Below are 230,686 nucleotides of genomic sequence, written 5' to 3' on the forward strand. Positions count from 1 at the left end.
GTCGACGGGGTGCCGCTGCTGTCCGTGGCCGGGCGCACCCACCTCTACGAGGGCCGGGGTACCGGACCCGTCGTGCACCCCGCCCACGTCGCGGCCGCCGCCGGAGCGCGGGCGCTCGTGCTCACCAACGCCGCCGGCGGGCTGCGGGACGACCTCGCCGTCGGTGACCTCGTCCTCATCCGCGACCACCTCAACCTCACCGCTCGCTCGCCGCTCACCGGGCCGCTGTTCGTGGACATGGTCGACGCCTACTCCCCACGCCTGCGCGCGGCGGCCGCCGACGCGATGGCCGCGGTGGACGTGGGCCGCCCCTCCGAGGGCGTCTACGCCGCCATGCCCGGCCCCCAGTACGAGACCCCGGCCGAGATCAACATGCTCCGCACCCTCGGCGCCGACCTCGTGGGCATGTCGACGGTGCCCGAGACCATCAGCGCCCGCGGGCTGGGCCTCGACGTGGTCGCGGTGTCGCTCGTGACCAACCTCGCCGCCGGCGTCACCGGGCAGCCGCTGGACCATTCGGAGGTGCTCGCCGCCGGAGCCGCCGGATCCGCCCGCCTCACCGGGGCCCTGCGCGCCCTCGTCCCCGCCGTCGCCCGCTGCTGAGGGGCACACCCGTGACCGCGCCCGTTCCCGATCCCGCACCGCTGACCTTCGGCACCGCGGGCGTCCGCGCTCCCCTGGGGCCGGGGCCCGGCCGGATGAACGACGAGACGGTCACCCTCGTGGCCACCGCCGTCGCCCGGTACCTGCGGGAACATGAACCAGCCGGGTCGACGGTCATCGTGGGCGGGGACGCCCGGCACGGGTCGGCCCGATTCGTCGACGTGGTGGCTGCGGTGCTGGCGGCGCACGACCTCGTCGTCGTCGTCCCCGGCGCGCCCGTCCCCACCCCGGTGGTGGCCGCGGCGGTCCGCGCGCGCGGCGCGGTGGCCGGGCTCGTCGTGACCGCCTCCCACAACCCCGCGAGCGACAACGGCATCAAGGTCTACGGACGCGGCGGCGCGCAGATCGTGCCGCCGACCGACTCCCGGATCGAGCGGCACCTGCACGCCGCGGCGCGGGAGGGGGTCGCCGTCCCCACGGCCGTACCCGGATCGGTGCGGGTGGACCCCGTGCTCGTCGACGACTACGTGGCCTCCGTCGTCACGGCCCTGCCACGGCCCGCCCGGCCGCCCCGCGTGGCACTGACCCCCGTCCACGGGGTCGGAGGCGATCTCTGCCGCCGCGTCCTGGCCGGGATCGGCGTGCTCGACGTGACGCTGGTGGCCGAGCAGGCGGACCCGGACCCGGACTTCCCCACCGTCGCCTCCCCGAACCCCGAACGGCCCGGGACGACCGCGCGGCTGCTGGAGTTGGCGGCGCGGATCGACGCCGACGTCGCGATCGCGCTCGACCCGGACGCCGACCGGTGCGCCGTGGGGTTCGCCGACCCGGACGGGCGGTGGCGGATGCTCGACGGCGACGAGACGGGCGCGGTGCTCGCCGACCATCTGCTGCGCGCGCCGCTTCCGGGGTCGGCCGCGGGCGACGAGCTCGGTGTGCCGGTCGTCGCGTCGACGATCGTCTCCTCGCGGGTGCCGTCGCTGCTGGTCCCGGCGCGCGGCGGTCGGCACGTGGAGACGCTGACCGGGTTCAAGTGGCTCGTGCGGGCCGGCGAGCCGATGCGGTACGCCTACGAGGAGGCCATCGGGCACTGCGTCCTGCCGGACGTCGTGGCCGACAAGGACGGGATCTCGGCGGCCGCGGTGTGGTGCGCGATGGTCGGATCCGGCGGACCGACGGTCGGCGCGCGACTCGACGCACTGGCCACGGAGTTCGGGGCGCACCTCCGGCGCAACGTGTCGCTGCCCCTGGCGGACGACGCGGACCCGGCGGCGGCGCTGACGCGGGCGGCAGGGCTTCTCACCACCGTCGGCGAGGTCCGACCGCTGGAGGGGACCGCCGGCATCCGCGTGGACTCGGATGGTGCGCGCGCCGTGGTGCGGCCCTCGGGCACGGAGCCGCTGCTCAAGACGTACGTCGAGGCGTGGACCCCGCCCGGGCCCTCCGCGTCGGACCGCCGCGACACCGCACGCCGGCTCGCGCGGCTCGGTGATGCGGTCGCAGGCGCGGTGGGCGGCTAGCTAGCGCTCAGCGCGTGCCGGTGGGCGGTTGGCGGCTACCGGGGCCCGAAGAGGCGGTCGCCCGCGTCGCCGAGGCCGGGGACGATGAAGGCGTTCTCGTCGAGGCGCTCGTCGATCGTCGCGGTGACCAGCGTCGCGGCCAGCCCGGAGGCGCGCACCGCCTCGATCCCCTCCGGCGCACACAGGACGCACACCACGGTGACCCCGGTCGCGCCGCGCGCCGCGAGCGTCTCCAGCGTCGACACCAGCGACCCGCCCGTCGCGAGCATCGGGTCCAGGACCACGACGTGACGTCCGGCCAGGTCCTCGGGCAGCGAGCACAGGTACGACACCGGCTGGTGGCTCTCCTCGTCGCGCGCGAGGCCGATGAACCCGACCTGCGCGCCCGGCATCAGACGAGTGGCCGGATCCAACAGGCCCAGGCCCGCCCGCAGCACCGGCACCACGAGCGGCACGCCGTCCACCGCGACCGCGGTCGTGTCCGTGATCGGGGTGCTCACGGTGACCTCGGTGGTCGGTACCGACCGGAAGGCCTCGTAGCAGAGCATGGTGCCGAGGGCGTCCATCGCGGCGCGGAACCCGGCCGTGTCGGTGGCGGAGTCGCGCAGCGTACGGAGCCGGTCCCCGACCAGCGGGTGATCCACGACGGTGATGTCCATGCCCGTCAGGATTCCATACGGAGGAAATCCCGGACCGGCTGGAACCGGATCGTCTTCTCGACGCGTCGAACCCTGTGACGGGACGAGAGAGAACGACGAGGGGACGCAGGACATGACGGACGGGGCGATCGACGTCCATGTCGACGGTTTACGCGAACTGGGAACGGGGCTGACCACCCTGGCCGACACGCTGGGGGGTGCGCTCGAGGCGGTGGACGGGCTGCCGATCGAGGCGGTGACGCCCGTGGTCGGGCCCGTGGGCGCCGACTTCATGTCCGCGCTCATGGCGGCGACCGCGCGGCACCGCGAGGTGTTGGCCGGGCTCACGCGGGTCACCGACGCCGCCGGGGAGCTCGTGTTGGAGACGGCCAGGCTCTTCGACGAGTCCGACGCCGCCGGCGCTGCGGCGATCGGCGCCGCCGGTGCCGCCGGTGCCGCCGGCGCCGATCTCACCGGGAAGTGGGTGTGATCCGGTGATCGCCGACGCGCTGGCCTACGCCGGCCCCATCAAACAGATCCTCGATCTGCTGTCCGCGGAGGAGTTCGTCCCCGCCGAGGCGCAGGACATCATGCGGCCGGTCAGTGACGGACTCGAGGCCGCGCAGCAACTCGGCCCGCCGCTGGAACGTCTGCTGTCGGAGTCGTGGGACTCCCTGGCCTCCCTGGGGGCCGCGCACTCGATCGCCGAGGTCGGCCGGACGATGGGCGCGCTCGGCGAGTCCGCCGCGGAGATCGCGCGGGTCACCGCCGTGGCCGCTGAGATCGTGGTCCGGGGGACTGTCGAGGTGATAGGGATTGTGCAGCAGTTCCTCGCCCGTGCGGCCGCCATGGGGCCGGCCCTCCTCACCCCGCCGGGACAGGCCGGCCTCCTCGGGCTGGCCGCCGAGCACCTCGCGCGTGGGATCCAGGTGGCCGAGCGGGTCCAGACCGAGCTGAGGGTGCCGACCGCGGAGATGCGGGCCATCGCCGCCGGTATCCCCCCGGCCCCCCGCATGCCGGGCACGGTCGGGGCCGGTTCCGGCACCGGCGGCGCGATCGACGCCACCATGGTCGCCTACACCGAGTCCGGTCCGGACGCGGTCTTCGCTGCGGGCGGCGGCGCGGGCGGCGGCGCGGGCGGCGCGGTCTTCGCTGCGGGCGGCGGCGCGGACGGCGCGGGCGGCGGCTCGTTTGACGGCGGTTCGTTCGACAGTGGCTCGTCGGGTGTCGCGGCGGAGTCCGCCGCCGGGTCCGGGTTCGTGCCCGGGACGGCGGGGTTCGGTGACGCCGGGTCCGGGGTGATCGGCGGCGGAACCGAGGTGACCCTGCCCGACGGCTCGGTCGTCACCGCCCCCAACGAGCAGGCCGCCGGCGCTGTCCGCAACGCGCTCAGTCAGCAGGGTGTGCCGTACGTGTGGGGCGGCACCTCTCCCGGCCAGGGGCTGGACTGCAGTGGCCTGACGCAGTGGGCGTACGGGGACGCCGGTGTGGAGATCCCCCGCCTGGCCCAGGAACAGGGCGTGGGTGTCCAGGTGTCCCCGCAGGACGTCCTGCCCGGTGACCTGCTCGTGTGGGACGGCCACGTCGCCATGTACATCGGCAACGGTCAGATCGTGGAGGCCGGGGACCCTGTAGCGGTGTCCGGGCTCCGCACCGACAATATCGGCATGTCGTTCCACGGCTTCTACCGTCCGACCGGCTGATGGCACCCGACAGCTGCCGGCACACCGACCCGATGACCGGGGTGGTCGCCGAGGTCGGCACCGACGGCGTCCCGGTGGGCCTGGCCCTTCCGGAGGCCCTCCTCGACCGCCCGCCCGCGGAGGTGGCGCGCGCGGTCCTGCGCAGCCTCACCGCGGCCGCGGGCGACGCCCGCGATCTGCTGGAACGCCTCGCCGCCGACGACTGGGACGAGAGGGACTGGGACGAGAGGGACCCGGGCGACGAGCCGGGCGGGTCTGTCAGGTGAGCGCCGGAGGACTGGACGTCGAGGCGTTCCTCGATCGTCTGCGCGGGATCGCGACCGAGTGGGAGTCGGCACACGACCAGCTGGAGACCTTGCGCATCTCGACGACCAGCCGGGACCGACTCGCCACCGCGACCGCGGACTCCGGCGGGAGCGTGGTGGACCTCGTGCTGGCGCCCGGGTTGCGCAGGCACGGGTCCGAGGTGGTCGCGGCGTCGATCCTCGAGGCCACGTCGGCTGCCGTGGAGCAGGCCAACACCCGTCGCGCGGAGCTGGTCTCGGGCTCGGTGGCCCTCGCCGTGAGCGGTCGGAGGCGGGCAGCCGAGGACGCCGCCCGTCATCACACCGACCCCGCCCCGGCGGGCCGTGGCACCGCCTGACTAGCCGTGGATATGCTGACCGGCATGGCCAAGGACATCGTCCCGATCGAGCTCGGTCTCCCGGAGGGAGACGTCACGACCCTCTGGGCACCCAGCTGGCGGGAGGACAACGACGACTGGGAGGCGTTCCTCGGGCTGGACGAGGACCTCTACGCCTTTGACTCGACGGCCGAACTCCTCGCCCTGGTCCGCAGCGGCGCGGAGCACGATCTGCAGGACCACCCCTCGTGGGAGGAGTTCGCCGGATCGGACGTGCTCGCCTTCCGCGCCGCCGAGGAGAACTGCTACGACCTCGTCGGCGTCCTCGAGCTCCTCGGGGACGATCCGACCGAGTCGTCGGTCGACGAGATCGATCAGTCCTTCGCGATCGCCCGCTCGATCGGCGAGGTGTGCGAACTGGACACCGTCACCAAGTTCTTCAACGGCAACCCGGTGCTCGCGTCCGTCACGCACGGCATGGACGAGTTCTACGGCCGCGACGGGCTCAAGCTGTGGAAATCCATCCGCAAGACGGTCGCCAAGGGCTGGGACGACGTCCTCGACGCCATCCAGGACGTCATGACCACCCCGGAGATCGACCGCGCCGAGGTCGAGCGTGCGCGCCACGACCTGGAGACCGCCGAGGCCGCGCTCCCCGAGCCGGAGCCGGAGCCCGAGCCCGCCCCGACCGGGTACCCGGACGGCTCGCTCTGGAAGAGCGTCGGGATCGACCCCGTCAGGATCGTGTTCGCTGACCAGGAGTACCTGAGTCTGCGCTGCTACCTGGGCGACCGGCCGGTGTTCCTCGGCGACGGCGACCAGGCGTACGTCTTCACCAGTGCGCGCGGCCTGTCCCGCTACCTGGCCGACAACGACGACGACACCCTGAGCCGGGTGGCCACCTACGAGCGCGTCAAGATCGCCGCGACCGACGGCAGCCTGGACGTGCACGTCACAGACGACAACGTGTACGTCCTGGCCGGGCTCGACCGCGACATCGAGGTCGGGCCGGAGATGGTGGACTCCGAGCAGCTCGGCCTGGCGGTCGAGTTCGTCACCGACCTGGCCAACTACGTCGGCGACGCCGAACTCGAGGCGTCGGTGACCGGGCGCGGGTCGGCGCTACGGCGCTACCTGCACTACGTCCTCAACCCCGACGACGCCAAGCTGCTCGAGCCGACCGCACCGTATGACGACGAGGCGTCCGAGTGGCGCGACCTGGTCGACGACGTCGAGAAGCTCGTCACCACGCCCGACCTCGCCTGATCCGGGGTGCGTCGTCCCCGGCGTCCGTTCCCGGACGGTCACCAGCCGCGCAGTCGCTCGGTCACCACGCCGGCAGGACCGCGATCCGGGCCCGTCCCGAACGCGGCCGCCACCTCGTCGAGTGCGGCCGGCAACCGTGCGGTGTCGCCCGCGTGGACGGTGGCCACCACCTCGCCGACGCGGACGTGTTCGCCCTCGACGCGGTGCAGCATCACGCCCGCGCCCGGGTCGACCGCCTCGCCGGGGCGGGTCCGCCCCGCCCCGGCCAACCACGACGCGCGACCGACCCCGAGCGCGTCCCACCTGATCGGACCCGACGCCGGGGCCCGCACCTCCTCGACGTGCGCCGCCCGCGGTAGGACCGCGTCCGGGTCCCCGCCCTGCGCGGAGATCATCGCCCGGTAGGAGTCCATGGCCCGCCCGTCCGCCAGCCGGGCACGCGGGTCGGCGTCCGGGATCCCCACCGCGGCGAGCGCCTCGAGCGCCAGCGCGCAGGTCAGGTCGACCATGTCGGCAGGCCCCCCGCCGGCGAGGATCTCCCGCGCCTCGGCCACCTCGAGCGCGTTGCCCACGGCGCGACCGAGGGGCGTGTTATTGGCGGTCACCAGGGCACTGGTCCGCACACCGGCGGCGGCGCCGATCCCGACCATCACCCGCGCCAGCTCGGCGGCGTCGGCGGGGTCGGGCAGGAACGCGCCGGAGCCGAACTTCACGTCCAGCACCAGCGCACCGGTGCCCTCGGCGATCTTCTTGCTCATGATGGACGCGGCGATCATCGGGATGGACGGGACGGTGCCGGTGACGTCCCGCAGCGCGTAGAGGGCCCGGTCGGCGGGGGCGAGGTCGGCCCCGGCAGCGCAGATCACGGCCCCGGTCCGCGTCAGGACGGCACGCATCTCGTCGGCGTCGAGGTCCGCGCGCCACCCGGGGATGGACTCGAGTTTGTCGAGCGTGCCGCCGGTGTGGCCGAGCCCCCGGCCCGACAGTTGCGGCACGGCCACGTCCCACGTCGCCAACAGCGGTGTCAGGACGAGGGTGATCGCGTCGCCCACGCCGCCGGTGGAGTGCTTGTCGACGGTGGGCACCACCCTGCCGCCGCGGGTCAGATCGGACAGGTCCATCCGGGTTCCGGAGCCCACCATCGCCGTGGTCCACCGGGAGATCTCCCGGTCGGTCATCCCGCGGAAGTAGATCGCCATCGCGAGCGCGGACATCTGCTCGGGTGCGACGACCCCGCGGGTGAACCCGTCGACGATCCAGTCGATCTCGTCGTCGTCGAGTTCCCGCCCGTCCCGCTTGGCCTCGATGATCCGCACGGCGTCGTGTCGCGCGCTCATCCCGGAGCCACTCACCGCAGGTCCCCCGGTCCGAAGGCGTCCGGGAGGAGCTCGGCGAGGCGCACCGCGCCGCGCGCGGTGTGGACCACCAGCCCGGGGCCGCCGTGTTCGTGCAGGAGTTGTCGGCAGCGTCCGCACGGCGCGAGGGGGTCCCCGGTGTGGGAGACGACGACGAGCTCGAGCAGCCTCCCGCCGCCGGTGCGGTAGAGGTCGGAGACGAGCGAGCACTCGGCGCACAGGGTCAGGCCGTAGGAGGCGTTCTCGACGTTGCACCCGACGACCATCCGTACCCGCCCGTCGGGGTCGCCGGCGGGCGGGTCCACGTCCGGGCCAACGGCCAGCGCGGCGGCCCCCACCCCCAGCCCGGAGTACGGACGGTAGGCACCCCGTGCGGCGGCGAGGGCGGCGTCGGTGAGGCCGGCGACGATCGCGTTGTGTTGTGCTGCGGTTTCGTCCTGGGACACCTGGCTTACCCCTCGGTAACATCTTTTAGGCTTCCCTAACTGGGAGAACCCGCTCGGTCCACGGTACCCACCCTGCTTTCGCCTAGTCAGATCTCAGGTCTAAAGTCCTAGTAGGCGCCCGCTGTGCTCTCGGGCCGGAACGCGCGCCGATGGCATCAGGCCCAGACGATTCGGAGGCACGACAAGCCCATGAGTACTGCGCAGGCGCCGGCGCGTCCGGCCCCCACAAAGAAGCTCAACCTCTACAAGGGTGACCCGGGGATGTGGTCCTGGGTCGCGCACCGCATCTCGGGCGTCGCGATCTTCTTCTTCCTCTTCGTACACGTGCTCGACACCGCGCTCGTCACGGTGAGCCCGGAGAGTTACAACGCGGTCATCGACACGTACAAGACCCCGATCGTCGGCCTCATGGAGATCGGTCTGGTCGCGCTCGTGCTCTTCCACGCGCTCAACGGTCTCCGGATCGTCCTCGTCGACTTCTGGTCGAAGGGCGCCAAGTACCAGCGTCAGATGCTGTGGGCCGTCCTGGCGATCTGGGTCGTGGTGTTCGCCGCGGCCACCGCCCGCCTCCTCTTCCTTCTCTTCCAGCACCTCTAAGGGGAACGATCACCATGGCAGACGCACCTGTTCTCCAGACGTCCTACGACCGGCCGGCCTCCCTGGCGCAGCCGCGCTCGCCCCGCCTGCGCTCGCGCGGCAACTTCGAACGCTCGGCGTGGATCTTCATGCGCTACTCGGGCGTCGCGCTGGTCATCCTCACGATCGGTCACCTCACCGTCGGTCTGATGATCGACGAGGGCGTCCAACGCATCGACTGGGCGTACGTGGCGGACCGCTGGCAGAGCCCGTTCTGGGCCGTGTGGGACCTCCTCATGCTCTGGCTGGCCATGCTCCACGGCGGCAACGGTGTCCGCACCGTCATCGCGGACTACTCCCGCAAGGACTCGACCCGGTTCTGGCTCAACTCGATCCTGTTCGTCGCCACCGGCCTCGTCCTGGTCCTGGGCACCTACGCCATCTTCGGCCTCGCCTACGACCTCTGACCGCGGCCGTCTTCGTCTGCGGACTTCACTTCTCCGAAAGCGAGCACTGAGTAACCCATGACCGATCGTCAGGTCCACCAGCATCAGTACGACGTCGTGATCGTCGGCGCCGGCGGCGCGGGTATGCGCGCGGCCATCGAGTCGGGCCCGCGTACCCGCACCGCCGTCCTCACCAAGCTCTACCCCACCCGCTCCCACACCGGCGCCGCCCAGGGCGGCATGTGCGCCGCCCTCGCGAACGTCGAGGAGGACAACTGGGAGTGGCACACGTTCGACACGGTCAAGGGCGGCGACTACCTCGTCGACCAGGACGCCGCGGAGATCATGGCCAAGGAGGCCATCACCGCCGTCATCGACCTGGAGAACATGGGCCTGCCGTTCAATCGCACGCCCGAGGGCAAGATCGACCAGCGGCGCTTCGGCGGCCACACCCGTGACCACGGCAAGGCGCCCGTGCGTCGCGCCTGCTACGCGGCCGACCGCACCGGTCACATGATCCTGCAGACGCTCTACCAGAACTGCGTCAAGCACAACGTGGAGTTCTTCAACGAGTTCTACGTGCTGGACCTGTGTCTCACCGAGACCCCCGAGGGTCCCGTCGCCACCGGCTGCGTCGCCTACGAGCTCGCCTCCGGCGACCTGCACGTGTTCCACTCCAAGGCCACCGTCTTCGCCACGGGTGGCTCGGGCCGCATGTACAAGACCACCTCGAACGCCCACACCCTCACCGGTGACGGCATGGCCGTGGTGTTCCGCAAGGGCCTGCCGCTGGAGGACATGGAGTTCCACCAGTTCCACCCGACCGGCCTCGCCGGCCTGGGCATCCTCATCTCCGAGGCCGTCCGCGGTGAGGGCGGCATCCTGCGCAACGCGGACGGTGAGCGCTTCATGGAGCGCTACGCCCCCACCATCAAGGACCTCGCGCCCCGTGACATCGTCGCCCGCTCGATGGTCCTGGAGGTCCGCGAGGGCCGCGGCGCCGGCCCCGAGAAGGACTACGTCTACATCGACGTGACCCACCTCGGTGCCGACGTGCTCGAGGAGAAGCTGCCCGACATCACCGAGTTCTCGCGCACCTACCTCGGTGTGGACCCGGTGACCGAGCTCGTGCCGGTCTTCCCCACCTGCCACTACGTCATGGGCGGTATCCCGACCAACGTGCAGGGCGAGGTGCTGCGCAACTCCGAGGACGTCGTTCCCGGCCTCTACGCCGCGGGCGAGTGCGCCTGCGTGTCCGTTCACGGCTCCAACCGTCTGGGCACCAACTCGCTGCTGGACATCAACGTGTTCGGCCGCCGCGCCGGCATCGCCGCCGCCGAGTACGCCGCGGGCCATGACTTCGTCGAGCTGCCCGCCGAGCCCGAGCAGATGGTCCGTGACTGGATGGAGCGCATGCTCGCCCCACACGGCAGCGAGAACGCCGCGGACATCCGCAGCGAGATGCAGGCCATGATGGACGACAAGGCGTCGGTCTTCCGCACCGAGCAGTCGCTCACCGAGGCCCGTGACGAGCTCCGCGCCCTCAAGGCCCGCTACGCCGACGTCACCGTCTCGGACAAGGGCAAGCGCTTCAACACCGAACTCTTGGAGGCCGTCGAACTGGGCTTCCTGCTGGAGCTGGCGGAGGTCACGGTCGTCTGTGCCCTCAACCGCAAGGAGTCCCGCGGCGGTCACTCCCGCGAGGACTTCCCGGACCGCGACGACGCCACGTACATGAAACACACGATGGCGTTCAAGGAGGGCGGTCTCGACCTGCTCTCCGACATCCGGCTGGATTGGAAGCCGGTTGTGCAGACCCGCTACGAGCCGATGGAGCGTAAGTACTGATGAGCACCGCAGTCGACACCACCAAGGCCAACGACGGCAAGGACCCCGGCGCCAACCGTCCCGTGCCGCCCGGCTCGACCATGGTCACGCTGAAGATCGCCCGTTTCAACCCGGAGGATCCGGACTCGGCCGGCTGGAAGGAGTACGAGGTCCCGGCGCTGCCGTCCGACCGTCTGCTCAACCTGCTGACGTACGTCAAGAACTACATCGACGGATCGCTGGCGTTCCGTCGATCGTGCGCGCACGGCGTCTGCGGCTCGGACGCCATGCAGGTCAACGGTGTGAACCGCCTGGCGTGCAAGGTTCTGATGAAGGACATGCTCCCGAAGGACGGCAAGCCCGTCACCATCACCATCGCCCCACTGCGCGGGCTGCCGGTGGAGAAGGACCTGTACGTCGACATGGAGCCGTTCTTCAAGTCGTACCGCGACGTGATGCCCTACCTCATCACCTCCGGCAACCAGCCGACCGCCGAGCGCATCCAGTCGCAGACGGACCGGGCCCGCTTCGACGACACCACCAAGTGCATCCTCTGCGCCTGCTGCACGAGTTCCTGCCCGGTGTTCTGGGCCGACGGGTCGTACTTCGGGCCGGCGGCGATCGTCAACGCGCACCGGTTCATCTTCGACTCGCGTGACGAGGGCGCCGCCGATCGGCTGGAGATCCTCAACGACGCCGAGGGGGTGTGGCGTTGCCGCACCACCTTCAACTGCACCGACGCGTGCCCGCGTGGAATCCAGGTGACCAAGGCGATCACGGAGGTCAAGCGCGCGCTGCTGTTCGCGCGCTGATCACCGGGTAGCCACCACGCCGGCGCGCGTCGTTCCGACGTCGCCTCGCAGCACCGGCCGGGGCCGCATTCTCCACAGACGGAGAGTGCGGCCCCTCCGCCGTTTCCTTCCCTCGTGGCCCCGACCCTCCCCGCCGCCCCCGGCATCCGCACACGCGCCTGCCCGCTGCGACCCCAGCCGCACGCCCGGGGCCACAGCCGCACGCCCGGGCCACAGCCGCACGCCGAGATGGCGTCTCGCCTGCTCCGAAGCGGGTGCGAGACGCCACCCCGGGGAGCGGCTGCGGGGCGAGGGCGGGTCAGACCCGGGCCAGCGGGTCCGACCCGAGGCGACGTCGACCGGACGTAGACTCGACCTCCGTGACCAGCACCCGACGACGGCCCGTCCAGCGAGCCGCCGGCCTCGTGACCGCAGCCCTGGTCGCACTGGTACCGCTCGCGGCAGCGGCACCCGTGACAGCCGTGGAGCCGGCCCCCGCCGTTCCGCTGACGGAGCCGCCGCCGGCCGCCGTGCTGCCGTCGACCACGTCGCCGTCGTACTTCGACACCCCGCGCGACATCACCGGGTGCCCGTACCGCACCACACCGCCCGCTCCCGTCGACGAGTCCGAGGTCCCGCTCCCCGGGCAGACGTCCCCGACCCCTCCCCCGGTGCCCGACACCCCTCCGGGCGGTGACGGGCTCGCCGGCTGCGAGGTCGTGGCGCCCGACGGATTCGAGGTGCCACGCGACGTCACCGCCAGCGCGTGGCTGGTCTCCGACCTGGACACCGGCCAGATCGTGGCGGCCAAGGACCCGCACGGCCGATACCGCCCCGCGAGCGTGATCAAGACACTGCTCGCCTCCGTCGCGCTGGACTCGCTCGACGTCGACCGGGTCGTGGAGGTCACCGACGCGGACCTCGAGGGGGCCGAGGGCAGCCTCGTGGGCATCGGGCCGGGCGGCGAGTACTCCGTGGGACGGCTCCTCAGCGGCCTGCTCCTGGCCTCCGGCAACGACGCCGCGGTGGTCCTGGCGCGGCAGCTGGGGGGCATCGAGGAGACGTGCGCCGCGATGAACGCGCACGCCGTCGCGCTCGGGGCCCGCAGTACGTATGTCGCCACCGTGAACGGCCTCGACGGCCCGGGCATGATGTCCACGGCCTACGACATGTCGCTGATCTTCCGGGACGCGATGGCCCGCCCGGCGTTCGCGGAGATCGTCGCCACCCCGTCCACGGGCTTCCCCGGATACCCCGCTGGTCCGGGCACCGAACCACCGGATCCGGCGGCGGTACCGGAGCACACCGGCCCGACGATGGGCGCGGACGGGGTCCTGATCAACCCCGGCTTCGTGCTGGGCAACGACAACCTGCTGCTCCACAACTACCCGGGCGCGATCGGCGGCAAGACCGGTTTCACCGACGATGCCCGGCACACGTTCATCGGGGCGGCCGAGCGGGACGGTCGGCGGCTCGCGGTGGTGCTGCTCGACGGCACGCGTGTGCCCAGCCCGCCGTGGCAGCAGGCGGCCGCGTTGCTGGACGCGGGGTACGCGGCGGGCGACTCGGACCCTGTGGGCGTGCTCGAGGCCGGGCCGCAGGACTCGACCGATCATGCGACCGAGCACCTGGCCGGCGGCCTCGGCGGGGCGGGCACGCCGGAGACGGCGATCGTCGGCGGCTCGGTGCTCGAGCGCTACAGCACGTGGCTGGCGCTGGGCGCGGCGGGACTCGTCGTGGTGGCCGGGGCGGTCCTCACACTGCGGTCACGGAACTAGCCCGGGGCCCGGCCCCACGTCCGTAGCGGCCGCCGCGTCGGCGCGTACGGTCGGGGAACGGCCGGGGAGCGGCCGGGGAGCGGCCGGTCAGGAGACGGCGCCGGCGCCGGCGAGGATGACCCGCAGTCGCCCGGCGCACTCGTCGACCGTGGTGCGGGCGTCGGAATCGTCGGCCATCTCGACGAGGGCCCGGAGGAGGACGACGACGACGAGGTCGGCCGCGATGTCGATGGAGGTGTCGTCCGCTCCGGAGAGCGTCTCGAGCCGACCCAGGGTGATCCCCAGCCGGCGGCGGGCGGAATCGACGGCGGCCGCGAGGATCCGGTGGTCTGGATGCGCGGTGTCGACCAGGCCGCGGGCGAGCATGGCCCAGGTCTGCGGATCCCGGGTGGCGGCGGCGGAGGCCAGGCGGGGCCAGTCGGTCGCGGGGTCGTCGGTCGCGGTGGAGATCAGCTCGTCGATGAACGTCCCGAGGGCGTCGGCCGCGCCGGACGCGAGTTCCGATGCGAGGTCGTCGACGGACTCGAAGTGCCGGTAGAAGGCGGTGGGGACGATGCCGACCTCGCGCGCGAGTTCGCGGACGACGAGCCCGGTGAAGCCGCGCGTGGCCACCCCGTTCCGGCCCGCCTCGACGATGAGTGCACGGGTGTGCCGTTTCTGTTCCGCACGTGTCCTGGGCGTCGTCACATTCGCCATCCTATCGACAGCCTGGACTGACGCGTCAGAAACCACCCGTCCGCGGGGTGTGGGCCGGGCCACAAATCGAACCTCTTCCCATTTCGGAGAACGGCTGTACACTCAAAAACGTCCGGTGGTCGAACCGGACGGATGCGCACCCCGACCGCGACGGCACCGACCCGGTGCGAGGCGCGACGACCGCCGGGGAGCGACCGCATCCGACGGCGTCCGACCACACCGACCCATATCCTCGACGGAGGTCCACATGACCGCCCCGCCCATCCGCAGACTCTTCTCCCGCAGGGTCACGCGCACCCTACTCACTCCCCATCCGGTCGAACACTACGTCCGCTCCCTGGGCGTGGACTGGTCCGACGACCCCACCGGGGCGACCGTCGTGACAGTCGACCGGCCGGTCCCCGACGTCACGGTCCTCACCCTGCGGTTGCCCGCCGGGGTCGACCGCCCCGCCCCCGGCGCCGCGCTCGAGATCGGGGTCGTGGTGGACGGCGTCGTCCACCGCCGCCACTACTCCCCCGTCGATCCGGCGTCCCGCCGCGACGGGTTGGCGACCATCGCCGTTCGCAGGCACCCCGACGGCGTGGTCTCGAACCATCTCTGGGACGAGGCCGCGCCCGGGATGCGACTTCTCCTGGGTAGCCCGGTCGGCGAGATGGCGTTGCCCGAGGCCCGCCCCGCCGATGTGCTGCTGGTCAGCGGCGGCAGCGGCATCACCCCGATGCTGGCGATCGCCTCGACGCTCGCCTCAGACGGCCACTGCGGCGACGGGGCGCCGGGCCGCGTGGCGTGGCTGCACTACGCCCGCCGCGTGGAGGACGTGCCCTTCCGGGACCAGCTCCGTGAGCTGGCCCGGTCCGGGGTGACGGTCACGGTGGTCCCCACCGCCGAGGGGACGACCCCCAGCGGCCTGTCCGGCCACCTCTCCGCCGACCATCTCGAGGAGACAGCCCCCTGGCACGATGACGCCGCGGTGTTCCTCTGCGGCCCCGAACCGCTGGCCCGGGGCCTCGAGGAGGTCCTCGGTGCCGAGCGGTTCTCCGGCGTCCTGCGTGAGCGTTTCACCTCCGCGACCGGGCCGGTGCCCGACGGGGACGGCGGCACCGTGACCCACCTGCGCAGCGGCATCACCGCCCGGAACGAGGGAACCACCCTGCTCGAGGGCGCCGAGGCTGCCGGCCTGAGCCCCCAGCACGGCTGCCGGATGGGCATCTGCCACACCTGCACGGCCGTGCGCGTCTCCGGCACCACCCGCGATCTGCGCACCGGCGAGGTCGACTCCACGCCCGACTGCCACGTCCAGATCTGCGTCAACGCGCCCGTCGGCGACGTCGAGATCGAGCTCTAGACCTGCATCCCCACCCGCCCGGAACGACCCGGAAGGACCCCATCATGACACTCCTGCAACTGCCCGGCCTCCGCCCGAAGAAGTCCACCACGCCGAAGGCGCCGAAGGCCGCGAAGCCGCCGAAGGCCAGCGGCAAGGCGGCCGGCAAGGCGGCCAGCAAGGCCGCCGACGCGAAGACCGCGAAGACCCCCGGCCCCGAGCCGATCGTGCTGTCGGCCGAGTCGGTCGAGATCATCGGCCGCGAACTCGATGCCATCCGCGACCGCGTGAGGGCCGACCTCGGCACCGCCGACCGCGACTACATCCTGCGGGTGGTGCGCACCCAACGCCGCCTGGAGTTGGCCGGCCGCGGGCTGATGTTCCTCGGCTTCCTGCCCCCGGCCTGGCTGGCCGGCGTCGCCGCGCTGAGCGCGTCCAAGATCCTCGACAACATGGAGATCGGCCACAACGTCATGCACGGCCAGTACGACTGGATGCGCGACGACATGCTCCACTCCTCGAGCTTCGAGTGGGACAACGTGTGCCCGTCGGACCAGTGGCGGCACTCGCACAACTACATGCACCACACGTACACCAACATCCTCGACCTGGACCGCGACATCGGTTACGGCCTGCTGCGGATGGAGTACGAGCAGAAGTGGACCCCGCTGCGTCTGGGCAACCCCGTGTACGCGTTCGCGCTGATGATGCTGTTCGAGTGGGGCGTGATGATGCACGACCTCGAGTACGACAACGTCCTCAAGGGCAAGCGCAAGTGGTCCGACGTCAAGGGCCTGCTCGCCGGCTGGTGGAACAAGGTCCGCGGCCAGGTGGCCAAGGACTACATCGTGCACCCGGCGCTGACCGGCCCGCTGTTCCCGCTCACGTTCGCCGGCAACCTCACCGCGAACGTCGTCCGCAACATCTGGGCGTTCTCGGTGATCTTCTGTGGCCACTTCCCGTCCGGCGCCCAGGTGTTCACGCAGGAGGAGACGGCCGAGGAGACCCGCGGCGAGTGGTACGTCCGGCAGATGCTGGGGTCGGCCAACATCTCGGGCAGCCCGTTCATGCATCTGGCGACCGGCAACCTGTCGCACCAGATCGAGCACCACCTGTTCCCGGATCTTCCCGCGCACCGCTACCCGGAGATCGCGGACGAGGTGCGCGCGATCTGCGAGGAGCACGGCCTGCCGTACACGACCGGCCCGTTGTGGAAGCAGGTCGGAGGAGTCTGGTCCAAGATGTTCCGCCTCGCGCTGCCCCTGCCTCCCACCGCGGCGGACACGCCGGCGGTGATCATCGAGCGCAGGAAGACTCCCGTCGCCGCCTGAGCCGCGGGTACCGTCTAAGGGCATCACCGACGAAGGGAGCGGTCCATGAGCGACTTCGAACGCAACAAGGACCAGGTCCAGGCAGGTGTCCAGGCGGGCGCGTCGCTGGTGGGACGTATCGCCGTCATCATCACGGACGCGATCGGCTCGATCGCCAAGGAGGTCGGCGACTTCGTCACCGAGGGCATCGAAATGCGTGAGGCCGCCCGAATCTCCCGCCGCGAGGAGCGGCAGCGCACCGCGGACGAGCCGCTGATCAACCTCGACGGCATCGAGGACGGCGACCTGCAGGGCTGACCGGCGTCCGGCCGCTTCCCGGGGAGAGGCGGCCGGTCGGCCCCCCGTGGCCGGTGCGAAGTGGCGCCGGCCACGGTGGCAGGATCCCATGTCGTGACGATCATCGCCGCCGCGGACGGCTCCGCTCTCGGAAACCCCGGTCCTGCCGGATGGGCCTGGTATATCGACGACTCGACCTGGCGCTGCGGTGGCTGGAAGCGCGGCACCAACAACCAGGGCGAGCTCACCGCCGTGCTGGACCTGCTGCGCCAGACCGCGCACACCGATGAGCCGCTGCACATCCTGTGCGACTCGCAGTACGTCATCAACTCGGTCACCAAATGGATGAAGGGCTGGAAGCGCAAGGGCTGGAAGAAGGCCGACGGCAAGCCCGTGCTCAACGTCGAGGTGATGAAGGCCCTCGACGAGGCGATGCAGGGCCGCGAGGTGACGTTCGAGTGGGTCAAGGGTCACGCGGGCCACGAGCTCAACGAGAAGGCCGACGCCCTGGCCAACGGCGCCGCCAAGGCGCACTCGTCGCGCAAGGAGCCTGAGCCCGGGCCGGGCTTCCCGGGTGCGACGGCTGTGGGCGCGGGCGAGGACCCGGCTGTTCCCCCGCCCGCCGCGGGGGGCACCGCCCGGCGATCGCCGTCCGCGGGAGGATCGGGGACGAGCGGGACGACGACGAGGTCAGCGGCCGAGTCCGAGCCCGACCTGTTCTCCCTGGACGCGAACACCCCGGCCGGTCCCGCGGACGAGGAAGGGAGTTCTCCCTCCGCCGCCGGCCCGGGGATCGAGGACCTCGTCGTCGACCTGGAACGCTCCCTGTTGACCGACACCGTCCGCCGGGACCGCCGCACTCTCACGCGACTGCTCGACGTGCGATGGCGGCAGGTGGACGCCGCGGGCCGCACCCGGACCCGCCGCCAGCTCGGCGACACGGACGGGTCCGTCGAGGACGTCGAACTCGAGGTGGTCGAGACCCGACGCCTCGGCGACGACGCGGTTCTCGTGCTGTGGCGCGCCACCGCTCCCGGGGGCGAGGTCTCGCTGGGCAGCTCGCTGTGGCAGCGGTTCGGCGGTGACTGGAAGCAGGTCTACCAGCAGGCCACTCGCGAGGCCTGAGGCGGCGTCGGCGTGTCGACCGCGCTACAGGTGTTGTATGGTCAGCGGCCGCGCCGACGCCCGGGTCAGCCCCGACGGGGGACGGTGAATCCGACGGCCTGATAGACCTGCGACAGGACGGGGCCGGCGACCGCGCGGGCCTTCTCCGCGCCGTCCGCCAGAATCCGCTCGAGCTCGGCGCGGTCGGACATGAACTCGTCGAACCGGCCACGCAGCGGCGTCACGAACGCCTCGAGGGCGTCGGCCGTGTCGGTCTTCAGCGCGCCGTAGCCTGCTCCGGCGGTCTGGTAGTCGGCGACGATGTCGGCGATCGCGCGCCCGGTGAAGGCGGACTGGATGGCCAGCAGGTTGGACACGCCGGGCTTCATCTCGCGGTCGTAGCGGATGTTCCCGTCGGAGTCGGTGACCGCGCTCCGGATGCGCTTGGCGGAAACCTTGGGATCGTCGAGCAAGTTGACGACGCCCTTGGGGTTCTCGCCGGACTTGCTCATCTTGGCGGTCGGGTCCTGCAGGTCGTAGATCTTGGCCGAACCCTCGAGGATCTTGCCCTCCGGCACCACGAACGTCTTCTTGTAGCGGGAATTGAAGCGCATCGCCAGGTCGCGGGTCAACTCGAGGTGCTGACGCTGATCCTCCCCCACCGGCACCAGGTGCGGGCGGTAGAGCAGGATGTCGGCGGCCATGAGCACCGGGTAGGTGAACAGACCCACCGTGGTGCCGTCGGTGCCCTGTTTGGCGGCCTTGTCCTTGAACTGCGTCATCCGGGCGGCCTCGCCATACCCGGTGATGCACCCCAGCACCCAGGCCAGCTCGGCGTGTTCGGGGACGTGAGACTGCACGAACAGCACCGACCGGGCGGGGTCCACCCCCAGCGCGAGCAGCTGCGCACAGCCGCGGAAGACCCGCTCACGCAGCTCCTTGGGGTCCTGCTTGACGGTGATCGCGTGCAGATCGGGGATGAAGTAGTACGCGTCGTAGTCGTCCTGCAGCTCGACCCACTGCCGCACCGCGCCCAGGTAGTTGCCGAGGTGGTACGAGTCGGCGGTCGGCTGAATGCCGGACAGGACGCGCTGGCGCTTCGCGGGCGCCTGCGACCCGGTCGGCTCTGCGGGCGTGGGAGCTGCGGAGGAGGACTGCTCAGACATGGCGTTCATCTTCCCACGTCCCCGACAACCCACCGCCCACGCCCTCGCGCGGGCGGTCGCCGCACTGTCAGCGGTCGGCGGGCGGCGCCATCTCCGGCGGGAAGCCGCCCGTGGCTATCGGGCCCCAGTCATCGATGGCCACCCGGATGAGGCACTTGCCCTGCCGCACCATCGCCGCCCGGTACTCGTCCCAGTCGTCGTGCTCCCCGGCGATGCTGCGGAAGTACTCCACCAGCGGCTCCACCGCCTCGGGCAGGTCGACGATCTCCGCGGTGCCGTCGAGGTGGACGTACGGGCCGTTGAAGTCGTCGGACAGTACGCACACGCTCACGGCCGGGTCGCGGCGGATGTTGGTCACCTTCGCCCGCTGCGGATAGGTCGCCACGACGAACCTGCCCTCGGAGTCGACACCGCAGGTCACCGGCGAGGTCTGCAGCCCGCCGGACGACCGACGGGTGATGAGGACGGCGCGGTGTCGGGGGCGGACGAAATCGTCGAGGCCGGCTCGATCGGGGCGTTCGGCGGTCGCATACTTCGGCATGGTGCCGAGGTTACGGACCCGTCCCCCGCGTGACATCCGCGACCGCGGGCCCGATCTCAGAAGTCGCCTTCGTCGTCGTCACCACTCGTCTCGGACCTACTCGTAGACGACGGTGACCGGCGCATGGTCGGACCACCGCATGTCGTACGCGCTCGCCCGGTCCACTCGATCAGACACCGCCCGGTCGACCAGTCCGTCGGACACCACGTGGTAGTCGATCCGCCAGCCCGCGTCGTTGTCGAAGGCCTTACCGCGCTGGCTCCACCACGAGTACGGGCCGATCTGGTCGGGGCGGCGATACCGCACGATGTCGGTCCAGCCGCTGCCGTCGGCGAAGACGTCGGTCATCCACTCCCGCTCGTGCGGCAGGAAACCGGAGCTCTTGTGGTTGCCCTTGTGATTCTTCAGGTCGGCCTCACGGTGGGCGATATTCCAATCGCCACAGATGACCATCTCGTGACCCTCACGGGTCTTCAGATGCCCGGCCCGCTCGGCGAGGTACTCGCGGAAGGTCCCCAGGAAACGGTCCTTCTCGTCCTGCTTGGGGGTGTCGGCAGACCCCGAGGGCAGGTAGAGACTGGCGACGGTGACGGTCTCACCGTCGACAGCCCCGGGGTAGACGGCCTCGATGTACCGGCCGGACTCCTCGAACTCCTCGTCGCCGTACCCGACGCGCACGTCGGTCGGCTCGGCGCGGGACAGGATCGCCACACCGGCTCGACCCTTGAGCGAGGACGGAGCGCCCACCAGATGCCACCCGGCGTCGAGGGCGGGCGCGAGCGCCTTACGGGTCTGGTCCTCATCGGCGCGCACCTCCTGGAGGGCGACGACGTCCGCCCCGCTGCCCTCCAGCCAGGGCAGGAATCCGAGGTTGGTCTCCGACCGCTGCTTGACGGCGGCGCGGATCCCGTTGACGTTGACGGTGCTCACGGTGAGGCTCACGGCCCACAGGCTACCGATCGCCGGGAACGTGACGGTTCGGCTACCCCGTCGCCGTCCGCCGCGCCGCCCAGACCGCGCCCACCAGGATCGCGAGACCCGCCGCCGCCAGGGCCGCCCCGGCGAGCGCCGGGGACGTGTAGCCGAAGCCCAGCGCGATCACGGCCCCGCCGAGCCACGCGCCCAGCGCGTTGGCGGCGTTGAGGGCCGAGTGGTTGAGCGAGGCGGCGAGCGTCTGTCCCCTGCCCGCGTATGTCATCAGTCGGGACTGCAGCCCCGGCACCAACGCGGATCCGGTCGTGCCCACCAGGAACAGACCCACCAGCGCCGTGACGGGATGGTGCGCGGCGACGGCGAACAGCGCCAGCACCACGGTCATCACCGCGGCGATCGCGACCAGCCCGCGGTCGAGGTCCCGGTCCGCAACCACACCGCCGAGCAGGTTGCCGGCCACCATGCCGAGTCCGTAGACGGCGAGCACCGCGGGCATCCAGCCGGGATCGATCCCGGCGACGTCGACCATCGTCCACTGGATGTAGGTGTAGACGGCGAACATGCCGCCGAACCCGACGGACCCCACGGCGAGCGTCGCCAGGATCTGTGGCCTCGCCAACGCGGCGAGCTCCTCGCGCGCCCTGACGACCACCGTCCCCGTGGGTTCGGGGACGACGACGAAGATGGCCGCCACGGTCAGCGCGCCGATCACCCCGACCGCGAGGAAGGCGGACTGCCACCCGATCGTCTCCCCGAGCCAGGTCGCCGCCGGGACACCGATCACGTTCGCGACCGACAGTCCGAGCAGCACCTGGGACACCGCCCGCGCCTGCCGTCCGGGACCCGCGAGGGAGGCCGCCACCAGGGAGGCGACCCCGAAGTACGCCCCGTGCGGGATTCCGGCGACGAACCGGGCCGCCACCAGGATCTCGGCGGTCGGGGCGAAGGCCGCCGCGACGTTGCCCGCGGTGAACATCGCCATGAGGACGAGCAGCAGGGTGCGGCGCCGCCACCGTGAGGTCCACACGGTCGGCAGCGGGGCACCCACGACCACGCCGAGCGCGTAGGCGCTGATGACGTTGCCGGCCTGTGGTTCGGTGAGCCCGAAGCCCTCGGCGATCGACCGCAGCAGTCCCATCGCCGCGAACTCGGTGACGCCGATGCCGAACCCGCCCAGCGCGAGCGCGAGGATCGCCAGCGCCACACGGCGAGGGGTGGGTGCGGCGGGCTCGGTGTCCGGCGCCGGGGCGGCTGCGGGGCTCGTGGTCACCGACGAAGGCTACGCCCACCACCCCGGCCGGGCCTGCCACGTCAGCCCGATCAGGGGGCGGTGCGCATGAGGCGTCGGCCACCGTAGACCAGCGCGAACGCCGTGACGTACATGACGATGCTGTAGACGGCGGCCGCGAGCCCGACCTCCTCGTCACCGATCACGGTGAAGGCGATCAACAGCGTCAGGGTGGTGTTCTTGATGCCGAACTCCACGGCGATCGCGATCTGCTCCGCCCGCCTCAGCCTGCTCACCCATGCCAGGAGGCCGCCGAGAACGATCAGTGCGAGGTTGAGGACGATCACGGCGGGGCCGACGGTCACGACGAGGTCGACGATCCGGTCCCGTTCGCCGAGGACGATCCCCACGATGAGCAGGACCAGCACGACGAGGCCCACGATCCCGACGTAGCGCTCGATGCGGGAGGCGAGCGCGGGCCTCCTGGCACGGAGGATCATCCCGATCGCGACCGGGATGAGGATGACGCCCAGCAGGAGCCCGAAGGTCTGGCCGAGAGGGACGGTCACCTCCTCGTCCGCGGCTCCGGGGATGAGGCGCGCGCCGATGCCGAACCACATCGGCAGGGTGAGGATGACGGCGACGGAGGTGAGGGCGGTGAGGATGACCGAGAGGGCGACGTTGCCGCGGGAGAGATAAGTGATGAGGTTCGACGTCGCCCCGCCCGGCGTCGCGGCCACGAGCACCACCCCGAGCGCCAGCATCGGCGTGAGGCCGAAGAGCAGGGCCACACCGACACCGACCAGCGGAACCAGGACCAGTTGGCCGAACAGTCCGACGATCGTGGCCCTGGGCGATCTGGCCTGGACCGCGAAGTCCTCCCTGGTCAGACTCAACCCGATGCCGACCATGATGATGGCCAGGGCGATCGGCAGGCCGATATCGACCAAGGGGCTCTGATCCACGGACGTCTCCTGGGCTCACGACGGAACGGCTGGCCACGCCTGTGACGTGGACCACTGTCCGACTACGGTAACCGATCGGGCGCCGCCGCGACCCCACACCGGCGGGCGCGGGGTCGTCGCCGAACGGTGGGCGCGCGGGATCAGGCCTCTGCTCGGGTGCGCTTGAGATTCTCATCCAGCGCCGCGAGGAACTCCTCCGTCGTGAGGTGTTCCTGGCCATCGCCGACGAGCAGCGCGAGGTCCTTGGTCATCTGCCCCTCCTCGACGGTCTTGATGACCACGTCCTCGAGTTGGTGGGCGAACTCGATGACCTCCGGGGTGCCGTCGAGCTTGCCGCGGTGCTCGAGACCCCGGGTCCACGCGAAGATCGAGGCTATCGGGTTGGTGGAGGTCGCCTTGCCCTCCTGGTGCTGCCGGAAATGTCGCGTGACGGTGCCGTGGGCGGCCTCCGCCTCGCAGGTCTTCCCGTCCGGGGTGAGCAGCACGGAGGTCATGAGGCCGAGCGAGCCGAAGCCCTGGGCCACGGTGTCGGACTGCACGTCGCCGTCGTAGTTCTTACAGGCCCACACGTACCCGCCCTCCCACTTGAGCGCGGAGGCCACCATGTCGTCGATGAGCCGGTGCTCGTAGGTCAGGCCGGCCTTGTCGAACTCGGCCTTGAACTCGCGCTCGAACACGTCCTGGAAGATGTCCTTGAAGGCGCCGTCGTAGGCCTTGAGGATCGTGTTCTTGGTGGACAGGTACACCGGGTACTCGTGCTGCAGCCCGTAGTTGAAGGAGGCGCGCGCGAAGTCCTCGATGGACGTGGTGAAGTTGTACATGCCCATCACCACGCCGCCGTCTTCCGGGAACGTCACCATCTCGTGTTCGATCGGCTCCGAGCCGTCGTCCGGCGTGAAGGTGATGGTGACCGTGCCGGCTCCGGGAACCGTGAAGTCGGTGGCCCGGTACTGATCGCCGAAGGCGTGGCGGCCGACGATGATCGGCTTGGTCCAGCCCGGAACCAGGCGCGGCACGTTGGAGATAATGATCGGGGCGCGGAAGATCGTCCCGCCGAGGATGTTGCGGATCGTGCCGTTGGGCGAGCGGTACATCCGCTTGAGGCCGAACTCCTCCACCCGCGCCTCGTCCGGGGTGATGGTCGCGCACTTGACGCCGACGCCGTGCTTCTTGATGGCGTTGGCGGCGTCGACGGTGATCTGGTCGTCCGTGGCGTCCCGACTCTCGATGCCCAGGTCGTAGAACTCGAGGTCCACGTCGAGGTAGGGGTGGATCAGCTCGTCCTTGATGAACTTCCAGATGATGCGGGTCATCTCGTCGCCGTCGAGCTCGACGACCGTCCCCTCGACCTTGATCTTGGACATCGGGCCCTCTTTCTCCGGTACCGATCGTGACGTGGGCCTCATCTTACCGGCGTGGCCTGCTCAGAGGCGGCCTGTCCAGCCGTTTCCGCTCGTTGCAGGCGAGCGGCGGCTTAGGCTAGCCTGTCCCCAGGTCATGAGTCCCAGCATCGAGCCCCGGCTTGCTGGGCGGCAACCCTCCACCGCGGTGGGGTGCCCCGGGAGACGACCTGGCCCTCACCCGTTCGGGTGGCAGGCAAGCGCGGGTCCGCTGTCGTCAAGCGGTCGGACCCTTCTGACGAGAGGAGGGGCTCCGCCCCTATGACCTACGACAACACCAACCCCGACTGGGCCTTCGAGACCCGCCAGGTCCACGCCGGTCAGCCCGTGGACTCCGACACCGGGGCACGCAACCTGCCGATCTACCAGACCACCTCGTTCGTCTTCGCCGACGCCAAGCAGGCCGCCGACCGGTTCGCCCTCGCCGAGATGGGTCCCATCTACACCCGGATCACCAACCCGACGGTCGCCGCGGCCGAGGACCGGATCGCCTCCCTCGAGGGTGGCGTCGCCGGGCTGCTGTTCGCCTCCGGCCAGGCGGCCGAGACCGCCGCCATCCAGGCGATCGCCCAGTCGGGCGGGCACGTGGTGGCCTCCCCCCGCCTCTACGGCGGCACCGACACGCTGCTCCGGCACACGCTGCCCAAGTACGGCATCGAGACCACGTTCGTGGAGAACCCGGACGACCCCGCCTCCTGGCAGGCGGCGGTCCGGCCCAACACCAAGCTGTTCTACGGCGAGTCCATCTCCAACCCGCTCAACGACATCCTGGACATCCCGGCCATCGCCGAGGTCGCGCACCGCAACCAGGTGCCGCTCGTTATCGACAACACCGTGGCCACCCCGTACCTCATCCGCCCGCTCGAGCTGGGTGCGGACGTCGTGGTCTCCTCCGCCACCAAGTACCTCGGCGGCCACGGGTCCTCGCTCGGCGGCGTCCTGGTCGACGGCGGCAAGTTCGACTGGCGCGTCCAGCGCGACGGTCAGGACGTCTTCCCGTCCTTCACGACGCCCGACCCGGCCTACCACGGCCTGGTCTACGCCGACCTCGGTGCACCCGCCCTCGCGCTCAAGGCCCGCGTCACGCTCCTGCGCGACACCGGCGCCGCGGCCTCGCCGTTCAACGCGTGGACCCTGGTCCAGGGCATCGACACCCTCAGCCTCCGGGTCGAGCGGCACGTGTCCAACGCGCAGCGGATCGCCGAGTGGCTCGAGGCTCGCCAGGACGTGTCCAAGGTGCAGTACGCGGGCCTGGCCTCGTCACCGTACAAGGAGCTGCAGAAGAAGCTGTCGCCCAAGGGTGCCGGCGCGATCGTCACCTTCGACCTCGCGGTCCCGGAGGGCGCGTCCGACGAGGACGTCAAGGCGCAGTCGTGGAAGTTCATCGACGCGCTCAAGCTGCACTCCTGCCTGGTCAACATCGGCGACGTCCGCTCGCTGGTCTCCCACCCCGCCACCACCACCCACTCCCAGGGCACCGCAGAGGGCAACGCGATCGCCGGGGTCACCCTGGCGACCGTCCGCCTGTCGGTGGGCATCGAGGCCGTCGAGGACATCCTCGCCGACCTCGTGCTCGGTTTCGCCGCGCTCGACTGAGGGACCGTCCGCATGATCCGGTCCTCCGATCCACTCGCGCTGCTGCCCCCGGGCGACGGCACCCTCGGCCACCTCGCCATCGGCGATCTGACCCTGGTCACGGGTGTCGTCATCCCGGGGGTGACGCTCGCCGTGCAGCGGTGGGGCAGGATCGCGGACGACCTGTCCAACATCGTCCTGGTCGAGCACGCGCTCACCGGGGACTCCCACCTCGTGGGTTCGGTCGACTCCCTGCACCCCACCCCAGGGTGGTGGAACGGGCTCGTCGGGCCCGGGTTGCCGCTGGACACCGACCGCTACTGCGTCCTGTCCGTCAACGTGCTGGGCGGCTGCCGCGGCTCGACGGGCCCGAGCTCGCTCCACCCCGACGGTCACTACTGGGGTGCCCGGTTCCCGGCCGTCTCCGTACGCGACATGGTCGAGGCGGAGCGGGTGATGGCCGACCTGCTGGGCGTCGAACGGTGGGCCGCCGTGATCGGCGGGTCCATGGGCGGCGCCCGGACCCTGGAGTGGATGGTCTCCTACCCTGACCGCGTGCGCGCGGCGTGCGTGCTGGCCGTCGGCGCCCGCGCCTCCGCGGACCAGATCGGGGTGCAGACCGCGCAGATCATGGCCGTCACCTCCGACCCGCACTGGCAGCAGGGCGGCTATCACGGCACCGGCCGCACCCCGGTCACCGGGCTGGGCATCGCCCGGCGCATCGCTCACCTGTCCTACCGGGGCGAGCAGGAACTGGACGAGCGGTTCTCCAACCGCCCGCAGCCCGGGGAGGATCCCCGCGGTGAGGACCTGTCGATGTCCGGAAGGTTCGCCGTCCAGTCCTACCTCGACCATCAGGCCGGCAAGCTCGTCTCACGGTTCGACGCCTGCTCGTACGTCCTGCTCACCGACGCCCTGAACCGGCACGACGTGGGCCTGGGCCGCGGTGGCGTCGAGGAAGCGCTGCGGTCGTGCCCGGTCCCGTGCGTGATCGGCGGGGTCACCACCGACCGGCTCTACCCCCTACGGCAGCAGCGAGAGTTGGCGGCGCTGCTCCCGGCTGCCGACCCACTCGTGGTGATCGACAGCCCGGCCGGCCACGACGGGTTCCTCACCGAATCCGACGTGGTGGGACCGATGCTTCAGCGGACCCTGGAACTCGCCGAGCAGGGATCCACGGACCGGACACGAGGACACGTATGACCGAATTCGATCGCACCCCCCGGCCTGCCGCCCTCGGACTTGCGGGTCTCGCCGTGGGATTCGGGGCCATCGGGGTGGCCGTCGGGTTCGCCACCCTCCTGGGTATCACCGCAACCGCCAGCGGCGGCAACGACATCACCCGGTACCGGCCGATGGCTGTGACCGCCGTGTCCTCATCTGCCCTGGGCATACTGCTGATCGTCGGCGGCGTGCTCCTGTGGCGGGCCCACCGTTGGTCCCGGGTGGTCCTCGGGGCGGCGGTGGCGCTCCTGGCTGCGAACTCACTGGCACGAGTCGTGCTGGACAGCCTCACGTTCATCTCCGTGGTGGGAAGCATCTTCTCCCTGCTGGTCCTGGTGACGATGGGCTATCTGCTCGCGTCGGACAGCATTCGGGAGCACGTCCGCGAGGGCGTTCCTCTGGGGCTTCGCTGACCCAGCGGGGCCCCGCGCGACGAGCCCGATCGAGCGCGGATTCGCCCTCAGCCAGTCCCGAGGGCGTCGATCGAGATCGACAGCCACAGCACGACCACGCCGATCGCCGAGTAGAACGCCACGTCGAAGCCCTTCCCACGGACCCCGAGCAAGCGGGCGCGGTGCTCCGGGACCACGCCGCGCAGGACCGCCGCGGCCAGCGCCACAAGCCCCAGCAGGAAGGCCCCGCGGCGCCACCGCTCGAACATCACGAACCCCAGCGCCACCGCGAGCCCGACCACGACCAGGGCGAGTGGCCACTGGGCCCGGAGCTGCGACCACCTCAGGCGCGCCGGGCGGGCCCGGCGCGGACGGGCGTCGGTCGCTTGGGTGTCGGTGGCCTCGTTGCCGGCGGGCTGGCTACCGGAGGGCCGGGACCAGCCGGGGGCGGGATGGGTCACGGGCGTCTCAGGCGTCGGCGGCGAGCCGCTCGCAGCGCTCGACCACGTTGGTCAGAAGAAACGCTCTGGTCAGCGGGCCGACTCCGCCCGGGTTCGGCGACACGGCACCCGCCACGTCCCACACGTCGGGGTGGACGTCGCCGGCGAGTTTGCCGTCGAGCCGGGACACGCCCACGTCAAGGATCGCCGAACCGGGCTTGACCATGTCGGCGGTGAGCATGTGCGCCACGCCGGCGGCGGCCACGATCACGTCGGCGCGCCGGGTCTCGGCGGCCAGGTCGCGGGTGCCGGTGTGGCACAGGGTGACGGTGGCGTTCTCGCTGCGCCGGGTGAGCATGAGCCCGATCGGCCGACCGACGGTGACGCCGCGGCCGATCACCACGACGTGCGCACCGTTCAACTCGACCCCGAACCGGCGGAGCAGGGCGATGCACCCGTTGGGGGTACACGGCAGCGGCGCCGGCTCGCCCAGGACCAGCCGGCCGAGGTTGACCGGGTGGAGTCCGTCCGCGTCCTTGGCCGGGTCGATCCGCTCGAGGACCGCGTTCTCGTCCAGGTGCTCGGGAAGCGGCAGCTGCACGATGTAGCCGGTGCACGCGGGGTCGGCATTGAGTTCGTCGATCACGGCCTCGAGTTCCGCCTGCGTGGTCTCTACGGGCAGATCACGCCGGATGGAGGAGATGCCCACCTGTTCGCAGTCGCGGTGCTTCATCTTGACGTAGGAGCGGCTGCCCGGGTCGTCGCCGACGAGGACGGTACCCAGTCCTGGGGTGACACCCTTGTCCCGCAGCGCAGCAACGCGGGTGGTGAGGTCGGCGACGATCTCGTCGCGGGTGAGCTTGCCGTCCAGCTTGATCGCGGTCACGGGTGCCAGTATCCCACTCGGCGTCGCCGCGGCCGCAGCGCACTGCGAGAATGTCCGTTATGACCGGAGCGGGCGTACGCGTGTTGTTCGACCGGCCCCGCATCCCGCCCAACACCGGAAACGCGATCCGGATGGCGGCGGGCGCGGGCTGTGAACTGCATCTGGCCGGCCCCCTGGGCTTCGACCTGTCCGAGCCGCAACTGCGCCGAGCGGGTCTCGACTACCACGACCTCGCCCACGTGGAGGTCCACGAGGACCTGGAGGCCGCATATGCGCGACTCCTCCCCGCCCGGGTGTGGGCGTTCACCGCTCATGCCGAACTCTCGCTGTCCGAGGTGCGGTTCACGCCCGGTGACGTGGTGCTCTTCGGTCCCGAGCCCACCGGCTTGGCCGACGACGTCCTGGCCGACGCGCGGGTGACGGCGAGGGTGCGCATCCCCATGCTGGCGGGCCGGCGCTCGATGAATCTCTCCAACGCGGCCGCGGTGGTGGTCTACGAGGCGTGGCGGCAACAGGATTACGTCGACAGTGTGGTATTTCCGGCGCCATGATTTAAGATTTCGCCATGCTTAACTTTTGTCCAGCAGTGAACCGTAAAGAGGGCGGCCCGCGCACATGCCGCACCGCCGTCGTTCCCGTCTTCACTCTCGCCCTGCTGGTCGTCCTCGCGACGTCCGCGTGTACGTCCGTGAGGACCGACACCAGTGACGAAGTGGCATTCACGGACGACGGCCGACGGTCCGCAGGTCCGGGGGACCGGGTGGTCGTGGCCACGACCTTCACGATCCTCGCCGACATGGCGCGCCGTATCGGAGGCGATCGGGTCCGCGTGGAGTCCGTGACGACCGCCGGTGCGAACGTGCACTTGTACGAGCCGGGAGTCAACGACCTCAAGCGGGTCGAGGACGCCGACCTCATCGTGAGCAACGGGCTTGGCATGGACGACTGGCTGTTGCGGTTCATCGACGGGACCGACGCCCGGCACGTGATCACCTCGAGCGAAGTCGATCCCCTGCCCGTCCGCTCCGGCAAGTACACCGGACGCCCCAATCCCCACGCGTGGATGTCGCCCGTCGAGGGCGCGAAATACATCCGGGCGATCGCCCGGGCACTCGCTGACCTCGACCCGGACGGTGCCGCCGCCTACACGGCCCGCGCCGAGGACTACGTGGCCGACCTCGTCGACCTGGCCAGCCGCGCCCGGACGGCCGTGGTTTCCGTGCCCGAGCAACGCCGGGTGTTGACGACCTGTGAGGGCGCGTTCTCGTATCTGACCAGAGACATAGGCCTGGACGAGCTATATCTGTGGTCGGTCAACAGCGAGAACCAGGGGCTGCCGCGGCAGGTCACGAGCATGATCGAGGAGGTGCGCGGGCGTGATATCCCCGCCGTCTTCTGCGAGTCGACGGTCTCCGGCGCAGCCATGGAACAGGTTGCGGCAGAGACCGGCAGCCGACTAGCCGGGATGCTCTACGTCGATTCCCTCTCCACCCCCTCCGGTCCGGTGCCCACCTACCTGGACCTGCTCGACCACAACCTCGAGACGATCACCCGGGAGTTGGCGTCGTGACCGTACAGCCGCAGCCCTCGGCCACGTCCGCGGGCCCGCCGGCCATCGAGGTCACGGACCTCACCGTCGATCGCGGCCAGGTCCGCGCACTCGACTCGGTCTCGTTGTCCGTCCCCCGCGGGGAGATCACCGTGTTGCTCGGCCCGAACGGGTCGGGAAAATCAACCCTGATCCAGGCGATCCTGGGCCTGGTCACTCCGAGCAGCGGGACGGTCCGCATCCTGGACGCCCCCGTGGCGCTCGCCCTGCGCACGGGGCGGGTGGCGGCCGTCCCCCAGTCCGACGGCATCGACGAGCGTTTCCCCGTGACCGGGGCAGAAGTGGTCATGCAGGGCCGCCGACGCTTCACCGGTCCGTGGCGCCGCCCGTCCACCGTCGACCGCCTGGCCGTCGACGACGCGCTGGACCGGGTCGGACTGTCCGCGATCGCCGGTCGGCGAATCGGCGAACTCTCGGGCGGCCAGAGACGCAGGGTGCTGCTCGCGCGCTGCCTGGCCCAGGAGGCCGAACTCCTCCTGCTCGACGAGCCGTTCAACGGCATGGACGCCGGCAGCGAGTCGGTGTACATCGACGTGCTGCGCCAACTCGCCGCCTCAGGGCGGGCAGCACTGGTCTCCACGCACCACCTGGGTACCATCGCACAACTCGCCGACTCGGTCGCACTGCTCAACGTCCGGCTCGTGGCGCACGGCCCGGTCGACGAGACCACCACTCCGCAGATACTGACCACCCTGCTCGGCGCCCGCGTGCCGGATCCCACCGAGCGCGTCGCGACCACTGAGGGGGCCCTACCGTGATCGACCTGATCGTCGAACCAATGACGTACGAGTTCATGCGCCGCGCGCTCCTGGTGGTGACGGCGTCAGGGATCGCCGGGGCGTTGCTGAGCTGCTGGCTGGTGCACATGGGCTGGTCTCTCATGGGCGACGCGGTCTCACACGCCGTTCTCCCGGGTGTGGTGATCGCCGGCATGACGGGCATCCCGTTCGCCGCCGGAGCGCTCATCGCGGCGCTGGTGGCGGTCACGCTCATCGGAGCGGTGCGCGGGAGCGGGACGGTCCGGGAGGACGCCGCGATGGGCATCGTCTTCACGGCCCTGTTCTCCCTCGGCCTGGTCCTGATCGCCCGCTTCCCCAGTCAGCGTGATCTCCACTCGATCCTGTTCGGCAGCGTGCTCGGAGTCCGTGACTCCGACCTCTACCAGGTGCTGGCGGTGTCGGTGTTCACCGTGATCGTGCTGCTGGCATTCCGTCGCGACCTCATCATGGTGGCGTTCGACCGCCTCCACGCCCACACCCTGGGACTGCGGACCGGCGCGCTCACCGCACTCCTCCTGGCCACCCTCGCCACGGCTACCGTGGCGGGAGTCCAGTCGGTCGGTGTGATCCTGGTGGTGGCGACCCTCATCATCCCGGGCGCGACCGCACAATTGCTGGCCGACACCATGCGGGGGACCATGATCCTCTCCGTCGTCGTCGCACTTCTCGGTGGCGTGGTCGGCCTGTACGTCGGTTACTACGCCGACCTCCCGCCCGGTCCCGTCGTGGTCCTCACCCAGGCGGTGATCTTCGCGGCAGCACAGTTGTTCGCGCCCGGTCGCGGGGTGATCCCCCGGGCCGCGGCGAGCGCGCGGTCACGACGATCAGGGATGATGCCCGCATGACCGTCGATCCCCCCCGAGACCTCGCAGATCTCACCCCGACAACCCAGTCCTACCTCATGGCCGCGCACGCACTGGGAGCCGGCGGCGACCCCGTGACCTCCGGGGCGTTGGCCGAGCGCCTCGGAGCGTCTCCCTCCTCGGTCACAGAGGGCGTCCGTAGACTCGTCGCGCTGGGCCTGGCCGAGCACCGCCCGTACGCACCTGTAGAGCTCACCGACACCGGGCGGGACTTCGCAGTGGCGATGATCCGGCGGCACCGGATCCTGGAGACGTTCCTCGCCCGGTGCCTGGACTACCCGTGGGACGAGGTGCACGCGGAGGCCGACGCGCTCGAGCACGTGGTGTCCGACCGGTTCGTCGACGCCCTCGACGCCTTCCTCGACCACCCGCGGCGCGACCCGCACGGCGACCCCATCCCCACCCGGGACGGCCACCTCGACAAGCTGGGCGACATCCCCCTGGACCGGGTCCCCGAGGGCGCCGCCGGCGTGGTGACGCGGGTGTCCGACCGGGACAACACCGTGTTGCGCCACCTGGCCGAGATCGGCCTGTGGCCCGACTCACCGGTCGAGGTGGTCTCCCGTCAGGTCGAGCTGGGGATCATCACCGTGTCCCTGGACGGGCGGGTGGTGCCGGTCGGCACGCCGGTCGCCGCGGCGGTGCGGGTCCGGGTCCTGACGGGCGACGACGACGAGGTCGGGCCCGACCAGCGGTGAGCACACCTCACGGCCCGCTCACCACACCGCCTCGCGCCCCTCACAACATCGCGCCCGGGTTGAGGAGCCCCTGCGGGTCCAGGGCGTCCTTGATGCGGCGGGTGAGCGCCATGACGTCCTCACCGAGTTGATCAGGCAGCCAGTCCTTCTTCAGCCTGCCCACCCCGTGCTCGCCGGTGATGGTGCCGTCCAGGTCGATGGCCAGGTCCATCACCTCACCGAACGCGAGCTGGGCGCGGGCGGCCCGGTCCGGGTCGTCGTCTTCCAGCACGATGATCGGGTGGGTGTTGCCGTCCCCGGCGTGGGCGACCAGCGCGATGGGCACGTCCCGCCGGGCGGAGATCTCCTCGATCCCCGCCACCAGGGCAGGCAGCGCGGGCAGCGGGACACCCACGTCCTCCAACAGCAGCGTGCCGGTCCTGCCCAGGCTCGTGAACGCGGCCCGGCGGGCGATGGTGAACTGCTCGCCCTCGTCGGGGTCGTCGGTGGCGAACACCTCGGTGGCGCCGTGGGTGCGGAACGCCTCGGCCATGAACTCTGCCTCGGCCGCCCGGTCGGGACCGGTCAGGTCGGACTGGGCCAGCAGCATCGCCCCGGCCGAGGTGTCCAGCCCCATCCGCAGGTCCGCCTCCACCGCCCGGATCGAGGTGTTGTCCATGAACTCGAGCATCGCGGGGCGGATCCGGCGGGTGATGGCCAGGACCGCCTCGCTGCACGCCACGACGTCGGGGAACACGCCCACGACGGTTGAGCGGGGAGGTTGCTCGGGGAGCAGTCTGACGATGATCTCGGTGACGATTCCCAGCGTGCCCTCGCTGCCCACGAAGAGCTTGGTCAGGCTGAGCCCGGCGGTGTCCTTGAGCCGCGGGCCGCCCAGCCGGACCGCGGTGCCGTCGGCCAGGACCACCGTGAGCCCCAGCACGTAGTCCGTGGTCACGCCGTACTTGACGCAACACAGCCCACCGGCGTTGGTCGCGACGTTGCCGCCGATCGAGCAGATCTCGTACGACGACGGATCCGGCGGGTACCAGAGCCCGTGCTCGGCGGCGGCCCGCTTGACCTCCGCGTTGAGCAGGCCGGGCTGGACCGTCGCGGTGCGGGTGACGGGGTCCACGTGGATCTCCCGCATGAGCTCGCTGGTCAACACGATCCCGCCCTCCACCGCCGTGGCCCCGCCGGACAGGCCCGAGCCGGCCCCGCGGGGGACCACCGGCACGTCGAACTCGGCGGCCCAGCGCATCACCTGTTGTACGTCCTCGGTCGACCGCGCCCGCACCACCGCCAGCGGCATCCCCGGGTCGGGGGCCTGGGCCCAGTCCTGGCGGTAGGACTGCACGACGTCGGGGTCGGTGAGGATCGTGGCGCCGGAGAGGCGGCTGCGGAGGGCGTCGATCGACATGCCCCGAACCTACGGCCGTATTGCCGCGGGCGTATCGCGATCAGCTCTCCCGGATCCGCAGTCGGTCGAAGACCACCCGGAGGGGCCGGGGCGCCCACCAGTTGGCGTCCCCGAGGATGAGCATCGCGCTCGGTACGAGCAACAGTCTGATGACGAACGCGTCCACCAGCACGGCGAGCGCCATCCCGAACCCGAGCATCCGGACCACGCTGATCCCCGATGTTCCGATGGCCAGGAACACCACGGCGACGAGCACCGCCGCGGCACCCACCACAGGGGCGGTCCGCCCGACACCGTCGACCACGGCCCGGGTGGTGTCTCCGTGGCGGTCGTACTCCTCACGGACTCGCGAGAGCAGGAACAACTGGTAGTCCATCGACAGGCCAAAGGCCAGGCACGCCATGAGCAGGGGCGAGGAGGAATCCACCACCCCGGTGGCCGTGACCCCCACCAGGTCGGCGAGGTGCCCCTCCTGAAAGACCAGGACCATCACACCGAACGTCGCGGTGAGGCTCAGCGCCGCCATGAGCAGCGTCTTGAGGGTGACCACCACGCCACCGGTCAGCAGGAAGACCAGGGGCAGGACCACCGCCATGACGAGCAGGGCGACCGGAACCGCACGGTCGGTGACCGCCTGCCGGGTGTCGACATCGTCGGAGTAGGTTCCCGCCACCGGGGCGGGGGCCACCGAGTCGCGGACCCGCTCGGCGAGGTCCTGTTGCTCCGGCTGCGAGAGCCCCGGGTCCGTCACCACCTCCACCGCGGCCACGGCGCGCTGTCTCAGGGCGGGTTCCCCGGGCCCCACCGCCAGCCCGTCGGACACCCTGCCGTCAGGGCCCCGTGCCGCCGTCACTCCGTCGATGCGCGACACCCGCTCCGCCAACGCGCCGGGGTCGACCCGGTCCGCCAGGATGATCAGGGGATCGGACCCGAGGTCCGGACGCTCGTCACGCAGACGCTCGGCCGCCACCCTGGACGGGGCATCCGGCGGCAGGACCCTGTCGTCGAGAGTGCCCAGCCGGAGGCCGAAGGCGGGCGTCAACAGGATCAACAACAGTGCCGACACTCCCAGCGCCACCGCGACCGGGTGCCGACGCGACACCCCGAGCAGTGCGGTGACCGAGCGCCCTGGCCGGGTCGGGTCGACCCGCCGCACGGACCACGCGTCGATCCTCCGACCGAGGACCCGCAGGACCGGGGGCAGCACCACCAGGGTGAGGGTGGCGACGAGCGCGACCACAGCGACACCGGTGATCGCCATGGACCTCAGGAAGGGCATGTCGACCGCCGTGAGCGCGGCCAGACACAATCCGACCGTCACCGCCGAGACGACGATGGTCCTTCGGCAGCGCCTCATCGTGCGGTCGACTGCCTCGGGCGGGTCCGCCCCGGCCGCCAACTCCTCGCGGAACCGGGTCACCACGAGGAGGCTGTAGTCGATCGCCAGCCCCAGTGCGAGACCGATCACCAGGTTGAGGGCGAAGACGGAGACGTCGATCAGGTGGACCAGTCCGGACAGGACGACAAAGGTCGAGAGCATGGCGAGCACGCCGATCGCGACCGGGACCGCGGCGGCCACCACGGATCCGAAGAACAGCACCAGCAGGACGAGGGTGACGGGGACGGCGATGAGTTCGGCGCGGGCCAGATCCTCTCGCCCGAGTAGGTCGTCCTCGCGGAGCACCTCGGCCCGGCCCGTCAGCTGCCTCTCGACACCCTCTCCGGGCGGGGGCAGGGTCTCGCGGACCGTGTCCAGGGTGCGCCTCGACTCGGACTCGTCGCCGGACAGCACCGCGGTCACCACCGTGGGCCCGTCCCCCGGCGCCGGCGAGACGGCCACGCCGCCCACTCCCCCGGCGCCGGTGAGGAAGGACGCGACCGCCTCGCTGTCTCGGGCGACCGCGGCGGGCTCCGAGCCCGAGACCAGGACGATCAGGTCGGGGGTGCCCACCCCCAGCTCCGCGTTGAGCCGACTCTCGGCGACGGCGGACGGTGTGGAATCGGCGCGGAACCCCCCGGGAGTCAGCGCTTCCTCCACTCCCCCGGCGGAGAGCGCCCCGAGCACCGCGAGGACCAGGGCCGCGGCGAGCGGCCACCCTCTCGCCAGGACCGACCGCCATCGGTGCGCCCGCCGCCGCGTCCGGACGTCGCTTCTATGGCTCATAGGTCTCCCTGCGGTCGGTGTGCCCCACTCATTCGTCGCCCGCCCGTGCGCGGATGGCCGACCCGGACATCGGCGCGTTCAGGAAAGGTCGACGTCGGACCCATCCGACCGCACCCACGACACGAATACCCGGGGTAGCCCACCGGAAGGACCACCCGTGAACCATCCCCTCATCGACCGCCTCGCCGCTGACGACCGGGTCCGGCTGTTCTCGTCCCTCCAGGACGCCGGCCAGAGCCCCTACTACCGGACAATGCACTCCAGCTCCGGTGCCACGAGCAACGTCCAGGGCGTCGACCGGATCATGCTCGGCTCCAACAACTACCTCGGCCTGGCCAACCACCCCCAGGTCATCGAGGCCACCACGGAGGCGGTCCGCCGGTTCGGGTCGGCCAGCACCGGGAGCCGGCTGCTGAACGGCACGATGTCGCTGCACGAGGAGCTGGAGGCGGAGATCGCCGACTGGTTCGGCACCGAGGACGCGCTGTGCTTCTCGACCGGGTACCAGACCAATCTCGGCACCCTGGCGGCCCTGGTCGGCGGGCGGGACGCGGTCGTCATCGACGAGTTCGCACAACGCCTCGCTCCGGGACGGGCTCCGCATGGCGCGGACCTCCGTCCACCCGTTCCGCCACAACGACCTGAGTGCGCTCGAGGAAGCCCTGGTAGCGGCCCGCGGTGAGTCGCCGGACCAGATCCTCGTCGTCGTCGACTCTCTCTACTCGATGGAGGGCAGCCTCGCGCCCCTGACCGGGGTCGCCGACCTGGCCCGCGAGTTCGGGGCCGCGCTCATGGTCGACGAGGCCCACGCGATGGGCCTCTACGGACCGACCCGGCGGGGGCGGGTCGACGAGACCGGGACCGTCGACGCCGTGGACGTGACCATGGCGTCGTTCTCCAAGTCCTCGGCCTCCTGCGGCGGGTTCATCACCGGCAGCGCCGAGCTGGTGACCGGACTCAGGGTCACCGCACGGCCAATGATCTTCAGCACCTCCTCGGTGCCCGCCGCGACCGCGTCCTCCCTCGCCTCGATCCGGCTGATGCGCACCGACGAGGGCGCCCGGCGCACCGACGCGGTCCGCCGGAACTCAATCCTCCTGCGCACCGAACTGCGCGGGAAGGGGATCGAGTGCGACTCCGGGCTGCCCGACGACTCCTGGTCGCCCATCGTGCCCGTCCCCGTCGGGGACGACCTCCGCGCCGTCCACACGTGGAACCTGCTGCTCGAGGCCGGCGTGTACACGGGTGTCGCGGTCCACCCGGCCGTCCCGGCGGCCGGCGCGATCCTGCGCCTGTGCGTGACCGCGGACCACACCGAGGAACAGCTGGTCGGGGCGGCGGTGTCCATCGCCCACGCCCTCGCCGCCACCCGCCTGGACGCGGCGTCGTGAGGGTGGTCCTCACCGGGGCGTCCGGCGACGTCGGCACAGCTCTCCTGCGCGGACTGGTCGGCCGCGACCACGTCGAGCGCGTGGTCGCACTGGCCCGGTCGCCGCTACGGGTCCTGGACCCGAAGATCGAACAGCATCAGATCGACCTCGCCACCGACGACCTCGACGAGGTCTTCGCCGGCGCCGACGCGGTGATCCACTGCGCCTTCATGGTCGAGGAGCCGCGCGACAAGGACTCGGCGCGCATCGTCAACGTCGACGGGTCGCGGCGGGTGCTCCTCGCGGCCGACGCCGCCGGCGCCCGGGTGTGCGTGATGACCTCGAGCATCAACGCCTACGGCCCCCGCGGCGGCGCCGAGGTCATCGACGAGATGGCCGCCATCGGCGCCGGCGAGGAGCACTACTACTTCCACCACAAGGCGCTCATGGAGGAGGATGTGCGCCGGTGGCGACGGGAATCCGGCGGCCGGATGGCGGTGGCGGTCCTGCGCCCCACCTACGTGGTGGGGCCGGACATGGCCAACTCCGGGCTGGAGACCATGCGCTCGCGCGTCGTCCTCTACCCGAGCCCCGGGCGGTCCTACTTCCAGTTCCTGCACCAGGACGACCTCGTCGACGCCTACCTGCGGGTGGTCCTGGCCGGGGTCGAAGGTCGGGTCGACGGCGAGTTCAACCTCGGCCCCGAGGGCGCGGTGACCGTCGCCGACCTGTGCCGGATGAACCGCTCGATCTGCGTCCCCGTGCCGCTCGGTCCCGCCCGACTCCTGGCCGACCTCGGCTTCCGACTGCGCCTTCTCCCCTACTCCTCCCACTGGGTGACCCGCGGGGAACCGGTCACCACCTCGCGCCGACTCCGGGACGCCACCGGGTGGCAGCCGCGGTACGACTGCACCGAGGCCGCCCGCCTCATGCTCGCCGGCTGAACCGCCCCCGCCGACTCTGCCCGCCATCCCTGCCCGCTGACCCCCTCCGCCGACCCCTCACCGAAAGGGCCCCATGCTCCTCACCACCGAGAACCAGACCCTCGACCACTACGCCCCCCGGCTGCGTGAGCGCTTGTACCAGAACGGGCTCCTCGCCAACGAGAGCTCCGCGAGCACCGCCGTGTCCGACTGGTCCGCCACCGGCGGGACCGGACTCATCGTCCCCACCTCTCTGGGGGGCGCGGGGGCGAGCGCGGTGGACGCTGTGCGCTTCCAGACCGCGATCGGGGCCGTCGCCCCCTCGCTGGCCGCCGCCACCACGATGCACCACTTGTCGTGCGCGACCCTGTTCGAGGCGGCCGAGGACGCCTCCCAGGACGAGCGCGACCTCATCAAGGCGCTGGTCGAGGACGGCACTGTGATGGCCTCCGGCTTCTCCGAGGGCTCCCCCGGGGGCTCTGTGTTCCGCCCGACCATGACCGCTCGCCGCGACGGCGACGGCTACCTGCTCTCCGGCCGCAAGGCCCCCTGCAGCCTCGCCCGGTCCATGACCCTCCTGGTGGCGAGCGCCCTGGTGGACGACTCGGAGCGGGCCGTCGTCCTGGTCTTCGACGGGGCCGAGGGTCTGCGTCGGGAGCCGTTCTGGAACAGCCCCGTCCTCGCGGCGGCCGAGAGCGACGCCCTGGTCCTCGACGACGTCCGGGTCGGCGCCGACATGGTCTTTCTCACCTCCGAGAACGACCCCGACGACGTCCACGAGATGACCGGCTACCTGTGGTTCGGGCTGCTGATCAGCGGCTGCTACCTCGGGGTGGCGACGCGACTGGTCGAGCGGCTGGCCGACCGGCACCGGCTCGACCCCAAGGTGTTCTCCTCCGCGCTCGCCGAGGTCGAGACCATTCGGACAGCCCTGCACGCCGTGGCCCGCGAGTTCGACGAGGGCGCCCGCGGCGGCGACGTCTCCGCGCGACTCGCGCTGGTCCGGTGGTCGATGCGCGACGCCCTGGTCCGGGTGCAGTCCCTGGTCCGCGAGGCAGTAGGGGGCTTCGCGTACATGCAGGACCCGGAGCTCGCGTACGCCTTCGAGGCCGTCCAGGTGTTCGGCTACCACCCCCCGTCGCGCCGGGACACCGCCGACCGGTTGGTGCAGTGGGCGCGCGGCGAGGACTTCCGCTACGTCTGAGCCCTCTGTGGCGCCCGAGCCCCTTCCGGGCGCCGTGAGGGGCCGGGGATCCGACGACGACGAGGCCCCGGCATAGTGTCCTGGTGACTTCGGCCCCAGCGACAGGACCCGGCCCCGGGGCGCCCGCCGTACCCGGCCCCGGACCTGCCTGGTTCGGGGCCGTCATGGGGACGGGCGGCCTCTCCGCCCTCCTGCAGATCCACGCCGAGCGCGTGCCCGGCTTCGGGCCGCTCGCGCTCGTCATGCTGGCCCTGGGCTGGCTGCTGCTGGTCGGTCTGGGCGCCGGGTTCGCGCGGTCGATCGTCCGGGACCCTGACGTCTGGACCCGGTCGGTGCGGGACGCGGCGATGCTGCCGTTGTGGGGCATGGTCTCGATGGGTCTGTTGGCGGTGGGGTCGGCGAGCTTCGTCGTGGTCGACGCGCGTGCCCCGTCCCTGTCCACGGTCGCGTTCGGCGTGGACGCGGCGCTGTGGGGGGCGGGCACCGTCCTGGGCCTGGCCACCGCGACGGGGTTCGCCGTCTGGCTGTTCACCACCCGTCCCGCCCATCCGCTGCCCACGTGGGCGCTGCCGATGGTGCCGCCGATGGTCTCGGCGACCACCGGCGGTGTCCTGGCCGGGCAGATCGACTCCCCCACCGTGCGCACGGCGGTGGTGGCGGTGTGCACCTTCGGCTTCATCGCGGCCCTCGGGTTGGGCGGCGCCGTCATCACGATGGCCTATCACCACGCGTGGTTCCGCACCCCCGTTCCGGTGGCGTTGTCGCCCTCCACCTGGATCCCGCTGGGCATCGTCGGCCAGTCGGCGGCCGCCGCGCAGGTGCTGGCCGGGCCGGGTCAGGCGGGGATCGCCCGACTGTACGGCGCTGTCGTCCTGATCGCCGGTGCCGGCCTGGGGGCGTTCGCGGTGGTGTCGACCATCCGGGGTTTCCTCGCCCGGATGCCGTTCAATCCGGGTTGGTGGGCGATGGCCTACCCGCTGGGCACCTGCGCGCTGGGCGCCCATCACCTCGGCTGGGCGGCCGCGAGCCTGGTGACCGTGGTCGCCCTGTGTGGCATCTGGCTGCTCTGTGCGGTCGCGAGCGTCCGCGCCGTGCTGTGGGCGCGGACATCGTAGGGCGGTCATCGGAAGTCCCGGCTGCGGCCGATCGCCATGCCCAGGTGCAGGCGTTCGATCTTGTCCGCCACCACGCTGACCGCGCCGGAGCGGTTCTCCACGGTGCCGCGGACGATGAGCGCCGGGGACGCGGAGACGATCGGCCGGTATCGCGCCCACAGGCCGACCGAGCACACGATGTTGGTCATGCCCGTCTCGTCCTCGAGGCTGAGGAAGGTCACGCCCTCCGCTGTGGCGGGGCGCTGCCGGTGGGTGACGGCTCCGGCGACCTCGACGCGGCTGCCGTCGGGGACGTGGGCGAGCCCGGCGGTGGTGCATACGCCGCGGGAGTCGAGCCACGGCCGGGCGTGGACGGTCGGGTATTCCTCGGGGCTGATCCCGGTGGCCGACAGGTCGGCGGAGGTGAGTTCGAGGACGCTCATGCCGGGCAGGGCCGGGGCGTCGACCTGGCTGAGCCCGGGCAGCATGCCGGGCTTCTCGCGGGCCGCGGTGGCCGCCGACCACAGGGCGGACCGACGGCCCCCGGTGCCGAGCGAGTCGAGCGCCCCGGCGGTGGCGAGTGCCTCCATCTGCCGGACGGACAGGCCGGTGCGGCCGGCGACGTCGGCGGCGGAGGTGTACGGGCCGTGGGTGTCGCGTTCATCGGCGATCGCGGTGGCCAGGTCCTCACCGATCGCCCGGACCGACTCCAGTCCGAGGCGCACCTCGGCACCATCGTTCTCGCAGGTGGCCCCACCGAGTGAGCGGTTGACGCACGGGCGGTGCACGGTGACACCGTGCCGGCGGGCGTCGGCGACGAGCGACTGCGGCGAGTAGAAGCCCATGGGCTGGCTGCGCAGCAGCGCCGCGCAGAAGATCGCCGGGTGGTGGCACTTGAACCATGCGGAGTAGTAGACGATGGCGGCGAAGGACTGGGAGTGGCTCTCGGGGAAGCCGTAGTTGGCGAAGGCGCACATCTTCTCCCAGATCCGCTCCCCCACCTCCGGCCCGGTGACCGGGGTCCCGGGCGGGCTGGTGCCGATCCCGTGCAGGTCGCGCATCCCGTCGAAGAACCGTTCCTTCAGTCGGGCCATCCGTTCGGGTGACCGCTTGGACCCCATCGCGCGGCGCAACTGGTCGGCTTCCGCTCCGGTGAAGCCCGCGATGACGGTGGCGATCTGCATGAGCTGCTCCTGGAACAGCGGGATCCCCAGCGTGCGTCCCAGCACCTCCTCCAGCGCGGGGTGGTCGAACACCACCTTCTCCCGGCCGTTGCGGCGACGGATGTAGGGGTGCACGGACCCGCCCTGGATGGGGCCGGGACGGATGAGCGCCACCTCGACCACCAGGTCGTAGAACGTCCGCGGTCGGAGCCGGGGCAGGGTGGCCATCTGTGCGCGGGACTCCACCTGGAACACACCCACCGAGTCGCCCAGGCACAGCATCTCGTAGACCTTCGGGTCCGCGAGGTCCAACCGGGCCAGGTCCACGTCGAGATCCTTGTGTTCCGCCGCGAGGTCGATGGCGTGATGCAGTGCGGTGAGCATGCCCAGGCCCAGCATGTCGAACTTGACCAGCCCGACCGCCGCGCAGTCGTCCTTGTCCCACTGCAGGACCGTCCGTCCCGGCATGCGTGCCCACTCGACGGGTACCACGTCCGCCACCGGGCGGTCGCAGATCACCATGCCTCCCGAGTGGATCCCCAGGTGGCGGGGCAGTCCGACGAGCCGCCGTGCCAGCGCGAGCACATCGGGCGGGACGGTGTGCTCGGTGGCCTCCCTCTCGTGGTTCTTCAACCCCGACCACCGGTCGACGCTCTTCGACCACGCGTCCTGTTGCCCCGGGGAGTAGCCCAGGGCCCGGGCCACGTCCCGCACGGCCGATCGTCCGCGGTAGGTGATGACGTTGGCGACCTGGGCGGCGTGGTTCCGGCCGTACCGGGAGTAGACGTACTGGATGGCCTCCTCCCGACGGCCCGACTCGATGTCCACGTCGATGTCCGGCGGACCGTCTCGCTCCGGCGCCAGGAACCGCTCGAACAACAGCTGGGCGCCCACCGGGTCGACGTTGGTGATCCCCAGCGAGTAGCAGACCGCCGAGTTGGCGGCCGAGCCGCGGCCCTGGCAGAGGATGCCCTCGCGGTGGCAGAACTCGACGATGTCGTGGACGACGAGGAAGTACCCGGGAAAGCCCAGTTCGGCGATCACCTGTAGTTCGCGGTCGATCTGCGCATACGCCTCCGGGGCCTCTTCGCGTGTCCCGTAGCGACGGGCGGCGCCGGCGTAGGCGAGCTCGGCGAGCATCGTGTCCTCGGTGTAACCCTCGGGGACGTCGAACGGAGGTAGCTGCGGGGCGATGAGCCGGAGGTCGAACGCGCACTCCCGGCCCAGCCTGTCCGCCCCGGCCACGGCATCGGGCCAGCGGTCGAACAGTTCCGTCATCTCCTCGCCCGAGCGCAGGTGCGCCCCGCCCGCGGCGGGCAGGTGCGCTGCGTGGGTCTCCAGTGCGTCGCGCGCACCGAGCGCCGCCATGACCGAGGCCAGTCGCGCGTCCTCCGGCCCGGCGCAGTGGGCAGCGGTGGTCGCGACGACGGGCAGGCCCGCCTGCGCGGCGAGACCCGCCAACGCGTCGCATCGTTCCGTGTCCTCGGGAACCCCGTGACAGGTCAGCTCCACGACCACCCTGTCCTGACCGAACAGCTCGACGAGCTGGTCCAGGGCCGCACCGGCAGCGGGGATGTCGAAGTCGGACGCCCCCGTCCCGCCGCGCTCCAGGGACCGACGGACCCGGCCTCGACGACAGCCGGTGAGCACATACCAGTGACCGCCGGCCGCCTCCGCGAGCTCGGTCATCTCGTACCGCGGTTCGCCCTTTGCCCCACCCCGCAGGTGGGCGTGGGCGATCGAGCGCGACAACCGCCGGTAGCCCTCCTCACCCCTGGCCAGGACCAGCAGGTGCTCGCCGCCCGGTAGCGAGAGTTCCGCCCCGAACACCGTGGCCAGTCCCAGCTCGGAGGCGGCCTCGGCGAAGCGCACGACCCCGTACAACCCGTCGTGGTCGGTGATCGCGAGCGCCGTGAGCCCCAGTTCCGCCGCCGCCTCGGCCATGGCCTCGGGAGAGGAGGCCCCGTCGAGGAAGCTGAACGCGGTGTGGGCGTGCAGCTCCGCGTACGGCACTCGCCCCCGGGCGCGGGCCCGCGGAGGGGCCGTGTACCCACCACGCTTGCGTGACCAGGCGGGGGCGTCGCTGCCGTCGCCGGGGTGCGGGTTCTCGGCCCCTCGCGGGCCCGGTCGTCCGGAGAGCACCCGTTCGAGTTCCGACCACGTCCTGGGTCCGTGGTACCAGTTCACCGGTGCTCACCCGCCCGGTGTCGGTGGGTCGATTCAGAGCAGGGTGAGGGACTCCACGACCCACGCCGAGGCCTCGCCGGCGGGCTTGCGGCAACTCTGCTGGCGTGGCGGGAGCGGTCGCTTCCCTGCCTCGACCCGCCAGGCGCGTCCGTCGGTGTGCCGGACGACGACCACGAGCGGGTCATCCGGGTCGACGTCGACGATGAGATCGTCGATCCCCGCCTCCACGCCGGACTCCCGGACGGCGACCTCTGCCACCTGCCCGGCCGGCGCCCACGTGCTGCGACCCCGCAGGTGCTCGGTGACGACCCGACCGTCCAGTTCGGCCTCGACGATGCGGGCCGCGAGATCCGCCTCCGCGGGTCCGTAGGTGTAGCCGGTGCCGGGGAGCAGCAGGACCGGGGCGAAGCGGTGCCCGCCGGTGTGGGAGCACTCCCACACCGCGGCGTCCGGATCGAGCGCGGACAGGCGGGCTCCGACCAGCTCATCCAGTTCGGCCACGACCGGACGCCCCCGGACCGCACAGCACTGGTCACGCTTGGCGTGGGTGCACACCAGCGGCACCGGGGCCGAGATCTCGCGGGTACCCGCCACGTGCCCACCGGGCGAGAGGTCCAGGTCGAGCATGTCCGCGGGACGGTCGACACGGCCGACCCGGATACTCCGCCGGCCGGGCCTGGTGTCGCACAGGTAGAAACGGTGACGGTCGATGCGTTGGCCCTCGCGGCCCGGGCGCCGGATGAAGAGCATCCGGGATCCGCAGGCCGAGACATGTTCCTTGAGTCGCTCGGACAGCTCCTCGCCCAGGGCTTCGCCGTCGAAGATATCGCGTCCCCAGCGCGCGGGAACCTCCAACAGGACCCACGATTCCTCGTGGGCCGCGGTACCGGCGGGCGGCTCATCGGCCGACTGGAGGGAACACCAGGCAGTGAGTGGGGTGGGATCGATGACTGACACGCCCCCATGGTGCCCCACCGCGCGACGTGGTGTAACTGTAGCCACCTCGTGGGACAAAAGTGATGAGAGGGACTTAAGCTGGGGCCATGCGTACCCGACATCGCCGCCTCGCAGCGGCCGCCGCCCTGACCGCCGCCGCGTCCCTGGCCATGGCGGGCTGCGGGGCCGACACCTCGACCGACGCCCCCGCCACCAGCCAGACGACCACTGCGGGATCCTCCCCGGCCGCCCTGGCGCAGGCTCTGGCGCCGGAGGAGACCGAGGCCGCCGACCCCACCGCCGGCCCGACGGACTCCGCCCCCAAGCGCGAGGAGGCGGACGCTGCCGCCGGACGCGCAGAACTGGTGGTATCCGAGATCCGCATGGGCAATTTCCAGGGCAAGGACCGTGTGGTCTTCGAACTCGACGGCCGCGGGACCCCGAGCTATTCCGTGGACTATGTGGACAGCCCGGCCCAGCAGGGCAGCGGCTTTCCGGTGGAAGTGCCGGGCGACTCCTTCCTGCAGGTGACGATCGGCGGCCAGGTCCTGCCCACCCAGACCGGCATGGAGGAGGTCCCCGTGGGCACCGTGGCCGGCGACGACGCGACCGGGGTGGCGGGCGTGGCGTTCACGGGACAGTTCGAGGGGCAGGCGCAGTCCGTGATCGGCCTCGAGGGCTCGGACCGGGCATTCTCCGCCTTCCTGCTGCAGAACCCGACCCGCCTGGTGGTCGACATCGAGCGCTGAGCCGCGCCGGGGGCGCCTCATCCGCGAACGGCTCATTCGTAGACTCCTTCCACGATCCAGTTCCCCTGTTCGTCCCCGAGCACGCCGCAGAGCAGCAATGCCGCCGCACGCTCGGGGACGACCTGCATGCGGGCCCGAGGGCGGCGAGGCTCGCCGTCGGGCGTCGGCTCCCACCAGGCCTCGTCGATCGGCCACGGCCGTGACCAGCCGAGCAGCGCGCAACGGCGACCGCCCACCTCGACCGCGGCAGGCCTGCCGCTGAGCAGACCCCGCGGGGTCACCCCCACGACATCTCCGGCTGCACTGCGCAGCACGACTCCCCTGACGAGGGCCACCCGCGCCGCGACGGCGGCTCCCGGGTCGCCGCTCTCGCGGATCTCCAACCGGTAGCCCGGCCCCGGCCACACCACCGACGGCGAGGGGGCGGGCAGCGCCCCCGGCCACGGCCCCTGAGCGGCGGGCTCGGCCGGGGCGTCACCGTACGGCAGTGACCGCACCCGCTCGGCCGGCCCGCGGCCACCCACTTCCACGGGCACACGGACCGCCTCGGGCCCGAGCAGACCCTGGACCCGCACCAGTGCGCGGTGGACGCGGGCCTCCGCGAGCCCGGCCTCGCCCCAGAGCCCCTCCTGTACGCGGCCGGCGGGGACCACCTCCACCGGTTCCAGGACGAGGGCGGTGACCGCGCCCCCGGCCCCACCGGCGATCGCGGTCCCGGTGAGCCAACCCTCGAGTTGCCAGCGGAGCCGATCGGCGGTGCCCTCCGGGGTGAGGGGCGATGAGCACCGCCACACCCGGTTGACCTCCGTACCGCCCTCCACCCGGGCGGTGATGGACAGACGCAGGCACGAGACGCCGGACGCGGCGAGCACGGCGTGCAACTCCCCCGCCAGCCGCCGGCCGAGGAACGCGGCCTCGTCGACACGCTCCAGTGGCGGGTCGCACCGGTGCTCGACCGCCGACCCCGTGGGCACCGCGGACACCGAGGGCGGACGCCACGGGACGGCGCGGGCGATACGGTGCGCCACCGCACCCCCCTCCCCGAAGCGGGTGGCCACATCACGCGGCGGTAGCGCGGCGAAGTCGCCGAGCGTCCGCACGCCGAGGCAGTGCAGCAACCCGACCAACTCGGACAGCACCTCGGGGTCCCCCAACGCGGGTTCCACCACGAGTGCGTCCACAGGCAATCCGGCCAGGTAGTCAGCGTCCCCACCTGGTTCCAGCAGTGCCGAACCGCGGGCCCCGAGCACGGCCGTGGGCAATTCGTCCGCGAGGCCCACCTGACACTCCGCGCCGGCGGCCGCCACCGCGTCGACGACGCGGGTGACGACCTGTTCGACCCCACCGTGGAAGCGCAGGGCACCCGCTGCGGAGAACACGAACAGTCCGGGGCGCAGCACCTCGATACCCGGGACGACGGCATCGAGCGCCTGCACCACGGGCTCGAACCACGCGGCGTCCCGGGCCGGGTCGGCCGCGACCACCACGAGTTCGGGACAGCGGAACTGCGCCTCACGCCGGCGCAGACCACGACGCACCCCCACCGCGCGGGCGACGGCGTTGCACGCGAGCACCCCCCGGGGCCCGACGACCGCCAACGGAAGATGCAGCCCGTGCCCCTCGGCCCGTGCCGCCGCGACCGTCGGCCAGTCCGGGCACCACACCGCCATGACCCGGGCGCTCATCCCGCCGCCACCCATTCCGCGGTCCGGGCGGGTGCCGCCCGGCCGGAACAGCGCACCACCGTGGAGACCGAGGCCAGCCGACCCGCGCCCACACCCAGTCCGCCGTAGCGGCAGTGCCGCCCCGCCAGTGTCAGCTCCGCCCCGGGCCACCCGGCGCCCACGAGCAACACCGCGCCAGCGGCTCGGACCCGCCCCGCCAGCACCCGCGCACGGGACGGGGCGACCGGGGCCACACCAGGCCCCAGCAAGACCAGGTCCAGCCCGTCGAGCAGGACGGACACCACCGCTGCGGGATCCGGGCCGGGATCCGGGACCAGCGCCAGACAGTCCAGTCGACCTCCCTGCTCGGCCACCGCGGCCACGCCGAGCTCCGGCCATCCGACCACCGCACACCTGGCACCGGCGGCCGTGGCCGCGGCGAGCAACCCCACCCGTAGGGTGGCGCTGCCGGACACCGCCGTGACGCGGCCCGCGGGCAGCACCCCACCCGGCAACAGGGGCGCCACCGACCCCGGAACCGCGACTCCGGGAACCACGATCTCCGCCGCTTCCGCGGGGGCAACGGGGGCAACGGGGGCAGCCGGGGCAGCCGGAGCAGAGGGCGCAGAGACGACCGAAGCCGGCCCTGCCGGGGCCTGGGCGCGAACCGCGGCGGGTGCACCGCCGCCGGGCATCGCGGCCAGGCGGCGACGCAGCTCCGTGACACGCTCCTCCCGGCCGAGGCCGGACAGGTCGACAGGTGACGTCGCCACTACCATCATCCCCACCTCCCACCGGGTCCGACACGCCGGACAGACCATTGATCGAATGGCTTTTCGAGTACGCGATCAGTGAACACCACGGGTACGACATCGCGCAAGAACACCTGTTCGACAGGCCGGAACGCGCTTCACCGTCGGACCCACCGGCTACGCTGTGTCCACCACAGAGAGGACAGCCATGGCCGGACTACGCTTCCGACTCCGACAGATCAGCCGGCGCTTCTGGTTTCTCCCCGCCGTGATGACCCTCGTCGCGTTGGGCCTCGCCCACCTGGGGGCGTGGTTGTCCACCAACCCGGGCACGAGTGACGAGGCGGCCTCCTGGATCTACGGCGGCGGCGTGGAGGGCTCCCGGAGCATCCTCGCCGCCGTGGCGAGCAGCTCGATCGGCGTCGGCGGCACCGTCTTCTCCATCACCATCGCCGCCCTCTCCTACGCCGCCGGCACCATGGGGCCGCGCCTGCTCCAGAACTTCACCGAGGACCGCGGCAACCAGATCACACTGGGCGTCTTCATCTCCACCTTCGCCTTCAGCCTCTACAGCCTCCGCACGGTCACCGGTGGCGACGAGGGGACCCCGTTCGTCCCCCAGTACAACGTCACCCTCGCCCTCATCCTGGCGCTCGGGTGCATCAGCGCACTCGTGTACTTCATCGGCCACGTCACCGGGTCGATCAACACCACCCGCGTCGTGAACCTCCTCACCACGGATCTACGTTCCTCCCTGCTCACCGCCACCGAACTGACGGATCCGGACCGCGATGTGCTGCCCCCACCAGAGGAGGAGTTCTGGGCGGACGCGGAGACTCTCCTCGTGGAGAAGGGCGGCTACCTGCAGCTCGTCGACCACGGGCGGCTCGTCGAACTCGCCGTCGAGACCGGGACGACGATCCGGCTCCTCGTGCGACCCGGGGACTATCTCTATCCGAACTCCCCCGTGGCCGAGGCCGTCCCCACCCTGCCCGAGGGCATCATGCCCGCCCTCACGGTCGGTGAATCCCGTACCCGCGACCAGGATGTCGAGCACGCCGTCCGTCTACTCGCCGAGGTGGGCACGCGTGCCCTGAGCCCCGGGACCAACGACCCGTTCACCGCCGTCGACGTCGTGGACCGCTTCGGGGACGCCCTGTGCACCCTCGAGGACAGGGAATGGCCGACCGGGGTGCACGCCAGGGACGGGGAGGTCCGCCTCGTCGTGGCGACCTCCGACTTCGCCGGCCTCGTCGCCACGATGTTCGACCAGATGCGGCAGTACGGTGCGGGTGCGCCAGCGGTCAGCATCAGGATTCTCGACGTCCTCGCCGTCGCGACGCAGGTCCTCGATGACCCCGACCGTCGTGCGGTCCTCACCCACCACGCCACGAAGCTCCGTGACGACGCCCTCGAAGCCACCCGCAACGCCGACGACCGGATCACCATCGAGCGTCGTCACCGCGCCGTACTGGACGCCGCCGGATAGCGGGGCCGAGCCGGACGGCAGGGCCCACCGACGTTCCTCCGATACCCTCCGGGCGGCGACCCCACGCCTCTACCCTTGCGGGCATGAAGGCCTCCGTCGGGAATCGCATCGTGCTCATCGGCGCCGGGGACGTGGGTATCGCCTACGCCTACGCGCTCGTCAACCAGGGGCTGGCCGACCATCTGACCATCATCGACATCGACCACGACAAACTCCTCGGAGAGGTCATGGACCTCAACCACGGGGTCGTGTGGGCGCCCTCCCCCACCCTCGTCACCGAGGGCACCTATGCCGACTGCACCGACGCCACCATGGTGGTCATCTGCGCCGGCGCAGCCCAGAAACCCGGCGAGACCCGCATCGACCTCGTGGGCAAGAACATGACGCTGTTCGAGAACATCGTCGGTGACGTCATGGCGACCGGGTTCGACGGCATCCTGCTGGTGGCCACCAATCCCGTCGACATCCTCACCCAGGCGTCGTGGCGCTACTCCGGGCTCCCCGCCGCGCAGGTCATCGGCTCCGGCACGATCCTCGACTCGGCGCGCTTCCGGTTCATGCTGGGCCAGTACTACGACGTGGCACCGATGAGCGTGCACGCCTCGATCATCGGGGAACACGGCGACACCGAGCTGCCGGTCTTCTCCTCCGCCAACGTCTCCGGGGTGCCGCTGCGCCGCGACCTGGCGGGCGACCCGGCCAAGCGGGAACGTCTGACGCAGATCTTCGACGAGACCCGGGACGCCGCCTACCGGATCATCGACTCGAAGGGGTCCACCAGCTACGGCATCGGGATGGGGCTGGCCCGCATCACCCGGGCGGTGCTGCGCAACGAGCAGGTCTCGCTACCGGTCTCCACCCTGCTGCGGGGCGAGTACGACCAGGACGGGATCTTCATCGGGGTGCCCGCGGTGATCGGGCGGACCGGCGTCCAGCGGGTGGTGGAGCTGGAGCTCGACACCACCGAACGCGAACAGTTCGCCCGCAGCGCGAGTGCACTGCGGGCGGTGTCCGAACAGTTCGAGATCCTGCGCTGACTCAGAGCGCGCCGGGGGGATCACTGGCCGGGAAGGACTCGTCACCCCACTCGTCGGCGACCGCGTCGTCGTGGTCATACCGGGCCTTGTCCGCGGGCTCCTCGGAATGCTCGCCGACACGGTCAGGGTTCTGCGGACTCGTCATGATTCATCCTCCTGCCGCCGTACGGGGCGTACGACGACAATCAGGTTACCGGAGACCATCACCTCACCGCCGGGACGACCGGACACCCAGAACCGCTACAGGAACAGAGGCGCACAATGCACACCACCCACTACACCGACACCCTGATCCTGCCCGCCCCGGACACCAGGGCCGTGGCGGCGACCGCCCCGCCCTCCGGGAAGGGGTCGGTGGCCGAGCTGCAGTACGAACGACTCTCGGGCGAGGACTACAGGTGGACGAGCGATGACCTGATCTTCGACGTGTACTGCCAGCGCAAGGATATAGCCGAGGTCGACCGCGCAGCCGAACGCGAACGGTTCTTCTCCACGGGCCAACCGTGCCTGCGCACCTCCCCGCTGGCCAAGACCTACGGCTGGGCGCTGCACTTCGACTCCGACGGGCGCATCGCGCTGCTGCCCATGGACTCGACGCGCGTGGCCGAGCTCGAGGCGGACCCGACGGTGACGGTCAGGGCCGCCATGAAGAGTTCCCGCTAGTAGCCCGGCTCGACATCCGGCAGGAGACGCAACCACTCGAGCACAGGACCGGAGATCACCTGGCCGAACTGCTCGTACCCGCCGGGCCCGGGGTGGGCGCCGTCGCCGGCGGCGACCTCGCGCATCCACTGACCACCCGCCAGCAACACGTCGAAGGTCGGCACGAACGGCACCCCGGCCTCGTCGCACACCTGCGCCATGGTCTCGGCCCGGGCCGCGATCCGCTCGTTGACCTCGTCCCACACCACCGGCGGCGGCCCCACCACGAGGAACCGCCCCTCGGGCGCCCGGTCGATCATTCCGCGCAGCGCCGCGACGGTACCCGCCTCGTCGACGCGCAACGCACCCTCGTGCTCCATGACGTCGTTGACGCCGAACTCCGCGATCACCGCGGTCGTGGGGAACGCGGCCCGCCGACGATCGACCTCGTCCCAGCGGGCCAGGATCATCTCGGAGGTGTCCCCGCCGATCCCGGCGACCGCGGCGTGGATGTGCACACCGGCCGCGGGGCCGGCCTCGATCAGGTGCGCGGTCCACCCGCGGCCCGTGTCATCGCCGTATCCGGCCACGAACGAGTCACCGATGATGCACACGGGCAGGTCGCGCGGTTCGCTCATCCCGGTCACGCTATCGGTCCGGGTGGGTGCGCGGAGCCGACCCGGGCGAGAAACCACTCCGGCCGGCCGGCCGCGGGGATCAGTCCAGGTGCCGGGACTGCGCCCAGCGGGTCAGCGCGTGCCGGTTGGACTGCTGGGTCTTGCGGAGGACGTTGGAGGCGTGGGTCTCCACCGTCTTGACCGAGATGAACAACTCCTCGGCGATCTCCTTGTAGGTGTAGCCGCGGGCCAGCAGCCGCAGCACCTCCTTCTCACGCGGGGTGAGCGAGTCGACCTCGGGGTCGTGGACGGGCTCGCCACGATCGGCGGGGCCCGGGGAGGCGCGGGCGAACGCGTCCAGCACGAACCCGGCCAGTCGCGGGGAGAAGACGGCGTCCCCGTCGGCGACGCGGCGCACGGCGTCTGCCAGGTCCTCGCCGGTGATGGTCTTGGTGACGTAGCCGCGCGCGCCGGCCCGGATCACGGCGATCACGTCCTCGGCGGCGTCGGAGACGCTCAGCGCGAGGAAGGTCGGTTCCGGGGCGCGGGCGGGATCGGCCACGCCGCCCGGGTCGGCCCCCAGCACCGACCGCAGCACGGCCACGCCACCGCCGTCGGGCATGTGCACGTCGAGCAGCACCACGTCGGGACGCACCCGGTCGATGCCGGTCACGGCCTCGGCGACGGAACCCGCCTCGCCGACGACCTCGATGGTCGACTGCCCGGCGAGTTCGGCACGGACCCCGCTGCGGAACACCGCGTGGTCGTCCACGAGGAAGACCCGGCACATCGACTCCCCCGACCCGTCCTGCGGCCCGTCCGTCATTCGTCCTCCAGCGGCATCTCGATCCCGATCTCCGTCCCGCGCCCGAGCGTACTGCGCACGCGCACGGTCCCACCGCGGCTCTCCACGCGGTGTCGGATGGACTGCGCGAGCCCGTGGCGGTCGCCGCCCACGGCATCGGGATCGAAGCCGCGTCCGCGGTCGCGGACGAACGCGCTGAGCGTGCGTCCGTCGTTCTCCACGAACACGTCGGCGGTGTCGACGCCGGCGTGCTTGGCGACGTTGACCAGGGCCTCGCGGACGGCGCCCAGGACCGCCTCCCCGGCGTCGCCGACCGGGCCGTCGCCACCCACCACGACCTGGTCCACCCGCAGTCCGTAGACGTCCTCGACGTCGCCGACCATCACCTCGACCGCCCCCGCGAAGGTCGCCGCGCCCGAGGACATCCGGGAGCCGGCGCCGAACAGCCACTGTCGGAGCTCCCGTTCCTGCCGGCGGGCGAGCCGCGCCACCTGGCCCGGGTCATCGGACCTCTTCTGGATGAGTGCCAGGGTCTGCAGGACGGAATCGTGCAGGTGGGAGGCGATGTCGCTGCGTTCGGACTCGCGGATCCGCGCCGCGCGCTCCTCCTCGAGGGACCGCCACAGTCGCAGTCCGACCGGCACGCTGAGCAGTCCCACGCCGACGAGGGTGGCCACGACCGCGAGGAGGGACGACCGCAGCGCGGCGAACTCGACCTGACCGAGGACCACGACGGCGAGCCCGACGACGACGAGGGTGGCCCCTGCGGTGACCCTGGCCCAGTCGAAGACCGACCGCGGCGCGACTCGTCCCCCACCGTCGTACTGCTGCCAGACCAGCCCGGCACCCAGGGCCACGACGAGGACGGGGACGATGACGCTCAGTCCCGTGGCGGTGGTCACCATGAACGAGAGCACCGCGCCCGCCACCGCCACGACGGCCAGTGCCATGCCGCGTCTGCGCTCGCGCTCGTCGCCCCGGCCCGCGCCCGCCGGCGCGGGCCCCGTCGGGGTGAGCGCCCACAGCGCCGAGTACAGGGCGACGCCGGCGCCCGAGAGCGTGGCCAGCAGGACCATGACCAGGCGTACGTGGACGACCCGCACCCCGAGGTGGTCGGCCAGGCCCACGCACACGCCCGCGACCACGGATCCGTCGCTGCCCCGGGTCAACCGCGGATACCAGCGGAAGTCGGTCGTCGCCACGGGGGGCCGCGCCGGTGGTCCGGCGACCGGGGACGCCGACCGGACCGCGGTGGCCGGCGCGGGATCGGTCGCGTTCTCACTCATGGACGCCATCGTCACAGATCATCGCCCCGAGGGGAATCGGGAAGTACCCGGATATCCACGGCCACGCTCGCCGGCGAGACACCCCCCTCCCGCAATCCGGCGACCAGGTCGCGGGAGATGGCGTCCTTGACCGCCCGCGCACCGTGACTGCCCACGACGAAGCGGACGGTGGCGAGGATCCCGTCCTCCTGCAGCGAGATGAACACCTGCGGCCCGAACTCCCGGACATCGACCGCGTACATGCGGCTCATCTGCTGCATGCTCGCCATCGCCTCGTCGCTCAGCTCCCTCGTGTGCCGGTCGGCGCAGGCGTGGAACACGGTGTCGACACGTCGGAGATCCACGTCGAACGGCAGCGTGAGCGACAGTTCCTCCCAGAGGAAGGGGAACCCGCGGGTGTAGTTGTAGACCGCCTCGTCGAAGATGACGCCGTTCGACACCGTGACCACCCGGCCGGTGAACTGACGGCTCGGTACCCAGTTGCCGGTCTCCGCGCCGGCCATCGACGACGGGGATCCCATCTCCATGACGGTCGTGCGCAGGAAACCGAGCGACATCACATCGCCCCGGACCCCACCCACGGCGATCCGGTCGCCGACCGCGAACACCCGCCCCCGGAGGATGACGAAGTATCCCGCCAGACTCGCGATCACCTTCTGCAACGCGAACGCCAGGCCCGCGGTGACGAGTCCGACCCCCACGGTCAGGTCGGTTCCCGGGGTCACCCAGATGGAGAAGAGCGCCAGCACGGCCACGACGGCGGTGAACAGCTGCAGACTCTGCTTCGTCCAGAACCTCGACGCGGACCCGGCGGGCCCGGTGATCGCCTGCATCACCGCCCGCGAGATCGACGTGAACAGCGACAGCAGCACGAACAGCAGGATGCTGAGGAGCACCTTGAGAACGGTCCGCCCGCTGACCCCGACCAGCGTCACCCCGAAGAGCCGCAGCTGTTCGTCGGAGCCCAGGAAACCCATGACGGTGTCGACCATCCCGCCATCCTCCCTCCCCGGCGGCCTCGGGGTCGGAAATCAGGGTCGGACCCCGATGTGCCGCGGACTCCCGCCGAGCACGATGGGGTCATGTCCAGAACGAGCACCCCCGACCTCCCGTCAGAGCTCCGCTCCCTGTGGCGGACCCGTCCCGTCCGGACCCCGGACGATTCCAGGATCGCCGGCGTCTGCGGCGGCTTCGGTCGGCGCTACGGCGTCGACCCGGTCCTCTTCCGCGTCGCGTTCGTCGTCGCCGCACTGTGGGGTGGGGCGGGCGTGTTCCTGTACGCCCTGATGTGGCTGCTCCTGCGCTCCGCCGGCGACGAGGTCTCCTCCGGGGAGGCGCTCCTGGGGAAGGGCCGGGCGTCGGGCTCCAAGGTCACCGCGGTGATCCTCGTCGTCGTCGTCCTCCTCTCCGCCCCCACCTTCGGCGGTTCCGGGGAGACCCTCCTCGTCGGCGCCGGGTTCCTCATGGTCGCGGCGATGCTCGCCGGCTGGTACGGCCTGCACCGGCGCACCCCCGAACCACCCGCCGGGTGGGCGGAGGTCTCCGCGGTGCGGCCCCCCACCACGCACGGCTCCGACGCGTCGAGGGGCGCGGCCACAGACGCCGGGCCGTGGCGCGCGCCCGGGGCCTCCCAGGCGCCCGGCTCCGGCCCCGACGCCCCCTTCGGGCCCCCGGTGCCGCCGTCGTGGGATCCGCTCGGCGCCGCCCCGTTCGCGTGGGACCTGCCCGAACCCGGCCTCGCCCCCGCCCCGGTCGAACCGACCCGGCCCCGGTCGCGGCTGACCAAGGTCACGATCGGCCTGGCACTCATCGCGGCGGCGGTCGCCACGGGCCTGTCCACCCTGGCCGGTCTCACCTGGCTCGACACCACGCGCATCGCCGCGATCGCCCTGGCGGTGGTGGCCGGCGGGCTGCTCGTCGGCGCCGTCACCCGCCGCGGGTACGGGCTGCTCGTGGTGGCCGGACCACTCGTCGGGTTCGTGCTGCTCGCCCTGTCGGTCCAGGTCCCCACGGGTGGCTGGGAGACCTTCGGCGACGAGCGGGTGGAGATCACCTCCCCCGCCCAGCTCGACACGCCGGTCACCCACGAGGTCGGCACCGTCACCGTCGACATGCGCGAGCTCGAACTGGACCGCGACCGCAGCTACAGCATCACCAACGAGGTCGGTGAGGTGCGGGTGCTGCTGCCCGACGGGCTCGCCGTGCAGGCCGACTGCCGGACCGAGATCGGCTCCGTCGACTGCCCCGACCCGCCCGCCGACACCGACGGGCCAATCCTGACCCTGGACATCACCACCGAGATGGGAAGCGTGAAGGTCACCCGATGAGTACGAACACGCCCGCAGACGACCGCCACCACTCCACCGCGGGAGCCCCGCCCGAGCAGTCGCCGCGGTTCGACCCGCAGCTGTACGACCCGCTGCCCTACGGCACCGGATACCCGACACCCGAACCGCTCGGATTCGGGGTCTCCCCCGAGCCCGCGACCACCCCGGCCGGCGCCGTCGAGGTGGTGGAGCACCGGCGGTTCGGGTCGCCGGTGCTCGCCCTGGCCGGCGTGACCTCGCTGGGAGTGGCGGTGTGGGCGATCCTGGGAGCGCCCGCGATCGCCCCGACGGCGTTGCTGGCCGCGGGACTCGTCCTGGCGGTGCTCGTGGGACTGATGATGGTCATCCGCCGCTGACGCCCGACCGCGATACGCGCCGCACGGCCCCTGCGCCATCCATCGGCCCCGAATTCGTCGGCGGCGTGGACAGCCGCCCGCCGCGAAGGCGTCTCGCGTGAGCCGCGGGGCAGGCCAGACGCCATCGCGGGGGGCGGCTGTATCCGGAACGTACAGGCGCGCGAGCGAGAGTTCAGGCGCGGGAGCGGATGCCCGGGCGGTGGGGGCGGTGGGGTGGTGTGGGCGTGCGGGGGCGGCTCACTCCCACTCGATGGTGCCCGGCGGCTTGCTCGTCACGTCCAGCACGACCCGGTTGACGTCCGGGACCTCGTTGGTGATGCGGTTGGAGATCAGCGCCAGCGTCTCGTACGGCACGCGCGTCCAGTCGGCGGTCATGGCGTCCTCGGAACTCACCGGCCGCAGCACGATCGGATGACCGTACGTCCGGCCGTCGCCCTGCACGCCCACCGACCGGACATCGGCCAGCAGGACCACCGGGCACTGCCACACCGTGGAGTCCAGGCCCGCCGCGGTCATCTCCTCGCGCACGATCGCGTCCGCCGCGCGCAGGGTCTCCAGTCGGTCGCGGTCCACGGCGCCGACGATGCGGATCGCCAGGCCCGGACCGGGGAACGGGTGGCGGCCGACGATCGCCTCGGGCAGACCGAGCTCACGGCCCACGGCGCGGACCTCGTCCTTGAACAGCAACCGCAGTGGCTCGACGAGCGTGAACTCCACATCGTCCGGCAGTCCGCCGACATTGTGGTGGCTCTTGATGTTGGCCGTACCCGCTCCGCCACCGGACTCGACGACGTCCGGGTAGAGGGTGCCCTGGACGAGGAAGTCGACGGAAGAGGCGGCGGCCTCACCGGAACCCTGGAGTTCGAGCGCCTGCGTCACCGCCCGCTCGAAGGACCGGATGAACTCGCGGCCGATGATCTTGCGCTTGGTCTCCGGGTCGGTGACATCGGCGAGGTGCCCGAGGAAGACATCGGAGTCGTCCAGCGTGATGAGGCGGGCACCGGTGGCGGCCACGAAGTCGTTCTCGACCTGCTCACGCTCGCCCGCACGCAACAGTCCGTGGTCGACGAACACACACGTGAGGCGGTCCCCGATCGCACGCTGGACCAGGGCGGCCGCGACGGCCGAGTCGACGCCGCCCGACAGGCCGCAGATCGCGTGGCCGTCGCCGATCTGCTCGCGGACGGCCTCCACCAGCTGGTCGGCGATGTTCGACGCGGTCCACGTCGGCTCGAGCCCCGCCACCTCGGTGAGGAAGCGGCTCAGCACCTGCTGGCCGTGCGGCGAATGCAGGACCTCCGGGTGGTACTGCACTCCGGCCATGCGCCGCTCGGTGCACTCGAACGCGGCGACCGGGGCACCGGACGACGACGCGGTGACGGTGAACCCCTCGGGCGCGGCCGTGACCGCGTCCCCGTGGCTCATCCACACCGGGTGGTGCTCCGGCAGGCCGGCGTGCAGGAGGCCGCCTGACACGCTCACGTCGGTGCGGCCGTACTCGCGGCTACCCGTGTGCGCGACCTCGCCGCCGAGGGCACCGGCCATCGCCTGGAAGCCGTAACAGATGCCGAACACCGGCAGACCCAGATCGAACACCGCCGGGTCGAGCGAGGGCGCGTCCTCGGCGTACACGCTCGCTGGTCCGCCGGACAACACCAGGGCGACGGGATCCTTGGCGCGGATCTCCTCGATCGTCGCGGTGTGCGGGATCACCTCGGAGTAGATGCGCGCCTCGCGCACGCGGCGCGCGATGAGCTGCGCGTACTGGGCGCCGAAGTCCACCACGAGTACCGGGCGGGGCGCCACCGCCTCGGCGGCGATCTGGGAGTCGGTCTGTGCGTTCTCGGCCACGGGGTCGAGTCTAGGCCCCGCGGCCCATCCGCCGAACTCGGCCACATCCCCCGTGCCGGGGTTCACAATGAACCCCACCACGACCCCGGCCGGCCCCGGACCGAGAGAGCTGGAGCGCATCGATGGAGCGAATGACCGGTTTCGACGCGAGCCTGCTGTACATGGAAACCGCCCAGCAACCCCTCGTGGTGGGCGGAGTCCTCTTCGTCGACGTCTCCGGCCTCGAGGTCGGGTACTCCTTCGAATGGCTCCGGACCGAGCTCGGCCGCCGGATCAAGGAACTGCCCGAACTCCGCCGCAAGATCTACGACTCCCCGCTCAACCTCGGCCACCCCGCCTGGGTCGAGGAATACGACCTCGACATCACCGCACACGTCCGCCGCGTCGACGTGGACCACCCCGGTGACGACCGCGCGGTGTTCGAGATGTGCGGCACGCTCGGCAGCCGCCCGCTGGACAGGTCACGCCCCCTGTGGGAGATGTGGGTCCTCGAGCGGCTCACCGAACCGGACACCATCGTCGTGTACTTCCGGGCTCAACACGCCATCCTCGACGGGGCCAACGGCGCGAACATCCTGCGCAAGTTCGCCTCCGCCGGAGAGCAGCCCTCCGCCCGCGACCTCGACATGGTCCGCGTCGAGGCGGGCAACGCCAACCCCATCCGGCTCTTCGCCGGCGGGTGGTGGGATTTCTCCGTACGTCGCCCGCTGACCCTGGCCCGGCTGGTACCCGAGGTCGCCGCGTTCGCCTTCACACTGCGCAGGGCCACGGCGGCCAGGAAGAAGTCGGACGATCCGGCCCCGGAGGAGACGGGCACGGCCGACGCCACGGACGACCTCGTCGTCGTCCCCAGGGCGGCACCGTTCACCGCGCCCCGCACCCGCTTCAACGCCACCATCACCCCCCACCGGGCGGTCTGGGGTGCCTCACTCGACCTCGGCGAGATCAGCGAGATCAAGGACGCCTTCGGCGTGACCGTCAACGACGTGTTCCTGGCGGTGATGGGCGGCGCGCTGCGGCGGTACCTGCGCTCCCACGACGACCTGCCCGACACGTCGCTCGTCGCCGTGGTCCCCGTCTCCACCCGCGACGCCGAGGGCTCCCGGGGCAACAACCGCGTGACGGTCCTGTTCGCGTCCCTGGGGACCGACATCGCGGACCCGCTCGAGCGCCTTCGCGCCATCTCCGCCCGCACCAACCGGGGCAAGAAGCAGTCGAAGAACGGCATGCGGCCGGACCTCATCCAGGACGTCGCCACGCTCGCCCCCGCCAGGACCCTGCAGATGTTGATGCGGATCTACGGCGACTTCCACCTGGCGGACCTGCACCCGGTCGTGCACAACCTCGTCGTGTCGAACATCCCCGGGCCCCGTCAGGGACTGGACTTCCTCGGATGCCGGGTGACCCACGTCTACCCGCTCGGGCCCCTCATGCACGGTTCCGGACTCTCGGTCACCGCCATGTCCATGGGCGGTCGACTCGACGTGGGGATCAACGCCTGCGAGCACCTCGCCCCCGACCCCGACCTGCTCGCCACCGGGATCCGGGAGGCGATGGCCCGGCTGCTGGAACTCACCCGGGAGGCGGCGCGGTCGGCGGCCGCCGGGGAGGGCTGACACGTGGAACGGATGAAGGGCTCGACGCGAGCTTCCTCTACCTCGAGACCCCCGAGCAGGTGATGGTGATCAACGGCCTGGTCCACCTCGACGTGACCACCATCGAGGAGGGCTACTCGTTCGAACGCCTCCGATCCGGGCTCGCCCGCCGGGTCAAGGCCGTCCCCCCGTTCCGCCGCAAGGTCCACGACTCACCGTGGAACCCCGGCCACCCGGCGTGGGTCGAGGACTTCGACTTCGACATCACCCACCACCTACGCCGGATCGCACTCGGGCCGGCCGGCACCGAGGACGAGCTGCTGGAGACGTGCGGTCGACTCGCCTCCACCCCGCCGGACCGCGCCCACCCGCTGTGGCAGGTCTGGATCATCGAACGGGGTGACCCGCACGCGCCGACCGTCAGCGCGTTCTGCCGGGTCCACCACTCGGTGATCGACGGGATGCTGGGCGCCGAGTTGCTCTCCGCCCTCGCCGCGACGGACGCCACCACGCCCGACCAGGATCCCGCGCTCGTGCGCACGCACGTCGGACGGGCCAACACCCTGCAACTGATCGCCGGTGGCGCCCGCGACGTGCTGGGCCGGCCCCTGGCCCTCCTCCGTCTGCTCCCCGAGACGCTGTCGGTCCCCGCGGCCATGAGACGCGCCCGCGGCCGGGCCGGCCACGGGGAATCCATGCCGGCCCCGTTCACGGCGCCGCGGACCCTCTTCAACCACTCGCTCACCCCGCACCGCGCCGTGGCCACCGCATCACTCGACCTGGCGTCCGTCAAGCTCGTCACCGCCCGCCTCGGCGGCACCGTCAACGACGTCCTCCTCACCGTGGTCGGCGGCGCTGTCAGGTCCTACCTCGAGGCCCACGGAGACGCCCCCGCCTCCTCCATGGTGGCGATCGTCCCCATGTCCACCCGAGACGATCTGGCCACCGGTGGCGCCAACCAGGTGTCGGCCATGTTCGCCTCCCTGGCCACGGATGTGGCCGACCCGGTCGAACGGTACGAGCGGATCTCCGCCGCAGCGGAGACCACGAAGCGCCAGGCCGCGAGCATCCGACCGGCGCTCCTGGACAACTGGGCCCGCATGGGCCCCCGTCGGCTACTCGACATGGGCATGCGGGCGTACGAGGCGCTGAGACTCGCCGACGTCCACCCGGTGATCTACAACCTCATCGTCTCGAACGTGCCCGGCCCCCGTCACGCCCTCTACTTCCTCGGCGCGCGGATCACCCACATGCACCCCTTCGGCCCGCTGCTCCACGGTGCGGGGCTGTCCGTGACAAGCCTGTCGACCGACGGGCGGCTCGACCTGGGGGTGATCTCGTGCGAACACCTGGTGCCGGACCCGGACGCGGTGGCCCGCGGGATCACGGCGGCGCTCGACGAGTTGCTCGAGCTCACCGCCCCCTGACCGGGCTCACCGCCTCCTGACCACGGGTAGACCGTCAGCTGACCTGGACGATCGGCAGCCGCAGGGCTCCCGGCGCGGCCTCCGGGACCATCGGCGACACGGGCGGGACCGGCGACAGGCGCCGGTAGTCCTCGCCCTGGGCCGGGCGCTGGTCGGCCTCACCCTTGTTGGGCCACAGCGACATGGCCCGCTCGGCCTGGGCGGTGATGCTGAGCGCCGGGTTGACACCGAGGTTCGCGGAGATCGCCGATCCGTCCACGATGTGCATCGTCGGGTAGTTCCACACGCGGTGGTACGGGTCCACGACCCCGGTCTCGGGCGAATCCGAGATCACGCAGCCGCCCAGGAAGTGGGCGGTGAGCGGGATGTTCGCGATCTCGCCCCACGTGCCCCCGGGCAGGCCGCCGATCTCCTCGGCGATCTTGCGGGTGGCCTCGTTTCCGGCGGGGATCCAGGTGGGGTTGGGCTCCCCGTGACCCTGCTTGCTGGTGACGTACCTGAACGGACCGAAGCGCTTGACGTAGGTCTGCAGCGAGTTGTCCAGGTTCTGCATCACGAGCGCGATCACCGAACGCTGGCTCCAGCGGCGCAGGTAGAACAGCTGCATGAACATGGCCGGCTCGCGCCGGACCTCGTTCAGCAGGGTGCGCCACCGCGGGAGCGGCCCGTCGCCGTCCGTCAGCAGGGTCTGCAGGATGGCGATGGCGTTGGAGCCCTTGCCGTACCGGACCGGTTCGATGTGGGTGTCGGGGCGGGGATGGAACGACGACGTGATGGCCACACCCTCGGAGAAGTCCTGCTCCGGCTTGTAGTTCGGTCGCATCGCCCCGAGGATCGCCTCGGAATTGGTGCGGGTGAGCCGACCGATCGCATCCGACAGCTTGGGAAGGGACCCGGAGTCCTTGGCGTAGTGGAGCAGGTGCTGGGTTCCCCAGGTGCCGGCCGCCACGACGACCTGACCGGCGGTCACCGTGGTGGTGCGCTTGCCGCGACGCGTCCAGGCGCCCGTCCGCTCGAGGGTGATCTCCCACGTGCCGTCGCCGCGCTCGCGCAGGTCGCTGACCGTGGTCCGGTCCAGGATGCGGGCGCCCGCGCGCTCGGCGAGGGCGAGGTAGTTCTTCATCAGCGTGTTCTTGGCGTTGTGCCGGCAGCCGGTCATGCACTCGCCGCACTCGATGCACGCGTTGCGGTCCGGCCCCACCCCGCCGAAGTACGGATCGGGGACGAGCTCGCCGGGCTTGCCCTGACCGCCGGTCTTCTCGCCGAAGAACACGCCGACCGGGGTGTAGACGAAGGTGTCCTCGGCGCCCATGTCGCGGGCCACCTTCTTCATGACCTCGTCCGAGTGGGTGTGCGTGGGGTTGGTGACCACGCCCAGCATGCGGCGGCCCTGGTCGTAGAACGGGGAGAGTTCGGACTCCCAGTCCGTGATGTGGCCCCACTGCCGGTCCTTGAAGAACTGGCCGGTCGGCTTGTACAGGGTGTTGGCGTAGTTGAGGGAGCCGCCGCCCACGCCCGCGCCCGCGAGGATCATCACGTCACGCATCATGTGGACGCGCTGGATCCCGAACAGCTTGAGCTTGGGCGCCCACACGTACCGGTGGAGTCGCCAGGACGTCTTGGGCAGGTCCGCGTCCTCGAAGCGGCGACCCGCCTCGATGACCGTGACGCGGTACCCCTTCTCCGACAGCCGCAGGGCCGTCACGCTGCCCCCGAAACCGGATCCGATGACGACGACATCCGTGTCCGTCGGCGTGGTGGGGGCGTCGGTCGGGGTCGATGGTGCGTGCGGCGTCATGGTGCAACTCCCAGGAGTGGTCGATGGTGGGCATCACAGTACCCGAGCACCATCGAACCTACCGGACAGTAGGCCCCGGTTTGTCCAGAGTGTGGATGCGTCCGACCCATGGTCGGGCGGTCAGGGCCGGACGGACAGGTCCACCTTCTGGAAACCCTTGACATCGGAGTAGCCGCACTTCGCCATCGCGCGACGCAGTCCGCCCATGAGGTTGCGGGTGCCGTCGGGGACGCTGGTGGGCCCCTCGAGGACCTCTTCCAGTGGCGCCAGGGCCGTCTCGTCCTCCACCTCGGACACATGCCCGCGCGGCACCTTGGGGTGGGCGGACACCGCGTCCCAGTAGACACCGCGGCCCGGGGACTCCAGCGAGCCGGCGAGCAGCGGACCCAGGACCACCGCGTCGGCGCCGCACGCCACGGCGCGGGCGATGTCACCGGAGGTGTAGATGTCGCCGTCGGCCAGCACGTGCACGTAGCGGCCTCCGGTCTCGTCGAGGTAGTCCCGCCGGGCTGCGGCCGCGTCGGCGATCGCGGTGGCCATGTGGACCTCCATACCCAGCACCTGGCCGGTGGTGGTGATGCCGTCGACCCCGCCGTATCCCACGATCACACCGGCGGCGCCCGTGCGCATGAGGTGCAGGGCGGTCTTGTAGTCGACGACGCCGCCGGCGATCACCGGGACATCGAGGCCACCGATGAACTCCTTGAGGTCGAGCGGGGCGTCCTCACCGCTGACGTGCTCCGCCGAGATGATCGTGCCCTGCACCACCAGCAGGTCGATCCCCGCCGCGACGAGCCCCGGGGTGAGCTCGCGCGCGTGCTGCGGTGAGACCCGCACCGCCACGGTCGCGCCCTCGTCGCGGATGCGGTGAACCGCGGCGGCGAGGAGCTCGCGGTCGATCGGGGCACGGTGCAGCTTCTGCAGTCGCGCCACGGCCCGGTGTCCGGTCACGTCATCCAGCGCGAGCTCCCGCAGCTCGGCGATCACGGCACCGGGATCGGCGTGACGGGCCCACAGTCCCTCTCCGTTGAGCACGGCCAGACCACCGAGCTTGGAGAACTCCACCGCCGAGTCCGGGGAGACCACCGCGTCGGTCGGGTGTGTCATCACCGGGATGTCCATCTGGTAGGCGTCGATCTGCCAGGAGGTGGACACCTCCTTGGAGCTGCGGGTCCGGCGGGAGGGGACGATGTCGACCTCGCCCAGCCCGAACATCCGACGGGCCTCGCGACCCAGGCCGATCTCCACGACATTGCGCACGCGACTTCAGTCCTTGACGTTGTAGTTGGGGGCCTCGACCGTCATCTGGATCGCGTGCGGATGGCTCTCCCTGAGCCCCGCGGCCGTGATCTGGACGAACTGGGCACGGTGCATCTCCGGGATGGTGGCGGCTCCGGTGTAGCCCATGCCTGCGCGCAGCCCGCCGGCGAGCTGGTGGAGTACCTGACCGACGTCTCCCCGATACGGGACCCGCCCCTCGATGCCCTCGGGCACCAGCTTCTCCTCGGACAGCACATCGTCCTGGAAGTACCGGTCCTTGGAGAACGACTTCTCCTGCCCGGGCTTGCCGCGCCCACGCATCGCGCCCAGCGAACCCATGCCGCGGTAGACCTTGTACTGCTTGCCGTCCACGAAGATCAGCTCACCCGGCGATTCGGTGCACCCCGCGAGCAGGGACCCGAACATGCAGGCCGAGGCGCCGGCGGCGATCGACTTGGCCACGTCACCGGAGTACTGCATACCGCCGTCGGCGATGACGGGGATGCCCGCGGCGTGCGCGGCGACCGAGGCCTCGAGGATCGCGGTGATCTGGGGGGCACCCACGCCCGCGACCACCCGGGTGGTGCAGATGGACCCGGGGCCGATGCCCACCTTGATGGCGTCCGCGCCCGCGTCGATCATCGCCTGGGCGGCCCCGCGGGTGGCGAGGTTGCCCCCGATCACCTGCACACGGTCGCCGAGTTCCCGCTTGACCCGGGCGACCATGTCGAGGGCGTTGCGGTTGTGGGCGTGGGCGGTGTCGACCACCAGGGCGTCCACCCCGGCGTCGGTGAGGGCCCCGGCACGCTGCCAGGCGTCCTCCCCGGTGCCGATGGCGGCGGCCACGCGCAGCCGGCCGTCCGAGTCCTTGGTGGCGTCGGGGTGCTTCTCCGTCTTGACGAAGTCCTTCACCGTGATGAGTCCGGTCAGTCGCCCGTCACCGTCGACGATCGGCAGCTTCTCGATCTTGTGTCGGCGCAGCAGGCCGAGCGCCGCCTCCGCGGTGACGCCCTCCCGCGCGACCACCAGGGGCGCCCGGGTCATGACCTCGTCGACCCGTCGGGACTTGTCCATCTCGAACCGCATGTCGCGGTTGGTGATGATGCCGACCAGCTCACCGCGCTCGTCGGTCACCGGCAGTCCGGAGATGCGGTAGCGGGCGCACTTCTCGTCGACCTCCGCCAACGTGTCGCTGGGCGCGCAGGTCACCGGGTCGGTCACCATCCCGGCCTCGGACCGCTTCACCGTCTCGACCTGGGCGGCCTGGTCCCCCACGGAGAGGTTGCGGTGCAGGACGCCGATCCCGCCCTGCCGTGCCATGGCGATGGCCATGCGGGCCTCGGTCACGGTGTCCATCGCCGACGAGATCAGCGGCACCCGCAGGGTGATGTCCCGTGTCAGGCGGGTACTGGTGTCGACCTCACTGGGGACCACCTCCGAGGCTGCCGGGAGGAGGAGCACGTCGTCGAACGTCAGGCCCACCATCGCGACCTTGGTCGGGTCGTCGCCGCCGGTACGCACGGGGCCATTCGACTCGCTCATCTGCCGTCCTCCTGGGGGGTCGTCTAGGTGCTGTCTTTCGAGGATAGTGGTTCCGGGGTCCGCGGCTCGAACCGTCGACCACGTGAGACCGTGGTCACGGGTACGGTGGAGGTCGTGGACGATCCCCTACGGCACGGAATGCCGCCCGACCCGTTCGCCGGCGATCCGGATGATCCGGCCGCGGAGCTGGCCGAGCTCGACCCCGTCGATGACGACATGCCCACGGGCCCGCTCGACGCGGACGAGCGGCGCGCGATCGAGGAGGACCTCGCGGATCTCGCGGAGTTCCGTCGGTTGCTGGCCCCGATCGGGGTGAAGGGGGTCGCGGTCCAGTGTGACGACTGCGCCGAGGAGCACTACCACGAGTGGGACATGCTCCGCGCCAACCTCATGCAGCTCCTCGAGGACGGCTCCCTGCTCCCCCACGAGCCGGCCTTCGACCCGATCCCGGACGACTACGTGACCTGGGAGTACTGCCGCGGTTACGCGGACGCCGCCCGCGCCCTGCGCCCCCGTCGCCTCAACTGGCGCCGCTGAACGGAGGCGGTCGCCGTGCGCGGGTGCCGCCCGTTCGGCCCGGCCCGGCCCGGCCCGGACGACTCGATCCCCGCCCCTCCGAGAGGGGCGGGGATCGAGTCGTTTCGCGGGGTCAGTTCGTCGGACGGACCGACTGCGAGGTCTGTTGTGAGTCGGTCGGCGCCGGCTGCGTGGGAGTCGGGACCTGGGTCACGGTGGTGCGGCTCGGTGTCGGCGCCGGCACCACCCGGTCGTCGTCCGCCTCGTCACCCTGTCGTCCGGTCGTCGGTGACAGGAAATCCTGGATCCGCTGGGTGTCGATCGGGATCTGCAGCGTGGTCGAGATCCGCAGCCCGTCGAGCGGGAGCGGGATGACCGGCATCCCCGGAGGCGGCGGGGGGACCAGGTTGGACGGCAACGGCACGGGGAGGCCGGGAACGAGAGTCGCCACACCCGGAGCGGGCGGGGGCGACGGGGCCGGCGCGGGTGCCGGGGCGGGCGACGGGACGACGCTCGGGGTGACCCGACTGAGATCGCGCTTGATGGCGTCCCGACGCTTCATAAGCTCGACACGTTCGGAGGCGTCGGAGACCTCGTCGAGCCGCGCGCTCACCTCATCGAGCAGCCGCTCGGCCTCGTTCCGGTCCCCCTCTCGGGCGGCGAGGTCCGCGGCGGCGAGGTCCTCGCTGAGATCGCTCACGAGCTCTACGTTCCCGGCACGGTCGGAGAACATCGTCTTGGACACGCCCCAGAGCGGGTCGCCCGGCATCGCGCTGTGCGCGGCCACGGACAGGCCGCCGACGATCACGGCCGCCACTGCGGCAGCGCCGGTCACCGCCTGCCACAGGGCCGGACGCTGGCCGTGGTGGTGCTCGCCCGAGCGCACCCACCCGCGGCGCGGCCACAGCCGGGAGACGTTCGGGGCGAGGGCCACCTCGATCTGCTCGTCGCTGGGCAGCTCCGGCAGTCCGGCCGAGTCCACCTCGGCGCGCCAGTCCGCGAGCAGCGCGACGAGAGGCTCATCCCCCTCGGGACGGTCGCCGCGTCCGAGCGCGTCGAGGAGCTCGTCGTCGCGATCCACCTCGACCCGGTCGTCCTCGACCTGGTCCTCGTCGTGGCCGCCCACGTCATGCACGTGGAGCGAGGCATCATCGTCCCGGGTGCCGGGATCGACTTCGTCGTTCATCGCCATCGCTCCTCTCCGTCCTGCTCGATCCTCGCCCGGAGCTGCTTCATCGCCCGGTGTTGGGCGACGCGCACGGCGCCGGCCGTACTGTCGACGATCTCCGCCGTCTCCTCCGCGGAGAGTCCGACCACCACACGTAGCCGGATGATCTCCCTCTGCTTCTCGGGCAGGGTCTCGAGGAGGCGGCTCACCGCTCTCGACACCTCGCCGTCGAGGACGTGGTCCTCCGGCCCCGTGTCGGTCGAGAGCACCTCGGGGAGGTACTCCACGGGGTCGGACTTGTTCCGCGCGGCGCCACGATGGGCGTCCGCGACCTTGTGGGCCGCGATCCCGTACACGAAGGCCATGAAGGGACGTCCCTGGTCCCGGTACCCCGGCAGAGCCGAGAGAACCGCGATCAGAACCTCCTGGGCGACATCGTCAGCAGACAGGTTGACCCTCTCCGAGCCGCCGACGCGGGAACGGCAATACCGCACCACACCGGGCCGCACGAGCTCCAGCACCCGCGTGGCAGCGATGCGGTCACCCTTGACCGCCTCGGCTACGGCGAGTTCCAACTCGTCTGCTGTACCTGTCATCGGATTACGGGGGCCCCGTGTTACACGGATGTGTTACGGGGCACGGCCTTTCTCTCGGGTCGCGACGCACGTCACGACGGATCCCACGTCCCGGCCCGTCAGCGGCCGATGCGGCTCGGGCTCAGAACAGGCGTGTGACCCCTGGGTCGTGGGACCACTGCTGAGCGCCAAGCGTAACCGCTGGGGGGCGTGCGGGACCACGTGACCGGCCCGGAACGGGGCCGGGCCCCGTCCCCCGCAGCGCGGAGAGCGGGGCCCGGGAGGCCGGACGCGATCAGTGCGAGTGACCGGCGTGCGAGTGGCCGCCGGCGCCCTTCTCCTCGGGCTTCTCGACGATCGCCGTCTCGGTCGTGAGGACCATACGGGCGACCGAGCAGGCGTTGACCACGGCGGAGGAGGTGACCTTCACCGGGTCGATGACCCCGGCGGAGACCAGGTCACCGTACGTCCCCACGGCGGCGTTGAAGCCGTCGCGCGGGCCCATCTCGGAGACCTTGCTCACCACGACGGAGCCGTCCTCGCCGGCATTGGCGGCGATCCAGAACAGCGGGGCGGACAGCGCCTTGCGGACCACGTTCACCCCGACCGCCTCGTCGGCGTCGGCGGTGTCGGCGGCCAGCCGCTCGAGTGCCGCGGCCGCCTGGACCAACACGGAGCCACCGCCGGCGATGACGCCCTCTTCCACGGCCGCCTTGGCCGAGTTGACGGCGTCCTCGACGCGGAGCTTGCGTTCGGTCAACTCGGTCTCGGTGGCCGCACCCACGCGGATCACGGCGACACCGCCGGCGAGCTTCGCGACGCGCTCCTCGAGCTTCTCGCGGTCCCAGTCGGAGTCGGTGGCCTCGGCCTCGCGGCGCAGCTGCGCGACGCGGGCGTCGACGTCCGCCTGGTCGCCGGCACCGTCCACGATGATCGTGTCGTCCTTGGACACGGTCACCCGCCGGGCCTGACCGAGCACGTCCAGGCCGCACTCCGACAGCTTCATGCCCAGGTCGGGGCTGATGACCTGCCCCTTGGTGACGATCGCCAGATCCTCCTGGAAGGCCTTGCGCCGGTCGCCGAAGAACGGCGCCTTGATCGCGACGACCTTGAGGGTCTTGCGGATCGAGTTGACCACGAGGGTCGACAGCGCCTCGCCGTCGACGTCCTCCGCGATGATGAGCAGCGGCTTGCCGGTCTCGGCGACCTTCTCCAGCAGCGGCAGCAGATCCGGCAGGGAGCTGATCTTCTCCCGGTGGATCAGGATCAGCACGTCCTCGTGGATGGCCTTCTGCTCGTCGGGGTCGGTGACGAAGTACGGCGAGAGGAAGCCCTTGTCGAAGGCGATGCCCTCGGTGACCGACACCTCGGTGTGCAGCCCCTGGGACTCCTCGACGGACACGACGCCGTTGACTCCGACGGCGTCCATGGCCTCGGCGACCATGCGACCGATCTCGGGGTCACGCGACGAGACGGTCGCCACCTGCGAGACGGCGTCCGAGCCGGAGACCGGTGTCGCTGCCGCGCGGAGGAACTCCACGACGGCGGCGGAGGCCTTCTCGATGCCCTTGCCCATCGCCATCGGGTTGGAGCCGGCGGCCACGTTGCGCAGCCCCTGGCGGATGAGTGCCTGGGCTAGCACGGTGGCGGTGGTGGTGCCGTCGCCCGCGACGTCGTTGGTCTTGGTGGCGACACTCTTGACCAGCTGTGCGCCGAGGTTCGCGAACGGCTCGGAGAGCTCGATCTCGCGGGCGATGGAGACACCGTCATTGGTGACGGTGGGCCCGCCGAAGGCCTTGGCGAGCACGACGTGACGGCCCTTCGGGCCGAGCGTGACCTTGACGGTGTCGGCGAGCTCGTCGACACCGGCGAGCATGCCCTTGCGGGCCTCCTCGTCGAACGCGATCAATTTGGACATCGATGGAACTCCTGGAGGGAAGTGGGTGGTCGTGACGGGCGGGTACCGCGGGGTGAGACACCTCCGCCCCGGTGGTGCCTGGCTCTGGCCGGCGCCGCCGGGGCGGGGGTCAACAGCTCACGTCAGTCGATGACCGCGAGGACGTCACGCGAGGAGAGGATCAGGTACTCCTTGCCCTCGTACTTGATCTCGGTGCCGCCGTACTTCGAGTAGATGACCTTGTCCCCCTCCTTGATGTCCATGGGGATGCGGTCGCCGTCCTCGTCGAAGCGGCCCTTGCCGACCGCGACGACGGTGCCCTCCTGGGGCTTCTCCTTGGCGGTGTCCGGGATGACGAGACCCGACGCCGTGGTGGTCTCGGCCTCGAGGGCCTGGACGAGAATCTTGTCCTCAAGCGGCTTGATCGCCACGATGATCCTCCCGTATGGGGTGTGGCCGCCCGGATGCCGGGCGACTCGGAGTGTGGTTGGACAGATCGGGACGCCGGAAGGCGGCCCGTGGTTTATGTACGACCCGGGCTGCCGCGTGCACCGTCGCGGGTGGCGCCCTCGGAGCTCCGTGTCTATTGGCACTCTACACAGGCGAGTGCCAGCACTCAAGGAAACCGCGTGCGGGTTCGCCGCCATCGGGGTCCGACGGGGATCGGAGAACGCTCGGCGCGGGCCTGCGCCGCGGGTAGGCTCACCCGCACCGCACGGACATCAACCGGACCACCCCCTCTGCCCGACCCGATCCCGATCGAGTACAGCGAGGCCCAGAAATGACCGCAGTCGCGCCCCCGGACATCGTCACCGCCGCAGTCGAGGGCGGGGAGGCGAAAGCCGACGCCCCGGGGTGGCAACTGGCCCTCCGCGGCTTCCTCGCCGTCTACCTGCTCGGCGCGGCCACCCTTCTGGCCGTCGTGGCCACCGAGGCGACCGGAGTGGCGATCCTCGGGGCCGTGCTCTTCCCACTGGGCCTCACCATGGTCGTCCTGCTCGGCTGGGAACTCGTCACCGGCGCCTACGGGCTGGTCCCGCTGGCCGCGATGGAGGGCCGCATCCGGGCGCGTGACTGCCTACGGATCTTCGGCTGGATGATCCTCGGGCACACTGTCGGCGGGCTCGCGGCGGCGTGGATGCTGACCTCCGTGCTCACCGGGATGGGGACCGAACCCGACGCCACCGGGGCCCGGGGCCTGGTGGACCTCGCAGTGGAGAAGACGGTGGCCTACAAGGAAGCCGGCGTCGTCACCGGACTCGGTTGGGTGACGTTGAGCGCCGTGCTGTGCAACTGGCTGGTCGCGCTCGGCGTGATCATGTCGTTCTCCTCCACGAGCACCTCGGGCAAGATCCTCGCCATCTGGCTGCCGATCCTCACGTTCTTCGCGCTCGGTTACGAGCACGCGGTCGTCAACCACTTCACGATCCCCGCGGGCATGATGCTCGGGGCCGATGTGAGCATCGCCGACTGGCTGCTGTGGAACCAGATCCCGGTGCATGTCGGTAACTTCATCGGCGGGATCACCCTCGCGGGGTTGGGACTGTACTTCGCGCAACGGACGCGGGTCGACCGCTCCCCCGGGGCACCGGCGGGCCATCCCAACCCACCCCGGGAGTGACCTCCTCGTATGCACCCACCCGAGAAGCCAGGGGATCGGCCCGACGGGCCGCGCCGCCGAACCGGGTCCGACGGCACGCCGGGATCGTTCCACCCTCCCGGGACCAACACACTGGCCGTCGTCGCCCTCGTGATCGCCGTCGCGAACGTGGTGTTCGGCTCGTTCCTCGGCCTGTTCGTGCCGCTGGTCCCGGCCGCCGTCGCGGTCGTCGTGGTCGCGATCGGACACACGTCCCTCAGGCAGATCACCCGCAGCGGCGAGGCCGGAAGGGAGATGGCCGTGTCCGCCCTCGTGATCGGCTACCTCTGCCTGGCCGCGGTCGCCGCGTTCCTGCTGATGGCGTTCACGTTCACCACCGTGGGGATGGCACTCCTCGGCTACTAGGCGACCTGGGTGACCTCGACCGGCAGCCCGGGGTCGGCCGCCACGGTCAGGGGGCTGGGGTCCGCGTCCGCGGCGAGGAGCGCGGAGGCGACCCCCACCACCATCGCGCCGTTGTCGGTGCACAACCGCGGCCGCGGGACGCGCAGGGTCAGGCCCGCGTCGGCACACCTGCTCGCGGCGAGGTCACGCAACCTCGAGTTGGCGGCGACCCCGCCACCCACGAGCAGGGTGTCCACGCCCAGGTCGGTGCAGGCCCGGACAGCCTTCATGGTGAGCACGTCGGCCACCGCCTCCTGGAACGAGGCCGCGACGTCCGCCACGTCGAGCTGCTCACAGTCGCGTTCGGCGGCCTCGATGCGTCGGGCGACCGAGGTCTTGAGCCCGGAGAAGGAGAAGTCGTGCCGGGCGTCGCGTGGTCCGGTCATCCCGCGCGGGAACGCGATCGCCGTGGGGTCACCGGTGCCCGCGAGCCGATCGATCACGGGCCCGCCCGGGTACCCCAGGCCGAGCAGCCGGGCCACCTTGTCGTAGGCCTCCCCGGCCGCGTCGTCGACGGTCGACCCGAGTTCGACGACCGGCTCGGTGAGCGAGCGGACGTGCAGCAGCTGGGTGTGCCCACCGGAGACCAGCAGGGCCACGCACTCGGGAAGCGGGTCACCGTCGAAGCCCGCGACGGCGACGTGGCCGACGAGGTGGTTGACGGCGTAGAACGGGGCCCCCCACGCGGCCGCATAGGCCTTGGCGGCGGACGACCCCACGAGCAGCGCCCCGGACAGGCCGGGTCCGATGGTGGCGGCGACGGCGTCCGGCCGCTCCAGCCCCGCCTCGGCGAGGGCGGCGCGAACGGTCGGCACGAGCGCCTCGAGGTGGGCGCGGGAGGCGATCTCCGGGACGACCCCGCCGAACCGGGCGTGCTCGGACATCGACGAGGCGACCACGTCGGACAGCAACTCGGCGCGGCCGTCGTCGTGCACGCGCGCGACGGCGACCCCCGTCTCGTCGCACGAGCTCTCGATCCCCATGACGGTTCTCACCGGTCGCTCACCTTCCCTGCGTCGTTCTGTCCTCGCGCTCCCGCCGGCCGCACCATGAGGTGCGCGTCGGCCCTGCTGGGCCGGTAGTACCGGGGACGCAGCCCCACCACCTCGAACCCGTGGGCCTCGTACAGGGTGCGGGCCGGGACGTTGTCGGTCCGCACGTCCAGCACCACCGGCGCCGCGTCCGCGTCCGCCACGTCGAGCATGCGGCGCAGCAGCGTGCGCCCGATCCCCCGCCCCTGGTGGGCCGGATCGACCCCGATGGTGTGCACCTCGTACTCACGATCCCCCTCGGGTCCGAGCACGGCCAGCACGGCGTAACCGACGAGGACCCCGTCCGCCCGCGCCGCGAAGCAGTGGGTGTGCCGGGAGCCGATCTCCGACAGGAACGCGGCGGCCGACCACGGACCGTCGGCGGGGAACAGCACCCTCTCGAGGTCGGCGCAGCGCATGGCGTCGTCGGCGACCAGATGGTCGTGCACGATCGCGTCCGGCGGCGTCCCGGTCACCGCCGGACCCCCCGCAGCGCGGTCGAGGGTGCGGCGCGCCGGGGCGGGACGGCGTCGGGCCGACGTAGGTAGAGCGGTTCCAGCGGCGCCGGGGCCGTGCCCGCGAGGAGGTCGGAGGCCGCGACGGTGACGAGGCCGGCGGGGTCGGGCGCGGTGACCGCCTCGAGGATCCCCGCGGCGGCGTGGCCGGCGGCGGTGACCTCTCCCAGGCGTACGGGGTCGCCGACCAGGTGGTCGACGCCGTCCGCGTCGATCCCGGCGGCGGGGCCCACCATGGGGCCCGAGGTCCGTGCGCCGTCCGCGGAGTAGCGGGCGTGGTAGGCCTCCCGGCGGCGGGCGTCGGTGACGACGACGAGGTCTCCGGTCGCCCCGGCGGCGCGCGCGGTGGCCGCGAGCCCGTCCAGCGAACACACCCCGTGGACCGGCCTGGAGATGGCGTCGGCGAATGCGGCTGCGGTCGCCATCCCGACGCGCAGGCCGGTGAACGGTCCCGGACCGATGCCCACGACCACGGCGTCGAGCTCGCGCGGCGTGAGGCCCGCGGCGGTGAGGCACTCGAGGATGTGCGGGGTGAGCAGCTCCGCGTGGGCGCGGGCGTCCTCGGTGACCCGCGTGGCCAGTGCATCCACCTGCGGGACCCGGTCGCCGGGCACGAGTCGGCACACCCCTGCGGTGACGAAGGGCGTGGAGGTGTCTACGGCGAGGACGAGCACGGGGTCAGGGTACCGCCGGGCCGGGTGCGGGACCGTCCGAGGCGTCCCGGCGCCAGCTCGCCGTCCGGACGTCGGTGCCGTCGGGCCGACGCAGGGTGACGACCAGTGGCGCCTCGACGAGGGAGTCGACGAATCCGGCGCCCCACTCGACGACCACCACGTCGCTGTCGAGTGCCGTGTCGAGGTCGAGCGATTCCAGTTCGTCGGCCAGGTCGGCCCTGGTCGGTTGCGGACCGTCCGGATCCTGGCCGCCGAGCAGTCGGTAGGCGTCGACGTGGACCAGCCCCGGACGGCCGGGCGTCGCCGGGGCGTGGCGACGGGCGATGACGAAGGTCGGCGAGGTGATGCGCCCGCGTACCCCCAGGCCGGCGGCGATCCCGGTGGTCAGCGCGGTCTTGCCGGCGCCGAGGGGGCCGTCGAGGATCACCACGTCGCCGGCCCGCAGGAGGCCGGCGAGCTCGGCGCCCAGTGCCCGGGTGTCCTCCGCCGTCGGCAGGTCGCGCTCCCCGGGGACGCGGATCGTCACGAGGCCCGGTCGTGGTCGGTGGACGGGGCCGTCTCCCCACCGGCGCCCCGGCCCGGCGGGGGCATGGCGGCGCGGCCCACGCCGTCGGCGCGGCGCTCCCGCTCCCGCCATTCGATGATCGCGTCGGCCACCAGGTCCCCCAGCACCTCGGACACGTGGGCGGGCTCCTCCAGCATCACCATGTGCCCGGCCCCCGGGACCACCACGAACTCGGCGTCCGGCAGTTCCTCGACGATGTCGACCGACCGGTCGAGCGGGGTGAGCAGGTCGCGGTCACCGCACAGGACGGTCGTGCGGACGTCCCGCAGGACGGGCACGGCGGCCGACTCGTCGTGCTGGGTGAGGGTCTCGAAGAAGTTGGCGATGGTCAGCACGTCGGTCGAGCCGATGAGTTTGTCCACGAACCGGGCGACGGTCGGGCTCATCGTGGCGGGGTCACCGAACGAGCCGCCGTAGATGAACGGCGAGATGAGCGCCCCGAGGGCCCGCCGACCGTTGGTGAACACCCCGGGACTCCGGCCTGCGAGACCGGCGAGCCGCGCGACGGATTTGTTGTCGAGCACCGCGCCGAGCCCCGCCTCGGAGAGCTCGGCCATCGCGGTGGAGACCAGCCCGGCCCCCAGGACGCGCTCCCGCACGGTCTCCGGGTGGCGCGCGGCATATCCCATGACCGTCATCCCGCCCATGGAATGCCCGATCACCACCACCGGACCGGTGGGTGCCGTCGCCGAGATGACGGTGTCGAGGTCCCGGGACAGCTGGTCGATGGTGGAGTTCTTCCGCGAACTCATCCCGCTCAGCCCGTGTCCACGCTGGTCGTAGAACACCATCCGGATCTCCGAGCCGAACCGGTCCGCGAGATGCCGCCGCTGGAAGTGCCAGCTGTCCATCGACAGGGTGTAGCCGTGGGCGAACACGACGGTCATCGGCGCATCGGTGGGGCCGGCCTCCCGCACCGCGAGCGGCACACCGTCGGAGGCTGCGACCATGGAGCCACGGTCCACTCCGAGTTCCCACATGTCCTCGCCGGCCCACGGGTCGTTGGCCCGTCGACCGGGCAGCAGCGTGACCACCGAACCGAGCGTGGCCGCACCGAGGGCTCCCAGGCCCGCACGCAGCCCTCCCGGGGTCCGGATATGCTCCCTGATCGCCTCGAGATCCCCGGGCGCGCCCCCCACGACCTCGGGTGGTCGGATCTCCACCGGCTCCTCGGCCGCGGACCGGGCCGGGCGTCTGGGCAGACGGATCCGGGGCCTTCCGCTGCGACCGGTCACCTCGCCGTCGTCGTCCTCGCTCATATCGCGGCCTCCCGCCCCCGGTCGGCACCGTGTGACGCACGAAGGACGTGGTGCCTCTCGGCACGCCCCCGCACGGCGGTGACCACCTCGTAGTGGATGGTGCCGACCGTCCTGGCCCACTCGGCGGCCGTGGGGCCGCCGTCGGCCCCGTTCCCGAACAGCACCGCGGTGTCCCCCACCCGGACCGGCGTCGCGGGCTCCGGTCCGAGGTCGACGACGAACTGGTCCATGCAGACGCGGCCGACGTTCGGATACCGGCGTCCGCCGATCGTGACGTCCATCCGGCCCGACAGCAGCCGCCACACCCCGTCGGCGTAACCGGCAGCGATCAGGGCAACGGTGGTGTCGTGCGGGGCGTGCCACGTGTGCCCGTAGCTCACGCCCTGACCGGCGGCCACGCGCCTCACCAGGAGGACCTCCGCCGAGAACGTCATGGCCGGGACCAGGTCGGCCTCCAGGCCCTCGACCGGGTTGAGACCGTAGAGCGCGATCCCCGGCCGGACCATCTCGAAACCGTCCTCGGGGCGGGTCAGGGTCGCCGCGGAGTTGGCGTGGTGGTTGACCGGGCACTCCAGCCCCCGGGCACGCGCGAGGGACACGCACTCGTGCAGCCGGGCCACCTGCAGGTCGATCACCGGGTTGCCCGGGTCATCGGCGTGGGCGAAGTGCGCCATCAGCCCCGTGACCTCGACAAGACCGCCGGCGGTCGCGGCGACCAGCCGCTCGAGGACCGCCGGCCAATCCTCCAACGCGATGCCCGACCGGGCGAGACCCGTGTCGATCTTGGGGGTGATCCGCGCGCGGCGGCCGGTACGTCGGGCGGCCTCGAGAACGGTGTCGAGGTGACCCGGGCTCGGGACGGCGAGGTCGATGTCGGCCTCCAGGGCCGACCGGACGTCATCGGACGCCGAGTAGAGCCACGCCAGGATCTCGGCCCCGATCCCCGCCGACCGCAGCTGCGTCGCCTCCGCGATGGTCGTCACGCCGAGGGCGTGCGCGCCACCCCGCAGTGCGGCCAGTGAGACCGGGACGGCCCCGTGACCATAGGCGTCCGCCTTGACCACGGCCATGACCCGCGCCCCGCGCGCAGCTCGGACCAGGACGCGACTGTTGTGCTCGATCGCGTCCAGATCGATCTCGGCGCGGCACGGCGCCGGGGGGACAACTGGACCCATTTCGTCAATACTGCCAAAAACCACCACCGGTGGGCGATTCACGCCCCCCGCAGGGCGGAGATCGCTCCCGGCACTGCTGCCAGTAGATCGGAGGCCCCGATCGGCGCACCCGCCCCTCCGTGCACGTGCGCCGCCCTCCGGGCCGCCTCACCGTGCGCGGTCGCGGCCGCGACCGCCGGCCACGCCAACGACTCCCCGGGAACGGAACCGCCCACCCCCCTGCCACCGACACCCATGCCACCGACACCCATGCCGCTCGCCAGCAGCGCGCCCGCCATCCCGGCCAGGACATCGCCCGAACCCGCTGTCGCGGCCCACGAGGAACCGACATCCACGGCGAACGTCGTCTCGCCGTCGTCTATCAGGGTGACCCGCCCCTTGAGCAGCACCGTCGCCCCGATCCCGCGCTCGCGCAGACCCGCGACGAAGCGGCGCAGCGCGCCGGGGCGGTCCCCGCGGTCCCATCCACCGGTGAGGCGGTCGAACTCGCCGGCATGCGGGGTGAGCAGTACGGGCGCGGTGGCGCTGCGCAGCAGCACGGGGTGGGTGGCGATGCAGGTGAGGGCGTCGGCGTCGAGGACGGTGGGCCGTCCCGTCGACAGGACCGCGTCGATGTCGGCCACCGCGTCGGTCCCCGTCCCGCCGCCCGGCCCCACCACCCACGCCTGGGCGGTGCCGGCCTCGGCCACCGTCGGGTGGCACACCACCTCCGGTCGGGCCGCGAGCACCGCCCCCGCGGCGGATCCGACGTACCTCACCATCCCCGACGTCGCCGCCACGGCGGCGGACGCACACAGCACCGCTGCCCCCGGATACCGGTCGGATCCAGCGCGCACGGCCACGACGCCCTGGGTGTACTTGTCGTCGGCCGGGCCGGGCACCGGCCACGTGCGCCCCACCTCGGCGCGGGAGTGGGCGACGACAGCGTTCGGACCGGCGCTCAGATAGTCCGGCACGCGCTCCTGCATCTGCAGACGACGCGCCTGCGCGGGATCCGTGGGATCGATGAGGCCGATATCCACCACCTCGACGCGGCCGCACACCGGCGAAGCCAGCAAGTGGGCCCGCCGCAGCAGCCCGAACGTCACGGTGAGGGTGGCGGGAACGTGGGCGTCGTGGACGGTGCCGGTGTCGGCGTCGACCCCGCTGGGCAGATCCACTGCGACCCACGGAACCCCGGCCGCGGCCAGGCCGTTGACGATCCGGTCGGCCGGCTGGCGCAGCGGTCCGCGTCCGCCCAGGCCCACCACGCCGTCGACGGCGACATCCGGGACCGGAAGACGAGAGCCCACCGACTCCGTGTCGTGGATCCGCCCGCCGACACGGCGCAGGGCGACCAGGCCGCGAGCGTGTGCGCGGTCCGGGTCGAGCATCACGGCGTCGACGCGACAGCCACGGGCCCGGAGCATCGCGCCGGCGTAGAGCGCGTCGCCCCCGTTGTCGCCGGCACCGACCAGCAACTGCACCGTCCGGCCATAGAGGCCCCCGGTGCGCTCCCTCAGTAGGACGGCGGTGTGGTGGGCCACCCCGGCCGCGGCACGGCGCATCACCGCATCCGGGTCCCCGGAGGCTGCGGCGGCGGCGATGAGCGGGCGCTCGGCATCCCTGATCTGCCCGACCGGGTGAGCGCGCCTCATTGCCGTGGCCCCCGCCGTCCTACTCGACCGTGACGGACTTGGCGAGGTTCCGCGGCTTGTCCACGTCGTACCCCCGCGCGGCCGCGACCTCGGCCGCGAACGCCTGGTACGGGATGGTGGCCAGCAGCGGCTGCAGGAGAGTGGTCGACGCCGGGATCGGGATGAAGTAGTCCGACAGCGGCCGGACGACGTCGTCACCCTCCTCGGCGATCACGATGGTCCGCGCGCCGCGGGCCCTGATCTCCTGGATGTTGCTCACCAGCTTCGAGTGCAGCACCCCGCGGCCCTCGACCGGCGGCATCACGATGAAGACCGGCAGGCCCTCCTCGATGAGCGCGATGGGCCCGTGCTTGAGTTCGCCCGCCGGGAAGCCCTCGGCGTGCATGTACGCGAGCTCCTTGAGCTTGAGCGCGCCCTCGAGGGCCGTCGGGTAGCCGACGTGGCGCCCCAGGAACAGCACCGACTTGGCGCCGGCGAGCTCCCGGGCGATCCCGCGGACCCGGTCGAGGGAGTCCACGACCTTCTGGATCTCGTGCGGCATCTGCTCGAGTTGACGGAACTCGGCGGCGACCTCGTCCGGGTACTTGGTGCCGCGGGCCTGCGCGAGCGCGAGGCCCACGAGGTAGTTGGCGGTGATCTGCGCCAGGTACGCCTTCGTCGACGCCACACCGATCTCGGGACCGGCGTGCGTGTACAGGACGGCGTCGGCCTCGCGCGGGATCTGCGAGCCGTTGGTGTTGCAGACGGCCAGGACGCGCGCCTTCTGGGACTTGGCGTGGCGGACCGCCTCGAGGGTGTCCGCGGTCTCGCCGGACTGGGAGATGGCCACCACCAGCGTGGAACGGTCCAGGACCGGGTCGCGATAACGGAACTCCGAGGCGATCTCGACCTCGCATGGCAGGCGCGTCCAGTGCTCGATCGCGTACTTGGCGACCATGCCGGAGTGATAGGCGCTGCCGCAGGCGACGATGAACACCTTGTCGATGTCCCTCAGGTCCTGGTCGGTCATCCGCTGCTCGTCCAACACGATGCGGCCGTTCTGGAAATGGCCCAGCAGCGTGTCGGCGACCGCCTGCGGCTGCTCGGCGATCTCCTTGAGCATGAAGTAGTCGTAACCGCCCTTCTCGGCGGCGGCGAGATCCCAGTCGATGTGGAAGGGGCGCCCCTCGCTGGGCTCACCGGCGAAGTCGGTGATCTCGTAGGAGTCGGCCCGCAACACCACGACGTTGTCCTGGCCGAGCTCGACCGCCTCGCGGGTGTGCTCGATGAACGCCGCGACGTCGGAACCGAGGAACATCTCGCCTTCGCCGACGCCCAGCACCAGCGGGGTCGAGCGGCGCGCGGCCACCAGGACGTCCGGGTGGGCCGCGTGACTGAAGACGAGGGTGAACGCGCCCTCGAGGCGGCGGAGCACGGTGCGGCACGCGGCGACGAAGTCGCCGCCGCTGCGGCCCGACTCCATCTCGCACCGCACCAGGTGGGCGGCCACCTCCGAGTCGGTGTCGGACTCCAGATCGACCCCGGCGGCCTCGAGCTCCGCGCGCAGCGGGGCGAAGTTCTCGATGATGCCGTTGTGCACGATCGCGACGTCGCCCGAGACGTGCGGGTGGGCGTTCCGGTCGCTCGGGCGACCGTGGGTGGCCCAGCGGGTGTGGCCGATGCCGGTGGTACCCGGGAACCCGCCCCCGCCCGCCGCCGTGAGCTCCGCCTCGAGGTTGGCGAGCTTGCCCTCCTTCTTCTCGACCCGGGAGGTGCCCGCGCCGTCGAGGACGGCGACACCAGCCGAGTCGTAGCCGCGGTACTCCATCCGCCGCAGGGCCTCGACGACGACAGGGAGGGCGGGCCTGTGCCCGACATATCCGACGATTCCGCACATGGCCGCTAAGTGTAGCCACGCAGTCCGGGGACCCTCGCCCCTTCGTCGCCCCCGAGGCGATACTGTGGCCATCGTGGCCAAGAAGACGAAGGAACTGCTCGCCCGGGTGTCCCGACGCGGCCCCTACGGTGTCGACAGGGGCGACCTCGGTTTCACCGGGACGCCGGGGGTCGTGTTCGTCCCCCGCGGCGCTCCGTCGCCGGCCCCGCTCGTGGGTTGGGCCCACGACTGGACCAGGGGGCCCGAGCACTACGTCGACACCCTCAAGCATCTCGCGTCGTGGGGGTTCGTGGTGGTGGCGCCCGCCTCGGACCGCGGCCTGAGGCCGAACCACCAGCACTACGCGGATCACCTGTCCGCCGCGCTGGAGGACGTCCTCCAGGCCACCCTGGGCCGTGGGGCCGTCCGGGCCGATCCACACCGGATCGCCGTGGCCGGGCACGGTCTCGGCGGCGGGGTCGCCGCGCTGCTGGCCTCCCAGCGCACCGACATCGACGGGGTGGTCATGGTCTTCCCCACCGAGACCGTGCCCTCGGCCGCCGATCGGGCGATGACCGTCGACGCCCCCGCCCTGCTGCTCTCGGGTGCGGGCGGGGTCCACTCCGAGGACGCCCGCGATCTGCAGCGCCTGTGGCGCGGCGACCTGGTACACCGACGCCTGGAGAAGGCGATCGAGACGGGTCTGGTCGAGCGCAACCCGCTTCTCGAGCGGGTCGGGTTGGCGGACCCCGACCTCCGCACCCATCGGGCCGTGCGCCCGCTGCTGGCGGGGTACCTGCTGGCCACCCTGACCGACGACGACACCTATGCCGCGTTCGCCGATCCGGAGGCGGAGTTCAAGGGCACCGTCACGGTCACCCACGAGATGCTCGACGAGGAGGCCGACGACCTGCTCGCCAGCGCCCCGCCGATGCTCAAGCTGGTCAAGTCCTTCACGAGCGGCTGATCGCCCTCCGGTGCCCGGTCGCCGGGGCCCGGCGCCGGAGAGCGCACGGGCCCGGACGGTCACACGGCGGCGACCACGCCCGCCAGGCGCTCGGCGACCTCGCCGGCCAGGTTCGCGTCCTCCGCCTCGACCATCACGCGGACGAGCTGCTCGGTGCCGGAGGGACGCAGAAGCACGCGGCCTGTGGAGCCGAGCCTGCGCTCCTCCCCCACCACGGCGTCACAGACCGCCCCGGATGCCACGACTGCGGCCTTGTCCTCGACCGGCACGTTGACGAGGACCTGCGGCAGCACGGTCATGACCCCGGCGAGCTCGGCCAGCGACTTGCCGGTCTCCGCCATGCGGGCCATGAGGCGCAACCCGGTGAGCACGCCGTCACCGGTGGTGGCGTGGGCGGGCAGCACGAGGTGCCCGGACTGTTCGCCGCCGAGGCTGTACCCACCCTCGCGCAGACGCTCGAGGACGTAGCGGTCGCCCACCTTGGTCTCGGTGATCTCGATCCCGGCCTCCCGCATGGCGACCTTGAGCCCCAGGTTGCTCATGATGGTGGCCACCAGTGTGTTGCCGACGAGTTCCCCGGAGTCGCGCATCGCCAGGGCCAGGATCGCCATGATCTGGTCGCCGTCGACAACCTCGCCGGAGGCGTCGATGGCCAGACACCGGTCCGCGTCGCCGTCGTGCGCCAGGCCCAGGTCGGCACCGTGCGCGCGCACCGCGGCGCGGACGTCGTCGAGGTGGGTGGAACCGCAGTTGTCGTTGATGTTGTAGCCGTCGGGGCTGGCGTGGATCTCGATCACCGTGGCGCCGGCCTCGCGGTAGGCACGCGGGGCCGCCGCGCTGGCGGCGCCGTTGGCGCAGTCGACGACGACGACGAGCCCGTCCAACCGGCCCGGCGTGGCATCGAGCAGGTGCCGGACATAGCCGTCCAGGGCGTCCTCCTGCGGCGCCCGCGAGATACGGCCGATCGCTGAGCCGGTCGGTCCGGTGATGGCACCGTCGGTGAGGGCGGCCTCGACACGGTCCTCCACCTCGTCGGCCAGCTTGTGGCCCCCGGCGGCGAAGAACTTGATGCCGTTGTCCGGCATCGCGTTGTGCGAGGCGGAGATCACGGCACCCAGCTCGGCCTCGTGCTGGGCCGTGAGGTGGGCGACGGCCGGGGTCGGCAACTCGCCCACGAGCAGGACATCGACGCCCTGACTCGCCAGGCCGGCGGCCAGGGCGGCCTCGAGCATCTCCCCGGAGACACGGGGGTCACGGCCGACGACGGCGACGGGCCGGGATTCGGCCCGGCGGGGCGACGGCTCGACCTCGGTCGCCAGGACCGCCGCGGCGGCCGCCCCCAGGCGCACGGCCAGGTCGACGGTGAGGGTCCGGTTGGCGAGTCCGCGGACCCCGTCGGTGCCGAACAGTCGCGTCATATCGTGTGGTCCTCCGGGGGTGGTGGTTCGCCCCGCCGCGGACGGTGGGCGTGAATGGCCGGGTCAGGATAACCCCGACCGACAGTGCAGTGGGCAAATGGACCGGAGCAGGCCCCGCATACGCAGGGGCCTGCTCCGGTGACGCGACCCGGGTGGATCAGCGCTTCGAGTACTGCGGGGCCTTACGGGCCTTCTTGAGGCCGGCCTTCTTGCGCTCGACGGCACGGGCGTCGCGCGTGAGGAAGCCCGCCTTCTTGAGCGCCGGGCGGTCGTCCGGCGAGTACTGGATGAGCGCGCGGGCGATGGCCAGACGCAGCGCGCCGGCCTGACCCGAGGGGCCGCCACCGTGGAGCAGTGCCACGATGTCGAACTGCTCGTCGCGCTCGACGAGGACCAGCGGCGACTTGACGAGCTGCTGGTGCACCTTATTCGGGAAGTACTCCTCGAGGGTGCGGCCGTTCAGGGTGAACTGGCCGGAACCGGGGAGCAGGCGCACGCGGGCGACGGCTTCCTTGCGACGTCCGACGGCCTGGGCCGGACCGGAGGTGACGGTCGACCCCAGCTGGGCGTCGGCGTCGGCGACGAAGTCGGTGCCACCGGCGTAGTCGGCCTCGCTGTAGTCCTCGGCGACCTCGGCGGCGAGGTCCGCCACCACGTCGTCGGCGACCTCGGCCTCGGGGGTGATGTTCTCGTCGGTCACTGGGCCACCTGCTTGATCTCGAAGGGCACGGGCTGCTGGGCGGCGTGCGGGTGATCGGGACCCGCGTACACCTTGAGCTTGGAGGCGACGGCACGGCCGAGCTTGTTGCTCGGCAGCATGCCCTTGACGGCCTTCTCGACGACGCGGTCGGGACGGGTGTCCATGGCCTTGCCCAGGGTCTGCGACTTCAGGCCGCCCGGGAAACCGGAGTGGCGGTGCTGCACCACGCGGTCACGCTTGTTGGACGAGATCGCGACCTTGTCGGCGTTGATGATGATGACGAAGTCGCCGGTGTCGGCGTTCGGGGCGAACTGCGGCTTGTGCTTGCCACGGAGGATGTTGGCGACCTGGACGGCGAGTCGACCGAGAACCACATCAGTGGCATCGATGACGTACCAGGCGCGCGTCACGTCCCCGGGCTTGGGGGTGTACGTGGACACAGGCGATACCTCTGTCTGTCTAGTGGGCTGCCGGCCGGGCGGGCGCCCTCCCCCTCGAACGGCGGCCGGTGGTGACCCGCGCGAGGTGGTCCACCGCCCCACCAGGGGACGACATGGACGCCGACGGTCAAGACTACCGGCCGGGACCACTCACTCCAAGTCGGCGATCACGATCCCCTGCCCATCGGTTAGACTCTCCCCGGTTCCCGCCCTCGTAGCTCAGTGGATAGAGCACGGCTCTCCTAAAGCCGGTGTCGGAGGTTCGATTCCTCTCGGGGGCACCACCCACAGCGGCCGGCCGTCACGGCCGCCGCGGGCGCGTCATCGCCGGAGAGTGGCGGAGAACGCGCTGGTCAGTGCCAGGATCGGCAATCCGATGAACAAGTGCACGATCGCGGCGGCCAGGCCGTCGAGGAACGGCACCGTGACCAGCAGCGGCAGTGCCACGGCGGCGACGATGAGCAGCCCGACGGTCCAGGAGTAGAACTGCTGGGGGTTGGCCGTGCCGACGAGCAGCAGGTACCAGAGCAGTCCGGCGAGGAGCGCGGCGACGGCCCCGTAGACCGCGTACATCGTGGGCGTGTTCCCGCCGTTGGCCCACTGGTGGCCGAAACGCGCGAACACCGCTTCCACGATCCATGCGATCAGCCATCCGGCGATGGCCGCCACAAGGGCGGTCGCGACCACGCTGCCGGCGAACTTGCCCACATCGAGGGCGGGGCCACGGCGCTTCGCCGCGGGCGCGGCGGCGTATCCCCCGTCGGCTCCGTAGCCGTCGTCATAGGCGGGGTCGTAGGCCTGGTCGTCGCCCATCCGCGAGTAGGCACGCGAGTCGGGCTGCTGCCCCATGCGTCGGGTCTGGTCGTCCTGTCCGGGATACATCTCTACCGCCTCCGAATCGGTGTGGTGCCCACCGAGGGTAGTCCCTCCCGGCCCACGACGAGGTCCGCCCGGTCGTCCGAGGACGACCGGGCGGACCCGGCGGGGGCCCGTGGTGGTGGGCCCGCCGAGGAGACGTCAGTGAGCGATGGTCTTCTCCACACCGACACCGGTGAGGGAACGGACCTCCATCTCCACCCGCTTCTCCGGGAACTCGTCCTTCTTCCCGATGAACGTGCCGACGATGCCCAGCAGGAACGCCAGCGGGATCGACACGATGCCCGGGTTCGAGAGCGGGAACAGGGAGAAGTCGACGCCCGTGATCATCGACTTCTCGCCACCGGAGACCGCCGGCGAGAGCGCGATCAGCACCAGGGTGCTGATGAGCCCGCCGTACATCGAGAACAGGGCGCCGGTGGTGTTGAACCGCTTCCAGAACAGCGAGTACAGGATCGTCGGCAGGTTCGCCGACGCGGCGATCGCGAAGGCCAGGGCGACGAGGAAGGCGATGTTCTGCCCCATGGCGCCGATACCCATGACGATCGACAGGAGCCCGATCACGACGACCGTGATCCGCGAGACCCGGAGCTGCGACTTCTCGGTGGCCTTTCCGTGCTTGATGACGCCGTTGTAGATGTCGTGGGCGAACGATGCGGACGCCGTGATCGCCAGCCCCGCCACCACCGCCAGGATCGTCGCGAAGGCGACCGCGGAGATGATGCCGAGGAAGATCTCACCGCCGAGGGCGAACGCGAGCAGTGGTGCCGCCGAGTTCACGCCACCGGGCGCGGCCTCGATGACCTCCGGTCCGACCATCGCCGCGGCACCGAAGCCGAGCACGAGGGTGAACAGGTAGAACCCGCCGATGAGGGCGATGGCCCAGGTGACGGACCGGCGGGCCTCCTTGGCGGTGGGGACCGTGTAGAAGCGCATGAGCACGTGGGGCAGGCCGGCGGTACCGAAGACGAGCGCGATCGACAGCGAGACGAAGTCCAGCTTGCTGGTCTCGGTGGCGCCGTACTGCAGACCGGGCTGCAGCAGATCCTTGCCCGAGTTCGCGACGGCTTCACCCAGGAGCGCGGAGAAGTTGCCGCGGGCGGCCACGAGAACCATGAGGCACATGATGAGGACGCCACTGACCAGCAGGACGGCCTTGACCATCTGGACGTAGGTCGTGCCCTTCATGCCGCCGACCAGCACGTAGACGATCATCAGCAGCCCCACGGCCGCGACGACGATCGCCTGCCCCGTGGAGTCGTTGATGTTCAGCAGGAGGGCGACGAGGCCACCCGCGCCCGCCATCTGGGCGATGAGATAGAACAGGCACACCGCGAGGGTGGCCAGGGCCGCCGCCATCCGGACGGGCCGCTGGTTGAGGCGGAAGCTGAGCACGTCGGCCATGGTGAACCGGCCGGTGTTGCGCATCAGCTCGGCGACGAGCATCAGGGCGACGAGCCAGGCGACGAGGAATCCGATCGAGTAGAGGAAGCCGTCGTAGCCGTTGATCGCGATGGCGCCGGCGATGCCGAGGAAGGATGCCGCCGACAGATAGTCACCGGCGATCGCGAACCCGTTCTGCGGACCGGTGAAGCTCGACCCACCGGTGTAGAAGTCCTTCGTCGACTTCGTGGACTTGGATGCCCTCAGGACGAGCGTCATCGTGATGACGATGAAGATCCCGAACACGACCATGTTGAGCAGCGTGCTGCCTACCTGCTCACCCGGCGTGAGTTCATTGATGTTGAGTAGCCAATCCATCAGACAGCCTCACCTTCCAGCTCGAGGCGGATGGATTCCGCACGGGGGTCGATCACGCGGTTGGCGAACCGGATGTAGAGGAACGTGATGAGGAAGGTGGTCACGAACTGCCCCAGCCCGATGATCAGCCCCCAGGTGATGTTTCCGAAGACCTTCGTGGCCATGAAGTCCGTGGCGTAGACGGCGAGGATGACATAGAGGAAATACCAGATGAGGAAGGCGACGGTCATGGGGAAGACGAACGCCCGGAACTTGCTGCGCAACTCCTGGAAGGCGGGGCTGGACTGCATCGCCGTGAACTCCGCCGTTCCCGGGGTTCGCCGCGATGCGCCCCCCGTCGGCGGATCAGTTGGTTGGGACACGGAGGTCCTCCGTTTCGGGTTCTCATCAGCGCACCCCTGTAGTGATGCGCCTCACAGATAGTGACGGAGGAAGTGTGACACGTAACACAAGTTCTCGACGAAGACTCTCAGGCAACGCGGTCGATTCCCTGGAAACCGGAGGATGCCGCACCCCCATCCGAGGGGGCAGCTACCTCTATCCGGGGTTAAGGGAGTCAGGCGCCGGGCGCCGCTCCGCGACGGCCCACCGCGTCGGCGAACACCCGCACGATCTCGTCGGGCGTCCGCGCGACGTGGCTGCTGCCGCCGGTCACCCGGGAGATCTCCGCCAGGGTGCCCGACGCGGCGTCGTCGAGCAGACTGATCGTCACGACGATCACCGGGCGCGACGGGGTGACCATGTCGCGTAGTCGGGCGAGGAACTCCCCTTCGTCGAGGTCCGAGGTGGCGTCGTCGGCCCCGTCGGAGATCACGATGATCGAATTGACCATGTTGGGGTCGTAGCCGGAGCGCACCTGGGCGTAGGCGTCGAGTACGGACCGGTAGAGGTCGGTTCCGCCGCCCACCAGACCGGGCAGGGCCGCCAGCGCGCCGCCGAGGGCCTCCCGGTGCGAACCGTCGGCGCCGGCCTCGTCGAGTCGTCGGAGTGGCGCGACCTCCGCGTAGGGCCTGCCATCCCGGCCGGCGGCCCCGCCGAACGCCCACAGCCCGAGAGCCGCGTCGTCGGGGAACTGCCCGAGGCCGGCGCCCGCCGTGGCGACCAGTGCCTCGATCCGGGTCCGGTCCGTACCCGGTATCCCGAATCCCATCGATCCCGAGGTGTCCACCAGGACGAGGGACCGCCCGGGCATCGCCAACACCCGCCACCGTCGGAGGACGCCGTGGAGGCGGTCGGGGTCGCGGACGACGAGCATCTCGATCTCGCCCACCCCTGACCCGTCCGCGAGGGGCGCGCGGTCCGCTTTCCGGAAACCGTCCGCCGAGAGGCCGTCGCGGTGGGCGGGCGAGGCCGTGGCGTCGCGGAGTGCTTCGGCGGCACCGGCGACCTCGGCTCGCCGGGTCGGGTCCTGGGTGGTCACCGCCAGCGGGTACCCGAGGAACACCGCCCCGGTGGCGGGAGCGGCGATCTGGAGTCCCGCGTGCGGGGCCTCACGCCGGGCGAGCACCGCCTCACGCTCCGTCACGATCGTCGCGCCGCCCCCGGAGACCACCCTGTCCAGCATCTCGCGCGATGTCGGGGGAACCTCCATGCGGCTCATCTGCCCCTGCGCCAGGATCGCCATGGACGCGCCCAGTGCGTCCGCGGTCGACCGCATGATCTCCACCTCGGACGCGGCGGCGAGGATCGGCGCGTCCGCGATCCCGGACCGGACGGGATCGCCCATCATCAGTCCCGGGGTCGCCAGGGCGGAGGTCCACGTCGACATGTCGACCGGGGTGTCGCGGGACGCGATGACCACCGGGGTGGACGCGAGCGAGTTCACCACCGTGTCGAAGGGGATCTGCACGTCCCGCGACAGTTGCGCGAGCCGCACCGCCGAGTCCGGAACCCAGATGTCGGGGAGCGCCTCACGGGAGGCGACACGCCCGGCGAGGTCAGCCGACGAGACAGGGGCGACCTCGAAGGAATAGCACCCGTCGGCATCCTCGGCCAGGGCATCCACGTGGTCGGCGATCTCGGGCTCGGCGGCGACACTGATCCGGAGGTCGTCTCCACAGAATCCACCGACACCGGCCCGGGAGAGCCCGGCGAGCACCAGTACCGCGACGAGCACGACCGCGAGGAGCGCGGCTCCCACGAGGACGACCCTGCGGGCCGTCGGATTCCCACTCTGCGGCGACGCACTGTGCCTGGCCATCGCTGGCGTTCCCCCTGGATGTCATTTACCCGGGGCCGTGCCAGACGCCCACGTCAGGCGGATCCGGGTCGGGCGCTGGAATCGTACCCGGGCCGGGGTCCACGTGGGGCCGACACGTGGGAGCCGCCGCGGCGCGCCCCACCGCTGGTGTGGCGCGTCAGCGTCCGCGGAAGACGGGGGGCCTCTTCTCGGCGCGCGCGGCCCGGGCCTCGGCCATGTCCTCACTGCCCCAGGCCCGGAGCTGGAGCTCGGTGTGCTCGTCCCGCGGGAGCAGCCGGGCGTCGTCGTCGTTGATGACGGTCTTGATGTGCCGCAGGCTCAGCGGCGCCGAGCGGGCGAGCTCCGCCGCGAGCTCCATCGCCGAATCCATGTCACCGATCTCGTTCGCCAGGCCGATCCGGGCCGCCTCCTCCGCGCCGACGGGGCGCGCGGTCATGAGGACCGAGCGGGCGTGCCCGCCGCCGACGACGTTGGCGAGCCGCTTGATCGTCCAGTTGTCGAGCGCCAGCCCCACCTTGACGACCGGGACGGCGAAGACCGCGCCCGGTGCCACCACCCGGAGATCCGCGGCCAGGGCGAGCTGCACACCGGCGCCGACGGCCGGTCCGTTGACGGCTGCGATGACCGGCACGGGGGCCGATTCGACGGCCCGGAGCATGCCGGCGTGGCAGTCGTAGAAGTTCGAGTTGTACACCCCGCCGGACAGGTCGGCCCCGGCGCAGAACGCGGTTCCCGCGCCCGTGATGACGATCGCCCGGACCGGATCCTCGGACTCGGCCTCCGCCCCGGCGGCCTCGACGGCCTCCCGCAGCGCGGTACACACCTCGGCGTCCAGGGCGTTGCGGGTCTCGTGACGGTCGATGGTGACGACGACGACTGCGTCGTCCCTGCGGGTGACGATCATGGCGACGGGGCCTCCTCTGCGGGACGGGGGGTGCGGCGGCGCACCCCTGCGCCGAGGATACCGGCTGGTAGTCGCCCCCACCGTACGATGCGGTCATGGCGCGAACGGGAGCACTGCAGATCCTCGACCTGGTCCTCGATGACGGTTCGTTCCGACCGTGGGACGGCGCTCCGGTACGCCCGCCCCACGTGGACTCGGTGCCCGGGTACGAGGACTCCCTGCGGCGGGCGGCGGAGAAATCGGGAGTGGACGAGTCCGTCATCACCGGCGAAGGAACCCTGCTGGGTCGACGCGTGGTGCTCATCGCATGCGAGTTCGATTTCCTCGCCGGCTCCATCGGGATCGCCGCCGCCGAGAGGATCGTCTCGGCGATCGAACGGGCGACCGCCGAGGGCCTGCCCATCCTCGCCTCCCCCACCTCCGGTGGGACCCGGATGCAGGAGGGCACGATCGCATTCCTGCAGATGGTCAAGATCTCGGCCGCGGTGGCGGGACACAAGACCGCTGGCCTGCCCTACCTCGTCTATCTGCGGCACCCCACCACCGGCGGCGTGTTCGCGTCCTGGGGCTCACTGGGGCACGTGTCCGTCGCGGAACCCGGAGCACTCATCGGGTTCCTCGGACCCCGCGTGTACGAGGCCCTCTACGACGCCCCCTTCCCCGACGGCGTCCAGGTCTCGGAGAACCTCGCACGCCGCGGGATGATCGACGGTGTCCTCCCTCCCGAGGGCCTGCGGGACCTCACCGCGCGGGCGTTGCGGGTGCTGTGCCAGGACCCGCCCTCCGACGACGAGCCGGCCCCACCGCCCGGCCCCGTACCCGAGCCGGAGCCCGACGACGGCACCCCACCCGACGCCTGGGACGCCATCACCCGGTCCCGCCGGCACGACCGCCCGGGCGCCCGCGCCTTCCTCGACCGGGTCGCACCCACCCGCGTCCCGCTGTCGGGGACGGGGCAGGGAGAGGACAGTGGGTCCCTCCTGCTCTCCCTGGCGCGCTTCCGGGGCCAGTCCGCGGTCGTCCTGGCCCAGGACCGCGATGCGGAGAACGAGACGAGCCCGCTCGGTCCGTCCGCGTTGCGGTCGGCCCGCCGTGGGATGCGGATCGCGGCGGAGATGGGCGTTCCGCTGGTGTTGCTCATCGATACCCGGGGGGCCGCGCTGTCCCGGGAGGCGGAAGAGGGCGGCCTCGCGGGCGAGATCGCCCGGAGCCTCGCGGACCTGGTCACGCTGTCCAGCCCGACCGTCTCGGTGATACTCGGCCAGGGCACCGGCGGGGCCGCCCTCGCGCTGCTCCCGGCCGACCGGGTCCTGTGTGCACGGCACGGGTGGCTCGCACCGCTCCCGCCCGAGGGCGCCAGCGCCATCCTCCACCACGAGACTTCCCGGGCGCCGGAGGTCGCCCGATCGCAGGGGATCACCTCCGCCGACCTGCTGGGAGCCGGGATCGTGGACGTGGTGGTCCCGGAGAGGCCCGACGCCGCCGACGAACCGGAATCCTTCTGCGACCGGATGGCCGATGCCGTCGCCGCGGCCCTCCTCGAGGTCCGCAGGCGCCCCCCTGAGCGGAGGTATGCCGAGCGGATGATGAGGTATCGGGAGCTCGGCCTGCCACTAGAGTGAGTCCTGTCACAGCCCGTCGGCCCGGCCGGCGGGCACGCTCCCACCTGTGAGGGGAACTCCCGATGACGGACTCCACCGCCTCGTCCTATGCCGCCGCCCACCGGCTCTCGATCAGCGATCCCGACGCGTTCTGGCTCGACGTCGCGGCGGATATCGACTGGACCACGCCTCCGACCACGGCGGTCGACCGCTCTCGCCCGCCGTTCTACCGCTGGTTCCCGGACGGGGAGCTGAACACCTCCTACAACTGCGTGGACCGCCACGTCGAGGCGGGCCGGGGGGACCAGGCCGCGTTCATCTACGACTCCGCCGTGACCGGGGTGAAGGAGACCATCACCTACGCCCAGCTGCTGGACCGGGTCGAGGAGTTCGCCGGAGCGCTGGCCGCCGAGGGCGTCGGGCGGGGCGACAGGGTCGTCATCTACATGCCCATGGTTCCCCGCGCGGCCGTCGCGATGCTCGCGTGTGCCCGGCTCGGTGCGGTGCACTCCGTCGTCTTCGGGGGCTTCGCCGCCCCGGAGTTGGCGATTCGTATCGACGACGCGCGCCCGAAGGTCATCGTCACCTCCCACGGCGGGATCGAGCCGACCCGCAAGGTGCCGTACTTCCCCATGGTGACCAAGGCTCTCGAACTCACCCGGCACACCCCCGGCGCCGTGATCGTGGCCCCGCGTCACGAGCAGTTCCCCGACGAGGCCTTCCCGGAGACGCCGGGCACCACCTGGAGCTACTGGGATGACGCCGTCGCCGCGTCCGAGCGGGCGGCCCCGGTGCCCGTCAAGGCCACCGACCCCCTGTACATCCTCTACACCTCCGGTACCACGGGCCTGCCCAAGGGCGTCATGCGGGACAACGGTGGCCATGCGGTCGCGCTCGCGTGGTCGATGTGGAACGTCTACGGGGTCCGGCCGGGTGAGGTGTGGTGGACCGCCTCGGACGTGGGCTGGGTGGTCGGCCACTCGTACATCGTCTACGCACCGCTGTTGATCGGTGCGACGTCCATCATCTACGAGGGCAAGCCGGTCGGCACGCCGGATGCCGGTGCCTTCTGGCGGGTCATCTCCGAGCACCGTGCCACCGCGCTCTTCACCGCCCCGACCGCCGTCCGCGCGGTGCGCAGGGAGGATCCGGAGGGCGCCGAGGTCGACAAGTACGACCTGTCCTCCCTGCGCACGCTGTTCTGCGCGGGTGAGCGCCTGGACCCCGACACCTACCAGTGGGCCACCGACAAGCTCGGCACGCCGGTGGTGGACAACTGGTGGCAGACCGAGACAGGGTGGCCGATCGCGTCCAACCTGCGCGGTCTGGAGCCGATGCCGATCAAGGCGGGCTCGCCCACCGTCGCCGTGCCCGGGTACGACCTGCACGTTCTCGACGGCGAGGGCAACCCGCTGCCCGCGGGCGAGGAAGGCAATCTCGCGATCAAGCTGCCCATGGCACCGGGGACGCTGGCGGGGCTGTGGGAGGACGACGAACGGTTCGTCTCCTCGTACATGTCGGTCTTCGACGGGTACTACTCGACCGGGGACGGCGGGTACATCGACTCCGACGGCTACGTCTACGTGATGGGCCGGACCGACGACGTGATCAACGTGGCCGGCCACCGCCTGTCGACCGGGTCGATGGAGGCCGTCATCGCGACCCACCCCGCCGTGGCGGAGGCCGCCGTGATCGGGGTCAGGGACGAGCTGAAGGGCCAGCGGCCCGTCGGGTACGTGGTCCTCAAGTCCGGCCAGGTCCGGGACCCCGAGGAGCTGCGGGCCGAGCTGGTGGCGATGGTGCGTGACGAGATCGGGGCGGTGGCCACGTTCCGGGACTGCACGGTGGTCCAGGGGCTGCCCAAGACCCGGTCGGGCAAGATCCTGCGCAAGACCATGCGGCAGATCGCCGACGGCCAGCAGGACGTGGTGGTGCCCTCGACGATCGAGGACCCGGCCGTGTTGGACGCGCTGGCACCTTTCCTGCGACCGAGGAAGTAACCCGGACCTACGCGCCGGTTCTGCACGGCTGCGCGGGGGTGCGCGTCCGCCTGGGACCAGTCCGGGCGCGTAGCCCCCGTCTATGCGGGCAGAACGGGCACACACCCCGGGCTCCCCCCGGTGCGCGTCAGCCCGGGCGAGGCGTGCGACGTCCGCCCCGCCATCTCCGCCCTGCCGGCCCCCCTACCGACGCCGATCGCCCCGCCCTCCGTGGGGAGGACGGGGCGATCGGGTCTCCCGGCTACGGGAGGAGGGCTCAGGCGTTGAGCAGGTCGATGACGAACACCAGGGTCTTGCCGCCGAGCGGGTGCAGCGCCGCGGAGGTGCCGTAGGCCTTGTCCGGCGGGATCACCAGCTGGCGGCGACCGCCGACCTTCATCCCCGGGATCCCCTCCTGCCAACCCTGGATCAGGCCGTTGAGCGGGAAGGTGATGGACTCGCCGCGGTCCCAGGAGGAGTCGAACTGCTCACCGGTCTCGTAGTCGACCCCCACGTAGTGGACGGTGACGTTGCCGCCGGCGACCGCCTCGGCACCGTCCCCCACCGTGATGTCCTCGGCGACGAGGTCGGTGGGCGCGGGGCCCGTCGGCATGTCGATCTCGGGCTTGTCCATGGTGTCTCCTCCTGGAGTCAGGTTCCCGGGTTCAGCGCTGGCTGATCGGGGTGAAACTCCGCTCGGCCGGGCCGGTATAGACCTGACGCGGGCGGTTGATCTTGGTGGACGGATCCTCGCGCATCTCGCGCCAGTGCGCGATCCACCCGGGCATACGGCCGAGCGCGAACAGCACGGTGAACATCTCCGTCGGGAAGCCCATCGCGCGGTAGATCAGGCCGGTGTAGAAGTCCACGTTCGGGTAGAGCTTGCGCTCGACGAAGTAGTCGTCGGCGAGCGCCGTCTCCTCGAGCTTGAGCGCGATCTCGAGCAGCGGGTCGTTGCTCTGCGACAGCAGCGCGTGCGCGTGCTTCTTGGCGATCTGCGCGCGCGGATCGTAACTCTTGTAGACGCGGTGGCCGAAGCCCATCAGCTTGACGCCGTCGACCTTGTTCTTGACCCGGTCCATGTAGTCGGTGGCGTCGCCGCCCTCCGAGTCGATCCGCTCGAGCATCTCCAGCACGGCCTGGTTGGCGCCACCGTGCAGCGGACCGTACAGCGCGTTGATGCCCCCGGTGATCGAGGCGTAGAGCGGGGCCTCGGAGGAACCGACCATGCGGACGGTGGAGGTGGAGCAGTTCTGCTCGTGATCGGCGTGCAGCACGAGGAGCATGTCGAGGGCGTCGGCGACCTCGTCGGTGACCTCGTAGTCCGGGCCGAACGTCATCCGCAGGAAGTTGCGGACGTACCCGAGCGACGGGTCCGGGTCGATGGCGTCCTTGCCGCCCCGGATGCGCTCGATCGCGGCGGCCAGGGTCGGGCCGCGTCCGAGGAGTCGGGCGGTGGCCAGGTCGACGGCCTTGGGGTCGTCGATGTCCAGGTCGTCACCGTGGGTCCCGAAGAGGCTCACGCCGGCCGACAGGACGGGCATCGGGTGGGTGTCCCGGGGGAAGGCCTGCAGCAGCGGCATCATCTGGCCGGGCAGCGTCGTCTCGGCGAGCACCTTCTCGGTGAACTCGGCGAGCTGGGCCTCCGTGGGGTCCTCACCGTAGATGAGCAGGTACGAGACCTCCAGGAAGGACGCGTTGTCGGCGAGCTGGTCGATCGGGTACCCGCGGTGACGGAGGATGCCCTCGTTGCCGTCGATGTAGGTGATCGAGGAGGTGCAGGCGGAGGTGTTGACGAACCCGACGTCCAGGGTCGTCATCCCCGTCTTCGCCAGCAGGGAACCCAGCTGCACCGCGTCGCTTCCGCAGGTCGCTTCCACCACATCGAGTTCGAGCTCACCGCCGGGGTAGGACAGTGTTGCATTGCGGTCCGAACCGTTCGAGCCTGCGGTCACGCGATTCCCTCTCCGACGACTGGTCCCGGCGGCCTGAATCCCGCCACGAATGTGCTGTGCCACACCCTACCGTGAGGGCGGACCACGGTTCGAAGGGAGTTCTCAGACGCTCCCCCCACGGCCCCACAGCCTGTCTGGACGCGGGTGGTCAGGGCTGGAGCCTGCGGGCCGTCCACGTCTCCCCCGCCAGGAGGCACTCGACGCGGTCGTGGAAGCGGTCCGGACCGCCCTGCCAGAACTCGACCCGTTCGGGCACCAGCCGGAACCCGCCCCATCTGTCCGGCATGGGGATCTCGTCGACGCCCGCCAGTCGCCGCTCCGCGGTCGCGTACAGCGACTCCAGCTCCTCGACGGATTCGGCCGGTCGGGACTGCTCCGAAGCCCACGCCGAGACCTGCGACCCCCGGGGCCGCGTGCGCCAGTAGTCGAGGCTGTCCGCCCGGTCGACCGGATGGCACGGACCCTCGATGTGGACCTGACGCTCGGCGACCAACCACGGGAAGGTCACCGACGCGTACCCGGTCTCCGCCAACTGCGTGCCCTTGCGGGACGTCGTCGTCGTGAAGAACGTCACCCCCCGCTCGTCGGCGCCCTTGCACAGCACCGTCCTGGTCGAGGGCCGGCCGTCGGCACCGACGGTGCCGAGCACCATCGCGTTGGGCTCACGGACACCTCGGCGCCCCGCCTCCTCCAACCACGCGGTGAACAGCGGCAGCCACCCGTCGTCCAGGTCGGCGACGTCCAAGCGCGGATGCAGGCCGTACCCGACCCGCATCACGTCGAAATCGGCCGGTTCCAGGGCGGGTTCCTCCATGACCCAGACGGTACTCCGGGCCACGGACGGGCCGGACTACGATGGACCACGTCCCACACCCCGACCGAACGGCACCCCAAGAGCATGAGCGATCAGCTGCCCACCATCCCCGCCGACCTCAAGCCCGCCGACGGCCGCTTCGGCTGCGGCCCGTCCAAGGTCCGTCCCGAGCAGATCGCGGCCGTGTCCGACGCCGCCACCACCGTGATGGGCACCAGTCACCGGCAGGCCCCGGTCAAGGATGTCGTGGGCCGCGTGCGCGACGGCCTGTCCTCGTTGTTCTCCCTGCCCGACGGCTACGAGGTCGTGCTGGGCAACGGCGGCACCACCGCGTTCTGGGACGCCGCCGCCTTCGGACTGGTCCGCGAGAAGTCGCTGCACCTGACCTACGGTGAGTTCTCCTCCAAGTTCGCCAAGGTCACCGGCGGTGCGCCGTTCCTGGCCGACCCGATCGTCATCTCGGCCGAGCCCGGTTCGGCCCCCGAGCCGACCTCGGACCCGTCGGTCGACCTCATCGGCTGGGCCCACAACGAGACCTCGACCGGCGTCATGCTCCCCGTGAGCCGTCCGGCCGGCTCGGACAACGCGCTGGTGGCGATCGACGCCACCTCCGGCGCCGGCGGGCTGCCCGTCGACATCGCCGACACCGACGTCTACTACTTCGCCCCGCAGAAGTCGTTCGCCTCGGACGGTGGCCTGTGGGTGTCGATCATGAGCCCGGCCGCGCTCGCGCGGGTCGACGAGATCGCCGCCACCGACCGCTGGTGCCCGGACTTCCTGTCCCTGCCGACCGCGGTGGACAACTCGCGCAAGAACCAGACGTACAACACCCCGGCCGTGGCCACGCTGATCATGTTCGCCGAGCAGATCGAGTGGATGAACTCCCAGGGCGGTCTGGACTGGTGCGTCGCGCGCACCAAGGACTCGTCCTCGCGCCTCTACGACTGGGCCGAGGCCAGCGACTACGCCACCCCGTTCGTCACCGAGGCGGCCCACCGCTCGCAGGTCGTGGGCACCATCGACCTCGACGAGAAGATCGACGCCGCGAAGGTCGCCAAGACGCTGCGCGCCAACGGCATCCTCGACACCGAGCCGTACCGCAAGCTGGGCCGCAACCAGTTGCGCATCGGCATGTTCCCGGCGATCGAGCCGGAGGACGTCACGCAGCTGACCCGCTGCATCGACCACGTGGTCGGCCAGCTCGCCTGATCGGCGTCCTCCGGGGCCACCCGCGCAGCATCGTCTGCAGTTTTCCGCAGCCCACCCGGCCCGTCCGCGCGCCGGGTGGGCTGTGCTGACCTACCATGTGGATCAACGCCCAGGACCCGGGTGCGCGCCACTCGACCCCTCGAGCCGCCCACGGGACCGCGAGGAGTCGAGGAGGCGGCATGCGGAAGCTGAGGATCGTCGGTGTGGACACCGAGTCGTCGGTCGTCGAATGCGAGGTCGCGGACTCCGGCGAGAAGCTCTCCCTCCCACTCGATGATCGTCTGAGGGCGGCCGCCCGTGGTGAGTTCGTGCCCGGTGGTGGGTCCGGTCAGGCTCCCGTGACCGGTACGCTGCGCCCCCGCGAGATCCAGGACCGCATCCGGCACGGCGCCTCCCCGGAGGAGGTCGCCGCCGACGCCGGCGTGTCACTGTCGCGGATCCAGGGGTTCGCCGTGCCGGTGTTGTTGGAACGCGCCAACGCCGCCGACATGGCCAAGGGCGCCCATCCGGTGCTGCCGGACGGCCCGGCCCTCAACACGCTCGCCGACCGGGTGGGTGCCGCCCTCGACCGCCGTGGCGTGGACCCGGACCTGGTCGTCTGGGACGCCTGGCGTGACCGGTCCGGTGGGTGGGTCGTCCGTACCTCCTGGCCGGCGGGCCTGTCCGACGACGCCAGTGCGACGTGGTCGTTCGTCCCCGACTCGCACGGCGGTTCGGCCCGGGCCCTGGACGACGAGGCCGAGAACATCCTCGACCCCTCGCGCGCGACGGCGCTGCGCTCGGTCTCGTCTCCTCCCCCGCTGCCGCCGGGCCCGCCGCCGATCCGCGCGGTCCCCGCGCCGTCCGCCGCGCCGGCCACCCCAGCCGGATCGTCGACACCAGCCGGACCGTCCACCCCCGCCGCATCCGCCCCTCCCGCGGGGACGGGACCGGTGGCGTCCGGGCGGTCGGAGCCGACGTCCGGCGCCTCGCGCCCCGCGGGGGTGCGAGGCGGGAACGACAACGACGACGACGACAACGACAACGAGGACTTCCTCCAGCCCACGCCCACCGAACCCGAACGACGCCCCTCGCGCCGTCATCCCACGATGCCCTCGTGGGAGGACGTCCTGCTCGGGGTCCGCGGTAAGGACGACTGAGTCCGGTCATGGGACACCACGTCGCAACCTTCTGGTATCTGGCCACGGACGATCCCGCCGCACCGATCCGGGCGGGACAGCCGTCCGACCCCGGTTTCGCGCGACGTCTGCTGTCGCGGCTGTTCCCCACGGTCACGGTGGCGTCCCTGGGCGCGTTCCCGCTCAACCGCTCGGCCTCGGCCGGGCCGGGGGAGATCTACGTGGGCTCGTTCCCGGGACTCACCGTCGTCCAGACCCCGGTGGAGGGGCCCATCGCGCCGTCCGCCACCCCGGAGGTGTGGCTGAAGCTGGTCGAGGCGCCGACCATCCTGCTGTTCGCCCAGGATGCCGAGGACGGGGTGAGCGGATTCGCCCGGTGGGAGTCGGGGCGGCTCGTGCGGGCGTTCGCCGGGGCCGACGACCGGATCGTCGAGGACGAGGGCATGCCCCTGCCGTTCGAGAGGCCCTACTGGGCCGGCGAGTTCCCACTCGACACGGCGACCGACAACCCCCTGGCGTTGCCCTTCTCGCCGTCGTCGCTCCTCCACGCCGCCCACCGCGACTGGCTCGGCTTCGACCTGGAGCCGGGTGGTCTCGACGTCCCGGTCCACGGATTCGCCACCGACGGCCGCCGCGAGGTCCGCCAACACACCCCGCTCTCCGGGCCGGCACTGCACGTCGTGGGGATGCCGGGCCGCGCCGAGCTCCACGCGGCCGCGAGGCGTGCCGCCGGCGGATCCGACACGGACGCCGACGACAGCGCCGCCGGCGGGCTCTCCCCCTACGCCGACGACGATTACGAGCGTCTCCCCCCGGGACCCCGCGGGCCGGGCGGGGGTGCGCGCGGCGGCCGGATACGGAGCATCGCCGGCCTCGTCGGTGACGCCGTGCGCCGGGGCGCGGACTCGGTGTCCCGGCGCCGTCGCGGCGGCTCCCGCTAGCGGGTCGACGCGGCCCGTCGCGAGCGGGTCAGTCCCGGCGGGACCGCTCGTAGAACGCGACCGCCGCGGCGGTGGCGACGTTGAGCGAATCCGTGCCGTCGGACATGGGGATCGCGGCCCGCACATCGCAGGCACGCATCGCGTGCTCGGTGAGCCCCGGGCCCTCCGCGCCGAGCACGAACGCCACCCTGTCGGCGTCGACGGCCCGGGACAGCGGGGTGTCGGCGGCCGGCGTCAGGGCGACGGTCCGGAAGCCCCGCTCCCGCAGGTCCTCGAGCGAACGCTGCCAGGTGGTGGGCGTGCCGGGCAGGTGGGCGAACGGCAGGCGGAGCACGTGTCCCATCGACACCCGCACGACCCGCCGGTAGAGCGGGTCCCCGGCGGCCGCCCCGAACAGCACGCCGTCGACCCCGAGGGCAGCGCAGTTGCGGAAGATCGCGCCGAGGTTCTCGGGGTCGTTGACGCCCTCGAGCACGACGAGCGTCCGCGCGCCGTCCAGCACCTCCTCGACCGGCAGTGGTGCGGGCCGGTCCGCGGCGGCGAGGATGTCGCGGCTGGACCGGAAGCCGATCACCTCGCTGAGGACGTCCTTGGTGGTGCGCAGGTACACCGCGTCGCCCGCGCGCTCGTCGGCGTCCCACCCCTCGGCGGCGGCCTCCCTGCGCAACTGGTGCAACCGCGCGTCGGTACCCAGGAGGACGTGTGGCCGGAAGCGCGAGAGCAGCATGCGGCCCACGACGTACGTGCCCTCGGCGATCACCAGTCCCCGCCCGCCGGGCAGGTCGGGCCGCCGGTCGGAGTTGTTGAGGTCGCGGAGGTCGTCCAGCCTGGGGTCGGCGGGGTCGGAGACGTCGACGACGAGCACGGTTCGCTCGCTCCTCCGCCGGCCGGTCAGGCCAGCGCGTCGGTGATGGGACCGATCGCGAAGTACACGACGAACGCGACCGCGACGATCCAGAGGATCGGGTGCACGGTGCGGCCCTTGCCGGTGGCCGTTGCCATGACGACCCAGGCGATGAAACCGATCCCGATGCCGTTGGCGATGGAGTACGTGAACGGCATCGCCACGATCGTGAGGAACGCCGGTAGCGCGACCGCGAAGTTGGTCAGGTCGATCGCCTTGATCTGCGAGATCATCAGCGCACCCACGATCACCAGCGCGGGCGCGGCGGCCTCGACCGGGACGACCTCGTACAGCGGGGTGAAGAACATCGCCAGCAGGAACAACCCGCCCGTGACGACGTTCGCCAGGCCCGTCCGGGCTCCCTCGGCGATGCCGGAGGCGGACTCGAGGAACACCGTGTTCGACGACGACGAGGTCAGACCGCCGGCGACGGCACCGAATCCCTCGACGACCAGCGCGGCCTTCATGTTGGGCAGGTTGCCCTTGTCGTCCATGAGCTCGGCTTCCTTGCCGAGGCCGGTGAAAGTGCCCATGGCATCGAAGAAGTTGGCGAGCAGCAGGGTGAAGACGAACAGTCCCGCGGCCAGCGGCCCGATGCGGACGAACGCGCCGATGAGGTCCACCTGGCCGATCAGCGACAGGTTCGGGATGCCCCCGAGAGAATCGGGGATGCCGGGGACCGCGAGGCCCCAGCCGGTCGGATTGGGCTCACCGTCGACGAAGGACGGGCCCGCGTCCGCGAGGGCCTCGACGATCACCGCGAAGACCGCGGTGACGACGATGCCGATGAACAGGCCGCCGCGGATCTGGCGTGCGACGAGGATGCCGCAGAGCAGGAGACCGACGACGAAGACGAAGGTGGGCCACGAGGCGATCGACCCGTTGATGCCGAGCCCCACCGGGACGGTGGTGCCGGCCGCGTCCGGGAGGCGGCGGACGAAACCGGAGTCGACGACACCGACCATCGCGATGAACAGGCCGATGCCGACGGCGATGGCCGCCTTGAGCTCGCCGGGCACCGCGTTGAACACGGCGGTGCGGAACCCGGTGACGGCGAGGATCACGATGATGATGCCCTCGATGACCACCAGGCCCATGGCCTCGGCCCAGGTCACCTGCTGCGCGATGGTGACGGCGACGAGCGAGTTGATCCCCAGGCCCGTGGCGAATGCGAAGGGGTACCGCGCGATCGCACCGAACGCGATGGTCATCACGCCCGCCGTGAAGGCGGTGACCGCGGCGATCTCGACGATCGACAGCTGGTTGCCCTCGACGTCGGTGCCCGAGCCGAGGATCAGCGGGTTGAGGATGATGATGTAGGCCATCGCGAAGAAGCTGACGAGCCCGCCGCGGACCTCGCGGGACACCGTCGAGCCGCGCTCGCTGATCTTGAAGTAGCGATCGAGCGCCCCGACCTTGGTGGGGGGCTGCGATGGGGCCCCGGTGCTCTGCGACATCTGGTGACCTTCCTGAGCTGTGGGTGAGGAACCGTCATAGAGTAACCGCCCCGCCGCCTGCGGTAGCGTCGCGGTCATGACGGACGAGTCGACAGACCCGGGGGTCCCCCGGATTCCCGCCTACCTGCTGGACCCCCGACCCGTCGTCATCATCGGCACCCTGGCGTGGACGTTGGCCCTCCTGGCCCACATGCTCATGGAGGAGGTCGACATGCGTTCGGTCATCCTGGGCGCGGTCGGCGTCGGCGTCGGGGCGGTCGGCACGATCGTCTACGCACTGCAGCGCCGGGCCGTACTACGCGGCAGCGCGGGTGCCCAACAGGGCCTGGACTACGACCTGGACTGAGCGGGTCAGTCCGCGGACGTGGGCTCGTCGACAGACGTCTCGGCGTCCCCACCCTCGTGGGGGGCGGCCGCACCGGACGCGGCGTGGCCGGACGCAGGGTGGCCGGACGCGGCCTGATCGTCCGTGCGGTCATCGGCGGCGGAGCGGGCACGTGCGGTCGCGGCGAGCTGCTGGGGCAGGACCACCACGTCGACGGCGGCGTCGTCGTACGCCTCGGCAACAGCCGGCCCGGTGTCGGAGGGGATCTCGACCTCGCTGTGGGCGCCGCAGCCGTACTCGAGGTGGACGACCTGCCCGTCGGCGGAGAACTCGTTGGCGCAGACGCCGAACAGGGCGCCCAGGGACCCGGCCACGGGCACCAGGAACCCACAGGTCCCACAGTGGTGCTTGGCGGCCCGGGCGATCTCGGTGTCCGGTCCGCGCTCGACCGTCCACCGGTCGGCGGCGGCGGCCCGCCCCTCCCAGCTCAGGTGATTCGGTCGGCCGAGACCGATCGGCCCCGCGGCCTCGTCCAGCTCGTCGTCGCCGTTCAGCGTGTAGCCGGGGACGAGCCGGTCGTCGTCCTCGGGCGGCGGGAGCAGATCCCCGGCGCCGAGGTCCCCGGGCCGGATGCGCCGATCCCACGGCACCCACTCGGGGGCGACCAGCGCGTCCGCTCCCGGGAGGAGCGCGATCTCGTCGACGGTCAGGTCACCACCGGGCACGAGCGCGAGTACGCAGGCCCAGTACCAACCTCGGTACCCGGGCAGCTCGGAGGCGAACCGGTGCGTGGTGGTGAACTCCGCCTCGACGGTGCTGCCGAGGTGCTCCCCCACACCCTCCGCGGCGAACTCCTCGACCGCCGACCGGGCCACGTCGACGCCGGAGGCCAGCCGCTCACGCAGCGCGCCGTCGAAATCCGACCCCTGATCCGTGCCTACCCCGGTGTTCACCCCTCCCATTATGCGCATCTCCGCGTGGAGGTCACGGCCCGGCCCGTCGTGCGGCATCCTGGGGGGCATGCGCAGCGCCCTCGGCCCGGTCGGCCCCCTCGTCGTGTCCCTGAGCCTCGTCGCCGCACTCACGGCGTGTTCCTCGGACGACGGAGGAGCACCGCCCGCCACCACCTCCGCCGGCGCTTCCCTTGCCTCGTCGAGCGTCCCCGCCGGCTCGGCCGCCGGGAGTTCGGCGGCCCCCCGGGTGCCGGTCGGGCCGTCGGACCCGCAACCCGCGCGCGGCTCGGTGGAGGTCGTGCGCACGCTCGAGCACGACCCGTCCTTGTTCACCCAGGGGCTACAGGTGGTGGGCGACGAGATCTACGAGTCGACGGGGCGGGTCGGCAGTTCCGTGGTCCAGCGTCGACCGCTGGGGGGTGGCGAGCCCGCGGTGACCGTCGCCATGGCGGGGGACGAGTTCGGCGAGGGCCTGGCCGTCACCCCCGACACCCTGTGGACCCTCACCTGGCAGAAGGGCATCGCCCACAACCGCGACCCGCAGACCCTCGAGGTGCGCTCCGAGGTCCCGTACGAGGGCGAGGGCTGGGGCCTGTGCTCCGACGGCACGGCGCTGGTGATGAGCGACGGCTCCGACACCCTGACCTTCCGCGACCCGACGACCTTCGAGCCGACCGGACGCGTGTCGGTGACCTCCGGGGGCACGCCGGTCACCCGGCTCAACGAGCTGGAGTGTGCGGACGGCTCGGTCCTCGCGAACGTGTGGATGACCGACGAGATCGTGCGGATCGATCCCGCGACGGGGCAGGTCACCGCGATCTACGACGCCGGGCAGCTCCAGCAACCGCGGCCCGCGGACCCGGATGCGGTGCTCAACGGCATCGCGGCGCTGCCGGACTCCGGGAACGTCCTGCTCACCGGCAAGCTGTGGCCGACCATGTACGAGGTGCGCCTCGTTGGGTGAGCGTCACACCGGACCCGCGCGCCGCGCCGTCTCCTCCGCCGGACGGGGCGTGCGCCGGGTCTTCCACGCCGACGGCGCGGACCGCTCGGGGCTCGCTCCGCTCAGCTACGTCACGGTCGCCAACTTCGCCTGCGACGCGATTCTCGCCGTGGCCCTGGCGAACACCCTGTTCTTCTCCGCCGCGACCGCGGAGTCCCGCGCCAGCGTGGCGCTGTATCTCCTGGTCACGGTCGCGCCGTTCGCACTGATCGCGCCGGTCATCGGCCCTGCGCTGGATCGCCTGCACCGGGGCCGACGTCTCACCGTCTCACTGACGTTCACCCTGCGTGCGGTGCTGGCGGTGGTCCTCGCGCTGAACTTCGACTCCTGGCTCCTGTACCCCCTCGCGCTGGGCATGCTCGTGTTGTCCAAGACGTTCGGCGTCGTCAAGGCGTCCATCACCCCCCACGTGCTGCCCCCGACCCTGGACCTGGTCCGCACCAACTCCCGCCTGACCGTGCTGGGGCACGTCTGCGGCAGCCTCATCGCAGGGGCGACAGCCGGCGCCGTGGCATGGCTGTGGGACTCCGACGCCGCCCTGTGGTTGCTCGCAGCGGTCGCCCTCGTCGCGGCCTACGTCGCCGTGACCATCCCCGCGCACGCCGAGGCGTCCCGGGACGAGGAGTCCGCCACCCTGCGGATGGAGCGGGGCCCGAGTCTGACCGGTGACCTCCGGGCGGTCCTCACGCGGCCGCTGGGCAGGAACGTCCTGGCGAACCTGTGGGCGGTGTCGCTCCTGCGTTTCATGACCGGCTTCCTCACCCTGTTCCTGGCGTTCATGGCCAAGGCCCAGGAGGACGCCACCGCGATCGAGCAGGCCGGCCTCCTGGCGATGGCGGGCGCCGCCGGCGGGCTGGGTACCTTCGCCGGCAACGCCGTCGGTGCGCGGCTCCCGCTGGGCCGGCCCGAACGGATCGCCGGCACGGCCGCGGGGGCGGCCCTGGCGACGGCCGTCGTCGCCGCGTTCCTCGGGACCATCTGGGCCGCGGCCGTCCTCGCGCTCGTCGCGGCGGTGTGCAGCGCCCTGGGCAAGGTCGCCCTCGACGCGTCGGTCCAGACGGACATCCCGGACGCCGCACGCTCCTCGGCCTTCGGTCGCTCCGAGACCGCCCTGCAGGTGGCGTGGGTCCTCGGCGGAGCACTGGGCGTCCTCCTGCCGACCGACTTCACCGTGGGGTTCTCGGTGATCGCCGTGGTCGGCGCCCTGATGTTCGCGCAGTCGCACCTGACCGGCCGCGGGTCGACCCTCGTCCCCGGCCTCGGCGGCAACAGGCCGCGCTTCCCGGGCCCGCCGCGTGACCCGGGTGTGGCCGACACCCGGCCCCTCGGCAGAATGAGGGAGTGAGTTCCCGAAACGAGACCCCGTCGACCGGCTCCCGTATCCGTCCCATCACCTGGGCGATCGCGGCGTGGATGATCATCATGGTCGCCGCGATCGTCGGCGCCTGGCAGGGTTCGGAGGCCCGGTACGGTGCACTACCCGAGGTGACCGTCGCGAGCGATCGCGGCCAGGTGACCGTGCTGCCGTTCACCGCGACCGACCTGGACGGGAACACCTTCACCAATCCGGTCGGCGAGTTCCGGGTGCAGGATGAGGACGTCCTCACCGTCCGGCTGCCCGGAGAGCTGCGTGCGTCGACGATGGACGTCTACGAGATCCGCGCCGACGGCTCTCGCGACTACACCGTCGAGGCCGGCGGGCCGGGCCAGTTGCTGGTGCCCGTGACCACCCCGGAGGAGGGCCGGATCGAGGGCCTCGCCATCCGTGCGGTCGCCATCGTCTATGCCGCCGACGGGTCGGAGTCGATCCTCAACGGCGAGTGGTCGGTGCGCTTCACCTACGACGACTGATCCGTGGGTCAGGCGTCCAGCTCGCGCGCGACCGCGCGGAGCACCGACGCCACCCGGCCCGAGACCTTGGCCTCCGGCCGGTGACCACGGCGCAACTCGGGCTGGACGGTCGACTCGAGCACCTTGATCATGTCCTCGACCATCCCGTGCAGCTCGTCCGCCGAACGTCGGGGCCCGCTCCTCGGGGCCCGCTCCTCCGCGACCGTCGGCTCGTCGTGGACCACCACGCGCAACGCCTGGGGGCCGCGGCGCCCGGAGACCATGTCGAACTCCACGCGCTGGCGCGGACGCAGCGTCTCGACCCCTGCGGGGAGCGCCTCGGAGCGCACGTAGACATCCTCGCCGCCCTCCTGGGACAGGAAGCCGAAGCCCTTCTCCGCGTCGTACCACTTGACCTTGCCGCTGGGCACCGCGAACCACCTTCCGACCGGACGCGGCATACGCGACCGACAACCATGACTGATGCCCCGAGACTACCCTCGTGCGCGTTGGTGCCCACCGCGAGGCGAGCGGTAACCTCCCCGTGTGACCGCCGACGATCGACGCCCCGCCGACGACCCCTGGACACCTGACGCCGCGGCGTCCACCCGGGCAGCCGACCCCGTGCGGCCACGACGCCGGGGCCTGTTCGTGACGGCGCTCGTCATCTTCTCGATCGGAGTGTTGTTCACCGTCGCGGCGGCGCTGACCCCGTTCGTGCTCGGCCGCGACGCGCCGACCATCCTGTATCTCGGCGCGATGCTGTTCACGCCGGTCGGGTTCCTGCTGGGGCTGCTCTACGCCATCCTCGGCTCGCGACCACCGTCGGTGTGATCAACCACACCCTCCCGCGAACACCGCTGGTAACGAGCCGATAACGGCACCCTCGCCAGACCTGCACTGCCTCGGTTTATTTCAGAATGGTGACGATCCGGCATCGGACCGCTACAGTTTCGTAGCAGACTCGTCAGCGAGTCGGCATCGGACGCACCTACCGAACCCCGCCCAGCGGCCGATGCCACAGTGACCATTACCCGGGCGGGGACGGGGGACCCGACAGGGCCCACCACGGGCCCGGCGGCCGCAGGTCGCCTTGGGGTGAAGCCGCCACCGGCGGCCGGACGCACTCGTCCGAACCCGACAGCTCACCCCGTAGGCACAGAGTGAAAAGGACTGACGACATGACCTCTTACACCGGACGCCACCGTGCCGCCGCCCCCTCCTCAGCGCCCAGGAACGCTGTGAAGGTCGTGCTCGCGGGCACCGCATTCTCCGCCGCCGGCCTGGCCCTCGCGCCGGCCGCCAACGCCGCCCCCGACTCCGACTGGGACCGCCTGGCCCAGTGTGAGGCGGGCGGCAACTGGGGCATCAACACCGGGAACGGGTACCAGGGCGGCCTGCAGTTCTCGCCGAGCACCTGGGCCGCCTACGGCGGCACGCAGTACGCCCCGACGGCCAACCAGGCCACGCGCGAGCAGCAGATCGCGATCGCCGAGAAGACCCTCGCCGGTCAGGGCTGGGGCGCCTGGCCCGCCTGCTCGGCCAAGCTGGGTCTGAACTCCGCGCCGACCCCGCGGGACCTGTCCAACCCGGCGCCCGCGCCGGCCCCGCGGGCCCACGCCCCGGCCGCGCCCGCCGCCCCGGAGGCGGTCACCGCAGCCGAGCACGTGGCGACCCTGTCCTCCTTCGCCGAGGGCCGCGGCATCGCCCTGCCGATCGCCGACACCTACGAGGCCAACCGCGACGCCGTCGACGCCGCGTACGCCGGCAACCAGGACCTGGTGGACGGCTTCTTCGCCACCTACCTGGCCAACTGACGCGTCACCCGCGCAGCCCCGGTCCACGGACCACGAGAAAGGGCCGCCACTCCCTGCGGGGAGTGGCGGCCCTTTCTCGTGTGTAAGTGCGCCGCGCTCAGCGGGTGCGGGCGGTCCTGTTGACCACCGTCTCGGGGTGGAGGTAGCCCAGCCGATGCTGCGGCAGCGGGAAGGTCTCCTGCCCGAAGGGGGACAGGCCTCCCGCGACCAGCGCGGCGAGTTCGGTCACCGGGTGCTCGCCGAACGAGGCGTCGGGCCATCCCGGGTTGTCATGGGTCAGATTCTTCTTGGCAGCCACGTGTCCAGTGTCTCACCTCGCGGGCGTCCCGTCAGCATCCGGGTCGTATCGGACCCGGACGGTCCTCACCGCCGCCGCGATCTCACTAGGCTGGGACGGATCATGCCGAGTTCCCGAGCCTCCTCCCGCCGTGTCGCCCCCCGCAGTGCTGGTTCCCCCGGTGCCGCCGGCGACGAGCCGGACTTCCCCGCGTGGCTGGCCGGACTGTCCGATGACGCGCTCGTCCGCGTGTGCGAGTTGCGTCCAGATGTGGCCACCCCTCCCCCGGCCTCGGTCGACGTGCTCGCGTCGAGGCTGCGGTTGCCGGCGTCCACCGCCCGCGCGCTGGGGACCCTGACGTGGCCGGAGCTCGTGGTCCTGTCCACCGCCGCCGCGGTGGGTGCCGATTCCGGGACGGTGCCGCTGGGTGCGGTGTCGGGGCGGTTGGGTGTCGACGACGACGAGCCCGTCTTCCACGCCGCCGTCGCCCGTCTCCGCGACCTCACCCTGCTCTGGGGCGGGGAGGGTCATGTCCGGATGGTGCCGGTCACGGCGGTGGCCGTCCGGTCGGCCCCGGTGGTGGCGCCGCACCCCGGCGAGCCCGCGGGCGCCGACCTCGACGTCGCCTGGGGCGGTCTGTCGGCTCCGGCGGTCGGGGTGCTCGAGGCGATCGCCCGCGGGCGCACCCCCGTCGGGGCTCTCGGAGCCGGGGCGTCGGAGCCGGTGCGTGCCGCCGCGACCGAGCTGGCCGGCGCGGGACTCGCGGAGGTGACCGGTGGGGACGACGGCGAGGTCGTCGTCCCCCGTGCCCACGCGCTGGACCGGGCCCGCCACGGCGCCCGGGACGAGGGATCGTCGCTGCTCCACGCCCCTGCGTGGGCCGCCCCGAGGGCCGGGGCGGCGTCGGGCGGGGCGGGCCGGGTCGACGCCTCCGGCGGTGTCGCGGCCCTCGAACTGCTGCACCGCTGCGACTCGGTCCTCTCCGCTCTGTCGACCGCCCCGGCCGCCACCCTCAAGGCGGGCGGTGTCGGGGTGCGCGAACTGCGGCGGGTGGCCCGCGCCGCCGGTCTCGTCGAGGGCGAGCTCCCCCTGCTGCTCGAGGTCCTCGCGGCCGCGGGACTCATCGCTGTCGGTGACGCCGATGTCGGCGACGTGGCCTTCGACTCGGTGTGGGCCCCCACCGAGGCCGCCGACGTGTGGTCGGCCCGCGAACCGGCACGCCGCTGGGCCGAGCTCGTCCTCGCGTGGTGGTCCATGCCGCGGACTCCCTGGAGGGTCGGGTCCGAGATCGAGGGCGGCGGCACCGTGCCGGCACTGGGTGAGCCCATCGGCCCGCCCGGTCCCACAGAACGGGTCCGGGTCCTGAAGGCGCTGGCCGCCCTGGACCCCGCAGCGGAACCCGACGCCACACTGCTGACGGAGGTGGTGCGCTGGTCCTCGCCGGTGTGGTTCTCGCGTGCGGGTTCCCGGCCCGTGGAGGAGACCGTGGCGGAGGCGCGCCTGATGGGACTCGTCGTCGGGACCACCGCCACCAGCGCGGCCAGGGCCCTCGCCGGCGACACCCACGCACCCGTCGCCGGAGCCGCCACCCACACCGCCACCACCCATGACGGCACCCCCGCCCCCGGCGTCGAGGACCTCGAACCGGTCCTCGTCGCCGCCCTGCCAGACCCGGTCTCGGAGGTCATCGTCCAGGCCGACCTGACGATCCTCGCCCCCGGCCCGCTCGTGCCCGAGCTCGCCGCGGAGTTCGCGCTCCTGGCCGACGTCGAGTCGGCCGGCGCCGCCACCACCTACCGCGTCACCGAGACCTCCGTGCGTCGCGCACTCGACGCCGGGCGCACGGCGGCGGGGATCCGGGACCTGCTCGCCCGGACCTCCGTCACCCCCGTCCCGCAGTCGCTGGACTACCTCATCGAGGACGTGGCCCGTCGTCACGGTCGGCTGCGGGTGGGTACCGCCCTGTCCTTCGTCCGGTGCGACGACCCGTCTCTGGTCGCCCAGGTGCTCAGCTCCCCGGTGGCCGAGAACTGCGCACTGCGGACCGTCGCGCCGACCGTCCTCATCTCCCAGGCCCGGCCGTTGGACCTGGTGGAGGCCCTGCGCGAGCACGGGTTCGCCCCCGTCGTCGAGGACACGACCGGCGCCGTCGTCGCGTTGTCCCGGCCGGTGGCCCGTGTCCGGGAGAGCCGCATCACCCGCGCGCCCCGGGTCCCCACTCGCACGGCCACCCCCTCCGAACTGCGTGCGGCCGTCGCCGCGATGCGTTCGGCCGACCGGGTGCGCTCGGCGCGGGGCGCCTCCGGGGGCACGTACACCGGCGAGGCCGCCATCGCCCGCCTGCACGACGCGGCGAGCACGGGCACCGCCGTGACCGTCTCGGTCGTCGACGCCCAGGGCCGGTCCACCGCGCGACTGCTCGTGCCGGCCTCCGTCGGTGGGGGTCGGATCGAGGGGATCGAGCCGGATTCCGCCGAGCCCGTCACCCTGCCGCTGCACCGCGTGATCTCCGTCTCCGACGTCGACCCGACCCGCTGACCCGGATTCCTGGACAATGAAGGGTCGGACCCACGCGGGTCCGGTGAAACCCCGAGGAGGGCCGAAGTGAGTGGTGGACCGCTGATCGTCCAGTCGGACAAGACCGTGCTGCTGGAGATCGACCACGATCAGGCGAACGACGCGCGCCAGGCGCTGGCCCCGTTCGCCGAACTGGAGCGCGCCCCCGAGCACGTCCACACCTACCGGATCACGCCGCTGGCGCTGTGGAACGCCCGGGCCGCCGGGCACGACGCCGAGCAGGTGGTCGACGTGCTGGTCAACTTCTCCCGCTTCCCGGTCCCGCAGCCGCTGCTGGTGGACATCGCCGAGACCATGGCCCGCTACGGCCGGCTCCAGTTGGTCAAGAGCCCGGTCCACGGACTGACCCTGGTCTCCCTGGACTCCGCGGTGCTCGCCGAGGTCAAACGCCACAAGAAGATCGCCCCCATGCTCGGCGCCGACATCGACACCGACACCGTCGTGGTGCACCCGTCCGAGCGCGGCCGCCTCAAGCAGGAGCTGCTGAAGGTGGGCTGGCCCGCCGACGACCTGGCCGGGTACGTCGACGGTGAGGCCCACGACATCGACCTGTCCACCGAGTCCGAGCCCTGGGAGCTGCGCGACTACCAGCAGATGGCCGCCGACTCGTTCTGGGCGGGCGGCTCGGGTGTCGTCGTGCTGCCCTGCGGCGCGGGCAAGACGATGGTCGGGGCGGCCGCGATGGCCAAGGCCAAGGCCACCACGCTCATCCTGGTGACCAACACGGTCGCCGGTCGGCAGTGGAAGCGGGAGCTGCTGGCCCGCACCACGCTGACCGAGGACGAGATCGGTGAATACTCCGGTGAGCGCAAGGAGATCCGCCCGGTCACCATCGCCACCTACCAGGTGGTCACCCGCAAGACCAAGGGCGTCCACCGGGCGTTGGAGCTGTTCGACTCCCGCGACTGGGGGCTGATGATCTACGACGAGGTGCACCTGCTGCCCGCGCCGGTGTTCCGGATGACCGCGGACCTGCAGTCCCGGCGCCGACTCGGGCTCACCGCCACCCTGGTGCGCGAGGACGGCCGCGAGGGTGACGTCTTCTCCCTCATCGGACCCAAGCGGTACGACGCCCCGTGGAAGGACATCGAGGCGCAGGGCTGGATCGCCCCGGCCGACTGCGTCGAGGTACGGGTGACGCTCACGGAGAACGAGCGGATGCTCTACGCCACCGCCGAGGCGGAGGACAAGTACAAGCTGTGCTCGACCGCGCGGACCAAGATCCCGGTGGTCAAGAGCATCCTCGCCAAGCACGCGGGCGCCCCGACCCTGGTGATCGGTGCCTACCTCGACCAGCTCGAGGAACTCGGCGACGAGCTCGACGCGCCCGTCATCCAGGGCTCCACCTCCAACAAGGAGCGCGAGAAGCTCTTCAACGCGTTCCGCGCCGGGGAGATCTCCACGCTCGTGGTGTCCAAGGTCGCCAACTTCTCGATCGACCTGCCCGAGGCCAGCGTGGCCGTGCAGGTGTCGGGGACGTTCGGCTCCCGGCAGGAGGAGGCGCAGCGGCTGGGCCGGCTGCTGCGGCCCAAGCACGACGGCGGCCAGGCACACTTCTACTCGGTGGTCTCGCGCGACACCCTCGACGCCGAGTACGCCGCGCACCGGCAGCGGTTCCTCGCCGAGCAGGGGTACGCCTACCGGATCATCGACGCCGACGACTTGCTGGGGCCGCCGATCCCCGAGGTCGGCTGACGCCGGCGGCCACCCGCGGGTCCGGTCCGGACGGTTCCTGGGATACTGGACCCATGGCCGCCGATCGCACCCCCCGCGCCCCGCACGAGCAGTACCGCCTCGCCGACATCCCCGTCGACGACGCCTGGGTCCGCAAGCACAACGAGAGCCTCGCCGAGGTGCGGCGGCTGCAGTGGTCCGCGGGCATCCTCGGTGTGCTCGTCCTGGCCGCGGCCGTGGGCCTGCTCATCTACTCCGGCTTCGAGGCCTGGGCCTGGATCGTCGCCGCGCTGGCCGGGGTCTTCGCTCTCGGATGCCTGGCGATGATCGGGTACATCCCGCGCAAAATGGGCTCGATGCAGCGCACCTACGCCACCTCGGAACTCGTCCCGGCCATCATCGCCGAGGTGCGCCCCCGCGGGCTGACCCTCCTGGCGCTGGTCGACCGTGCCGTCGACCGCTCCGCCGGAAAGCTCCCCGCGCTGGCCGTCCGCAGCTGCGAGAAGCTCCCGGGTCACGACGTCCGCGTGGGCGAGCGCGTGCCGTGCGTGGCCGTGGTCGGCAACCGCAGCGCCCGCGGCGGCGACAACCTGTACCAGTTCATCTCACCCATGCCCGTCGCATGGGCGACCTCCGACAAGGCCGTCCTGCGCCGACTCGAGAAGGAGATCCCCTCCGGCGAGTGGGAGCGGGTGCGCCAGAACCTCGACCGGGTGGACGAGGTCTCGGCCACGCCGACGAGCCTGCTCCCCCTCGACTGAGCGGCCCCCCTCCCCCGGCATCTGCGCAAGCGACCGCCCTCACCCGGTTCCCGGCATCCGCGCGCCCTCGGCACGCCCGCACCCGTAGCCCGTCCGCGGCCTCACCCGCCGCCGGGCCCCCTGTGAACTAAGCGTCACGGGACCGTGATCCGACGCCACAGTTCCGCAACACCGCCTTCCTAGCCTGATCGGTACAGGCTCGAAGGAGGTCCAGGAATGACTGAGCACATCGTCGTCGTCGGGCACGGGATGGTCTCCCACCGATTCGTCTCCACCCTCGGCTCGCGGTACGCCGACACCGACCTGGCCGTCACGGTGATCGGCGAGGAACCCGACCCCGCGTACGACCGCGTGGGCCTCTCGGCCTATGTCGGCGCCTGGGAACGTGCGGCCCTGCACCTCGAGGACGCCCGCCACTCCGCCGACCCGAGGGTCACCGTCCGCTCGGGACACCTCGTCACGGCGATCGACCGATCCGCGCGGCAGGTCGAACTCGACTCCGGCGAGTTCATCTCCTACGACACGCTGGTCCTGGCCACCGGCTCACGCGCGTTCGTCCCGCCCGTGCCCGGTCACGACCTGCCCGGCTGCCATGTCTACCGCACCCTCGACGACCTCGACGCGATCCGCGCGGCCGCCGAGACCGCAGGGCCCGGCGCGCACGGCGTCGTGATCGGCGGCGGGCTGCTCGGCATCGAGGCCGCCAACGCGTTGAGCCTGATCGGGCTGACCCCGCACGTCGTGGAGCGCAACGACCGGCTCATGCCCGTCCAGGTCGACGGTCGGGGCGGCGCGCTGCTGGGCGACCTCATCCGCGACCGTGGCATCGAGGTGCACCTGAGCGTGACCGACACGGTGATCGAACCGCGCGACGGTGCGGACAGTGACGGCGGGGTCCGGGTGACCCTGACCGGCGACGACGGCGAGACGACCGCGGTCGAGGCAGCGGTCGTGGTGTTCTCCGTCGGTGTGCGCCCCCGTGACGAGCTCGCCCGCGGGGCCGGGTTGGCACTGGCCGAGCGGGGCGGCGTGCTGACCGACCGGGCGTGCCGCACCTCGGACCCGCACGTGTTCGCGATCGGCGAGTGCGCGGCCATCGAGGGCACCTGCTACGGCCTGGTCGGACCCGGGTACGCCTCCGCCGAGGTGGTCGCCGCCCGGCTGGGCGACGGTCCGGGCGCCGACGCCGAGTTCACCGGCGCCGACCTCGCCACCAAACTCAAGCTCATGGGGGTCGACGTGGCCAGCTTCGGCGACGCCCACGGGCGCACGCCCGGCTGCCTCGAGTTGGTGGTGGACGACCCCGTCACGCGCACCTACTCCAAACTCGTCCTCAGCGACGACGCCCTGACCCTGCTCGGCGGGGTGTTCGTCGGGGACGCGGGCCCGTACCAGCTGCTCAAGCCGCTGCTCGGGCGCACCTTGCCGTCGTCCAATCCCCTGTCCCTCATCACTCCCGGCGCCGCGGCGGACGGTGGGGGTGTCGGCGTGGAGTCGCTGCCCGACGACGCCCAGATCTGTTCCTGCAACGCCGTCACCAAGGGCACGCTGCGCGACGCGATCTGTGGCGGGGCGTGCGACGTCCCGGCACTCAAGGCGTGCACCCGCGCCGGCACCTCGTGTGGGTCGTGCCTGCCGCTCATGCGTCAGGTGCTCGAGGCCGAGGGGGTCGAGCAGTCCACTGCACTGTGCGAGCACTTCGACCAGTCCCGCTCGGAGCTGTTCGAGATCGTCACGGTCACCGGGATCCGGACCTTCTCCGGCCTGATCGGGCGCTTCGGCCGCGGCTCCGGCTGCGACATCTGCAAGCCCACCGTCGCCTCGATCCTCGCCTCGACCAGCTCCGACCATGTTCTCGACGGCGAGCAGGCCTCGCTGCAGGACACCAACGACCACTTCCTGGCCAACATCCAGAAGAACGGCACCTATTCGGTGGTCCCGCGGATGCCCGGCGGGGAGGTCACGGCCGATCAGCTCATCGTGATCGGCGAGATCGCACGCGACCACGACCTGTACGTCAAGGTCACCGGCGGCCAGCGGATCGATCTCTTCGGCGCGCGTGTGGAGGAGTTGCCGCAGATCTGGCGACGCCTGGTCGACGCGGGCATGGAGTCCGGTCACGCCTACGGCAAGTCGCTGCGCACGGTGAAGAGCTGCGTGGGTACCTCGTGGTGCCGCTATGGTCAGCAGGACTCCGTGGGGATGGCGGTCCTGCTCGAGACCCGGTACCGCGGGTTGCGCGCGCCGCACAAGATCAAGATGGGCGTCTCCGGCTGTGCCCGCGAGTGCGCCGAGGCCCGTGGCAAGGACGTCGGCGTGATCGCCACCGAGACCGGGTGGAACCTCTACGTCGGTGGTAACGGGGGCGCGACCCCGCGGCACGCCCAGCTGCTGGCCGGGGATCTCACGGACGACCAGCTCATCCGCTACATCGACCGCACGGTGATGTTCTACGTCCGCACCGCCGAGCGGTTGCAGCGGATCGCACCGTGGCTCGAATCGCTGGAGGGCGGCATCGACCACCTGCGTGAGGTCGTGTGCGAGGACTCCCTGGGGCTCGCGGCCGAGCTCGAGGGCCGGATGGAGTCGCACGTCGAGGGGTACGTGGACGAGTGGGCGGCCGTCCTGGACGACCCCGACAAGCTCTCCCGTTTCGTCTCGTTCGTCAACGCCCCCGAGGCGCCGGACCCCACCGTGCAGTTCGAGGAGCGCGACGGCCGCAAGGTGCCGGTCCTGCTCGGTTCGCCGTCAATGCCGGCCCGCGTCTGACCGTCCCGCCCCGGACACCGGCCAGCTCTGCCGGCCACCCCGCCCACGTCTCCCGCTCACCAGCTCCGCCCACTACTTCCGCTCACCAGTCCCGCCCACCAGGAGGAGATCCGTCATGACCACCACCCAGCTGTTCACCGCCACCCGCCCCGCTCCCGCATCGGGCGCCGCGCGCCCCGCCGAGATCGCCGTCTGCCCGGTCGGCCGCCTCATCCCGGGGCGTGGGGTCGCCGCCCTGCTGCCCGACGGCCGCCAAGTGGCGGTGTACAAGATCGACGACGACGAGGTCCGCGCCCTCTGCAACATCGACCCCGTCGCCCGGGCCGCCGTGATGAGCCGCGGCCTGGTGGGCGACCGCGCCGGCGAACCCGCGGTGATCTCACCGATCGGGAAGCAGGCCTATGCGCTGGCCGACGGTCGCGGCCTCGACGACCCCTCGCACGGACTCTCGGTGTTCCCCGCCCGGGTCGCCGCCGATGGCACGGTGTTCGTGGCTACCCAGCCCGCCGTCCGGCATGCCCGCGTGATCGCGGCGTAGGCGCCGCCCGGCCGGCGGCCCGTTCCCGAACCGGGGGCAGCGCACCCACTCGCGGGTGCGCTGCCCCTTCTCCGTGCGCCGCCCCGCTGGCGTGCGCCGCCCCGCTGGCGTGCGCCGCCCCGCTGGCGTGCGCCGCCCCGCTGGCGTGCGATGGCAATATGCACATTCACTGGCGGGTTACGCTGCGGGTGTGGACCATTCAGGGCGCGTACGTCGAGGAGTCCGCAGGGCCGGCGGCGCCTTTAGATGCTGAGTCGGTATCCGCGCTTGACCACGGTCGTGACCAGGTCGGGAACGCCGAGCGCGCGCCGCAGCCGACCCATCGCGGTCTCGACGGCGTGCAGGTCGGTCCCGTCCCCGGGCAGGGCGGCGAGCAGATCATCGCGACTCACGCAGGCCCCGGGGCGTCGGGCGAGGACCCGCAGGAGCGCGAGCTGGGCCGGGGTGAGCTCCACCGGTTGTCCGTCGACCAGCGCGGCCGCCGCACACACGGTGAGCTCGTGTCCGGCGACCTGGATCGGCGCGGTCCGGGCGGCGAGTTCGTCGGTGGTGTGCCTCATGAGTGAGCCCAACCGCATCCGGTCCGGACTGGTGAACGGCACCTCGAGCTCGGCCAGTGGCGCCGCGGTCACCGGCCCGACGCACAGTGCGGCGACGGGCCCGCTGAGCGCGTCGAGCAGGTCGTCGAACACGCCCAGGGCCTCGGCCCGCGTGAGCACCGCCACCACCGCCGGCGCCGCGGTGAAGGTCACGCCGTCGACGCCCTGCGCCGCGATGGTCCGCACCAGATCGTCGAGTGCCGCGAGATCCTCGGGCAGCTCCCAGCGGTAGACAGGCACCTCGATCACGTCGGCCCCCGCCTCGCGGAGCCCGTCGAGCAGCACCGACATCGGATTCCACCCGGAGCCCGCGCCCTGGATCTGGACGCCGATGGTCAGACCCTCCACGCCGCGCTCGAGCAGCATCTCCAGCAGCTCCGGGCTGGCCTCGCTCTTGGCCGAGGCGTGCTCGCGCAGGCCGGCGGCACGGATCGCGCCGGTGGTCTTGGGTCCGCGGGAGTACAGCGGGACCGCGCCCATCAGCTCGAGCAGGTCGTCGGCCAGGCCCCATTCCTCGCACACCTGCATCCACCAGCGCACGCCGGCCGCGGTGGTGAGCACCATGAGGTCGGCGGGCGCGGCGAGCAGGCGACCGGTGGCCTCGCGCACCACCGTGTCCTCGGCGATGGGGATCATGTGCATCGCCGGGGCGTGCAGGACGGTGGCCCCGCGCCGCTCGAGGAGGGTCCGTTGTTCGGAGGCTCGCCGGGCGGCGGTGACGGCGACAGTACGTCCGAGCAGCGGGAGATCGGGTTCGGAGGTGGTCACGTCGGAATCGGTCACTCCCCCATCATGACCGAGGCGTGTGTCCGGCAGGTTTCCCTCCACCACGTCGTCCGCCCCCGCCGCAGCACCGCACGCACCCGCCTCCGCGTCCCGTGACCGCTCGTCCCTCGTCATCCCGCCTCCTGTAGCCATCCGCATATCCCTTCGACCGCCGACGAGCACCCACCGCAGCCCGTCCCGGCGCGGGTCCGCTGCGCCAGGGCACCGTTGTCGCGTGCCCCGTCGGCCCAGGCCGCGACCAGGTCTCCCTTGCTCACACCGTTGCAGCGGCAGACCACCGCCGCGGCCGGCATGGTCGACGGTGTCTGTGCGGCCACCGCCTCGGCCCGTCCCAGCACCACCGACACCACGTCGTCAGGCACGGGAAGGGCGTTCTCGAACAGCTGCGTCAGCGTCCCGACCGGCTCGGGGTGGCCGATCAGCGCGGCGCCCACCACCCGTCCGCCCGCCACGTCGACGCGGGCGTACCGTCCGCGGGCGGGTTCGCTCAGGGTCGTGACCTCGATCGGCGCACCGGTGTCCGGGCACCGCGATCCGTAGACGTCGGCCGCGAGGGAGCCCAGGGCGACCACGTCGAGCCCGTGGGCCTTGAGTCTGGTCACCTCCGCGCCCCCGAGGTATCTCGCCCGCGGGTCCGCGCCGCTGAGCCGGGCGGCCAGCACCACGGCCTGGTCCCAGGCGGGCGCGACCAGACCTGCGACGACGCCCCGGTGCTGCGCGCAGTCGCCGATCGCGGAGATGGCGGGATCGCTGGTGGTCAGCTCGTCGTCGACGACCACGCCGTGGCCCACCTCCAGCCCGGCGTCGCGCGCCAGGTCCGTCCGGGGCGCGGACCCGGCGGTGAGCACGACCGTCCGGCAGCGCACCTCGCCGTCGTCGAGCGTCAGGGTGACGCCGTCCCACCTCGTGGCGCGTACGCCGGTGAGCACCCGCACCCCGAGTGCCGCGAGAGCGCGGACCAGTACGGCGCCGGCGCCGGCGTCGAGGCACCCGTTCATGGGCCGGTCGCGGGGGTGGACGACGACGACGTCGTGCCCCGCCCCGGCGAGTGCGCAGGCGATCTCCAGGCCGATGAAGCCCGCACCGACGACCGCGACCGGGCCGGGGTGTGCGGCGAGATGAGCGGTCAGTTCTCGTTGACCCGCGGCATCCCGGAGGGTGAACGCGCCGGGCGCCAGACCACGGCCCGGGCCGCGGATGCCGTCGACGGGCGGGATGCGGGGTGCGGCTCCCGTGGCCAGGACCAGGTGGTCGTAGCCGATGCGTTCGCCGTCGGCGAGCTCCACCTCGCGGCAGGCGCGGTCGATCGCCGCGACAGGTGTAGAAGTCCGGACCGTGATGTGGTGCCGTTCCCACCAGGCCGAGGGCTTGAGCCGGGCAACCGGCGCTGGCGCGACGGGGGCGGGGGCCGCGGGAGCCGCTGCGGGCGCGTCGGGGGCGTCGGGGGCGGCGACCGGCCGGGCCGCGACGGCGTGGGACAGCATGATCCGGTTGTACGGTTCCTCCGGTTCCGCGCCCAGCACGGTCACCGACAACCGCTCCGGGTCCGGCTCGCCGACGCGCAGTTCCTCCGCGAGTCGGGCTGCGGCCATCCCGGCGCCCACCACGACGACGCGGCGCGCGCTCATGCCGCCTCCAGCCGGACCGCGCACACCTTGAACTCGGGCATCCGACTGTGCGGGTCGAGCTCCGGCAGGGTGAGCAGGTTGGCCCGGCCGTCGCCCGGGAAGTGGAACGGCAGGAATACGGTGTCGGTGCGCATGTCCTCGTCGCAGCGGATCACGGCCTCGACCGCGCCCCGCCGCGACACGACGCGCGCCGCTTCGCCGTCGACCAGGCCGGCCGCGCGTGCCACGACGGGGTGGACCTGCACCCACATGTCCGGTTCGGCGCCGGCGAGCTCGGCGACCCGCCGGGTCTGGGCGCCCGACTGGTAGTGCGCGAGCAGGCGGCCGGTGGTGCCGAGCAGCGGGAACTGGGCGTCGGGTGGTTCGGCGGGTGCGCGCGGTTCGTCCACGACGAACCGGGCGCGGCCGTCGGGCGTGGCGAAGCGGTCGAGGAACAGGCGGGGCGTGCCGTCCGGCGAGTCGGCGCCGCACGGCCAGTGGAGGGCCTCGCCGGCGTCGAGTCGGTCCCAGTCGATCGCCGAGTAGTCGGCCTTGCCGCCGGCGGAGGCGCGGGCGAGCTCATCGAACACCGCGCGGGCGTCGGTCGGGAACCGCTCGGGTCCGCGGTCCAGGCGGCGGGCGAGCTCGTGCCAGATCCACAGTTCGTCGCGCACGCCGGCGGGCGGGGTGACGGACAGGCGTCGCCGCAGCACCCGGCCCTCGAGACTGGTGAGCGTGCCCTCCTCCTCCGCCCACTGGGGCACGGGCAGGACGACGTCGGCCAGCGCGGCGGTCTCCGAGAGGACGAAGTCGGCCACGACGAGCGTGTCGAGCGCGCGTAGCCGCTCGGTCACCCGGTCGGCGTCGGGCGCGGAGACCACCGGGTTGGAGGCGTGGAGCAGCATCGCGGTGGGCCCGCCCGGCCGGCCGAGCGAGTCGAGTAGTTCGAACGCCGACAGACCCGGGCCGGGGATCTGCTCCGGGTCCACTCCCCACACCCCGGCGACGTGCGCGCGGGCGGCGGGGTCGGTGATCATCCGGTACCCGGGCAGCTGGTCGGCCTTCTGCCCGTGCTCGCGGCCGCCCTGCCCGTTGCCCTGCCCGGTGAGGGTGCCGTAGCCGCTCCCCGGACGTCCCGGCAGTCCCAGCGCCAAGGCGAGCGCGATGGCGGCGCCCACCACGGCGGTGCCGTCGGCGTGCTGCTCGGCGCCCCGGGCGGTGAGGATGTACGACCCCGCCCCGGCGTCGCGGGCATCGGCGAGCAGGGCGACCGCCCGCTCGAGGTGCGCGACAGAGACGCCGGTGACGCGCTCGGTGCGGTCGGGAAGCCAGGCGGCGGCGTGCGCCCACGCGTCGGCGAATCCGCTGGTGCGCTCGGCGATGTACCGCGTGTCGACCGCGCCGGTGACGACGACGAGGTGCAGCAGTCCCAGCGCGAGTGCCGCGTCCGTGCCGGGGCGCAGTCGCAGGTGCACACCGCCCCCGTCGAGGGCGCGCCGCGCGGTCGCGGTGAGCCGGGGGTCGGCCACCACGAGCCCGCCGGCGCGTGCTGCCGTGTCGAGGTGCTGGAGGAACGGAGGCATGGTGTCGGCGGGGTTGGCACCGATGAGCATCACGGCCCGGGCGTCGGCGAGGTCGGTGACGGGGAACGGCAGTCCGCGGTCGAGGCCGAAGCTGCGGTTCGCGGCCGCCGCGGCGCTGGACATGCACCAGCGGCCGTTGTAGTCGATGAGCCGGCTGCCCAGCGCGAGCCGGGTGAACTTGCCCAGCTGGTAGGCCTTCTCGTTGGTCAGGCCGCCCCCGCCGAACACGGCCACACCGTCGGGCCCGCCCGCGGCCTGCGCCCGGCGGATCCCCTCGGTCACGCGGTCCAGGGCGGTGTCCCAGTCGCACGGCTCCAATCGCCCGTCGTGACGGATGAGCGGGGTGGTGAGCCGGCCCGGGTGATCGAGCAGCTCTCCCGACGTCCACCCCTTACGGCACAGCCCGCCACGGTTGGTGGGGAACCACGCGGGCGCCACCTCGACCGCCTCGGTCGGGTCCGCCGCCGGCGTCACCGTCATCGCGCACTGCAGGGCGCAGTACGGGCAGTGCGTGTGGGTGGGCCGGTCCCCGCCGGGGCCCGCCTCAACGGGCTCGGGCACCGTCGTCAGGTTCGGCACCTCCGGGCTGCTGCGAACGGTCGTCATGGTGCTCTCCTCGTCGTCGTCGTCCCCTAGTCCCCGTCGGTCAGCGCGCGGCCGGCACCGGACGTGCGGCCCGGCCCTGTTCCGACGCGGTGCTGGACGCCGCGCCCCCGGGCACTGTCGCCGCTGCCCCGGCCCCCGTCGGCGCGGCGCTCGGACGCCGGAGGTACACCGCCCGCGTGACGAGCGCCGCCACCACGTAGAAGACCGTGAACGCCACGAACGCCCAGGTCGCGGACCCCGATGACTGGTAGGAGCTGCGCAGGGTCATGTTGATGAGGAACCCGCCGAACGCGCCGACCGCGCCGGCGACCCCGATGAGGGCGCCCGAATGCGCGCGCGACCACGCCGCCCGGGCGGCCTCCGGCAGGTCCAGGCCGCGGCTACGGGCCTCGTAGACGGTGGGGATCATCTTGTAGACCGAGGCGTTGCCCACCCCGGTGAGCGCGAACAGGGTGAGGAACGCCGCGAAGAACAACACCAGCGCGCCGCCGGACAGTCGGCCGCCGTCGGCCGCCTGCATGCTCGAGGTGACGATCAGCGCCACCGTCGTCGCGGCCATGCCGAGGAAGGTCACCAGGGTGACCCGGGCACCGCCGAAGCGGTCGGACAGGCGGCCACCCAGCATGCGGGTCAACGAGCCCAGCAGCGGGCCGAGGAATGTGATCTGCGCGGCGTGGAGAGCGGCGTCGGCCGGGGACTGCCCGTTACCGGTGAAGGTCATGGTGAGCATCTGCCCGAAGGCGAAGCTGAACCCGATGAACGAGCCGAAGGTACCGATGTAGAGCAGTGACAGCACCCAGCCGTCGCGGTCGCCTGCCACGTCGCGCATACTCGTCACGTCCACGGTGTGGTGCTCGAGGTTGTCCATCTTGCATGCCGCGCCGATCCCCGCGACCACCAGCAGGACCAGGTACACCGCGATCACCCAGTGCGGCGAGCGGCTTCCGGCCGCGGCGATCACCACCAGCCCCACCACCTGGATGGTCGCCACACCCAGGTTGCCGCCGCCCGCGTTGAGGCCCAGCGCCCAGCCCTTCATGCGCTGCGGGAAGAAGGCGTTGATGTTGGTCATGGACGAGGCGAAGTTGGCGCCGCCCAGGCCCGCGAGGGCACCCACAACCAGGTACAGCCACAGCGGCTGACCGGGATTGGCCATGATCCACAGCATCGCGCCCGCCGGGATGAGCAGGACGAACGCGGAGAACATGGTCCAGTTGCGGCCGCCGAACGTCGCGGTGGCCAGCGTGTACGGGATGCGCAGGAACGCACCCGTGAGGGTGACCACCGCGGAGACCAGGAACTTGTCCGGCGCGTCCAGCCCGTACACGTCTGCCGGCATGAACAGGACCATCACCGCGAACAGCGTCCACACAGAGAAGCCGACGTGCTCGGCGAACACCGACCAGTAGAGGTTGCGCTTCGCGACGCGGCGACCCCCCGCCTCCCATTGCGCGGTGTCCTCCGGATCCCAGTTCTCGATCACGTGTGAGCGTGGCATCGACAGTCCTTCCCCCGTCGTGGGCACCCACCCGGCGCCCTGTGCCACGCAACGGTAGGAATTCGCTGTTTCCCCCGCGCTACCCGTCGTGACGGTCCCGTCACGGTGTACTCACGTCTGACGGATCGGCCTGTGAGGGTGCCGCTCGCGTGGTCGACTGGGTCCATGTCACGCACCGTCACACGACTCCGCCGCGTCGCTCTCGCCGCGGTCCTCCTGGCCACGCCGCTGCTCGGCCCCCTCGCGACCGCGCCCGCCGCCCTCGCCCAGTCACTCGACGATCCCGCCTGGCCCGCCGACCGCCCGTTCCCACCCGCCACCGACGGCCCGTTCGGATGGGCCGAGCTCTCGTACTGGCCCTACGCCGTCGCGCCGTCGGATCCGCAGTTCTGGGCCCCGAACGGAGCACCCATGCGCGTGCTCTCCCCGTTCGGCACGGACACGGAGATCTGGTGCTCGAACTACGTGTCCCAGGGATCGGACTGTTGGCAACGTGACCCCTCGGGGACGCCGCACCGGCTCCACCGCATCACGGTGCTCTCGGACGTGATCACCGGATCGACGGGGTCCGCGGCCGACGGGAGCGTCCGGGGCGCCTACGACCTGGCCTACGAGCTGGAATGGCCCACCACGTCGGGCGGTATCGGAATCCCCGCCGGCACCGTCCCCGGCTCGACTACCACCACGTGGGTCTCGCTGATGCCGCTCTCCCCGTTCGGCGCCGACTCCCGGGACTTCGACGTGTGGGTGCACCCGGAGTTCGTGCCCGGCAGCTGAGTAACCTGGGACGGTCGAACCCGCTGCGAAAGGACCCACCGCCGTGCCGTTCCCCCTGGATGTCCCCGAGTCCGAGCTGCGTAGACGGCGGAGCCAGAAGTGGGTGGCCTACCCCGAGGACGTCCTGCCGCTGTTCGTGGCCGAGACCGACGTCTTGCTCGCCCCGGCGATCCGGGAGCGCCTCGCCGCCGCGGTGGCGGACGGCGACACCGGCTACTTCGCCGAGATCGAGCGACTCGCCGGTGTGTGCGCGCGGTACTACTCGCGCTTCGGGTACGACGTGCCGGAGGACGCGGTGGTGCCGGTCAACGACGTCGGCGTGGGCGTGCGGGAGACCCTCGCCCGGACCATCCCGGCCGGGAGCGGCGTGGTGTACACGCCGCCGGTGTACATGCCGTTCGGACCGTGGATCCGGCGCGTGGGGATGACGCCGGTCGCGGTGCCCCTGGTCGACCACGACGGCGAGGACCCGCGACTGGACCTGGCGGGCATCGAGCAGGCGTTGGCCGACGGGGCCCGGGCCGTGCTGCTCAGTCACCCGCACAACCCCACGGGCGTTCTTCACGGCCAGGCAGAGTTGGCCGAGCTCGCCGACCTGGCCGCGCGGCACGACGCCGTGGTGGTCTCCGACGAGATCTGGGCGCCCCTGGCCATGCCGGAAGTCGAGTTCCACTCGTTCCTGGCCGCCTCCGACACCGCGCGCGAGGTGGGGCTGGCCATCTCGTCGGCGTCCAAGGCGTTCAACCTCGCCGGACTCAAGTGCGCGTTCGTGATCAACGGCAACCCGGAGCGGTTCCACGTCCGGCGCTCGGCGCTGTCGGGCGCCGTGGGGCACTTCGGGGCGTTGGCCGCGGAGGCCGCGTTGACCGGGTCCCTGGACTGGCTCGATGAGCTGCGTTCCGCGCTCGCGTCGAACCTCGATCTGATGGGGCGGCTGCTGGCCGAGCACCTTCCCCGCGCGCGGTGGCGTCGGCCCGACGCCGGGTTCGTGGCATGGATCGACCTGCGCGGCTACCCGGGCCTGGGTGACGACCCGGCCGCGGCGTTCCTCGACGAGGGGCGGGTGGCGCTCAGCCCCGGGCCGGCGTTCGGCTCGGAGGGCAAGGGATTCGCCCGGGTGAACTTCGCCTGCTCCGCCGAGCTGCTCACCGAGGCGTTCGTGCGGATGGGCCGAGTCGCCGCAGAGCGCGGCTGACGCCGGATTCCACGCGCTCGCGCGGATCGGGTTCGGGTCCGGCCCCGCCGTCACCCGCCGGCGGCGCCACCGTGGCCGCGGCGCCACAGGAACACCGTCATCGTGGCGGTGAGGACGGTCCGCCCGTCCTGATCGTGCATCTCGATGTCCATCCCAACCCGCCCCCTCGCCTCGTCGAGGCTCACCTCGGTCACGGTGGCCGTGCCACTCAGCGTGGCGCCCGGACGCACCGGGGCGGTGAAGCGCAGGCGCTCGAATCCGCGCCCGGCGATCACGGCCGACCGTGAGTAGAACGCCTCCACGCTGAGCCTCTGGAGGATCGCCACGGTGTGGATGCCGCTGGCGATCACGCCTCCGTGGTGCCCGGTCGCAGCGGCGGCCGGGTCCGTGTGGAACCACTGGGGATCCCACTCGGACGCGAACTCGACGATCTCCTCCTCCGAGAGGGTCATCTCCCCGAGTCGGATCCGATATCCACTGTGCAGATCGTCCGCCGTGATCAGCTCGGACATCTCGCTTTCCCTTTCTGCGAATCGGCCATAGTGTCGCGTTTCTGAAGTTGGTTTAGGGTTCGCTTTCGCGAGGATCTGTTCGGGAGTTTTAGTCCAGACGAACGGGTGTTTGCGGTCGTTCCAGCCCGTGATGAACTGGCGAATCTTGGCATTGAGGTCCTTGACGGATGTAAAGACACCACGGCGGATGGCCTGCCGGTCAATGATCCCGAACCAGACTTCCACGAGGTTGAGCCAGGATCCGGACGTCGGGGTGAAGTGCACGTGGAACCGCGGATGCTGTGCCAGCCACACCTTCACCGCCGGGGTCTTGTGGGTCGCGTAGTTGTCCATCACCAAGTGCAGGTCAACCTCCGGGTAGGCGCGGTCGAGTTGACGCAGGAACGCCAGGAACTCCTGATGGCGATGCTTCGGCTTGACCGCACCGGTGACGTGCCCGGTCGCAATGTCCAACGCAGCGAACAGAGTCGTGGTGCCGTGCCGCTTGTAATCGTGGGTGTGCCTTTCGATGCTCCCGGTGCGCATCGGCAGCATCGGCGCGGTCCTATCCAGCGCCTGGATCTGACTCTTCTCATCAACACACAACACGATCGCGTTGTCCGGTGGCGCCAAGTACAACCCCACCACGTCGGTGACCTTCGCGACCAGTTCGGGATCGGTGGAGAACTTGAACGTTCCGGCCCGCCAAGGCTGCACCCCGAACTTGCGCCACGCCCTGGCCACGGTGGCGTTACCGATCTTCAGATGATCCGCCAGCAGGCGTGAGGACCAGTGCGTCACCCCGTACTTCTTCGGCGGAGGAGTCAACGTCGTGGTGATGATCTTCTGGTCATCTATCCGCTTCGGCCGGCCAGAGCGCGACTCGTCGAACAGGCCCGCGATCCCATCCGCCTCATACCTGCCTCGCCACTTCCACACCGTCGTCGGCGTCGTTCGCTCCCGGTCAGCGATCCGAGAGTTCGCCTGACCTTCCGCCGCGAGCAGGATGATCCGCGCCCGCATCGCCAACCCCGATTGGATCGACGTTGACCGCGTCCACGACTCCAACTCCTCGCGGTCACCATCACGAAGAATCAAAGCCGGAGCTGGGCTATTGGGCATAACCCATTCTCCCAAACGCCCAAGCATTTAGTAACTAACGACACGCGACAATAGGAACAGCGGCCCCGAACGCCCTCCCGTGCGAGGTGGTGCACACGTTCCGTGACACCGCAGGGCGTTCGCACGCGCCGGGATGCTCGTACGGCGGTCGCCCCGGTATCCCCGGGACGACCGCCGTACGGGCAGTGTGGGAGGAGGTCAGCCCTGCTCGGCTGCCAGCTTCTTCAGCGACTCGGTGGGCGCGAAGCGCTTACCGTACTTGGCGGCCAGCTCCTCGGCGCGGGCGACGAAGCCCTTGTACCCGGTGGCGACCTTGGCCCCCGGCTCGGAGTAGTTCTTGGCGTACTGGCGGGTGCCGCCGGTCCACGCCGGGAATCCGATGCCGATGATGGAGCCGATGTTGGCGTCCGCGTCGTCGACGATCACGCCCTCGTCGACGCACTTCTGCGTCTCGAGGACCTCGGCGAAGATCATGCGATCGATGAGATCCTGCAGCGGGGGTGCGTTGTCCGGGGAGGTGTTGAACGCCTCGCGGAGGCCCGACCACAATCCGGCGCGCTTGCCGTCGGCGTACTCGTAGAACCCGGCGCCGGCGGCGCGGCCGGAACGATCGAGCTCCTCGACCATCTTGAGGATCACCTGGTCGACGGCGTCGGGGACGAACTCCTCACCAGCGGCCTCTGCGGCGTCGCGGGTCGCCTGACGGATCTTGACCATGAGGTTGAGATTCAGCTCGTCGGACAGCTGCAGCGGGGCCGCCGGGTAGCCGGCGATGCGGCCGGCCTGCTCGATGGTGGCGGGTTCGATGCCTTCGGCCAGCATCCCGATCGCCTCGTTGACGAACGTGCCGATGACCCGTGAGGTGTAGAAGCCACGCGAGTCGTTGACCACGATCGGGATCTTGCGGATGGCCAGCGTGAGATCGATCGCCTTGGCCAGCGTCTCCGGGGTGGTCTTGTCCCCCTTGATGATCTCGACCAGCTGCATCTTGTCGACGGGCGAGAAGAAGTGCAGGCCGATGAAGTCCTCGGGCCGCTTGACGCCCGTGGCGAGGTCGGTGATCGGCAGGGTCGAGGTGTTGGAGCCGAGCAGCGCGTCAGGGGCGACGATGTCCTCGATCTCCTGGAACACCTTCTTCTTCAGCTCGGGCGACTCGAAGACGGCCTCGATCACGAGGTCGCACCCCGCCAGGGCCTGCGGGTCTGTCGTGGGGGTGATGCGGGCGAGCAGGGCGTCGGACTTCTCCTGCGTGGTGCGACCGCGCTCGAGGGCCTTGGCCTCGATGCTCTCCGAGTACGCCTTGCCCTTGTCGGCGGAGGACTGCTCGACGTCCTTGAGCACGACCTCGATCCCGGCCTTCGCGCACACGTACGCGATGCCGGCGCCCATCATGCCGGCGCCGAGGACACCGACCTTCGTGAACTGGGTGCGCGGGATCTCCGAGCCGTCGGCGGCCTTGGGCCGGGCCCCGCCCGAGGAGCAGTGCTGCATGTCGAAGAAGAACGCCTGGATCATGTTCTTCGCGATGGGGCCGGTGACGAGGGACACGAAGTAGCGTGCTTCGATCTTCTCGGCGGTGGCGAAGTCGACCTGCGAGCCCTCTACGGCGGCGGCCATGATGGCGCGCGGTGCCGGGGAGGGTGCGCCCTTGGTCTGCTTGCGCATGTTCGCCGGGAACGACGGCAGGACGCCGGCCAGCGCCGGGTCACTGATGGTGCCGCCGGGCAGGGTCCAGCCCTTGCGGTCCCACGGCTGGCTCGCCTCGGGGTCGGTCTTGATCCAGGCCTTGGCTGCGTCGAGGAGCTTCTCGGGCTCGACGACCTCGTCGACCAGGCCGGCCTTGAGAGCCTTGTCCGGGGCGAAGGACCGGCCGGACATGAGAATGTTGGGCACGGCCTGCGCGAGGCCGAACATGCGGACGGTGCGGACGATGCCGCCGCCGCCCGGCAGCAGCCCGAGGGTGACCTCGGGCAGGCCGACCTTGGCGCCGCGGGCGTCGGCCATGACGCGGTGGTGGCAGGCGAGCGCGAGCTCGAGGCCACCGCCCAGGGCCGCGCCGTTGAGGGCGGCCACGACCGGAACGCCGCAGGTTTCAAGAGCGCGCATGCGGCCCTTGATGCTCATGGACCGCTCGAAGAGCTCGTCGGCCTGGTCGGGACCGGCCTTGATCATGGACTTGAGGTCGCCGCCGCCGAAGAAGCTCTTCTTGGCGGACGTCAGCACAACGCCCTTGATGGACTCCTTCTCGGCCTCGATGCGGTCGACGGTGGCGGAGAAGTCGTCGATGAACCGGGCGTTCATCGTGTTGGCGCCGTGGTCGGGGTCGTCCATGGTGAGGGTGACGATGCCGTCGCCGTCCTGCTCCCACCGGAACATGTTTTCGCTCACTGGTTTTCTACTCCTATGCCTGTGGTGTCGGTGCGGGTCAGACGCGTTCGATGATGGTGGCCACGCCCATGCCGCCACCCACGCAGAGGGTGATGAGGGCTCGTTTGCCGCCGGTGCGCTCGAGCTCGTCGAGCACCGTGCCGGTGATCATCGCGCCGGTCGCGCCGAGCGGGTGCCCCATGGCGATGGCGCCGCCGTTGACGTTGAGCTTCTCGTCGGGGATGTTCATGTCCTTCTGGAAGCGCAGCACGACGGAGGCGAAGGCCTCGTTGAGCTCCCACAGGTCGATGTCGTCGGGGGTCAGGCCGGCGGTGGCGAGCGCCTTCTTGGCCGCCGGGGTGGGCCCGGTCAGCATGATGGTGGTGTCGGCACCGGAGGTGGCCGCGGCGACGACGCGGGCGCGCGGGGTCATGCCCATCTCCTGCCCGGCCTTCTCCGATCCGACGACCACGAGTGCGGCGCCGTCGACGATGCCGGACGAGTTGCCACCGTGGTGGACGTGGTTGATCTCCTCGACCCAGTGGTACTTCTGCAGTGCCACCGCGTCGAATCCGCCCATGTCGCCGACCATGGCGAAGGACGGCTTGAGCTTGGCCAGGGCCTCGACGGTGGTGCCCGGGCGCATGTGCTCATCATGGTCGAGGATGGTGACGCCGTTGATGTCCTTGACGGGCACGACGGACTTGGCGAAGCGCCCCTCTTCCCATGCGCGGGCGGCCAGGCGCTGCGAGCGCTCGGCGTAGCGGTCCACGTCCTCGCGGGTGAACCCCTCGAGGGTGGCGATGAGGTCGGCGCCGATCCCCTGCGGGGAGAAGTAGGTGTCGTAGTTGGTGGCCGGGTCCAGAGCCCAGGCGCCGCCGTCGGAGCCCATCGGCGCCCGGGACATCGACTCGACACCACCGGCGAGGACGACCTCGTCCCACCCGGAACGGATCTTCTGCGCTGCCATGTTGATCGTGGTCAGACCGGAGGCACAGAAACGGTTGATCTGCACACCCGCGACGGTGTCGGGCATCTTGGCGGCCAGCGCGGCGATCCGCGGCAGGTCCATGCCCTGATCCCCCGTCGGGGTGACGATCCCGTAGATGATGTCGGAGATCCGGTTCTCGTCGAGATCGGGGAAGCGACGCCGCATCTCCTCGATGAGGCCGACGACCAGGTCGATCGGCTTGACCCCGTGCAGGGCGCCGCCAGGCTTGCCCTTGCCTCGCGGAGTCCGGATGGCGTCGTAGATGAATGCCTCGGTCATGGGTGGTCCACGGCCTTTCTCTGGGCGAGCTGATACGTGTTCCGCTTCACACTACGTTGTGCCCACCGGACGGTTCGGACTGCGGTCCGTTTCTGCACGAGACTCACCGGGCTCGCTCCGGTGGCACAGTGGGTCCCGTGACCGAGAACCACGCCGTATCCCCTGCCCTGGCCGAGCTCGCCGACGTCTGCGGCGTCGCATCGAGTTACGAGGACGCCGACGGCGTCCGTCGCGAGGTCCCGGCCTCGACCCTGCGCGCGGTGCTCGCCGCGATGGGCGTCGAGGTCGGCGGCGACGACGACGAGGGCGGCGTCTCCGAACGTGAGGCACTCGGTGCTGTTCGTCTGCGCCCCTGGCGACGTGTGCTGCCACCGACGCTGGTGGCGCGTGAGGGCACCGCCATCGGGTGCCCGGTCCACGTCCCGCGCGGCGCGATCGTGAATGTCGAGGTCCTTCTCGAGGACGCCGACGTGCCGTCGACGTTGCTCCCCCTTGACGAACCCCGGATCGCCCGGGATGTCGACGGGGTGGCGATGGAGCGGGTCACTCTGGCGGTCCCCGATGATCTGCCCGTCGGATGGCATCGCGTCACCGCAGTGGTCCGAGCCCCGGACGGCACCCGCCACTCCAGTGAGTGCACCCTGCTGGTCCATCCCCGCGCGATCCCCGTGCCCGCCGGACTCGAGGAGCACCGTGCAGTCGGGTTGGCGGCACAGATCTATCAGGTCCGGTCGGAACAGTCCTGGGGCGTCGGCGATCTGGCCGACCTCGGGGACCTCGCCGGGTGGGCGAGCCGCGACTTCGGCGCGGACTTCGTCCTGGTCAACCCCATGCATGCGGGTGAGCCGTTCGTGCCGGTCGGTCCGTCGCCCTATCTCCCGACGACCCGCCGGTTCGCCTCCCCCCTGTACCTGCGCCCCGAGCTCGTGCCGGAGTACTCCGCCCTGTCCGCCGCCGATCGCCGTCGCGTGGATGACCTGGCCCGCACCGCGGCTGCGACCAACACTGTGGACACGATCGATCGTGACAGTTCGTGGACCGCGAAGCTCGAGGCGTTGCGGATCCTGTTCATGGTCCCGCTATCCCGCGCCCGGGCCGAGTCGTTCGACCGGTTCGTCGACGAGCAGCCCGGGATTCTGGGCTTCGCCACGTGGTCCGCGCTGGCCGGCAACCACGGCCCCGACTGGTCCACCTGGCCGGAGGAACTCCGGGATCCGGGCTCGGAGGCCGTCGCGGGTTACGCCGACGAGAATCCGGAAGAGATCCGTTTCCACCTGTGGTTGCAGTGGTTGGTCGCGGAGCAGCGGGCGCACGCCCAGCACGAGGCCCTTTCCGCGGGGATGCGTCTCGGGGTCCTGCACGATCTGGCGGTGGGGGTCCATCCCACGGGCGCCGATGCGTGGTCGCTCCACCATTCACTGGCCCGTGGGGTCTCGGTGGGTGCTCCCCCGGACGCCTATAACCAACGCGGTCAGGACTGGTCGCAGCCGCCGCTCCGTCCGGACGCCCTCGCCGAGGAGGGCTACCGTCCCTTCCGCGACATCGTCCGCGCGGCATTGCGGGATTCAGGCGGCGTCCGGATCGATCACATCCTCGGCCTGTTCCGGCTGTGGTGGATTCCCCGGGGCGCGGCTCCGACCGAGGGCACATATGTCCACTATGACCACGAGGCGATGCTCGGAGTTCTCGCACTCGAGGCGTCACGGGCCGGCGCGGTCGTGGTGGGCGAGGACCTGGGAACGGTGGCTCCGGGGGTCCGCGAGACGTTGTCCGAGCTCGGGATCCTGGGCACGTCCGTGATGTGGTTCGAGCAGGACGAGGACGCCCCGATCCCGCCTGAGGACTATCGACGGCTGTGTATGGCGTCGGTGACGACCCATGATCTCCCGCCGACCGCCGGCTACGCCGACCTCGTCCATGTGGATATCCGCGAGGAGTTGGGACAGTTGACGGGCAACAGCGCCGAGGAACGTCGTGGTGCCGAGGCCGAGATCGAGGCCTTCACTGCTGTCGTGCGGGAGCGTGGCCTGCTCGACGGGGACTCCCCCGATGATCTGGTCGTGGCACTGCATCGATTCGTGGCCGAGTCGCCGTCGCTGTTGTTCGCCGTGTCGGTGGCGGATCTCGTGGGTGATCGCCGTGCGGTGAATGTTCCGGGGACGTCGGATGAGTATCCGAATTGGCGGGTGCCGTTGTCGGGTCCCGGTGGTGAGGTGGTGGGTGTGGAGCAGTTGCGGGGTTCGTTGTTGGCGCGTCGGGTGATGGGTGCCGCCGGCGGTCGGCTGGCCTGATGGCCGGGTCGGCCTGGTGTGGGCCGGCCTGGTGTGGGTGAAATGACGAGAGCCCCGAGTGGACCGTTCCCGTTCTGGTGGACACCCGGAGATGAGCGGTGAGTTCCCCCAAGATAGAGGGAGCGGATTATGGGATCGACTCGTCGGAGCTTCACTGCCGAGTACAAGGCCAACGCGGTAAGTTTGGTCATCGACGATGGCCGTACGATCGCCGAAGTTGCACGCAGTATCGGCGTTCACGAGATGACACTGGGGAAATGGGTGAAGAAGACTCGAGACGAGGGAAACGGCGATTCTGACCGCCCGTTGAATGAGGACGAGCGGGCAGAACTCGAGCGCCTCCGCGAAGAAGTGAAGCACGCCCGGATGGAGGCGGAGTTCGCAAAAAAAGTAGCGACCTGGTTCGCGAAAGACCCGCGGTGAAATTCGCGGCTATCGCGGACTGGGCTGAATCCAACTCCTACCCGGTCACGTTCATGTGTGCTCAACTCGGCGTCTCGACTTCTGGCTACTACAAGTGGCGCGGCACGTCCCGCTCAGCTCGAGACCTCCGAGACGACGAGTTAACAGCGCTGATCGAGCACCACTACGAGCACCTCAACGGCCGTCCCGGCGTTCGACGCATGCGCGCCGAGCTCGCCGCCGGCGGCCGCCGGGCCTCGCACAAGCGGGTGTGGCGGCTCATGAAGGCCGCAGGCCTGGAAGGCCGCCACCCGAAGGCGTGGAAGCGCACCACCGTCGCCGGAGACAGCCCCGTCGCCGCACCTGACCTCATCGGCCGCGACTTCACGGCGGCAGAGGCGAACACCAAGTGGTGCGGCGATATCACCTACGTGCGGACCTGGAACGGCTGGGCGTACGTGGCCACGGTCATCGATCTGCACTCCAGGATGGTCGTCGGATGGGCCGTGGCCGACCACATGCGCACCGAGCTGGTCACCGACGCACTGGACATGGCCATCGCTCGCCGTCGACCATCCGGAGAAGTCATATTCCACAGCGATCGCGGAACTCAATACACGTCCACCGACTTCGACAAATACTGCAGTGAAAACAATATCAGACGATCATTGGGGCGAACTGGCATTTGTTTCGACAACGCGGTCGCAGAATCATTCTTCGCGAGCTACAAGAAGGAACTCATTCACACGCGCCCATGGCCCACTCTCAAATCACTCAAAAAGAGCACATTCATCTGGATCGAGGAGTACTACAACAGGACGCGACGACATTCCACACTGGGCTATTTGACACCAGCCGAGTTTGAACTAGGATTCAGAGACATATACGAACTCGCCGCTTAATTGCAGTGGCCACTTTAGCGGGAACACTCCAGAGTCACCGGTGAGGGTGATTCGGGGCTCTCGTGTGAAGTTGTGTTCGGCGGTGACCTACTCTCCCACACCCTCACGAGTGCAGTACCATCGGCGCTGGCAGGCTTAGCTTCCGGGTTCGGAATGGGACCGGGCGTTTCCCTGCCGCTATGGCCGCCGTAACTCTGTGAAACAAGGCCCACGTGTTTTCCGCGTGGGTGTGTTGTTTCAGATACTGCACAGTGGACGCGTTGCGATTCTTTAGGGGCTGTTTGTGTGTAAGCCCTCGGCCGATTAGTACCGGTCACCTGCACGCATTGCTGCGCTTCCAGTTCCGGCCTATCAACCCCATGGTCTGTGGGGGGCCTTAACCACGCGAAGGTGGTGAGAAACCTCATCTTGGAACAGGCTTCCCGCTTAGATGCTTTCAGCGGTTATCCCTTCCGAACGTAGCTAACCAGCGATGCTCCTGGTGGAACAACTGGCACACCAGAGGTTCGTCCGTCCCGGTCCTCTCGTACTAGGGACAGCCTTCCTCAAGTTTCTTACGCGCGCGGCGGATAGAGACCGAACTGTCTCACGACGTTCTAAACCCAGCTCGCGTGCCGCTTTAATGGGCGAACAGCCCAACCCTTGGGACCTACTCCAGCCCCAGGATGCGACGAGCCGACATCGAGGTGCCAAACCATCCCGTCGATATGGACTCTTGGGGAAGATCAGCCTGTTATCCCCGGGGTACCTTTTATCCGTTGAGCGACACCGCTTCCACTTGCCGGTGCCGGATCACTAGTCCCGACTTTCGTCCCTGCTCGACGTGTCAGTCTCACAGTCAAGCTCCCTTGTGCACTTGCACTCAACACCTGATTGCCATCCAGGCTGAGGGAACCTTTGGGCGCCTCCGTTACTCTTTAGGAGGCAACCGCCCCAGTTAAACTACCCACCAGGCACTGTCCCTAACCCAGATCATGGGCCGAGGTTAGACGTCCAATACGATCAGAGTGGTATTTCAACAACGACTCCACACACACTGGCGTGCATGCTTCACAGTCTCCCACCTATCCTACACAAACCGAATCGAACGCCAATACCAAGCTATAGTAAAGGTCCCGGGGTCTTTTCGTCCTGCCGCGCGTAACGAGCATCTTTACTCGTAGTGCAATTTCGCCGAGTCTGTGGTCGAGACAGCAGAGAAGTCGTTACGCCATTCGTGCAGGTCGGAACTTACCCGACAAGGAATTTCGCTACCTTAGGATGGTTATAGTTACCACCGCCGTTTACTGGGGCTTAAATTCTCAGCTTCGCCTTGCGGCTAACCGGTCCTCTTAACCTTCCAGCACCGGGCAGGCGTCAGTCCGTATACATCGACTTACGTCTTCGCACGGACCTGTGTTTTTAGTAAACAGTCGCTTCTCTCTGGTCTCTGCGACCACCCCCAGCTCAGATCGCAAGGATCGTCACCGGGCGTGGTCCCCCTTCTCCCGAAGTTACGGGGGCATTTTGCCGAGTTCCTTAACCACAGTTCTCTCGATCGCCTTGGTATTCTCTACCTGATCACCTGTGTCGGTTTGGGGTACGGGCCGTGTATGAACTCACTAGAGGCTTTTCTCGGCAGCATAGGATCACTGAATTCCCCACAACGGGTATGCATCAAGTCTCAGCCTTGATGTGACACGGATTTGCCTATGTCACGGCCTACACTCTTACACCAGTACAACCACTGACTGGCCCAGCTACCTTCCTGCGTCACCCCATCGCTTGGCTACTACCAGTTCAGGTCCCGCGCATCCGGTCCACGTCATCCCGAAGGATGCTCTAGGACGTTCAGGGCGGTTAGTATCACTGATTCACCATGGGCGCGCACACACGGGTACGGGAATATCAACCCGTTGTCCATCGACTACGCCTGTCGGCCTCGCCTTAGGTCCCGACTCACCCTGGGCAGATTAGCTTGACCCAGGAACCCTTGATCATTCGGCGGACGAGTTTCTCACTCGTCATTCGCTACTCATGCCTGCATTCTCACTCGTGTGGCCTCCACGCCTGGATCACTCCGGCGCTTCTATGGCCACACGACGCTCCCCTACCCATCCATACACCTGCCCGGAGGAGGTTATTGTATGAATGCCGCGGCTTCGGCGGTGTACTTGAGCCCCGCTAAATTGTCGGCGCAGGACCACTTGACCAGTGAGCTATTACGCACTCTTTCAAGGGTGGCTGCTTCTAAGCCAACCTCCTGGCTGTCTCAGCGATCCCACATCCTTTTCCACTTAGTACACGCTTAGGGGCCTTAGCCGGCGATCTGGGCTGTTTCCCTCTCGACTATGAAGCTTATCCCCCACAGTCTCACTGCCGCACTCTCACACCTCGGCATTCGGAGTTTGGCTGACGTCAGTAACCTTGTAGGGCCCATCGGCCATCCAGTAGCTCTACCTCCGAGGTGAAACATGCGACGCTGCACCTAAATGCATTTCGGGGAGAACCAGCTATCACGGAGTTTGATTGGCCTTTCACCCCTACCCACAACTCATCCCCTCAGTTTTCAACCTAAGTGGGTTCGCGCCTCCACGACGTCTTACCGTCGCTTCACACTGGCCATGGGTAGATCACTCCGCTTCGGGTCTAGAGCATGCCACTGAAACGCCCTATTAGGACTCGCTTTCGCTACGGCTTCCCCACACGGGTTAACCTCGCGACATACCACTAACTCGCAGGCTCATTCTTCAAAAGGCACGCCATCAGCTTATGAGCCTCTGACGGATTGTAAGCACACGGTTTCAGGTACTATTTCACTCCCCTCCCGGGGTACTTTTCACCATTCCCTCACGGTACTAATCCGCTATCGGTCACCAAGAAGTATTTAGGCTTACCGGGTGGTCCCGGCAGATTCACAGCAGATTTCACGGGCCCGCTGCTACTTGGGAACACAAATCGCCCCGCCGCAAGGTTTTCAGGTACGGGACTCTCACCCTCTCCGGCCGACCCTTCCAAGTCGTTCCCCTAACCCGCGATCAATCAGCGCCCGGTCCGGCAGAACCGGGACATCATGCCCCACAACACCACACACGCAACCCCTGCCGGGTATCACACGCATGCGGTTTAGCCTGATCCGCGTTCGCTCGCCGCTACTGACGGAATCACTATTGTTTTCTCTTCCTGCGGGTACTGAGATGTTTCACTTCCCCGCGTTCCCTCCACACACCCTATGTATTCAGATGCGGGTAACACGCCATCACGCGTGCTGGGTTTCCCCATTCGGACACCCTCGGATCACAGCTCGTTTGGCAGCTCCCCGAGGCTTATCGCAGCCTACTACGTCCTTCATCGGCTCTTGGTGCCAAGGCATCCACCGTGTGCTCTTACACACTTACATTCACAAACAATTAAAGATGCTCGCGTCCACTGTGCAGTTCTCAAACAACACACACCAACCCCACCCACACCCCGGCCACGTATGGCGCATCAGATGTCTCGGGAATCAGTGCCATCAGAAACAACCAAACCCGAAGGCCCGATGGTGTTGTTTCAGACACCCAACAGTGTGTTTCGTCCGGACCACGCTCCCCCCGGAACGCCGGCCCTGAGCCGACGCCCGAAGATCAAGGCGAGTCCTACGCGATAGTGTTCCACCCAATGAGCCACAGAGCGCGCCACATTCGGACGCGAACCCTGCGCAAACTCTGACCACACCAAAGCGTGGTGAGTGCTCCTTAGAAAGGAGGTGATCCAGCCGCACCTTCCGGTACGGCTACCTTGTTACGACTTCGTCCCAATCGCCGATCCCACCTTCGACGGCTCCCTCCACAAGGGTTAGGCCACCGGCTTCGGGTGTTACCGACTTTCATGACGTGACGGGCGGTGTGTACAAGGCCCGGGAACGTATTCACCGCAGCGTTGCTGATCTGCGATTACTAGCGACTCCGACTTCATGGGGTCGAGTTGCAGACCCCAATCCGAACTGAGACCAGCTTTAAGGGATTCGCTCCACCTCGCGGTATCGCAGCCCTCTGTACTAGCCATTGTAGCATGTGTGAAGCCCTAGACATAAGGGGCATGATGATTTGACGTCATCCCCACCTTCCTCCGAGTTGACCCCGGCAGTCTCTCACGAGTCCCCACCATCACGTGCTGGCAACATGAGACAGGGGTTGCGCTCGTTGCGGGACTTAACCCAACATCTCACGACACGAGCTGACGACAACCATGCACCACCTGTATACAAGCCACAAGGGAAACGACATCTCTGCCGTCGTCCTGTATATGTCAAGCCTAGGTAAGGTTCTTCGCGTTGCATCGAATTAATCCACATGCTCCGCCGCTTGTGCGGGCCCCCGTCAATTCCTTTGAGTTTTAGCCTTGCGGCCGTACTCCCCAGGCGGGGCGCTTAATGCGTTAGCTACGGCACGGAGTCCGTGGAAGGACCCCACACCTAGCGCCCACCGTTTACGGCATGGACTACCAGGGTATCTAATCCTGTTCGCTACCCATGCTTTCGCTCCTCAGCGTCAGTTACTACCCAGAGACCCGCCTTCGCCACCGGTGTTCCTCCTGATATCTGCGCATTTCACCGCTACACCAGGAATTCCAGTCTCCCCTGTAGTACTCAAGTCTGCCCGTATCGCCTGCACGCCCCCGGTTAAGCCGAGGGATTTCACAGACGACGTGACAAACCGCCTACGAGCTCTTTACGCCCAGTAATTCCGGACAACGCTCGCACCCTACGTATTACCGCGGCTGCTGGCACGTAGTTAGCCGGTGCTTCTTCTGCAGGTACCGTCACTTGCGCTTCGTCCCTACTGAAAGGGGTTTACAATCCGAAGACCGTCATCCCCCACGCGGCGTCGCTGCATCAGGCTTTCGCCCATTGTGCAATATTCCCCACTGCTGCCTCCCGTAGGAGTCTGGGCCGTGTCTCAGTCCCAGTGTGGCCGATCACCCTCTCAGGCCGGCTACCCGTCGTCGCCTTGGTAGGCCATTACCCCACCAACAAGCTGATAGGCCGCGGGCTCATCCTGCACCGAAAAACTTTCCAACCCCCACCATGCGGCAGGAGTTCATATCCGGTATTAGACCCGGTTTCCCAGGCTTATCCCGAAGTGCAGGGCAGATTACCCACGTGTTACTCACCCGTTCGCCACTCGTGTACCCCCGAAGGGGCCTTACCGTTCGACTTGCATGTGTTAAGCACGCCGCCAGCGTTCGTCCTGAGCCAGGATCAAACTCTCCATAAAAGCTTCTCAGCACTACGAAAAGCACAATCCAAGCAAAAACAAACCAAAAACTGGCTGTTCAAACAAAAACGCGACCCCCACGACAGGGATGTGAAAGGGTCGCAACCAAACAAAAAATTTGGCACTATCACAAACAAAACACACTGTTGAGTTCTCAAACAACACCCACACACCACTGACCAGCCATCCGAAGACAACCAGCTCGCGGGGTAGTCACTGCAATCCGCCACCCGCTCGGGGCAACTTCTCCAGCGTAGGTGACCCGCCCGCCCCAGTCAAACCAGGAGAACCGGACACCCGCACTTTCCCACCACCCGAACCAGGCCCTCGCCTCTCGGCTCCGGCCCGCTCCCTGGCGGCTCCGATAAAGTTACACGGGAGTGTCCACGAAACCAAATCCGGCCTGTTTTCGCTGGTAGATACCCATTTTGTCGAATCAAGACGCCTTGGCCTGTCGAGGGCACAGGTGGAGCGGCACCACCACCACCCTTGCGGGCTCCCGGCTGAGACCTTCCGAGTCTTCCGCCTGGACCATCGGCGTGTCGTCTGTCCGCTCGGCCCCACGACCTACGCCCGACCGGGCGTCGGCCGCGGTTCGTCGAGAACCCATTGCGGCTCGGGGGGTGTGGCCCGTTCGGTGGAACAGTCGATGCTGGGCTCTCCCCCGAGCCTTCACCGGGTCTCCCCGCCTGCGGCTGGCGAACTCCGGTCGGAACCGCATCGCGAGGCGAACACACCAGGCGAGAACACCACGCCGGTCCCCGCTCCCTAGGGCGTGCCCGAGTCGTGAGTGGGTGTTGTTCGACCAGTCCGACCCCGCGATCGGGACGGGGGTGTCAACGGCGGGTGGGTATTGCCACCTACGTGACGGCCGGAATCGGACCCCTCCGGTTGCGTGGCTGAGCGGTCAAGAGCCCTCGACATGTCCCGCCTCGGTGGGGGTGTCCGCCTCGTGTGCGGATCTCGGCGTGGTGGATGAGGTGGCCCGTCATCTCGACGACGACGACGATGGCCTGGGCGACGATCTGGCCCGCGCCAGACCGGTGTGTTCTGGGTGCCCAGGATCAAACGTCACTCGTGGCGGTGAGCCTCGAACCGGCAGAACAGTCTCGCGGCACCGAAGTCGGCCGTGTACCGCCGGCCTCGTCGATGCGGAGTGGCTTTCAGCGCCTCGGCTCACGTAGCCCGGGTTCTGGGTGCTTCTCGGCATGCGCGGTCTGGAGCTCGGCCGGCCATCCGACCGCGGGGTCGAATTGCACGGCGTAGCCACCGGCAATCGCCCTGTATCCGAGCGCGACAGCCAGCCGGGTTCTGCCAGCCCGAGGCCCGAGGCGCCCGACGCCGGCGGCCTCGGCGAGGTACGTGCTCGCCGTCGGATGCTCTAGCACCTCCCTGAGCAAGGTGAGTTGATGGCCGACGTTGAGGTCCCCGAGCATCGTGATTCGCGGAACGTGCGCCGCGCGACTGCGAAGCCGGATGCCGGATGCCGGATGCCGGGAACCTTCACGGCCGTCGACCCGGCGTCCCAGGACTGTGGCCGGGTATTCCCCGAAGGTCGAGCCCCGGCCGCGGGCGGTGTCGGCGAGCTCGCTGAACCAGCGGAGATGGTCGGGGGTCTTGAGCTCCCCGGCGGCATGGGCGACCTCGGGCGGGTCAGCCAACGAGATCTGGGGCTCCTCCGACACCGGCCCGCTTCCAGGAAGTCACGGCACTCGTGCATTCCCCGACAGCGGATGTCAGCCTCCTAGGCTGTGGCCCCGCAACCGACCCTGTTTGACATGCGAGAGCTCCTCGCCCGTGGGACCGCCGTCTCGCTCGAAGCGGAGCTTGTGCTCTGACCCCGACTCCCGCGCGTCGTCGACCCGGTACCGCGTGATCGATGATCCGCGCGCCAATCTGGACGCTAGCGTCGACCGTACTCGTCTCTTTCGTGCCGGCCCTGACCATGCGCGACGCGAACACGCTGATGGATCGCGGCCGACACTACTTCGACTGTTGCCACGTTCGGACTCTGAACGCCTCCGGGATTGCCGCCCTCCTCATCGACCAACCGGATAACGCCGTGGAGGTGGTTTGTCTACGGTTCCCCACGGCGCCTCTTCGTGATTGCAGACCCCCGTGCCGTCCCGCCGCTCGCGTGTCGGGCGACGCGCGAGCCGGTTGCGACACCGACGAGATCTCTATCGATTCGGACATCGGCGTACTCGCCCGGGTGGCCGCATCCGACGACTCCTGGGAGGCCCGACTCGGGAGCCCGCGGTGATCGGTCAGCGCACTCCCCACGAGGTTCATCATTGGGACCGCGATGGCCCCACCATTCTCGGCGGTGATGGCTGGACCGCGAGATGTTCGGCATCGCGACCGGCAATTGGGCATGTCGTGATCATCGGCCACGTCGCGATCATTCATGGCCCCCCCAGCCGCTGAGGCCTTCACTCGAACACGATCCGCGGTCATCGGAACCCGGGTCAACCGTCTCGTCGGCCCGGTGCCCTCAGCACCCGAGTGGAACCGCTAGCGGACAATGCCTGGGCCGACGAGCCGGTGTGCCCCGCCGGCATTGCTGCGTCCACGGCCGGGTGCCAACCGGCAGAGTGCGCGCATGCCCTCGCCGCGGCCCTCGAGCCGGGCCGAGATTCAGCCGAGCCAGCCAGCGTGAGAAGCGCCCTCGAGCCCGGCGCTTTGACCGTCCGCGGTGCTGGACTGTAACCCGGCGGCAGCCTTCGTCCGAACCTGCAACGACGGCCCGACACCAACCTCGGGGGGTTCAGAGGACTGCCTTTCGGCTCTGCCCATGAGCCCCTTTCCGCACCGCGTCACCCACCATGCCGGAGAGGACGGGATCTAAACCGAGCGCCCGCACAATTTTTGGCCGGTCGTGGCCGCCGAGTGGACCAGAGCAGCTACAGAGCTGCACGTTGAGCGTTAGGCTCTCGCCGCCTCTATCGAAGATGACCTGGTCACACCCGGTCACCCCCTGCGGTGATTTTCTACCCCCGGGCGGGGACGACACGATCGCGCTGCCGCCCGAGACCGGCTACACGGGCGCCCTCACACTCGTGGAGAAGGCGGCTGTTCGAGGTGGGTAGTGAGCCGAGGACGGACGGCGACAAGATCAGCCCCGACGGCGTGTTCATCCACGATCAGGGCGCCAGCGCTCCCGTCTGACCCTGGGCCGAACAGGGAGCTCGAGCGCTGCACCCGTCCACGGACTTCCCTGCTCGACCCATCTCCGGCGGGCCGAATGAGACAGGAATGCCGGTGACCCCCGCGCAGACCTCATCGCGTGCGAACTCCGAGTCCCAGATTCTCCAGCTTCATGGCTATCCGGGCGGGGCTCGCCGATCTGGGCGCACGAGGTGAGTGTCGTCAGAGTCTTCTGGCTCGGTCAGGTGACGACTTCGACCGATAGTCACCGTCTTCAACGACGATCCCGTGCCCACAGTAACGGCCACCTCCAACGACGACGCAAGGTATCCCGGGCCATCCCTGCGTGGAAAGACTACCGACGGGCGGATCGTCGCCAGCTGAAGAGGAGAACAAGCACGAGCTGCCCGGCCTAGGTGGGAATCAAGCACGCGTCGTCGTCAAAAACCCTGATAGTGGAGGAACCCTCGAGGATGGACACGAAACTTCCGTTGGTGAGGATGCTCGCTCTTCGACCGCCCAGCCCGCTAGAGACGCACGTGCCCATCCGCCTATAGGCGAACCCGGTGAATGTTCCGGGGACGTCGGATGAGTATCCGAATTGGCGGGTGCCGTTGTCGGGTCCCGGTGGTGAGGTGGTGGGTGTGGAGCAGTTGCGGGGTTCGTTGTTGGCGCGTCGGGTGATGGGTGCCGCCGGCGGTCGGCTGGCCTGATGGCCGGGTCGGCCTGGTGCGGGCCGGCCTGGTGCGGGCCGGCCTGGTGTGGGTGAAATGACGAGAGCCCCGAGTCACCGGTGAGGGTGATTCGGGGCTCTCGTGTGAAGTTGTGTTCGGCGGTGACCTACTCTCCCACACCCTCACGAGTGCAGTACCATCGGCGCTGGCAGGCTTAGCTTCCGGGTTCGGAATGGGACCGGGCGTTTCCCTGCCGCTATGGCCGCCGTAACTCTGTGAAACAAGGCCCACGTGTTTTCCGCGTGGGTGTGTTGTTTCAGATACTGCACAGTGGACGCGTTGCGATTCTTTAGGGGCTGTTTGTGTGTAAGCCCTCGGCCGATTAGTACCGGTCACCTGCACGCATTGCTGCGCTTCCAGTTCCGGCCTATCAACCCCATGGTCTGTGGGGGGCCTTAACCACGCGAAGGTGGTGAGAAACCTCATCTTGGAACAGGCTTCCCGCTTAGATGCTTTCAGCGGTTATCCCTTCCGAACGTAGCTAACCAGCGATGCTCCTGGTGGAACAACTGGCACACCAGAGGTTCGTCCGTCCCGGTCCTCTCGTACTAGGGACAGCCTTCCTCAAGTTTCTTACGCGCGCGGCGGATAGAGACCGAACTGTCTCACGACGTTCTAAACCCAGCTCGCGTGCCGCTTTAATGGGCGAACAGCCCAACCCTTGGGACCTACTCCAGCCCCAGGATGCGACGAGCCGACATCGAGGTGCCAAACCATCCCGTCGATATGGACTCTTGGGGAAGATCAGCCTGTTATCCCCGGGGTACCTTTTATCCGTTGAGCGACACCGCTTCCACTTGCCGGTGCCGGATCACTAGTCCCGACTTTCGTCCCTGCTCGACGTGTCAGTCTCACAGTCAAGCTCCCTTGTGCACTTGCACTCAACACCTGATTGCCATCCAGGCTGAGGGAACCTTTGGGCGCCTCCGTTACTCTTTAGGAGGCAACCGCCCCAGTTAAACTACCCACCAGGCACTGTCCCTAACCCAGATCATGGGCCGAGGTTAGACGTCCAATACGATCAGAGTGGTATTTCAACAACGACTCCACACACACTGGCGTGCATGCTTCACAGTCTCCCACCTATCCTACACAAACCGAATCGAACGCCAATACCAAGCTATAGTAAAGGTCCCGGGGTCTTTTCGTCCTGCCGCGCGTAACGAGCATCTTTACTCGTAGTGCAATTTCGCCGAGTCTGTGGTCGAGACAGCAGAGAAGTCGTTACGCCATTCGTGCAGGTCGGAACTTACCCGACAAGGAATTTCGCTACCTTAGGATGGTTATAGTTACCACCGCCGTTTACTGGGGCTTAAATTCTCAGCTTCGCCTTGCGGCTAACCGGTCCTCTTAACCTTCCAGCACCGGGCAGGCGTCAGTCCGTATACATCGACTTACGTCTTCGCACGGACCTGTGTTTTTAGTAAACAGTCGCTTCTCTCTGGTCTCTGCGACCACCCCCAGCTCAGATCGCAAGGATCGTCACCGGGCGTGGTCCCCCTTCTCCCGAAGTTACGGGGGCATTTTGCCGAGTTCCTTAACCACAGTTCTCTCGATCGCCTTGGTATTCTCTACCTGATCACCTGTGTCGGTTTGGGGTACGGGCCGTGTATGAACTCACTAGAGGCTTTTCTCGGCAGCATAGGATCACTGAATTCCCCACAACGGGTATGCATCAAGTCTCAGCCTTGATGTGACACGGATTTGCCTATGTCACGGCCTACACTCTTACACCAGTACAACCACTGACTGGCCCAGCTACCTTCCTGCGTCACCCCATCGCTTGGCTACTACCAGTTCAGGTCCCGCGCATCCGGTCCACGTCATCCCGAAGGATGCTCTAGGACGTTCAGGGCGGTTAGTATCACTGATTCACCATGGGCGCGCACACACGGGTACGGGAATATCAACCCGTTGTCCATCGACTACGCCTGTCGGCCTCGCCTTAGGTCCCGACTCACCCTGGGCAGATTAGCTTGACCCAGGAACCCTTGATCATTCGGCGGACGAGTTTCTCACTCGTCATTCGCTACTCATGCCTGCATTCTCACTCGTGTGGCCTCCACGCCTGGATCACTCCGGCGCTTCTATGGCCACACGACGCTCCCCTACCCATCCATACACCTGCCCGGAGGAGGTTATTGTATGAATGCCGCGGCTTCGGCGGTGTACTTGAGCCCCGCTAAATTGTCGGCGCAGGACCACTTGACCAGTGAGCTATTACGCACTCTTTCAAGGGTGGCTGCTTCTAAGCCAACCTCCTGGCTGTCTCAGCGATCCCACATCCTTTTCCACTTAGTACACGCTTAGGGGCCTTAGCCGGCGATCTGGGCTGTTTCCCTCTCGACTATGAAGCTTATCCCCCACAGTCTCACTGCCGCACTCTCACACCTCGGCATTCGGAGTTTGGCTGACGTCAGTAACCTTGTAGGGCCCATCGGCCATCCAGTAGCTCTACCTCCGAGGTGAAACATGCGACGCTGCACCTAAATGCATTTCGGGGAGAACCAGCTATCACGGAGTTTGATTGGCCTTTCACCCCTACCCACAACTCATCCCCTCAGTTTTCAACCTAAGTGGGTTCGCGCCTCCACGACGTCTTACCGTCGCTTCACACTGGCCATGGGTAGATCACTCCGCTTCGGGTCTAGAGCATGCCACTGAAACGCCCTATTAGGACTCGCTTTCGCTACGGCTTCCCCACACGGGTTAACCTCGCGACATACCACTAACTCGCAGGCTCATTCTTCAAAAGGCACGCCATCAGCTTATGAGCCTCTGACGGATTGTAAGCACACGGTTTCAGGTACTATTTCACTCCCCTCCCGGGGTACTTTTCACCATTCCCTCACGGTACTAATCCGCTATCGGTCACCAAGAAGTATTTAGGCTTACCGGGTGGTCCCGGCAGATTCACAGCAGATTTCACGGGCCCGCTGCTACTTGGGAACACAAATCGCCCCGCCGCAAGGTTTTCAGGTACGGGACTCTCACCCTCTCCGGCCGACCCTTCCAAGTCGTTCCCCTAACCCGCGATCAATCAGCGCCCGGTCCGGCAGAACCGGGACATCATGCCCCACAACACCACACACGCAACCCCTGCCGGGTATCACACGCATGCGGTTTAGCCTGATCCGCGTTCGCTCGCCGCTACTGACGGAATCACTATTGTTTTCTCTTCCTGCGGGTACTGAGATGTTTCACTTCCCCGCGTTCCCTCCACACACCCTATGTATTCAGATGCGGGTAACACGCCATCACGCGTGCTGGGTTTCCCCATTCGGACACCCTCGGATCACAGCTCGTTTGGCAGCTCCCCGAGGCTTATCGCAGCCTACTACGTCCTTCATCGGCTCTTGGTGCCAAGGCATCCACCGTGTGCTCTTACACACTTACATTCACAAACAATTAAAGATGCTCGCGTCCACTGTGCAGTTCTCAAACAACACACACCAACCCCACCCACACCCCGGCCACGTATGGCGCATCAGATGTCTCGGGAATCAGTGCCATCAGAAACAACCAAACCCGAAGGCCCGATGGTGTTGTTTCAGACACCCAACAGTGTGTTTCGTCCGGACCACGCTCCCCCCGGAACGCCGGCCCTGAGCCGACGCCCGAAGATCAAGGCGAGTCCTACGCGATAGTGTTCCACCCAATGAGCCACAGAGCGCGCCACATTCGGACGCGAACCCTGCGCAAACTCTGACCACACCAAAGCGTGGTGAGTGCTCCTTAGAAAGGAGGTGATCCAGCCGCACCTTCCGGTACGGCTACCTTGTTACGACTTCGTCCCAATCGCCGATCCCACCTTCGACGGCTCCCTCCACAAGGGTTAGGCCACCGGCTTCGGGTGTTACCGACTTTCATGACGTGACGGGCGGTGTGTACAAGGCCCGGGAACGTATTCACCGCAGCGTTGCTGATCTGCGATTACTAGCGACTCCGACTTCATGGGGTCGAGTTGCAGACCCCAATCCGAACTGAGACCAGCTTTAAGGGATTCGCTCCACCTCGCGGTATCGCAGCCCTCTGTACTAGCCATTGTAGCATGTGTGAAGCCCTAGACATAAGGGGCATGATGATTTGACGTCATCCCCACCTTCCTCCGAGTTGACCCCGGCAGTCTCTCACGAGTCCCCACCATCACGTGCTGGCAACATGAGACAGGGGTTGCGCTCGTTGCGGGACTTAACCCAACATCTCACGACACGAGCTGACGACAACCATGCACCACCTGTATACAAGCCACAAGGGAAACGACATCTCTGCCGTCGTCCTGTATATGTCAAGCCTAGGTAAGGTTCTTCGCGTTGCATCGAATTAATCCACATGCTCCGCCGCTTGTGCGGGCCCCCGTCAATTCCTTTGAGTTTTAGCCTTGCGGCCGTACTCCCCAGGCGGGGCGCTTAATGCGTTAGCTACGGCACGGAGTCCGTGGAAGGACCCCACACCTAGCGCCCACCGTTTACGGCATGGACTACCAGGGTATCTAATCCTGTTCGCTACCCATGCTTTCGCTCCTCAGCGTCAGTTACTACCCAGAGACCCGCCTTCGCCACCGGTGTTCCTCCTGATATCTGCGCATTTCACCGCTACACCAGGAATTCCAGTCTCCCCTGTAGTACTCAAGTCTGCCCGTATCGCCTGCACGCCCCCGGTTAAGCCGAGGGATTTCACAGACGACGTGACAAACCGCCTACGAGCTCTTTACGCCCAGTAATTCCGGACAACGCTCGCACCCTACGTATTACCGCGGCTGCTGGCACGTAGTTAGCCGGTGCTTCTTCTGCAGGTACCGTCACTTGCGCTTCGTCCCTACTGAAAGGGGTTTACAATCCGAAGACCGTCATCCCCCACGCGGCGTCGCTGCATCAGGCTTTCGCCCATTGTGCAATATTCCCCACTGCTGCCTCCCGTAGGAGTCTGGGCCGTGTCTCAGTCCCAGTGTGGCCGATCACCCTCTCAGGCCGGCTACCCGTCGTCGCCTTGGTAGGCCATTACCCCACCAACAAGCTGATAGGCCGCGGGCTCATCCTGCACCGAAAAACTTTCCAACCCCCACCATGCGGCAGGAGTTCATATCCGGTATTAGACCCGGTTTCCCAGGCTTATCCCGAAGTGCAGGGCAGATTACCCACGTGTTACTCACCCGTTCGCCACTCGTGTACCCCCGAAGGGGCCTTACCGTTCGACTTGCATGTGTTAAGCACGCCGCCAGCGTTCGTCCTGAGCCAGGATCAAACTCTCCATAAAAGCTTCTCAGCACTACGAAAAGCACAATCCAAGCAAAAACAAACCAAAAACTGGCTGTTCAAACAAAAACGCGACCCCCACGACAGGGATGTGAAAGGGTCGCAACCAAACAAAAAATTTGGCACTATCACAAACAAAACACACTGTTGAGTTCTCAAACAACACCCACACACCACTGACCAGCCATCCGAAGACAACCAGCTCGCGGGGCAGTCACTGCGATCCGCCACCCGCTCGGGGCAACTTCTCCAGCGTAGGTGACCCGCCCGCCCCAGTCAAACCAGGAGAACCGGACACCCGCACTTTCCCACCACCCGAACCAAGCCCTCGCCTCTCGGCTCCGGCCCGCTCCCTGGCGGCTCCGATAAAGTTACACGGGCCGCGGCGAAAGTACTAATCGCCTGGTCAGAGGCGGTTTCGGCGTTGCGTGCCCGATCTCCGCCCCGTCGACCTCAACGATGGGTGGGCACTCGCTCGATCTCGCCGCCGAGGGACCGGACGTTCCCGACGAAGTCGGAGTATCCCCGGTCGATGTGGAAGACCTCGCAGACCTCGGTGACGTCGTCCGCGCACATGCCGGCCAACACGAGCCCGGCCCCGGCGCGGATGTCGCTCGCCCAGACCGTCGCGGAGTCCAGGCGTTCGCGGCCGACGATCTTGGCGTGGTGACCGTCGGTCTCGGCGGTGACGCCCATGCGGACCATCTCCTCGACGAACCGGAACCGTGCCTCGAAGAGGTTCTCGGTCACCACCGACACCCCCTCGGACACGGAGGCGAGTGCGATCGCCATCGGCTGGAGGTCGGTGGGGAAACCGGGGAAGGGCAGGGTCCGGATGTCCCGGGCCCGCGGCCGGCCCTCCTGGGCGACCCGGATCCAGTCGGGCCCGGTCTCGACGTCGGCACCCACCGCGCGCAGGTTCTCCAGCACCACGTGGATGAACATGGGGTCGATGCCGGTGACGGTGACGTCGCCCCGGGTCATCACCGCACCCATGGCCCAGGTGGCCGCGACGATCCGGTCCCCGACCACCCGGTGACTGACCGGCGTCAACTCATCGACGCCGCGGACGGTGATCGTGCTCGTCCCCGCGCCGCTGATCTGTGCCCCCATCTCGTTGAGCAGGTCGCAGATGTCGACGATCTCCGGCTCGCGCGCGGCGTTCTTGAGAACCGAGGTGCCCTCCGCCAGGACCGCCGCGGTCACGAAGGTCTCGGTCGCGCCGACGGACGGGAAACTCAACTCGTAGTTCGCGCCGCGGAGCTCGGTCGCGTCGGCGACGAGTCGGCCGTGGTCCATGCGGGTGCGGGCGCCGAGCCGGTTGAGTCCGTTCTGGTGCCAGTTGAGGGGACGGCTTCCGATCGCGTCTCCGCCGGGCATCGCGATCACGGCGCGATGATGGCGGCCGACCAGTGGTCCCAGGATGCACACCGATGCGCGCAGGCGCTGGGCCGCTTTGTCATCGGCCACGTGCCCCAACTCGGCCGGGGTGTCGATCACGACGGTGTCGCCGGACACCTCGACCGTGCACCCGAGGTGGCGCAGCACATCAGCCATCGCGGGGACGTCGGAGATCGTCGGGCAATTGGTCAGCGTCGTCCGCCCCTCGGCCATGAGCGCCACCGCCATCAGCTTGAGCACGCTGTTCTTGGCGCCTGATACGGAGATCTCACCGGACAGTCGGGTACCGCCGCGGACGAGGAAGCTCTCCTCGCGGGACGTGGGATTAGCGCTCACGGTTCCACCCTAGGCGAGAGGAGGGAGGGATCCGCTCCAGCCGCGGCCCCGCGGCAGCGTAGGTTGGCCGACATGGCTGTTCACCTGACCAAGATCTATACCCGGACCGGCGACGACGGGTCCACGGGCCTCTCCGATTTCTCGCGCGTGAGCAAGAACGATCCCCGACTGGTGGCGTACGCGGACTGCGACGAGGCCAACGCGGCGATCGGCGTGGCCGTGACGCTCGGAGGCCTGGACGACCGTGTCGTCGCGGTACTGCGGACCGTGCAGAACGACCTCTTCGACGCCGGCGCGGACCTGTCGACGCCGGAGGTCGAGGACCCCAAGTACCCGCCGCTGCGCATCGAGCAGGCCTATATCGATCGCCTCGAGAGCTGGATCGACCAGTTCAACGCCGAGGTGCCGGACCTGACGTCGTTCATCCTGCCGGGCGGGTCCCCGGGGGGTGCGTACCTGCACGTCGCCCGCACCGTCACCCGACGGGCGGAGCGTTCGGCATGGGCGGCCGTCGAGGCGCACCCGGAGACGACCTCGGTCCTGCCGGCGAAGTACCTGAACCGGCTGTCGGATCTGCTGTTCGTCCTGGGCCGGGTCGCGAACCCGGAGGGCGACGTCCTGTGGGTGCCCGGCGGGGAGCGGGGCTGACCGGAGCTCAGCGGACGGAGCGCGGCTGACCGGACCGCGACCGGCCGGAGCGGTGCGGGTCAGGGCAGCGCGCCCATGCGGCGCGCTGCGTTGACCGCCTCGAACCGGGTGTGCGCGTCGAGTTTCCGCATCACCGACCGCAGGTAGCTCTTCACCGTCTCGGCACCGATGCCCATGTCGGCGGCGGTCTCGATGTTGGTCTTTCCCTGGGCGACGCACGCCAGCACGTCGAGTTCGCGGCGGGACAACCGCGCGGTGGGCATCTCGGGCGGCGGGGAGACCATCTCGGCGCAGATGCGTTCGAGCTCCACGCGGACGTCCGGGTCCTCGGTGCGTGAGGCGAGCATCCGCAGGCGGGCGTGGGTCTCGCGCATCCGCTCGTTGGACAGCACGTCGTCCCACCGGCCCTCGCCGGAGCCGGGCCCGACCGGGGCGGCGCCGCGGGCCGCCAGTGCGTCGTTGACCGCGATCTCCTGTTCCAGGGCACGGGCCGGTGGCCGCCATCTGGTTGAGGACCTTCTCGCCGAACCGGACCGAGGAGTGGACACCGGCGTAGATCACCGCGCGTACGTCCTTGCCCACCACGACGGGGATCGCGGCCATCGACCGCAGCCCCTCGGAGAGCACCGGCAGGTCGTACTCGTGGGTGATGACCCCGGCCCGCGGGTAGTCCGCCACGCCGACCGGCTTGCCGGTGGCCATGACCCGACCGCCCACGCCGGCCCCGTAGTGGACCTTGAGGTCCTTCATCGCCGAGGTCCGCATCCCGAGGGACTCGGACAGGACCAACGTGTGGCCCTCCCCGACGACACCACCGATCGTCACGGGGATCCCCGTGGCCTCCCGCAGCGCCGCGATCGCGCTACGCACCGAGGCGAGGTCACGCTTGCGTCGCTGGGCGTCCCCGGCGCCGCTCGGGCCGTGGCCGGTGTTGTCCTCGTCCACGAGGTCTCCTCCCTCGTCCGTGCAGCACCCCCGCCGCGGGCGGGTTGGCCCCCCTGCCGGTGCGACACTTCGGCGTCGTCAGCGCCACTATACGCACGTGGTCGGGGTGACGCCGAACCAGAACATGAGAGAGCCGTCAGGTCGTCGGGGGTACCGGCCGCAGCTTCGTCCCCGCGCAGCGGTCAGGGGGTGAAAGCTGGATCGAATGCCTCCGGATCCTCGGGATCGGCCAACATCGCGGCGACCCCGGTGACGGGCGCCGTGCGCTGTTCGTCGTAGATCCATTCCTCGACGTCGCTGGAGTCCGGGTCGCCGACGAGGTACGGGTGCAGGCCCAGCATGGCCGAGGCGTCAACCGTCTCCCCGGTGTCCAGCACGGCCTCGTCGAGGAAGCGGACCACCTCGTCGTCGTCCATCTCCACGCCGATCACCACCAGACCCTCCGGCCCCTCTCCCTCGGCGCGCAGCTCCAACCGGCGGCCCACCAGAGCCACCTCGTAGCGGCGGGGGCCGTCCGCGCCTGCCAGGGTCAACGTGCCCTTGGCGCGGTAGGCGCCGGCCGGCGGCGCCGAGACCGCGGTGAGGAAGCGGCGCGGGTGCAGGGGACCGGCCGGCGTCACGGTGACAGCCGTGTAGCCGTCATGCAGGTGTCCGTGCTCGTGGTGTCCGTGCTCACCGTGTCCGTGGTCACCGTGTCCGTGCTCGCCGTGTCCGTGCTCGCCGTGCCGGTGGCTGCCGCCGGACGTCGCGGCGGGCGCGGCGGTCGGTGGGCCGTCGGGGGCCATGTCCAGGAGCAACCCGGCCGGGACCGCGGCGCGCACCGCCGGGAGCACGGCCACGCGCGGGGCGTGGGTGCGGATCGTCGCGCGTAGTTCACCGAACCGCTCGCGGGTGACGAGGTCGCATTTGTTGACGACGACGAGGTCCGCCTCTGCCAGGTGCGACGCGAGTCGCGGGTGACGCGTCAGGGCGTCGTCGAGACCTTCGGCGTCGACCACCTGGACCATCCCCGCGTGGCGCGCCACGTCCCGCGGCACGTCGTGGACCATCCGCGACAGGACGGGCGGCTCGGCCAGGCCACTGGCCTCGATGACCGCGAGGTCCAGGCCCAGCTCGGGACCCGCGAGCCGAGTGAGGGTCTCGCCGAGCTCACCGGCGTCGACCTCGCAGCACACGCAGCCGTTGGCGAGCGAGACCATGGAGTCCACCCGCCCGGCGACGGCGGTGGCGTCCACGTCGATCTCGCCGAAGTCGTTGACGATCGCGGCGATGCGCAGCCCCGGCGCGCCGGACAGCAGGTGGTTGAGCAGGGTGGTCTTGCCCGCGCCCAGGTACCCGGTGAGGACGAGCACGGGCAGGGGCTCACCGGGGGCGCGGTGCGCGTCGTGCGTCCCGCCACCGCCCCCGGCGAGGTGCCCGTGCCTCAGTCCGTCGGTCAGCGACGCCACTCGGGCTTCCGCTTCTCCGCGAACGCGGACATGCCCTCCGTCTGGTCCTCCGTGGCGAACAGCGCGTAAAAGGCGTTCTGCTCGGCGAGCAGGCCCTCCTCGAGGGTGGTCTCGAAGGAACGGTTGACCGCCTGCTTGGCGACGACGGCCGTGGTCTTGCTCATGGAGGCGATCGTGGTGGCGACCTTCATGGTCTCGTCGAGCAGCTCGGCCGCCGGGACGACGCGCGCGACCAGGCCGGAGCGCTCGGCCTCGTCGGCGTCCATCTGGCGGCCGGTCAGGCACAGGTCCATGGCCTTGGCCTTGCCCACCGCACGGGTGAGGCGCTGCGAACCGCCCATGCCGGGGATGACGCCGAGGGTGATCTCGGGCTGGCCGAACTTGGCGTTGTCGCCGGCGATGATCATGTCGCACATCATCGCCAGCTCGCAGCCGCCGCCCAGGGCGAAACCGGACACGGCGGCGATGATCGGCGTGCGCGCGGCGGTGAGGCGCTTCCAGTCGTGGAAGAACCGCTCGAGGTAGATGCCCGGGTAGTTCTTGTCCTTCATCTCCTTGATGTCGGCGCCGGCCGCGAAGGCCTTCTCCGACCCGGTGATGACGATGCACCCGACCCCGGGATCGCCGTCCAACGCCTCGACGGCCTCGACGACCTCCTTCTCCATGCCGCTGGACAGCGCGTTGAGCGCCTTGGGGCGGTTGAGCGTGATGGTCGCGACCCGGTCGGTCTGCTCGACCAGGATGTTCTCGAACTGCTTCTCCGTCACGGACATGCGTGTCTCCAGTCTGTCGTCGTCAGGTGCCTGTTCGCCATTACTTGGAAGTCCTTGTAAAAGCTCCGGGGCCGATGCTAGCCGGTCACCGCGCGAGCGGCCCACCGTTCCACAGTCCCGACCGTACGGCCTGGCCGTGGGTGACGGTCGCCTCGCGCGCCTCGGGCACGAGCGGGGTGTACCGCACGAGCGATCCCCAGTCGCGGTCCCAGTCGTGTTCGAGGTAGGTCGGCACCGTCTCGCCCTCGAGCAGCAACTCGATGAACCCGATGGGGCCACCGCCGTCCCACGCCTGCCACGTGTTGGTGGAGCTCACGGCCAGTCCCCGATCGGGCAGGACGCGGTACTCAGGAAGTTCGTGGACGCCGGCGTACTCGTCGAACGGGCGCAGGCACGGGGTGTGGAACGCGACCGCCCAGTCCGGCAGCACCGGTCTCGAGTCGCCGACCAGTTGCTGCATGGTGACCAGCTCCGGCATGCGCGGCGGGGTGAACGCGATCCACCGCGACGGGTCCGGGTCGAGGTCGCGGACGACCAACCGGATGGCCGTGGCGTCGTCGGGCAGGGTGTCCGTCGGTACTCGCAGGTTGCGCCAGGACGGAGCCGGCCCGATGTCGATCGGCAGGACCGAGCCCGCCACCTCGAACTCCCCGCCGCCGGTGGAGTACTCGACGAGCACCGCGTCGGGAGCGAAGGACCCGGCCACGCCGATCGTGACGAGCGGGTTCTCCCCCTTCCGGCCGTTCTCCCCCGCCCCCTCGGGGAGCCGGTACCAGTCGGTGGTCGTCTCCGCGTTGAACTGCGCGCCCGACTGGTGGCTGCCGAGGACCGGCACGCGGGCGGGGTCGAGTCCGAACGGCAGGACTGCGTGGCTGCCGTTGATGCCCTCCCCGATGCGCACGCCGCCCTCGGTGCCGGCGGTGGTCGACGTGGTGTCGGAGCCCTCGCCGGTGCCGGGGGTGTCGGTATCGGCCGCCTGCGTGGCGGTGAGGTCGGTCGGGATCCCGTCGGGGTCGAACACGACCGCCTCGCCGCCGGCCTCGAGCTGATCCCGGGGCTCGCCGACGGGGGCGAGCAGGCCAGCGTTGGCGTCGGGCTCGGCGAGCACGACATCGGCGATGCCGCACGGCTCGCCGGAGAGCGCACGGAGGTTCTGCAGGCCCACCGAGTACGCGGGGTACTGGTTGCGGACCGCCGCGGCCATGGAGGCGACGATGACGACGACGACGAGGGCCGCGGCCAGCCCGAGTGGGGCGTGGGAGACCTCACGGGCGAACCGGATCAGGGGGCCGCGGTCGCCACCGTCCCGCTCCTGCCCGGTGCGCGTCATGAACGGCTCCCGGTAGTGCAGGACCAGGGCGGCGAGGAGCGCCAGGAGCATCAGCCCGAGGAACACCGAGTAGAGGGTGATCCCGGCGATGGTGGGCTGGGTGCCGCCCCACGGGATGCCGTAGATAGAGATGTACCACCAGCCGTTGGTGGAGGTGAAGCTCAGCGCCAGGACGAACAGGACACCGGCGAGGAAGAGCATGCGGTTGCGCAGTGACCTGGTCGCGGCCGGGAGGACCGCCATCGTCACCAGCGCCGCCAGTGCGGCGCCGATGGTGGCGAAGGCGCCGAAGTGGTGGGTCCACTTGGTGGGGTTGAGCGCCATGAAGGCGAGGGAGATGGCCGCCAGGCCGACGATGCGGCGGGCGGGTCCCACGGACACGCCGGGGATCCGGCCCTTGCGGAACAGGATCGCCGCACAGGTGATGAGGGACAGGAGCATGGCGAGCACCCCGAACCGGCGGGCGAGCGAACCGTCCGGGGTGGGGTTCATCAGCCATTCGTAGCGCCACACCTCCTCGTACCAGCTGCCCGAGGGGCCGACGTCCCCGAGCAGCGCCGACGACTGCAGCGTGGTGACCAGCGGCTGGTCGAGGAAGATGAGGTGCAGCACGCCCAGTCCGGCGGCCAGCAGCGGTGCGACGGTCGGTACCCAGCCGTCGCGCTTCGCGCGCCGGATGACGAGCAGCAGTAGTGGCCTGGACGCGGCGATGATGACCGCGATGCAGAACGTTCCCGTGGGTGCCGCGGACAGGGTGAGCCCACCGATGATGAACCCGGTCGCCGCGGGTAGCAGCCGTCCGGTCGCGAGTGCCCGCTCGAGCGAGACCCAGGTGGCCAGGACACCGAAGGCGATGATCGGTTCGGGCCGGAGGCCGTTGTTGTAGGTGAGCCAGAACGCGAGGAAGACCGCGGCGGTGCTCCACCGCACGGCCGCGGCGCGGCGGGCGGCGATGCCGAGCCTGGGGATGACCTCCCGGGACAGCAGGATCCACGAGGCGATGCCGAGCAGCAGCGCGGGCAGTCGGAGCCAGACACTGCCCAGCGAGATGGCGCTCATCGCCGTGTACAGGTAGTACGGCATGCCGAACGGCGCGTACGGGGCCCCGTAGTAGCGGAACACCTCGGGCATGTAGCCGCTGGAGACGGCAGCGCGCGCCTCGGTGAGGATGTAGCCGTCGTCGGCGGTGTTGGCCCCGATGACGTGCCACACCAGGAGCGTCGCCACGACCAGCAGGTCCAGCGGACGCGGTTTCCACCAGCCCGGTGGGAGGATGCGTCGCGCGGTCCGCCCGTCCCGCAGGTCGAGCCGGTGCAACTCGACGAGTGCCACGAGGATCGCGAGGATGCCCACGACGATCGCGATCTGCTTGATGGCGGTCGCCTGCGTGGTGTAGCGCGAGTCGACCGTGATGTCGACGGCCATGCCCTCCGGTGCCGCGCCCTCCAGGTCGGTGAACACCCCGACCACCTGTGGACGGAGGTCCGCGTCGATCCGGCCCCCGACGCCCTGCCCGTCGATCTCCAGGCCGACGAACTCGGCACCGATCGAGCCGGAGTCGGCCGTGACGCGGATCGTGGAGCACGCGCCGGGCGCGGCGACCGCGTCGGTGGGCGCGGAGGCGACGAGCGCGTTGCGGCTGCGGACCTCCACGTCGGGGCCGGCCACGGACACCATGAGCGCGCGGGCCGCCGCGTTCTCCCCCGCCTCGCGGGGCGCGGTCGAGACCAGCACGCCGTCCTCGCGGCCGTCGGGCAACTGCCCGACGGCCGTGCACGGCACCTCGACGGTGAGGTCGAGCGGGTAGTACGCGACGAGCGGCGCGGTGACCGGCTCGAGGGTGCCCGCCTCGGGCCAGCTGACGGTGGAGGTGGTCTGCGTGACCGGCAGCAGCGGCACGATGATCGCGAGCAGGATGCCGACGAGTCCGCTGACGGCGGCGACGATCCCCCACCGAGGTCCCCTACGGGACTTTTCCGGCACGTCAGGGACCTCGGCGGCAGTCGATGGCATGGCGTCCACGCTATAACGAGGGGAGGACGTTCCCCGAAACGACGAACGCGCCGGAGGGGGTTCCCTCCGACGCGTTCGTCGGTGTTGTGGCCAGAGTCGGGATCGAACCGACGACCTTCCGCTTTTCAGGCGGACGCTCGTACCAACTGAGCTACCTGGCCCTAAGACCACCGGCGCACCCGGTGAACACCGAATGCGCCGGTATGTCTCTGGCGACCCTGACGGGACTCGAACCCGCGACCTCCGCCGTGACAGGGCGGCGCGCTAACCAACTGCGCCACAGGGCCGTGCTCTTCGCACGAGAAAGAACATTAGTGGACCGCCGGACCTTTGCGCAAATCGGCCCCCTGCCAGCCGTATCCGAGCACGTCAGGGTCGCGACAGAGGCACGCGGGCCGTGAATGCACGAGGTCCCGGCCACCTGACGGTGACCGGGACCTCGACCATGTGTACCCCCTACGGGATTCGAACCCGCGCTGCCGGCGTGAAAGGCCGGTGTCCTAGGCCGCTAAACGAAGGGGGCCCACGCCACGTCCGGGTGCCCCGGTCCGCAGCGGGGTCCAGTGTAGGGCACCGCCCACCGGGCGGATAAACCAACCGCACACGAGGACGGTATCGTGACCGTCGCCCCTATAGCTCAGTTGGTAGAGCTACGGACTTTTAATCCGCAGGTCGTCGGTTCGAGCCCGACTGGGGGCACCATGTACCGCCCGGCGCGCGGGCCCATTGGACCTGCTCGCGCCCCGCTGGGAGAATCGGGGTCATGTCCGCACCCACCGCCGCCGCGGCCCCCGCACTGCGCATCGGCCCCCTGGAGCTCGCGTCCCCCGTCGTCCTGGCGCCGATGGCCGGGGTCACCAACGTCGCGTTCCGCACGCTCTGCCGCGAGATCGAGCGTGACCAGCAGGGCTCGGTGTCCGGCCTGTACGTCTGCGAGATGGTCACCGCCCGCGCCCTGGTGGAACGCCAGCCCGGGACGCTGCACATGGCCACCTTCGCCCCGGACGAGTCGCCGCGCAGTCTGCAGCTGTACACGGTCGACGCCGAGTACACCTACGCGGCCGCCAAGATGATCGTCGACGAGGACCTGGCCGATCACATCGACATCAACTTCGGGTGCCCCGTGCCCAAGGTCACCAGACGCGGTGGCGGGTCCGCCATCCCCTACAAGCGCCGGTTGTTCCGCTCGATCGTCGCCGCGGCGGTCCGCGCCACCGAGGGCACCGACATCCCGGTGACGGTGAAGATGCGCGTCGGCATCGACGACGCCCACCACACCCATCTCGACGCCGGCCGCATCGCCGTCGAGGAGGGCGCGCAGGCCGTCGCGCTCCACGCACGGACGGCCGCCCAGCGGTACTCCGGGGAGGCGGACTGGTCGCAGATCTCCCGGCTCGTCGAGCACGTCGGCGCGGTCTCGGATGTGCCGGTGCTGGGGAACGGCGACATCTTCTCCGCCGAGGACGCCGTGCGGATGCGTGAACAGACCGGCTGCGCGGGCGTGGTGATCGGCCGCGGTTGCCTCGGCCGTCCGTGGCTCTTCTCCGAACTGGCCGCACGGTTGGACGGTCGTGAGGCGCCGACCCCGCCCGCGCTGGGCGAGGTCGCGCGCATCATGTACCGCCACGGCGAACTCCTCGCGCAGCACCACGGCGAGGACAAGGGGATGCGCGACATCCGCAAGCACGTCGCGTGGTACCTCCGGGGCTTCCCGGCCGGATCGGAGAAACGGGTCGGCCTGTCCGCCGTCCGCACCCTGGACGACCTGGCCGAGCTGCTCGCGAACCTTCCCGCCGACGAGCCCTTCCCGGCCGACGGGTACGGACCGCGGGGGCGTCAGGGCTCCCCCTCCAAGGTGCTGCTGCCCGAGGGCTGGCTCGATGACCCGGAAGACGACGCCACCGCGCTCGAGGGCGCGGACGCCGAGAACTCGGGCGGCTGAGCCCGCCGCGGACGAATGTTCACCGGTCGTTCACCGCACCGGCGGTGACCGCCCTGACATGCGCGTATTCTGGCAACATGCGTCTTGTCTACTCCGAAGAACTCGCGGGCCTGGCCACGTCCATGGCCCGGATGTGCTCCCTCGCGACCGATGACATGGAGCTGGCGACCCACGCCCTGCTCCAGGTCGACCTCGTCGCCGCGGAGAAGGTCCTGGAGTCCGCGACGGAGATGTCCAGGCTGGCGACCGAGAACGAGGAGCGGGGTTTCGCCCTGCTCGCCCTCCAGGCGCCCGTCGCGCGGGACCTGCGACAGGTGGTCACGTCGATCCAGCTCGTGCAGGACCTCGTCCGGATGGGCACCCTCGCCGGACACGTCGCCAAGATCGTCCGCCGTCGCCATCCCGAGCCGGTCCTGCCGGAGCCCGTCAACGGCTACCTCGCCGAGATGGGCCGGGTGGCGGTCTCACTGGGGCGCTCCGCCACCGAGGTCCTCCTCAACCGTGATGCCGAGCAGGCGGCCACGCTGGCACGGCAGGATGATGCCGTCGACGACCTCCGGCGCCATCTGTTCACCCTGCTCACCGTCCGGGAGTGGAAGTGGGGCGTCGCCTGCGCGGTCGACGTCACCCTCCTGGGCAGGTACTACGAGCGCTTCGCCGACCACGCCGTGGAGGTCGCCCAGCGCGTGATCTTCCTGGCGACCGGCGAGTACGCCACCGTCCCCGAGGACGACCCCGAGCGCCCGTCCCCCTCCAGCGAGGAACTGGTGCGCCAGTTCAACGAGACGGACCGGACCTTCAAGGAGCGCATCGCCCGCCACGAGGCCACGGGCCGGGACGGCACCGCCGGGGACTCTTGACACATCGCGACCTGACGTGGGGGAACGTCACTGCCCCGGTGCCGGCCTCGAGGCCTGTACCGGGGCAGTGACGTCCGTGTGAGCGCCGGGACGGGTCAGCCGAAACGGCCGGACACGTAGTCCTCGGTCTGCTTGTTGTCCGGGTTGGAGAAGATCTTCTCCGTGGAGTTGACCTCGACCAGTTGACCCGGCATGCCGGTGGCCTCGAGGGAGAAGAACGCGGTCTGATCGGACACGCGGGCGGCCTGCTGCATGTTGTGGGTGACGATCACGATCGTGAACTCGTTCTTGAGCTCGGCGATGAGGTCCTCCACGGCCAGTGTCGAGATCGGGTCGAGCGCGGAACAGGGTTCATCCATCAGGAGTACCTGCGGCTCGATGGCGATCGCGCGGGCGATGCACAGACGCTGCTGCTGGCCGCCGGAGAGCCCACCACCGGGCTTGTCGAGGCGGTCCTTCACCTCGTTCCAGAGATTCGCACCGCGCAGCGACTTCTCGGCGACCTCGTCGAGGGTCTTCTTGTTCTTGACGCCCTGGAGCCTGAGCCCCGCGACCACGTTCTCCTTGATCGACATCGTGGGGAACGGGTTGGGGCGCTGGAAGACCATCCCGATGGTCCGCCGGACGGCGACGGGGTCGATCTTCTTGTCGTAGATGTCCACACCGTCGAGCTTGATGGAGCCCTTGACGTAGGCCCCGGCGATCTCCTCGTGCATCCGGTTGAGGGAGCGCAGGACGGTGGACTTGCCACATCCGGAAGGGCCGATGAACGCGGTCACGGACCGGGGCGGGACGTGGAGGTCGACGTCCTTCACCGCGTGGAAGTCACCGTAGAAGATATCGACGTTCTCGAGGTCGAGTCGCTTTGCCATCTGAACCGATGTGTCCTTACTTGGTCTTCGGCGCGAGCGCCTTGGAAGCGAACGCCGCGAGAACGTTCGCGAGCGCGATGATGAGGATGAGCGTGAGGGCCGCGCCCCAGATGCGGTACTGACCGGCGTCGTTGGGGTTGGACAGCTGGTTGTAGATCAGCAGTGGCAGCGAGGCCATGTTGCCCTGGAAGAGGTCGTAGTTGTAGCTCGCGGTGTACCCCACCAGGATCAGCACGGGCGCGGTCTCCCCCATCACCCGGGCGAGCGCCAGGAAGATGCCCGAGATCATCCCCGACAGCGCGGTGGGGATGACCACGCTGGTGATGGTCTTCCACTTGGGCACCCCCAACGCGTACGAGGCTTCACGCAACTCATCCGGGACGAGCTTGAGCATCTCCTCGGTGGAGCGGACGATCAGCGGGATCATGAGCAGGACCAACGCGAGTCCCACAGCGAAGGCGCTCAACTCGAACTGCAGCATCGTGATCCAGATGCCGAAGATGAAGATCGCCGCGACCACCGAGGGGACGCCGGCGAGGACGTCGACCATGAGGGTGGTGGGTCGCGCCAGCGTGGAGTCGGGATACTCCACGAGCATGATGCCGGCGGCGATACCCAGTGGGATCGAGATGACGGCCGCGATGAGCGCCTGGACGAGGCTGCCGTAGATGGCGTGACCGACGCCGCCGGCGAGCGACGACGGCGATACCAGGAAGAGCGAGTTCGTCCACCAGTTCGGGTTGATGATCGCCTCGGCCCCCGCGGAGACCACCTTGTAGAGCAGCGCGATCAACGGGATCACCGCGACGATGAACGACAGGGTGAACACGACCGTCGCCACGGAGTTCTTCGCCTTCCGCCCACCGGAGACGGGGAGGAAGGTCTCGGACGGCTTGGCCGGTCGTGCGAGGTCGGGGGTTACCTGGGACATCAGCCGTTGACCTTTCCACCGGACACCGAGCGCGCGATGAGATTGACGATGAACGTGAGGAGGAAGAGCACGAGCCCGGCGGCGATGTAGGCCCCGGTCGACATCGGGTTGTTGAACTCCGCGGACCCGGAAGCGATCTTGGACGCGAACGTGAAGCCCCCGTCGAACAGGGAGAGGCCGCTGGCCGAGCTCGAGGCACGGAGGATGATGAGCACCGCCACCGTCTCACCGAGCGCTCTGCCGAGGGCGAGCATCGACCCGGCGATCATGCCCGATTTGGCGTAGGGGAAGCACGTCATCCGGATCTTCTCCCACTTCGTCGCGCCGAGTGCCAGAGCGGCCTCTTGGTGCAACGACGGGGTCTGACGGATCGTCTCGCGGGACATCGAGGTGATGATCGGGAGGATCATGATCGCGAGCACGATGCCCGCGGTGAAGATGGTCCCGCCTCCGGCGATCGAGACGTTCCCGTCGGCGAAGAGGAAGAACCACCCCAGGTTCTCGTTGAGCCAGGTGGCGAAGGGGGTGATCCACGGGCCGAGGACGATGAGTCCCCACATCCCGTACACGATCGACGGGACGGCCGCCAGCAGGTCGATCATCGCCGACAGCGCCCGGGAGATCCGGGGTGGCGCGTACTGGACGAGGAACGTCGCGATCCCGATCGCGACGGGCACCGCGAGCAGCAGTGCGAAGACCGAGCTCAGGACCGTGACCTTCAACAGGTCGAGGATGCCGAACCTCAGGTTGTCGGGATCGGTCGTGTTCCACTCGGAACTGGTGAAGAAGTTGACCTGGTCCTGGAGGATGGAGGGCACCGCCTGGAGGACCAGCACGATGCCGATCAGCGCGATGAGCCCGACGATGATCGCGCCCGCCGCGACCGTGACCGACCGGAAGACGGAGTCGATATTCCGGGACGACCCGTTGGTGAGCAGGCCCCGTGGGCCGTCTCCCCGGCCCCCGGCCCCCGGGTGGTCGTCCTCCGACCATTCACCGCGGCGGCCGGCGGTCTTGTCGACGTCTCGTTCGACGGAGTCGTGCACAGTCATGGGACCTTCAGTCTTCCGGGGGTCTGTATGAGGTCGGTCGCTGTCCCCGTCCGCGGACGGGGACAGCGACCGGGCTATCACTTGATCGCGTCGATCGCGTCAGTCAGCTTGCCACGGAAGGCGTCGGGAACCGGAATGTAACCCTCGCCCTCGAGCTCACCCTGCACGGACTCGGAGACGGCGACGTTCAGGAAGGCCTTGACCGCAGCAGCGGTCTCGGCGTCGGGGTACTCGGAGCAGACGATCTCGTAGGTCGGCATGAGGATCGGGTAGGCCCCCGCGGCCTCCGGGACGTAGAAGGACGAGGTGTCGATCACCAGGTCGTTGGTCCCCTCGTTCTGCAGCTTGGCGGAGTCGATGGTCGTGCCCGCGGTCTCGGCGTTGAGCTCCACGCCCTCGGCGTCCGCCGGCGTGATGACCTTGGCCATCGACAGGCCCTGGTTCTTGGCGTAGGACCACTCGGTGTAGGTGATGGTCCCCGGGGTCTGGCCGATCGCGGCCGAGACGCCCTCGTTGCCCTTGGCGCCCTCGCCGACGCCGCCGTTGAACGTCTTGCCGGCCTCCTGGGTCCACGCGCCGTCGGACGCGGCCACGAGGTACTTCTGGAAGTTGTCGGTCGTACCCGACTCGTCGGAGCGGAAGATCACGGTGATGTCCTGCTCGGGGAGCTCCACTCCCTCGTTCTCCGCGGCGATGGCCGGGTCGTTCCACGTGGTGATCTCGCCGTTGAAGATCTGGGCGATGGTGGAGCCCGACAGGCTGAGCTCGACCCCGTCGAGGTTGTAGGCCACCGCGATCGGACCGAAGACCGCCGGAAGGTTCCACGCGGGGCTCTCACAGCGCTGCTCGGCCTGGGGGTACTCGTCCTCCTTCAGCGCCGAGTCGGAACCGCCGAAGTCGGTCTGTCCACCGATGAACTCCTTCACGCCGGCGCCGGAGCCGTTGGAGTTGTAGTCGATGGTCTGTCCCTCACAACTCGTGGCGTAGGAGTTGGCGAAGATCGTCATGGCGTTGTTCTGCGCCGAGGATCCCGAGGCATTGAGGTTGGGCTTCCCCTCGCACTCGACGCCCGCGACGTTCTGGGCGGTGTCGTTGGTCCCCGCGTTGTCGTCGGAGCAGGCGGCCAGTCCGGCCGTCGTCAGGGCGGCCAGCCCGAGCAGGGCACCGGTGCGCTTGAGGTCCACAAAATCTCCTTGGTTCATCCGGTGGAGACCTCCACCGGGTCACGTTGTCGGCGACTGGGTCGCAGGGCCGGACCGGGACGCGCCGATCCGACGTGGAGAGAACCTAGGGTGCGGACGTGAACAACGCCGAGGACGTAGGTGAACCCGAGATGAACTCCCTGGCCATGGGCTGTTCACCCGGACAGCCGTCCCTCCCCCCGCGGTACCCCACCTGGGGTGATCCTGAGATCTCGTCTCCGGACCGCCGCGGAATTCAGCGTGAGGCGTACGTCACGTCTCGGTGCTCGACGGCGAAACCGAGCCTCTCGTAGGTGCGGATGGCCGGGAGGTTGTCGCCCTCCACGTAGAGGACGACCGATTCCGCCCCTGCCCGGCCCTCGAGGTGCTCGACCCCGACGGCGGTGAGCAGACCGCCCAGGCCCCTGCCCTGGTCAGACGGGTCCACGGCGACCACGTAGACCTCGCCCTCGACCGGCTCCCCGGGCTCGGCGACGGTCTTCGTCCAGTGGAACCCGGCCAGCCGCGGCTTCTCGCCTGCGGCGTCCACGGCGAGGAAGACCGCGCCGGGATCCACCCAGTCGACGCCGAGCCGGTCGTCGAGCTGCTCTCGCGTCCAGCCCCCCTGTTCCGGATGCCACGAGAACGCGGCGTTGTTCACGCGGAGGAACTCCTCCCGGGTGTCCATCCCCGGCCACCGCGACCCGCCCTCCGACGCGGCCTCGGCGAGGGTGCCGGTCTCGATCCCCCCGGACGGGTGCGGATCCGGCAGCGCAGGCCCTCCGGCGGCGCGCCGGCGCATCTTCAGCAGTTCGCGTGTCCGCGCCAGCCCGAGGTCCTCTGCCAGGGCCCGCGCGGACGGCAGGTCACCGTGCGCCCACACCGCGGCCCCGGGCTCGGCATCGAGGACCGCGCGGACGAGGGCGTTGCCGTGTCCCCGGCGCCGGTGCGACGGGTCCACGACCAGTTCCGCCGTGGCCTCGTCCCCCGCGCCGACGAGCTGGGCGTAGCCGACGATCACGGGGTCGACGGCACCCCCGCCCGTGGCGGCACCGGGCGAGTCGGCGTCGGTCGCGAGGAAGTGACGAACCCCGTCGGCCGACCCGCGGAGGGCCCGGAGGGGCTGCTCACCGAGGGGTGCGACCCCGTCGACCGATCCCGCCTGCCGTGCCATCGCCTCGATGCGGTCGGCGGCACCGGCGTCCGGTGCGCGTTCGGTGACTGTCATGCGTCGCCTCCGTCCTCCCTGCGATCCGACGGCCGGACCGCTTTGTACCCGACGTTACGGACGGTGCCGATCAGCGACTCGTGATCGGGACCGAGCTTGGCGCGCAGTCGCCGGACGTGGACGTCGACGGTCCGGGTTCCACCGAAGAAGTCGTAACCCCACACCTCCTGGAGCAGCTGCGCGCGGGAGAAGACCCGGCCGGGATGCTGGCACAGGTGCTTGAGGAGCTCGAACTCCTTGTAGGTCAGATCCAGGGGGCGCCCCTTGACGCGGGCGACGTAGGTCTCCTCGTCGATGACCAACTCGCCGACCGTGAGGAGGCCACCGTCCGCCTCGCCCTGGGACGAGTGCCGCGCGGCGGCGAGGCGGAACCGGGCGTCCACCTCCGCCGGCCCGGTGGTCGGCAGGAGGATGTCGTCGAGGCCCCAGTCCCCGCTGACGGCGATCAGTCCCCCCTCGGAGACGACGGCGATGACGGCGAGGTCCCCGCCACCGGACAGCAGCCTGCACAGTGCCCGCGACGCCGCGAGATCACTCCGCGCGTCGACCAGGGCGAGTGCCGCACCGGAGAGATCCCCCAGCGAGGACGCCAGCGGCGGGAGTACACGCACCGAGTGCGGGAGGAGAGGCAGCGCGGGGATGACCGCCTCCGGGTCTGCTTCAGCGGCGAGGAGCACTACGTCCATGTCGCTTCCTCTCCGTCCGGGGGCCGAGACGATACTAGCGACCCGCACCCCCGAAACGGGGATTGGAGTACACCTGAATGCCATGAGACTCCCCCGCCCCGTCGTCATCGCGGCTGTCGCCGTGGCCGTCGTGGCCGGCAGCGCCTTCACGGTGGAGACGGTGTCCGCCTCACGGATCGAGGCCGACCTGTCCGGTCGGATCGACCCGGGGAACACTGGTGCCGGGCCCCCCTCGGTGACGATCGGCGGCACGCCGGGGTCGCGGTGGTCCGGCCCGGACACCCTCGTCTCGGCGACGATCCGGGTCGAAGGGGTCGACCGGCCCGGGCTCGGGCCGGTCGCGGTGGAGGCCGTGGCCACCGACGTCTCCGTGCCGGAGGACCCGCCCGGTCCGCTGACCGCCGGGGAGGTGACGGTCTCTGTACAGATCACCGGGGCCTCGCTCGGCCCGGCCCTGGGGATGCGGGACGTGCTGGTCGGCGCGGCCGACGACCCGAGCCTCGCCGGGGGTACCGAGACCCGGGCCCGGGTCACCGGGACACTCGAGGGATCCGACGTCCGCGTCTCGGCGTTCGTCGACCTCGTCGTCGACGACCTCGGCGCACGGCTCGTCCCCGTGGCACCCGCGACCGGGCCGGCGGGGTTCCCCGACGGCGACGGCGAGCTGGCCCTGCGCCGCACGGCACTGACGTTGGAACCGGACGTCCTCCCGCTGGGCGTGGCGGTCGAGACCCTCAGCATCACGGGCGGCACCATCACCGCCGCCGGTGAGGGCGGGCCCGGCACCGCGCCGCTCGACGGCCTCGCACGGACGGACCTCTAGACTCGGGCCCATGAGTCGCGACGATGTACTGGTCAGCACCCGCTGGGCCTCCTCGCGCCTGGCCGACGACTCGGTGGTCTTCCTCGAGGTCGACGAGGACGTGACGGCCTACCACTCCGACGGACACATCCCCGGTGCTGTCGCGCTGAACTGGCGAACCGAACTCCAGCAGGAGTACACGCGCGATCTCGTCGACCGTGAGCGGTTCGGCGAACTCCTGTCCGGTCGGGGCATCACCCGCGAGCACACCGTGGTGGTCTACGGCGGTAACCACAACTGGTTCGCCGCCTATGCCTATTGGTACCTCCGGCTGTACGGGCACCCCGACGTCCGTCTCCTCGACGGGGGCCGTATGCGCTGGGAGCGGGACGGCCTGCCACTGGAGACCGAGCTGCCGCAGCGGCCGGCGACCGAGTACGTCGCCGAGCCCCAGGACCTGTCGATCCGGGCGTTCCGCGAGGACGTGCTCTCGGGCCTCGGCAGTGACGCACTCGTCGACGTGCGGTCAGTCGACGAGTTCACCGGCCGACTCGCCGCCCCGGCCGGTCTGCCCCAGGAGGGCGGCCGGCAGCGCGGTCACATCCCCGGCGCGGTGAGCATCCCGTGGAACCGGGCGGTCACCCGTGACGGCACGTTCCGGTCCGACGCCGAGCTCCGCGAGATCTACGCCGACCTCCTCGGGACCCCCGGGCAGCGCGTCGTCACGTACTGCCGGATCGGCGAGCGGTCCAGCCACACCTGGTTCGTCCTCCACGAGCTCCTCGATCAGCCGAACGTCGTCAACTACGACGGCAGCTGGGTGGAGTACGGCTCCCTCATCGGAGTCCCCGTCGAGAGGTGAGCCGCGTGTTCACCCCGTGGGCCGGCGGCACTGGCTAATCTCGATCCCATGTCTCTCCTGTCGCGTGCGCTCGGTATGGCCGGGCGAGCCTCCGTCGTCGCCGTCGGCGCCGCGGTCGCCTCCACCGTCCTCGTGGGAATCGATCAACGCCGTGGGGCGATCCCGGCCGTGCCCGATCACCCCGGCCCCTACTCCCCCGAGGAGCGGGAGGCAGCCGTTCGGATGTACCTCACGGCTCTCACGGTCCCGGCCGCGGCGTTCCGTGTGCCGTTCGCGAAGGACTGTGTCCGTCGCGAGAACGGCCTGAAGACCGGGTTCGGGGCGGACCAGCTCCGGTGGGACCTCCACCTGCACCTGCAGTACTCGGTGATCCGCGAGGTGCGCGACATCGTCATCACCGTCGACCCACCGGGGCGCGAGGGCGTGGTGCACGCGGACTTCACCCTGGCGACCGTCGTGGGCGCCACCGCGCGGGTCAGCGAGGACTTCGTCGTGCCCACCGAGGACTGCCTCATCCACTCGATCGAGGCCCGCGTCTCACTCGGTTGAGAGGCTCGGGGTTAGGATTGGGCCATGGTGCTCTTCTTCGAGATCCTCCTGGTCCTCTGCACGCTGGCCATCCTGTGGGCCACCTGCTACATCGTGTACCGCACGGTCACCGACGAGTCGTGACGGAACGCGACCAGCCGAACACCGGTGACCCCACGCCGCCCACCCCTCCCGGGGGAGGCGGCGGTTCGGTCGTGCGCGGGTCCGGAAACGCGGCCGTCGACGCGGCGGCGGAGCGATCGGAGCAGACCGCCCGCCGCAACATCGCCCCGTTCTCCGAGCTCCCGGTCCCCGAGGACACCGCCAACCTGCGGTTCGGCCCCGACCTGCACCCGGGTCTGCTGGCCCTGCTGCCGCTCGTGGGCGTCTGGGAGGGTGAGGGCGAGGCCGACACCGAGGACCGCGGCCAGCACCGGTTCGGCCAACAACTCATCGTCGCCCACGACGGCGAGAACTACCTGACCTGGACCTCCCGCGCCTGGACCTTCGACGCCGGCGGCGCCGTGGACGATGCGGCCTACCGGGAGACGGGATTCTGGCGGATCTCCGCGGATGACCAGCTCGAGTTCCTCGTGGCCCACGCGTCCGGCGTGATCGAGATGTACTACGGCGCACCGATCAGCCAGTCGGCCTGGGAGATGACCACCGACGTGGTCCTCGCGTCCCCCACCGGACCCAAGCGTGGCGGCGCCAAGCGCATCTACGGGATCGTCGAGGGTGGCGACCTGGGCTGGGTCGAGGAGCGCGTCCACCCGGAGCGGGGCCTGGTGCCCCACATGTCCGCGCGACTGCGTCGGATAGCCGGCTAGCGGTTCCCCGCCCGGGTGGCGGGGCCCGTCACCCGCGGCCGACCGCGCGGTCGACCATGCCGACGACATCGATCCCGGGGTCCCCGGTCGACAGCGTCACATCGTCGACCCTGCGGACCCGCGCACACAGGGTCACCGAGGACAACAGCCACACCGCGTCCGCGGCCAACAGGTCGGTCAGCAGCAGCCGCTCCCGCCGCACGCGCACACCCTCGGCCCCGGCGATCTCCGCCATGGCCGCCAGGGTGGTGCCCTCGAGGATCCCCACCTCCGCCGGAGGGCTCACCAGCTCACCGCCGCGGGCGATCACCACGGTGGAACGGGGGCCCTCCAGCACCTCGCCGTCGGAGGACAGGTAGATCACGTCGTCGAACCCGGCCGCGGCGGCGTGCCGCAGCGCCGCCATGTTGGCCGCATACGACAGCGTCTTGGATCCGAGCAGCAGCCACGGGGCGGACGCGGCGACGTCCGACGCATACCCCCGACCGAGGGCCGTCACCGCGATTCCCTCGGCCCGCGCCCGCAGGGCCACCCCGCTCACGGGCGCGACGGTGATGTAGGCCGTCTCCCGCCCGCCGCGCTCGGGCCCGCGGGACAGTACCAACCGCAGCATCGCCTCCGAGTCCGGCCCCCACCGGCGCGCGGCCAGGTCGATGCCCGCCAGCCACTGTTCCGGGGACGGCCCGGTCAGCCCCAGCGAGGCCGCTGATCTGGCGAGTCGCGCCAGGTGACGTTCCGGCTTGGCGGGGCGGCCACCGACGACGAGGAGTGTCTCGAAGCAACCGTCGCCACGGACGGCGGCCAGGTCGTCGGCCAACAACAGTGGCTGATCGGACGGGTGGACCCGGGGACGCGGCCCCTCCGGACCGCCCGCGACGAGGACGACCACCCGTGCGTCGTCAGTCCGATCGGTACCCGTTTCCACTGCTGTGCCCATGCCGCCCAACACTACGGCGGGGTACGTAGACTCGCGATCGTGACCGACCCAGTTGTGCCCGAGCGGACCGACAGCGGCTACCGCAGCCCGATCCTGACCCGCCCCGGAGCAGTGAACCAGGCCGACACCTCCCCCGACGTCGGGGTGCCGTACCACTACGGCGACCCGTTCGGGGAGCAGCGCGCGGCCGACTCCGCGCCGGTGGTCGTCGACCGCTCCCACCGGGACGTCCTGACCATCGGTGGCGGCGAGCGGCTGACCTGGCTGGAGGGCTTCGTCTCCCAGCACGTGTCCGAGATCCCGGACGGTGGCGGCGCCGAGACGCTGGTGCTGGACGCGAACGGGCGGGTGGAACACCACGCGGTCCTCGCCGACGTCGGCGGCACGCTCGTCGTGGACACCGAACCCGGCCGGGGAGCGGACCTGCTGCAGTTCCTCACCAAGATGGTGTTCTGGGCCGACGCGACACCGGAGACCGCGGACCTCGCCGTCCTCACCCTCACCGGCGCCGCCCTCCCCGCCACCCTCGAGGCCCCGGACGGCACCGAGGTGACCCTGCCGGTCGGGGACTACGCCGGCATCCCGCTGCCGGGCGGCGGTGTGGCCCGGCGGATGCCCTGGCCCCTGACCGGATCGATCGACCTGCTGGTCCCGCGCTCCGAACTGAGCGCGTGGTTCGACGCGGCGGTCGCCGCGGGAGCGCGTCCGGCGGGTTCGTGGGCGTTCGAGGCCCTACGGGCGGCGGGGACGACCCCGCCGCGCGGCCGCCTCGGGGTGGACACCGACGAGAAGACCATCCCCCACGAGCTCCCCACCTGGATCGGCGATGTGGCGCAGCGCGGCGCCGTGCACCTGGACAAGGGGTGCTACCGCGGCCAGGAGACCGTGTCCAGGGTCCACAACCTCGGACGGTCGCCCCGGGTCCTGGTCCGACTCCAGTTGGACGGCTCCGCCAGCGACGAACTGCCCGTGCCGGGCGCCGAGGTCCGCGCCGCCGGCCGCCCCGTCGGACGCGTCGGGACCGTGGTCCAGCACCACGAGGACGGCCCGGTGGCCCTCGCCCTGCTCAAGCGGTCCGTGGCCGTCGACGCCGCCCTCGAGATCGACGGGGTCCTCGCCGCCGTCGACCCGGACAGCGCCCCGGAGGACACCGGGACCCAGGCCGGACGAGAGGCCATCCGCCGACTCCGCGGCCAGGCCTGACACCCCCGCGGGGGTCGGATCACCCCCGCGGGTCACTGCCGGAGACGACTCCCTCGACACCCGGGCGGACATTCCGCGCCGGGCACGCTATCCTGTGGACAGGCAGATACTCACACTTGCAATGGGCACCCCCGAGGTGGCCCAGCACCGTTTCCGAGGGGGTCAGGTCAATGGGCCGAGGCCGCGCGAAGGCGAAGCAGACCAAGGTCGCTCGCGAACTCAAGTACAACACTCCGCAGACGGACCTAGAACGTCTCCAGCAGGAGTTGTCGGGTGGAGGGTCGCCGACGCGGCTCAGCACCGATGAGGACGATGACCCCTACGGGTCATGGTCCGACGGCGACACCAGGTACTGATCATCCCCCGTTCCCGGTAGACCCACGTGGGCCGGGTATCCCCGAGGATGCCCGGCTCACGCGTGTCACACTGGCCGGGACACCGCACGACGACAGGCGACCCGGCCGGAACTGCCCCGGCCGGGTCGCTGTCGTCTGCGAGCGGTCAGAACCGGGCGTGTGAACCCTCGAGTGTCACGCGGGGGGCGTCGGCGTCCTCGCCGGCCTTCTCCACGCGCCCGATCACCCAGTTCTCGACGTGGCGTGCGGTGAGGACGGCCTGGGCCCGGTCCACATCCTCCTCGGGCAGGACGGCGACCATCCCGACCCCCATGTTGAACGTGCGCTCCATCTCGGCCTGCTCGACGCGGCCGTGATGGGCGATGGTGCCGAAGACGGCGGGAACGGGCCAGCGTCCCCGATCGAGGCGCGCGACCAGGCCGCGGGGCATCACCCGGGCGAGGTTCTCGGCGAGCCCGCCGCCGGTGACGTGGCTGAAGACCCGGACGTCGGTCTCCGCGATGAGGCTCAGGCAGTCGAGCGCATAGATACGCGTCGGCTCGAGCAGCTCCTCACCCAGGGTCCGTCCGAACTCCTCGACGTGCCCCTCGAGCGGGAGTCGGGCGAGCTCGAGGAGGACGTGCCGGGCCAACGAGTACCCGTTGGAGTGCAGCCCCGAGGAGGCCATGCCGATGATCACGTCGCCGGGGCGGACCTTCTCGGCCTGGAGGATCTCGTCGGCCTCGACGATCCCCACACCGGTGGCGGAGATGTCGTACTCCCCCGGGGCCATGAGACCGGGGTGCTCGGCCGTCTCCCCGCCCAGCAGCGCGCACCCGGCCCGGACGCAGCCCTCCGCGATCCCCTCGACGATGTCCGCGACGTGCTCGGGGACGACCTTGCCGATGGCGATGTAGTCCTGCAGGAACAGCGGCTCGGCACCGCACACCACGAGGTCGTCGACGACCATGGCGACGAGATCGATACCGACCGTGTTGTGGACGTCCATCGCCTGCGCGACGGCGATCTTGGTCCCGACGCCGTCCGTGGACGACGCGAGAAGCGGTTGCCGGTAGGTGTTCTTCAGCGAGAACAGGCCGGCGAATCCACCGAGGCCTCCCATCACCTCCGGCCGGGTCGCCCGCTTGGCGTGGGGGGCGAACAGCTCCACCGCGCGCTCGCCGGCGTCGATGTCGACGCCCGCGGCGGCATACGAGGCGCCGGTCGGGGGGTGTGAGTTGTCGGTCATGTGGTCTCTCCTCGTCGGCGCCCCTGGTCGGGCGCCCGTTCAGGGTCGGCGGACGGGGTCCGCGATGTCACTGCGGACCGGGAAGCGATCGGCCTCGAGGCCGTCGACCTCGGCTGCCAGCGCGCGCACGGCCGCGCTCATGGGCGAGTCGTCGGGAAGCTCGATGGGATAGTGCCCGTCGAAGCACGCTGCGCACAGTTCGTCGCCGCGTTGGCCGCTGGCCTCGATCATCCCCTCGACGGAGACGTATCCGAGGCTGTCCGCGCCGATGGCGCGGCGCACCCCCTCGAGCATCCCGTCCGAGGCGTCGACGCCGTTGGCGATGAGTTCGGCGGGGCTCGCGAAGTCGATCCCGTAGAAGCACGGCCAGCGCACCGGCGGCGAGGCGATCCGGACGTGCACCTCACGGGCTCCGGCCTCGTACAACATGCGGACCAGGGCGCGCTGGGTGTTGCCCCGAACGATCGAGTCGTCCACCACCACGAGCCGCTGCCCGCGGATCACCTCACGCAGCGGGTTGAGCTTGAGTCGGATCCCCAGTTGCCTGATGGTCTGGCTGGGTTGGATGAACGTACGGCCCACGTAGGCGTTCTTCGTCAGCCCCTGCGCGAACGGGATCCCGGACTCCTGCGCATAACCGACGGCGGCCGGCGTGCCGGACTCGGGGACCGGGATCACCAGGTCCCCCTCGGCGGGATGCTCGCGGGCCAGGCGGCGCCCGATCTCGACCCTCGCGGAGTTGACCAGGCGCTGGTTGATCACCGAGTCGGGACGGGCGAGGTAGACGTACTCGAACACGCACGTCTTGGGGGTCGGGGGCGAGAGCTTGCGGGACCGTACGCCGTCGGCGTCGATCGCGATGAGTTCGCCGGGCTCGATGTCGCGGACGAACGAGGCGCCGACGATGTCCAGGGCCGACGTCTCGGACGAGACGACCCAGCCGCGCTCGAGGCGGCCGAGCGCCAGCGGGCGGACACCGTGCGGATCGCGGGCCGCGTAGAGCGTGTTCTCGTCGGAGAAGGTGAGACAGTAGGCACCGCGCAGCCGGGGCAGCAGACGGGCCGCGGCCTCCTCGAGTCCCCCGTCGCGCGCCTCGTGGGCCAGCAGGGTCGAGACGATGTCGGAGTCCGAGTGGGTACTCTCCTCCGAGTACCCGCCGATCCCCAGGGCCGTCGCGTGCCGTTTGAGTTCCTGCGTGTTGACGAGGTTGCCGTTGTGGCCGAGGACGACGGAACCGCCGTCGATGATCGGCCTGAACATCGGCTGGGCGTTGTCCCAGCTCGCCGCGCCGGTGGTGGAGTAGCGGCAGTGGCCGATCGCCACGTGACCGTGCATCGACTCGAGGGTCTGCTCGTCGAAGACCTGACTGACCAGGCCGAGATCCTTGTAGACCAGGACCTGCTCACCGTCCGCCACGGCGATCCCGGCGGCCTCCTGGCCACGGTGCTGGAGTGCGTACAGGCCGTAGTAGGTGAGCTTGGCGACGTCCTCGCCGGGGGCCCATACACCGAAGACGCCGCATTCCTCGACCGGGCCGATGCGCTCGGCGTCGACGGGCAGGCCAGCGGGGCCGGGGGCGGACGGATCGGGCAGCCCGAGCCCGACGGCGGAGCTGCCACCGGGACGGCGGAGTGACCCGGACGGTGCCGGTCGTGACGACGTACTCTCCACCTGCTGGTGCTCCCTCGCGACTTTCGGGGCGGTCCGCCCGGACGGACCCCGGCGGTGCACCTGCAAGTCTACGGTCACCGACCCCCGTGGCCCCAAAGTCCAGCGCGCAGCCCCCCTCCGCCGGGCGCCCACCCCCCGCCCCGTCACGAGTCACCCGACCGAGCCCCGCACCCCGGCCGAGCCCCGCACCCGGCCGGGCCCCTCACCCCGGCCGGACGACCGGCAGCCCCGCGGCGACCGCCGCCGCCCGGGTCCCCGAGGCGCGCACGCGGCCCTCGGAGATCGCCGAGTCCCAGTCGAGCCGGCCCGTCGCCAACTCCAGCCAGGTGCGGGGGTCCGTCTCGACGACGTTCGGGGGGCTGCCGCGGGTGTGCCGGGGCCCCTCCACGCACTGCGCCGCGGCGAACGGCGGCACCCGGACCTCGACCGAACGGCCCGGCAACTCCGCCGCGAGGATCTCCACGGTGCCGCGGACCGCCGCCGCCAACGCGGACCGACCAGGTCTGGCGGCCACCTCGTCGTCGTCGTCGAGCCACGGTGTCACCGCCTCGACGGCCGCGCGCACCGCCGCGGCGTCGGGGACGCGGCTCACGTCGGATCCCCCGCCGCCACGGGGACCGGGTCCGCGGCGACCGGCAGTCCCCGCGCGCCGGTGCGCACGCCCCGACGGCGGTCGCGACGGTCCTGGGCGGTGCGCCGACTCCACGTCCGCGCGGCCAGGCTCGTGAGCAACAACATGATGAGGACGTTGACCGCCAGGACGGGGTACCCGCCGAGGAACGTGTCCTGCTCGGCATCGGTGGACACGCGCCCGTACTCGGTGGAGACGGTGCTCACCACGGTCAGTGTCAGCAACCACACGCGCGGCCGGGCGTACCCCAGGTAGGTGAGCAGTGCCAGAACCCCCATCGCGCCGTAGGTCGCGCCGATGAACAGCGCGAGCGCCACGACCGCCGGCACCACCTCGGACTGCTCGAGCCCCGCGAACTCCTCCAGGTCCGTCCCGCCCAGCAGGTCGCGCAACGCCAGCACGGTCAACACGAGGACGCTGACGGCGACGAGTGCGCACCCCGCGGTGAGCGCCGCCGGCCGCGGCAGGTGCCCGGGGTCGGGCGCGACGTCGTCGGCCGGACGGTCCGGATCCCCCGAGGCGACGCCGCCCTCGGCGACCGGGTCGTCGAACCCGCGGGCCGCGCGCACCACGCCCGGCGGCAGGTCGTCCGCCGACGCCTCGGGCACCGGCACGCTGCGCAGGTCCAGCACGGGCAGGTCCCCGTCGGTGCGGATCGCGTCACCGCCGCCGTTGCGGGAGTGGTAGCCGGTCGAGAAGTTCTCCAACACCCGGACCCCCACACCGGGGACGTGATACCGGATGGAGTCGACGATGTAGTCGCGCTCGACGTCGATGTCCGCGTCGATCTTGTGGGTCACCTGGAGGGTGAACAGCGACAGGCCCACCGCGCGGTCGTAGGTGCCGGCGCCGAGCCACTGCACCCGGTGCCCGCCGGGCAGCAGCCACCCGTCCGGGCACCGCCAGAAGCGCACGTGGTGGCGCTGCGCGGCGTTGCCCTCGACCTCCTGCTGATACGCCAGGCACTGCCGGCGACCGAAGAGCCGCAGGGGGCTCACCGGTGCGGACGGGTAGGACCGACGCAGGACCGAGGACATGATGATCCCCCACGAGGAGCGGACCGTGATGTCGTCGGCCAGCACCCAGCCGCAGGCGGTCATGGCCTCGTGGATCTGGCGGGCCGTGCCGTCGACGGCGAGGTTGACCGGATCCCCCAGCAGCCCGTCGGAGGTGCGGGTGCGGGCGATGAAGTACCCGGGCACGTACACCGACGTGACGAGCGTCTGCAGGCGCGGCAGCACCAGGTAGGCGACCAGCGCCCAGAACGGGATCAGCAGGAACAGATGCCACCAGGTGTGGTGCCAGACGTCGCTCAGCAACCGCCAGCCCAGCCAGCCCGCCGACAGGGTGGCGACCGCGAAGAACACGGTGTCCACCGCGAGCCCGGGCAGGGGTGGCCGCACCGTGTCGTCGCGGACCTTGGTCGGCGGGCTGACGTAGACGGGCGGTTCGGTCGGGCGGCCGGGCGCGACGGGGACTCCCGTCACGGCCGGAGCCGCCGGGTCGGCGCCGCCGCCCGCGACGGGCGTCGTGCGCTCGCTGGTGGACATGGATCGACGATAGCCGCCGGTCCGTCCCGTGCGGAGCCCGATCACTGCGAGAATATGCGCGTGCCCACGCCCGACCCCACCCCCGCGAGCAGTCTGACCGCCCACGAGGACCACCTGCGCGCCCTGGGGTTGCCGCTCGTGATCGCCCCGGCCACCCGGCGCCGCGAGGTGCTCCCCCGCTCCGCCGGCCTCGGCGCCGGACTCGCGGTGGCCGCCACCGGGATCGCCGCCGTGGACCGGTCGAACGACTACATGATCGCGCTGCTCGAGCGGGCCGGGCCGGGGGCGGAGCCGGAACTGCTCGACGCCCCCGAGCCGATCGTCGAACTGCTCCTATTCGCGGTCGCGCTCTGGGTCGCCGCCCCACTCGTGGGATGGCTGGTGTCGACGGCGGCCCGTCGCGCGCGCCCGGTGGTCGGCTCGGCGATCGGTCTCGGGGCACTGATCGCCCTCGTCGTCGTCCCCCACGTCGTGTTCGCCCCCCACGACGGCCCCTCGTACCGCACCACCGTCCTGCTCGCGGTGGGCGTCCTGGTGGGCACCTACACGGGGCTGGGCTCGCTGATGCGCTGGTCGGCGCGGCGCGTGCGGCGGGAACTGGCCACCATGGGACCGATGGTGGCGAGGGTGCTGCCGATCCTCATGCTGGCGGTGCTGTTCCTGTTCTTCAGCGTGGAGATCTGGCAGGTCATGGTGGAACTGTCCTGGCCGCGGACGTTCGCCGTGCTGGGCGTCATGGTGGTGCTCACCGTGCTGCTGGTGGGCATCTCCACCCGCGACGACATCATCCAGGACCTGGGCGGGCGCGCGCCGGACCACCCGCTGCGTCCGGGCGAGCGGGTGAACCTGGTGCTGGTGCCCGTGCTGGCGACCCTGATCCAGGCGGCGCTGTTCGCCACGCTCGTGTTCCTGTTCTTCGTGACCCTCGGGTGGATCGCCGTCCCCGAGATCACCGAGACCCGGTGGACGCTGCGTCCTCCCGACGAGCCGGGCGGGCTGCTGTTCGGTCTCCCGGTCAGCGTCACCCTCGTGCGCGTGTCGCTGATGCTGGCGACGTTCTCCGCGCTCAACCTGGCCGCCGCGGCGGCCTCCGACGCCGCGCACAAGGAACGGTTCGTACGTCCGATGCTCGACGAGGTGGTCCGTGGCCTCGCCGCGCGGGAGGCCTACCTGGGGGCACGACGACGAGGGCTGCCGTAGGCCCGGGGCCCTGATGGGCCGTCAGGGGGGTGCGGTAGTCCCGGGCGCGCAGCAGGACGGTCACGACCGCCGCGCCGATCACGACCGCCGCGGCCAGCGCGAGCGCGGTGGCGCCCATGGCCACGTGCAGCAGCGCACCGGCGACACCACCGAGGACGAGCGCGGACCACAGGGCCACCTGCTGGCGGTACGGGGCCCACGATCCCCCGGCCAGCGCGTCGACCAGGCGGTGGGCCGACTTCACCACGGCGCCCGTCATGTACGTCACGCCGAGCGAGACCTCGCCACGGGAGTGGAAGACGGAGTTCATGGCCCCCATCGATGCCGCCGCCGCCGCGACGGACACCGGCGCCCCGAGCACCGTGGCCGTGGTGACCCGGTGCAGGACGAGCGAGAGCACGAGCAGGAACGCCACGAGGGACAGGACCGCCGGTCGGTCGTCGAGGTTGCGGCGTCGGGTCACCACCGCGCCCCCGACCGCCCCCAGGAAGAACGAGACCAGCACGACGGCGGCGATGGCGGCACCTGCGAGGTCACCGCCAGAGAGGTCGACGACCATGCGGGTGGAGTTCCCGCTCATGAAGGACACGAAGTAGCCGCCCACCACGAGGAAGCCGACGGCGTCGACGAACCCCGCGGTGGCGGCGAGCACCACCGCGAGGACCCGCTCACGCCCGCGCAGGTCGCGCATCCGCCCGCCTGTCCCCGGTCCGGCCGTCCTCCCCGACGACTCAGACGGGGTCGACGCCGAACAGAGCCGGCAGCGTCCCCTCGTGGGCGGCGCGCAACTCGTCGGTGGTGAGGGTGAACTGGCCCTGCACCTCGAACGTGCCCGAGTCGGGGTCGGTCACGCCGACCCGCGCGTGCGGGATGTGCTGCGCGGTGAGCATCTGCTGGAAGCGGATCTCCTCGCCCCGCGGCACGGAGACGATCACGCGTCCGGAGGACTCGGAGAACAGCCAGACGAACGGGTCGGCGCCCTCGGGCAGCACGACGCGGATGCCGCACTCGCCCGCCAGCGCCGACTCCACGAGAGCCTGCGCGAGGCCGCCCTCGGACAGGTCGTGGGCGCCGGTGATGAGGCCGTCCTTGGAGCTGGTCGCCATGATGCGGGCCAGGGTGGCCTCCCACGCCAGGTCCACCGTCGGGGGCAGGCCGCCGAGGTGGTCGTGGGCGACCTGGGCCCAGATGGACCCGTCGAGCTCGTCCCGGGTCTCGCCGAGGAGGTAGATGCTCTCGCCGGGGGTGTCACCGAACGCGGTGGGCGTGCGGCGGGCGACGTCGTCGATCACCCCGAGCACGCCCACGACGGGCGTCGGCAGGATCGGCGTGGAGCCGGTCTGGTTGTAGAACGAGACGTTGCCGCCGGTGACGGGGATGCCGAGCTCGGCGCACCCGTCGGCCAGGCCGTGGACGGCCTCGCGGAACTGCCACATCACACCCGGGTCCTCGGGGGAGCCGAAGTTCAGGCAGTTGGTCACCGCGACCGGGGTGGCGCCGGTGACGGCGACATTGCGGTACGCCTCCGCCAGGGCCAGTCGGGCGCCGGTGTACGGGTCGAGCTTGGTGTAGCGACCGGAGGCGTCGGTCGACAGCGCGATGCCGCGACCGGTCTCCTCGTCGATGCGCAGGACACCGCCGTCGGCGGCTTCCGCGAGGATCGTGTTGCCGCGGACGTACCGGTCGTACTGCTCGGTGATGAACTTGCGCGAGCACAGCGCCGGGCTGGAGATCATGTCCAGAAGGGTCTGACGCAGCTCGTCACCGGTGGCCGGGCGGGCCAGGTTCGCGGTGGTGTCGGCCTGCAGAGCGTCCTGGTCGGCGGGGCGCTCGACGGGGCGCTCGTAGACCGGTCCCTCGTCGGCCAGTGACTCCGGCGGGGCGTCCACGACGGTCTCGCCGCGGAACTCGATGGTGAGCCGGTCGCCGTCGGTGACCTCGCCGATGTCGGCGGCCAGCACGTCCCAGCGGCGGCACACCTCCATGAAGGCCTCGACGTTCTCCGGCGTCACCACGGCGCACATGCGCTCCTGCGACTCACTCGAGAGGATCTCCGCGGCGGTCATGCCCTCCGCACGCAGCGGGACGTTGTCGAGCACGATGTGCATGCCGCCGTCGCCGGCCGCCGCCAGCTCGGAGGTGGCGCACGCCAGGCCGGCTCCGCCGAGGTCCTGGATGCCCACGACCAGTTCCTCGCGGTACAGGTCGAGGCAGCACTCGATGAGGACCTTCTCCATGAACGGGTCGCCCACCTGGACGGCCGGGAGCTTGCGGGGTTTGACCGGCGCGCCGTGCTCATCCACGTCGAAGGTCTCGGAGGCGAGCACCGACACGCCACCGATCCCGTCGAGGCCGGTGCGGGCACCGAACAGGATGATCCGGTTGCCAGTGCCGGAGGCGAACGCCAGGTGCAGGTCCTCGACGCGCATGACGCCCGCGCCGAGGGCGTTGACCAGAGGGTTGGCGGCGTAGGACTCGTCGAACACGGTCTCGCCACCGATGTTGGGCAGGCCCAGGCAGTTGCCGTAGCCGCCGACGCCCGCCACGACGCCGGGGAGCACGCGGTGCGTGTCGTCGGCGTCGGCGGGGCCGAAGCGAAGCTGGTCCATCACGGCCACCGGCCGCGCACCCATCGCCATGATGTCGCGGATGATCCCGCCGACACCGGTCGCGGCGCCCTGGTAGGGCTCGATGTACGAGGGGTGGTTGTGCGACTCCACCTTGAACGTCACGGCCCAGCCGCCGCCGATGTCCACGACGCCGGCGTTCTCACCGATGCCGGCGAGCATGGACGAGCGCATCTCGTCGGTGGTGGTCTCCCCGAAGTACTTCAGGTGCACCTTGGACGACTTGTAGGAGCAGTGCTCCGACCACATGACGGAGTACATGGCCAGCTCGGCGTCCGTGGGGCGACGCCCCAGGATCTCCCGGATGCGGGCGTACTCGTCCTCCTTGAGTCCGAGTTCCGCCCACGGCTGGGCCAGCTCGGGGGTGTCGGAGGCGTGCGAGATGGAGTCCACGTGAGAGGTCACGGGGCCGAGTCTAGTCGGCCCCCTCCGGGTGGCGAATCGACGCCTTCGGCCCCACCTCGTGCGGGGCCGCCCGGGGCCCGCCCTACGTCGACAGGACCTCGAACGTCAGGCCGCCGCGCTGGACCCGGTCCAGCAGGGCGTCACCCATGGCCTGGGCCGTGGTGAGCTGACCCGAGAGCGCGGGCAGGTCGTCGAACGCCAGACTCAGACCCGACTCGGCGAGCATCATCGACGTCTCGGTGTACCCGGGGTCGCCCCCCGAGACCCGGGTGACGATCCGACGGCCGCCGGCGAGCGCGACGAACGTGACGTCGAACGAGGACCGGGCCCGGCGGGACTCGCTCGGCCCGGCCCCGCGGTCGATCCGCTTGAGGATCTGCGACCGGATGGGGCCGACCTGCGAGCCGAGCGCGAGCGCGCCGACACCGACCATGCCGGCCGTGGCGGTGACGGGCGAGCCGACCGAGGCGTAGTGCGAGTAGGTGAAGTCCGGCCCGTAGCTCTCAAGGGCTGCGGCCGACCGCAGGACGATCTGCGGGTCGATGGTCGGCAGCGGCACGAGCCACCGGCCCAGCACGCTGTCCCGGTGCGGCTTGCCCTGGACCGACTTGATCCGCCGACCGGAGACCCTGCCCTCCTTCTGTCGCCGGAGCTTGGCGGTCTTCGCCGCGTCCCGCAGGCGCGCGAACTGGCCGATGGCCGAGTGGAAGGTTCCGCCGGAGAACTGGGCCTCCGCATGGACGGCCCCGTACACCACCGCGGGCACGCCCTCGGGCACCTGCTTCATGGTGTAGAACACGCCCAGGTCGTGGGGGATCGAGTCGAAACCGCAGGCGTGGACGATCCGTGCGCCGGAGGCCACGGCCGCGTCGTGATACTCGAGGTACATGCGGTCCACGAACTCGGGCTCCCCGGTCAGGTCCACGTAGTCGGTTCCGGCCTCGGCGCAGGCGGCCACCAGCGGCTCGCCGTACTCGAGGTACGGGCCGACCGTGGTGATGATGACGCGCGCCGACCGCGCCATCTCCGCCAGCGATCGCGCGTCGTCGGTGTCCGCGACGACGACCCCGGGCGCGGGGACGTCCGGCATCTCGGTGGCCAGTCGGGCGACGATCGCGTCCAACTTGGTCCGGTTCCGGCCCGCGACCGCCCAGGAACCACCCTCGGGCATGTGCCGCAACAGGTACTCGGCCACCAGTCCCCCGGTGAACCCGGTCGCACCGTAGAGCACGATGTCGAACGGCCGGTCGGCCTTGTCGGGGGCGGAGACGGGCTGGTTACTGGTTTCGCTCATCCCACGGTTCTACCGCATCGGCCGCGGTCGGCGGGCGATACACGGAGCGCAGCTGGCCACGAGTGGCGCGAGTGACCTCTGTCACTAAAATGAAGAAAGTTGATCCATTGTCCGCCAGATAAGGGCAAAATCATCTCGCGCGCGCGACCACCCGGGTCGCCGCACCGTGCCCCGGCCGCACCGGGGCGTTCTTCCCTAAGGAGACCCCATGGACCTCACCACCTCGATCGGCGAGATCACCGGCCCCTTGAGCGCCGAGCTCACGGGCAGCGCCGACCCCGTCGGTTCGTCTTTCATCGACACCCTGTCCGCGGCTCTGTTCATCGGCCCGAATCTTCTTCTGAACTTCATCGGCGACCTCGGCCACGACCTCGGCAGCACCGGCAGCCTCTTCGGCGACGGCGGCTTGACCCTCCCGGCCTGACGCTCACGGCAATAACGAAGGGCCCGCCGGAATCACTTCCGGCGGGCCCTGTGTCGTACGCGCCGAGCCCGGGTCAGACGGGCCTGGGTCAGACGGTGACCACCGAATCCAGCGCGGACAGGAACAGCCCGAGCCCGTCGTCGGACGGCCCGGTCAGCGGGTCGATGGCGTGCTCGGGGTGCGGCATGAGACCCACCACGCGACCGTCGGCGGAGCTGATGCCGGCGATGTTGTTGGTGGAGCCGTTGGGGGCGTCGGAGGCGAAGCGGAAGACCACGCGCCCCTCGGCCTCGAGCTGCTCGATGGTCTCGGGCGTGGCCATGTAGCGGCCCTCACCGGACTTGAGCGGGATGAGGATCTCGGCATTCTGCTCGAACCGGGAGGTCCAGGCCGTGCCGTTGTTCTCCACCCGCAGCCACTCGTCGCGGCAGATGAAGTGCATGTCTCGGTTGCGTCCCATGGCGCCGGGCAGGAGCCCGGCCTCGCACAGGATCTGGAAACCGTTGCAGATCCCCAGCACGGGCATGCCGCCCTTAGCGGCCGAGATGACCTCACCCATGACGGGGGCCATCGAGGCGATGGCACCGCACCGCAGGTAGTCGCCGTAGGAGAAGCCGCCGGGGACCACCACGGCGTCGACGCCCTTGAGGTCGGCGTCGTCGTGCCACAGGGAGACGGCCTCGGCCCCGGCCCGGGTGACGGCGCGGGACGCGTCGATGTCGTCGAGCGTGCCGGGGAAGGTGATGACGCCGATCCGTGCGGTCACGAGGCCGCCTCCGCGGTGTCCACGCGGACGACCTTCCAGTCCTCGATCACGGTGTTTGCCAGGAGGGACGACGCGATCTCCTCGAGCTCGGCCTCCGTCACGCCGTCGGCGACCTCGAGTTCGAACCGCTTGCCCTGCCGGACGTCGGTGACTCCGCCGTGGCCCAGACGGCCGAGGGCTCGGTGGATGGCCTGACCCTGCGGATCGAGGATCTCGGCCTTGGGCATGACTTCGACGACGACTCGGGCCACGGTGGGAACTCCTCGATCGGATGGCTACGCGGGACGATCCCGGACCGGCCGGGACTCACTGGTCGATCCTACCCGCCGCTGGTCGCCGGACCGAAAGCTCACGCGGCACCCACGAGGGCGACCGGAGACCACTCGTAGCGGGCGGGCCGCGCACCGTGCTCGCCGACCACCGCGTCGACCGCGTCGAGCAGCGCCGACCGGGGTGCCCGGCGCGAGAGTTGCCCGGCCGCGACGTTGAGCCGGACTGTCCCGCCGGCCTCGGCGGTGCGCCCGGCCGCGGCGACGAGGGCCCGGCACCACCAGGCGTCGGCGACGAACCCCTCGCCGATCGAGAGCGCCCGACCCCGCTCGATGGTGCCGCGCGGGAGGTCGTGGATCCCTGTCAGCGCGGCACAGACGTGGAAGCCCGCCCCGGGGAGTGCCCTGAGGCATCCCGGGGAGGCGTTCCAGCGCGGCGGGGCGAACACCCGGGTCCGCAGGCCCATCTCCGCCATGAGCCGGTCGGCGGCGGTGAGACGCACGGCGGCCTCGGCGGGTCCGATCGAGGCGAACTCGGGCCTACGGGGCCTGGTCGCCGCGTCGTCGTAACCGCCCAGCACGATGGCGTCGCCGCGCCGCCGGCGATGCCGCAGCCACTCCTGGGTGCCGTCGTCGTCGGCGAGTCGGTACTCGCGCCCCCGCCGCGGGGCGACGAGCAGCGAGACCGGCACGGATCGACGTTCGAGGTCGCCGACCAGGTCGACGGCGTGGTCGAGGGTGGTGTCGCGGAGTCCCGAGACCGAGACGATGAGGCGCGGGGTCATGGGGGCATCGTGTCAGGGAGTGATGACGCGGTGACGACGGCGAGGTGTACTCCAGATTGCCGAGCCCGACACAGCACCGAGACCGACACAGTGCCGGCGCGACACAGTGCCGAGACCGATATCCCCGCCGGCGCGGTCAGATCGGAAGAGTCTCCTCGAGCGCGTCCACCAGTTCGGGGGCTCCGGGCTCCACCTTGGGACGGAACCGCCCGACAACCTCTCCCTCGGGCGAGAGCAGGAACTTCTCGAAGTTCCACTGCACGTCCCCCGCCTCACCGTCGGAGTCGGCCACCTTGGTGAGCTCGACGTAGAGCGGGTGCCGGTCGGGCCCGTTGACGTCGACCTTGGCCGCGAGCGGAAAGGTGATCCCGTACTTGCCGGAGGTGAACTCCTTGATGGTGTCCTCGTCACCCGGCTCCTGGCCCATGAACTGGTTGCAGGGGAACCCGATCACGAAGAGGCCGCGGTCGCGGTAGTCGTCCGCCAACTCCTGCAGCCCCTCGTACTGCGGGGTGAGCCCGCACTCGCTGGCGACGTTGACCACGAGGACCGCGTGGCCCGCGTAGTCGCCCATGCTGGCCTGCTCGCCGTCGATGGTGGTGAACGAGATGTCGTGGATGCTTCCGCTACTCATGTGATCCAGCCTACGCACAACGAACCATTGACAAATCGTTGGGTTTTCCCAACACTTAGATACATGAGCCCAGTCCGACGGGGAGAAAAGCTCCCCATTCACAACCGGATCGCCGTGTTGCGGGCCGAGCACCGCCTGAGCCGTGCGGCGCTCGCCGAGCAGATCGAGGTCAACCCCCAGACCGTGGGGGCGCTCGAGAGAGGCGACCACTACCCGAGCCTGGATCTGGCCTTCCGGATCTGCGCGGTCTTCGACCTGCCGGTCGAGGCCGTGTTCTCCCGCGAGGAGTTCCGACCGATGTCCGCCGAGATCTACCGCCCCACCCGAGAGGACCGATCATGACCTCCAACCGCGTCGACACCCTCACCCGATCCGAGCAGCGATTCGAGAAGATGCAGACCCGGACGGAGGGCAGACTCCCGTCGTGGCGTACCCCGGCACGTCGCCGACTGCTCGTCCGCCTGAACTGGGCGAGCCTGGCGATCATGGCCGCGATCGCGGTGGCGGGTTACTTCTGGTTCCCGATCATCCTGGCCTGGCTCCCCATGACCGTGGTGATCTGCGTGGTCTGGACGATGCTGCGCATCACCATCGACTCCAAGGACACCGCCCCCGCCCGATACCTGGACGAGTTCGAGCTGGCGACGCTCCTGCAGGCCCGCTCTCAGTCGCTCTCGCTGGTCACGGGCGGACTGTTCGTGATCTCGATGGTGCTGATCTTCGGTTCGAGCTTCGAGATCGGCGACGGACACCGGCTCGCCTACGTGATGGGAGGCCTCGGCATCCTCACGTTCCTGGCCGGGGCGGTCATTCCCGCAGCCGCGATGACCCGCACCATGCCCCCCGAGAGCGGGGACGACTTCGGGCCCGCCGCCGACCACACCGCCTGATCCCCGGGAGATCCGCTACTCCGATTCGGGATCCGCTAGTCCGATCGGGGTAGCGGATCCCGAATTGGAGTAGCGGATCCTCGGGGTGGGGTGGGCGCGACTCCGGGTGGGCGCGACTCCGGGTGGGCGCTGGGCGGGGTGGGCGCTGGGTGGGGTGGGCGCGACTCCGGGTGGGCGCCGGGCGGGTCTAGCGGGCGGGCCGGGCGGGCCGGGCGGGTCTAGCCTGCGCCCGCCGTGCGGAGGGTCCACGCGTACTCGAACGCGGTCTGACGCCACCGCTCGTAGCGCCCGGACACTCCCCCGTGACCCGCGCTCATCTCGCAGCGCAGCAGCACCGGCCGGTCCGCCGAGTTGGCCGACGGGGACACCGCCCGCAGCCTGGCCACCCACTTGGCGGGCTCCACGTACAGCACCCGGGTGTCGTTGAGCGAGGTCACCGCGAGGATGGCCGGATAGTCCTTGGCCTCGATGTTCTCGTACGGGGCGTACGAGGCCATGTAGTCGTAGACCTCCTCGGAGTGCAGCGGATCGCCCCACTCGTCCCACTCGATCACCGTCAGCGGCAGCTCCGGCATGAGGATCGAGGTGAGCGGGTCGACGAACGGCACCACGGCCTGGATGCCCGCGAACAACTCGGGGGCCAGGTTCGCGACCGCCCCCATCAGTAGTCCACCGGCACTGCCGCCCTCGGCGACCAGCCGGTCCGGGGAGGTGAGCCCGGAGTCGACCAGGTGTCGCGCACAGTCGACGAAGTCGGTGAAAGTGTTGCGCTTCGTGTGCGTCTTGCCGTTCTCGTACCAGAGCCGGCCCATCTCACCGCCGCCCCGCACGTGCGCCACGGCGAAGGCCATCCCCCGGTCGAGCAGCGAGAGCCTCGCCACCGAGAACGCGGGATCGATGCTGGTCTCGTACGAGCCGTAGCCGTACAGCAGCGTCGGCACCTGCTCGCCGGCATCGACGCGGGCGGCGGTGCCGGTGGACATCACCAGCGAGATCGGCACCCGGGTGCCGTCCGCGGCCGTCGCCCAGTCGCGTCGCTGGACGTAGCCGCTCGGGTCGTACCCGCCGAGCACCTCCTGCTCACGCAGCAGCGTCCGCTCCCCCGAGGCGAGGTCGAGCGAGTAGACCCGGCCCGGCGTGACGAACGAACCGAAGCCGAACCGCAGGACCGGCGAGTCCCACTCCGGGTTGGACCCCGGACCGGAGGTGTACAGCTCCTCGTCGAACTCGACGGGCTCGAACCGCCCGTACGCCTCGACTCCCGCCGTGGACCCCTGCTCGAGCGGCATCAGCGCGAACCGCGGCAGCGCCGCTTCGCGGTACCCCAGCACCAGCACGCGCGCGAAGGCGTCCACGCCCTCCACCCGGACGTCGTCACGGTGGGCCACCAGCGTGCGCAGATCCCGCAGCTCGCCCTCGATCGGACCGACAGGCGCCTCGACCACCTCGTAGTTCGGGGCGCCGTCGTTGTGGGTGATGATGAACCGGTCCTCGCCACCGACGACCGCGTGCTCGACGTCGTACTCGACGCCCTCCTGCCGCGGCCGGACGCACCAGAACTCGCCGGCGGGATCGTTCGAGTCCAGGCACCACACCTCGGTGGTGATCTTGGACCCCGCCGCTATCTGCAGGAACTTCTCGCTGCGTGTCTCGCCGACCCCGATCCAGTAGGACTCGTCGGGCTCGTGGAAGACCTTGTCGTCGTCGTCCCTCGTCGTGCCCAGCCGGTGACGCCACACCGTGTCCGGCCGCCAGGCGTCGTCGACCGTGACATAGAAGACGTACCGGCCATCGCGGGACCAGGTCACACCGGCGGCGATCCCGGAGATCTCCTCGTCCGGGGCCGTGTAGTCCGGGTCGAGCGAGCGGAAACGCAGCGTGTACCGCTCGTCGCCCTCCGTATCCGTGGCCCACGCCAGTGCGCGGCCGTCGTCGCTGACCGAGAACGCGCCCAGCGCGAAGTAGTCGTGACCCTCCGCCTCGGCGTTTCCGTCGAGGAGCAACTGCTCACCCGGCAACTCCACGTCCGGGGAGACCTCGGGCGGAACCCAGCCCGCAGGGTCCGACGGGTCGTCGACGAACTGCTGCGGGACCGGGACCCGACAGTGCCTGGCGTACGACCGGCCCTCCTCGGTGCGCGAGAAGTACCACCAGCCGCTGGCGCGCACCGGGACCGACATGTCGGTCTCCTTGACGCGGGAGCGGATCTCCTCGTAGACCTCGTCCTCCAGGGGCTTGAGGTCGGCGGTCATCGCATCGGTGTAGGCGTTCTCCGCCTCGAGGTAGGCACGGGTCGCGGGAGCGTCCTTGTCGCGCAACCACTCGTAGTCGTCGACGAAGACGCGGCCGTGGTGCTCGCGACGGTGGGGCCGGCGCTCGGCCTGCGGCGGCGTGGGCGTCTGCCCCGTGGTGGTGGCTGTGGTGGCGGTCGCGGCGGCGGCGGTGTCGGTGGCTGCGGTGTCGGTGTCGGTGTCGGTCGTCTCGGCGGAGCTCACGCTGCGTCGCCCCCGATCCAGTCGGCGAACGAGCGGCCCGAGATGCGCTCGTAGGCCTCGATGTAGCGCGCCCGGGTCGCGTCCACGACCTCCTGCGGCAGAGCCGGTGGCGGGGTGTCGGCATCGGAGTTCCAGCCCGCCTCCGGGCCCGTCAACCAGTTCCGCACGTACTGCTTGTCGAAGCTCGGTTGCACACGGCCCGGCGAATACTCGTCAGCGGGCCAGTAGCGCGATGAGTCCGGGGTGAGCACCTCGTCGGCCAGGATCAGCTCCCCGTCGACCAGGCCGAACTCGAACTTGGTGTCGGCCAGCAGCACTCCGCGCTCGGCCGCCATCTCCGCGGCCCGCGCGTAGACGTCCAGCGTCGCCGTACGCAGCTGCTCGGCCAGCTCGGCCCCGACGATCCCGGTGAGCTGATCGAACGAGATGTTCTCGTCGTGATCCCCCACCGCCGCCTTGGTGGCCGGGGTGAAGATCGGCTCGGGCAGTCGGCTGGCCTCGACCAGGCCCCCGGGCAGCTCGATGCCACACACGGTCCCCGACTCCCGGTACTCGGTCATCCCCGACCCGGTCAGGTAACCGCGGGCCACACACTCGGCCGGAACCATGTCGAGTCGACGGACCACCATCGCGCGGCCGAGCACCTCGAGCGGGATGCGCTCGTCGTCCAGCGTCCCGGCCAGGTGGTTGGGCACGTCGAGGGCGTCGAAGAAGTAGGCGCTCATCGCGGTGAGCACGCGGCCCTTGTCCGGGATGGGCGTGCCGAGGACGTGGTCGTAGGCGGAGATGCGGTCGGTGGCCACCAGGAGGAGCGTCTCACCGTCGATCTCGTACAGCTCGCGGACCTTTCCGGAGACGAGATGGCGGTAAGAGGAGAGATCGGGTCGCATGACGGCCAGCGTAGCCGGACGCCCACGTCCCGAGTCGAGACCGTCGGCCCCCAACCGAGGTTGGTCGGACTCAGCCCAGTCGGGCCTCGAGCCACTCCCCCAACGCCGCGTACGCGTCCTCGGCGCACAGGTCGTTGAACAGCTCGTGGAGGCCGCCCTCGAACTCCCGGTAGGTGATCTCCGGGCGCGGGTCGTGGTCCGAACCGGCGATCTGCGCGAAGCGCCGCGCGCCCGACGGGTAGGTGATGGTGTCGGCCGAGCCGTTGAGGATCAGCGTCGGCAACCGCAGTGCCGGCGACCGCTCGATGAACTTGAGGCCGCCGGCGAGCATCGTCCCCGCCGTCACCGCGGGCACGCCCTTCTGGTGGACCAGCGGATCCGAGGTGTAGTCCTCGACGTACTCGGGCACTCGGGAGATATCGTGCGGGTCGAGCTTCTCCACCGGCAGGAACGGCAGGAGACGAGCGATCACGGGCGCCGCCACGCGCAGCGGTGCCGGTGTCCCCTCGCCCACGACGAGCCCGGGCGAGGAGAGGATGAGGCCCTTGAGGTCCCACGGCCGCCGGAGCGCGGACTCCCCCGCGATCAACCCGCCCATCGAATGCCCCATCAGCAGCCGGGGCAGGGACTCGGCCCCGCCGCCCTCGGCGGACCGGCTCCACTCCACCACCGCGTCACGCACCGCGAGGTTGTCGCGGATGTGCGTCTCCATCGACACCTTGGCGCGGGGCCCGGGAGCCGTGCCGTGGCCGCGCAGATCGTAGGAGGCAACACTGATCCCCCGGTCGGTGAGGAAGCGGATCGTCCGCCCGTACCGGCCGGAGTGCTCGGCGAAGCCGTGCACGAGCAGCAGCAACGCCCGGGGCTGGTCAGCGTGGTGCAGGGTCGCCTGCAGGCCGGAGGTGCCGGGGACGGGGATGGGGGTCTGGCGCATGCTGCACAGACTAGTGCCAGCCCGCCCGGGGCCGAGGCCGATCGCCTGGGGCCGATCGGGCAAAAACCTCAGATCCCGAGCTGGTCCAAGATGAGGCTGCCGGCGCCGAGCGGCATCAGAGAGAACGCGATCGGAACGTAGAACTGCTGCATGAACGCCCCCGGGTCGATCCCGACGGCCGAACTGGCGGTGGCGAGCCCGGCCTGGATCATCCCGAACACGTCGTACAGTGCGCCCCCGAGGGAGCCGCTGGGCCTCGTGACCATGCTGTGGTCCTTCCCTGTCACTCGGCGACGGGAGGGCCCCGCCTCCGTCGGTGTACAGGACTTATCGGGCGGGGGGCCCGGCGGGTTACGGACAGGCTGTCAGAGGATCGAACCCGGCGCGTAGCCGGCCGCCTCCGGGTGGCGGGCCACGAGCGCCTCGACGCGGGCGGCGACCGCGTCGACCTGGTCGCCGGCAGCGCCGACGAACGCGGCACGATCCGCGAGCGCCTCCTCGAGCGCGGCGCGATCCAGCGGCAGCCGGTCGTCGGCGGCGAGCCGGTCCAGCAGATCGGGTTCGCGGCCCTCCTCGCGCATGGCCAGCGCCACCGCCACCGCGTTGGACTTGATCGCCTCGTGGGCGACCTCGCGGCCGACCCCGGCGCGCACCGCGGCCATGAGGACCTTCGTGGTGGCGAGGAACGGCAGGTAGCGCTGGAGCTCCTTGTCGATCACGGCCGGGTAGGCGCCGAACTCGTCGAGCACGGTGAGGAACGTCTCGAACATGCCGTCCAGGGCGAAGAACGCATCCGGCAGCGCGACACGACGCACCACGGAGCAGAAGACGTCGCCCTCGTTCCACTGCGCGCCCGCGAGTTCGGCGGCCATGGAGCCGTAACCGCGGAGCACGACCTGCAGACCGTTCACGCGCTCGCAGGAGCGGGTGTTCATCTTGTGCGGCATCGCGGACGAGCCGACCTGACCGGGCTGGAAGCCCTCGGTGACCAGCTCGTGCCCGGCCATGAGCCGGATGGTCTGCGCCAACGACGACGGGCCTGCGCCGAGCTGGACGAGCGCCGAGACGACCTCGTGGTCCAACGACCGCGGGTAGACCTGGCCCACCGAGTCGAAGGTGCGGGCGAAGCCGAGATGCTCGGCGATCCGCCCCTCGAGCTCGGTCATCTTGGCGGCGTCGCCACCGAGGAGGTCGAGCATGTCCTGCGCCGTGCCCATCGGGCCCTTGATGCCGCGCAGGGGGTACCGCTCGAGCAACGACTCCACGCGCTCCAACGCCACCAGCAGCTCGTCGGCGGCGGAGGCGAAGCGCTTACCGAGGGTGGTCGCCTGCGCGGCGACATTGTGGCTACGTCCCGCCATGACCGTGTCGCGGTGGGCCACGGCGTGCTCGGCCAGGCGACGGGCCGCGGCGACGCCCCGGTCGCGCACCAGCTCGAGCGAGCGCACCACCTGCAACTGCTCGACGTTCTCGGTGAGGTCCCGGCTCGTCATGCCCTTGTGGATGTGCTCGTGCCCGGCGAGGTCGTTGAACTCCTCGATGCGTGCCTTGACGTCGTGCCGGGTGACCCGCTCGCGCTCGGCGATCGACGCGAGGTCGACGCGGTCGACCACCGCCTCGTAGGCCTCGATCACGCCGTCGGGGACGTCGATCCCCAGGTCCCGCTGCGCGCGGAGTACCGCGATCCACAGCTGGCGCTCGAGCACGATCTTGTGCTCGGCGGACCACAGCGTGGCCAGGTCGACGCTCGCGTAGCGCGAGGCGAGGACATTGGAGATCCGGGGCTTTGCGGCCCGGGCGGGCGAGGCGTTCTGGGCGGTCACGCCCCCAGTATCGCAGCCCGTTCAGGAGATGACCGAGCCGCCGGTGGACCCGGCGAGGATCTCGCGGGCATTGAGGTAGACCTGCTCGACCGTCAGCGGCGCCTGCAGCAGCAGCCACGGCCGGGTGATGAAGACGCTGACGGTGATGATCTCGGCTGAGCCCATGCGCCGACGGTAGCCGCCCGGCGTCACCGGCGGGGACGCCGCGTCCTCGGGGCCCACGGCGCTCACGGGCGGGCGCCTACGGGGCCAGTTCCGCCTCGAGCCGGTCCATGGCCTCGGCGATCTCGTCGGTCGCCCCCGCGAAGCTCAACCGCACCGTGTGCCGGCCGTCGACGGTGTCGAAGTCGACACCCGGCGTGAGCGCGACCCCGGTGCGGTCGAGGATCCGCGCGCACCACGCCACCGAGTCTTCGGTCCAGCGGGAAACGTCGAAGTAGGCATAGAACGCACCGTCGGGTGGGGCGACCTCCTTCACCCCCAGATCGACGAGCCGACGCAGCACGAGGTCGCGGTTGCGGGCGTAGCGCTCGACGTGGAGGTCGAGCTCGGCGGTCGAGTCGTCGGTGAAGGCGGCGACGGCCGCGAACTGCGCGTCGGCGGGTGGGCAGATCGTCAGGTTGCCCACGAGCCGGTCGACGGGGTCCCGCAGGTACTCCGGCAGCAGCATCCACCCGATCCGCCAGCCGGTCATGGAGAAGTACTTGGACACCGAGCCCATGACCACCGCCTCGCGGCTGGCCCGCCAGGCGCTCGCGCACTCCCGGCCGTACGTGACGCCGTGGTAGATCTCGTCGCTGATGAGTAGCGTGCCGTTCGACTCGCACCACCGGGCAAGCGCGGCGAGCTCGTCCGCGTCGATGATCGTGCCGGTGGGGTTGGCGGGGCTGGCGACGATGAGCCCGGCGGGGGCGCGCCCGAGCTCCGCCGTGGCCGCCTCGAGTTGCGCGACGGTGGGCTGATACCGCGTGTCCGCCCCGCACGCGATCTCGTGGACGAGGCACCCCAGCGCCTGGAGGGTGTTGCGGTAGGCGGGGTAGCCGGGGCGCGCCATGACCACGATGTCGCCGGGGTCGAAAGCGGCGAGGAAGAGGGCGGTGAAGCCGCCGGAGGAACCGGTGGTGACGACGACGTCGTCGGCGCGCACGTCGAGCCCGTCCCGTCGCCGGTGATACGCGGCGATCGCCTCGCGAAGGGGCCGGATGCCCACGGCCTCGGTATAACCGAGGATCTCGGTGTCCAGGGCCCGGTGGGCCGCGGCCAGTACCGGCGCCGGGGCCGGGGTCGAGGGCTGCCCGGCGCACAGGGAGATCACGTCCCCGTGGGTCTCCTGGCGCCTGGCCGCGGCCGCGAGGACGGTCATCACGTGGAACGGCTCGACGGCCGAGCGGCGGGAGGGTTCGCGGCAGTCCATGCGGCCGACGTTAGCGGGGTTACGGTACGGACTCACAACCTTCCGTTATTAGCTGGACAGCTGACACCCAAGCTTTCTCGACCCACTATCGAGCTCGGCCGCCCCCCAAAGCGGCAAACGCGCTCGCAACCGCGGTGGGGACCCGATCCCCTCGGCCGCGGCCAGTTCACGGTGGCCAAGGGTACTTACTAAGCCCCAACGTCCGCGAAGCCGTCGACACAGCAATACGGCCCGCGTGCAACTTACCGCGACGGTTTCTCTAACCTGGAGGTAACCAGTAACGTCCCGTTCCGACACGCCCCTACGCTGGTGCTCCCGCACTATTCGTAAGTCGCAGTCACACCGCCCAGCGCAGTGGAGCAATTGCAAGGAGCTACCGCCGAACTCGCCTTCACAACCTGCGGATTAAGACCGGCCTCAGCAAGGACCCGCGACAACCTTGCCAGTGTCAGGTACGGCGCGCCCGTGCCTCGATACTCTGACAAGATCATCGGCTCCAACTCTCGTACAACTTTGGCAAGGTCGACAATTGAAGTACCTTTTCGCGGCCGCAGGCCGATTACGCAGTCACTAAGTACCGCCTGGCCAACATCAATAACCCGAGGCGGCCGCCATTGACCGACCCGCGAAATCACAATTAGCGGCGCATAGTCTGCCAGGCGCGAGGCCGCCGAACCGGCAAATTTACTAGTCGCCCGCATATCGGTTGTATGCACGAAAGGCGCGGCATCATTAGCCGATAAGTATCCAGCCTTCCGAACGGAGTGCACTGGGACTCGACCCCGAACAATTTCCACACATCGACAAGATCCATACCCCGCACCAAGCCTGAAACTAGCCCGCAAAGCGCCGGAATTCAGATCACTGCTAACCGAGGAAAGACCCACCCGCCTCTCGATCCGCACTAGCGACGTAGAAACGCGCGCTCGCTGAAACGACGAGGACCGCAGCTTGGCGACTCGATCCACTCGGTACGCCTTAGAAATTTGCTCCCAAAGCGACAGGTTTCGTTCAGCATCTAGCGCACCATCGGGAAGGATCAGGAAAAACCCGGCCTCCGGTTGAAACCAGGTTAGAGCCTCAGCAACAAAGTGCATCGCGGGCGTGACCAGGCCGTCAAAGTCGCCGTAGACAATCCGAAATCCAGCATTGCCCCGGAAAGAAAAGGGAGGATTCATTACCACCGCCCCTACTAGGCCTGACGTGAGCTTCCACGGAGCGCTGGAGACTCTCGATCTAGCTTCCAGGAAATCGGCGCTCCCAATGATCCAATTCGGCCGCTGCGCCCGCACTTTTCGGACGACCTGCCGATCGACGTCTAGCCCCGCGAGCCGTACTTGGTCGCCAAATCGCCGCTCAACTGCCTCTAGAAGCGCCCCTTCGCCCATTGCGGGATCAAAAACTACGCCCGACAGAGACGAAGGAAGCGCCGATGCTAACTCGTCCGCGATTAACTGGGGGGTGTAGTACGGATCCACCCCTTTACCCTTAGGCGCCATCATAATTTGGTAATGCTTGAAGAAAGGAAGACGCCTCGAACACGTAAACGCCTCGCGTACCAGTAGTCCGATTACTCGAACGGATCGGATGATCGTACACTATCTCCGTCGTGACAGGATTCCTAATGGCATAAAGTACCGCACCCAGCGCATGGGGCTTTGTACCTATCGGGGCAATACGTAGATGTTTTCCACTTATACGCCTGTGGATCCGCTCGATTGCATGAAAAGCTTCGAACGGGCAACTGGCTAGAGCCAACTCAACTCGTTGATCCATCCTATCAAGACTAAGGATGTCCCGATTGGCAATGTAGGTTATGGACGGATACTCAACGCGAAACCCCGGCGAACCGACAATGGGGAAAGAATTTGACACTTCTACGTCTTCTTGGTCAAAGATATGGCTTAACCGTGCGCCTTCAAAGCCAAGCAAGGGAACAAAATGACCCTCATCATTAACGCGTCGAGATATGCGCGCGAAACCAGGGAGAGGATCGATTCCCCGACTCAGACTCAGGTCATAAACCATCCCCGGGAGGTCTTCGCTTCTATTGTAGTCGTCGGGCTCGGCGTAGAGGCCAATGAAGGGCTGGGACGTCGCAACCAAAGCTCTAATGAGCGGCGCCCACACTCGGTTCTCCAGGCTTGTCAAATCGATCGCAACTACACCCCCGAGCCCGCTCACAAAATCCTCGATCTCGGAAGATTCGAACAGACTAACATCCCGGCTATACGATTGAAACCGACAGTGGGCTTCATCTAACTGAAGTACTTGGGAAGCAGCGACAACAGGGTCACTGGACACTACCGACGCGATACTGAACGCCCGCTCCTCGTCGATTTCGCCACCGTAAAAGAGGTGACCAATTTCTACGTCACGTAAACTTTCAAGATCGAGTTTGCGGGTAAAAGTAGGCCTACGAAGGTCAATCACTCTACGACTCCGAGAAGATCGACAATTGGTCCGGTAACGACTGCGGGCTAGTTCCGCGTCGGGCCAAAATTCGCCGAATGGTTGCAGGAGCCGATTCTCTTCTGGTCAGCGAAAGGATTTCATCGGCACTAATGGTCATCCGACGCTTCCGGCGGGGACTGTAACGGAAGAAGGCCGAAAGGATCGGGTGTAACTGGTAGTCCATCTCCGCAGTCGCCCCCGATAGCCGGGCATTCTTATCTCCTTCAAACCCAACTAGGACACCCTGCCCAACGGCCTCGCCCAGCAACATTTCAACGTCTTCCGACATCGAACTATCGCCGTACCTAACTCTGAACTGATTGACCTCTGGAGTCCGCATTGCTGATTCTCTTGCCAAATTCGCGAATATACTCCCCAGGCCGAGCGATAACCGCGTCAACGCCGCCCCCTGCCTCGACCAACCCTGCAAGTCGCGTACAGTTCTCTCTCCGACACGGGTCGCTGCTGTCGTTTGATGCTCGATTGACACTGGGGTTTTGAGATCTTCGCCTGCAAGTGCGTGAAGATGCAGCGCTTCATGCACAAGACGAATCATGTATCGAATATTGCCGTCTGCAAGCTGGCAAAATGTTTTCCATCCAGCGTAGTACTTCCGGCGGCCGATACGATTTTCGCGAATAGTGAACAGGGTGGCATAAGCGTAGTTTGTTACCCGAGTTTTCCACTTACCTGGATTCTCTATAGCCCAGCGGGCTACAAACAAGGGAGACTCGTCGTGACTCGCGGCCCACCTCAACATTAGGGCTGCCTCTAAGGCTGAGAGTTGCGCGACGTACTCTAAATCCACCTCGCTATGACCTTGATCTAAGGCGACTGCACTCACCAACTGGGCTTTGAGAGTTTCAGCCCCTAACTGCACGGCCTCGTCTTCGACGGAAATGGAAGGCAGTAGTTCGGCAGGAGCAAAGCCATCGGATGCGATTAGAGCCAAACGTTGGCTTACGACGGTCGCTGCAAAATCCTCGAACGACTCGTCTTTGAGGTCCGTGACTATGTCGACCTTCGTGAAGTCCGCAGGGTCCTGAAGAGGTTGGTCCTCGACGAGCGTCGAAGAATCGATAGAAACGGTATTACGCACTCCGATTTTGAATGTGTACGGGGAAGCACCTACCTGCTTGACCAGCGTGTTCAGCACTTGCTGCTGGTAACGGTCGAGATTTTCATATTCATCCAAGCAGAACATGAACGGCCGTGCGCGGCTGATTCCGGCGTCGACGATTGCCCCAAAGAGATATTCCAATGGCCGACCCAATAGTGATAAATTTGATGTAGCCAACGCAGATATATTACCGTTTAATTTCGACTCAATATCAACCATTGCGAAGTCTATTGCTTCCGCTATATCGTGAACTTTCGATGCTTCGCTCAGGTGTAGTGAGCGAGTAAACAGCATTACCTGACGTGGGTCGAGACTGACGCTTGCACCTCGTTTGACCAACCATCCCAAGTAGTCGACCACTAGCGCGCTCAGGCGCAGATTAAGGTAGTGTGAGAATATTCGAGTCCATTGCGTCTCGCTCACTCCGCGCCCCCGGAAAGCAGAAACTACGTTCGGCTCAATCTTCCAGTAGGCTCCGATTACTTGCCAGTTTTCGACTTTGATACTGCCAGACACGCTCGCCTGCCCACCGTAGGCCATTGACCGTAAAGTTGTAGTTTTACCTGTTCCGCGCCCTCCGATGAGAAACGTAGGCGTAATACCAACGAGCTTCGGAAAGTACCTCGGCGTCGCAAATCGCTGATATAGATCGTTGTCGGCCTCGTACTCTGCCCTCAACTGGCCGAAAGCGGACGAAATCTGACGGGTCAGGGTCGACGACATCTCGCTTGTCATGAAACTAGCGGCTTCCAATCCGGCTGAGGGTCTCCCCATTGCAAAATGGGTAGCGTATTATTCGGACAACCATGGTGGAACGATAGGGCAAGACCAATATCTCCGTAACCAGCAACACCGTGTTCATTCTTGCCCGTTCTCGGGGTGTAACGATTTAGAAATTCTAGCAGTTCATGCTGGCTCGTACGGGGAAATAGTCGCGAGTTAGTAGCCAACCCTCCATAATCAGAAGTCAAAACATAGGTTGGCACAACTTTGACTGGTGTCTCCTGTTCAATCCTCTTCTTTGCGTCTTCCGTGGCGACGACTGGAAGGAAATAGGCAGAAGCGACTTTGCCGGAATTCTCCAGGTCCGCGAGGCTGAACTTTCCATTATCCGTGCGGTACTTACAAGACCACGAACGAACGAATTGTTTACCCGATGCTGCGAGATCGTCGAGCAAGAGCAGATCTGCTTTTTCGTTTCTAGCCGCAAGATATTTCACTAGAATCTCCGGCTGCGATATCTGATCTTCACGGAACCCAAGTTGCTTATTGGCAATCCTAGCGAAAATGTAGCCCGATCCGGTGGTGTCTCCTGGTCTGCTCTGGGGAAACGAAATACGCACACTGCCGAGGTAATCACCCCACAGGTCGTGGCGTTCCTGCGGGGTGCCGAAACGTGATTCCGCAGACAGCGACCGAACGGCGGCCGCGACGGCATGAGTAATCTGGTCTTCGTTCAGATGCACATAACTGTCCAGGAGTGCGGCCGCAATTTCTTGATCAGTGTCGTTATCGAAGTTGTCGAGCCATCCATCTACATCCAGAGACTGCGGCTTCGGCCAAACGCCAATATGCGAGAGGTAGCGACGCGAACTCTTTAAGTCATCTAGGTTCAATGTTCCACCTTCTCCCTCTCATTAGCGTCGAATTAGGCATAATGCGATCTTTCGGGGCCCTTGCGGCTGCCGCCTCGGCTCGCCCTCGTTCGGCGCATGGGGCCCAAACTGACGCCATATCGAACGACTAGGCCGTAAACGCGGGTTCACGACGTCCGTTTTCGCTATCTTGCCGTACACATTTTCAGTTTGGGTCAGACGTGCGGAAGTTTCCAGTGAGTGCGCTTAAAGGTCCGGTCTCTAGCCGTGTTCCGCACCGGACCAGAGCGGGGAGAAAATCTGAAGACGCCTCGCTGCCGTGCATCAGACAAGGGTGACTGCGCCGCGCAGCCGTACCCATAACCGCGCGGTTCTTTACTGTAGCGTCTAGGTCACACGGTCAGCCCGAACACCCACACCAGCAGGGTCATGGTGACCAGCGTGATGAGCAGGATCCCGATGAGGTTGAGCCACAGACCGCCCCGGATCATCTGACCGATCGTCACGTAGCCGGAGCCGTAGGCGATCGCGTTGGGCGGCGTCGCCACGGGGAGCATGAACGCGCACGTCGCGGCCAGCGCCACCGGCACCGCGAGCAACATCGGGTCGACCCCGAGGCCCAGGGCGACGCCGCCGGCGACCGGAAGGAACGTCGCGGCGGTGGCGGTGTTGCTGGTCAGCTCGGTGAGGAAGATGATCCCCGTGGTGGCCACCACCACCAGCAGGATGACCGGCAGGGCGCCCAGCGCACCGGCCTGCTCGCCGATCCAGTCGGTGAGACCCGAGCCGGAGAACTGCGAGGACAGCGCCAGTCCGCCGCCGAACAGCAGGAGCACGCCCCAGGGCAGTGCCAGCGCGGCGTCCCAGGTGAGCAGTCGCACGCCGCGCTGAGACCCGGCGGGCAGCAGGAACAGCAGCAGGCCGGCCGCGAGCGCGATGCCCGCGTCCGAGATCGGCGGCTCCTCGAACACCAGCGGGACCGCCACCCACGCCACCGCGGCCGCCGCGAACACGACCAGGACGCGCTTCTCGCCGGACGACGTCGGGCCGAGTCTGCGCAGCTCGTCGTCGAACAGCTTGCGCCCACCGGGGATCCGCTCTATCTCCGGCCTGAACAGGACCTTGGTGAGCAGCAGCCAGGTGATCACCAGCATGACCACCGCGAGCGGCAGCCCGACCAGCATCCACTGGCCGAAACCCAGCTGGATGTCGTGCTCGGCGCTGAGATATCCGGCGAGCAGGGTGTTTGGCGGGGTCCCGATGATCGTCGCCAATGACCCGACGGACGCCGCGTAGGCGATGCCGAGCATGAGGGCCGTGCCGAAGTTGGAGCGGATCACCGCCTCCTTCACCGCATCGGAGGTCGGATCCGCCTGCGGGTCCATCTCGGGCATCGCGGTCTTCCCGTCGCCGTCGCCGCCGCCGAGTTCGGAGGCCAGCATCAGCACGGACACACCGATCGGCAGCATCATCACGGCCGTCGCGGTGTTCGACACCCACATGCTCAGGAACCCGGTCGCGATCATGAACCCGGCGATCACGCTCGTGGACCGGGTGCCCATCGCGCGCACGGTGAGCAGGGCGATCCGCCGGTGCAGGTTCCACCGCTGCATGGCGATCGCGATGAGGAACCCGCCCATGAACAGGAAGATGATGTTATTGCCGTACTGGGCGCCGACGTCGTCGACCGAGATGTCCTCCCCGAGCAGCGGGAACGCGATGAGCGGCACCAGCGCGGTGGCGGGGATGGGGATGCTCTCGGTCATCCACCAGATGCCCAGCAGCACGGCCACCGCCGCGGTGAGGCGCGCGTTGTGCTCGAGATCCCCCGGCATGACCAGGTAGACGAGCGCGGCGACCGCCAGCCCCGCGATCGTGCCCACGACGCTCCGGATGAACTCCGCGCGCGGCACGGCCTCGTCGAGCTCGCCAGGTGACTTCTGATCGACCTCGACCCCGCGATGGGGGTCCGGCTCCAGCCCACGCAGGTGCGGCGCCATGAGGAGTCGGCGATCCTCGGCACCGTCCTCCGTCGGGCGGACCGTGTCGTCGCCCCTCCGATCGTCGTCCCCGGTGACCATGGCGCCTCCCTCTCTCCGTTACCGACCGGCGTCGGCTCAGTTTCCGGCACTCACGATCCGAGCGGTACCGATCCGAGCGCGCCGGACCCGAGCGAGAGCGAGCCGTCCGGGGCCACCTCGAGCCCGAACACCGCGAGCTCCTGCGCCGCACCGCCGGCGGGTCCGATCGAGACCACCAGCTCGTGGCGGCCCGCGGCCAGCGGGCGGGGCGGGCGCAGGATCAGGGTGCGGTCGAGCGCTCCCCCGGCGGCGACCGCCGCCGGCGCGGCGGGCAGGTCCCCGCCCGCGGAGACGATCGGCAGCGCCGTGCGTCGCTTGTCGGGGCCGGTGATCGTGGCCCTGAGCTCGCCCGTGTACGCCGACCCGGTGGAGGCGATCCGTATCGGGAGATCGAGCACCTCGTCGTCGTCGACCCGTCGCAGCGCGGCGTTCCCGACCGCGGTGAGGCGCACGGGCAGGTCCACCACCGGGTCGACCCGTCGCGATTCGGACGGCGTCCCGTCCCCGACCACCGGCCAGCCACCCACCCAGTCCAGGCGGTCGATCAGCATGTAGCGGCGCTGGACACCGCCCGGCAGGACGGCCTGACCGCGCGGCGCCGCGTGGTAGAGCATCCAGTCCTGCCCGGCGTCATCGATGGCGACGTCGACATGCCCAGGCCCGACCCAGTTCTCGTCGCCCCTGAGGATCACGTCGCCCGCGCCGCGCTCGAGCAACGGCCGACCGGTCCTGTCCTCGTACGGGCCGAGCAGGTCGTCCGCGCGTCCGCCGAGCACCCGGTACTGCGACCGCTCGCCGTCGCAACACAGGCCGGCGCTCGTGAACAGGTGGGTGCGCCCGGCGCGGGCGACCACGGCCGGCGCCTCGACGCCCGGCCCCGCGACGAGCACCGGATCGCCGTCCAGTGCGGTGCCTGCGGCGTTCATCGGTACGGCGTGGATGCCCTCGAAGTTGCCCATGAGCATCACCGGGCCGTCCTCGGTGAACACGACCTCCGGGTCCATGGGGTCGAGGTCCTGGTAGGGCTCGTCGGCGCCGTAGCAGACGATCGGGGTGGCGTCGTGGATCCACGGGCCGTCCGGACCGGGCGCGGTGGCGCGGCCGATGCACGGCGCGGAGCCGCCGGTGGTGTAGTACATGACCGCCCCGGCGTCGGCGAGGTGGACGTCGGGCGCCCACAGCGATGATCCGGCCGGCGCCCACGCGGGCGGCGCGGCGAACGCGTCGCCCACGTACTCCCACTCCACCAGGTCGAAGGACCGGAAGTGCGGCACGAGGCGCCGCCCGGCACCGTCACCCCAGTCGTCCGAGGTGGCGTGGACGTGGAAGGCGCCGTCGGCGCCGCGCTGCACCGAGGGGTCGGGGGCGATCGACGAGATCACGGGGTTGGCCGCGGCCGTCGCGACGGTGGTGGTGGAGGTGACCGTGACCGCCGTGATGAGGGCGACGACGACGAGGGCCGCCGGCCCCGGGGAACGGACGGTGGCCGTGGGAGTCATGCGCTCAGGGTAGTTCGGCGGCCGGGCCGCGCGTCCCGCTTCCTCGCCCTCAGGCCTGTCCGGCGCGCTCCTTGCGCAGCAGGAACCGCTGGATCTTGCCCGACGGGGTCTTGGGCAGCTCGCGGACGAAGTGGATCCGGCGCGGGAAGGCGTGGGCGGCGAACTCCGTCTTGACCCACTTCTGCAGGCCGGACTCGGCCTCCGGGCCACCCTCCACGCCGTCGCGCAGGACCACGTACGCCTCGAGGACCTCCCCGGCCAGGTCGTCGGGGACGCCGATGACCGCCGACTCGAGCACGTCCGGGTGCTTGGCCAGGACGGACTCCACGTCGAACGGGCCGATGCGGTACCCGGACATGATGATCACGTCGTCGTCGCGGCTCGAGAAGTAGAAGTGGCCGTCCGCGTCGAGCTTGGCGGCGTCGCCGGTGTAGTACCAGCGCCCGTCCGCGCTGAAACGCTCGGCGGTCTTCTCCGGGGCCTGGTGGTAGCCGGTGAACCACATGAGGGGGCTGGCGGGGACGTCGATCGCCACGCGGCCCAGCTCGCCGACGGGAGCGGGCTCGTCGGAGTCCGCGGCGAGCACGGTGCACGACCAGCCCGGCAGCGGCACGCCCATGGAGCCCGGGCGCACGTCCTCCCGCAGCGAGTCATGCCACGGGTTGATGATGAACATCCCGTGCTCGGTCTGGCCGTACTGGTCGCGCACCTCCACGCCGAACTGCTCGGTCGACCACTCGATCACCTCGGGGGTGAGCGGCTCACCGGCGGCCGAGGCCCGGCGCAGCGTGATGTCGGGCGCGATGTCCCGCTTGGCCCGCATCGTGCGGTAGACCGTCGGTGCGGCGGCGAAGTTGGTGACGTGGAAGTACTGCAGGACCGCGAACGCCAACTCCGGGCTGTAGAGGGCGTGGAGCAGCAGGCTGCGACGGCCGACCGCCAGCGGGCCGAGGATGCCGTAGTAGAGGCCGTACGCCCAGCCCGGGTCGGCACCGTTCCAGAACACGTCGTCGGCCCGCACGTCCAGGCCCGTCTCGATGTACTGGTGGAACGCGGCCAGGGCGCGCACCGGCACGACGACGCCCTTCGGGGTGCCGGTGGTGCCGGAGGTGAAGAGCATGACCAGGCCGGCGTCCGGACCGGTGACCGCCGCGGCGAAGCCGGGTTGCTGGGCGGCGGTGATCGTGGCCAGGTCGAGGTCGCCGTCTCGGGCCTCGGGGCAGTCCGCCAGGCCGGCGACGACCACCGGGACGGCGACGCTCTCGAGCTTTCCGCGCTGGTCCGCGTCGGAGACGACCACCTTGGCGTCGCCACCGCTGAGACGCATCTCGATGGCCGGCCACGCGAACGCGGTGAACAGCGGCATGTGGACGGCACCGAGTCGCCAGATCCCCATGAGGGTGAACACCAGGTCCGCGGACTTGGACATCAGCGTGGCCACCCGGTCGCCCTCGCCCAAGCCGAGCTCGGCCAGCGCCGCGGCGACCTTCTCGCTCTCGGTCCGCAGCTCGCCGTAGGTGATGTCCCGCCCGGACAGGTCGGCGTCGATGACGGTGAAGGCGACCGCCTCGGGGGCGTGGCGGTCGCACAGGAACTCCGCGGCGCTCGCACCGGGGACGTCGTAGATCGCCAGCAACTGCTCCGGCGACAGGGGCGTGGACGCGGTGTTCTCGGTCATACCGCCGGATTGTGTCGCACGTGACCCACGACGCACCAGCAGCACCCACCAACGGGCACCCCCACTATCGGGGCTGGGCGTGCCGCGTCCCGGCGGTGCACTCTATTGGGAGTCGACCGACCCCGGGGACCGCACGGTCCCCCACCCGCACCCGGAGGACCCCCATGGCCGTGGACCGCCTGCTCCCCAGCGACGAGGCGTACGAACTGCTCGAGATGACGCGTTCCGTCGCGGACAAACTCCTCGAGCCGATCGCCGCCGAGCACGAGCGGAACCACACCTACCCCGAGGGCCTGTTCGCCCAGCTCGGCGAGGTCGGGCTGCTGGGCCTGCCCTACCCGGAGGAGTTCGGCGGCGGCGACCAGCCCTACGAGGTGTACCTCCAGGTGTTGGAGGAGCTCGGCGCCCGCTGGGCGGCCGTCGCCGTGGCGACCAGCGTGCACGGCCTGTCCTGCTTCCCGCTGGCCACCGCCGGGACCGACGCGCAGAAGGCCGAGTGGCTGCCGGGCATGCTCGCCGGCGAGCAGATCGGCGCGTACTCGCTGTCCGAGCCGCAGGCCGGGTCGGACGCCGCCGCCCTGCGGTGCCGCGCGGAGCGGGAGGGCGACGGCCCGGGCTCCGTGTTCGTCGTCAACGGCACCAAGTCGTGGATCACCCACGGCGGGATCGCGGACGTCTACAACACCTTCGTCCGCACCGGCGAGGGCTCCCGTGGGATCTCGTGCCTGCTCATTCCGCGCGAGACCGAGGGCCTGCACTTCGGCAAGCCCGAGGACAAGATGGGCCTCAACGGCGTCCCCACCACCACCGCCTCGTACGAGGGCGCCCGGGTCGACGCGGACCGCCTGCTCGGCGCGGAGGGCGACGGCCTGCGCATCGCGTTCTCGGCCCTGGACTCCGGCCGCCTCGGGATCGCCGCGGTGGCCACCGGCATCGCCCAGCGCGCCCTCGACGACGCGGTCACCTATGCCCGCGAGCGCGAGGCGTTCGGCAAGACGATCATCGGCCACCAGGGGCTGGGCTTCCTCCTCGCCGACATGGCCGCCGCGGTGGCCTCGGCCCGCGCCTCCTACCTCGACGCCGCACGCCGCAAGGACGCCGGCCGCCCGTACTCGCGGGAGGCCTCGATCGCCAAGCTCACCGCCACCGACGCCGCCATGAAGGTGACGACCGACGCGGTGCAGGTCCTGGGCGGTGTGGGTTACACCCGCGAGTTCCCGGTCGAGCGGTACATGCGCGAGGCCAAGATCACCCAGATCTTCGAGGGCACCAACCAGATCCAGCGGCTGGTGATCGCCCGCAGCCTCGCGGGCTGATCGACTGCCGGCGGCGCCCCGCGCGGCGGCCCTCCGGCTGCGCGCGGCGGCCGTGCCCGCCGGAAATGCCTAGGCTGGGCGGCATGTCCTCCCCTTCCGAGCCCCCCGCCACCGCCGGGTCCCGCGCCATCGTGTCGCCGTCCGGGCCGGCCGAGCTCGTCGTCCTCCTCGACGACGACGGCAACCCGATCGGCACCGCCGACAAGGCCACGGTCCACACCACGGATACGCCGCTCCACCTGGCGTTCTCGTGCCATGTGGTCGACGACGAGGGGCGCGTACTCCTCACCCGGCGAGCTCTGGACAAGCGGACGTGGCCCGGGATCTGGACCAACTCGTTCTGCGGCCACCCCGGCCCGGGCGAGGATCCGGTCGAGGCGATAGTCCGGCGGGCCGAGCAGGAGCTCGGAACCCGGGTGGACTCGATCGAACCCGCGGTACCGGACTTCCGCTACCGGGCCGTCGACGACTCGGGAATCGTCGAGAACGAGATCTGCCCGGTGTTCACCGCCCGCATCCGCGCCGAGGTGAACCCGCGGGCCGACGAGGTGTGCGCGCACCACTGGGCCCGCCCGACGGATGTCCGCACCTCGGTCGACGCTACCCCGTTCGCCTTCAGCCCGTGGTTGGTCGCGCAGGTGCCCCGGATGGAGCTCTACTCGCGCTGATCGCGCGGGGCGCGTCAGCCGGGGAGGCTGATGCGCCCCTCCTCGGCGGCCTGGCCGATGTCCCGGCGGTAATGCCCGCCGCCGAGCTCGATGCCGTCGAGGATCCGGTAGGCCTCGGCCCGGGCCGCTGTCAGGTCCGCCCCCGTGCCCACGACCGACAGGACCCGGCCCCCGGCGGAGACGAGCCGGCCCTCCGCGTCGCGGGCCGTGCCGGCATGGAGCACGCCCGGCTGTTCGGCGCCTTCGATGAGGTCACCGCGCCGCGGCGTCGCCGGGTAGTGCTCGGCGGCCAGGACCACGGTCACGGCGGCGCCGTCACGCCACACCAGCGGCGGAAGGTCGGCCAGTCGGCCGGTGGCCACGGCGTGCAGGATCTCGCCCAGCGGCGACTCGAGCAGCGCCAGCACGGCCTGTGTCTCCGGGTCACCGAAGCGACAGTTGAACTCCACGACCTCGGGCCCGGACGAGGTGATCGCCAGCCCCGCGTACAGCAGGCCGGAGAAGCCGCAGCCACGGGCGACCATCTCGCGCGCCACCGGCTCGCACACCTCCGTGACGATCCGGTCGACCATCCCCTGCGGCAACCACGGCAGCGGCGTGTAGGCGCCCATCCCGCCGGTGTTGGGACCGCGATCGCCCTCGCCGACCCGCTTGTGGTCCTGGGCGGGCAGCAACGGCACGACGGTCTCGCCGTCGACCAGGCAGAACAGGGAGACCTCCGGGCCATCGAGGAACGACTCCAACAGCACCGGGTGCCCGTCGTCGAGACAGGCGAGAGCGTGCGCCCGGGCCGCGTGGCGATCGGGTGTCACGACGACTCCCTTGCCGGCGGCCAACCCGTCGTCCTTGACCACCCAGGTCGGTCCGAACCGGTCGAGTGCGTCGTCGAGGTCGGCGGGCGAGTCCACGATCTCGGCTCGCGCGGTCTGCACACCCGCAGTCGCCATGACGTCTTTGGCGAACGCCTTGGATCCCTCGATGCGGGCGGCCTCGGCGGACGGGCCGAACACCGGGATCCCGGCCTCGCGCAGGGCGTCGGCGACGCCCGCGACCAGGGGCACCTCGGGACCGATGACGACCAGTCCGGCGTCGAGCCTACGGGCCAGGGCCGTCACGGCCGCCGGATCGGTCACCGCGAGTTCGTGGCACTGCGCCTGCACCATGCCGGGGTTGCCCGGCGCCGCGTGCAACTCCGTCACCGCGGGATCCGCGGCGAGGGCGACGAGGAGGGCGTGCTCACGGGCACCGGAACCGATCACGAGAATGCGCACGACGACCACAGTAGCCCGGCCGCCGCGCCGGGTTGGCCCGGCCCGGAACGAACGGGCCCTAGACCCCTGCGTCGGCGGTGATGTCGGCGGCGGGGAACGCCTCGTCGCGGGCCCGCAGCGCCTCGTCGGTGAGCAGGTCCGTCATACACAGATCAATGGTCCGTGCGGTCGACCGTGCGGCGTCCGGGGTCCGCATCGGGCGGATCCCGAACATCGCCTGGGCGCTGAGGCCGTCGATCGCCGCCCACAGCGGCAGCTCGTCGTTCATGACGACCCCGGGCCGGAACGCCCCCGCCTCGATCCCGCGCTCGACGATCGCCTGCAACTCCACGTTGATGGCATCGGCGTGCGCGGCGACGGTCTCCGACGGGCCCAGGTTCTCCATCATCGTCCGGGCCCACGCAGGCTCGTCGATCGAGAACTCCACCACGGCGAGAGCCGCCTCGCGCAGCTCGCGGTAGGCGGAGAGGACCGGATCGGACACCGCACCACCGACGGTCGCGGCCGCCACGCGACCGACCAACTCGACGAACCCGCGGGCCGCGACCTCCTCGACGAGTTGCTGCCGATTCGCGAAATGGCGGTACGCCGCGGTGGCGGACACCCCGATGTGCGGGGCGATTTCCCGGAGGATGATCGCCTTCTCCCCCGAGACCCTCGCGCGCGCGGTCGCCTCCTGGATGATGGCGTTGCGCAGATCGCCGTGGTGGTAGGCCTTCTTCTTCACCGCGCCCTCTGCCGTCGCAATACCTGCCTCGACCATGTCGATGCTCCTTCGCGTGTGTAGAGAGAACGGGGGCCACCCGGCGGGTGGCGGATACATCCATTAGACCACTTTTCGCCAGTCTGCCACCTGAGGTCATCGCCCCCGATACGTAGGCTGGGGCCCATGTCGACCGTTTTCAGCAAGATCATCGCCGGTGAACTGCCGGGCCGGTTCGTCTGGAAGGACCCCGAGGTGGTCGCCTTCCTCACCATCGCGCCAGTCGCGCCCGGCCACACGCTGGTCGTCCCGCGCGCGGAGGTCGATCGGTGGACCGATCTCGAACCCGCGCTGCTGACCCGGCTCAACGAGGTCGCACAGGCCGTAGGCAAGGCGGTCGTGGGAGGCCTCGGTGCGGCGCGCGCCGGGTATCTCATCGCCGGCTTCGAGGTGCCACACACCCACATCCACATCTTCCCCGCCGACGACATGTCCGGGTTCGACCTGTCACTGGCGGACCCCGACGCGCCCGCCGAGGAATCCGACGCGGCGGCGGAGACCATCCGGCGGTCGCTGCGCGAACTGGGCTACGGGGAGTTCGTCCCGGAGGCCTGAACCCGGGGCCGTCCGCCCCGGGTCGGCGGTCGGCCGCCGGCGCCGGGCCCTGCCCGATCGTCAGTGTCCGAGCGCCCGGGTGACGTCCTGCATGTCCTGATAGTCGGTCCACGCCGCGACGAGACCGTCGCGGAGCGCGAAGAACGAGCCGACCTCCACCTTCAGGGCGACCCCACCGATGGTGAGGTGTGTGGTCCGGTTGAGCGCCGCCACATCGCCCGAGCCCAGTACGTGGTGGATGTCCACGCTGACGTCGGTCGAGACATCCTGGTTGAACTCGATCACATGGCGCAGGCCCTCGTGTCCCCGGACGGTCTGCGTGCCCTCGATCGTGAGAACGACGTCCGGCGTGCACCATGACTGCGCGGTCTCGACGTCCCCCGCGAACGCTGCCTCGACCAGCGCCCTGACCACTTCCCGGGGATCCACCTCCCCGGCTCCGCGTTCGCTCACGGCATCCGCCTCCCCGTTAGCCGACGATCTCGTCGATCGCGTGCATGCTCTTGTAGTCTGCCCACCGCGTGACCACCCCGTCCGCCACTTCCACGAAGGAACAACCGCGGATCTCGATCCCGCCGCTGGGCAGGGTGTACCGCTCGAGGCGGCGCAGCGCGACGACCCCCTCGGACTCCAGGATCTCCCCCTCCACCCCGACGGTGAGGAAACCGGCCAATCGGGAGAGGTCGGACACGATGTCGCGGACACCATCGTGCCCCTCGTAGCGCCTGACCTGGCCTGTCGTATAGACGATCGACGGAGAAGACAGTGCGATGGTCCGCTCGGCGTCGCCCGAGGCGAGTGCGGCCATCCACGCAGTGGCGATCTCTGTTGCGGACTGCGTCATCTCGGCGGCGTCCTTCTGGCGACGGGAATGTTGAGAACATTCTACTCATCAGTAGACGGAAGCTAACAATGATCACTGAACTGCGGGTCCAGCTCGAAGCCGCATCCCGCGACCACCACCGACGGCCCGACACTTGGCGTGCCCTCAGCTTCCGGCTCGAACGCCGACGCCACTCGTGTCAACGGCGGGCGAAAATTGACCCCTACGTGACGGGTGAATCTTGACCCCTCTGGTTGTTGGTCTGTGCGGTTATGAGGTCTCGGCGTGTCTTGGTCCGGTAGGACTGCCCGCCGAGGGTGAGGACTTCGGCGTGGTGGACGAGGCGGTCGATCATTGCGGCGGCGACGATGTCGTCGGCGAAGATCTCTCCCCACCGTCCGAATGGCATGTTGGAGGTCACCAGGATCGAGCCCTGTTCGTAGCGGTGGGCCACGAGCTGGAAGAACAGGTTCGCGGCGTCGGAGTCGAACGGGATGTAGCCGACCTCGTCGATGATGAGCAGCTTGTAGCGGCGCAGCTTGCGGAGCTCGGCCTCGAGACGGTTTCCTGCGTGCGCGGCCTGCAGTCGCGTGAGCCATCCGACGGCGGTGTCGAACTGCACGGCGTAGCCGGCGGCGATCGCCTTGTGCCCGAGGGCGATGGCCAGGTGGGTCTTGCCGACTCCCGGCGGGCCGAGCAAGACGACGTTGCCGGCTTTGCCGATGTAGGTGCTGGTGGCCAGGTGCGCAAGAACGTCCCGCCGCAGGGTCGGCTGATGATCAACGTTGAAATCCTCCAACGTCTTAACCTGTGGAAAACGCGCAGCCCGAGTGCGGACCTGGATGCCGGAGGCTTCCCGGTCGGCGACCTGGCGGCCCAGTACCGCGGCCAGGTACTCCTCGTAGGTCCAGCCCTGCTCGCGGGCGGTGTCGGCGAGATCTGCGAACACGCTGGTAATGGCAGGTGTCTTGAGGACCCGGGCAGCGTAGGCCACCTGGGAGGCGGCGTCGTTGCTCATGCCGACACCTCCGAACCCGCGGCCACGCCACCGGGGAAGTCGACGTCGTAGAGGTCGTCGTAATCGCTCAGCGACCGCACCACCGGATCGATGAACGAGCTCGCAGCCGGCTGCTGGCGGGCCCGGTCCCAGTACTCCACGCGCAGCTGCTTGGCCAGCTCCACATGCTCCGGGCTGGTCACCGTGCCCCTGCGTGACCAGCTACGGCGGTGCTCGGCCACCACGTCCCCCGCGCAGGTCACCGTGACCGTCTGCAGGCCGGCGACGACCTCGACCAACCGCCCGATCACACGGGGGTCGACCGAGTAGTCCACCGAGTCAATACGGACGTAGTAATCCCGCGCCAACCTCACCGTCGAGCGAATCCCGGTGGTCGGCGCGATCGGCGGCAGTGCCAGCATGCGGCCCCGGTCCTCCGCAAGCGCATCCACGGGGCGGGCACCGAGCACCCGCACGGTGCGGGTGTTGGCCGTTGTCAGCCACTCGGTGAGCTGGGCGTTGAAATCGTCGGGGCCGGCGAACTTCCGGCCCGCCATGAACGACCCTCCGAGGTAGCCGTTATGGCGTTCCACCATGCCCTTGAACTCCGGGTCCCGTGGCGGTGCGATCACCAGCTTCGACGACAACGTCCCGGCGAACGCTGCGGCGTCGATGGTCGGCTTGCCCGCCGAGGTCGCGATCGCCGACTCGCGGTCCCACCACAGGCGGTGGGTCACCGCACCGAGCTGGCCCAGCAGCAGCCACATCCCGGCCAAAACGTCCCCGGCCGTGCGAGAGGGAATCATCGTCGCCGAGATGAACCGCGAGAACGCCAACGTCATCACCAACACCGGCATCTGGGCACTCTGGCCACCACCCAACGGGATCGGCGTCTTCGGGAACCACAAATCGCACTGCGTCGTATCGCCGGGCTTGTGCTCGATCCGGTCCGCCGGGTCCACCCCGCGGTACTCCGGACGGATCGCCCGCACACGGTCCTTCAGGACCGTCATCGAGTGCGGCCACCCGATCCGCTCGGCGAGCACCGTGGCCGGCATCGTCGGGTACTCCGCCAGGAGCTTGCGGATCTCCGGCTCAAAGGCGTCGACCAGCGATCCCTTCCGAGCCCGCGTGTACTTCGGCGGCTCCGACGACGCCAACGCCGACCTCACCGTGTTCCTCGCTATACCCAACCTCCTCGAGATCTCCTTGATCGGAACCCCCTCGCTGTTGTGCAAGCGACGTATCTCGGCCCACTGCTCCACTGCAATCACCCTCCCAGGGTCGGGAGGGGTCAAACTTCACCCGTCACCCGGGGGTCAGTATTCACGCGCCGTCGACAACTCGAGAGCTGGAGACGAGACTTGAACTCGCAACCGCCCGTTGAACCGCTACCGACTCCCCAATTCCGCCGCTCCTCACCAGTTCCGTTTGACCTGCACACTCATCGGCATCGGTTCCGCCCAGCCCAGAACGGACGAGGGTGGGGTTGCTGGTTCCAGGGTGGTAAAGGGGTGGGCCACCCTCGACGCCTCGTTGCAACAGAACTTGCAACCCATGGCGCTGCAACACTCTGGAGTCCTGTCGGACCCCGCATCTAGGCTCCGCGCATGGGAATCCTCGAACTAGTCGAACCGGCTTGGTGGACCGTCGAGCGCGGCGGACTCGCGGCCGGGGTGGCCACCGCAGTCATTGCTCTAAATACGATGCGGCTCAACCGGCTCAGCATTCGCGAATCGCACCGACCGATGATGGTGGCGCAGCTGGAGCACGGCGAGAAGGCGAGAAGCCCACTCGATCTGGTGGTATCTAACGTTGGCCGAAGCCCTGCGCACCACGTCCAGGTCACATTCGACCCCGCATTGCCCGACGTGCAGACAAGCAAAGACGGCCAGCAGAGCATGATCCCGTTCCTCCGCAAGCGGTACGCGCAGACGTTCCCCGTGTGGCCTCCAGGGGTTGAGCGGCGGAACGCCTACTGGTTCATCCACGGAGAACCGAACGAGCACGGAGAAGTTGAAAGCGTCGATGGACTACCTCGGGAAGTTACTGCGGTCATCCGATACAAGCTCGGCCCGCGCACCTGGTCCCAGCCCATCACTGAACGTTATCCACTTCGGATATCAGAGATGGAGAACGAGTCCTTCACAACGATCAGAACTCACACAAACACCCACCGCCCCACCTAGTGTCGTGCGTGTGAAGTAGTTTTACAGTTGGGTTTGTGAAATCATGGGGCATGGCGAATCGACCTGCCCCGGCATTGATGTTGCGTCCCGGCGATCGCGAGAAGCTTGAGAGAATGACGCGCTCGCAGTCGATGTCGGCAGGCATGGTGCAGCGAGCTCGCATCGTGCTGCTGGCTTCGGAGGGCCGGCGTAATGCGGAGATCGCCGAGTTGGCCGGGGCGTCGCGGCCGAAGGTGAACCTCTGGCGGTCCAGGTACGAGGACAAGGGCATCGGGGGCCTGGCTGATGAGAAGCGTTCTGGTCGGCCGCGCACGATCGATCACGCGGAGATCGTGACGGCGACCTTGATGCCGCCGCCGAAGTCTCTGGGCGTGACCCACTGGTCGTCGCGGCTGCTGGCGTCCCGGTTGAAGGTCTCGGCCTCGACGGTGGTCACGGCGTGGCGTGCCTACGGGATCAAGCCGTGGCGCTCGGAGTCGTTCCGGTTCTCCACCGATCCTGAGCTGGTCGGCAAAGTCACCGACATCTGCGGCCTGTACCTGGCGCCGCCGGAGAACGCGATCGTGTTGTGCGTGGATGAGAAGTCCCAGATCCAGGCACTGGATCGTACTCAGCCGATCTTGCCGATGCAGCCCGGCCTGATCGAGCGGCGCAGCCACGACTACGTCCGGCACGGCACCAGCACCCTGTTCGCGGCGCTGGACATCGCCACCGGTCAGGTCACCGCCGCACTCAAACCGCGTCACCGGAACCAGGAGTTCCTGGCGTTTTTGAAGCAGATCGAGCGGGCGTACCGTCATGTCGTCGATGCCGACGGTCAGCCAGTTGAGCTGCACCTGGTGATGGACAACTACGCCGCCCACAAGCACGCAAACGTCAAGGCCTGGCTGGCCGAAAATCCCCGGTTCAAGGTCCACTTCACACCCACCCACGCGTCGTGGATGAACCTGGTCGAGGTGTGGTTCGGCATCGTCGAACGCCAGGCCATCCGCCGTGGGATCTTTACATCCGTCAAGGACCTCAACGCGAAGATCCGCGCCTTCATCGACGGCTGGAACCACCGATCCCACCCCTTCGTCTGGACGAAAACCGCCGACGAAGTCCTCAAGAAAGCCAACCGTAAGAAGACTTCAAATGCGGACCACTAGGTGGCGGCCGTGAATCTAGTGCCGGCTGGCGAAAATGTGGGCAATCTTGTCGACAGGGAACGCGACAGGAGTGCCGTCGGATTGGCTCGTCTGAACCCACTTCTCTTTCTCGATGCCTGCCAGGAACTCCCTCAGTGTCTGATCAGGATCTGAACCCTCGACCCCGATCACGAACATGTTGCCGCTCGTCATCTTGATTTCTAACCGCACGATTTCGCTCATGGGTCCAAACTAAACCTGCGACCCGCAGGGGACATTAGATCTGCGCTATCCGAGCCGGAACTACTACGCAGCCGCCTTGGCGTACCGGTAGAACGTCGACCGCGGGATGCCGAACTCCTTGCACACCTCAGCCACCGTGGCACCCGACTCGCGCATAGCAAGCGCAGAGGCCGCCATATCGGCCGTGTGAGCCCTCGGACGCCCCGTCTGACGTCCACGTACCCTAGCCGCCTCACGAGCCGCAGCAGCCCGCTCAGCCTTCAAGTCAACCTCCATCTCAGCCAACGCAGCCATGATCGACACGAGCGCCTTACCCATCGGGTCCGAGGTCGACAGCACCCGGTCACCACGATCACGGACAGTCACCCCGTCGTTGGTCAGGTCAGTGAGGGTCTGGACCACCTCGATCATCGAACGGCCCAGCCTGTCCAGTGCATCGACCACGAGCGTGTCACCGGGGCGGAGGTGGCTTCGACACTGCTCCCAGCCAGGGCGGTCCATCGTCCGGCCAGTCACCTTGTCCACGAAGACCTTCTGCGCACCCATAGCTTCGAGGGCGTCGAGCTGCCGCTCAAGGTTCTGGTGCTGAGTCGAAACTCGGGCGTAACCAACGATGTAACCCGTCGAAGTAGTCATGCCTGCGACTGTCCCACAAGTCGGCACCATCCGTCAATGAGACGACCGCACTAAATCGGACTCAGCGACCTGCGACAACACCGCCGGCAAAGTGTCCCAATCGCACCGTCCCATAACTAAGGAAGTGAGACAGTGGCGAACTACCCCAGGTTGCGAGGCGGACCCACCTCAAACGGGACATTGCCCCGCTCATCAGTAGGCATCAACCCATCAGCCGCGGCCTGAATCTGGAGCTGCAATCCCTCCAGCCACACACTCGCCGCCGCATGCTCATCCCGCTCATCGGTGACCTCAGCGGACAGGGCGACCAGTTTGTCGACAGCGATCCCAAACGCAATGCCCAAGGTCCGCACATTGTTCGGCGACAGCACGTTGGCGTCCAACTCCACCCTCAGCCGCCGGCCAGCACGAGTAGCCAAGTCCGCCGCCATATCCGCCAGATCGACACGAGCCTCAGCCAACTGCTGCACCCGCGACCTCGTCGCCACTTCCGTCCCGGAAGTGTCGAACGAGACGCCAGCAATCCGGGCAGCACTCGACACCGTCGCCGTAGAGATACCCAACTCGCGAGCAATCGCATTCCTACCCAGCCCCTCAGAATGCAACCGCGCCACCGTCGGCGCGAACTGCTCAGCGAGGGGCGGATCTTTTACATCTCTACCGGGAACGTCACTCGTCATCGTGACTCCTTGTTGGTCTGCTGGCGGAGGGGTTGGCCGTTGATGGTGATGTTTCGGATGTCCGGGTTGGGGTGGGTGTCGATGGCGTGGCCGATGGCGGCGAGGGCTGCCTGAATGTCTTGGAGGGTGTCGAGTATTTCGACTGCGGTGATGTTGAGGCGTGCGACGACTGCGACGGTCTCCTCTGGGGTGGCGTTGGGCCAAGCGCAAATGAGTTCGTCAACCTGCGTGATGCCGGCGCGGGCGAGAGTCCAGCGGGTGTCGAAGTCGAGGTCGATGGTGGGTTCGTTGGTCATGGGTGCTCCGCTGGTTGGGGTTTGGGGTGGCACCCCGGCTGTGGTGGGCCGGGGTGCCGGGGTCGGCGCGCACACCATTACGACGCGCCGGGTCTGGGGGTTACGTCATCCGGCCACGTAGGCGGTCGAGCTTCTGCCGGCGCGGCGACTTGTCTGCGTTGTGGGGCAGACGCTCGGACTCGACTTCGACCACGCCGTAGGAGACACCCCGCCAGGTCGGGCGCTGCCGGTTCCAGTCACCGATGGAAGCGACCACGGCGTCACCCTCGGGGCGCGGCTGGTCGGCACGGATGACGGGCACGCCGGCCTCTCGGCAGGCGCGTGCCAGCTCGGCTACGGCGACGTTGTGGGCCTTGCCGTCCGCCACTACCTCTTCGAGGGCGGCGAGGTAGTTCTCCCATGCGGCAGCGATCTTCTCGTCGGCGGTGGCGCGGTGGTTAGGGTCGATCCCGGCGGCGATCTCGTCCGCACGGGCGGCGGCGGCGGACTGCTCACGGTCGGCGCGCTTTCGCTCGGCACGCGCCTTGCGCCCCGTCTCCACCTCGGCTTCGGCGTCAGCCTTGGCGCGGGTGTCGGCAAGCTCGGCCGGGTCCACGTCGTCACCACTACGCACAAGGTCGAGTAGGCCAGCGAGGGCGTCACGCCACGTACTGCGCTCCTGGTAGTCGGTCTTGGAGTGTTCCCGCTAAAGTGGCCACTGCAATTAAGCGGCGAGTTCGTATATGTCTCTGAATCCTAGTTCAAACTCGGCTGGTGTCAAATAGCCCAGTGTGGAATGTCGTCGGGCCCTATTGTAGTACTCCTCAATCCAGGTGAATGTGCTCTTTTTGAGTGCTTTTAGAGTGGGCCACGGGCGCGTGTGAATGAGTTCCTTCTTGTAGCTCGCGAAGAATGATTCTGCGACCGCGTTGTCGAAACAAATGCCAGTGCGCCCCAATGATCGTCGGATATTGTTTTTCGTGCAGTACTTATGGAAGTCGGTGGACGTGTATTGAGTTCCGCGATCGCTGTGGAATATGACTTTTCCGGGTGGTCGACGACGAGCGATGGCCATGTCCAGTGCGTCGGTGACCAGCTCGGTTCGCATGTGGTCGGCCACGGCCCATCCGACGACCATCCGGGAGTGCAGATCGATGACGGTGGCCAGGTACGCCCAGCCGTTCCAGGTCCGTACGTAAGTAATATCGCCGCACCATTTGGTGTTCGCCTCGGCCGCCGTGAAGTCGCGGCCGATGAGGTCAGGTGCCCCAACGGGGCTGTCTCCGGCGACGGTGGTGCGTTTCCACGCCTTCGGGTGGCGGCCTTCCAGACCTGCGACCTTCATGAGCCGCCACACCCGCTTGTGCGAGACCCGGTGGCCGCCGGCGGCGAGTTCCGCACGCATGCGCCGAACGCCGGGACGGCCGTTGAGGTGCTCGTAGTGGTACTCGATCAGCGCTGTTAACTCGTCGTCTCGGAGGTCTCGAGCTGAGCGCGACTTGCCGCGCCACTTGTAGTAGCCAGAAGTCGATACGCCGAGTTGAGCACACATGAACGTGACCGGATATGAATCGGATTCAGCCCAGTCCGCGATAGCCGCGAATTTCACCGCGGGTCTTTCGCGAACCAGGTCGCTACTTTTTTTGCGAACTCCACCTCCATCCGGGCGTGCTTCACTTCTTCGCGAAGGCGCTCGAGTTCCGCCCGCTCGTCCTCATTCAACGGGCGGTCAGACTCACCGTTTCCCTCGTCTCGAGTCTTCTTCACCCATTTCCCCAACGTCATCTCGTGAACGCCGATACTGCGTGCAACTTCGGCGATCGCACGGCCATCATCGATGACCAAACTTACCGCGTTGGCCTTGTACTCGGCAGTGAAGCTCCGACGAGTAGATCCCATAATCCGCTCCCTCTATCTTGGGGGAACTCACCGCTCATCTCCGGGTGTCCACCAGAGCGGGAACGGTCCAGTCTCGGTCTCGGGGGCTGCGTGGGTCATCGGTTGTTCTCCTTGGGGTAGCGCCGGGCGTGGGCGGCTGCGGGGCCGGTGAGGGTGTTGGGGTCGACCGGCGTCGGCTTGCCGTATCGCCGCGCGTGGGCGGCTGCGGGGCCGGTGGGTTCGTCGTCAGGGGTGGGCGGTGCGGTGGTGGTCATGCGGTCTCCAGGTATTCGTTTCGGAGTCGGCGGTTTTCGCGGAGGATGGCGTTGGCCTGTTCGCGGGTGTCGCTTTCGGGCTTGCGCATGGCCTCCTGGTCTTCGTGGGGCCACGATTCGCTGACGATCGCGACGATGAGCGCTGCGCGTGCAGTGTCGGCGTCGAGGTGACGCACGAGGGCGAGCGCTCTGCCTGGCCTGTCGCCATCGAGCGCGGCCTTGCGGAGCCTCCACACGAGGTCGTGGACGCCTCCGGCGCGGGTGCCCTGGTCGGGGCGGGTGCTTGTAATCAAAGGGTGGTGCTCCTTGGTTATGTGATGGGTTTAGATGAGTGCGCCGGAGAACGCTTGGCGGAGTTGGCTCTTGCCGGCGTCGACCTGGGCGAGGGTTCCGTCCACGGAGTGCTGCACCTCGCCGAGGAATTGGGCGGCTGCGGCGGCGACGTACTGGCCGAACTTCTCGGCTTCGGCGTTCAGTCCGGGTTGCAGGTTTTCGCGTAGTGCCCCGCCGTCGATTCCGATGTCGGACAGGGACGGGCCGCCCCAGCCGGTGTCGAGGCCGCCGCCGATGAGCGCGGACCCGGCAAGGTTGACCCCGGCTCCGAGCTTGTAACCGAAGCGTTTGGCGGTCTCGGCGAGGATCGCGGTGGACCGGGCACGCTTATGCGAGGCCAACGGGATGTAGGCTTCCGCCGCGGGCGTGTCAGATGGTCTGTGTGAGTTGAGCCGGAGGAGGAATCATGAACGCTATGGCTGTTGACGACCACGACGCTACGGATGTATCAGATGCTGCTGGGCTTCGCCGGGAGGTGTTCTCGGATGCGCTGATTGATCACGTACTCGCCGAGACCCGTTCGCGAGGGTTGGAGTTGACTGGCAAGGACGGCTTTTTGAACGAGATGCTCAAGGCCGTCCTTGAGCGGGGCATGGGCGCCGAGCTGACCGAGCATCTGGGCCGCGATGCCCACGCCCGTGGCGGGGACGGAAACCACCGCAACGGCACTTCGCGCAAGACCGTGGCCACCGAGGTCGGCCCGGTGGAGCTGGATCAGCCCCGCGATCGGCAGGGCTCGTTCGCCTCCCAGCTCGTCCCGAAGGGCGCCCGCCGGCTCGGCGGGCTGGAGGACCAGATCATCTCGCTGTACGCCGGCGGAATGACCGTCCGGGAGATCGAGCACCACCTCGCGCGGACCCTGGGGGTGGAGCTGTCGCACGAGTCCATCGCCAACGTCACCGACGCGGTCATGGACGAAGTCGCCGCCTGGCAGCACCGCCCGTTGGAGGCGTTCTACCCGGTGGTGTTCCTGGACGCGATCCACATCAAGATCCGCGATGGAGCCCACGTGAAGACCCGCGCTGCCCACATCGCGGTCGGGGTCGATCTTGAGGGCGTCAAGCACGTGCTCGGCATCTGGGTGCAGGCCAAGGAAGGCGCGGCGTTCTGGGCCAGCGTGTGCGCCGAACTGGCCAATCGCGGCGTCAAAGACGTCCTGATCGTGGCCTGCGACGGGCTGACCGGACTGTCCGAGGCGATTGCCGCGACCTGGCCTTTCGCCGAGGTGCAGACCTGCGTGGTGCACCTGATCCGGGCCTCGATGCGGTTCGTGTCCTACAGCGACCGCAAGAACGTGGCCAAGGCACTCAAGCCGATCTACACCGCCGCCAACGCCGAGGCCGCCAGAGCCGCACTGGAGGCCTTCGCCGAATCGCCGCTGGGCGCCAAGTACCCCACCGCCGTCAGGTCGTGGGAGGCCGCCTGGGAGCGGTTCATCCCGTTCCTGGCCTTCGGCCCAGCCACACGCAAGCTGATCTACACCACGAACTCGATCGAGTCGCTGAACTACCAGCTGCGCAAGATCACCAAGAACCGCGGGCACTTCCCCAGCGATGCCGCCGCGATCAAGCTGCTATGGCTAGCCATACGCAACATCGAGGACCGACGAGACCGAGAACGCGCCAAGGACGCTCAACGCCGAGCAGACGGCCACGCAGGCCCCCGGAAATCGATCCCCAGACTCGTCGAAGGCGCCACCATCCACGGTTGGCGAGCCGCACTGGCCGAACTCGCACTGGCCTACCCGGAACGCTTCGACCCCCACATGTGACAGACATCACTAACCAAAACTCACACAATTATCTTGACAGGCTCTTCGCCGCCCGTCTCCGGCTCACCCCACACCCGCCACGACCCGCCGGGAACGATCTGCGCCGTATGGTTTTCGAGTCCGGAGAATCCGCCATTGGCGAACTGCTCGACCTTGACGAGGTCCGGGCGTCCGACGGCGTTGGCGATCATGCCGGCGACGGACATGCCCTCGATGAAGCCGCCGGGGATGGTTGCTTCCACCTGCGAGGCCACGCCTGGGCCGCTTGAGTTGACGCCGCTGCCGGGCCAGTTCGTGACGTAGACCGGTGTGCCGTGTCCGCCTTCGGCCGTGGTGCCGCTGATCGTGAGGGACTGTGCGGCAGGCGAACCGGGATCGTTGGGCATGTCCGGGTTCCCGGTGCCCAGCCTTGCGGCGATAGCCGACGTGGCGTCACCCGAGACGGCCTCGTCGATGTCGGCGAACCGATCCATCGGGAGGTAGGCGTGGTCGGTGTACTGGCCCCAGTCCGCGCCGACGGCCTGCCCGCCGTACTGGCCGTTGCCGCGCGCTCCGCCCATCTCGAAGTTCACCCCGTTGGGGAGGGTTGCCGAGGTGTGGCCGCCGTACGGTCCGCCGTTGTACCAACCGATCCGCAGATCCCCGGCCCCGCCTCGACCGGGCAGGAAGCCACGCTCGCGGAGGGCCTGGCCCTCGTTTCCGGTAGCGAATCGGGACCCGAACGGGGGGCGTCCGCTGACGTAGTTCGCCAAACTTGACACGGCCCCGGAGCAGTCCCCGAAATTGACGCCACCCCACACGTAGGGCTTGCCTTCAACCCGCTTAGCGAGGTCTATGAGCCCGGAGGCCATGATGCCGCCCTCGGCGAACGACAGGATCGGACCGGGATCGCCCTTGTTCGGGTCTAGCGCTCCGAGCATCTGCCCGACCTCGGCCCAGATGGAGAGGGACCGCTTGCGCTTGGAGGGGGCGAGAGGGATGAACGCCTCGCCCTCGGTCTCCGATTCGGCCCACTGCACCAGCCCACGTGCCCCGTGGGGGCGCTCAATGACGGCCTGCGACGGCAGGGTACCCCCGTCAGCGAACGACCGGATACCGCCGTCGGCGTAGTGCTGCCCGACCGTGATCCCGTCGGTAGCGACATCGTTACCGCCACGGTTGACGGTTCCAATGATGACCGTATGCGTCGACTGCGTCTTGATGTTGTTCAGGTCGTTGACGTGACCGCGCGCCCGGTCCACGTCCGCGCTGTTGATCGTGACGGTCCCGTTCTTCGGCTCATGCACCTTGCCGGTGAGAGCGTTGATTGCGGCGATGTTCTCGTCGGTGGTGTCCGTGATCTCGATGTGACCGCCGGGGAGACTGGTCACTGTCATTCCGAGGGTTTCGAGGACTGTGATGAGGTCCAGCGCACCGGGCGAGGTCACCTTGAGGTCTTTCGAACCGGGGATAGCGGCGATGGTGAAGCCCAGCCGCTCCAGCTCGGCGCGGGCGGGGTCGGTGAGCGAGGAGACGACGATTGTCTTGTTGTCCGGGACCGAGACGATGGCGTCGCCCATGAGGCGCATGGCTTCGCTGGTCGTCTGAGCGGTCAGACCGGCCTTGCCTGTGGCGGCGGCCAGCTCGTTGAACTTGGTCTGAGCCTCGGTGATTCGGCCGTTCGACGCGCCGACCGCATCGGACAGGGTGACCATGTCCTCGGTGCGGTGTCGCAGCACCCATCCGGTGTCGATACCGGCGGCGGACAGCTTGTCGAGTGCGCCCTGGTTGAGCATGAGGGCGTTGGTGAAGTCGCCGACTGTGATGCCGCCACGTTCGATGTTCTCGCGTAGCACCTCGTTGGAGGCAATGGACTCGGCAGTGGTGGCGAGCCGCGCGCGCATGGCGTCGTCGACCGTCCGCTGCGCGTCGGCGTTGCCCATCGCGGCGTTCGTTATCGTCTGCTCGGAGAGCCCGAACTCGCGGCCGGCAGCGAACGCTCCCTCGTCGGCCAGTTTCTTCGCCTCGGTGGCGCGGGTGGCTTCGGTGACTGCGCCGGTCACCTGATCGAGGGACGTGGCGAGGGTGTCGACATCCGCCTTGTGCTGTGCGACCGCCTGCGCGGCCTCTGCGTTGGACTGCATCCATCGACTGACACCGAGCCCTGCGGCGGCCAGTCCGATCATCCACGGTCCGCCGAGCATGCTGACGACCCCGCCGAGGGCGGTTTTCATGCCGCCTGCGATCTTCCCGACGCCCTGCATGGACGCGCCCATCACACCGTTAGCGGTGACGCTGTCGCGGGCGTACATGCTCGTGAGGGCCAGCGTTTCGCCGAGGCTTCGCATCGTGCCCCCGGTGGAGACGACGCGGGACGTGAGGCTGTCACCTAGTCCGGTGACGCGTAGCGCGACGAGAGCTGCGAGAGCTGCCTGAACGTCGCCAGGTATTACCGAGAGTGCACCGCCGACCGCTGTCCCGACGGGGGCGGCGGCATCGGCGACAGCCTTGAGTGCGCCCGGAACCTTCTCGATACCGTCCGCCGAGAAGTCAGCGAGGTCGGCGAGTGGCCCGTCCACCAGCTCGTACAGGGAAACGGCGGCGGTCTCTGCCTGGTTCTGGAGGTTGTTGATCGCGCCCGGCAGACCACGCGTCTTTGCCGCTGCCATATCGGCCGCGCCACCCTGACGGTTGATCGCCTCGTTGAGGGTGTTGAATCCGGCGCTGCCCTGCTGTGCGGCGATGCCCGCGAGGCGCATGGCATCGGAGCCGAACAGGGTGGCGGTCGCGGCCTGGTACGCCTCGTCCGGAGCTTGTCAAGATAATTGTGTGAGTTTTGGTTAGTGATGTCTGTCACATGTGGGGGTCGAAGCGTTCCGGGTAGGCCAGTGCGAGTTCGGCCAGTGCGGCTCGCCAACCGTGGATGGTGGCGCCTTCGACGAGTCTGGGGATCGATTTCCGGGGGCCTGCGTGGCCGTCTGCTCGGCGTTGAGCGTCCTTGGCGCGTTCTCGGTCTCGTCGGTCCTCGATGTTGCGTATGGCTAGCCATAGCAGCTTGATCGCGGCGGCATCGCTGGGGAAGTGCCCGCGGTTCTTGGTGATCTTGCGCAGCTGGTAGTTCAGCGACTCGATCGAGTTCGTGGTGTAGATCAGCTTGCGTGTGGCTGGGCCGAAGGCCAGGAACGGGATGAACCGCTCCCAGGCGGCCTCCCACGACCTGACGGCGGTGGGGTACTTGGCGCCCAGCGGCGATTCGGCGAAGGCCTCCAGTGCGGCTCTGGCGGCCTCGGCGTTGGCGGCGGTGTAGATCGGCTTGAGTGCCTTGGCCACGTTCTTGCGGTCGCTGTAGGACACGAACCGCATCGAGGCCCGGATCAGGTGCACCACGCAGGTCTGCACCTCGGCGAAAGGCCAGGTCGCGGCAATCGCCTCGGACAGTCCGGTCAGCCCGTCGCAGGCCACGATCAGGACGTCTTTGACGCCGCGATTGGCCAGTTCGGCGCACACGCTGGCCCAGAACGCCGCGCCTTCCTTGGCCTGCACCCAGATGCCGAGCACGTGCTTGACGCCCTCAAGATCGACCCCGACCGCGATGTGGGCAGCGCGGGTCTTCACGTGGGCTCCATCGCGGATCTTGATGTGGATCGCGTCCAGGAACACCACCGGGTAGAACGCCTCCAACGGGCGGTGCTGCCAGGCGGCGACTTCGTCCAGGACCGCGTCGGTGACGTTGGCGATGGACTCGTGCGACAGCTCCACCCCCAGGGTCCGCGCGAGGTGGTGCTCGATCTCCCGGACGGTCATTCCGCCGGCGTACAGCGAGATGATCTGGTCCTCCAGCCCGCCGAGCCGGCGGGCGCCCTTCGGGACGAGCTGGGAGGCGAACGAGCCCTGCCGATCGCGGGGCTGATCCAGTTCCACCGGGCCGACCTCGGTGGCCACGGTCTTGCGCGAAGTGCCGTTGCGGTGGTTTCCGTCCCCGCCACGGGCGTGGGCATCGCGGCCCAGATGCTCGGTCAGCTCGGCGCCCATGCCCCGCTCAAGGACGGCCTTGAGCATCTCGTTCAAAAAGCCGTCCTTGCCAGTCAACTCCAACCCTCGCGAACGGGTCTCGGCGAGTACGTGATCAATCAGCGCATCCGAGAACACCTCCCGGCGAAGCCCAGCAGCATCTGATACATCCGTAGCGTCGTGGTCGTCAACAGCCATAGCGTTCATGATTCCTCCTCCGGATCAACTCACACAGACCATCTGACACGCCCGTACGATCCAGTGCCTGGATCTGGGACTTCTCATCCACGCACAACACGATCGCGTTCTCCGGCGGCGCCAGGTACAGGCCGCAGATGTCGGTGACTTTGCCGACCAGCTCAGGATCGGTGGAGAACCGGAACGACTCCGAGCGCCACGGCTTGATCCCGTAGGCACGCCACGCCGTGACCACCGTCGAGGCCGAGACCTTCAACCGGGACGCCAGCAGCCGCGACGACCAGTGGGTCACGCCCAGAGACTTCGGCGGCGGCATCAAGGTCGCCGTCACGATCTCCGCGTGATCGATCGTGCGCGGCCGACCAGAACGCTTCTCATCAGCCAGGCCCCCGATGCCCTTGTCCTCGTACCTGGACCGCCAGAGGTTCACCTTCGGCCGCGACGCCCCGGCCAACTCGGCGATCTCCGCATTACGCCGGCCCTCCGAAGCCAGCAGCACGATGCGAGCTCGCTGCACCATGCCTGCCGACATCGACTGCGAGCGCGTCATTCTCTCAAGCTTCTCGCGATCGCCGGGACGCAACATCAATGCCGGGGCAGGTCGATTCGCCATGCCCCATGATTTCACAAACCCAACTGTAAAACTACTTCACACGCACGACACTAGGCCACTCGGGGACTCGTGTGACGGCGACGCACTACATTCACAAGGCTCACGCCGCCCCTGACCTGCGCACCGCCCTAGACGGGCTTGCGCCGAAGAGCGCATAAAAGTGGCCCCGCCAGTTCGTTGGCGGGGCCACTTCGTGCTCACTGGACTCAGCAGGCTGCTAGCACTCGGTTCTGACTGGAGGCTTCAGTCTCGAGCTCGTTGATAACATCCTGCACCATACGGATGTAACCGGCGATTGCATCCTGCGGGGTCTCTGCCAGCCAAGACAACGATGGGAACTCAGGCGAGGTGGCGACCCACTCCCCGTCTTCCTCAGACCAACCCACCTCGTAGTGCACGTGAGATACTGGCATGTCAGCCTCCTTCCTGAATCTTCGCGATCGCTTTCAAGACTTGTCGCACCTGGTAGGGCTTCGCGTTACCGTTCGACCCCTTCTGGATGTTCACTCTAGGGTCTCCCAGCCAAGGGGTCTTGAAAACGACATGGCTCGACTTGTTCTGCCTAGGCTCCCCAAAGTACTCCACGCAGATCTCGAAGAGGTCACTGTATGGAACGTCTTGGGGCCGCGACTTCATCCGCTCCAAGCGTTTCGCCTGCTTCGACATGCGACGACGTTAACAGTGTGTCCATCGCCACCCGATCACTACCCAACAGTTTAGGGGTGGTTTTGGGGTGGTGGACACCCCAAAACCGGACCGACGTCGCTATCACCGCAGATAGTTGAGCTGGAGACGAGACTTGAACTCGCAACCGCCCGATTACAAGTCGGGTGCGCTACCAATTGCGCCACTCCAGCACGGGCGGCGACACCGCCGCGGCCCGCCAGTCATCCTAACCCGGCCACCGTCGGGGCTCTTGACTACGGTGTGCACCGTGGAGACCCGCGACGCACCGGCACCGCTCACCCGACCACTGGCGTGGATGGGACTGCGCAAGTCCGCCATGGACCTTGCGGTCGAGCCCCCGCTGTCCCCCATGGCGCCGGTCGACCTCGACGACGACGGCGCCGTCACCGACGTCCTCAACCTCGCCCTCGAGATCGGCGGGATCCTGCTGTCCTCCGGCGAGGGCGCCGCGGACACCGTCGCCCAGGCCGAGTCCGTGGCGGCGGCGTTCGGCCTGCCGGGCGCGACCGTCGAGGTCACCTTCACGTCGCTGACCATCGGGGTCAACCGACGTCGCGGCCGACCGCCGATCTCGGTCATCCGGGTGGTCAACTACCGCACCGTCGACATGACACGGGTGACCCGCGTGTCCCGTCTCATCGACCTCATCGTGCGCCGTCAGCTCACCGTCGACCAGGCCACGGCCGAGGTCGAGAGGATCGTGGCCTCCCCGCACCCGCACTCCTTCCGCGTCGCGGTCCTGGGGTGGGCGATGCTGGGGTGCGCGGTCGTCATCCAGCTCGGGGGTAGCCCGCTGGCCGGCCTCATCTCCATGGTCTCGACGTTCGCCCTGATGTACGCCAACCGCTACCTGGACAGCCACCGACTCCCGAGCTTCTTTCAGCAGGTCGTGGGCGGGTTCATCGCGGCCGCGTGGGCCCTCGCCGCATACGTGGCCGTGAGCAACAACTTCATCGAGGTCCAACCGTCCCAGCTGGTCGCGGCCGGCATCATCGTGTTGCTCGCCGGACTCACCCTCGTCGGTGCCATCGAGGACGCCATCACCGGGTTCCCCGTGACCTCCGCCGGGCGAGGCGTCGAGACGATGGTCATGACCGGCGGCGTCCTGGGCGGGATCACGATCGCACTCGCCGCGTTCGAACGCCTCGGGATGTCCCCACCCCCGATCGACCCGGCCATCGCCGGCAACGCGGCGGTCCACATCGCGGTGTTCGCCGCGGGCGTGGGCGCCGCCGGGTTCGCCGTGGCGAGCTATGCGACGGTGCGGGCGACCTGGCTCGCCGCGGCCGTCGGCGCGATCGGGATGCTCATCTTCCAGGCGGTCATGGCCACCGGGCTGGGAGTGGTGGTGGGGTCCGCCCTCGCAGCCTGCACGATGGGCCTGATCGGCGGCATCCTCGCCCGTATCGCCACCGTCCCGCCGCTGGTGGTGACCATCGCCGGCATCACGCCGTTCCTGCCGGGCCTGTCGGTGTACCGCGGCCTGTCGGCGCTGACGAGCGACCAGACGGGTATCGGTCTGGGCCTGATGTTCCAGGCGTTGGCGATCGCGGTGGCACTGGCCGCCGGGATCGTGTTCGGTGAGTGGGTGACCCGCAATCTGCGCCGGTCGGCGGCCGCGGACGGGTGACGTAGGATCGGCAGCGGACGATGTCGCCCGAACAGGGCGCGCGCCCCCCACCGATCACAGGAGGACACCGATGGCATCCGCCGCCGCCAGCAAAGAACCCGAGCTCGACGACCTGGAGCCGGTCGCGGACGAGACCGCCGACATGGCCCGCAAGGTCGTGGCCTCGTACTCGGCCGACGCCGACGAGTGCCGGATGCTCCTCGACATGCTGGGGATCGGTCCGGAGCCGCAGGTGACGGCGGACGCCGAGTAGGCAGACCACGGAATCCGAGGCGAGGGGCAGGGGATGGCGAGCGGTACCGGGCAGGCGACCACCGGGGCGGGGGCCGACTTCGTCGTCGTCGCCAATCGTCTCCCCGTGGACCTCGTCGTCGACCGCGACGGCACCGAACACTGGAAGGCCAGCCCCGGCGGCCTCGTGACGGCGCTGGAATCCATCCTCAAGGCAAACGACGGCGCCTGGGTGGGGTGGCCGGGCGTGCCCGACGCCTCCCCCGATCCGTTCGACGCGGACGGCATCCGGCTCCATTCGGTGCGGCTGTCCGCCCGCGACGTCGAGCTCTACTACGAGGGTTTCTCCAACGCCACGCTGTGGCCGTTGTTCCACGACGTCGTGGTGGCCCCCGAGTACCACCGCGAGTGGTGGAACGCCTACCGCGAGATCAACACCCGCTTCGCGGAGGCGACCGCGGACGCCGCCGCCGAGGGCGCCACGGTCTGGGTGCAGGACTACCAGCTGCTGCTGGTGCCCCGCCTCCTGCGAGAACTGCGCCCCGACCTGACGATCGGGTTCTTCCTCCACATCCCGTTCCCGCCCATCGAACTGTTCATGCAGTTACCGTGGCGCACCGAGCTGGTCGAGGGCATGCTCGGCGCCGACCTGGTGGGCTTCCACCTCCCGGGCGGGGCCGACAATTTCCGGATCCTCGCCAACCGCCTGCGCGGCTACCCGTCCGTCCGACTGCGGTCAACGCGGGGCCGCGCCTCCGAGATCCGGGTGGACGACCGCATGGTGCGGGTCGGCGCGTTCCCCATCTCCATCGACTCCGCGGCCGTGGACGCCACCGCCCGCACGCGCGAGACCCAGGCCCGCGCCGCCCGCCTGCGCGAGGAGTTGGGGTCGCCGCGCGTCCTCATGCTGGGCGTGGACCGTCTGGACTACACCAAGGGCATCGACGTCCGCCTGCGCGCGCTCGAGGAACTGTTCGAGGAAGGGCGCCTGGAGCCCGCCGACGTGACCCTCCTCCAGCTGGCCACGCCGAGCCGCGAGCGGGTCGAGCAGTACCAGATCATGCGGTCGCGGATCGAGGAGTCGGTGGGCCGCATCAACGGCACGTTCGGCGAGATCGGGCACCCCGTGGTGACCTACATCCACCGGCCCGTGCCCAAGACGGAACTGGCGGCGTTCTACGCGGCCGCCGACGTCATGCTGGTGACGCCCGTGCGGGACGGCATGAACCTGGTGGCCAAGGAGTACGTGGCCTCGTGCACCGACGGCGAGGGCGCCCTGGTGCTCAGCGAGTTCGCCGGCGCCGCCGCGGAGCTACGCCAGGCGTACCTGTGCAACCCGCACGATCTCGACGGGGTCAAGGACGCCATCATGGCCGCGGTCGACGACTCCCCCGAGGACCGACGTCGCCGTATGCGGTCACTGCGTCGGCAGGTGTTGAGCAATGACGTCCACGCGTGGGCCCGCCGGTTCTTCAACACCCTCGACGCCACCTCGGACGACTAGGACGCCGTCCGCCCCGGGCGGCGCCCCATACCCGGGCGTCGGCCGGCGGTCAGAGCGCGTCCGGGTCAGAGCGCGTTGAGCTCGGCGAGCTTCCACGTCCCATCCTGGCGGACCATGTCCACGCTCAGCCGTGAGGCCGAACTGGCCGCCTCGGGCGCGTCCTTGGTGGAGACCATCCGGTTGAGCATGACCAGCACGGTGACGCGCTCGGCGTCCGTCACCTCCTGCGGCGCGGCGGCGGCGACGGTCGCGTAGACGGTGGCCTCCTGCTGCTTGGCGGCGGAGGAGACGGTCGGCATGGACTGCTCGACGAACTCCGACAGCGCCGGGTCGGCGAGCCGCTCCCGTACCGCTCCGAGGTCCGCGTCCACCGTCCGGTGGTCGTAGGTGAACATCTGGGTGGTGATCTCGCGCGCCGCGTCGGTGGCCGCCCGGGGCGCGGCCGCGATCTGTTCCTCGATCGCCGTCGCCTCGCGGGCCTCGACGTACTGCCACGTGGCCAGGCCGGTGACGACGACGAGGACCGCCGACACCAGCGCCAGGGCGGTGATCAGGGTGCGCCGACGGGCCGGGTCGATCGGTTCCCGGGACGCCGGCGACGGCGAGGGCGTCGAGGAGGCCGGCCGGGCGGTCGCCCCGCCGGCGGTGTCCTCATCCGCTCGTGCGTCGGCGGTGTCCTCGTCCGCTCGTGCGTCGGCGGTCTCGGTCCGGGGCATGGCCTCCATGCCCTCGAACAGCCCACCGGCCCGTGCGGCCTCGAGGGCACGCTCGCGGGCGGCGTCGGCCTTGCGCTGGGCGCGGGCCGCGCGTTCGGCCTCGCGCCGGGCGCGACGGGTGGCGCGGATGTCGGAGTCGGGAGTGGTCATGGGATGAAGTTCACCCCCGTGACCTTCATCTCGCCGTCGTCGTGTCGGTTCACGGTCACGCGCACACGGTACTGGCGGTCCTGGTCCTCATCGGACTTCGGGTTGCCGATGGTCTGGTCGATCGCCATGATCACCTCGGCCCGGTCGGGGTAGGAGTGTTCGACGGCGGCGGCGGACACCACACCGTCGGCGACGACATTAGTGGTCTTGACGACGTCCTCGTACGAATCGCGGCGAGGCGCGAACTGCTCCGAGAAATCACCGTCGATCAGGCCGACGATCTCGTCGACGTCCTCCGACAGTGTCTCCTGCCTGATGGTCATGAGCTTGGTCATCACGGTCGTCGCGAAGTCACGGTACGAGGCGTCGAGTTCGGCGGCGGAGGCCCGGTCGGCGCGCACGGAGGCCGCCGCGTTCCGCTCACCCAGCCACAGCGACGTCGCGACGACGGCGGCCA

At 69.6% G+C, this 230,686-nt stretch carries 203 protein-coding genes, 6 tRNA genes, 6 rRNA genes, 3 pseudogenes and 2 riboswitches (2 of these 220 running past the window's edge); of the genes and pseudogenes, 86 read left to right on the forward strand and 132 right to left on the reverse strand.

Annotated elements, in window-relative coordinates; genetic code table 11:
* Both CK206_RS06350 and CK206_RS06355 read left to right on the forward strand, forming a co-directional pair.
* On the forward strand, positions 1-603 hold the 3' portion of the coding sequence (locus tag CK206_RS06350; RefSeq protein ID WP_096905900.1) for a purine-nucleoside phosphorylase. The gene continues 231 nt to the left of window position 1, outside the view; only the last 603 of its 834 coding nucleotides appear in the window; the start codon falls outside the window, past its left edge; its stop codon occupies positions 601-603.
* Between the two features lie 11 nt (positions 604-614).
* A complete protein-coding gene (locus CK206_RS06355) occupies positions 615-2,123 on the forward strand; it encodes a phospho-sugar mutase (protein ID WP_254050502.1) in 1,509 nt (502 codons plus the stop codon).
* A gap of 35 nt (positions 2,124-2,158) precedes the next feature.
* Here the strand turns inward: CK206_RS06355 and upp are convergent, their stop codons facing one another.
* The gene (gene upp, locus CK206_RS06360) at positions 2,159-2,782 is read right to left on the reverse strand and encodes a uracil phosphoribosyltransferase (protein ID WP_069388394.1); all 624 of its coding nucleotides are present in this window, start codon (positions 2,780-2,782) and stop codon (positions 2,159-2,161) included.
* A 112-nt stretch (positions 2,783-2,894) separates the two neighbouring features.
* Between upp and CK206_RS06365 the strand changes: the two genes are divergently transcribed.
* Genes CK206_RS06365 through CK206_RS06385 form a run of 5 tightly spaced genes read left to right on the forward strand, consistent with a single transcriptional unit; the run spans position 2,895 to position 6,352 of the window.
* Positions 2,895-3,251 (forward strand): type VII secretion target, encoded by a 357-nt coding sequence (locus CK206_RS06365; protein ID WP_067712196.1) that lies wholly within the window; start codon positions 2,895-2,897, stop codon positions 3,249-3,251.
* Between the two features lie 4 nt (positions 3,252-3,255).
* On the forward strand, positions 3,256-4,464 hold the full coding sequence (locus tag CK206_RS20660) for a C40 family peptidase (RefSeq protein WP_096905901.1): 1,209 nt from the start codon (positions 3,256-3,258) through the stop codon (positions 4,462-4,464).
* Positions 4,464-4,730: a hypothetical protein gene (locus CK206_RS06375; RefSeq protein WP_069388393.1), complete on the forward strand. Its 267-nt coding sequence runs from the start codon at positions 4,464-4,466 to the stop codon at positions 4,728-4,730. The genes CK206_RS20660 and CK206_RS06375 overlap by 1 nt, the downstream gene beginning before the upstream one ends.
* The gene (locus CK206_RS06380; protein WP_067712187.1) at positions 4,727-5,107 is read left to right on the forward strand and encodes a YbaB/EbfC family nucleoid-associated protein; all 381 of its coding nucleotides are present in this window, start codon (positions 4,727-4,729) and stop codon (positions 5,105-5,107) included. Before CK206_RS06375 ends, CK206_RS06380 begins: the two co-directional genes overlap by 4 nt.
* A gap of 24 nt (positions 5,108-5,131) precedes the next feature.
* Entirely contained in the window at positions 5,132-6,352 is a 1,221-nt protein-coding gene (locus tag CK206_RS06385; RefSeq protein WP_173674777.1) for a hypothetical protein, read from the forward strand.
* Between the two features lie 38 nt (positions 6,353-6,390).
* Here the strand turns inward: CK206_RS06385 and CK206_RS06390 are convergent, their stop codons facing one another.
* Positions 6,391-7,689: a thymidine phosphorylase gene (locus tag CK206_RS06390; protein ID WP_096905903.1), complete on the reverse strand. Its 1,299-nt coding sequence runs from the start codon at positions 7,687-7,689 to the stop codon at positions 6,391-6,393.
* A gap of 11 nt (positions 7,690-7,700) precedes the next feature.
* Positions 7,701-8,153 (reverse strand): cytidine deaminase, encoded by a 453-nt coding sequence (locus CK206_RS06395; protein WP_067712178.1) that lies wholly within the window; start codon positions 8,151-8,153, stop codon positions 7,701-7,703.
* 189 nt (positions 8,154-8,342) lie between these two features.
* Here CK206_RS06395 and sdhC point away from each other — a divergent pair, with 189 nt between their 5' ends.
* The 5 genes from sdhC to CK206_RS06420 all read left to right on the forward strand — a co-directional run bounded on the left by sdhC (position 8,343) and on the right by CK206_RS06420 (position 13,571).
* A complete protein-coding gene (sdhC, locus tag CK206_RS06400; protein WP_083249443.1) occupies positions 8,343-8,750 on the forward strand; it encodes a succinate dehydrogenase, cytochrome b556 subunit in 408 nt (135 codons plus the stop codon).
* 14 nt (positions 8,751-8,764) lie between these two features.
* Positions 8,765-9,196 carry a succinate dehydrogenase hydrophobic membrane anchor subunit gene (locus tag CK206_RS06405; protein WP_067712174.1) on the forward strand — a complete coding sequence of 144 codons (432 nt, stop codon included), beginning with the start codon at positions 8,765-8,767 and terminating at the stop codon, positions 9,194-9,196.
* A 57-nt stretch (positions 9,197-9,253) separates the two neighbouring features.
* The gene (sdhA, locus tag CK206_RS06410) at positions 9,254-11,023 is read left to right on the forward strand and encodes a succinate dehydrogenase flavoprotein subunit (protein ID WP_067712170.1); all 1,770 of its coding nucleotides are present in this window, start codon (positions 9,254-9,256) and stop codon (positions 11,021-11,023) included.
* Positions 11,023-11,814 carry a succinate dehydrogenase iron-sulfur subunit gene (locus tag CK206_RS06415; protein ID WP_067712166.1) on the forward strand — a complete coding sequence of 264 codons (792 nt, stop codon included), beginning with the start codon at positions 11,023-11,025 and terminating at the stop codon, positions 11,812-11,814. The genes sdhA and CK206_RS06415 overlap by 1 nt, the downstream gene beginning before the upstream one ends.
* A 359-nt stretch (positions 11,815-12,173) precedes the next feature.
* Positions 12,174-13,571: a D-alanyl-D-alanine carboxypeptidase family protein gene (locus tag CK206_RS06420; RefSeq protein ID WP_096905904.1), complete on the forward strand. Its 1,398-nt coding sequence runs from the start codon at positions 12,174-12,176 to the stop codon at positions 13,569-13,571.
* An 87-nt stretch (positions 13,572-13,658) separates the two neighbouring features.
* Here CK206_RS06420 and CK206_RS06425 read toward each other — a convergent pair whose 3' ends face one another.
* Positions 13,659-14,258 carry a TetR/AcrR family transcriptional regulator gene (locus CK206_RS06425; RefSeq protein ID WP_096905905.1) on the reverse strand — a complete coding sequence of 200 codons (600 nt, stop codon included), beginning with the start codon at positions 14,256-14,258 and terminating at the stop codon, positions 13,659-13,661.
* Between the two features lie 256 nt (positions 14,259-14,514).
* Here CK206_RS06425 and CK206_RS06430 point away from each other — a divergent pair, with 256 nt between their 5' ends.
* The 4 genes from CK206_RS06430 to CK206_RS06445 all read left to right on the forward strand — a co-directional run bounded on the left by CK206_RS06430 (position 14,515) and on the right by CK206_RS06445 (position 18,326).
* Positions 14,515-15,615 carry a flavin reductase family protein gene (locus CK206_RS06430; RefSeq protein WP_096905906.1) on the forward strand — a complete coding sequence of 367 codons (1,101 nt, stop codon included), beginning with the start codon at positions 14,515-14,517 and terminating at the stop codon, positions 15,613-15,615.
* Between the two features lie 44 nt (positions 15,616-15,659).
* Positions 15,660-16,925, forward strand: a complete 1,266-nt coding sequence (locus tag CK206_RS06435; RefSeq protein ID WP_096905907.1) for an acyl-CoA desaturase — start codon at positions 15,660-15,662, stop codon at positions 16,923-16,925.
* 45 nt (positions 16,926-16,970) lie between these two features.
* Positions 16,971-17,222, forward strand: a complete 252-nt coding sequence (locus CK206_RS06440) for a hypothetical protein (protein ID WP_096905908.1) — start codon at positions 16,971-16,973, stop codon at positions 17,220-17,222.
* Between the two features lie 93 nt (positions 17,223-17,315).
* On the forward strand, positions 17,316-18,326 hold the full coding sequence (locus CK206_RS06445) for an RNase H family protein (protein WP_096905909.1): 1,011 nt from the start codon (positions 17,316-17,318) through the stop codon (positions 18,324-18,326).
* 65 nt (positions 18,327-18,391) lie between these two features.
* On the opposite strand, the gene trpS is transcribed toward CK206_RS06445, so the two are convergent.
* From trpS to CK206_RS06475, 6 genes are all read right to left on the reverse strand, one after another.
* Entirely contained in the window at positions 18,392-19,471 is a 1,080-nt protein-coding gene (gene trpS / locus CK206_RS06450; RefSeq protein ID WP_173674831.1) for a tryptophan--tRNA ligase, read from the reverse strand.
* Between the two features lie 67 nt (positions 19,472-19,538).
* On the reverse strand, positions 19,539-20,012 hold the full coding sequence (locus CK206_RS06455; RefSeq protein ID WP_096907327.1) for a PPOX class F420-dependent oxidoreductase: 474 nt from the start codon (positions 20,010-20,012) through the stop codon (positions 19,539-19,541).
* Positions 20,013-20,108: 96 nt separating this feature from the next.
* Positions 20,109-20,954, reverse strand: a complete 846-nt coding sequence (locus tag CK206_RS06460) for an exodeoxyribonuclease III (protein WP_067712513.1) — start codon at positions 20,952-20,954, stop codon at positions 20,109-20,111.
* Positions 20,955-20,994: 40 nt separating this feature from the next.
* Positions 20,995-22,215: an MFS transporter gene (locus CK206_RS06465; protein ID WP_371606850.1), complete on the reverse strand. Its 1,221-nt coding sequence runs from the start codon at positions 22,213-22,215 to the stop codon at positions 20,995-20,997.
* A 50-nt stretch (positions 22,216-22,265) separates the two neighbouring features.
* Complete coding sequence (locus CK206_RS06470) at positions 22,266-23,138, reverse strand: bile acid:sodium symporter family protein (protein ID WP_067712517.1); 873 nt, start codon at positions 23,136-23,138, stop codon at positions 22,266-22,268.
* Between the two features lie 140 nt (positions 23,139-23,278).
* Positions 23,279-24,502, reverse strand: a complete 1,224-nt coding sequence (locus CK206_RS06475; protein ID WP_096905910.1) for an NADP-dependent isocitrate dehydrogenase — start codon at positions 24,500-24,502, stop codon at positions 23,279-23,281.
* A gap of 129 nt (positions 24,503-24,631) precedes the next feature.
* Positions 24,632-24,747: riboswitch (SAM riboswitch) on the forward strand.
* Positions 24,748-24,799: 52 nt separating this feature from the next.
* On the opposite strand from CK206_RS06475, the gene CK206_RS06480 reads away from it, so the two are divergent.
* Genes CK206_RS06480 through CK206_RS06490 form a run of 3 tightly spaced genes read left to right on the forward strand, consistent with a single transcriptional unit; the run spans position 24,800 to position 27,750 of the window.
* Entirely contained in the window at positions 24,800-26,134 is a 1,335-nt protein-coding gene (locus tag CK206_RS06480) for an O-acetylhomoserine aminocarboxypropyltransferase/cysteine synthase family protein (RefSeq protein ID WP_067712522.1), read from the forward strand.
* Between the two features lie 12 nt (positions 26,135-26,146).
* Complete coding sequence (locus tag CK206_RS06485; protein WP_067712524.1) at positions 26,147-27,316, forward strand: homoserine O-acetyltransferase; 1,170 nt, start codon at positions 26,147-26,149, stop codon at positions 27,314-27,316.
* Positions 27,313-27,750, forward strand: a complete 438-nt coding sequence (locus CK206_RS06490) for a hypothetical protein (protein WP_067712526.1) — start codon at positions 27,313-27,315, stop codon at positions 27,748-27,750. Before CK206_RS06485 ends, CK206_RS06490 begins: the two co-directional genes overlap by 4 nt.
* A gap of 47 nt (positions 27,751-27,797) precedes the next feature.
* Here CK206_RS06490 and CK206_RS06495 read toward each other — a convergent pair whose 3' ends face one another.
* Complete coding sequence (locus CK206_RS06495) at positions 27,798-28,190, reverse strand: DUF3017 domain-containing protein (RefSeq protein ID WP_082923698.1); 393 nt, start codon at positions 28,188-28,190, stop codon at positions 27,798-27,800.
* Positions 28,191-28,197: 7 nt separating this feature from the next.
* Positions 28,198-29,055, reverse strand: a complete 858-nt coding sequence (locus CK206_RS06500) for a bifunctional methylenetetrahydrofolate dehydrogenase/methenyltetrahydrofolate cyclohydrolase (protein WP_067712529.1) — start codon at positions 29,053-29,055, stop codon at positions 28,198-28,200.
* Between the two features lie 59 nt (positions 29,056-29,114).
* Between CK206_RS06500 and CK206_RS06505 the strand changes: the two genes are divergently transcribed.
* The 5 genes from CK206_RS06505 (at position 29,115) to CK206_RS06525 (ending at position 33,004) form a co-directional block, all read left to right on the forward strand.
* Positions 29,115-29,606 (forward strand): tRNA (cytidine(34)-2'-O)-methyltransferase, encoded by a 492-nt coding sequence (locus tag CK206_RS06505; protein WP_067712531.1) that lies wholly within the window; start codon positions 29,115-29,117, stop codon positions 29,604-29,606.
* Between the two features lie 161 nt (positions 29,607-29,767).
* Complete coding sequence (locus tag CK206_RS06510; protein WP_253695953.1) at positions 29,768-30,625, forward strand: metal ABC transporter solute-binding protein, Zn/Mn family; 858 nt, start codon at positions 29,768-29,770, stop codon at positions 30,623-30,625.
* Positions 30,622-31,422 carry a metal ABC transporter ATP-binding protein gene (locus tag CK206_RS06515; RefSeq protein ID WP_067712533.1) on the forward strand — a complete coding sequence of 267 codons (801 nt, stop codon included), beginning with the start codon at positions 30,622-30,624 and terminating at the stop codon, positions 31,420-31,422. The genes CK206_RS06510 and CK206_RS06515 overlap by 4 nt, the downstream gene beginning before the upstream one ends.
* On the forward strand, positions 31,419-32,288 hold the full coding sequence (locus CK206_RS06520; RefSeq protein ID WP_067712535.1) for a metal ABC transporter permease: 870 nt from the start codon (positions 31,419-31,421) through the stop codon (positions 32,286-32,288). The genes CK206_RS06515 and CK206_RS06520 overlap by 4 nt, the downstream gene beginning before the upstream one ends.
* On the forward strand, positions 32,285-33,004 hold the full coding sequence (locus tag CK206_RS06525) for a metal-dependent transcriptional regulator (RefSeq protein WP_067712537.1): 720 nt from the start codon (positions 32,285-32,287) through the stop codon (positions 33,002-33,004). Before CK206_RS06520 ends, CK206_RS06525 begins: the two co-directional genes overlap by 4 nt.
* Before the next feature lie 40 nt (positions 33,005-33,044).
* Here the strand turns inward: CK206_RS06525 and CK206_RS06530 are convergent, their stop codons facing one another.
* On the reverse strand, positions 33,045-34,403 hold the full coding sequence (locus tag CK206_RS06530) for an FAD-binding oxidoreductase (RefSeq protein ID WP_067712544.1): 1,359 nt from the start codon (positions 34,401-34,403) through the stop codon (positions 33,045-33,047).
* Positions 34,404-34,443: 40 nt separating this feature from the next.
* On the reverse strand, positions 34,444-36,567 hold the full coding sequence (locus tag CK206_RS06535) for an MMPL family transporter (RefSeq protein WP_096905911.1): 2,124 nt from the start codon (positions 36,565-36,567) through the stop codon (positions 34,444-34,446).
* Between the two features lie 157 nt (positions 36,568-36,724).
* Here CK206_RS06535 and CK206_RS20280 point away from each other — a divergent pair, with 157 nt between their 5' ends.
* The 5 genes from CK206_RS20280 to CK206_RS06555 all read left to right on the forward strand — a co-directional run bounded on the left by CK206_RS20280 (position 36,725) and on the right by CK206_RS06555 (position 41,179).
* Positions 36,725-37,249, forward strand: a complete 525-nt coding sequence (locus CK206_RS20280) for an aminotransferase class I/II-fold pyridoxal phosphate-dependent enzyme (RefSeq protein ID WP_254050503.1) — start codon at positions 36,725-36,727, stop codon at positions 37,247-37,249.
* Positions 37,170-37,958: a pyridoxal phosphate-dependent aminotransferase family protein gene (locus tag CK206_RS06540; RefSeq protein WP_254050504.1), complete on the forward strand. Its 789-nt coding sequence runs from the start codon at positions 37,170-37,172 to the stop codon at positions 37,956-37,958. Before CK206_RS20280 ends, CK206_RS06540 begins: the two co-directional genes overlap by 80 nt.
* Positions 37,955-38,881, forward strand: coding sequence for an NAD-dependent epimerase/dehydratase family protein (locus CK206_RS06545; protein ID WP_159981087.1), 927 nt, complete (start codon positions 37,955-37,957; stop codon positions 38,879-38,881). The genes CK206_RS06540 and CK206_RS06545 overlap by 4 nt, the downstream gene beginning before the upstream one ends.
* Positions 38,882-38,954: 73 nt before the next feature.
* Positions 38,955-40,064 carry an acyl-CoA dehydrogenase family protein gene (locus tag CK206_RS06550; protein WP_096905912.1) on the forward strand — a complete coding sequence of 370 codons (1,110 nt, stop codon included), beginning with the start codon at positions 38,955-38,957 and terminating at the stop codon, positions 40,062-40,064.
* Positions 40,065-40,147: 83 nt separating this feature from the next.
* Entirely contained in the window at positions 40,148-41,179 is a 1,032-nt protein-coding gene (locus tag CK206_RS06555) for a C4-dicarboxylate ABC transporter (RefSeq protein WP_205475868.1), read from the forward strand.
* Positions 41,180-41,184: 5 nt separating this feature from the next.
* Here the strand turns inward: CK206_RS06555 and CK206_RS06560 are convergent, their stop codons facing one another.
* Both CK206_RS06560 and CK206_RS06565 read right to left on the reverse strand, forming a co-directional pair.
* Positions 41,185-44,508: an error-prone DNA polymerase gene (locus CK206_RS06560; RefSeq protein WP_173674778.1), complete on the reverse strand. Its 3,324-nt coding sequence runs from the start codon at positions 44,506-44,508 to the stop codon at positions 41,185-41,187.
* A gap of 33 nt (positions 44,509-44,541) precedes the next feature.
* Positions 44,542-45,465: a sucrase ferredoxin gene (locus CK206_RS06565; RefSeq protein ID WP_067712561.1), complete on the reverse strand. Its 924-nt coding sequence runs from the start codon at positions 45,463-45,465 to the stop codon at positions 44,542-44,544.
* 86 nt (positions 45,466-45,551) lie between these two features.
* Between CK206_RS06565 and CK206_RS06570 the strand changes: the two genes are divergently transcribed.
* Positions 45,552-46,193 (forward strand): hypothetical protein, encoded by a 642-nt coding sequence (locus tag CK206_RS06570; protein ID WP_067712563.1) that lies wholly within the window; start codon positions 45,552-45,554, stop codon positions 46,191-46,193.
* 32 nt (positions 46,194-46,225) lie between these two features.
* On the opposite strand, the gene CK206_RS06575 is transcribed toward CK206_RS06570, so the two are convergent.
* Both CK206_RS06575 and CK206_RS06580 read right to left on the reverse strand, forming a co-directional pair.
* On the reverse strand, positions 46,226-47,878 hold the full coding sequence (locus tag CK206_RS06575) for a DNA polymerase Y family protein (RefSeq protein WP_067712735.1): 1,653 nt from the start codon (positions 47,876-47,878) through the stop codon (positions 46,226-46,228).
* Positions 47,875-48,414: a hypothetical protein gene (locus CK206_RS06580; protein ID WP_253701770.1), complete on the reverse strand. Its 540-nt coding sequence runs from the start codon at positions 48,412-48,414 to the stop codon at positions 47,875-47,877. Before CK206_RS06580 ends, CK206_RS06575 begins: the two co-directional genes overlap by 4 nt.
* Positions 48,415-48,817: 403 nt before the next feature.
* On the opposite strand from CK206_RS06580, the gene CK206_RS06585 reads away from it, so the two are divergent.
* Together CK206_RS06585 and CK206_RS06590 are read left to right on the forward strand one after the other, a co-directional pair.
* Positions 48,818-50,098, forward strand: a complete 1,281-nt coding sequence (locus tag CK206_RS06585; protein ID WP_096905914.1) for a DUF2254 domain-containing protein — start codon at positions 48,818-48,820, stop codon at positions 50,096-50,098.
* Between the two features lie 83 nt (positions 50,099-50,181).
* A complete protein-coding gene (locus tag CK206_RS06590) occupies positions 50,182-51,135 on the forward strand; it encodes an L-lactate dehydrogenase (protein ID WP_096905915.1) in 954 nt (317 codons plus the stop codon).
* A gap of 1 nt (position 51,136) precedes the next feature.
* On the opposite strand, the gene CK206_RS19980 is transcribed toward CK206_RS06590, so the two are convergent.
* The gene (locus tag CK206_RS19980; RefSeq protein WP_167457923.1) at positions 51,137-51,280 is read right to left on the reverse strand and encodes a hypothetical protein; all 144 of its coding nucleotides are present in this window, start codon (positions 51,278-51,280) and stop codon (positions 51,137-51,139) included.
* 116 nt (positions 51,281-51,396) lie between these two features.
* Between CK206_RS19980 and CK206_RS06595 the strand changes: the two genes are divergently transcribed.
* Positions 51,397-51,798: a DUF6157 family protein gene (locus CK206_RS06595; RefSeq protein WP_096905916.1), complete on the forward strand. Its 402-nt coding sequence runs from the start codon at positions 51,397-51,399 to the stop codon at positions 51,796-51,798.
* On the opposite strand, the gene CK206_RS06600 is transcribed toward CK206_RS06595, so the two are convergent.
* From CK206_RS06600 to CK206_RS06615, 4 genes are all read right to left on the reverse strand, one after another.
* Positions 51,795-52,415: a GDSL-type esterase/lipase family protein gene (locus CK206_RS06600; RefSeq protein WP_096907330.1), complete on the reverse strand. Its 621-nt coding sequence runs from the start codon at positions 52,413-52,415 to the stop codon at positions 51,795-51,797. The two genes, CK206_RS06595 and CK206_RS06600, sit on opposite strands and share 4 nt — an antisense overlap.
* A gap of 79 nt (positions 52,416-52,494) precedes the next feature.
* Entirely contained in the window at positions 52,495-53,220 is a 726-nt protein-coding gene (locus tag CK206_RS06605) for a response regulator transcription factor (RefSeq protein ID WP_096905917.1), read from the reverse strand.
* Positions 53,217-54,485 carry an ATP-binding protein gene (locus tag CK206_RS06610; protein WP_082923711.1) on the reverse strand — a complete coding sequence of 423 codons (1,269 nt, stop codon included), beginning with the start codon at positions 54,483-54,485 and terminating at the stop codon, positions 53,217-53,219. Before CK206_RS06610 ends, CK206_RS06605 begins: the two co-directional genes overlap by 4 nt.
* Before the next feature lie 11 nt (positions 54,486-54,496).
* Positions 54,497-55,477 (reverse strand): mechanosensitive ion channel family protein, encoded by a 981-nt coding sequence (locus CK206_RS06615; protein WP_096905918.1) that lies wholly within the window; start codon positions 55,475-55,477, stop codon positions 54,497-54,499.
* 90 nt (positions 55,478-55,567) lie between these two features.
* On the opposite strand from CK206_RS06615, the gene CK206_RS06620 reads away from it, so the two are divergent.
* Both CK206_RS06620 and CK206_RS06625 read left to right on the forward strand, forming a co-directional pair.
* On the forward strand, positions 55,568-56,812 hold the full coding sequence (locus CK206_RS06620) for a PspC domain-containing protein (protein ID WP_096905919.1): 1,245 nt from the start codon (positions 55,568-55,570) through the stop codon (positions 56,810-56,812).
* Entirely contained in the window at positions 56,809-57,168 is a 360-nt protein-coding gene (locus CK206_RS06625; protein WP_096905920.1) for a hypothetical protein, read from the forward strand. Before CK206_RS06620 ends, CK206_RS06625 begins: the two co-directional genes overlap by 4 nt.
* 237 nt (positions 57,169-57,405) lie before the next feature.
* On the opposite strand, the gene guaA is transcribed toward CK206_RS06625, so the two are convergent.
* Positions 57,406-59,019 carry a glutamine-hydrolyzing GMP synthase gene (gene guaA, locus CK206_RS06630; RefSeq protein ID WP_269502373.1) on the reverse strand — a complete coding sequence of 538 codons (1,614 nt, stop codon included), beginning with the start codon at positions 59,017-59,019 and terminating at the stop codon, positions 57,406-57,408.
* Positions 59,020-59,141: 122 nt separating this feature from the next.
* Here guaA and CK206_RS06635 point away from each other — a divergent pair, with 122 nt between their 5' ends.
* Positions 59,142-60,635: a wax ester/triacylglycerol synthase family O-acyltransferase gene (locus CK206_RS06635; RefSeq protein ID WP_069390004.1), complete on the forward strand. Its 1,494-nt coding sequence runs from the start codon at positions 59,142-59,144 to the stop codon at positions 60,633-60,635.
* Positions 60,632-62,041, forward strand: a complete 1,410-nt coding sequence (locus CK206_RS06640; RefSeq protein WP_256385642.1) for a wax ester/triacylglycerol synthase family O-acyltransferase — start codon at positions 60,632-60,634, stop codon at positions 62,039-62,041. Before CK206_RS06635 ends, CK206_RS06640 begins: the two co-directional genes overlap by 4 nt.
* Positions 62,042-62,075: 34 nt before the next feature.
* On the opposite strand, the gene CK206_RS06645 is transcribed toward CK206_RS06640, so the two are convergent.
* From CK206_RS06645 to guaB, 3 genes are all read right to left on the reverse strand, one after another.
* Positions 62,076-63,839, reverse strand: coding sequence for an FAD-dependent oxidoreductase (locus CK206_RS06645; protein ID WP_069390002.1), 1,764 nt, complete (start codon positions 63,837-63,839; stop codon positions 62,076-62,078).
* A gap of 120 nt (positions 63,840-63,959) precedes the next feature.
* On the reverse strand, positions 63,960-65,099 hold the full coding sequence (locus CK206_RS06650; RefSeq protein ID WP_069390001.1) for a GuaB3 family IMP dehydrogenase-related protein: 1,140 nt from the start codon (positions 65,097-65,099) through the stop codon (positions 63,960-63,962).
* Positions 65,100-65,105: 6 nt separating this feature from the next.
* Entirely contained in the window at positions 65,106-66,641 is a 1,536-nt protein-coding gene (guaB, locus tag CK206_RS06655) for an IMP dehydrogenase (RefSeq protein ID WP_069390000.1), read from the reverse strand.
* A gap of 114 nt (positions 66,642-66,755) precedes the next feature.
* Between guaB and CK206_RS06660 the strand changes: the two genes are divergently transcribed.
* Positions 66,756-67,178 carry a DUF5319 domain-containing protein gene (locus tag CK206_RS06660; protein ID WP_069390006.1) on the forward strand — a complete coding sequence of 141 codons (423 nt, stop codon included), beginning with the start codon at positions 66,756-66,758 and terminating at the stop codon, positions 67,176-67,178.
* A 112-nt stretch (positions 67,179-67,290) separates the two neighbouring features.
* On the opposite strand, the gene CK206_RS06665 is transcribed toward CK206_RS06660, so the two are convergent.
* The 4 genes from CK206_RS06665 to groES all read right to left on the reverse strand — a co-directional run bounded on the left by CK206_RS06665 (position 67,291) and on the right by groES (position 71,234).
* Complete coding sequence (locus CK206_RS06665) at positions 67,291-68,343, reverse strand: anti-sigma-D factor RsdA (protein ID WP_254050505.1); 1,053 nt, start codon at positions 68,341-68,343, stop codon at positions 67,291-67,293.
* A complete protein-coding gene (locus CK206_RS06670; protein WP_096905922.1) occupies positions 68,340-68,921 on the reverse strand; it encodes a sigma-70 family RNA polymerase sigma factor in 582 nt (193 codons plus the stop codon). Before CK206_RS06670 ends, CK206_RS06665 begins: the two co-directional genes overlap by 4 nt.
* 274 nt (positions 68,922-69,195) lie before the next feature.
* Positions 69,196-70,818 carry a chaperonin GroEL gene (gene groL, locus CK206_RS06675; RefSeq protein WP_096905923.1) on the reverse strand — a complete coding sequence of 541 codons (1,623 nt, stop codon included), beginning with the start codon at positions 70,816-70,818 and terminating at the stop codon, positions 69,196-69,198.
* 122 nt (positions 70,819-70,940) lie between these two features.
* The gene (gene groES, locus CK206_RS06680; protein ID WP_181694306.1) at positions 70,941-71,234 is read right to left on the reverse strand and encodes a co-chaperone GroES; all 294 of its coding nucleotides are present in this window, start codon (positions 71,232-71,234) and stop codon (positions 70,941-70,943) included.
* Positions 71,235-71,578: 344 nt separating this feature from the next.
* On the opposite strand from groES, the gene CK206_RS06685 reads away from it, so the two are divergent.
* Positions 71,579-72,418 (forward strand): formate/nitrite transporter family protein, encoded by an 840-nt coding sequence (locus CK206_RS06685; protein ID WP_096905924.1) that lies wholly within the window; start codon positions 71,579-71,581, stop codon positions 72,416-72,418.
* Positions 72,419-72,427: 9 nt separating this feature from the next.
* The gene (locus CK206_RS06690; protein WP_096905925.1) at positions 72,428-72,802 is read left to right on the forward strand and encodes a DUF4190 domain-containing protein; all 375 of its coding nucleotides are present in this window, start codon (positions 72,428-72,430) and stop codon (positions 72,800-72,802) included.
* Here the strand turns inward: CK206_RS06690 and tsaD are convergent.
* From tsaD to glmS, 8 genes are read right to left on the reverse strand one after another with little or no spacing between them, the layout of a single operon-like run.
* Positions 72,799-73,824: a tRNA (adenosine(37)-N6)-threonylcarbamoyltransferase complex transferase subunit TsaD gene (gene tsaD, locus CK206_RS06695; protein ID WP_096905926.1), complete on the reverse strand. Its 1,026-nt coding sequence runs from the start codon at positions 73,822-73,824 to the stop codon at positions 72,799-72,801. The two genes, CK206_RS06690 and tsaD, sit on opposite strands and share 4 nt — an antisense overlap.
* Before the next feature lie 8 nt (positions 73,825-73,832).
* Positions 73,833-74,291, reverse strand: a complete 459-nt coding sequence (gene rimI, locus CK206_RS06700; RefSeq protein ID WP_096907332.1) for a ribosomal protein S18-alanine N-acetyltransferase — start codon at positions 74,289-74,291, stop codon at positions 73,833-73,835.
* 53 nt (positions 74,292-74,344) lie between these two features.
* Positions 74,345-75,061, reverse strand: coding sequence for a tRNA (adenosine(37)-N6)-threonylcarbamoyltransferase complex dimerization subunit type 1 TsaB (gene tsaB / locus CK206_RS06705; protein ID WP_096905927.1), 717 nt, complete (start codon positions 75,059-75,061; stop codon positions 74,345-74,347).
* A gap of 4 nt (positions 75,062-75,065) precedes the next feature.
* Positions 75,066-75,587 (reverse strand): tRNA (adenosine(37)-N6)-threonylcarbamoyltransferase complex ATPase subunit type 1 TsaE, encoded by a 522-nt coding sequence (locus tag CK206_RS06710; protein ID WP_254050506.1) that lies wholly within the window; start codon positions 75,585-75,587, stop codon positions 75,066-75,068.
* A complete protein-coding gene (locus CK206_RS06715) occupies positions 75,584-76,885 on the reverse strand; it encodes an alpha/beta fold hydrolase (RefSeq protein ID WP_254050507.1) in 1,302 nt (433 codons plus the stop codon). Before CK206_RS06715 ends, CK206_RS06710 begins: the two co-directional genes overlap by 4 nt.
* On the reverse strand, positions 76,882-78,069 hold the full coding sequence (alr, locus tag CK206_RS06720) for an alanine racemase (protein WP_371607071.1): 1,188 nt from the start codon (positions 78,067-78,069) through the stop codon (positions 76,882-76,884). Before alr ends, CK206_RS06715 begins: the two co-directional genes overlap by 4 nt.
* Before the next feature lie 29 nt (positions 78,070-78,098).
* The gene (locus tag CK206_RS06725) at positions 78,099-79,697 is read right to left on the reverse strand and encodes a bifunctional ADP-dependent NAD(P)H-hydrate dehydratase/NAD(P)H-hydrate epimerase (RefSeq protein WP_096905930.1); all 1,599 of its coding nucleotides are present in this window, start codon (positions 79,695-79,697) and stop codon (positions 78,099-78,101) included.
* Between the two features lie 19 nt (positions 79,698-79,716).
* Entirely contained in the window at positions 79,717-81,573 is a 1,857-nt protein-coding gene (gene glmS, locus CK206_RS06730; protein ID WP_096905931.1) for a glutamine--fructose-6-phosphate transaminase (isomerizing), read from the reverse strand.
* A 73-nt stretch (positions 81,574-81,646) separates the two neighbouring features.
* On the opposite strand from glmS, the gene CK206_RS06735 reads away from it, so the two are divergent.
* Positions 81,647-82,519 carry a dienelactone hydrolase family protein gene (locus CK206_RS06735; protein WP_254050508.1) on the forward strand — a complete coding sequence of 291 codons (873 nt, stop codon included), beginning with the start codon at positions 81,647-81,649 and terminating at the stop codon, positions 82,517-82,519.
* A 59-nt stretch (positions 82,520-82,578) separates the two neighbouring features.
* On the opposite strand, the gene glmM is transcribed toward CK206_RS06735, so the two are convergent.
* From glmM to rplM, 3 genes are all read right to left on the reverse strand, one after another.
* The gene (gene glmM, locus CK206_RS06740; protein ID WP_096905933.1) at positions 82,579-83,937 is read right to left on the reverse strand and encodes a phosphoglucosamine mutase; all 1,359 of its coding nucleotides are present in this window, start codon (positions 83,935-83,937) and stop codon (positions 82,579-82,581) included.
* 157 nt (positions 83,938-84,094) lie between these two features.
* The gene (gene rpsI / locus CK206_RS06745; protein ID WP_069389715.1) at positions 84,095-84,637 is read right to left on the reverse strand and encodes a 30S ribosomal protein S9; all 543 of its coding nucleotides are present in this window, start codon (positions 84,635-84,637) and stop codon (positions 84,095-84,097) included.
* The gene (rplM, locus tag CK206_RS06750; RefSeq protein ID WP_007627425.1) at positions 84,634-85,077 is read right to left on the reverse strand and encodes a 50S ribosomal protein L13; all 444 of its coding nucleotides are present in this window, start codon (positions 85,075-85,077) and stop codon (positions 84,634-84,636) included. The genes rpsI and rplM overlap by 4 nt, the downstream gene beginning before the upstream one ends.
* Positions 85,078-85,285: 208 nt before the next feature.
* Here rplM and CK206_RS06755 point away from each other — a divergent pair.
* Positions 85,286-85,361, forward strand: a tRNA-Arg gene (locus CK206_RS06755).
* Positions 85,362-85,398: 37 nt separating this feature from the next.
* Here the strand turns inward: CK206_RS06755 and CK206_RS06760 are convergent.
* From CK206_RS06760 to CK206_RS06780, 5 genes are all read right to left on the reverse strand, one after another.
* A complete protein-coding gene (locus CK206_RS06760) occupies positions 85,399-85,959 on the reverse strand; it encodes a hypothetical protein (protein ID WP_067712632.1) in 561 nt (186 codons plus the stop codon).
* A 135-nt stretch (positions 85,960-86,094) separates the two neighbouring features.
* Positions 86,095-87,714, reverse strand: coding sequence for a cation acetate symporter (locus tag CK206_RS06765; RefSeq protein WP_069389713.1), 1,620 nt, complete (start codon positions 87,712-87,714; stop codon positions 86,095-86,097).
* Positions 87,714-88,004: a DUF485 domain-containing protein gene (locus CK206_RS06770; protein ID WP_067712641.1), complete on the reverse strand. Its 291-nt coding sequence runs from the start codon at positions 88,002-88,004 to the stop codon at positions 87,714-87,716. The genes CK206_RS06765 and CK206_RS06770 overlap by 1 nt, the downstream gene beginning before the upstream one ends.
* Positions 88,005-88,270: 266 nt before the next feature.
* A complete protein-coding gene (locus tag CK206_RS06775) occupies positions 88,271-89,854 on the reverse strand; it encodes a substrate-binding domain-containing protein (RefSeq protein ID WP_241504700.1) in 1,584 nt (527 codons plus the stop codon).
* Between the two features lie 217 nt (positions 89,855-90,071).
* Entirely contained in the window at positions 90,072-90,818 is a 747-nt protein-coding gene (locus tag CK206_RS06780; RefSeq protein ID WP_096905935.1) for an enoyl-CoA hydratase, read from the reverse strand.
* A gap of 95 nt (positions 90,819-90,913) precedes the next feature.
* Here CK206_RS06780 and CK206_RS06785 point away from each other — a divergent pair, with 95 nt between their 5' ends.
* Positions 90,914-92,440, forward strand: a complete 1,527-nt coding sequence (locus CK206_RS06785) for a carboxyl transferase domain-containing protein (protein WP_069389711.1) — start codon at positions 90,914-90,916, stop codon at positions 92,438-92,440.
* A 62-nt stretch (positions 92,441-92,502) separates the two neighbouring features.
* Positions 92,503-94,419: a propionyl-CoA synthetase gene (locus tag CK206_RS06790; RefSeq protein ID WP_096905936.1), complete on the forward strand. Its 1,917-nt coding sequence runs from the start codon at positions 92,503-92,505 to the stop codon at positions 94,417-94,419.
* A 256-nt stretch (positions 94,420-94,675) separates the two neighbouring features.
* Here the strand turns inward: CK206_RS06790 and CK206_RS06795 are convergent, their stop codons facing one another.
* The 3 genes from CK206_RS06795 to pdxH form a co-directional block, all read right to left on the reverse strand.
* A complete protein-coding gene (locus CK206_RS06795; RefSeq protein ID WP_067712656.1) occupies positions 94,676-95,032 on the reverse strand; it encodes an FKBP-type peptidyl-prolyl cis-trans isomerase in 357 nt (118 codons plus the stop codon).
* Positions 95,033-95,063: 31 nt separating this feature from the next.
* Positions 95,064-96,353, reverse strand: a complete 1,290-nt coding sequence (locus tag CK206_RS06800) for a citrate synthase (RefSeq protein WP_096905937.1) — start codon at positions 96,351-96,353, stop codon at positions 95,064-95,066.
* A 148-nt stretch (positions 96,354-96,501) separates the two neighbouring features.
* Positions 96,502-97,167, reverse strand: a complete 666-nt coding sequence (pdxH, locus tag CK206_RS06805) for a pyridoxamine 5'-phosphate oxidase (protein ID WP_082923705.1) — start codon at positions 97,165-97,167, stop codon at positions 96,502-96,504.
* An 84-nt stretch (positions 97,168-97,251) separates the two neighbouring features.
* Between pdxH and serC the strand changes: the two genes are divergently transcribed.
* The 3 genes from serC to CK206_RS06820 all read left to right on the forward strand — a co-directional run bounded on the left by serC (position 97,252) and on the right by CK206_RS06820 (position 100,435).
* A complete protein-coding gene (serC, locus tag CK206_RS06810) occupies positions 97,252-98,376 on the forward strand; it encodes a phosphoserine transaminase (protein ID WP_067712662.1) in 1,125 nt (374 codons plus the stop codon).
* A 179-nt stretch (positions 98,377-98,555) separates the two neighbouring features.
* Entirely contained in the window at positions 98,556-99,515 is a 960-nt protein-coding gene (gene sepH / locus CK206_RS06815) for a septation protein SepH (protein ID WP_096905938.1), read from the forward strand.
* Positions 99,516-99,523: 8 nt separating this feature from the next.
* Entirely contained in the window at positions 99,524-100,435 is a 912-nt protein-coding gene (locus CK206_RS06820; protein ID WP_096905939.1) for a hypothetical protein, read from the forward strand.
* Between the two features lie 28 nt (positions 100,436-100,463).
* Here CK206_RS06820 and CK206_RS06825 read toward each other — a convergent pair whose 3' ends face one another.
* Both CK206_RS06825 and CK206_RS06830 read right to left on the reverse strand, forming a co-directional pair.
* Positions 100,464-101,300 carry an RNA methyltransferase gene (locus tag CK206_RS06825; RefSeq protein WP_096905940.1) on the reverse strand — a complete coding sequence of 279 codons (837 nt, stop codon included), beginning with the start codon at positions 101,298-101,300 and terminating at the stop codon, positions 100,464-100,466.
* 26 nt (positions 101,301-101,326) lie between these two features.
* A complete protein-coding gene (locus CK206_RS06830; protein ID WP_067712674.1) occupies positions 101,327-102,796 on the reverse strand; it encodes an NCS2 family permease in 1,470 nt (489 codons plus the stop codon).
* 76 nt (positions 102,797-102,872) lie between these two features.
* On the opposite strand from CK206_RS06830, the gene CK206_RS06835 reads away from it, so the two are divergent.
* Positions 102,873-103,142 (forward strand): DUF2530 domain-containing protein, encoded by a 270-nt coding sequence (locus CK206_RS06835; RefSeq protein WP_067712676.1) that lies wholly within the window; start codon positions 102,873-102,875, stop codon positions 103,140-103,142.
* A 5-nt stretch (positions 103,143-103,147) separates the two neighbouring features.
* Here the strand turns inward: CK206_RS06835 and CK206_RS06840 are convergent, their stop codons facing one another.
* Entirely contained in the window at positions 103,148-104,083 is a 936-nt protein-coding gene (locus CK206_RS06840; protein ID WP_096905941.1) for a DUF3027 domain-containing protein, read from the reverse strand.
* 58 nt (positions 104,084-104,141) lie between these two features.
* On the opposite strand from CK206_RS06840, the gene CK206_RS06845 reads away from it, so the two are divergent.
* Genes CK206_RS06845 through CK206_RS06855 form a run of 3 tightly spaced genes read left to right on the forward strand, consistent with a single transcriptional unit; the run spans position 104,142 to position 106,928 of the window.
* Positions 104,142-105,038 (forward strand): glutaminyl-peptide cyclotransferase, encoded by an 897-nt coding sequence (locus tag CK206_RS06845; RefSeq protein ID WP_096907333.1) that lies wholly within the window; start codon positions 104,142-104,144, stop codon positions 105,036-105,038.
* On the forward strand, positions 105,031-106,422 hold the full coding sequence (locus CK206_RS06850; protein WP_096905942.1) for an MFS transporter: 1,392 nt from the start codon (positions 105,031-105,033) through the stop codon (positions 106,420-106,422). Before CK206_RS06845 ends, CK206_RS06850 begins: the two co-directional genes overlap by 8 nt.
* Positions 106,419-106,928 carry a DUF2771 family protein gene (locus CK206_RS06855; RefSeq protein ID WP_096905943.1) on the forward strand — a complete coding sequence of 170 codons (510 nt, stop codon included), beginning with the start codon at positions 106,419-106,421 and terminating at the stop codon, positions 106,926-106,928. Before CK206_RS06850 ends, CK206_RS06855 begins: the two co-directional genes overlap by 4 nt.
* Positions 106,929-106,936: 8 nt before the next feature.
* Here CK206_RS06855 and CK206_RS20665 read toward each other — a convergent pair whose 3' ends face one another.
* Positions 106,937-107,338 (reverse strand): cold-shock protein, encoded by a 402-nt coding sequence (locus tag CK206_RS20665; RefSeq protein WP_067712771.1) that lies wholly within the window; start codon positions 107,336-107,338, stop codon positions 106,937-106,939.
* Positions 107,339-107,453: 115 nt separating this feature from the next.
* Between CK206_RS20665 and CK206_RS06865 the strand changes: the two genes are divergently transcribed.
* Both CK206_RS06865 and CK206_RS06870 read left to right on the forward strand, forming a co-directional pair.
* The gene (locus CK206_RS06865; RefSeq protein ID WP_096905944.1) at positions 107,454-107,741 is read left to right on the forward strand and encodes a hypothetical protein; all 288 of its coding nucleotides are present in this window, start codon (positions 107,454-107,456) and stop codon (positions 107,739-107,741) included.
* A 181-nt stretch (positions 107,742-107,922) separates the two neighbouring features.
* Positions 107,923-108,080: riboswitch (cyclic di-AMP (ydaO/yuaA leader) on the forward strand.
* A gap of 8 nt (positions 108,081-108,088) precedes the next feature.
* Positions 108,089-108,724, forward strand: a complete 636-nt coding sequence (locus tag CK206_RS06870) for a transglycosylase family protein (RefSeq protein ID WP_096905945.1) — start codon at positions 108,089-108,091, stop codon at positions 108,722-108,724.
* A gap of 97 nt (positions 108,725-108,821) precedes the next feature.
* On the opposite strand, the gene CK206_RS06875 is transcribed toward CK206_RS06870, so the two are convergent.
* Positions 108,822-109,022: a hypothetical protein gene (locus CK206_RS06875; protein WP_096905946.1), complete on the reverse strand. Its 201-nt coding sequence runs from the start codon at positions 109,020-109,022 to the stop codon at positions 108,822-108,824.
* A gap of 102 nt (positions 109,023-109,124) precedes the next feature.
* Between CK206_RS06875 and CK206_RS06880 the strand changes: the two genes are divergently transcribed.
* The 5 genes from CK206_RS06880 (at position 109,125) to nirD (ending at position 117,320) form a co-directional block, all read left to right on the forward strand.
* Positions 109,125-111,539, forward strand: coding sequence for a helicase-associated domain-containing protein (locus CK206_RS06880; protein ID WP_096905947.1), 2,415 nt, complete (start codon positions 109,125-109,127; stop codon positions 111,537-111,539).
* Between the two features lie 66 nt (positions 111,540-111,605).
* Positions 111,606-113,273, forward strand: a complete 1,668-nt coding sequence (locus tag CK206_RS06885; RefSeq protein WP_096905948.1) for a DNA repair helicase XPB — start codon at positions 111,606-111,608, stop codon at positions 113,271-113,273.
* 53 nt (positions 113,274-113,326) lie between these two features.
* Positions 113,327-114,013, forward strand: coding sequence for a DUF3239 domain-containing protein (locus CK206_RS06890; RefSeq protein ID WP_069390400.1), 687 nt, complete (start codon positions 113,327-113,329; stop codon positions 114,011-114,013).
* Between the two features lie 216 nt (positions 114,014-114,229).
* Positions 114,230-116,782, forward strand: coding sequence for a nitrite reductase large subunit NirB (nirB, locus tag CK206_RS06895; RefSeq protein ID WP_096905949.1), 2,553 nt, complete (start codon positions 114,230-114,232; stop codon positions 116,780-116,782).
* Between the two features lie 115 nt (positions 116,783-116,897).
* Positions 116,898-117,320 carry a nitrite reductase small subunit NirD gene (gene nirD / locus CK206_RS06900; RefSeq protein WP_096905950.1) on the forward strand — a complete coding sequence of 141 codons (423 nt, stop codon included), beginning with the start codon at positions 116,898-116,900 and terminating at the stop codon, positions 117,318-117,320.
* 242 nt (positions 117,321-117,562) lie between these two features.
* Here nirD and CK206_RS06905 read toward each other — a convergent pair whose 3' ends face one another.
* From CK206_RS06905 to CK206_RS06920, 4 genes are all read right to left on the reverse strand, one after another.
* The gene (locus CK206_RS06905) at positions 117,563-118,687 is read right to left on the reverse strand and encodes a uroporphyrinogen-III synthase (protein WP_173674832.1); all 1,125 of its coding nucleotides are present in this window, start codon (positions 118,685-118,687) and stop codon (positions 117,563-117,565) included.
* A gap of 128 nt (positions 118,688-118,815) precedes the next feature.
* A complete protein-coding gene (locus CK206_RS06910) occupies positions 118,816-120,333 on the reverse strand; it encodes an FAD-dependent oxidoreductase (protein ID WP_096905952.1) in 1,518 nt (505 codons plus the stop codon).
* On the reverse strand, positions 120,330-122,501 hold the full coding sequence (locus CK206_RS06915) for a molybdopterin oxidoreductase family protein (RefSeq protein ID WP_096905953.1): 2,172 nt from the start codon (positions 122,499-122,501) through the stop codon (positions 120,330-120,332). The genes CK206_RS06910 and CK206_RS06915 overlap by 4 nt, the downstream gene beginning before the upstream one ends.
* A 40-nt stretch (positions 122,502-122,541) precedes the next feature.
* Positions 122,542-123,999, reverse strand: a complete 1,458-nt coding sequence (locus CK206_RS06920; RefSeq protein ID WP_096905954.1) for a NarK/NasA family nitrate transporter — start codon at positions 123,997-123,999, stop codon at positions 122,542-122,544.
* Positions 124,000-124,164: 165 nt separating this feature from the next.
* Between CK206_RS06920 and CK206_RS06925 the strand changes: the two genes are divergently transcribed.
* Both CK206_RS06925 and CK206_RS06930 read left to right on the forward strand, forming a co-directional pair.
* Positions 124,165-124,776: a hypothetical protein gene (locus CK206_RS06925; RefSeq protein WP_096905955.1), complete on the forward strand. Its 612-nt coding sequence runs from the start codon at positions 124,165-124,167 to the stop codon at positions 124,774-124,776.
* A gap of 43 nt (positions 124,777-124,819) precedes the next feature.
* Positions 124,820-125,971 carry a MalY/PatB family protein gene (locus CK206_RS06930; protein ID WP_096905956.1) on the forward strand — a complete coding sequence of 384 codons (1,152 nt, stop codon included), beginning with the start codon at positions 124,820-124,822 and terminating at the stop codon, positions 125,969-125,971.
* A gap of 50 nt (positions 125,972-126,021) precedes the next feature.
* Here CK206_RS06930 and CK206_RS19985 read toward each other — a convergent pair whose 3' ends face one another.
* The 4 genes and pseudogenes from CK206_RS19985 to CK206_RS06945 form a co-directional block, all read right to left on the reverse strand.
* Entirely contained in the window at positions 126,022-126,483 is a 462-nt protein-coding gene (locus tag CK206_RS19985; protein WP_173674833.1) for a MaoC/PaaZ C-terminal domain-containing protein, read from the reverse strand.
* Between the two features lie 66 nt (positions 126,484-126,549).
* Positions 126,550-127,584, reverse strand: a pseudogene (locus CK206_RS06935) (IS630 family transposase); the annotation flags it as partial.
* A gap of 198 nt (positions 127,585-127,782) precedes the next feature.
* Positions 127,783-129,972 carry a 3-hydroxyacyl-CoA dehydrogenase NAD-binding domain-containing protein gene (locus tag CK206_RS06940; RefSeq protein WP_096905958.1) on the reverse strand — a complete coding sequence of 730 codons (2,190 nt, stop codon included), beginning with the start codon at positions 129,970-129,972 and terminating at the stop codon, positions 127,783-127,785.
* A gap of 37 nt (positions 129,973-130,009) precedes the next feature.
* The gene (locus CK206_RS06945) at positions 130,010-131,221 is read right to left on the reverse strand and encodes an acetyl-CoA C-acetyltransferase (protein WP_096905959.1); all 1,212 of its coding nucleotides are present in this window, start codon (positions 131,219-131,221) and stop codon (positions 130,010-130,012) included.
* 137 nt (positions 131,222-131,358) lie between these two features.
* Between CK206_RS06945 and malQ the strand changes: the two genes are divergently transcribed.
* From malQ to CK206_RS06955, 3 genes are all read left to right on the forward strand, one after another.
* Positions 131,359-133,512, forward strand: coding sequence for a 4-alpha-glucanotransferase (gene malQ / locus CK206_RS06950; protein ID WP_216824120.1), 2,154 nt, complete (start codon positions 131,359-131,361; stop codon positions 133,510-133,512).
* Positions 133,513-133,641: 129 nt separating this feature from the next.
* Positions 133,642-133,935, forward strand: a complete 294-nt coding sequence (locus CK206_RS20095) for a transposase (protein WP_205475954.1) — start codon at positions 133,642-133,644, stop codon at positions 133,933-133,935.
* Positions 133,932-134,816 carry an IS3 family transposase gene (locus CK206_RS06955; protein ID WP_216824121.1) on the forward strand — a complete coding sequence of 295 codons (885 nt, stop codon included), beginning with the start codon at positions 133,932-133,934 and terminating at the stop codon, positions 134,814-134,816. Before CK206_RS20095 ends, CK206_RS06955 begins: the two co-directional genes overlap by 4 nt.
* A 74-nt stretch (positions 134,817-134,890) precedes the next feature.
* Here CK206_RS06955 and rrf (CK206_RS06960) read toward each other — a convergent pair.
* The 8 genes from rrf (CK206_RS06960) to murA all read right to left on the reverse strand — a co-directional run bounded on the left by rrf (CK206_RS06960) (position 134,891) and on the right by murA (position 150,926).
* Positions 134,891-135,007, reverse strand: a 5S ribosomal RNA gene (gene rrf, locus CK206_RS06960).
* A 92-nt stretch (positions 135,008-135,099) separates the two neighbouring features.
* Positions 135,100-138,195, reverse strand: a 23S ribosomal RNA gene (locus CK206_RS06965).
* Between the two features lie 341 nt (positions 138,196-138,536).
* Positions 138,537-140,053, reverse strand: a 16S ribosomal RNA gene (locus CK206_RS06970).
* Together the 16S, 23S and 5S rRNA genes form the textbook arrangement of a ribosomal RNA operon.
* 1,163 nt (positions 140,054-141,216) lie before the next feature.
* Entirely contained in the window at positions 141,217-141,738 is a 522-nt protein-coding gene (locus tag CK206_RS06975; protein WP_096905960.1) for a hypothetical protein, read from the reverse strand.
* 2,289 nt (positions 141,739-144,027) lie between these two features.
* Positions 144,028-144,144: ribosomal RNA gene (gene rrf / locus CK206_RS06980) — 5S ribosomal RNA — on the reverse strand.
* A 92-nt stretch (positions 144,145-144,236) separates the two neighbouring features.
* Positions 144,237-147,332 (reverse strand): 23S ribosomal RNA (locus CK206_RS06985).
* 341 nt (positions 147,333-147,673) lie between these two features.
* Positions 147,674-149,190: ribosomal RNA gene (locus tag CK206_RS06990) — 16S ribosomal RNA — on the reverse strand.
* A gap of 452 nt (positions 149,191-149,642) precedes the next feature.
* On the reverse strand, positions 149,643-150,926 hold the full coding sequence (gene murA, locus CK206_RS06995) for a UDP-N-acetylglucosamine 1-carboxyvinyltransferase (protein WP_096905961.1): 1,284 nt from the start codon (positions 150,924-150,926) through the stop codon (positions 149,643-149,645).
* Between the two features lie 72 nt (positions 150,927-150,998).
* Here murA and CK206_RS07000 point away from each other — a divergent pair, with 72 nt between their 5' ends.
* Positions 150,999-151,574, forward strand: coding sequence for a cob(I)yrinic acid a,c-diamide adenosyltransferase (locus tag CK206_RS07000; protein ID WP_096905962.1), 576 nt, complete (start codon positions 150,999-151,001; stop codon positions 151,572-151,574).
* 59 nt (positions 151,575-151,633) lie between these two features.
* Here CK206_RS07000 and CK206_RS07005 read toward each other — a convergent pair.
* From CK206_RS07005 to CK206_RS07035, 7 genes and pseudogenes are all read right to left on the reverse strand, one after another.
* Positions 151,634-152,519 (reverse strand): annotated as a pseudogene (locus CK206_RS07005) (LuxR C-terminal-related transcriptional regulator).
* A 182-nt stretch (positions 152,520-152,701) separates the two neighbouring features.
* On the reverse strand, positions 152,702-153,967 hold the full coding sequence (locus tag CK206_RS07010; protein WP_096905963.1) for a GTP-binding protein: 1,266 nt from the start codon (positions 153,965-153,967) through the stop codon (positions 152,702-152,704).
* Complete coding sequence (locus CK206_RS07015) at positions 153,955-154,740, reverse strand: enoyl-CoA hydratase (RefSeq protein ID WP_096905964.1); 786 nt, start codon at positions 154,738-154,740, stop codon at positions 153,955-153,957. Before CK206_RS07015 ends, CK206_RS07010 begins: the two co-directional genes overlap by 13 nt.
* An 85-nt stretch (positions 154,741-154,825) precedes the next feature.
* The gene (locus CK206_RS07020) at positions 154,826-158,083 is read right to left on the reverse strand and encodes an arabinosyltransferase domain-containing protein (RefSeq protein WP_096907335.1); all 3,258 of its coding nucleotides are present in this window, start codon (positions 158,081-158,083) and stop codon (positions 154,826-154,828) included.
* An 87-nt stretch (positions 158,084-158,170) separates the two neighbouring features.
* Positions 158,171-158,244, reverse strand: a tRNA-Phe gene (locus CK206_RS07025).
* A 49-nt stretch (positions 158,245-158,293) separates the two neighbouring features.
* Positions 158,294-158,370: transfer RNA gene (locus CK206_RS07030), tRNA-Asp, on the reverse strand.
* 163 nt (positions 158,371-158,533) lie between these two features.
* Positions 158,534-158,606: transfer RNA gene (locus CK206_RS07035), tRNA-Glu, on the reverse strand.
* A gap of 103 nt (positions 158,607-158,709) precedes the next feature.
* Here CK206_RS07035 and CK206_RS07040 point away from each other — a divergent pair.
* The 3 genes from CK206_RS07040 to phoU all read left to right on the forward strand — a co-directional run bounded on the left by CK206_RS07040 (position 158,710) and on the right by phoU (position 160,885).
* Positions 158,710-158,785, forward strand: a tRNA-Lys gene (locus CK206_RS07040).
* 61 nt (positions 158,786-158,846) lie between these two features.
* Positions 158,847-160,025: a tRNA dihydrouridine synthase DusB gene (gene dusB, locus CK206_RS07045; protein WP_096905965.1), complete on the forward strand. Its 1,179-nt coding sequence runs from the start codon at positions 158,847-158,849 to the stop codon at positions 160,023-160,025.
* Positions 160,026-160,102: 77 nt separating this feature from the next.
* Positions 160,103-160,885 carry a phosphate signaling complex protein PhoU gene (gene phoU / locus CK206_RS07050; RefSeq protein ID WP_067712032.1) on the forward strand — a complete coding sequence of 261 codons (783 nt, stop codon included), beginning with the start codon at positions 160,103-160,105 and terminating at the stop codon, positions 160,883-160,885.
* Positions 160,886-160,980: 95 nt separating this feature from the next.
* On the opposite strand, the gene pstB is transcribed toward phoU, so the two are convergent.
* The 6 genes from pstB to CK206_RS07080 all read right to left on the reverse strand — a co-directional run bounded on the left by pstB (position 160,981) and on the right by CK206_RS07080 (position 166,835).
* Entirely contained in the window at positions 160,981-161,757 is a 777-nt protein-coding gene (gene pstB / locus CK206_RS07055; RefSeq protein WP_067712029.1) for a phosphate ABC transporter ATP-binding protein PstB, read from the reverse strand.
* Positions 161,758-161,773: 16 nt separating this feature from the next.
* Entirely contained in the window at positions 161,774-162,688 is a 915-nt protein-coding gene (gene pstA, locus CK206_RS07060; protein ID WP_067712026.1) for a phosphate ABC transporter permease PstA, read from the reverse strand.
* Positions 162,688-163,740 (reverse strand): phosphate ABC transporter permease subunit PstC, encoded by a 1,053-nt coding sequence (pstC, locus tag CK206_RS07065; RefSeq protein ID WP_082923668.1) that lies wholly within the window; start codon positions 163,738-163,740, stop codon positions 162,688-162,690. Before pstC ends, pstA begins: the two co-directional genes overlap by 1 nt.
* A 77-nt stretch (positions 163,741-163,817) precedes the next feature.
* Positions 163,818-164,924 carry a phosphate ABC transporter substrate-binding protein PstS gene (gene pstS / locus CK206_RS07070; protein WP_096905966.1) on the reverse strand — a complete coding sequence of 369 codons (1,107 nt, stop codon included), beginning with the start codon at positions 164,922-164,924 and terminating at the stop codon, positions 163,818-163,820.
* Between the two features lie 253 nt (positions 164,925-165,177).
* Positions 165,178-166,149 (reverse strand): mycothiol synthase, encoded by a 972-nt coding sequence (mshD, locus tag CK206_RS07075; RefSeq protein WP_096905967.1) that lies wholly within the window; start codon positions 166,147-166,149, stop codon positions 165,178-165,180.
* A complete protein-coding gene (locus CK206_RS07080; protein WP_067712021.1) occupies positions 166,146-166,835 on the reverse strand; it encodes a response regulator transcription factor in 690 nt (229 codons plus the stop codon). Before CK206_RS07080 ends, mshD begins: the two co-directional genes overlap by 4 nt.
* Before the next feature lie 82 nt (positions 166,836-166,917).
* Between CK206_RS07080 and CK206_RS07085 the strand changes: the two genes are divergently transcribed.
* The 4 genes from CK206_RS07085 to CK206_RS07100 all read left to right on the forward strand — a co-directional run bounded on the left by CK206_RS07085 (position 166,918) and on the right by CK206_RS07100 (position 169,857).
* Positions 166,918-167,658, forward strand: a complete 741-nt coding sequence (locus tag CK206_RS07085; RefSeq protein WP_096905968.1) for a DUF2993 domain-containing protein — start codon at positions 166,918-166,920, stop codon at positions 167,656-167,658.
* 10 nt (positions 167,659-167,668) lie between these two features.
* Entirely contained in the window at positions 167,669-168,499 is an 831-nt protein-coding gene (locus tag CK206_RS07090) for a sulfurtransferase (protein ID WP_096905969.1), read from the forward strand.
* Positions 168,500-168,547: 48 nt separating this feature from the next.
* Positions 168,548-169,048 (forward strand): hypothetical protein, encoded by a 501-nt coding sequence (locus CK206_RS07095; protein ID WP_096905970.1) that lies wholly within the window; start codon positions 168,548-168,550, stop codon positions 169,046-169,048.
* A gap of 119 nt (positions 169,049-169,167) precedes the next feature.
* Positions 169,168-169,857 (forward strand): FABP family protein, encoded by a 690-nt coding sequence (locus CK206_RS07100; RefSeq protein WP_096905971.1) that lies wholly within the window; start codon positions 169,168-169,170, stop codon positions 169,855-169,857.
* Positions 169,858-169,885: 28 nt separating this feature from the next.
* Here CK206_RS07100 and CK206_RS07105 read toward each other — a convergent pair whose 3' ends face one another.
* The gene (locus CK206_RS07105) at positions 169,886-170,794 is read right to left on the reverse strand and encodes an aminodeoxychorismate lyase (protein ID WP_096907336.1); all 909 of its coding nucleotides are present in this window, start codon (positions 170,792-170,794) and stop codon (positions 169,886-169,888) included.
* Positions 170,795-170,833: 39 nt separating this feature from the next.
* Here CK206_RS07105 and CK206_RS07110 point away from each other — a divergent pair, with 39 nt between their 5' ends.
* The gene (locus CK206_RS07110) at positions 170,834-171,997 is read left to right on the forward strand and encodes a folate-binding protein YgfZ (protein ID WP_096905972.1); all 1,164 of its coding nucleotides are present in this window, start codon (positions 170,834-170,836) and stop codon (positions 171,995-171,997) included.
* 170 nt (positions 171,998-172,167) lie between these two features.
* Entirely contained in the window at positions 172,168-172,353 is a 186-nt protein-coding gene (locus CK206_RS07115; protein ID WP_067712007.1) for a DUF3073 domain-containing protein, read from the forward strand.
* Positions 172,354-172,498: 145 nt separating this feature from the next.
* On the opposite strand, the gene purM is transcribed toward CK206_RS07115, so the two are convergent.
* The 4 genes from purM to CK206_RS07135 form a co-directional block, all read right to left on the reverse strand.
* Positions 172,499-173,581, reverse strand: coding sequence for a phosphoribosylformylglycinamidine cyclo-ligase (gene purM, locus CK206_RS07120; protein WP_067712004.1), 1,083 nt, complete (start codon positions 173,579-173,581; stop codon positions 172,499-172,501).
* 39 nt (positions 173,582-173,620) lie between these two features.
* Positions 173,621-175,252 (reverse strand): amidophosphoribosyltransferase, encoded by a 1,632-nt coding sequence (purF, locus tag CK206_RS07125; RefSeq protein WP_067712001.1) that lies wholly within the window; start codon positions 175,250-175,252, stop codon positions 173,621-173,623.
* Positions 175,253-175,454: 202 nt separating this feature from the next.
* The gene (locus tag CK206_RS07130) at positions 175,455-175,844 is read right to left on the reverse strand and encodes a sterol carrier family protein (RefSeq protein ID WP_096905973.1); all 390 of its coding nucleotides are present in this window, start codon (positions 175,842-175,844) and stop codon (positions 175,455-175,457) included.
* The gene (locus tag CK206_RS07135; protein ID WP_096905974.1) at positions 175,841-177,433 is read right to left on the reverse strand and encodes an LssY C-terminal domain-containing protein; all 1,593 of its coding nucleotides are present in this window, start codon (positions 177,431-177,433) and stop codon (positions 175,841-175,843) included. The genes CK206_RS07130 and CK206_RS07135 overlap by 4 nt, the downstream gene beginning before the upstream one ends.
* A gap of 54 nt (positions 177,434-177,487) precedes the next feature.
* Between CK206_RS07135 and CK206_RS07140 the strand changes: the two genes are divergently transcribed.
* The gene (locus tag CK206_RS07140) at positions 177,488-178,633 is read left to right on the forward strand and encodes a hypothetical protein (protein ID WP_254050509.1); all 1,146 of its coding nucleotides are present in this window, start codon (positions 177,488-177,490) and stop codon (positions 178,631-178,633) included.
* Between the two features lie 76 nt (positions 178,634-178,709).
* On the opposite strand, the pseudogene CK206_RS07145 reads toward CK206_RS07140, so the two are convergent.
* The 3 genes and pseudogenes from CK206_RS07145 to CK206_RS07155 form a co-directional block, all read right to left on the reverse strand.
* Positions 178,710-179,324, reverse strand: a pseudogene (locus CK206_RS07145) (YoaK family protein); the annotation flags it as partial.
* Positions 179,325-179,364: 40 nt separating this feature from the next.
* Positions 179,365-181,665 (reverse strand): phosphoribosylformylglycinamidine synthase subunit PurL, encoded by a 2,301-nt coding sequence (gene purL, locus CK206_RS07150; RefSeq protein ID WP_096905975.1) that lies wholly within the window; start codon positions 181,663-181,665, stop codon positions 179,365-179,367.
* An 82-nt stretch (positions 181,666-181,747) separates the two neighbouring features.
* A complete protein-coding gene (locus tag CK206_RS07155; protein WP_096905976.1) occupies positions 181,748-182,959 on the reverse strand; it encodes a trans-acting enoyl reductase family protein in 1,212 nt (403 codons plus the stop codon).
* Positions 182,960-183,167: 208 nt separating this feature from the next.
* On the opposite strand from CK206_RS07155, the gene CK206_RS07160 reads away from it, so the two are divergent.
* The gene (locus CK206_RS07160; RefSeq protein ID WP_096905977.1) at positions 183,168-183,383 is read left to right on the forward strand and encodes a hypothetical protein; all 216 of its coding nucleotides are present in this window, start codon (positions 183,168-183,170) and stop codon (positions 183,381-183,383) included.
* Positions 183,384-183,471: 88 nt separating this feature from the next.
* Here the strand turns inward: CK206_RS07160 and purQ are convergent, their stop codons facing one another.
* The 4 genes from purQ to CK206_RS07180 form a co-directional block, all read right to left on the reverse strand.
* Positions 183,472-184,149 (reverse strand): phosphoribosylformylglycinamidine synthase subunit PurQ, encoded by a 678-nt coding sequence (gene purQ, locus CK206_RS07165; protein ID WP_096905978.1) that lies wholly within the window; start codon positions 184,147-184,149, stop codon positions 183,472-183,474.
* Complete coding sequence (gene purS, locus CK206_RS07170; protein ID WP_067711971.1) at positions 184,146-184,400, reverse strand: phosphoribosylformylglycinamidine synthase subunit PurS; 255 nt, start codon at positions 184,398-184,400, stop codon at positions 184,146-184,148. The genes purQ and purS overlap by 4 nt, the downstream gene beginning before the upstream one ends.
* Positions 184,401-184,498: 98 nt before the next feature.
* Complete coding sequence (locus CK206_RS07175; protein WP_096905979.1) at positions 184,499-185,203, reverse strand: DUF2334 domain-containing protein; 705 nt, start codon at positions 185,201-185,203, stop codon at positions 184,499-184,501.
* Between the two features lie 136 nt (positions 185,204-185,339).
* Positions 185,340-185,837, reverse strand: a complete 498-nt coding sequence (locus CK206_RS07180; RefSeq protein WP_067711967.1) for a glutathione peroxidase — start codon at positions 185,835-185,837, stop codon at positions 185,340-185,342.
* A 63-nt stretch (positions 185,838-185,900) separates the two neighbouring features.
* Between CK206_RS07180 and CK206_RS07185 the strand changes: the two genes are divergently transcribed.
* Positions 185,901-186,179 carry a helix-turn-helix transcriptional regulator gene (locus CK206_RS07185; RefSeq protein WP_096905980.1) on the forward strand — a complete coding sequence of 93 codons (279 nt, stop codon included), beginning with the start codon at positions 185,901-185,903 and terminating at the stop codon, positions 186,177-186,179.
* A complete protein-coding gene (locus CK206_RS07190; protein ID WP_096905981.1) occupies positions 186,176-186,727 on the forward strand; it encodes a hypothetical protein in 552 nt (183 codons plus the stop codon). Before CK206_RS07185 ends, CK206_RS07190 begins: the two co-directional genes overlap by 4 nt.
* Positions 186,728-186,945: 218 nt before the next feature.
* Here CK206_RS07190 and CK206_RS07195 read toward each other — a convergent pair whose 3' ends face one another.
* The 13 genes from CK206_RS07195 to CK206_RS07240 all read right to left on the reverse strand — a co-directional run bounded on the left by CK206_RS07195 (position 186,946) and on the right by CK206_RS07240 (position 204,710).
* On the reverse strand, positions 186,946-189,222 hold the full coding sequence (locus CK206_RS07195) for a S9 family peptidase (protein WP_096905982.1): 2,277 nt from the start codon (positions 189,220-189,222) through the stop codon (positions 186,946-186,948).
* A complete protein-coding gene (locus tag CK206_RS07200; RefSeq protein WP_067711957.1) occupies positions 189,219-190,112 on the reverse strand; it encodes a phosphoribosylaminoimidazolesuccinocarboxamide synthase in 894 nt (297 codons plus the stop codon). The genes CK206_RS07195 and CK206_RS07200 overlap by 4 nt, the downstream gene beginning before the upstream one ends.
* A gap of 70 nt (positions 190,113-190,182) precedes the next feature.
* Positions 190,183-191,046, reverse strand: a complete 864-nt coding sequence (locus CK206_RS07205) for an alpha/beta hydrolase (RefSeq protein WP_096905983.1) — start codon at positions 191,044-191,046, stop codon at positions 190,183-190,185.
* A gap of 68 nt (positions 191,047-191,114) precedes the next feature.
* Complete coding sequence (locus tag CK206_RS07210) at positions 191,115-191,312, reverse strand: hypothetical protein (RefSeq protein ID WP_069389286.1); 198 nt, start codon at positions 191,310-191,312, stop codon at positions 191,115-191,117.
* A gap of 99 nt (positions 191,313-191,411) precedes the next feature.
* Entirely contained in the window at positions 191,412-192,869 is a 1,458-nt protein-coding gene (gene purB, locus CK206_RS07215) for an adenylosuccinate lyase (RefSeq protein WP_096905984.1), read from the reverse strand.
* Positions 192,870-192,890: 21 nt separating this feature from the next.
* Positions 192,891-193,100 carry a hypothetical protein gene (locus CK206_RS07220; protein ID WP_096905985.1) on the reverse strand — a complete coding sequence of 70 codons (210 nt, stop codon included), beginning with the start codon at positions 193,098-193,100 and terminating at the stop codon, positions 192,891-192,893.
* 10 nt (positions 193,101-193,110) lie between these two features.
* Positions 193,111-194,283, reverse strand: coding sequence for an aminotransferase class I/II-fold pyridoxal phosphate-dependent enzyme (locus tag CK206_RS07225; protein ID WP_096905986.1), 1,173 nt, complete (start codon positions 194,281-194,283; stop codon positions 193,111-193,113).
* 1,488 nt (positions 194,284-195,771) lie between these two features.
* The gene (locus CK206_RS19490) at positions 195,772-196,716 is read right to left on the reverse strand and encodes a hypothetical protein (RefSeq protein WP_143337700.1); all 945 of its coding nucleotides are present in this window, start codon (positions 196,714-196,716) and stop codon (positions 195,772-195,774) included.
* 1 nt (position 196,717) lies between these two features.
* Entirely contained in the window at positions 196,718-198,580 is a 1,863-nt protein-coding gene (locus tag CK206_RS19495; protein WP_143337701.1) for a hypothetical protein, read from the reverse strand.
* Between the two features lie 8 nt (positions 198,581-198,588).
* Positions 198,589-199,473, reverse strand: coding sequence for a hypothetical protein (locus CK206_RS19500; RefSeq protein WP_143337702.1), 885 nt, complete (start codon positions 199,471-199,473; stop codon positions 198,589-198,591).
* 371 nt (positions 199,474-199,844) lie between these two features.
* Positions 199,845-201,452 (reverse strand): DASS family sodium-coupled anion symporter, encoded by a 1,608-nt coding sequence (locus CK206_RS07230; RefSeq protein WP_096907338.1) that lies wholly within the window; start codon positions 201,450-201,452, stop codon positions 199,845-199,847.
* A 131-nt stretch (positions 201,453-201,583) separates the two neighbouring features.
* Entirely contained in the window at positions 201,584-203,032 is a 1,449-nt protein-coding gene (locus CK206_RS07235; RefSeq protein ID WP_096905987.1) for a family 43 glycosylhydrolase, read from the reverse strand.
* Between the two features lie 49 nt (positions 203,033-203,081).
* Positions 203,082-204,710 (reverse strand): AMP-binding protein, encoded by a 1,629-nt coding sequence (locus CK206_RS07240; RefSeq protein ID WP_096905988.1) that lies wholly within the window; start codon positions 204,708-204,710, stop codon positions 203,082-203,084.
* Between the two features lie 164 nt (positions 204,711-204,874).
* Between CK206_RS07240 and CK206_RS07245 the strand changes: the two genes are divergently transcribed.
* Both CK206_RS07245 and idi read left to right on the forward strand, forming a co-directional pair.
* Positions 204,875-206,026, forward strand: coding sequence for an acyl-CoA dehydrogenase family protein (locus CK206_RS07245; RefSeq protein WP_096905989.1), 1,152 nt, complete (start codon positions 204,875-204,877; stop codon positions 206,024-206,026).
* Between the two features lie 83 nt (positions 206,027-206,109).
* Positions 206,110-206,694 carry an isopentenyl-diphosphate Delta-isomerase gene (gene idi, locus CK206_RS07250; protein ID WP_096905990.1) on the forward strand — a complete coding sequence of 195 codons (585 nt, stop codon included), beginning with the start codon at positions 206,110-206,112 and terminating at the stop codon, positions 206,692-206,694.
* A gap of 14 nt (positions 206,695-206,708) precedes the next feature.
* Here the strand turns inward: idi and purD are convergent, their stop codons facing one another.
* Positions 206,709-207,965: a phosphoribosylamine--glycine ligase gene (purD, locus tag CK206_RS07255; RefSeq protein WP_096905991.1), complete on the reverse strand. Its 1,257-nt coding sequence runs from the start codon at positions 207,963-207,965 to the stop codon at positions 206,709-206,711.
* Between the two features lie 58 nt (positions 207,966-208,023).
* Positions 208,024-208,728 (reverse strand): TetR/AcrR family transcriptional regulator, encoded by a 705-nt coding sequence (locus tag CK206_RS07260; protein ID WP_254050511.1) that lies wholly within the window; start codon positions 208,726-208,728, stop codon positions 208,024-208,026.
* A gap of 126 nt (positions 208,729-208,854) precedes the next feature.
* Here CK206_RS07260 and CK206_RS07265 point away from each other — a divergent pair, with 126 nt between their 5' ends.
* Positions 208,855-209,283 carry an HIT family protein gene (locus CK206_RS07265; protein WP_067711927.1) on the forward strand — a complete coding sequence of 143 codons (429 nt, stop codon included), beginning with the start codon at positions 208,855-208,857 and terminating at the stop codon, positions 209,281-209,283.
* A gap of 60 nt (positions 209,284-209,343) precedes the next feature.
* Here CK206_RS07265 and CK206_RS07270 read toward each other — a convergent pair whose 3' ends face one another.
* From CK206_RS07270 to istA, 4 genes are all read right to left on the reverse strand, one after another.
* Entirely contained in the window at positions 209,344-209,736 is a 393-nt protein-coding gene (locus tag CK206_RS07270; RefSeq protein WP_227022412.1) for a nuclear transport factor 2 family protein, read from the reverse strand.
* Between the two features lie 16 nt (positions 209,737-209,752).
* Positions 209,753-210,127: a nuclear transport factor 2 family protein gene (locus CK206_RS07275; protein ID WP_096905992.1), complete on the reverse strand. Its 375-nt coding sequence runs from the start codon at positions 210,125-210,127 to the stop codon at positions 209,753-209,755.
* Positions 210,128-210,329: 202 nt separating this feature from the next.
* Positions 210,330-211,124, reverse strand: coding sequence for an IS21-like element helper ATPase IstB (istB, locus tag CK206_RS07280; RefSeq protein ID WP_096905993.1), 795 nt, complete (start codon positions 211,122-211,124; stop codon positions 210,330-210,332).
* Positions 211,121-212,377 carry an IS21 family transposase gene (gene istA / locus CK206_RS07285; RefSeq protein WP_143337703.1) on the reverse strand — a complete coding sequence of 419 codons (1,257 nt, stop codon included), beginning with the start codon at positions 212,375-212,377 and terminating at the stop codon, positions 211,121-211,123. The genes istB and istA overlap by 4 nt, the downstream gene beginning before the upstream one ends.
* Before the next feature lie 336 nt (positions 212,378-212,713).
* On the opposite strand from istA, the gene CK206_RS19505 reads away from it, so the two are divergent.
* Both CK206_RS19505 and CK206_RS07290 read left to right on the forward strand, forming a co-directional pair.
* Positions 212,714-213,292: a hypothetical protein gene (locus CK206_RS19505; RefSeq protein ID WP_132064017.1), complete on the forward strand. Its 579-nt coding sequence runs from the start codon at positions 212,714-212,716 to the stop codon at positions 213,290-213,292.
* Between the two features lie 50 nt (positions 213,293-213,342).
* A complete protein-coding gene (locus tag CK206_RS07290; protein ID WP_081470573.1) occupies positions 213,343-214,440 on the forward strand; it encodes an IS630 family transposase in 1,098 nt (365 codons plus the stop codon).
* Positions 214,441-214,455: 15 nt separating this feature from the next.
* Here the strand turns inward: CK206_RS07290 and CK206_RS07295 are convergent, their stop codons facing one another.
* The 10 genes from CK206_RS07295 to CK206_RS07330 form a co-directional block, all read right to left on the reverse strand.
* On the reverse strand, positions 214,456-214,662 hold the full coding sequence (locus CK206_RS07295; protein WP_096905995.1) for a hypothetical protein: 207 nt from the start codon (positions 214,660-214,662) through the stop codon (positions 214,456-214,458).
* A 63-nt stretch (positions 214,663-214,725) separates the two neighbouring features.
* A complete protein-coding gene (locus CK206_RS07300; protein WP_159981095.1) occupies positions 214,726-215,298 on the reverse strand; it encodes a recombinase family protein in 573 nt (190 codons plus the stop codon).
* Positions 215,299-215,438: 140 nt separating this feature from the next.
* Positions 215,439-215,978 carry a helix-turn-helix domain-containing protein gene (locus CK206_RS07305; protein ID WP_096905997.1) on the reverse strand — a complete coding sequence of 180 codons (540 nt, stop codon included), beginning with the start codon at positions 215,976-215,978 and terminating at the stop codon, positions 215,439-215,441.
* The gene (locus tag CK206_RS07310; protein WP_096905998.1) at positions 215,975-216,274 is read right to left on the reverse strand and encodes a hypothetical protein; all 300 of its coding nucleotides are present in this window, start codon (positions 216,272-216,274) and stop codon (positions 215,975-215,977) included. Before CK206_RS07310 ends, CK206_RS07305 begins: the two co-directional genes overlap by 4 nt.
* A gap of 100 nt (positions 216,275-216,374) precedes the next feature.
* Positions 216,375-216,887, reverse strand: coding sequence for a hypothetical protein (locus tag CK206_RS07315; protein WP_143337704.1), 513 nt, complete (start codon positions 216,885-216,887; stop codon positions 216,375-216,377).
* 90 nt (positions 216,888-216,977) lie between these two features.
* Positions 216,978-217,862 carry an IS3 family transposase gene (locus CK206_RS07320; RefSeq protein WP_007633589.1) on the reverse strand — a complete coding sequence of 295 codons (885 nt, stop codon included), beginning with the start codon at positions 217,860-217,862 and terminating at the stop codon, positions 216,978-216,980.
* Positions 217,859-218,152: a transposase gene (locus CK206_RS20100; protein WP_006898371.1), complete on the reverse strand. Its 294-nt coding sequence runs from the start codon at positions 218,150-218,152 to the stop codon at positions 217,859-217,861. Before CK206_RS20100 ends, CK206_RS07320 begins: the two co-directional genes overlap by 4 nt.
* Positions 218,153-218,247: 95 nt before the next feature.
* Positions 218,248-218,406 carry a hypothetical protein gene (locus CK206_RS19845; protein ID WP_159981099.1) on the reverse strand — a complete coding sequence of 53 codons (159 nt, stop codon included), beginning with the start codon at positions 218,404-218,406 and terminating at the stop codon, positions 218,248-218,250.
* Entirely contained in the window at positions 218,403-218,699 is a 297-nt protein-coding gene (locus CK206_RS07325; protein WP_096906000.1) for a hypothetical protein, read from the reverse strand. The genes CK206_RS19845 and CK206_RS07325 overlap by 4 nt, the downstream gene beginning before the upstream one ends.
* 30 nt (positions 218,700-218,729) lie before the next feature.
* Positions 218,730-219,080 (reverse strand): hypothetical protein, encoded by a 351-nt coding sequence (locus CK206_RS07330; protein WP_096906001.1) that lies wholly within the window; start codon positions 219,078-219,080, stop codon positions 218,730-218,732.
* Between the two features lie 74 nt (positions 219,081-219,154).
* Between CK206_RS07330 and CK206_RS07335 the strand changes: the two genes are divergently transcribed.
* Positions 219,155-220,510, forward strand: coding sequence for an IS256 family transposase (locus tag CK206_RS07335; protein ID WP_216824164.1), 1,356 nt, complete (start codon positions 219,155-219,157; stop codon positions 220,508-220,510).
* A 20-nt stretch (positions 220,511-220,530) separates the two neighbouring features.
* Here CK206_RS07335 and CK206_RS07340 read toward each other — a convergent pair whose 3' ends face one another.
* The 5 genes from CK206_RS07340 to CK206_RS07365 form a co-directional block, all read right to left on the reverse strand.
* A complete protein-coding gene (locus CK206_RS07340) occupies positions 220,531-223,248 on the reverse strand; it encodes a hypothetical protein (RefSeq protein WP_096906003.1) in 2,718 nt (905 codons plus the stop codon).
* Positions 223,249-223,342: 94 nt separating this feature from the next.
* Positions 223,343-224,698 (reverse strand): IS256 family transposase, encoded by a 1,356-nt coding sequence (locus CK206_RS07345; protein WP_069388925.1) that lies wholly within the window; start codon positions 224,696-224,698, stop codon positions 223,343-223,345.
* Positions 224,688-225,248, reverse strand: a complete 561-nt coding sequence (locus CK206_RS07350; protein WP_254050512.1) for an IS630 family transposase — start codon at positions 225,246-225,248, stop codon at positions 224,688-224,690. The genes CK206_RS07345 and CK206_RS07350 overlap by 11 nt, the downstream gene beginning before the upstream one ends.
* Positions 225,249-225,725: 477 nt before the next feature.
* Positions 225,726-225,977, reverse strand: coding sequence for a toxin HicA (locus tag CK206_RS07360; RefSeq protein ID WP_096906005.1), 252 nt, complete (start codon positions 225,975-225,977; stop codon positions 225,726-225,728).
* Between the two features lie 118 nt (positions 225,978-226,095).
* A tRNA-Thr gene (locus CK206_RS07365) sits at positions 226,096-226,168 on the reverse strand.
* Positions 226,169-226,245: 77 nt separating this feature from the next.
* Here CK206_RS07365 and CK206_RS07370 point away from each other — a divergent pair.
* From CK206_RS07370 to CK206_RS07380, 3 genes are all read left to right on the forward strand, one after another.
* Positions 226,246-227,628 carry a threonine/serine exporter ThrE family protein gene (locus CK206_RS07370; RefSeq protein WP_241504344.1) on the forward strand — a complete coding sequence of 461 codons (1,383 nt, stop codon included), beginning with the start codon at positions 226,246-226,248 and terminating at the stop codon, positions 227,626-227,628.
* Positions 227,629-227,698: 70 nt separating this feature from the next.
* Positions 227,699-227,881, forward strand: a complete 183-nt coding sequence (locus CK206_RS07375; RefSeq protein WP_067711921.1) for a hypothetical protein — start codon at positions 227,699-227,701, stop codon at positions 227,879-227,881.
* Positions 227,882-227,914: 33 nt separating this feature from the next.
* Positions 227,915-229,363: a trehalose-6-phosphate synthase gene (locus CK206_RS07380; protein WP_096906006.1), complete on the forward strand. Its 1,449-nt coding sequence runs from the start codon at positions 227,915-227,917 to the stop codon at positions 229,361-229,363.
* Positions 229,364-229,428: 65 nt separating this feature from the next.
* Here the strand turns inward: CK206_RS07380 and CK206_RS07385 are convergent, their stop codons facing one another.
* Entirely contained in the window at positions 229,429-230,229 is an 801-nt protein-coding gene (locus tag CK206_RS07385; RefSeq protein WP_096906007.1) for a hypothetical protein, read from the reverse strand.
* A protein-coding gene (locus CK206_RS07390; RefSeq protein WP_096906008.1) for a hypothetical protein crosses the window boundary here: on the reverse strand, positions 230,226-230,686 show its 3' portion. The gene runs 82 nt beyond the window's last position; only the last 461 of its 543 coding nucleotides appear in the window; the start codon falls outside the window, past its right edge; it ends in the stop codon at positions 230,226-230,228. The genes CK206_RS07385 and CK206_RS07390 overlap by 4 nt, the downstream gene beginning before the upstream one ends.

The sequence above is a fragment of the Dietzia sp. WMMA184 genome, from assembly GCF_002441635.1.
GTDB classification, from domain to species: domain Bacteria; phylum Actinomycetota; class Actinomycetes; order Mycobacteriales; family Mycobacteriaceae; genus Dietzia; species Dietzia kunjamensis.

What these genes read in the sequence shown, in the direction of transcription:
- upp (WP_069388394.1), bottom strand. Translation starts at nt 2,782, where the DNA reads ATGGACATCACCGTCGTGGATCACCCGCTGGTCGGGGACCGGCTCCGT.
- CK206_RS06365 (WP_067712196.1), top strand. Translation starts at nt 2,895, where the DNA reads ATGACGGACGGGGCGATCGACGTCCATGTCGACGGTTTACGCGAACTG.
- CK206_RS06375 (WP_069388393.1), top strand. Translation starts at nt 4,464, where the DNA reads ATGGCACCCGACAGCTGCCGGCACACCGACCCGATGACCGGGGTGGTC.
- CK206_RS06385 (WP_173674777.1), top strand. Translation starts at nt 5,132, where the DNA reads ATGGCCAAGGACATCGTCCCGATCGAGCTCGGTCTCCCGGAGGGAGAC.
- CK206_RS06390 (WP_096905903.1), bottom strand. Translation starts at nt 7,689, where the DNA reads ATGAGCGCGCGACACGACGCCGTGCGGATCATCGAGGCCAAGCGGGAC.
- sdhC (WP_083249443.1), top strand. Translation starts at nt 8,343, where the DNA reads ATGAGTACTGCGCAGGCGCCGGCGCGTCCGGCCCCCACAAAGAAGCTC.
- CK206_RS06405 (WP_067712174.1), top strand. Translation starts at nt 8,765, where the DNA reads ATGGCAGACGCACCTGTTCTCCAGACGTCCTACGACCGGCCGGCCTCC.
- sdhA (WP_067712170.1), top strand. Translation starts at nt 9,254, where the DNA reads ATGACCGATCGTCAGGTCCACCAGCATCAGTACGACGTCGTGATCGTC.
- CK206_RS06415 (WP_067712166.1), top strand. Translation starts at nt 11,023, where the DNA reads ATGAGCACCGCAGTCGACACCACCAAGGCCAACGACGGCAAGGACCCC.
- CK206_RS06430 (WP_096905906.1), top strand. Translation starts at nt 14,515, where the DNA reads ATGACCGCCCCGCCCATCCGCAGACTCTTCTCCCGCAGGGTCACGCGC.
- CK206_RS06435 (WP_096905907.1), top strand. Translation starts at nt 15,660, where the DNA reads ATGACACTCCTGCAACTGCCCGGCCTCCGCCCGAAGAAGTCCACCACG.
- CK206_RS06440 (WP_096905908.1), top strand. Translation starts at nt 16,971, where the DNA reads ATGAGCGACTTCGAACGCAACAAGGACCAGGTCCAGGCAGGTGTCCAG.
- trpS (WP_173674831.1), bottom strand. Translation starts at nt 19,471, where the DNA reads ATGTCTGAGCAGTCCTCCTCCGCAGCTCCCACGCCCGCAGAGCCGACC.
- CK206_RS06455 (WP_096907327.1), bottom strand. Translation starts at nt 20,012, where the DNA reads ATGCCGAAGTATGCGACCGCCGAACGCCCCGATCGAGCCGGCCTCGAC.
- CK206_RS06475 (WP_096905910.1), bottom strand. Translation starts at nt 24,502, where the DNA reads ATGTCCAAGATCAAGGTCGAGGGGACGGTCGTCGAGCTCGACGGCGAC.
- CK206_RS06480 (WP_067712522.1), top strand. Translation starts at nt 24,800, where the DNA reads ATGACCTACGACAACACCAACCCCGACTGGGCCTTCGAGACCCGCCAG.
- CK206_RS06485 (WP_067712524.1), top strand. Translation starts at nt 26,147, where the DNA reads ATGATCCGGTCCTCCGATCCACTCGCGCTGCTGCCCCCGGGCGACGGC.
- CK206_RS06490 (WP_067712526.1), top strand. Translation starts at nt 27,313, where the DNA reads ATGACCGAATTCGATCGCACCCCCCGGCCTGCCGCCCTCGGACTTGCG.
- CK206_RS06505 (WP_067712531.1), top strand. Translation starts at nt 29,115, where the DNA reads ATGACCGGAGCGGGCGTACGCGTGTTGTTCGACCGGCCCCGCATCCCG.
- CK206_RS06525 (WP_067712537.1), top strand. Translation starts at nt 32,285, where the DNA reads ATGACCGTCGATCCCCCCCGAGACCTCGCAGATCTCACCCCGACAACC.
- CK206_RS06530 (WP_067712544.1), bottom strand. Translation starts at nt 34,403, where the DNA reads ATGTCGATCGACGCCCTCCGCAGCCGCCTCTCCGGCGCCACGATCCTC.
- CK206_RS06535 (WP_096905911.1), bottom strand. Translation starts at nt 36,567, where the DNA reads ATGAGCCATAGAAGCGACGTCCGGACGCGGCGGCGGGCGCACCGATGG.
- CK206_RS06540 (WP_254050504.1), top strand. Translation starts at nt 37,170, where the DNA reads ATGGCGCGGACCTCCGTCCACCCGTTCCGCCACAACGACCTGAGTGCG.
- CK206_RS06550 (WP_096905912.1), top strand. Translation starts at nt 38,955, where the DNA reads ATGCTCCTCACCACCGAGAACCAGACCCTCGACCACTACGCCCCCCGG.
- CK206_RS06570 (WP_067712563.1), top strand. Translation starts at nt 45,552, where the DNA reads ATGCGTACCCGACATCGCCGCCTCGCAGCGGCCGCCGCCCTGACCGCC.
- CK206_RS06575 (WP_067712735.1), bottom strand. Translation starts at nt 47,878, where the DNA reads ATGAGCGCCCGGGTCATGGCGGTGTGGTGCCCGGACTGGCCGACGGTC.
- CK206_RS06585 (WP_096905914.1), top strand. Translation starts at nt 48,818, where the DNA reads ATGGCCGGACTACGCTTCCGACTCCGACAGATCAGCCGGCGCTTCTGG.
- CK206_RS06590 (WP_096905915.1), top strand. Translation starts at nt 50,182, where the DNA reads ATGAAGGCCTCCGTCGGGAATCGCATCGTGCTCATCGGCGCCGGGGAC.
- CK206_RS19980 (WP_167457923.1), bottom strand. Translation starts at nt 51,280, where the DNA reads ATGACGAGTCCGCAGAACCCTGACCGTGTCGGCGAGCATTCCGAGGAG.
- CK206_RS06595 (WP_096905916.1), top strand. Translation starts at nt 51,397, where the DNA reads ATGCACACCACCCACTACACCGACACCCTGATCCTGCCCGCCCCGGAC.
- CK206_RS06600 (WP_096907330.1), bottom strand. Translation starts at nt 52,415, where the DNA reads ATGAGCGAACCGCGCGACCTGCCCGTGTGCATCATCGGTGACTCGTTC.
- CK206_RS06605 (WP_096905917.1), bottom strand. Translation starts at nt 53,220, where the DNA reads ATGACGGACGGGCCGCAGGACGGGTCGGGGGAGTCGATGTGCCGGGTC.
- CK206_RS06610 (WP_082923711.1), bottom strand. Translation starts at nt 54,485, where the DNA reads ATGAGTGAGAACGCGACCGATCCCGCGCCGGCCACCGCGGTCCGGTCG.
- CK206_RS06615 (WP_096905918.1), bottom strand. Translation starts at nt 55,477, where the DNA reads ATGGTCGACACCGTCATGGGTTTCCTGGGCTCCGACGAACAGCTGCGG.
- CK206_RS06620 (WP_096905919.1), top strand. Translation starts at nt 55,568, where the DNA reads ATGTCCAGAACGAGCACCCCCGACCTCCCGTCAGAGCTCCGCTCCCTG.
- CK206_RS06625 (WP_096905920.1), top strand. Translation starts at nt 56,809, where the DNA reads ATGAGTACGAACACGCCCGCAGACGACCGCCACCACTCCACCGCGGGA.
- CK206_RS06635 (WP_069390004.1), top strand. Translation starts at nt 59,142, where the DNA reads ATGGAGCGAATGACCGGTTTCGACGCGAGCCTGCTGTACATGGAAACC.
- CK206_RS06645 (WP_069390002.1), bottom strand. Translation starts at nt 63,839, where the DNA reads ATGACGCCGCACGCACCATCGACCCCGACCGACGCCCCCACCACGCCG.
- guaB (WP_069390000.1), bottom strand. Translation starts at nt 66,641, where the DNA reads ATGAGCGAGTCGAATGGCCCCGTGCGTACCGGCGGCGACGACCCGACC.
- CK206_RS06665 (WP_254050505.1), bottom strand. Translation starts at nt 68,343, where the DNA reads ATGAACGACGAAGTCGATCCCGGCACCCGGGACGATGATGCCTCGCTC.
- CK206_RS06670 (WP_096905922.1), bottom strand. Translation starts at nt 68,921, where the DNA reads ATGACAGGTACAGCAGACGAGTTGGAACTCGCCGTAGCCGAGGCGGTC.
- groL (WP_096905923.1), bottom strand. Translation starts at nt 70,818, where the DNA reads ATGTCCAAATTGATCGCGTTCGACGAGGAGGCCCGCAAGGGCATGCTC.
- CK206_RS06685 (WP_096905924.1), top strand. Translation starts at nt 71,579, where the DNA reads ATGACCGCAGTCGCGCCCCCGGACATCGTCACCGCCGCAGTCGAGGGC.
- CK206_RS06690 (WP_096905925.1), top strand. Translation starts at nt 72,428, where the DNA reads ATGCACCCACCCGAGAAGCCAGGGGATCGGCCCGACGGGCCGCGCCGC.
- tsaD (WP_096905926.1), bottom strand. Translation starts at nt 73,824, where the DNA reads ATGGGGATCGAGAGCTCGTGCGACGAGACGGGGGTCGCCGTCGCGCGC.
- rimI (WP_096907332.1), bottom strand. Translation starts at nt 74,291, where the DNA reads ATGCGCTGCGCCGACCTCGAGAGGGTGCTGTTCCCCGCCGACGGTCCG.
- CK206_RS06715 (WP_254050507.1), bottom strand. Translation starts at nt 76,885, where the DNA reads ATGAGCGAGGACGACGACGGCGAGGTGACCGGTCGCAGCGGAAGGCCC.
- CK206_RS06725 (WP_096905930.1), bottom strand. Translation starts at nt 79,697, where the DNA reads ATGAGGCGCGCTCACCCGGTCGGGCAGATCAGGGATGCCGAGCGCCCG.
- glmS (WP_096905931.1), bottom strand. Translation starts at nt 81,573, where the DNA reads ATGTGCGGAATCGTCGGATATGTCGGGCACAGGCCCGCCCTCCCTGTC.
- glmM (WP_096905933.1), bottom strand. Translation starts at nt 83,937, where the DNA reads ATGACGCGACTGTTCGGCACCGACGGGGTCCGCGGACTCGCCAACCGG.
- CK206_RS06760 (WP_067712632.1), bottom strand. Translation starts at nt 85,959, where the DNA reads ATGTATCCCGGACAGGACGACCAGACCCGACGCATGGGGCAGCAGCCC.
- CK206_RS06765 (WP_069389713.1), bottom strand. Translation starts at nt 87,714, where the DNA reads ATGGATTGGCTACTCAACATCAATGAACTCACGCCGGGTGAGCAGGTA.
- CK206_RS06770 (WP_067712641.1), bottom strand. Translation starts at nt 88,004, where the DNA reads ATGCAGTCCAGCCCCGCCTTCCAGGAGTTGCGCAGCAAGTTCCGGGCG.
- CK206_RS06780 (WP_096905935.1), bottom strand. Translation starts at nt 90,818, where the DNA reads ATGATCGTCACCCGCAGGGACGACGCAGTCGTCGTCGTCACCATCGAC.
- CK206_RS06785 (WP_069389711.1), top strand. Translation starts at nt 90,914, where the DNA reads ATGGCGCGAACGGGAGCACTGCAGATCCTCGACCTGGTCCTCGATGAC.
- CK206_RS06790 (WP_096905936.1), top strand. Translation starts at nt 92,503, where the DNA reads ATGACGGACTCCACCGCCTCGTCCTATGCCGCCGCCCACCGGCTCTCG.
- CK206_RS06795 (WP_067712656.1), bottom strand. Translation starts at nt 95,032, where the DNA reads ATGGACAAGCCCGAGATCGACATGCCGACGGGCCCCGCGCCCACCGAC.
- pdxH (WP_082923705.1), bottom strand. Translation starts at nt 97,167, where the DNA reads ATGGAGGAACCCGCCCTGGAACCGGCCGATTTCGACGTGATGCGGGTC.
- serC (WP_067712662.1), top strand. Translation starts at nt 97,252, where the DNA reads ATGAGCGATCAGCTGCCCACCATCCCCGCCGACCTCAAGCCCGCCGAC.
- sepH (WP_096905938.1), top strand. Translation starts at nt 98,556, where the DNA reads ATGCGGAAGCTGAGGATCGTCGGTGTGGACACCGAGTCGTCGGTCGTC.
- CK206_RS06820 (WP_096905939.1), top strand. Translation starts at nt 99,524, where the DNA reads ATGGGACACCACGTCGCAACCTTCTGGTATCTGGCCACGGACGATCCC.
- CK206_RS06830 (WP_067712674.1), bottom strand. Translation starts at nt 102,796, where the DNA reads ATGTCGCAGAGCACCGGGGCCCCATCGCAGCCCCCCACCAAGGTCGGG.
- CK206_RS06835 (WP_067712676.1), top strand. Translation starts at nt 102,873, where the DNA reads ATGACGGACGAGTCGACAGACCCGGGGGTCCCCCGGATTCCCGCCTAC.
- CK206_RS06840 (WP_096905941.1), bottom strand. Translation starts at nt 104,083, where the DNA reads ATGGGAGGGGTGAACACCGGGGTAGGCACGGATCAGGGGTCGGATTTC.
- CK206_RS06845 (WP_096907333.1), top strand. Translation starts at nt 104,142, where the DNA reads ATGCGCAGCGCCCTCGGCCCGGTCGGCCCCCTCGTCGTGTCCCTGAGC.
- CK206_RS06870 (WP_096905945.1), top strand. Translation starts at nt 108,089, where the DNA reads ATGACCTCTTACACCGGACGCCACCGTGCCGCCGCCCCCTCCTCAGCG.
- CK206_RS06880 (WP_096905947.1), top strand. Translation starts at nt 109,125, where the DNA reads ATGCCGAGTTCCCGAGCCTCCTCCCGCCGTGTCGCCCCCCGCAGTGCT.
- CK206_RS06890 (WP_069390400.1), top strand. Translation starts at nt 113,327, where the DNA reads ATGGCCGCCGATCGCACCCCCCGCGCCCCGCACGAGCAGTACCGCCTC.
- nirB (WP_096905949.1), top strand. Translation starts at nt 114,230, where the DNA reads ATGACTGAGCACATCGTCGTCGTCGGGCACGGGATGGTCTCCCACCGA.
- nirD (WP_096905950.1), top strand. Translation starts at nt 116,898, where the DNA reads ATGACCACCACCCAGCTGTTCACCGCCACCCGCCCCGCTCCCGCATCG.
- CK206_RS06910 (WP_096905952.1), bottom strand. Translation starts at nt 120,333, where the DNA reads ATGAGCGCGCGCCGCGTCGTCGTGGTGGGCGCCGGGATGGCCGCAGCC.
- CK206_RS06915 (WP_096905953.1), bottom strand. Translation starts at nt 122,501, where the DNA reads ATGACGACCGTTCGCAGCAGCCCGGAGGTGCCGAACCTGACGACGGTG.
- CK206_RS06920 (WP_096905954.1), bottom strand. Translation starts at nt 123,999, where the DNA reads ATGCCACGCTCACACGTGATCGAGAACTGGGATCCGGAGGACACCGCG.
- CK206_RS06925 (WP_096905955.1), top strand. Translation starts at nt 124,165, where the DNA reads ATGTCACGCACCGTCACACGACTCCGCCGCGTCGCTCTCGCCGCGGTC.
- CK206_RS19985 (WP_173674833.1), bottom strand. Translation starts at nt 126,483, where the DNA reads ATGTCCGAGCTGATCACGGCGGACGATCTGCACAGTGGATATCGGATC.
- CK206_RS06945 (WP_096905959.1), bottom strand. Translation starts at nt 131,221, where the DNA reads ATGACCGAGGCATTCATCTACGACGCCATCCGGACTCCGCGAGGCAAG.
- CK206_RS20095 (WP_205475954.1), top strand. Translation starts at nt 133,642, where the DNA reads ATGGGATCGACTCGTCGGAGCTTCACTGCCGAGTACAAGGCCAACGCG.
- CK206_RS07000 (WP_096905962.1), top strand. Translation starts at nt 150,999, where the DNA reads ATGGCTGTTCACCTGACCAAGATCTATACCCGGACCGGCGACGACGGG.
- CK206_RS07015 (WP_096905964.1), bottom strand. Translation starts at nt 154,740, where the DNA reads ATGTCCGTGACGGAGAAGCAGTTCGAGAACATCCTGGTCGAGCAGACC.
- CK206_RS07020 (WP_096907335.1), bottom strand. Translation starts at nt 158,083, where the DNA reads ATGCCATCGACTGCCGCCGAGGTCCCTGACGTGCCGGAAAAGTCCCGT.
- dusB (WP_096905965.1), top strand. Translation starts at nt 158,847, where the DNA reads ATGTCCGCACCCACCGCCGCCGCGGCCCCCGCACTGCGCATCGGCCCC.
- phoU (WP_067712032.1), top strand. Translation starts at nt 160,103, where the DNA reads ATGCGTCTTGTCTACTCCGAAGAACTCGCGGGCCTGGCCACGTCCATG.
- pstB (WP_067712029.1), bottom strand. Translation starts at nt 161,757, where the DNA reads ATGGCAAAGCGACTCGACCTCGAGAACGTCGATATCTTCTACGGTGAC.
- pstA (WP_067712026.1), bottom strand. Translation starts at nt 162,688, where the DNA reads ATGTCCCAGGTAACCCCCGACCTCGCACGACCGGCCAAGCCGTCCGAG.
- pstC (WP_082923668.1), bottom strand. Translation starts at nt 163,740, where the DNA reads ATGACTGTGCACGACTCCGTCGAACGAGACGTCGACAAGACCGCCGGC.
- mshD (WP_096905967.1), bottom strand. Translation starts at nt 166,149, where the DNA reads ATGACAGTCACCGAACGCGCACCGGACGCCGGTGCCGCCGACCGCATC.
- CK206_RS07080 (WP_067712021.1), bottom strand. Translation starts at nt 166,835, where the DNA reads ATGGACGTAGTGCTCCTCGCCGCTGAAGCAGACCCGGAGGCGGTCATC.
- CK206_RS07085 (WP_096905968.1), top strand. Translation starts at nt 166,918, where the DNA reads ATGAGACTCCCCCGCCCCGTCGTCATCGCGGCTGTCGCCGTGGCCGTC.
- CK206_RS07090 (WP_096905969.1), top strand. Translation starts at nt 167,669, where the DNA reads ATGAGTCGCGACGATGTACTGGTCAGCACCCGCTGGGCCTCCTCGCGC.
- CK206_RS07095 (WP_096905970.1), top strand. Translation starts at nt 168,548, where the DNA reads ATGTCTCTCCTGTCGCGTGCGCTCGGTATGGCCGGGCGAGCCTCCGTC.
- CK206_RS07105 (WP_096907336.1), bottom strand. Translation starts at nt 170,794, where the DNA reads ATGGGCACAGCAGTGGAAACGGGTACCGATCGGACTGACGACGCACGG.
- CK206_RS07115 (WP_067712007.1), top strand. Translation starts at nt 172,168, where the DNA reads ATGGGCCGAGGCCGCGCGAAGGCGAAGCAGACCAAGGTCGCTCGCGAA.
- purM (WP_067712004.1), bottom strand. Translation starts at nt 173,581, where the DNA reads ATGACCGACAACTCACACCCCCCGACCGGCGCCTCGTATGCCGCCGCG.
- CK206_RS07135 (WP_096905974.1), bottom strand. Translation starts at nt 177,433, where the DNA reads ATGTCCACCAGCGAGCGCACGACGCCCGTCGCGGGCGGCGGCGCCGAC.
- CK206_RS07140 (WP_254050509.1), top strand. Translation starts at nt 177,488, where the DNA reads ATGCGCGTGCCCACGCCCGACCCCACCCCCGCGAGCAGTCTGACCGCC.
- CK206_RS07155 (WP_096905976.1), bottom strand. Translation starts at nt 182,959, where the DNA reads ATGAGCGAAACCAGTAACCAGCCCGTCTCCGCCCCCGACAAGGCCGAC.
- CK206_RS07160 (WP_096905977.1), top strand. Translation starts at nt 183,168, where the DNA reads ATGGACCTCACCACCTCGATCGGCGAGATCACCGGCCCCTTGAGCGCC.
- CK206_RS07175 (WP_096905979.1), bottom strand. Translation starts at nt 185,203, where the DNA reads ATGACCCCGCGCCTCATCGTCTCGGTCTCGGGACTCCGCGACACCACC.
- CK206_RS07180 (WP_067711967.1), bottom strand. Translation starts at nt 185,837, where the DNA reads ATGAGTAGCGGAAGCATCCACGACATCTCGTTCACCACCATCGACGGC.
- CK206_RS07185 (WP_096905980.1), top strand. Translation starts at nt 185,901, where the DNA reads ATGAGCCCAGTCCGACGGGGAGAAAAGCTCCCCATTCACAACCGGATC.
- CK206_RS07190 (WP_096905981.1), top strand. Translation starts at nt 186,176, where the DNA reads ATGACCTCCAACCGCGTCGACACCCTCACCCGATCCGAGCAGCGATTC.
- CK206_RS07200 (WP_067711957.1), bottom strand. Translation starts at nt 190,112, where the DNA reads ATGCGACCCGATCTCTCCTCTTACCGCCATCTCGTCTCCGGAAAGGTC.
- CK206_RS07205 (WP_096905983.1), bottom strand. Translation starts at nt 191,046, where the DNA reads ATGCGCCAGACCCCCATCCCCGTCCCCGGCACCTCCGGCCTGCAGGCG.
- CK206_RS07210 (WP_069389286.1), bottom strand. Translation starts at nt 191,312, where the DNA reads ATGGTCACGAGGCCCAGCGGCTCCCTCGGGGGCGCACTGTACGACGTG.
- CK206_RS07225 (WP_096905986.1), bottom strand. Translation starts at nt 194,283, where the DNA reads ATGGACTGCCGCGAACCCTCCCGCCGCTCGGCCGTCGAGCCGTTCCAC.
- CK206_RS19495 (WP_143337701.1), bottom strand. Translation starts at nt 198,580, where the DNA reads ATGTCGTCGACCCTGACCCGTCAGATTTCGTCCGCTTTCGGCCAGTTG.
- CK206_RS07230 (WP_096907338.1), bottom strand. Translation starts at nt 201,452, where the DNA reads ATGGCGCCGCACCTGCGTGGGCTGGAGCCGGACCCCCATCGCGGGGTC.
- CK206_RS07235 (WP_096905987.1), bottom strand. Translation starts at nt 203,032, where the DNA reads ATGACTCCCACGGCCACCGTCCGTTCCCCGGGGCCGGCGGCCCTCGTC.
- CK206_RS07240 (WP_096905988.1), bottom strand. Translation starts at nt 204,710, where the DNA reads ATGACCGAGAACACCGCGTCCACGCCCCTGTCGCCGGAGCAGTTGCTG.
- CK206_RS07245 (WP_096905989.1), top strand. Translation starts at nt 204,875, where the DNA reads ATGGCCGTGGACCGCCTGCTCCCCAGCGACGAGGCGTACGAACTGCTC.
- idi (WP_096905990.1), top strand. Translation starts at nt 206,110, where the DNA reads ATGTCCTCCCCTTCCGAGCCCCCCGCCACCGCCGGGTCCCGCGCCATC.
- CK206_RS07260 (WP_254050511.1), bottom strand. Translation starts at nt 208,728, where the DNA reads ATGGTCGAGGCAGGTATTGCGACGGCAGAGGGCGCGGTGAAGAAGAAG.
- CK206_RS07265 (WP_067711927.1), top strand. Translation starts at nt 208,855, where the DNA reads ATGTCGACCGTTTTCAGCAAGATCATCGCCGGTGAACTGCCGGGCCGG.
- CK206_RS07275 (WP_096905992.1), bottom strand. Translation starts at nt 210,127, where the DNA reads ATGACGCAGTCCGCAACAGAGATCGCCACTGCGTGGATGGCCGCACTC.
- istB (WP_096905993.1), bottom strand. Translation starts at nt 211,124, where the DNA reads ATGAGCAACGACGCCGCCTCCCAGGTGGCCTACGCTGCCCGGGTCCTC.
- CK206_RS19505 (WP_132064017.1), top strand. Translation starts at nt 212,714, where the DNA reads ATGGGAATCCTCGAACTAGTCGAACCGGCTTGGTGGACCGTCGAGCGC.
- CK206_RS07290 (WP_081470573.1), top strand. Translation starts at nt 213,343, where the DNA reads ATGGCGAATCGACCTGCCCCGGCATTGATGTTGCGTCCCGGCGATCGC.
- CK206_RS07295 (WP_096905995.1), bottom strand. Translation starts at nt 214,662, where the DNA reads ATGAGCGAAATCGTGCGGTTAGAAATCAAGATGACGAGCGGCAACATG.
- CK206_RS07300 (WP_159981095.1), bottom strand. Translation starts at nt 215,298, where the DNA reads ATGACTACTTCGACGGGTTACATCGTTGGTTACGCCCGAGTTTCGACT.
- CK206_RS07305 (WP_096905997.1), bottom strand. Translation starts at nt 215,978, where the DNA reads ATGACGAGTGACGTTCCCGGTAGAGATGTAAAAGATCCGCCCCTCGCT.
- CK206_RS07310 (WP_096905998.1), bottom strand. Translation starts at nt 216,274, where the DNA reads ATGACCAACGAACCCACCATCGACCTCGACTTCGACACCCGCTGGACT.
- CK206_RS20100 (WP_006898371.1), bottom strand. Translation starts at nt 218,152, where the DNA reads ATGGGATCTACTCGTCGGAGCTTCACTGCCGAGTACAAGGCCAACGCG.
- CK206_RS19845 (WP_159981099.1), bottom strand. Translation starts at nt 218,406, where the DNA reads ATGACCACCACCGCACCGCCCACCCCTGACGACGAACCCACCGGCCCC.
- CK206_RS07335 (WP_216824164.1), top strand. Translation starts at nt 219,155, where the DNA reads ATGGCTGTTGACGACCACGACGCTACGGATGTATCAGATGCTGCTGGG.
- CK206_RS07340 (WP_096906003.1), bottom strand. Translation starts at nt 223,248, where the DNA reads ATGCGCCTCGCGGGCATCGCCGCACAGCAGGGCAGCGCCGGATTCAAC.
- CK206_RS07345 (WP_069388925.1), bottom strand. Translation starts at nt 224,698, where the DNA reads ATGGCTGTTGACGACCACGACGCTACGGATGTATCAGATGCTGCTGGG.
- CK206_RS07350 (WP_254050512.1), bottom strand. Translation starts at nt 225,248, where the DNA reads ATGACGCGCTCGCAGTCGATGTCGGCAGGCATGGTGCAGCGAGCTCGC.
- CK206_RS07360 (WP_096906005.1), bottom strand. Translation starts at nt 225,977, where the DNA reads ATGTCGAAGCAGGCGAAACGCTTGGAGCGGATGAAGTCGCGGCCCCAA.
- CK206_RS07375 (WP_067711921.1), top strand. Translation starts at nt 227,699, where the DNA reads ATGGCATCCGCCGCCGCCAGCAAAGAACCCGAGCTCGACGACCTGGAG.
- CK206_RS07380 (WP_096906006.1), top strand. Translation starts at nt 227,915, where the DNA reads ATGGCGAGCGGTACCGGGCAGGCGACCACCGGGGCGGGGGCCGACTTC.
- CK206_RS07385 (WP_096906007.1), bottom strand. Translation starts at nt 230,229, where the DNA reads ATGACCACTCCCGACTCCGACATCCGCGCCACCCGTCGCGCCCGGCGC.